Here is a 225,487-nt window from a genome sequence, read left to right on the forward strand (position 1 = left end):
GCCCGGTCCTGCCGGGTGCGGGTGCTCAAGCCGCGCGTACTTGAGCTCGACTTCATCCACGCTGACCCGCTGGCACGCCCGGTCGCGGTGCCGCAGCTCGCCGACCCCGGAGAGGTTGATCTCAAGCGGGTGGTCGTCGGCCGTACGGAGACCGGCAAGCCCTGGCGGCTGAGGCTGCTCGGCTCACAGGTCCTCGTGGTCGGCGTGCCTGGGGCAGGCAAGGGCTCGGTGCTGTGGTCGATCGTCTGGCAGCTCGCCCCGGCCATCAAAGCCGGCATGGTCCGGCTCGTCGGGATCGACCCCAAGGGTGGCATGGAGCTGGGCCAGTGTCCGGACGCGTTCGAGAAGGTCGTCTACGACAACGGTCCTGAAGCTGTTGCCCTGCTTGAAGAAATCGCCGCTGAGGTCAAGGAGCGTGCCACTCGCTACCGGGGCATCCGGCGGCTCTGGGCGCGCAGCACTGGTGAGCCGTTCACGGTCCTGATCGTGGATGAGCTGGCGGACCTGATCGCCTACCAGTCGGACCGGAACCTGCGTGAGCGTGCGACGCGGGCTATCCAGACGATCACCTCTCAGGGACGTGCTCCCGGCTACGCCGTCGTCGGCCTGGTCCAGGACCCGCGCAAGGAGATCGTCGGCTTCCGGCACCTGTTCACCACTCGCGTGGCGCTGCGCCTCGATGAGCCGGTGCAGGTGGACATGGTCCTGGGCGACGGCGTCCGGCAACGCGGTGCGGCTGCTCACGAGATCAGCGAGAACACGCCCGGCGTCGCTTGGGGCAAGGAGGACGGGCAGCGCGAACCGGAGCGGGCTCGGGCTTTCAACGTCACAGACGCGGACCTGGTCGAGCTGGGCGTCTACCTCGCTCCGGCCACCGTTCACGAGTTCCCCGAGCTGTCTGAGGGGCGTGAGGCGGCATGACCGAGTACCTGACCCGCTCGGAGCGGATGAAACAGCCGGCCGCGCTCGACGTCGTCCGGGCCGTCGCTGAGGAACACGGCGTCTGCATCCGGCCGTTGGCCAAGGAGCGGATCGACCTCGACACCGGACGCGTCGACATCGTGCCCGTGCCCTGTGGCTCGACGGTTGCGAGCGTCTGCCCGACCTGCGCGGAGAAGAACCGCCGTCTGCGGATGGCGCAGTGCCGTGAGGGATGGCACCTGACCGAGGAACCGGACTTCACTCCAGACATCCCGAGCGACGAACAGCGGGACCTGACTGAGTACCGGGCAGACCTGGTCAAGGCCTTCCGTCTGGCCCTCGTTGAGGGCGACGAAGTCGGAGCAGAGGAGGTGCGGGAAGAGGTCGCGGCGGTCGACACCGAACTTCGGCAACTCGGAGTCCGCGGTTCACTTCCCTCTCTGGAAGTCCCGCTCAGGGGCGCGCGAAAGCGGTCCACCAGGCGGCGACAGGATGCGCCCAACCTGCCTCGGCGGCCGGTTAGCAAGCACACGGTTGGCAAGGTTTTCGGAGGCAAGTACCAGCCCTCGACGTTCCTCACGTTGACGCTCGACACCTACGGCAAGGTCCGCAGTGACGGCACTCCGGTTGATGCGACGACGTACGACTATCGCCGTGCGGCACGGGACGCGGTGCACTTCGCCGCGCTGCTCGATCGGTTCGTCCAGAACCTCCGGCGCTGTGTGGGCTGGGAGGTCCAGTACTTCTCGACGGTCGAGCCACAGAGACGGTTGGCTCCGCACTGGCACGCGGCGGTTCGGGGATCGATCTCGCGGGCGGAGCTGCGGGCGGTCGCTGAGGCCACTTATCACCAGGTCTGGTGGCCTGAGCACGACGAGATCAAGTACAGCGGCGACAACCTGCCGACATGGGACGTCCGGGCCAAGGGCTTCGTTGACCCGCAGACGCGAAGGGCTTTGCCTACCTGGGAGGAAGCACTCGATGAGGTCGAGCGTCCGGCCCACGTCGCGCGGTTCGGGGTGCAGGTGCATTCCAAGGGCATCCTCGGCGGCACCGAAGAGGCCGGCCGCCACATCGGCTACCTGACCAAGTACCTCACCAAGAGCATCAACGAGTGCTACGAGGCCCAGACAGCACGGCAGGAAGACCACGCCGAACGGCTGTGCGCTGAGCTGGCCGTGACGCCCTGTTCGCCGCAGTGCGCGGTGTGGCTGCTGTACGGCGTCCAGCCTCGCGGGGCTCGGCTCTCCACGGTGCCAGGGAAGTGCAAAGGCAAGGCGCACAAGCGAACCACGCTCGGCGTCGCCGGTCGTCGCGTCCTCGTGTCACGCAAGTGGTCCGGGAAGTCACTCGCCGACCACAAGCACGACCGGAAGACATTCGTTCGGCAACTGCTCGCGGACGTCGGGATCAAGCCCGAGGACCAGCCCCAACGGGTTGTCTGGAACAACGTCGAGCCCGGCGACCCGAACGTGCCGCCACGGGCGCACCTGCTGTTGAGCGCAGTCGCAGAGCGCCGCAGATGGAAGGCCGAATACACGGCCGCGCTGCTCGCATCAGCCGGACCGCCAAAAAGTTCGGCAACTCATCAAGCTGCGTAAACGGGGGGAACCATGAACGGCAAGGCGCGAGAGATAGCTGAACTGATGTCTGTTCCGGAGATGCTGGAAGCGCTCGGCGGGGACGTCTCCAGGGACACGTTCTACAAGTGGCGGCAGACGGGGAAGGGGCCTCGTTGCTTCCCGCTTCCGAACGGGGAACTGCGTTGCAGGCGCTCGGACTTCCTGGACTGGATGGACGAGCTCTACGGGCGGGCCGCATGAGCGAGACGACGCTGAAGGTCACCTTCTGGGAGATCGCCGACTGGACGAAGAAGAAGACGGCCAAGGGCAAGAAACGGCCGAAGCCGTGGGGCGTCCGGTGGGTGACGGAGAAGAAGAGTCACTCGGAGTGGTTCGCGAACAAGGCGCAGGCGATCAACCGGCGCTCCGATCTGATGAGGGCGGCGCGGTTCGGCGAAGAGTTCGATGTGGAGACTGGGCTTCCGCTGTCAGAGTTGAAGCGGAAAAACTCCTTCTCGTTCTTGGAGTTCTCACAGTCCTACATGGACATGAAGTGGCCTGACTCGGCTGCGAAGACGCGGAGTAGCACGGTGGATGCGCTGGCGACTGCGTGTGCTGCGTTCGTGAAGAACGGGCCTGGCAGGCCTGAGCTGACGGAGCTGCGTGGAGTGCTGACGCGTCACTTGTTGCCGCCGACGACTCGTGACGATCAGTTCGACCGTGAACAGCAGGAGGTCGTGGACTGGCTGGTTCGGTACTCCCGGCCGTTGTACGACATGACCGACGCGGTGGCGGTTCGGGAGGTCCTGGACGCGCTGGCCATGAAGCTCGATGGCAAGTCCGCGGCTGCAACCGTGTATTCGCGGAAGCGGGCGGTGCTGTTCAACCTGCTGGCGTTGGCGGTCGAGCGGGAGTTGATCCCGGACAACCCGTTGAACCGGATCAAGCGCAAGGTCACGAAGCTCGTGGAGCAGGTGGACCCGCGCGTGGTGGCCAATCCTCGGCAGATCGAGGAACTGCTTACTGCCGTGTCGTACATCGGGCGGCGGAACGCAGATCGGGGCGCGCACCTCGAAGCGTTCTTTGCCACTTGCTACTACGCGGCGGCGCGGCCGGCTGAAGGGCTCGGGCTCAAGCTGGATGACTGCACTCTTCCCGATGAGGGCTGGGGGCTGCTGATGCTTGGCGAGTCCAGGCCGTCTGCGGGGAAGCGGTGGACGGATTCGGGGGAGGTACACGACCAACGCGGACTAAAGCACCGGGGCGTGAAGGACGTCCGGCCGGTACCGATTCCGCCCGTGCTTGTTTCACGAATTCGAAATCACGTCAACCGATTCGGCATTGCAACAGATGGGCGGTTGTTCTGGTCGCCGAACGACGGCGTCGTGTCTTCCTCGACCTACTACAGAGTGTGGCGGGACGCACGTGAATACGCTTTCAGTCCTGCCCAGGTGACCTCGCCACTTGCTGGGCGACCGTATGACCTTCGGCACGCGGCCGTATCACTACAACTCAACGGCGGTATCCCGGCGACTGAGGTTGCGGAGCGTGCAGGTCACTCTGTAGAGGTGCTGCTGAAGATCTATGCCAAGTGTATTGATGGGCAGCGTGAAACGCTCAATAAGCGAATCGAGGCGCTTTTTGGTGCTTTGTAGCAATACGGTCTATCTGCCTAAAGAGCAAGCCTGGGTGCGTTGCGCTGCCTGTGCCTGGTCCTTGTAGTCCTCTGTTGCGGTGCTCATTGGAGTCTGCTGAAGAATTCCGATCGCTGCTCCTGCGGGTCTTGCATGTTCACGCTGAGCGGCTTCAGTGTGGCGTCTACTCCAGGAGTAGAATTGCGCTTCGTTTCTCGGACTCAAGCTCAAGGAGTTCTGGGCGATCGCGGTACAGGGCTCGGAAGCAATCGGCCGCTATCTCAATGGCCCTCTCTCGGTAGCCCCATATCTTGTTTGCTGGTGGTTCCTTGCCTCCGTGTACCAAAGCGCTTCTTTTTGAATATAGTTCTTTGAGTTCGCTCTGAAAATCGTACCTGCCTGCAGGATTATCGGGGCCGATCAGTTTGGCGACAGATGCGGTCACGCGAAAAGTTGTTTCAGTTTTAGCGCCAAACATATTCTCCCAGCAAATGACGGCGTCAACGAATGAATCAAGCGGGTCAAGTCGTGAGGTGACTGCCGATAGAAGCCTTCTGACGCCGACATCTAGCGTCGGGTAGTGCTTCGACCGGATAAGCTCGTGCCACTCTTGAACAGCAGTGGCTGTTGTCTTTGTGAGCGCGTGTGATGGGAGGCTGTACTGATCGAATCCGTAGTGCACCGCGCCGCCGTGCTGAAAGGGATCTAGTGTGAAGCGCGAAACTTCCCTTGCCACGTGCAGGTCGTTGTTATTTGATTCAAGCAGCAAAGCTAGTCGTAGCATGTCTAGCGAACGCTGAAATGATAGTCGCGCTTCGTCCATTTGAGGTTGCAAACGTTCTCCAGTCTTCTGGAGAAGGATATTTTCAAGAGAAATTTCTGGATGTATGTATAGCTTCATCCTGTAGGAGGTTTCAAACACTGCGGTGATTTGTTCGGCCTTCGGAAGGAGTAGGTCTATTTCTGGTTTCGTTGGACTGCGGAGTGTCCCGCTCGACGTCTTAACTATCACGTCTGGATCGAGTTGAATCCCGGTAAGTCCAGACAGAGTCGGCGCCAATACTGCTTTCCCGTTAGCTAGCTTGCGCGCTTCGTCGAGAGTGCTCTCAAGACCCTGCTCGATTGCTTCCCATGTAAGGCGATCTCGACCAATGAGTGACCTAAAAATAGCGTCGCTTACAAGCGAACTAATCAGCCCAACGAGCTGTATCCCGCCACCGCGACCAGTGGTTGCGCTATGAAGTATGCTGTGGTATTCAATCGTGTCGTCCAAATTGTTAGTTTCTGTAGTGCTTTTGGGCTTGACTGGGAACACCTTCGAGAGCGCATCGTCTGATATCAGTGCGCTCGCTGCTTCATTCAGTAGTGGGTGCTGGTATATCCCAATTGGTGATGCTGCCCAGAACGTTCTAGGGCCTTCCGCTGGAGTGGGCAGGAGATATATCGGCCAGACATCGCTGGTGATCTTAAGTAGGCTTGCCAGCAAGGGGTCATCGCACTTGGATATCTCGGCAACTTCTCCTCCGGCTTGGATTCGGAAATAGTTAACGATCGAGTTTCCTGTTTCGGGCATTATTGAAGAGAATCCAGAGAATCTATTGAACTGAGTCAAACTGGAGTCGTTTACCGTTTGGGCACTATTGACCAGTCCTAGGAGAGTCTGGGCGACTTGCATCTGCCCGTCGTTCAAGTTTCCTATTTCTGTGAAATCTTCTGCGGCCAGTATGTATCGAAGAAATTCTTCTCCGAAAATTGGACTCAGAACATTGATTATAGGGTGTGCGACGGTATTGTTCATCGCGCTAGGATATCTACTTGGCCTCGCTGTGGGCAAGTGAATTGGCGACCTCAAATGGGCGGTCTTGCTGAAGGAGATTCAGTCAAGATCTTTCTGGGGATCTGTCAAGGTATAGTTAACGCGTATAGGAGTATTTCCTGGTGTACTCCAGGGTTCGGTTGCAGTGCTCGCTGACGGGTAAGACGCACAGGGCCTGCCGGTTGGGCTGCGCGAACCGGAGGTAGGGACACGCTCGGTGATCATGCGCGTGCTCCGTGTTCATGGGGTAGCTATACGCAGCCTGGTGTCAGAGGACGCGCGTGTAACGCGGGAGCTGGCATGGAGGCGCAGTCAGCTGAGCTAGCCAGGCTGCAGGGGGCAAGCTCCCGTGCGGGAGTGCCTGTAGCTGTTGAGGCTTCGATCGGTTTCGCGATGGTTTCGCAGACGGCGGCAAACAGGGGCAGATTCCCGCTGACGGCGACTGACCAAAAAGATCAAGGCCTGACAGCGTTTCAGCATGTCAGGCCCTGATTTCACCCGGCGAAAGGTGGTGCCCCAGGCAGGATTCGAACCTGCGACACACGGTTTAGGAAACCGATGCTCTATCCCCTGAGCTACTAGGGCTGGCGACAGCAGTCTAGCGGGGTGGTGCCACCGAGTTGACCAGCGCCCCCGGCTACCGCGCACGAGCGCCCTGCTCACGCACCGTGAGGAACCCTTGAAGCGGGCTGCGGCCGTTGGAGGGAAGTGAGGCAGGCCACCTTCTACCGGGCACAAACGTCAGGTAGGGAGGGCGTGTGAGCAGACCCTGGCCCGACTTCCGTCCTGGCCCGCTTGGTGCCCTCAAGGCTTGGTGGCGCCGGACGGTGCCCAGAAGAGCTGACGACATCACCTTCGTGCCGCCGGCGAGCAGTCATCAGCAGGAGTTCGAGACGCCGTTGGCCAGTGCGGTGTACGGGCTGGACTTCCAGCTGAAGTTCACGGTCGTGTGGCGGCTTGATCTGGCGACGGGTCTTCGGCACAACTCGCCGCGGAGTGCTGCCATTCATCACGTTCTGCAGCGGGCCAAGGAGATCAGCGGTAAGGCGATGTTGATTCATCACGCTGCCCTGCAGGTGCAGTTGGGGGATGAGCTCGCCACTGAGCGGCAGGTGCCTGGGACGCACGTGTGGGCTCGGGCGGAGCAGGTGAAGGTCTCGGTCGGGGATGACGACCTGGAGATGGCCAAGAAGCACATCGAGTTGTTGCGGAACTCGACGTTCAAGTTGGCGGAGCGGGACGTTGAGCGCGCTGAGATTCGGTACCTGCGGGACGAGGTGTTGACGGACGTCGGCACGGCGACGATCTGGTGGTTGCAGCGCAACGGGTATCAGGTCGAGGAGGCGGTCAAGTTGGCCGATCACCTCGCCGAGCTCGTGAGGATCGCGCAGCGGGAGCCGGCCGGGCATTGGGCCGAGTCGTTGGTGAGCAGTGTCGAGCGGGCCATGCCTGAGCTCGAGGACGCGCATCGGCGGGATCTGAGGTTGCATCTGGTCAAGGCGTTGAGCGTGTACGGCGGGGAGCGGGTGGCTGCCGAGTTCGCTGATCAGATCGGGTTGCCTGCGGGCGAGCAGCACCGGAACGGACACGTCTAGGCTGACAGAGGTGTTGACCCAACTTCGCAGTGCTGCTGTTGTTGCCGGGTTGCAGGCGCTTGCCCGGCTCACGCCCTATGCCGAGGCGGAGCTGATCGGGCTCCGCAAGGTCGTCAAGCCTGGAGACGTCTGCATCGACGTCGGAGCCGCACTGGGGCTTTACACGGTCACTTTGTCGAGACTGGTCGGTCCACAAGGGACTGTGCACAGCGTCGAGCCGCTCGTGTTCGCGCACCCCGCCCTCTCGTACGTGCTCAGGCCGCGTGAAGGGGACAACATCAAGAGGCACTCGGTCGCCCTTGGCGCTGAGAAGCAGGGGCGCGAGGTCATGAGCGTTCCCGTGCGGCACGGGAGTCCTGTCACCGGGCGGTCGTTCCTCACGGTGGGGGCGAACGGGCTGGGGTCCAACGAGGAGTTCGACCAGCACCTGGACGTCCTGGTCAAGACGGACACGCTCGACCACTTCGTCGAGGAGCAGGGGATCACCAAGCTCGACTTCGTCAAGGCCGACGTGGAGGGGGCCGAGCTCAAGGTCCTCGAAGGGGCCGTGGAGACCATCGAACGGCTCAAGCCCGCGTTCCTGCTGGAGATCGAGGAACGGCACGTCGAGCGGTTCGGTTACCACGCGAAGGACGTCGCGGACTTCCTCGTTGAGCGCGGCTATCGGATGAGCACGTGGCACGGCGGCGAGTGGGTGCCGACGCACAACATCGGCGGTGAGATCAGGAACTACCTCTTCCGCGCCTAGGCTGACCGAGCGAACCTGAGGGATCGGTTGCACAGCCGCGATCTGTCGTGCGTCTTGCGGGTATGCAGGACAACCTCGAGATCGCCCGGTTGAGTCTCGGACTGCTCGTCGCGGTCACGGTGCCGGTCAGCATCGCCAGGCGGGGGCAGCGCCTCTGGGTGTGCATCGCGGCCAGCCTGGTGTACGCGGCCTATGTGGTCTTTCCCGTGCTGGACGGGACTGCCGCGGTCGCGTCCTGGCTTTGTTCCGGGGTGTCGACCGCGGTCCTCGGCGTGCTGGGCCGCCGGGTCGGGGAGAACCCGGTGGCCGTCCGCCCGCGCAGGACGTCACGCGAGGTCTGGGGTTGGTTCCGCCAGCAGTGGTGGCCGGTGACCGTGCTGGTGGCCTTGGTGGGAACGCTGCTCGTGGCGCTCGTCGGCAGCAGGGGCGCGAGAGCCTTCCAGCTCGTCACCGCGGCGTTGGAAGATCACAGCTGGTCCGTGGTGTTGTCCGGGATGATCGTGGCGGTCTTCGTCGGCGACGACGTGATTCGGCTGGTGTTGCGGCCGTTCGTGCGCCAGCTCAGAGAACACGGGATTGATGTTGCCGCGCTTGCTCCCACGAGCGCGCACATCGGCTGGCTGGAACGGGCGCTGGTGTTCGTGTTGATCGCCGGCGGCCAGGCGGAGGCGGCGGCACTTGCATTTACGATCAAGGCGTTGTTCCGGATCAGCACTGATCGCAGCCGGGATTTCACCGAGTACTACCTGGTCGGCACCTTGACCAGCGTGGTGCTGGCGACGATCGTTGCGATCATCGTGCGGATCGGGGTCGGTCTGTCGCCGCTCTGAGGGTTGTGATGAACAAGTTCTGGGAGCACCCGTACTTCCGCGCGTTGCTCGCCGTCGAGTTGCCGGCCGAGGACTTCGCGGTCACCGGTAGCGCGGTGTTGTACGCCCACGGCTTGATCGACGACCCCAGAGATCTCGACGTGCTCACGCGCGGGCCCGCTTGGGACCGTGTTCTGCTGCTGGGCGAACCCAAGCCGACGCCGTTGGCCGCCGGCGCCGAGGTCACGGTGGGGGACCTCCAGTTCCTGGACAGCTGGTTCCCCGGCTGGGACACCGACGCGTTGATCGACGAGGCGGATGTCCTGCACGGCGTGAGGTTCGTGCGACTCGAGGTCATCAGGGCCACCAAGGTGATGCTGGGACGGCCGCGGGACCTCGAGCACGTGGCGCTCATCGACGCGCACGTCGCGAAGACCCGGAAAAAGTAGAGGACGCCGACCCCTGGGGGTGGATCGGCGTCCTCATCTCGAAGGCCTACGAAACGTAGACCTCAAGTTCGTACAGGGAGTATCCGTACTGACCGGCCCGTTGGGTACCCGTCATCCGGAGGTATCTCGCGTCCTGTGGGGTGAACGCTACGACATCATCGCCGCCATCGCCAGCACTTGTGGAGAAAACGTTCCGCCAGTTGCTGCCGTCATTGGAAATCTCGATGCGGTAGCCCCTGGCGAAGGCCGATTCCCACCGCAACGCGGCGCGGCCGATTCGTTGCACTGAGCCGAGGTCGACCTGGATCCATTGGTTGTCGTTCCAGTCGCTGGCCCAGCGGGTGGTGGGGTTGCCGTCCAGCGCGTTGGACGGTGGGAGCGTGTTCCAGCCCGTTTCGTGGGACGACGCGGTGGCGGTGCGGCCGGCGGCCAGGTTGGCGATGTTCTGGCCCCTGCGGGACGGGAACTGCACGACCTGCTGGTAGGTCGGGCGGTTCTGCCAGTGGATCTTGTCCTGGGTGATGCCGCCCATGGCGCGGTGGATGATCGTGTCCGCGCACCACTGGTCGCCCGCGGCGCAGTCGGCGTCACCCGGGTAGACCGCCGTGGCGGGCTTGGCGACGGCCTGAACCAAGGAACCGACCAGTGCGGTGCGGCAGCCGGAGAGGGTGCCGCCGCCGCAGTACGTCTGCGGGAACGCGCCCTGGACCGGGTCGCCGAGGACCTTGCGCAGGTCCTTGTCCACGTAGCCCCACCAGCCGTACTGGAACGAAGAACCCTTGTGCGGCGCGGCACCGTGCGCGTCGGACGGGGCCTCGTCGACCTGCTGGGCGCCCACCAGGGCGTTGTAGAGGTCGTCACCCAGCGACGGCTTGAACTCCGACTCGACCAGGAGCGGCCACCAGGCATCCAGAATTCGGATGGCTTCTGCGTGGTTGTAGGTCTTGCTGCCCTTCGCGGTCTCCTTGCGCAACGAGCCGGAGCGCTGCCAGTCCTTCAGCTTCTGCACGACCGGGGCCAAGGACGGGTCGACCGGAGCGGACTCCACCACCCGCAGCAGTTCGGGCAGCACCTGCTCGGCGCGCAGGTCGGCCACGGCCGCTTCGGCCATCGCGCGGGTCAGAGAGGCACGCGTGACCTTTTGGCCGGACGCGATCAGAGCACGCACGCGAACGTCGAGCAGGTCACCGCGGTGCACGGCGCTGTGGCCGAACCCGCCGAACGTGAAGTCCTTGGCCTGCTTGTTGTTCCAGGACACGTAGTAGTCCTGGTTGATCGAGTTCGGGTGTCCGGCGAACGGCATGTAGGCGGCCGTGTTCTCGTCGCCGTTCCAGTCCACCCACTCGTACTCGGCGCGGCCCCACGTCGGCAGGTTCGGGTCCACAGTGGACCGGCGCACCGGGTTCAGGCCCGAGTTGAAGTACGCGGAGTCGCGGGAGTCGACGTAGAGCCAGTTGAACGCGTAGCCGATCTTGTTGGCCGCGCGCTGGAAGTCGGCGGCCGAACGGATGGCGCCCGGATCGTTGAGCTCCTGGAACCCGATGATCGAGTCGACCTCGTGCATGTACGTGGAACGCAACGTTGTGTACGCCACGACCTTGCCGCCGACGGTCGCACGGCTCGTCACCAGGCCGTACTTGGTCCGGTACATCACCAACGTGTACGAACCGGCGGGTGTGCCGTCGGCGACCGTGGGCTTCCAGGCGTTCTTGCGCTCCAGGCGTTCCAACGGCAGGCACGAGCCGTGGAACAGGTACGACGTAGAGGCCTTGGTGGCAGGAGAACCGTCCGCGTTGCACAGCTCAACGGCGTAGGTGTCGACGATGTCCTGCGCGGACGAGGTGGCGCTCCACGAGTAGTCCACACCGCGGCCGAGCTGCACGTACATCGAGACGCCCGCGAACGAGACGCCACGCGAACGGATGCCGGGCCCGTTGAGCTCCTGCAACAGCAGCAACTGTGGCGCGAAGTAACCGGTCTGCGGTCCCCACACGGCGATCGGGTTCCCGCTGTCCGTGTAAGCACCGGAGACCGCGAGAGCGTTCGACATGCCGTGCTTCTTGTTCAGCAGGTCGGCAGGCAGCACGCCATCCTCAAAAATCCCACGCGCCTTCGCCACGTCAGCGGCAGCGGGCACGGCGACGGAAGCACCCGTGCCGCCCACCTCGTCGTAGACCATCCGCTCCGGCGTGATGCTGCCGGAGTCGGGAAGCGCCAGGCCCTGGGGCGAGGCGGGCGAGGCCGAGTACGGGAACGACTGTCCGTCGTGGAGGGTCAGGACGGCCTCGGGGTCGTTCTGCGCCCGGAACGCCTTCCACACCTGCTCGCCGACGGCCGCGCCGTACTTGTTCTGCGCGGCCAGCTTCACCAGCGCCGACTGCACCTCGCCGCCACCACCGGCACCGAACAGCCCGCCGACCACCGAGGCGATCGCGACCATGTCGGTCGACTTGAACGGCTGGATGTCGTTCCAGTTCGTGATCGCGTCGGCGTGCCCGGTCAGCACGTACTCGCCGGGGAAGTTGCGGGCACCGACGGACTGCGTGATGTACGCGTTGATGCCGGACGTGTAGTCGTTGACGTCGGCCAACGCCTGACGCCCGCGCTCACCGCCGTTCGCCGCCGCGGACTCGATCTGCTTCTGCAGGTCCGCCTCGGTGTACGCGATCTGGTTGAAGAAGCTCTGCTCCAGCACGCGGTTGCCGGGCGCGCCACCGGCGAAACCGGTCAGCTGGCCGCGGCCGAGGTGGCGGAAGATGTCCATCAGCCACAGGCGGTCCTGGGCGGCCGCGAAGCCGGCGCCGAACATCGTGCCGGACCGCGTGGTCCCGGTGATGTGCGGCATGCCGATCTTCTTGTCGCGGACGATCGTCACGTCCGCCCGCGGCTTCACGGTGCTCTCGACCTGGTCGGACGGCACGCCGAACGACGCGTCGTTGAAGAAGTCGGTCAGCTGGCTGTTCGTCAGGCCGCCGTAGCCGTTGACCAGGGCGTCGTACTTGCCGAGCTGGTCGGCCGAGTGCGCGGGCCTGGTGCCGAACGCCTTGTGGGTGAGGATCTCGGCCAGCGTCGCGTTGCCGTTGTTGCCCGGCGGCACGATGTCGTTGCACTGGCCGAGGCAGTAGTCGTCGGCGGCGAACGCGGCCGCGCGTGGCTCCTCGGCCTGTGCGGCGGACGGGACGATCAAAAGGGAGGCGGTGACGGTGGCGATCGCCAGCAGGGACGTCACCGGATTGGCTCTCCGCATCGCGCGAAGCTCCTCTCCGTGCAGGGCAGGGCTGTTGTGACGCACGTTACTTTCCGGTAAGGCTATTGCGAAAGACCTTCGCGTTTTCCGGAACCGCGCCAAGGGTCCTGTATCGATCCCGAAACCCATTCAGGAAACATATGGGCAGAAACGAGACCAAACGAGACATCTGAATCGGATTACCGAGGCCGTATCCGTGTTTCTGGTACGTCATTCCACCCAGTGGGATTTTCAAGTTTCGTCACTCAGTGTTCCGAAGGCTCCCCCTAAACCCTGGTGGCATGCCTACGCAGCGAAGTCGGAGCGCTATTCCGGTAACTGTGAACGTTGCCGGTGATCTCGAAAATCCGTTACCACATGATGAGATAACTGAGAATTAACGTGGTCTTCGGCATGCGTACGCGAAGATCACGAACATGAGGGAGCACGGAACGCCAATGCGGGAGGCGTCGTGATCAAGGTTCTGCTGGCCGACGACGAGGACCTCGTCCGCTCCGGCCTTCGCATGATCCTGAGCAGCGTCGGGGACATCGAAGTTGTTGCTGAGGCCGATGACGGACACCTGGTAGCCGACCTGGCACGCCAGCATCGTCCGCACGTTGTACTGCTCGACATCCGGATGCGCACCTCGGACGGACTCGTGGCCCTGCGGAGGCTGCGGACCCTGCCGGACCCACCGAGGGTCTGCATCCTGACCACGTTCGACGTCGATGAATACGTTTCGGAAGCACTGCGCCTCGGCGCGGCCGGCTTCCTGCTCAAGGACACCGAACCGGAACAGCTCGTCAAAGCCGTGCGCGATCTCGCGCGCGGGGGAGCCGTTCTCGACCCCGGTGTCGCCGCCAGAGTTCTCGCGGCCGTGGCCGACGGCGAACGAATGGCGGAGCCTGCGCGCAGGCTGTTGCAAAGCCTGTCCGAACGCGAGCGCGAGGTGCTCGTGCTGATCGGCCAGGGCATGTCCAACGCGGAGATCGGCGGCACCCTGCACCTGTCGGAGGCGACGGTGAAGGGCTACGTCTCGTCCGTGCTCGGCAAGATCGGCGCGGTCAACCGCGTGCAGGCCGCACTGGTGGCCTACCGCGGCGGCCTGATCGCCTGAGCCCCTGAGTCCGGGACGTCAGTTCCCGGACACGATCTCGGGCACCTCTTCCACCGAGGGCTCGACCTCGACCCTGTTGCGGCCGTGTCGCTTGGCGCGGTACAGCGCCATGTCGGCGGCCGCGAACAGCTGGTCCAGCTTGGCCGGTCCCGCCGCGACACCGATGCTGACGGTGGGGCGGCGGACCGCGCCGAGCACCATCGTCCAGTCGTGCCCGTCCACGGCCGCGCGGATCCGCTCGGCCACGTTCGGGCCGACGTCCATGTTCGGCCCGGTGTCCCCGAGCAGCACCACGAACTCGTCGCCCGCCCAGCGCGCCACCAGATCGTCCGACCGGCATTCCCGCCGCAGCAACGCCGCGATCTCGCGCAGCGCCGCGTCGCCCGTCGCGTGCCCGGCGTCGTCGTTGACGCTCTTGAACCAGTCGACGTCGACCAGCACGAGCCACGGCACCTTGCCGCGCGCCGCCGTCGACTCCAGCAACGCGGCAGCGGCACGTTCGAGCCCGAGCCGGTTCGCCAGGCCCGTCAACGGGTCGCGCGCCGCGGCCTCCTGAGCCGCCACCGCCAGCCGTTGTGCCTGAACGGCCACCCGGCGCTGCTCCAGCGCCTGGCCCAGACCTTCCTGCAACGTCTCCGTGGCCGTGCGAGAAGCCGCCATCGACCGCCGCAATGCCGCGGCCTCACCCTCCGCGTCACCCAGGGCGTGGCAGATGTCCGCCAGCTCCGTGGAGAACCGCAGCAGCAGTGACGTGTCGTTGATGCGTTCGGCGTTCGTCACCGCACGGGACGCGAGTGTGCGCGCCTCGTCGAAATCGTTCTGTTCGCGACGCACGACGGCGAGAACCCAGTTTCCGACCGAGATGCCCCACAGGTCGTCGGCGTCCAACGACAGCCGCAGGGTCTCCTCGCCCATCTCCTCGGCCTTGTCCAGCTGACCGACGCCGGCCAGGGACCGCCCGCACGCACCGAGCAGCGCGCGGTGGTGCAGTTCGTCCTTCACGATGCTGAGGCCCTCGTCGAGGTACGCCAGGGCTTCCTCGAAGATCGCCGGCGCGGCCGCGGGAGAACCCGAGCAGGCGCGGAAGTTCAGCGAACCGCCGAGGCGCTGCAGGCACTGGGCCAGCACGTCGGTGTTGCCGGCCCGCCTCGCCACCTGAACGGACAGCCGCAGCATGTCCAGCGCCGCGCGCCGGTTGCCGATGCCCTCCATCAGATAACCGAGGGAGCCCATCGTGTGGGCCACGGCCGGGCTGTCGGAACGGTCGATGTCGAGGTCGGTCCACCCCTCGGCGGCCAGTTCCAGGGCCAGCGGTATGCGGCCGAGCCGCCACGCCATGACCGCCCGGTTCACCAGCACCGCTGAGCGCACCCAGCGGTCGGCTCCGGGGGACACCTTCGTGACGACCTCGTCGAAGAGGCTGTTCGCTTCCGGAACGCGGCCAGCGTTGTACAACGCGCGGACCTCAAGGTCCAACCGCGGAATCTGGCCCGCTACCAGCGGATCGCGCTGCTCCACTCGTTCATCGACTCCGTTCCGACTCGCCGAGCGGCCCGCACAGGCTACCGGGTCGGTCGCGCCCCGTACCGATCGTGGTGCAGGACGTCATCGAGGGGTAGTCGGTTGCGCCAACCGTGACGTTCCAGATCAGGCGTATCGGGCAGTGATCGAACCGGACCAACGCACAACCATGCGACCGGACGGACCCTTGTGGGGATGTCCAGCAGACGGCGCAGCACATCTTCCCGGTAGAAGCTCACCCAGCCCACACCGAGTCCCTCTTCCGTCGCGGCGAGCCACAGGTTCTGGATCGCCAGGCACACTGAGTACAAACCCGCGTCCGAGATCGCGTGCCTGCCCAGCACCGCCGGCGAGCCCCGGTCGGGGTCGTAGGTGACCACGATGCCGAGGGTCGACTCCATGACTCCTTCGACCTTGATACGAGCGAACGTCTCCGCCCGTTCATGATCCAGCTGAGCCGCGAAGACACTGCGTTCGGCCTGAACGTGATCCCGGAACGCCCGCCGAATCGATTCATCCCGCACCAGCACGAAGTCCCACGGCTGGGAAAGGCCCACGCTCGGGGCGGCGTGCGCGGCGGTCAGCACCCGTCGCAGCACGTCGGACGGGATTTCCTCGCCGGAGAACTCGGCGCGCGTGTCCCTGCGTCGGTGAACTGCCTCGTACAGGTTCATTCGTGCGATCGTGCCTCACTCGAAAGCACCAACTTCACGCTGGAGAGGTGGCGCTGATCTCACCTGAGGCGATACACCGATCGGATGCGAAGAATGAAAGGTGGTTACGGCTCCGCGCTCGGATTCGGCGGCGGAGTCGGCGTGGCCACGTTCACCGGTGCCTGGCCGTTGCTCGCCCTGATCCTGCTCGCGGCGGTCGTGGTGATCGTCTCGCTGCGGACGACGATCGTCGGAGCCGGCTTGGCGGCACTGCAGTGCTGGGGCCTCTACGCGACCTTCTTGGTGGGTGTTCGTGGCGATCTGACGGTCGACGAACACACGACCTGGGCGCTCGCGTTGCTGGTGCAACTCGCCGCGCTGGCCTTCCTGGCCAGCGCGGCGGTCCGGGTCATCGCCCTTGTGACGGGTACGGCAACAAGGCCATCTCCCGTGCGTTCTTGACGGCCGTGGCGACCTGACGCTGCTGTTGCGGCGTCAGTCCCGTCACCCGGCGGGACCGGATCTTGCCCCGGTCCGAGATGAACTTGCGCAGCAGCGTGACGTCCTTCCAGTCGACGACCGTCACGCCTTCCTTCGCGAGCAGGTTCACCCTGCGCTTGAGCGGCTTCCTCTCGCGCATCACCAGCTCGCCTTCGAGACGCCGGGCAGCTCACCGCGGTGGGCCATCTCCCGCAGCCGGACGCGGGACAGGCCGAACTTCCGGTTGTAGGCGCGCGGCCGTCCGTCCACGACGTCGCGGTTGCGCAGCCTGGTCGGCGACGCGTCCCGCGGCAGCTTCTGCAGGCCCCGCAACGCTTCCGCGCGCGTCTCCGGGTGCCGCAGCATCTCCTTGAGCTCCTGGCGCCGTTCCGCGTACCTGGCCACGACCTCGCGGCGGCGCTGGTCCGCGGCGATCTTCGACTTCTTCGCCACCGTCAGCGCTCCTCTTTGAAGTCGACGTGCCTGCGCGCCACCGGGTCGTACTTGCGCAGCACCAGCCGGTCCGGGTCGTTGCGGCGGTTCTTGCGGGTCACGTACGTGTACCCGGTTCCGGCGGTCGACCTCATCTTGATGATGGGCCGGACGTCTGTGCTCTTGGCCATCAGACCTTCACCCCCTGCGCGCGGAGGCGGGCCACCGCGGCCTCGACGCCGAGCTTGTCGACGGTCTTGATGCCCTTGGCGGACAGCGTGAGCGTCACGAACCTGTTCAGCGACGGCACCCAGTACCGCTTCTGCTGGATGTTCGGGTTCCACCGGCGCCGCGTCTTGCGTTGCGAGTGCGAGACGCGGTTGCCGAAGCCCGGCTCACGGCCGGTCAGCTGGCAGCGCACGAGTACCTCCAGAAAGATGAACGCAGATTGAAACGACTTTCGTTTTCATCTACGGTACCTCACATGGAAACCGTTGTCGTTATGGTGGCGGGGCTGGTCGACCACGACGTCGCCGTGCGGGTGTGGCGCGACCGGCCCGGTTCGGTGCTCGTGCGGCACGTAGCTGCGGAAACGTGCGTACGGCGGTGGGTCGACGGCATCGCGACCGACGTCGAACTGCTGCACGGCTGCGTGTCCTGCACCGTGCGAGAGGACCTGCGCGAGTTGCTCGGGACCTTCGACGGCCACACGGTCGTGCTGCACCTGGACCCGCTGCTCGAACCGGACGCGGTGCGCCGCAACCTCGGTGTCGACGTCGAGTGCGTGATCACCGTCCTCGACGCGGCGACCTGGCTGGACGACGCACTGGGCGACGCCTCGATGGTCAGCGACCGACGCACGGTGGCGCAGGTCGTCGTCGCGCAGGCCGAGGCCGCGGATGTGCTGGTGCTGCAGGGAGACGCGGACGAACGCACGCTCGCCGTGCTCGACCGGCTGGCTCCCGGCGCGCACCGCTGCACGCCCGAGACGGTGGTCGTGCGCAAGAGCACGCGGCCGCGGTTGGTGCCTCTGACGCCCGAATGTGGTGTCTCGACAGCGGTTTTCACGGCCGACCGGCCGTTCCACCCGGCACGCCTGAACGAGGCGCTCGACTCGTTGCTCGACGGAACGGTCGTGCGCTCGCGCGGCCGGCTGTGGGTCGCGGACGAGCCGGACGTCGCACTGCACCTGGAATCCGCGGGCTGCGGGATGCACGTCGGCGAGGGCGGCCCACGCGGGAGCAGGACCACTCAGATCGTGGCGATCACCCTGGGCGAGCCGGAGGACATCACCGCGGCGTTCGAAAGCGCACTGCTCACCGACGACGAACTGTCCTTCGTGGACTCGATCCGAAAGTTGGATGTATGAAGCCAGGAATCCACCCCGACTACCACCCGGTCGTCTTCCAGGACGCGTCCACCGGCAAGACGTTCCTGACCCGGTCGACCGCCACGTCGAGCCGGAGCATCGAGTGGGAGGACGGCAACAGCTACCCGCTGCTCGTCGTCGACATCACCGCCGACTCGCACCCGTTCTGGACGGGCACGCAACGCCTCGTCGACACCGCAGGCCGGGTCGAGAAGTTCAACCGCCGCTACGGAAAGCGAGAGCGCTGATGGCCGTTCCCAAGCGCAAGACGTCACGGTCCAACACGCGCCACCGCCGGTCGCGGTGGAAGGCCACCGCGCCGGACCTGGTGCGCGTGCGGACGTTGGACGGCAAGGAACTCCTCGTTCCCCGTCGTCTCGTCGCCGCCTACAAGCGCGGGCTCATCTAGACGGGCCGCTGGACCGTTCCGTCCGGTGAGTCGCGCCACTGGTCGAAGGGACGGTCCAGCCTCCAGCCGGTGCCGTCGTGGTCGAGCACGCGGTTCTCGCAGGTGTCCGGATTGGACAGTGACTCGAACAGGTCGATGCTCCAGTCGAAGAACCTGCGGCACAGCAACCTGATCGTCAGGCCGTGCGACACGACCAGCACGGTCTTCGGGTGGTTCTCGTCCTTGTGCATCCGCACGGTCAGGCCGTCGAGGAACGCCGCCACCCGGTCGTCCACGTCGGCGCCGGACTCCCCGTTGGGCAACCGGAAGAAGAAGTGCCCGAACGCGTGCCGCTGGTGCTTGAGCACCTCCTGCTGGACCGGGTCCTGCAGGTTGCCCCAGTCCTGCTCGCGCACCCTCGGCTCGGTGACGAGCCGCTCGGCGTCGAGGCCCAGCAGCTCGAACGTCCGCTTCGTCCTCTTGTACGGCGAGACGTAGGCCGCGACCTGGTCGTCGCCGATCAGGTTCTTGATCGTCGGACCGGCGGCGCGTGCCTGGTCCTCGCCGGTCGCGGTGAGCGGGAGAGCGTGGTCGGGGATGCGGCAGTAGGCGAGCTCGTCGACGTTGCCGAGGCTCTGGCCGTGGCGCAGCAGGATGATCCGCACCTCACCATCGTGCCTCAGCTCCGCGGGTGCTCCGGGCGTTACAGTGCTCGGCGAGTCGAGGAGGATGGTGTCACATGATCAAGTACATCGCGCTGTACAAGAAGCCCGCCGACCCCGAGGGCTTCGACGAGAAGTACTTCGAGTCGCACCTGCCGATCGTGAACTCGGTTCCTGGCATCGTGCGCGCGGAGGTCGCCAAGGTGCAGCGGGTGGTCTTCGCGGGTTTCCTCGGTGAGACCGAGCTGCACCTGATCGCGGAGATGTACTTCGAGTCGGAGGAGTCGTTCAAGGCCGCCCTCCAGACGCCGGAGTGGGCCACGTCCGGCGCGAACCTCGCCGAGATCGGCGGGATGGAGCTGGTCGCGATGTTCAGCGCCGAGGTCGTGTCGTGAAGGCCGTCGTCATCGGCGGCGGCACGATGGGCGCCGGCATCGTGCACCTCCTGCTCGCGGGCGGGCACGAGGTCACGCTGTCGGAGGCCGACGCCGAACGCGCCGAGCAGGGCAGGCTCGCCGTCCGGCGCTCCCTGGACAAGGCGCAGGAGAAGGGCAAGCTCGCCGACGCGGAGGCGGTGTTCGCGAACCTGAGCACGGGTGAGCTGCCCGCGGACGCCGAGCTGGTCGTCGAGGCCGTGCCGGAGAACGTGCCGCTCAAGCAGAAGGTCCTGGGGCTCGCGGCCGAGAAGTGCCCGAACGCGGTCCTGGCCTCCAACACGTCCTCGCTGTCGATCTCCGAGATCGCCGCCGGTCTGCCCGGCGAACGCGTGCTGGGCATGCACTTCTTCAACCCCGTCCCGGTGCAGCAGCTCGTCGAACTGGTGCACCACGAGGGCGTCGACCCGGCGAACGTGGCCAAGGCGCGAACCTGGGCCGAACAAATGGGAAAAACCGTCATCGAAGTGCGCGACTCTCCCGGCTTCGCGACGTCTCGACTGGGCGTCGCCGTGGGCGTGGAAGCGATTCGCATGCTGGAGGAGGGCGTCGCCTCCGCGGCGGACATCGACACCGGCATGAAGCTCGGTTACCGCTGGCCGATGGGTCCGCTGGAGCTCACCGACCTGGTCGGGCTCGACGTCCGGCTGGCGATCGCCGAGCACCTCGCGGCCGAGCTGGGGCCGCGGTTCGAGCCGCCGAAGTTGTTACGAGACAAAGTCGCCGGTGGCCAGCTGGGAAAGAAGACGGGACAGGGCTTCTTTTCCTGGTAAATAGTTGTCCGTGCACATCCGTGAGTACACCGAAGACGACCGCGACGCCGTGTTCAGGCTCCGCCGGATCGCGTTCAACGGGACCGAGCCGACCGGACCGTTGCTGAAACCGGGTACGCACGGACTGGTCGCCGAGATCGACGGCCGGGTCGCGGGTGCGCTCGACATCGGCTCGTACGCGCAGTTCTACGGGGGCGCCCCGGTTCCCATGGGCGGGATCGGCGGCGTCGCCGTCGACGGGGCGTATCGCGGCCGGGGCGTGGCGAACGCGTTGCTCGACGCCTCTCTGGTCGCCATGCGCGAGCACGGCCAGCCGATCTCGGCGCTCTACCCGACCGTGCCGGCCCTGTACCGGGGCCGCGGCTGGGAACGCGCCGGGGTCTTCGAGTGGGTCGAGCTGCCGATGGACCGGCTGCTGTCGGTTCCCCGCCCCACCGAGCGGCTGGCGTCGCGCCCTGCTGATGGGAGCGATCTCACGGCGCTGCACGAGTGCTACCTGGAGGTGGCGCGGACGGTCGACGGCATGGCCGACCGGCGCCCGCCGAGGATCGAGCTCGCCAAGGTGCTCGAACTGGACCTGGTGACCGTGCTGCCCGGCCAGGACGGACTGCGCGGGTACCTGACCGCCAAACGCGAGCCCGGCGACGGCATGGGCCGGCTCAAGGTCTTCGACCTCATCGGCGTCGACGTCGAGGCCCAGCTGAACCTGCTCGCCTCGCTGGCGTCCTGGGCCGGCACGCTGGAGACGATCGAACTGCGGATCACCGACCCGGCGACGGTCAACTTCCTGGGTGCCACCCCGTTCCGCCACCCGGTGCTGACCTCGACGTGGATGCAACGCGTCGTCGACCTGCCCGCCGCCGTGGCCGCCCGCGGCTGGCTGCGGCTGGCCGATGTCGTGGTGGACGTGGAGATCATCGACGAGCACGCGCCGTGGCACGCCGGCCTGCACCGCATCGTCGTGGAGAACGGATCGGTGCGCGTCGAACCCGGCGGCACCGGCGCGGTGCGGTTGCACGCGCGGGCACTCGGTCCGTGGTTCTCCGGCGCGCAGAACACGCATGCGTTGCGGCGCGGGGGTTTGCTGGAGGGCGACCCGGCCGGCGCGGCCGTGCTGGACCAGCTCACCGGTTCGTCCGGCACACCCCGGCTCGCGGACTTCTTCTGATGGCGGACGTCTACCACGAGGTCATGCGCGCCATCTGGGACCACAACCTCCACTTCGGTCTCTGGACGTCCGAAGAGGACGACTCGCCCAACCGCATCGCCGCCGAGCGGATGACTGCGCTGCACATCGACCGGCTCGGTGCCCGGCACGGCTGGCGCGTGCTGGACCTGGGGCGCCGCGTCGGCACGTCCGCGTTCCGGCTGGCCGAGGCCTCGCACGCCGACATCGTCTCGGTCTCACCGTGCGCCGAGCACGTCGCGCGGGCCAACACGCGGGCCGAGGCCCTGTTCGTGGACGAGCAGGTCCGGTTCGTGCACGCGGATCCGCACGCGATGCCGTTCCCCGACGACACGTTCGACGCGGCGTGGGCCGTGGAGACGTTGCCGCACCTGGGGGACAGGGTCGGCGTGCTGCGGGAGCTCACCCGCGTCGTCCGGCGGTCAGGCGTCGTGGTGGTGTCCGACTTCGTGCAGCGCAGGCCGGTCGCACCGGGGGTGCTGGACGATCTCCAGCCGATCCTGAGCCAGTACGACATCGACGAGCTGCCCACCTTCGCCGGCTACCCGAAGTTGTTGGCGGCGGCCGGTTTGCAGGTCGTGGAGCTGCTGGATCTGAGCACCGAGACGCGCAAGACCGTGCCGCGGATGCAGGTCGGCGCGCGGAAGCACTACGACGCCCTCGTCGCGGCGCACGGGGAAGAGGCCCGGCAGTACCTCGACCAGATCCTGTCGCCGCTGGCCATCCAGCCGGCACTGGGCTATTTGCTCGCGGTTGCACACGTGTGAATTCGTCCGGGCGGCCTCGTCGAGTAAGAATGAACGCGTGGCGGGGGACCAGGACGAGGTCAGGCATGCCTACGGCGACAACATGGGTTGGCGCCTGAAGGGCTATGAGAAGCGGCGCAGCGGGGCACCGGTCAGCGTGCGCGAGCTCTCCCGCGCCCAGTTCCTGGCGATCAGGCCGTTCTTCGACGCCGAGGACAACCCGTGGCTCGTGGACATGCACGAGGTGGTCCCGGAGATCCGGCCGCGCGTCGAGCAGGTGCTCGGCCCGCTGAGCCCCGACGAGGACTACTACGTCACCGGGCATCCGCTGGACTGGGACAAGGACCCGGTGCAGGTCGCGCGGGACTTCCTCGACGTCCGGTTTCCACTGGCCACGGCCGCTTTCCTGGGCGGCAGCGTGGCGGCGGGGAACTACACCGCCAACTCCGACCTGGACATGGTCGTGATCGTCGACGACCTGCCGGGCGCGTTCCGGGAGACGGTGCGGCACCGCGGCTGGCCGGTCGAGCTGTTCTGCCACACGATCGAGTCGTTCCAGGACTTCGTGGCCCGTGACACCGAGGGCCGGCGGCCTCCGTTGCTGCACATGTGCGCCGAGGGTTTCCTGATGATCGACGCCGACGGCACCGGTCAGCGCATGCGGGCCGAGGCGCGCGTGCTGCTGGACGCCGGCCCGCCACTCGCGACCGTCACCGAGCTGGAAGACCGCCGCTACGGCACCACGGACCTGCTCGAAGACCTCCTAGGCGCACGGGACGAGGACGAACTGCTGTTCGTCGCGGCACGGCTGCTGACCTGCGCGGGCGAGCTGGCGCTGGTCGTGCAGAACCGGTGGCTCGGGCACGGGAAGTGGCTGATGCGCAGGCTCCGCGAGGCCAAGGAGGACGAGCTCGTGGACTCCTACCGGGCGCTGGTGCGAGGCCAGGGCGCCGAGCGGTTCATCGCGGTCGTGGAGGCCGTGCTGGAGTCCGCGGGAGGCCGGCTGGACGCCGGTTACCGCCGGGCAGCGCCGCCTCGATGACCCACTATTCTCTCCGTTCGTGCTGCTCATCGTCCTGGAGCTGATCGGTATCGCGGTCTTCGCCGCCTCCGGTGCGGTGGCTGCGGTCCGCGCACGCCTCGACGTGTTCGGCGTGATCATCCTGGCGCTCACGACGGCGTTGGGCGGCGGCATCATCCGCGACGTGCTGCTCGGCGTGCACCCGCCGACGAGCCTGCGGAACTGGCCGTACCTGCTGGTCGCGGGCGGCACGGGCCTGATCGTCTTCTGGTTCCACCCGCAGGTCGCGAAGCTCCGTCGCAGCGTGTTGCTGCTGGACGCCGTGGGCCTCGGCCTGTTCGTCACGTCCGGCACGTCGACCGCGTTGTCACTCGGTGCGACGCCGTACGCCGCGTGCCTCATCGGTATGACGGCCGGCATCGGCGGTGGCGCGCTCCGCGATCTGCTCCTCCGTGAGATTCCTCTGGTCCTGAGGAGAGAGATCTACGCCGTGGCCGCGCTGTCCGGTGCGGTCGTCGTCGCGGTGGGCGAATGGGCCGGTTTGCCGAAAGGCCTGGTCGCGCTGACTGGTGCGTCAATAATCATCACCATCAGGCTGATTGCGCTCTGGCGGAAGTGGAACGCACCTGTCGCGAGGGGCCTCGAAGGCTAACGCCGAACTCACACCTGCAGTTAGGGCCCTTCTCAGGCGGCTCTCAGATCCCTCGGCAAGACTGCCCCCATGCGCATCCTCGTTGTCGATGACGACCGGGCGGTCAGGGAGTCACTCCGCCGCTCGCTCCAGTTCAACGGCTACCAGGTCGAGACTGCCGGCGACGGCATGCAGGCCCTGGAGTCGGTGACCGCCGCCAGGCCGGACGCGATGGTGCTCGACGTGATGATGCCGCGCCTCGACGGCCTCGAGGTGTGCCGCAGGCTGCGCAGCACCGGCGACGACCTGCCGATCCTCGTGCTGACAGCGCGTGACGCCGTGAGCGACCGGGTGTCCGGGCTGGACGCCGGCGCCGACGACTACCTGCCCAAGCCGTTCGCGCTGGAGGAGTTGCTGGCCCGGTTGCGCGCGCTGCTGCGCCGCGCCGCCCACGACGACGACGCGGCCCAGAAGTCCGCCGCCGCCCTGAAGTTCTCCGACCTGGAACTGGACCCGTCGACCCGCGACGTCCGTCGCGGCGAGCGTCCGATCAGCCTCACCCGCACCGAGTTCGCGCTGCTCGAGCTCCTGCTGGCGCACCCGCGCCAGGTGCTCACCCGCAGCCGCATCCTGGAGGACGTGTGGGGATACGACTTCCCGACCTCGGGCAACGCTCTCGAGGTCTACGTGGGGTATCTGCGCCGCAAGACGGAGCTGGAGGGCGAGCCGAGGCTGATCCACACGGTGCGTGGGGTGGGCTACGTCCTGCGGGAGACCCCTCCGTGATCCTGGAGCCACAGGGACGGCTGCAGAAGGCCTCGCTGCGGGCCCGGGTCACCTGGCTCGCGGCGTTCTGCGTCGCCGGGGCCGTCGCGCTGGTGTCGTTCGGCGCGTACATGATCGTCCGCAAGAGCACCTACGACGCTCTGGACGAGAGTCTGCGCACGCGAGCGGTGGCCGTGGCGGCCGGCGAGAAGATCAACGGCTCGGACTTCGTCGGCAAGTACCCGGCGGCGTTCCTCGCGGCCGGCGACGTGAAGATGGCCGTGCTGCTGGCCGACAGCGGGCAGCTGCTCTTCCCGCAGGACTCCGACCGGCCGCCGACGGTCGCGGAGGCCTGGGACGTGGCGCAGGGCGAGCGGGACGAGTTCATCTGGACCGACCACAAGACCGAGTCGCGGGTCATCGCCGTCAAGTACCAGCCTGGCCAGGCGATCATCATCGCCCAGTCGATGTCGCCCCAGCGCACCACGCTGGCCAAGCTCAGCGTCGTGCTGCTGCTGATCGGCGGTGCCGGCGTGCTGCTCGCGGCCATCGCGGGCACGGCCGTCGCACGCACTGGTCTGCGGCCGGTGCAACGGCTGACAGAGGCCACGGAACGTGTCGCGAACACGGGTGACCTGACGCCGATCCCGGTGGCGGGCGACGACGAACTGGCGCGGTTGACGCACAGCTTCAACGCGATGCTCGGCGCCGTCGCCGAGTCGCAGGAGCGACAACGCCGCCTGGTCGCCGACGCGGGCCACGAACTGCGCACGCCGCTGACGTCCATGCGCACCAACCTGGAGCTGTTGCTCGCATCAGAACGCCCGAATTCGCCCAACTTGTCCGAAGTGGACAAGCAGGAGATCCACTCGGACGTGCGCGCCCAGCTCGACGAGCTGACCACGCTGATCGGTGACCTGGTCGAACTCGCCCGCGAGGACGCCCCGCAGGTCATCCACGAGCCCGTCGACCTGGTCGAAGTGGTGGAACGGTCGATGGACCGCGCCCGCCGCCGCGCCTCGAACGTCACGTTCGACGTGCAGCTGCAACCGTGGACACTTCTGGGTGATTCCAGTGCTCTGGAGCGCGCGGTGCTGAACCTCCTCGACAACGCGGTGAAGTTCAGTCCCTCGGGTTCGGCGGTGCGGCTGAACCTCCGCCAGGTGGGCGACGGCAGCGCCGTGGTCGAGGTGGCGGACGCGGGCCCCGGCATCGCGGACGCCGATCTACCTCACGTTTTCGAGCGGTTCTACCGTTCGTCCGAGGCGCGGACCCTGCCGGGTTCCGGCCTGGGACTCGCCATCGTCAAGCAGGTGGCACAACGGCACGGCGGCACGGCCACGGCGGGCAGAGCCCCCGAGGGTGGAGCCCTGTTCACGTTGCGCCTACCCGGACGTCCGTAAGGTGGGGCGTGTGAGTCATCGCGTGAACGACGATTCTTCGTCGACCTGGGAGACGACCCCTCCCACTGGAGACGGCCCCGCTGAACCCACGTCGCGCTTCTCGACGTCCGGTTCGACCCCTAAGTCGTATGAGGACCGCTCGTCGCGTTCCTCCGCTTACGAGGACGACCCAGCGCCCAGGTTCTCCAAGAAGAAGACGAAGAAGAAGCAGCCGTTCTGGAAAGAGCTGCTGGTCATCTTCAGCGTGGCGCTGCTGCTGACCGTCGTCATCCAGACGTTCGTCGCGCGCGTGTTCGTCATCCCGTCGGCCTCGATGGAGACGACGCTGCACGGCTGCACGGGCTGCGTGAACGACAAGGTGCTGGTCGAGAAGATCACGTACCTGTTCCGCGACCCCCAGCCGGGCGACGTCATCGTCTTCCGCGGCCCGCCGAACTGGACCGGCGGCAAGGAGCCCCCGAACTTCGTGGTCGGCACCCTGCAGGACCTCGGCTCGATGGTGAACCTGTCCGAGCCCAGCGGCACGGACTTCATCAAGCGCGTCATCGCCGTCGGCGGCCAGACCGTCGAGTGCTGCGACGACCAGGGCCGCGTGATGGTCGACGGCAAGCCGCTCGACGAGCCGTACCTGAACTTCGGCGGCGGCCCGCGCCAGCAGGACTCGTTCGAGAAGGTCACCGTCCCCGCCGGCAAGCTGTGGGTGATGGGCGACAACCGCAACAACTCGTCGGACTCGCGCAAGCACGGCGACCCGACGCCGGCCGACGGCGCGATTCCGATCGACAACGTGGTGGGCAAGGCGCGTGTGATCGTGATTCCCGTCGGGCGGTGGGGGTCGATCTCGGACTTCAACCCGCAGACCGGCGGCAAGTAGTTCTTCAGTTCGCTTGGCGCGTTCGGGCCGTTGGCTCGGACGCGCTTTTGCGTGACTGGGCGGTAGGTGATCGTGCCGGCGGCGAACACGCGGAAGGGGCGGCGACCACGTGGTCGCCGCCCCTTCCGCACGTCCGCGAACTCAGCCCTTCGTGGAGCCCAGCGTCAGCCCGCCCACGAACTGCCGCTGCAACACGAAGAACACCACCAACGTGGGCAGCGCGACCAGGAGAGAGCCCGCTGCGATCAGGTTGTTGTCGGTGAAGAACGTGCCCTTGAGGTTCTGCAACGCCGACGTGACCGGCATCTTGTCGCCGTCCTGGATCAGCACCAACGCCCACAGGAAGTCGTTGTAGATCCAGGTGAACTCGAGCGTCGCCAACGCCGCCAGCACCGGCCGGCACAGCGGCAGGGTCAGCTGCCAGTACTGCCGGAACACGGATGCACCGTCGACGCGGGCGGCCTCGGTCAGCTCGTACGGGATGGTCTTCATGTAGTTCGACAGCACGAACGTGCAGAAGCCCATCTGGAACGCGATGTGGATCAGGATGACGCCGAGCGGTGAGTCGATCAGCGACTCGCTCTCCGACATCCACGCCGGCAGTTCGATCAGCCGGTACAGGCGCCACAGCGGCGTCACGATCACCTGCTGCGGCAACAGGTTGCCCGCGGTGAACAGCATCAGCAGCGCGATGTTGAACTTGAAGCTGAACCGCGACACCGCGAACGCCACCATCGAGCTCAGCAGCAACGTGATGAGCAGGGCCGGCACGGTGATCAGGAACGTGTTCCAGTAGAAGTGCGGCAGGTCGCCGATCTCCCACGCCTTCGCGAAGTTCTCGAACGTCAGCGACTTCGCGACGGAGAAGTAGCCGTTGACCGACGTGTCGTCGTAGGTCCGCAGCGACGCGTAGACCGCCCACAGCAGTGGCGCCAGCGTCATCAGGCACGTGAGGATCAGGAACACGTGCAGCGCGATGCGGGCCGGCGTGACCGGGTGCTTCTTCGGTGAGACCGGCGCCGAGGGCCGTTCCAGCGTGGCCGTCACGACCGGTTCTCCTTGCTGAACGTCTGGTACAGGTACGGAATGATGACGCCGAGCGAGATCGTCAGCAGGATCACCGCCACGGCGGATCCGCGGCCGATGCGCGACGCCTCACCGATGATGTTGTCGGTCACCAGCACCGACAACAGCTCCAGGCCGTTGCGCCCCTTGTTGATGACGTACACGATGTCGAACGCGCGCAGCGCCTCGATCACCGTCACCACGGCCACCACGATGTTCACCGGCTTCATCACCGGGAAGGTGACGCGGAAGAACGTCTGCGCGGCCGAGGCGCCGTCCAGTGACGCGGCCTCCTTCAGCGCCGGGTCCACCGACTTCAGGCCCGCCAAGTACAGCAGCATGATGTAACCGGTGTGCCGCCACGCCGCCGCGACCATCACCGCGTACAGGTTGATGTCCGAGTCACCGATCCAGTCGACCGGTTTGTCGAGGCCCAGCACCGAGTTCAGCAGACCGCCGTCCGGCGTGTAGATCAGCTGCCAGATGAACCCGACCAGCGCGAGCGACAGCACCATCGGCATGTACAGCGCGCTCTGGTAGATCCGGCTGAACTTCAGTTCGCGGTCGAGCAGCACGGCGAGCAGCAGGCCGGCCGCCGTCGGCACGATCAGCAGGAAGCCCAGCCAGATCAGGTTGTGCTGCACCGCCGGCCAGAACCGCGGGTACTCGGTGAAGATCTCGACGTAGTTCCCGACACCGATCCACTCGATGTCCTCGAAGCCGCCGATGCCGTTCCACCTGCTGAACGACAACGCGACCGAGCCCAGCGTCGGGATCCACACGAACAGCAGGTGCACGACCGTGGGAATGCCGAGCATGAGCGCCAGCACGAGCTTGTCCGTGCCGGCGAGGGCCGTGGCACGCTTTCCACGCCGACGAGGCGGCGGCCCGCTGGGGGCCACCGCCTTCGGCTTCTCCTGCAACGCGGTCACTTGAAGATGTTCTTCGCCTGATCAGCCATGCCCTTGAGCACGGAGTCGACGTCGTCGGGGTTCTTGATGAACGCGATGAGCCCGTTCGTCGCCGCCTCGCTCGCGAAGCCCGGGTCGGTGTCGCGGTCGAGGAACTGGGTGATGTGCTTGGCGTTCTTGATGGTGTCCGCCACCTTCTTCTGCAGCGGGCTGTACCCGGCCTGGTCCGCCTTCTGGTTGGTCGCGACCGCGGTCGGGTCGGCCTTCAGGTAGGCGAGCTGCGGCTCGGCGGAGGACAGGTACTCCATCAGCTTCAGCGCACCGTCCGAGTTGGACGGCTTCTTCGCGAGCATGTAGCCGTCGATCGGCGCCTCTACCGTGTCGGTGCCGTGCGTCGGGTTGATCTCCGGGAACGGGAAGAAGTCGAGGTCTTCCTTGTCCGCGTCCGGGAACTGCTGGCCCACGAACGCGCCCAGCAGGTACATGCCGGACTTCTTCTGCTGCAACGTCTGCGCGGCTTCCTGCCACTCGCGGCCGAGCGCGTTCTCCTGGTGGAACGGCAGCAGCCGCTTCCAGGTGTCGAACACGTCCTTGACCCGCTTGTCCTGCCAGTCTTCCTTGCCCGCCAGCAGGTCCACGTGGAACTGGTAGCCGTTGGTGCGGAAGTTGAGCTGGTCGAACGTGCCCATGCCCGGCCAGCCCTGCTTCTGGGCGAAGGCGATCGGGATCAGGCCGTCGGCCTTCATCTTCGTGGCGAGCGCGACCAGTTCGTCGAGCGTCTTCGGGACCGCGTAGCCCTTCTCCTGCCACACGCTCTTCCGGTAGAACATGCCCCACGCGTACTGGGTGAACGGCACGAAGTACTGCTTGCCGTCCGTGCCCGTGGAGGCCTGCTTGAGCGCGTCGGAGTAGTTGCCGCCGATCTTGCCCCACAGGTCGGAGAGATCGCCGGTGAGACCCTGGTCGGCGAAGAACCGCATGCGGTAGCCGGCGAACCACGCGAGCACGTCGTCCGGCTTGCCCTGCAGGTAGTTGTTGATCTGCTCCTGGTACTGCTCGTGCTGCTTGGTGTTGATCGTGACGGACAGGCCGCCCGACTGGGCCTCGAAGGCCTTCACCGCGGCGGTGATCGCGTCCTTCGGCACCTGGTCGGACAGGTTGTTGCCGAACGTGACGACCTTCGAGTCGCCGCCCGTGCTCGAACCACCGCCGCACGCCGACAGAAGTCCACCGGTCGCGGCGACGCCCGCACCGGCCAGCATGACTCGCAGCATCGTTCGCCGACCGAAGTGCGGTAACGGAGTGGAACCAGGCGTGTGCAGAACCATCATCGCTCCTACAGGTGACACTCGCACGTGCGAACCGAACAGGACTCCAACAAAGTTGCGCATAATGTGGTCCCAGTCATACAGCATGTCAAGTCCCGTTACGGAGCTGTTAAACCCCTGGACAGCCCCGTTCCGGGCGGTTGCCCGGCGTTTCCCGGTACTTGTCCCGGTCAACCGCCGAACAGACCCCAACGGGCAGTTGTGTTTGCTTGTGTTGACGTTGGGGGCGTTGTCGGCCACGCTTGCGCCGTGACGACGTGGCCAACTGACCTGCAAGGCCTCGGCTGGGGGGCTGACTACAACCCCGAGCAGTGGCCGGAACACGTGTGGGCCGAGGACGTCGAGCTCATGCGGCGCGCCGGTGTCACCATGGTCAGCCTGGGCATCTTCAGCTGGGCGAAGATCGAGGTCAGCAAGGGCGAGTACCGGTTCGACTGGCTCGACCGCGTGATGGACCTGCTGCACGCCGGCGGCATCCGCGTCGACCTCGCGACCGCGACCGCCGCGCCGCCGCCGTGGCTCACCACCGAGTACCCCGAGATGCTGCCCGTCCGCGCGGACGGCGTGCGGCTCTCGCACGGCTCACGGCAGGCGTACTGCCCGTCGTCGCCGATCTACCGCGACCGGGCGACCGCGCTGGCCGCCGAAATGGCTTCGCACTACCGCGACCACCCCGCTCTCGCCGCGTGGCACGTCGGCAACGAGTACGCGTGCCACGTGAAGCGCTGCTACTGCGACACGTGCGCGGCCTCGTTCCGTGAGTGGCTGTCGAGCCGCTACACGCTCGACCAGCTCAACGACGCGTGGTCCACGGCGTTCTGGAGCCAGGGCTACACCGACTTCGCGCAGGTCCTGCCACCGCGCGTCACGCCGACGTTCCAGAACCCGGCGCACGTGCTGGACTACGACAGGTTCTCCGACGACGCGATCCTGGAGCTCTACAAGGCCGAGCGGGACGTGCTGCGCATGATCACGCCGGACGTGCCGATCACGACGAACTTCATGGTCAACTGGACGTTCGGCGACCTCGACTACTGGAAGTGGGCCCGCGAGGTCGACTTCGTGTCGAACGACCACTACACCGAGGCCCAGTCGCCGGATCGGCACATCGAGCTCGCGATGTCCGCGGACCTCGTGCGCGGACTGGCGGGCGGCAAGCCGTGGCTGCTCATGGAGGCCTCGACCTCGGCGGTGAACTGGCAGCGGCGCAACATCGCCAAGACGGCGGGCGAGATGCGGCGGCACTCGTTCCAGAACATCGCCCGCGGTGCCGACGGCACGCTGTTCTTCCAGTGGCGCCAGTCGCGCGGCGGCAGCGAGCGCTACCACTCGGCGATGGTCCCGCACGCCGGCACGGACACGAAGGTGTACCGGGAGGTCTGCGAGGTCGGCGCCGAGTACGGCCGGTTGAGCGAGGTCATCGGCTCCACTGTGGACGCTTCCGTCGCGATCCTGTTCGACTTCCAGTCCGGCTGGGCGCTGCGCCAGGACGCGCACCCGACCAACGACTTCGACTACTACAAGCACGTTCTCGGGTACTACAAGGCGCTCTGGCAGGCCGGTGTCACGGTCGACTTCGTGGCGCCGGGCACGAACCTCTCCGCGTACTCGCTGGTGGTCGTCCCGGCCTTCTACGCGGTGTCCGACGCGCACGCCGCCGTCATCGCGGACTACGTGGCAGGCGGCGGTCATGTCGTGGTCACGTACCTGTCCGGTGTCGCCGACCAGCACACGCGCGTGCGGCTCGGCGGGTACCCCGGAGCGTTCCGGGACGTGCTCGGTGTGTGGTCAGAGGAATTCCACCCGCTGCGGGAGAACGAAACGGTCTCGCTGACCGACGGGTCGACGGCCTCGCTGTGGACGGAGCACCTGCACACGCGCACGGCTGACACCGTTGTCTCCTATGCCGACGGCCCGTTGCCTGGCGTGGCGGCGGTGACACGCAACGCGTTCGGCAACGGTGTCGCCTGGTACGTGGCGTGCGATCTTGACGAGAACGGCCTCGGCCGAACGATGGAAAACGCGCTTTCCCGTGCGGGCGTTGTGGTGTCGCCTGCCGGGATTGAGCTTGTACGCCGGAAAGGCGCCGTATCGTTCCTCTTCGCCGTCAACCACACCGGCACCGACGCGGAGATCAAGGCGTCCGGTGTCGACGTGTTGTCCGGCACGCAGGTCTCCGGGCGCCTCACCGTGCGAGCCGGGGACGTAGTCGTCCTCAGGGAAGAGGTGTGAGGTGCTGGCACGTCAGCGGCAAGCGGTAATCATCGAAGAGGTCCGTCGTACGGGAGCGGTGCGCGTCAGCGACCTCGTCGTCCGGCTCGGCGTCTCGGACATGACCGTGCGCCGTGATCTCGACGTGCTCGCCGCACGCGGACTGGTGGAGAAGGTCTACGGCGGCGCCACGTCCGTCGTCGGGCGCTCGACCGACGAGCCCGGTTTCGAGGCCAAGTCGGTGCGGCAGCTGCCCGAGAAGGAGGCGATCGCGGCGCTGGCCGCGGGCCTCGTGCGTCCCGGCACGGCCATCGGGCTGTCCGCGGGCACGACGACGTGGACGTTAGCTCGGTTCCTCGACGACATCCCCGACCTCACCGTCGTCACGAACTCCATCCGCGTCGCGGACGTGCTGCAGCAGAGCGGGCGCACCGACCGCACGGTCGTGCTGACCGGTGGCGTGCGCACGCCCTCCGACGCGCTGGTGGGCCCGGTGGCCGTGCAGGCGTTGCGATCGCTGCATCTGGACGTGGTCTTCCTGGGCGTGCACGGCATGGCCGAGCGCTCCGGATTCACGACCCCGAACCTCAACGAGAGCGAGACGGACCGCGCGCTCGTCGACGCCGCCGGCCGCGTCGTCGTGGTCGCGGACCACACGAAGTGGGGCACCGTCGGGATTTCCACGATCGCCGACCTCGACGAGGCGCACGTCCTGGTGACGGACGAGGGTTTGCCGGACGACGCACGGGCGATCCTCTCCGAGCAGGTCGGCGAGTTGGTGTTGGCTCATGTACCGGGAAGTGGCGAGGAGTTGGCGTGAGGCGTACCGCGGGCAAACTGGCGGACGGCCGGGAGATCATCTACTTCGACGACAGCGCTGAGGCACCACCGCGGGTCGCGGTGGACACCCGGGATCTTCCGGAGACCCAGCCGATGTCCGAAGTCCGGCTGGACCCGTTGACCCGCGAGTGGGTCGCGATGGCGGCTCACCGCCAGACACGTACCTACAAGCCGCCGGCGGACCTCTGTCCGTTGTGCCCGTCGACGCCGGGCAGGCCCACGGAGATCCCCGAGGCCGAGTACGACGTCGTGGTGTTCGAGAACAGGTTTCCCTCGCTGGCGCAGAACGTGCCCGACGTGCCGTCCACTGTGGATGGTGAAGCGCTTTTCGTTCGCGCGCCGGGGCGTGGGCGGTGCGAGGTCGTGTGCTTCACCTCGGACCACAGCAAGTCGTTCGGCGAGCTCTCCGAGTCGCGCGTGCGCACCGTCGTGGACGCCTGGGCGGACCGCGTCGCCTTCTTGTCAACGTTGCCAGGGGTCGAACAGGTCTTCCCGTTCGAGAACCGCGGCGAAGAGATCGGCGTGACGCTTTCCCATCCGCACGGCCAGATCTACGCGTATCCGTTCATCACGCCTCGCACCGAACGGATGCTCGAGGCGGCGCTGGAGTACTACGCGGCGCACGGACGTCCGCTGTTCGGCGACGTGCTGGAAGCCGAGCTTCGCGCGGGCGCGCGCGTGATCGAGGAGTCCGCGCACTGGGTGGCCTTCGTGCCCGCCGCCGCCCGCTGGCCCGTCGAGGTCGTGCTGGCGCCCCGTCGTCAGGTGCCCGACATCGCCGCACTGTCCTCAGTGGAGCGTGACGACTTCGCGTCGCTCTACCTGAAGGTGCTGCACCGCCTGGACGCGCTGTACGACCGCCCGCTTCCCTACATCGCGGCCTGGCACCAGGCACCGGTCAACGTCGGCCGCGACGAGATGTGGCTGCACCTGCAGGTCTTCTCGGTGCTCAGGACGAAGGACAAGCTCAAGTACCTCGCCGGCTCGGAGTCCGGTGAGGCCGTGTGGATCAACGACGTGACCCCGGAACAGATCGCGGAACGCCTCCGGGGAACACACAACTAGCTCCCAGGCTGGTCTAAGGGTTCTCTCAGGACGAGCCGAGAGACTATGCCCATGACCGAGAGCAACCAGCCAGCGCCGAAGCCGGAAGAGCCCACCTCCGTGCCGCCGAGCGCCGGTCAGACAGACTCCGGCGCGCGGGTGCAGGGCCCGTCGCTGCCGGAACCCGGCCAGCCGGATCCTTTGCAGGGGGGATCCGGCCAGGCTGGGGCAAATCACGTTCCTGCCGGTTTGGGCGATGTGCCCGCCTCATTCTCTTCGGCCCAGCCGCAGGTGTCCGCACCTGACGCGGGTCAGACGCAGCTCGGCGGGCCCGGACCCGGCCAGCAGCTTCCTCCATCAGGGTCCGGCCAACCTCACCCGCTCGGCCTCGGCGCCACGACCGCGCAGTTCGGCGCGGAACAGCCCGCGGGACCCCCCTCCGGCCCCTTCGCGGGGCCGCAGGGGCCGCCGACGGGTCAGTACTACCTCCCGCCCGGCTTCCAGCCACCGCCCGCCGCACCGCGCTCCAAGGGCCGCGGAAAGGTCGTGGCCGGTGTCGCCGCCCTCGTGCTGATCGTCGGCGGCCTCTCCGGCGGTCTCGGCGGCTACCTGGGCTACACCTTCGCGAACGACTCGTCGTCCGTGAGCTCCCTCGACTCGCCCCGCCCTGCCTCGCAGGCCTCGAACGCCCCCGCGGGCTCGGTCGAGGACGTGGCGAACAAGCTGCTGCCGTCCGTGGTGCAGATCCAGGTGACGACGCGCTCCGGCGCCGGCGAGGGCTCGGGCTTCATCATCTCCGGCAACGGCCAGATCGTGACGAACAACCACGTCATCGAGGGCGCTGCCGCCGGCGGCGACATCAAGGTCGTCTTCCACGACGGCAAGACCGCCACCGCCAAGATCCTCGGCCGCGACCCGAGCTCCGACATCGCCGTCATCCAGGCGGACGGCGTCTCGAACCTGCCGGTCGTGCAGCTCGGCAACTCCGGCGACATGAAGACCGGCCAGGCCGTCGTCGCGATCGGCTCGCCGTTCGAACTGTCCGGCACCGTCACCTCCGGCATCGTCAGCTCGGTGAACCGCCCGGTCTCGGCCGGCGGCGACCGCAACTCGCAGGCGACCGTCCTGAACGCCATCCAGACCGACGCCGCGATCAACCCCGGCAACTCCGGCGGCCCGCTGGTGAACATGCAGGGCCAGGTCGTCGGCATCAACTCCGCGATCTACAGCCCCAGCCAGGGGCAGGGCCAGGCCGGTTCCGTGGGCATCGGCTTCGCGATCCCGATGGACCAGGCGCGCCGCACGATCGACGAGATCGTGAAGAGCGGCAAGCCCAAGCAGACCGTGCTCGGCGTGAAGGTCGAGTCGACCGAGCAGGGCGCCAAGATCTCCGAGATCACCGGCGGCGGCGCGGCCGAGAAGGCCGGGCTCAAGGCCGGTGACGTGATCACCAAGTTCGGTGACCGCCGCATCGACGAGTCGGACACGCTGGTCGCCGCCGTGCGGTCCAAGGCTCCCGGCGACAAGGTCACGATCACGCTGTCCGACAACAGGACGGTCGAAGCCACCCTCGACGGCGTCGAGGTGGGATAGGTCGGGGGACGTCCGGCTTCTGGCATCCGCCGCCCGCCAGAAGCCGGACGTGACGACCCCGGAGAGGTCGTGGCCGTGCGCACCTGCCCCGTGCGCGGCTGCGGCCTCTTTGTTTCGCCTTCTTACGGCCTTGTGACGCTTGCGGGCCTGCCGGGCTTTCGTGGCTTAGCGTGGTGACGTGGTGGAACGGGTGCTGGTCGTCGACGACGACACGACGGTGCGCGATGTCGTGCGCCGCTACCTCGAACACGCCGGGTACGAGGTCGAACTCGCCGGTGATGGTGAGCAGGCGCTGCGGCTGATGGCCACGCACGAGCCGGACATCGTGGTCCTGGACCTGATGTTGCCCGGCATCGACGGGCTCGAGGTGTGCCGGCGGATCCGGGATCGCGGCAGCACGCCGGTGGTCATGCTGACGGCGCTGGGCGAGGAAGAAGATCGCATCGCCGGGCTGCAGATCGGCGCGGACGACTACGTCACGAAGCCCTTCAGCCCTCGTGAGCTGGCGTTGCGCGTCTCGTCGGTGTTGCGGCGGGCAGGCAAGGCCTACGAGCCGCGGGTGGTGCGGGACGGGAACCTCGTGCTGGACGTCGCCGCGCACACCGCGACGGTGGACGGGCGGCCGTTGCAGCTGACGACCCGCGAGTTCGACCTGCTGGCGTTCTTCATCGGCAACGCGGGCAAGGCGTTCGGGCGGGCCGAGCTGCTGGAGCGGGTGTGGGGCTGGCAGTTCGGCGACCAGTCGACCGTGACCGTCCACGTGCGACGGTTGCGGGAGAAGATCGAGGAGGACCCGGCGAAGCCCAAGCGGCTGAGCACCGTGTGGGGCGTCGGCTACAGGTATGACCCGTGTTCGACCGACTGAGCCGCGTGTCGCTGACCACCGCGATGACCGTCATGGTCATCGTGCCGGTGGTGGCGACCATCGCCGGGGTGCTCGTGGTCAGCGGGTTCATGTTCACGCCGATGCTCAGCGCCGCTCTCATGGCGTGTGCGGTGGTCGCCGTGGTCACCGTGCCGTTCTCGATCATGCTGGGCCGGGCGATCGCGCGCCGGACCATGTGGGAGCGCGAGGCGGAGGCGGCGCGGCGGCAGCTGGTGGCGTGGATCAGTCACGACCTGCGGACGCCGTTGGCCGGGATCCGGGCGATGACGGAGGCGCTGGAGGACGGCGTCGTCTCCGAGCCGGGTGAGGTCGCCGTCTACGCCAAGCAGATCGCGCTGGAGGCCGACCACCTGACGAAGCTGGTGGACGACCTGTTCCAGCTCTCGCGCATCACCGCCGGCGCGTTGAACCTGACGATGCACGACGTCCGGCTGGCCGACGTGGTCAGCGACGTGGTGGCCGCGTCCCGGCCCGTGGCGGCGCGCAAGGGCGTGGAGTTGCGTGCGGACGCTCGCGAGTGGCCGGTCGTGCGGGGCTCAGATCCGGAACTGATGCGTGTCGTGCGCAACCTTGTGTCCAACGCCATTCGGCACACGCCGGAAGGTGGCGTGGTGTCCGTTCAGGTCGATGTGGACGGACCCGAAGCCGTGGTGCGGGTGGACGACGCGTGCGGCGGCATACCCGATGACGTGCTGCCACAGGTGTTCGACGTGGGATTCCGGGGAAGCGCCGCGCGCAACCCGACCGGCGCCGGACTGGGGCTTTCCATCGCGCGTGGGCTCGTCGACGCGCACCACGGGAGAATTGGCGCCCAGAACCACGGTCCTGGCTGCCGCTTCGAAGTCCGACTCCCGCTACGGTGATCGGTATGGAACGCAGCGCGCAGCGCCTTGGCCGCGCTTTGGTCGTGATCGTGGACGACCGGGTGGCGCACGGTGAGCAGGACGACAACTCCGGACCTCTTGTCACCGAACTGCTCGAAGAAGCGGGCTTCATCGTCGACGGCACCGTCGCGGTCGAGGGTGAGGTGGTCGACATCCGGGCCGCCCTCAACACGGCCGTCATCGGTGGCGTCGACCTCGTGGTCACCGTGGGCGGCACAGGCGTGTCCCCGCGCGACGTCACCCCCGACGCCACGCAGGGCGTGCTCGACCGCCCGATCCACGGCATCGCCGAGGCACTCCGCGCCTCCGGCCTCGCCGCGGGCGCGGTCGACGCGGGCATCTCGCGTGGCCTCGTCGGCGTCTCCGGCAGCACGCTCGTCGTGAACCTCGCGGGCTCGCGCTCCGCGGTCCGCGACGGCATGGCGACGCTGTCGGCACTGGTGCCCTACGTGATCGAGCAGCTGAGCGGTCTTGACGAAGAGTGAGAAGCCGACGCCGGCCGACGACGACGCCGTAGCGCGCCGTCGTCGGTTGGCCGAGGTGTTCGGCGACGTGCTCCCGGAGACGACGTCGGACGAGCGCGGTGGCGGGACCTCCGGGGATGACCGCGAGTCCTGGTACCGCGAGAACAGGCCGCCGCACCACGGCGGCTGACGCCTGGGCCCTGAAGGGCCGGTGAGGCCGGGCAGCGTGCGGCTGAGGTGGCTGACCGCGATGGCGCGGGTCCGCGTTCTTGAGCGGGTGTGGCAGGCCGTAGCCGATGACCGTGGTGACTTCGCGCTGAAGGCTGACGGCTCGGCGAAGCCGGCACGACGTGCCAGGCGTGAGAGTTCCCAGGTGATGTGCACGGCCCGGCTGGCGGGTGACGATCCCGCGTGCTCAAGCGGCGTGCGGTCGAGACACGCGTAGCGGCTGCCGCCCAACGGATGCGGGCAGATCAGCTACCTCAGCCGGTCAGTCTCGCGGAACGCGTGCGAACGGCCAGGACAAAGCGCGGCCGCGGGGAGCGGTGCGCTTCGTCTCGGCGGGGGACGGGTGGGGGATCAGATCGCGGGACCGCGGCGGTCCGGCGCCGGGGTCTGGGGCTGGGTGTTCTGCTGGGCCGCGAGCAGGTCGCGGATCTCGATGAGCAGCTCGACGTTCGTCGGCTCGGACGGGCCGGCCTCCTCGCCCCTCTTGCGGCGCTCCTGGATCTTCTGGATCGGCAGCACCAGGACGAAGTAGACGACAGCGGCCACGATCACGAAGTTGATCGCGGCGTTGATGACGGTGCTGAAGTCGACGTAGGTGTCGGGCTTGCCGTCGCGGAGTTGGATGCCGAGGCCTGCGGTCTCGGCGCTGCCGAGCGAGGCGATGAGCGGCTTGATGAGGCTCGTGGTGAACGCGGTGACGATCGCGGTGAAGGCCGTGCCGATGACCACGGCCACGGCCAGGTCGACGACGTTTCCGCGCATCAAAAAGTCTTTGAAACCCTTCAGCATCAGCGGAGAGTAACGGCTAATGCATGATCCAGTGACATCGCGGCCACACGAGTTGCATTAAGTCTCGGCAACGTCAGGACGACGACTTCGCCGCGCGTCTCCCGCACCGCCGCGTTCTCCGCGAGCACCTCGCCCGAAGCCGACACCACGTCGACCCGGCCACCCGGCCGCACCACGGCGGCGAGGCCCTGGTCAGCCACCCGGACGGCCACCGAGGCTTGATCATCGGCGGCGTCGGCGAGATCGAAGTCGGTCAGCGGGACGCCTGCCCGCGCCGGTGACGACAACGCGCGGCCCACCACGGCGTCGGAAGCCGGGAACGAGCCCGGCAGCGGCGTGGCGAGGGACATGACCCGGACGTCGGCGGCGGTGAGCGGCTCTCCCGCCGGCAGGTCGCGGGAGGCGACCACGGCGGGATGGCCCACGTCCGGCCAGAAGAACGTCGACACGGCCAGCAGCGCCAGCCCGAGGGCCAGGAAGCGGCGCCACGCGGCGGACGGGCGGCGGCGCGCCAGCGAGCGGAGCCGGTCCGAAACGGTCGTGGAAAGGGTCATGCCTCCGACCGTAGGACGGTCGGAGGCAGTCGAAGTGGGGTCAGTCGCAAGTTGTGGACAACTCGCGATCTTCAGGACGCGGCGGCCGCCGGAGCGCTCGTCGAGGACTTCGAGTCCGAAGAGGACTTCGTCTCCGCGGGCTTCGAGGACTTCGTCTCCGTCGAGGAGGAGGACGTCGACGACGTGCTCTTCGACGAGCCCGAACGGCTGTCCGTGCGGTAGAAACCGCTGCCCTTGAAGACGACGCCGACGGCGCCGAAGAGCTTGCGCAGCTTGCCCGAGCACTCGGGGCACTCGGTGAGGGAGGAGTCGCTGAACGACTGCACAGCCTCGAACCGGTGCTCACACGCGGTGCAGGCGTACTGGTACGTAGGCACTGGGTCTGCTCCTAGCTCTGGCACTCGACCTTTGTGAGTGCCAACACGATTTTCGCTCAGGACCTTCCCGGAGCGCAAACACCCCAGGTCAAAGTCACAGCCATCGCAGACCCACCGAGGGGGTCAACACGCCGTTCATCCGCACGTCGTGAGGCTCTCCAGGCACGTCGGAAAGCACCTCCGAGTCGCGCACGACGCCGATCAGCGGGGCCTTGACCAGCGGCAACGAGCGATCGTAGTGCCCCTGCCCCTTCCCGATCCGCACCCCGTCCACCGACACGGCGAGAGCGGGCACGAGCACCAGCGAGGCTCCAGCGATCGCCGAGGCACCGAGCCGGGGACCGGTGGGCTCCAGCAGCTTGAACCCGGCGGGGGCGAGTCCGGACGGACCGGTGTGCACGGCCCAGTCGAGCGGCGAGTCGCCCGTCACGATCGGTAGCAGCACCCGGCAGCGCAGCCCGTCCAGCCACGAGGCGTCGCCGGGCTCCGATCCGACCGGCAGAAAAGCGCACACCGTCTGATCAGGCGCAACGTCCAACGCGGCGACGTGTGCGGCCAACGCGGCAGCTTCAAGAGTGCGAACTTCAGCGGACAGCGAACGCCGTGCAGCCAGCAACCGTGAACGCAGAGTGGCCTTCCGGTCACGAAGATCGGACGTCATGGTGGGTATCCCCCGGTATGTCGTTAGCATCGCTGCCCATGAGCAGCGCCTTCCACACCGCTATCGTGCCCGCGGCCGGTCTGGGCACCCGTTTCCTCCCCACGACCAAAGCCGTGCCGAAGGAACTGCTGCCCCTGGTCGACACCCCCGCCATCGAGTACGTGGCGCGCGAGGCGGCGGAGGCCGGCGCGACGAAGCTGGTCATCGTGACGTCGCCGACCAAGGCGTCGGTCGCGAACTACTTCGACGCGAACCCCGAACTCGAGCAGTCGCTGACCGACAAGGGCAAGACCGACCTCGTCGAGAAGATCCAGCGCGCCCCGAAGCTGATCAAGGCCGAGACGGCGATCCAGGAGCAGGCGCTCGGGCTGGGCCACGCCGTCGGTTGTGCCGAGGGCAACCTGACCGGCGAGGACGAGGCCGTCGCGGTGCTGCTGCCCGACGACATCATCCTGCCCACCGACGCCCTCAAGCGGATGGCGAAGGTCCGCGAGGAGAAGGGCGGCAGCGTCCTGCTGGCGTTCGACATCCCGCGCGAGCAGATCTCCGCGTACGGCGTGTTCGACGTCCGCGACACCGGCGACGACGACGTCAAGCAGGTCGTCGGCATGGTCGAGAAGCCGAAGCCGGAGGACGCGCCGTCGACGTTCGCCGCGGCCGGCCGGTACCTCCTCGACCGGGCGATCTTCGACGCGCTCAAGCGCATCACGCCCGGCGCGGGCGGCGAGCTGCAGCTCACGGATGCCATCGCGCTGCTGATCAACGAGGGTCACCCGGTGCACGTCGTGGTCCACCGCGGCGGGCGACACGATCTCGGCAATCCCGCCGGATTCCTGCGGGCTGCGGTTGACTTCGCACTCAAGACCCCTGAGTACGGACCCGATCTGCGTGAGTGGTTGCGGGAACGCCTCGACAACTCCTGAGCGCGAGGACCAATCACATGAGGTCAGTTGACGAGCAGCTCGCTCGGGTGATCGCGGCCGCGGTGCGGCCCGCACCCGTGCGCGTGGCGATCTCCGAGTCGCAGGGCCTGCTCTGCGCCGAGGAGGTCATCGCGGAGCGCGCGTTGCCCGGCTTCGACCAGGCCGCCGTGGACGGCTACGCGGTGCGCAGCGTCGACGTGTCCGGTGCGAACGCGAGTCCGGTGCAGCTGCCGGTCGTGGGCGAGATCCCGGCCGGCTCCCGGCAGCCGCGGCGGCTGCAGCCCGGCCAGGCGGTGCGGATCGCGACGGGCGCGCCGCTGCCGACGCTGGCCGACGCGGTCGTGCCGCTCGGCTACACCGACGGCCACCAGGCCAAGGTGACGGTCAACCGCAGCGTGCCGTCCGCCGGGTTCGTCCGCCGCACCGGCGAGGACGTGCAGACCGGTGACGTCGCCGTGCGCCGCGGCGCGTCCATCGGTGCTGCTCAGGTGGGTCTTCTGGCCGCTGTCGGACGCAACAAGGTGCTCGTGCACCCCCGTCCGCGCGTGTCCGTCATCTCGCTCGGCGAGGAGCTCGTCGACGTCGACCGCACGCCCGGTCAGGGCCAGGTCTACGACGTGAACTCGTACGCGCTGGCCGCCGCCGCGCGCGACGCGGGCGCCGAGGTCAGCCGGGTCGGCATCATGTCCGCCGACCCGCGCCGGCTGCGCGAGGTGATCGAGGGCCGGCTGCTGCTCTCCGAGATCGTCGTCATCGCCGGTGGCGTGGGCGGCACGATCGGCGACGAGGTCAGGGCCGCGATCACCGACCTCGGCGACATGGACGTGACCCGCGTCGGCATGCACCCCGGCTCCGCGCAGGGCTTCGGCCGGCTCGGCCCGGACGCCGTGCCGACGTTCCTGCTGCCCGCGAACCCGATGAGCGCGCTCGTGGTGTTCGAGGTGCTGGTCAGGCCCCTGATCAGGGCCGCACTGGGCAAGAAGAACCCGTACCGCCGCGCCGTCAGCGCACGCCTGCTGTCGCCGCTGCAGTCGACGAAGGGCCGCCGGGGCTTCCTGCGTGGCCAGCTGCTGCGCGACGCGGACAACGGCGAGTACCTGGTGCAGCCGCTCGGCACGTCCGGGTCGCACCTGCTCGCGTCACTGGCGGAGGCCAACTGCCTGATCATGGTCGACGAGGACGTCACCGAGGTCTCCGTCGGTGAAGAGGTGCTGGTCAGCTTCCTTGCGCAGCGTGGATGAGCGTTTTCGCCGATCTGGGCAGACACCCCGGCTGGCCCGTCCGGCTGGGGCCTCTTCAGGTGCGCGCCGGAACCGTTGAGCTGCGCGGGCCCCGGCTCTTCGACGGCAGCACGTGGTCGAAGCTGCGCATCCGCGACCGCGCCTACCTCGAGCAGTGGGAACCCACGGCGCAGGAGGGCTGGGACGAGCGCAACGCGACGCTGTCCTGGCCGGCGCAGTGGTCGTCGTTGCGCGGCATGGCCAGGCGCGGCTCCACGCTGCCGTTCATGATCCTCGTGGACGGCGAGGTCGCCGGTCAGATCACCATCGGCAACATCGTGCGCGGCTCGCTGCTGTCGGCGTGGATCGGCTATTGGGTAGCCGCTGATCGGGCGGGCGGCGGCGTCGCAACGGCGGCGGTGGCGTTGCTCACGGACCACGCTTTCCGCGACGCTGGTCTGCACCGGCTCGAAGCCACCGTCCGTCCCGAGAACGGCGCCTCGATCCGCGTGCTCACGAAGTCCGGATATCGCGAGGAAGGCCTCTTCAAGCGTTATCTGGACGTTGCCGGACAGTGGCGCGACCACCTCTGCTTCGCCCTCACGTCCGAAGAGGTCTCTGATGGCCTAGTGCGCCGTTTGGTCGCACGCGGAGGGGCCCGTCTTCCCTGACGTTTGCTTCCGTTTGCCCTAATCACTTCACCCAAAAGTGGGTGATACACCACACTTTGGTACGCACCGAGGTCGGCGTGCCTCCGACACAGGTGTGACTGTTGTGACTAACGTGGTTGGCAGCACCACGCGTGGGCCGGGGGAGGTGAACGGGGAATGCCGAGTTCGCTGATCATCATTGCGCTGGTCGTCGCCTGGCTCGTGGTCCTCGTCCCCATGATGGCCCGCAAGCGCCAGGAGAGTGCGCGCAGCGTGGGGGAGGAGTACGACGCCATGCCAGACGCCGAGTACGACGACATCCACGACATCGACGACGACTACTTCGACGAGGAGGAGTACGTCGAACGCCCCTTCCGGCGCGGCCGTGGTGGCTACGACCCGGAAGCCGCCGTCCTGGTGGCGCAGGCCAAGTACGCGTTCCGCCGCAGAGTGATCGCGTTCCTGCTGATCGCCGCCGTGGCGACGGGAATCGTCGCCGGAGTGTTCTACGCGAAGCTCTGGTACGGCCACGCCGCGCTCGACCTGGTGATCGTGGGCTACCTGACCTACCTGCGCCGGCAGGTGCGGATCGAAGAGGAGATCCGCGCACGCCGTCTCGCCCGCCTGCAGCAGGTGCGTCGCCGCCGTGCGACGGGCCCGCAGCAGCAGGAGACCCCTGCCGTCGCCGAGATCCCGCAGCAGGCCGCCGCCGACGAATCCGAGACCACCAAGGTCGAGGTCGTCGACGACAGGCCGGCGCTGCCGCCGTTGCCGCGCTTCGAACACCACGTGCGTCCGGGCACCATCCCGGTCGACTCCGATGACGAGGACCCGGTCTTCGTCGAGTTAGAGGGACTGGAGTCGCTGCGGTACCGAGGTGCTGTCGGGGCATAGGAGGGGGTGGTGAAACACCCCTTCTGGGACTGCTATAGTTCTCTCGTAACACCGCAAGGGGCTGTAGCACAGTTGGTAGCGCGTCTCGTTCGCATCGAGAAGGTCAGGGGTTCGATTCCCCTCAGCTCCACTCGTTCCGAGGGCCGAGAAGTATCTGCAAAAAGCGCAGATCTTCTCGGCCCTCGGTGTTTTCTGGGGGCCGAGCCCCCAGGCCCCACGCCGGGGGCAAGCCCCCGGACCCCCGTAGGTTGACCAATAGGTCGGGGTTCTCGTGTGGTGGCCTCCAAGTCCACAATGCACTGACTGCGTTCGGCCGCGTTGAGAGCGGCGAATCCATGTGGCCCGACCCGTTCACGCTGGCGCTGACGTGGCATGCGGCGCGCGGCGGAGGGCATCGTCCCAGTGTTCCGATCCTCCATTCCTCCAACGAGTTCGGTGGATGACAGGTGCCCGAGACTTCCTGAAACGTGTTCGGACAATGTCGTGACGCCCGATATCTTGTGCCGCGTGAACATCCATGGGGGATTGAAAGCCGCGTTCGTCGCGGCACTGGCACTCACCGCTGTCAGTTGCACGCCGGAGCCGGGCTCGGGGTCGGGGGACCAGCAGCCGGCGTCGCAGGAGAAGCACTTCGACGTCACGGGCTTCGGCAAGCTGAAGCCCGAGATGTCCAAAAAGGACGCACTCGCCACCGGTGAGCTCGCCGCCACCGGCGCGGGCAAGACCGGCACCTGCGAGGACTACCGGTACCAGAACGGGCCTGCGCCGGACGCGAAGAAGCTCGCGGACGACGCGGAGTTCGAGCTGAAGTACGAGGCCGCGCAGAAGGCCGCGGACGCCGCGGAGGCGGCGGTCGGACCCGCACCGGGAGCGAACGCGGGTGCCGCGGACTACGCCGCCCACGCGGAGAAGCTCGCGGCGTCGGCGGAGGCCTCGGCCAAGGCGACCGAGCTCATCGCGGAGTCCACGAAGCGCATCGCCGAACGGGCCGAGGCGCGTGAGGCCAACGGTGGCGTCATGTTCGCCGGCGACAAGATCCGGATGATCGTGCCGCCGCCGGGCGCCACGACGGCCAAGAAGATCGGCAAGGGTGCCACGGTCGAGCAGTTCAAGGCCGCGTACCCGAACGCGGTGGACAAGGAAGCCGGCAAGACCTTCGAGGTGCCGGTGCCCGATCAGCAGGGCGTCGCGCTGAACTTCTACTTCACCGACGGGAAGCTGGAGACGTTCCTGCTCTTCAACGGTGCCGCGAAGTGCAGCTGAGCTGAGCGGAAAGGGCCGTTCACCGTAATGTGGGCGGTCCTTTCGTCTATATAAGGGCCGTAAGCTCGTTCGGCTCCCGAAAGGCTGTTCCCCATGAGCGACGCGCCGCAGGACAAAGTGACGGTCCTGTCCGCTGAGGCCCTTGCCCAGTTGAAGTCGTTCCCGCTGCACGGCGACGAACGGTTGCAGAACAAGCTGCTGTGGAAGTCGCCCAACGGCGACACGATCGTCGGTCTCATCCAGATGGCACCCGGCGCGCGCGACGTCGGCCACAACCACCCGTCGGCGACGCAGCACACGTGGGTCATCGACGGCACGGTGAGCATCGGTGGCGTGGAGGCGACGGCGGGTTCGTACGCGTTCGTGCCGCCGGGCGTCGACCACGAGACGATCGCGGGCGACGAGCCGGTGACGATGTTCTACCTCTACCAGCCGTTCGCTCCCGAGCACGACCAGCACGACCACTGACAGGTCCCTGCCAGGAACCGGACGGGACCTGGAGCCCGGCAAAGGCGGTAAGTCCAGGGGAATTCCCAGTTGCGTGGCCTGGATCTGTCACGCGGTGAAGAACTGGACACGCTCGGTCACGGCGCCCGTCGCCATCATCAGCCCATGCAGGTCTTGCGCAAGGCAGCGGCGTTGGTGGCGATCGGGGCGTTCCTCGGGGGCGGCATCGCGCACGCGGAGTCCCCGTTCTTCGAGGTGCAGAGTCTCGACGGGCGCGGCAACAACCGCGCCCATCCCGAGTGGGGGACCGTCGGCGAGGGGTACGCCCGGTTCGCTCCCACCAGGTACGCGGACGGCGCGGGGCAGCCGGCGGACGGGCCGAACGCGCGGTACGTCAGCAACCGGATCTTCGCCGAGGGCGGGCAGCGGTACCTCACCGAGCGGCACGTCAGCCAGTGGGCGCAGGTGTGGGCCCAGTTCGTCGACCACACCTTCGGGCTGCGCGAGGACACCGCCGTCGACGCCTCGATCCCGTGGGACAACGAGGCGCCGCTGGAGACCGTGCGCAACGACCTGCTGTCCACGCCCATGCGGCGCAGCGGGGAGGTGCCGGGGTCGAGCCCGCGCGAGCAGAAGAACATCGTCAGTTCCTACCTCGACGGCTGGGCGGTCTACGGCGGCAGCCAGGAGCGGCTCGACTGGCTGCGCGACGGCGCGAAGCTGCTGCTGCCCAACAACCTCCTGCCGCGCCGGGACGCACGGGGCAACGCCGAGACCGCACCGCCGATGACCGGTCCGTTCGGTGCGATCACCAGTGGCCCCGGCGTGGTCACCGGGGACATGCGCGGCATGGAGAACGGCACCATCACCGCCGTGCAGACGCTGTTCGCCCGTGAGCACAACAGGATCGTGGACCGGCTTCCCGCGCATCTCTCCGACGAGGAGAAGTTCCAGATCGCGCGCAAGGTCGTGAGCGCCGAACAGCAGTGGATCACCTATCAGGAGTTCCTGCCGGCGATGGGCGTGCGGCTCACTCCCTACCGCGGCTACAACCCGGCCGTGCGGACGAGTCTGGCGAACGAGTTCGCGACCGTCGGCTACCGGTCGCACAGCATGGTGCGCGGCGACCTCTCGGTCGTCACCGAGGCGGGCCGCTACTCGGAGGCGCAGCTGAAGACGTTGCGCGACAAGGGTTTCACCGTGACGATCACCGGCCCCAAGGCTGAGGTGAAGGTGCCGCCGCAGCTGCTGCCGTTCAACCCCGACCTCGTCGACGACGTGCAGCTCGGTCCGTTGCTGCAGAGCTTCGGGCGGCAGGACGAGGGCCTCAACGACGAACTGATCGACGAGAACACGTTGCGCAGCATCATCTTCGTCATCCCCGGCTGCCAGCCGCGCTGCCTCACCGCGGTGATCGACGTCGCCGCGCTGGACGTGCAACGCGGCCGTGACCACGGCATCGCCTCGTACAACGACGTGCGCCGCGCGTACGGCCTCGCGCCCAAGCCGTCGTTCCAGGCGATCTCCGGCGAGGCCACCGAGTCGTTCCCCGCAGACCCCGAGCTCACGCCCGGCGCCGAGATCGACGACCCGGACAGCCTCGACTGGATCGCCCCAGGTCAGCGCCGCACCACGGTCGCCGCGCGGATGAAGGCCATCTACGGAGACCTGAACGGCCTGGACGCGATCGTCGGCATGATGGCCGAGCCGAGGCTGCCCGGCAGCGAGTTCGGCGAGCTCCAGCAGGCCATCTGGAAGAAGCAGTTCGAGGCGTTGCGCGACGGCGACCGCTTCTTCCACGCCAACGACCCGGCCCTGCGCTCGATCAAAGCGCGGTACGGCATCGACTACCGCCGCACCCTCGGTGATCTGATCTCCGCCAACACCGACATCCGCCGCGACGGCCTGGCGTACAACGTGTTTCGCACTCACCCATCTATGGGGTGAAGTTCGGTGAAGAACGCGGCGTCCACAAATAGTTTTCTCTCATGAGATCTGTGGTCGCCGCGTTATTACTCGTGGCCGGCACCTCCAGTGGTGCAGCGGCGTCGACCGAAGCCCCTGCCGCCAGGTGTACGGCCGCCCGACCTGTCGTCTCCAGCACGGAGACAGCTGTAGAAGCACGCGTTCTCACCGGCTGCACGGCCGGTGAGCTCGTCGTCTTCCGGGCCGCCCTGATCGTCCGTGCCCACGGCACGTCCTGCACCGCGATCTCCGAGGAGCTCGAAGCGGACCCGGCCACCGAGCCGCAGTGGATCCGCACCCGTCTGGAACTGGAATGCGCGCCCGGCGAGAAGGGCCAGGTCGGCTCGCAGATCACCGCCGAGATGTACGACCAGCAGAACACCCGCGTCGCCACCTACGGCTTCGGTGACTCCTTCACGGAGCGCGACCCGGCCGCGCGGCACCGGTGGACCGTCGAGTTCGTCGCGGGCCTCGGTGACCTGCCTGTGGCGCCCGATCCGGCCGTGCGGAATTCCAGCGCTTCAGCGGGCAAGGGCAGTTCCCGCACCCACTCCGATCACCGGGTTCACAACGGCTGATGCCGTTTCTTCCACCCGTTTGCCAGGTGTCCATCAGTGCTGCGTTCGATAACGAATCGTGCACTTAGAGCGACATCGGTCAACGGAGCCGTCCATCGCAACGTGTAAGAGCCAAGAGGCCCAACGCGTGCTGGGCGGAGGTACAACGCGGTGATCAAGGAAAGGGTTGCTGTGGCATCAACCGCAGACCAATCACGCACCGTACGCTGACAGGTCGCCTAGGCTGGGGGTGATCTCGGAAGGGGTGGTGTGAGTCGTGGGGCTCGCTGAGTCCTTGCTCACGTGGCTGCACGGCTTCGTGGGTGCGAGTGTCTGCCCCGGTGACTGGGTGTGGACCACCACGGCGCTCGGTGCGGTGCTCGGGTTGTTCCCGACTGTTGGTGCGCTGCTGTCCATCGCCGTGCGCCGGGTCGTGGGCAACTCCTACGGCCCCGTGACCGGTGCCATCTTCACCGTGCTCGGCGTCGCCAGCTGTCTGGTGCTGCCGTGGCTCATCATGCGCGGGACCGTGCAGGGGCTGGCCAAGCGTTCCATCGACGGGTCCGCGTCGCTCGACGAGAACACCTGCTTCGGCACGTTCTCGCAGGGCAGCTACCTGGTCGACGGGGCGCCGTCGATCGTCGGCGTGGCCCAGCGGCCGATGGCGGAGCCCGTGTTCCTGGTCGCCGCCGTCATCACCGTCGTGCTCGCGCTGCTGTGCCTGCTGTTCGTGATGCTTCAGTCGGGCTCGGCGTTTCGTCTCGGGCCGAACTGGCCGCGCCGGGTGTTCTGGCCCATGTTCCTGGTACTGCTGGTGACGACGTCGGCATTCCCCGTGACACTTGTGGGCCATGTGCTCCTCGGGTTTCTGCCAATTGCGGTAATCGGCTCAATCGTCGTGCGGATTTTCGGGTTGACTACCGCCATGCTGAACCGCCCCGGCCGCGACCGGTCCGCTGACCGGAACTCGCAGAACTCGCCGCCACCGCAGCCGGTGGCGCGCACGCCGCAGCCCCAGAACAACCAGCTTCCTGCTGGTCAGCCCGCTCAGAAGAAGGCGCCGACCAAGCCGATGGACGCCTCGGCGCACCGGCCGCCGCCGCACGGTTCGCCCCAGAACCCGCCGCCGTACCAGCCGGCGCAGGTGCCGAAGTACCAGCCGGCCCCGATGAACCGGCCGATGCGCCCGGTCACGCAGCCGCAGCAGCCGCCCCAGAACCAGCCGCCGCGCCAGTACCCGCCGACCCGCGTCGCCGAGGTGTTGCCCCAGCCGGGGCCCCCGCAGCCGTCCACCCCGGCCGTGCTCGCGGACACGCCGGGCCCGCTGCCGTTCGGTCCGGGCGCGGCCAACGCCGAGTCGCCCGCGCCCGTGCAGAAGTCGGGCAAGGTCTGGAACCCCGGCAACGGCCGGTTCCGCCGCGTCCGCCAGCTCGGTTCCGGCGGCTTCGGCACGGTCTGGCTGGCCGTCGACGAACAGCTCGACCGCACGGTCGCGGTGAAGCTCGCGCACGCCCCGGACAACGAGACCGAGGCGCGCATGCTCCGCGAGGCCCGCGCGCTCGCCGCGGTCCGGCACCCGAACTGCGTGCGGGTGTTCGACATCGTGCAGGACCCGGACGGCCTGGCCCTGGTGATGGAGTACATCGAGGGCGCCTCGCTGTCCGAGACGGTGCTGAAGAACGGCCTGATCGACGACAAGCTCGCCGCCCGCCTCTGGCTGAACATGGCCGACGCGCTGGCAGCGGCCCACGACCGCGGCGTTTTACACCGCGACGTGAAGCCGTCGAACGTGATCGTGGACAACCAGGGCACCGCGCACCTGATCGACTTCGGCATCGCCCGCTCCAAGGGCGACAGCACGCTGACCGCCACCGGAATGATGGTCGGCACCCCGGACTTCCTCGCCCCGGAAACGGCCCGCGGCGAGACGGCCTCGCCGGCGTCCGACTCCTGGCAGCTCGCGGCCACGGTCTCCTACGCCCTGACCGGCCACCCGCCGCGCGGCTCCCGCGAGAACCCGATCTCCTCGCTGATGGCCGCCGCCCAGGGCGAACCGATCACCAAGCTGCCGCAGAAGAGCGCGCACGCCCGTCTGCTGCTCGCGGCGATGGACCCGGAACCGGGCCGCCGTCCGTCGCTGGCCCAGGTGCGGGGGCAGCTCTCGCAGTTCCTCGACCAGCAGGGCATGAGCAAGGAAGGCCCGGTCACGAAGATGATCAGCAAGCCGACCCCGCCGCCCACGAGGCACATGCCGATGTAGGCATCCGGGTGAACGTGTGGTTGGGCCGTAACGGTGGTTCACCGTTCACCGACCTAAGCCGTGGTTCACCCGAAAGCCTCGGCATCTCACGGGATGCCCTTCTGAGGGTGGTGAGGCGGTTTCCGCCGATCGCCTCACCACTCACCTTCGGGCAAATGGCCGCAACCGCTTGCGCAGCAGCAAGAACAGCCCGGCCGCCCCGACGACCACCGCGCCGATGATCCACAACGGCAAGGGCTTTCCCGGCGCCTCGTCCGGCACCGTCACAGCGGCCGGAGCGGGTGACGCGGACACCGCGGGCTTGGCCAGCGGCGGCGCGATCTCCTGCCACGGCGACGGGCCATCCACCGTTCCCTGGACCATCTGCGGGTCGACCGGTTTCACCAGCAACGTGCCTGGCACCGTCAGCGTGCCCAGCGGGTGGTCCTGGAACATCCCCTGCACGCCGAACACCTCGTAGGTGCCGTTGGGCAAGGAGAACGTCACGGCGTAGTGCGCGGGTTCTCCGAGCGGCACGCCGACGAACTGCCGCGAGTCCGCCCCGGACTGGAACCGCAGGCCGGTCTTGCCGAGGTCGCCGGAGAACGGGTGCGTGCCGTGTTGCAGCACCCAGTAGCCGACGGTGTGGGTGGTCGAGGCCTGGATCGACGGCACCGGGTCGACGTACGTGACCGCCCAGCCGCCCGCGAGTGCGTTGGGTGCGCCGATCAGCAGAAAAGCGCATGTCAAGGCGAGAATTCTCATGACGCGACTACACCGGGAACCGAAGTGAGGTTCCCGGTGTAGGAAGGGCATCACGGACGAAGCGGTGGCACGGGCGATCGCAGGCGACCAGGCGGCCTACGGCGAGCTGGTCGCCCGGTACACCGCGCTCGCGCACCGGACGGCCTACCTGCTCGGGGCGGGTGCGGACGCCGGTGACGTGGTGCAGGAGGCGTTCGTGAAGGCGTACCGGAAGCTCGGCACGTTCAAGCCGGAAGCCGACTTCAAGCCGTGGCTGCTCAAGATCGTCGCCAACGAGACCAAGAACCTGCACCGCGGCCGGCGGCGGCGCAACCTGATGGAGCTCAGGCTCGCCACCGTCACGGAGACGGTCGACCACGACGACCCCGGCACGCTCGTGGACGACTCCCGCGCCCAGCTCCTGAAGGCCGTGCAGAGCCTGCCCGAGCACGATCGCCAGGTCGTCACGTGCCGGTACCTGCTGGAGCTGAGCGAGGCCGAGACCGCGCAGACCCTCGGCCTGGCCAAGGGAACCGTGAAGTCGCGGCTGTCCAGGGCACTCGCCAAGCTGCGCCCGATGCTGGAGGAGGTGGCCCATGACCGATGAACCGACCGAGGCCGCCCTCCTCGACCTGGGCCGGCGGATCCACGTGCCGCAACCGCCGGACATCACCGCCCAGGTGCTGACCCGGATCAACGCGCCCAAACGCGGAAACCGTTGGCTCACCGCACTGGTGGCGGCGGTGACGGCCTTCGCGATCGCCTTCGCCGTGTCCCCGGCGGTGCGGGCGGGCGTGCAGAACCTCCTGGAGTTCGCCGGCGTCGAGTTCCGCACCGAGGCACCGCGGAGCGTCGCGCCTCCGTTGCCCAGCCAGGAGGTCTCGCTCGACCAAGCGCGTGAACAAATGCCGTTCGAGATCCACCTGCCTGTCGAACTCGGCGAGCCGGACAAGATCACCGTCCACGAAGGACGGTTCGTCACCCTGCACTACGGAACCCTGCGGCTCGACCAGTTCGACGGCACGATCAGCTCCACCATCGGCAAGCTGATCCACCAGGACGGCGTCGAGCAGATCAACGACCGGATCTGGATCCCGTACCCGCACGTGTTCTTCTACATCGACCGCGACGGCCAGTGGCACACCGAGGAGCCACAGGCCGCCGCGCAAACCCTGCTCTGGCAACGAGGTCAGGTCACCAACAGACTCGAAGGCGACCTGACCAGGGAGCGAGCGCTGAAGATCAGCGAGAGCTAGCCAGCGCCTTTTCGATCATCGGCACCAGGCTGCGGGTGTACTGGCTGTTGAGGTGGTCGGAGTCGTAGTACACCGCCACGTTCCCGACCACGGCGTGGCACTGCCTGTCGTCGCAGAAGTACTCGGACAGGTCGACCAAGGACACCCCGGTGTTGCCCGTGCTGCGGGCGACCTCGGTCAACGGGTCGGCCGGATGCGCCACCGCGCGCGGAATCGCGCAGGCCTCCGGGTTCGACGCGTTCAGGGTCACGCAGTCGGGCGAGCGGACCTTGCCGTTGTACGGCGGATCGGCCAGCACGACCACGCGGGCGCCCGCGTCCGTCCACTTGCGCCACCGCGGTTCCAGGCCGGCGCGGTACTGCTCGGTCTGGCTGCGGCCGCTCTTGTCGTCCGCCGGTTCCTCGCGGGAGTAGAACGACGTCAGCACCATCGACGGCTTGTCGTCGGCGATCACGTCGGTCATCCGCTTCGTCCAGTCCGCGCAGCGCTTGATTTCCTGCTCGGGGTGCTTGTCACCGCGGAACGACGAGTTCCGCACGTCCGCGAACGGGCACGCGCCGAGGAAGCTGACTTTGAGCTGCCACTTGCGTTCGCGGGCGATCTCGAAGATCGGCGGCTGCCACTGCTGGGCGTGCGAGTCGCCCACGAGCCAGACCTTCTCGGCCGCGGCGGCACCACCGGAGAAGTCGCAGACGGACGTGGTGTCCTTGTCCTCCGCCTTGTAGTCCTGGACGCGCCGGCACTCCGGCGCGATCGGCCAGTACTCGTTGGCCGGACCCATCGCCGGCACGCGGGCAGGACCGAACGGGGTGGGGCAGCCGTTGATGCCGATCATCGCGTTGGCGCCGTGGCACGGACCGTCGAGGCCCGCGGCCACGTCCCGGTCCGCCTGGGCGACGTGCCGGTGGTAGGTCCACTGAAGTCCGCCGGCCATGATCGTCACGACGGCGATGCCGATCATCATGCTCGAGAACGTCAGGCCGCGGCTGCGGGTGAGCGGGCCCCACGACATGCCGTGGTCCTCGACGACCACCTTCGACACCCACGCGACGACCATCGACAACGCGAGCAGGCCCAGCAGCCACGGCGTGCCGAGCTTGCCCTTGTCCAGCAGGCCGCTCAGCGCGAACGGCGCGAGCAGCAGGAACGGCCAGTGCCACAGGTACAGCGAGTAGCTGATGCCGCCGATGAACTGCACGGGCCGTGACGCGGTCACCGTTGTGTGCCACTGCTTGCCGGGACGCAGGCCGGACATGATCACCAGGCCGGTGCCGGCCGCCGGGATCATCGCGAGGTAGCCGGGAAACGCCGTGTGGTGGTCGTAGAGGAACGCCGTCGCGATGATCATGGCGAGGCCGGCGAACGCCGCGAGTTCCGCCGCCACGCGGGGCAGCACCAGCTTCATGGACGCCAGCGCCACACCGGCGCCGATCGCGAACTCCCAGACCCGCACCGGGGTGATGAAGTACGCCTGGCTGGGCGAGGCGATCGTGTAGTAGACGCTCATCGCGAACGACACCACGAAGAGGATCGCGACGCCGAGCACCACCCAGCGGCGCCTGCCGATCTTGAAGAAGCCGATCAGCAGCAGCGGCCAGAACAGGTAGAACTGCTCCTCGACCGACAGCGACCAGTAGTGCTGGACGAGGCTCGCGGCCTCGTTCTGCGCGGAGTAGTTCACCGACTTGCCCGCGAGCAGCCAGTTCTCCCAGTAGGAGGCGGCGGCGAAGGACTCCCAGGCGTTGGCCGTCCAGCGCGGGTAGGGCAGCAGGAAGTAGGCGGCGATGATGCTGAAACCGAGCACCAGGAACGCCGCGGGCAGCAGCCGCCGGACCCGTCGCGCGTAGAACGTGCCGAGCCGCACCCGGCTCGTGCGGACGATCTCCTTGTCGAGGTGCGACGTGATCAGGAAGCCGGAGATGACGAAGAAGACGTCGACACCGACGTAACCACCGGTCAGTCCATCAGGCCAGAAGTGGTTGACCACCACGGCCAGCACAGCGATCGCGCGCAGTGCCTGGATGTCGGTGCGGAAACCGGTACCCGCCGGCTTGCCGCTGGCGGGTCTCTCGATGTCCGGCTTCTCGCTCAGTTCCGCAGTCGTGCTCATGGCTGAATCCCCCAGGATTGATCAGCACGACGACTCTCAGTGACTTAATCCCTGGTCAGGGGTCACTCGATCGTGCTGAAGACGGGGGATACTAACCCGACGTGAAGAAATTTCACCGCCAGCTGGGCAGCCACAGTTGCTGTTGCCACATTTCCGGCGTGATCGGGTTGCCGTTCAAGATCGGCCACAGCCACACGAAGTTCGCCACCACGATGCCCACGTACAGCGCGACGACGAGCAGACCGGTGCCACGCCGTTCGGAGCCCGCGGTCTTCCTGCCGAGGATCTCGCCCAGCGCCAGCACGATCAGCAGCACCAGGAACGGCGCCATCGGCGTGACGTAGAAGAAGTACATCTGCCGGTCGAGGTTGAGGAACCACGGCAGCAGGCCCGCCGCGTAGCCGACCAGGACGCCGGCGTAGCGCCAGTCCATCCGGCCGATGGTGCGGAAGATCGCCCAGCCGATCACCGGGAACGCGAGCCACCACATCGCGGGCGTGCCGATGAGCATGATCGCGCCGAGGCACGACGCCGCGCCGCAGCCCGTCACGGAGTTGTCGTAGTAGTAGAGCATCGGACGCAGGCCCATCGGCCACGTCCACGGCTTCGACTCCCACGGGTGCCGGTTGGTCTCCGAGGTGACCAGCTCGACGTGGAACTTGTAGACGTTCTTCGCGTTGTACCAAAGCGACTGCAGGACGTCCGGGATGTACGAGATGTCCTTGACCTTGCCGCCGACCACGTGGCGGTCGATGCCGGTCTCGCTGGCCATCCACGGGAACCACGTCGCGATGTAGACCAGCACCGGGATGGCTACCAGGCCGCCCAGCGACGGCAGCACGTCCTTGGCCAGCGCGCCCAGCCACGGTTCCTCGACGCCCGCGGCCCGTCGCGCCAGCGCGCTCCAGACGACGGTCAGCAGGCCGAACGCGGCGATGTACCAGATGCCCGACCACTTGATGCCGCACGCGGCACCGAGCATCACGCCCGCGCCGAAGCGCCACCAGCGGAAGCCGATCCACGGGCCGAAGGCCGAGTTGTTGATGAAGCCCTCGCGCACGGCCACGGCCAGACGTTCGCGCATCTGTTCGCGGTCGACGACCAGACAGCCGAACGCGGCGACCACGAACAACGCCAGGAAGATGTCGAGCATGCCCATCCGCGACTGGACGTGCGAGACGCCGTCCGCGATGAGCAGGATGCCGGCGAGCGCGCCCAGCAGGTCCGAACGGGTCAGGCGGCGGGCGATCCGGACGATCAGCAGGATCGTGATCGCACCCGCGAGCGCCGACGCGAACCGCCAGCCGATGCCGTCGTAGCCGAAGAGCTCCTGGCCGATCGCCATCAGCTGCTTCGCGAGCGGCGGGTGGACGATCAGTTCGTAGCCCGGGTTGTCCTCGTAGCCGCCGTTGCGCAGCACCTGCGCCGTCTGCGGCACGTAGTGCTTCTCGTCGAAGATCGGCGTGCCCTTGTCCGTCGGATAACCGACGTTCCAGAAGCGCACGACGGCACCGATCAGCGTCACGACGATCGTCATGAGCCACCCGCGCATCCGGTCTCCGGACGGAGGCGGGGCGAGCGTCGCCGCACGATCCGTGCGCGGCTCCTCGACGACGACGGGCGCCTCTCCTGGCTGCACGAGGACTGTCACGCCGCCGATCGTAGGGTGAAGCTTGTGAGTCCTGTATCCGGTTCAGGCCGTCTCGTCCTGGCAGCCACCCCTCTCGGGGACATCCGCGACGCTTCCGCGCGCCTGATCGAGGCTCTGGAGACCGCCGACGTGATCGCCGCCGAGGACACCCGGCGCCTGCACAGCCTCGCGGCCGCGTTGCAGGTCAAGCCGTCCGGCAAGGTGATCAGCTTCTACGACCAGAACGAGATCGGGCGCCTTCCGGGGCTGCTCGAATCGCTGCACAACGGCTCGACCGTGCTGCTCGTGACGGACGCCGGAATGCCGTCCGTGTCCGATCCCGGCTACCGGCTCGTCGCCGCGTGCGTCGAGCAGGACCTGAAGGTCACCTGCCTGCCGGGGCCGTCCGCGGTGACGACGGCGCTCGCCCTGTCCGGCCTGCCGAGCGACAGGTTCGCGTTCGACGGCTTCCCGCCGCGCAAGTCCGGGGAGCGCAAGCGCTGGTTCGCACCTTTGGCGACCGAGCAACGCACCGTCGTCTTCTTCGAGGCACCCCACCGGCTGGCGGACACGCTCGCGGACGCCGTCGAGGTGCTCGGACCGGACCGCCGCGCCGCCGTGTGCCGCGAGCTGACCAAGAAGTACGAAGAGGTCGTGCGCGGAACTCTCGCCGAACTCGCCGAGTGGGCCGTGGAAGGCGCACGCGGCGAGATCACCGTGGTGCTCGGTCCCGCTCCCATCGCGGACACGCCCGACCTCGACACGCTCGTCGCCGAGGTCAAGCAGCGCGTCGCCGACGGGGAACGGATGAAGTCGGCCGCCGCCGAGGTCGCGGAGGCGGCCGGGATCAGCAAGAAGACGCTCTACGACGCGGCGATCAAATCAAGCTGACTCCTTGTTGAACGTCCGCACGCCGTAGAACACCCCGACCAGCACGAGCGCCGCGACCGAGACCAGCCCGTAGAACGTCGAGCCGGGGTTGAAGATCGACCGCTCGGCGTCGACGACGTGCGCCAGCGGGTTGACCCGCGACAGCCAGTAGAGCCACTGCGGGCCGTTCGACATCGGCAGCAGCACGCCGCTCAAAAGCATCAACGGCACGATCGACGCCGACAGCACGGACGCGAAGACGTACTCCAGCTTCACCTTCAGCGCGATCGCGTACGACACCGAGCCGATCGCGATGCCCAGCAACGCCACCAGGCCGAGGCCGAGCAGCATCTGCCCGGCCGACGCCCGGAACCCGAACAGCATCGCGGCCAGCATGATCAGCAGGCTCTGCACGACCAGCAGCACCACGTCCTTGCCGACCCTGCCGACGAGCAGCGCGACCCGGCTGACCGGGGTGACCCGCAGGCGCTCCATCACGCCCGTGCGCACCTCGGGCAGCAGTGAGAAGCCGGCGTAGGCCGTGCCGAACAACGCCATCTGCACCAGCAGACCCGGCACGAACCACTGCCAGCCGCCCTCGCCCAGCAGCGGTCCGAACAGGCCGAGGTAGAGCAACGGCTGGGCGATGCCGAACACGACGGCGACCGGGTTGCGCAGGACCGGAAGCATCACGCGGGAGAACACGAGCCAGGTGTCACGCAGCATTGGCTTCCTCCCGCAGGGAACGGCCGGTCATGGTCAGGAACACGTCGTCGAGCGTCGGCCGATGCACCTGCACCGAGTGCAACTCCACGCCGATGTTGTCGAGGTCGCGCAGCAGTCCCGGCAACGCGCGGTCGCCGTTCGGGATGCGGAAGCTGACCTTCTCGCCGTCGATCACGGCGTTCTCGAACTTCGAGGCGACGATCGAGGCCTGCGGCGTGCCGAGCACGACCAGATCGCCGGAGACGCGGTGCTTCAACTCGTCCGGTGAGCCCTCACCGACGATCGAGCCGTGGTCGATCACCAGCAGCCGGTCGCTCAGGTAGTCGGCCTCGTCCAGGTAGTGCGTGGTCAGGAAGACCGTGACGCCGTCGGCCTTGAGCTGCTTGATGTGGTCCCACAGGTTGCGGCGGCTCTGCGGGTCGAGTGCCGTGGACGGCTCGTCCAGGAACAGCAGCCGCGGGTCGTGCAGCATGCCCATCGCGATGTCGAGCCGGCGTTGCTGGCCGCCCGACAACGTGATGACGCCGCGCTTCTCCAGGCCTTGCAGGTCGAACCGGTCGAGCAGGTCGGCGACCTTCGTGCGGGCGTCGTGCTTGGACAGGCCGTAGAAGCGGGCCTGGAACTCCAGTTCGTCGGCGACCCGCTGGTCCTGCCCGGAACCGTTCTTCTGGCCCACGTAACCGATGTTGCGGCGCACTCCGGCCGGGTCGGTCAGCAGGTCGTGCCCGGCGATGGTCGCCTCGCCCGCCGTGGGCTGCAGCAGCGTCGTGAGCATGCGCAACGTCGTGGACTTGCCTGCGCCGTTCGGGCCGAGGAACCCCACCAGTTCGCCCTCGGCGACGTCGATGTCCACCCCTGCGACCGCGTCCACCGGACCGGTCTTCGTGGTGAATCGGCGCGCGAGGCCGCGTGCCTTGATCATGACTGAATCCCCTCTAGTCAACTTTGACTAGAGGCTAGCGAGGACTAATCAAGTTTGACTAGTCCTTAAGTTCGTACGCACCGGCCTCTAGGCGCTCGATCAGCTCCTGAGTCCAGCGCACCTGGCCTTCGAGATGGACGAGCCACAGTCGAAACAGCTCGCTGACGTGCGCGGGCTTGCCCATCTCCGGCATCGAGGAGATGCCGTGCCGGGTGGGAGTGAGTTGCCCTTCCAGGCCCGCCAGCCGGTTCTTCAGCAGCACGACCGCCTGCCTGCGGGGGACGAGGTTGAGCATCGCGACGCCGGCGGAGAGCTCGTCGTTGCCGGCGGCCGGATCGGCCAGCGCGTGGTTGAGCAGGTCCTGAAGCTCGTGCTCACCGGCCGCGGTGATCTTGTAGGTCGTGCGGGCGGGGCCCTCCTCGGACTCCGCGGTGCCGACCGGCTCCAGCAGGCCGTCCTTGGCCAGCGACTTCAGCGCGTGGTAGATCGAGCCCGGCTGCACGTTCGCCCAACTCTCCGCCGACCACGACTTCAGCTCGCGGCGCACCACGTAACCGTGCGCTTCGCCGACGAGCTTGACCACGCCGAGCACCAGCATCCTGGTCGCGGACAAACAGACCTCCCACTCGGTGAAAACCCCCTGGCACCGCCTCCGTAGGCTATTGCCATGAGTGCCTCCGTACTGACCGCGGTGGCCTGGCCTTACGCCAACGGCCCCAGGCACATCGGTCACGTCTCCGGTTTCGGTGTCCCGTCCGACGTCTTCTCCCGCTACATGCGAATGTCCGGACACCGGGTGCTCATGGTCAGCGGCACGGACGAGCACGGCACACCCATCCAGGTGCAGGCCGAGAAGGAAGGGCTCACCGCCCGCGAGCTCGCCGACAAGTACAACCGCGTCATCGCCTCTGACCTGCAGGGCCTCGGCCTGTCCTACGACCTCTTCACCCGCACCACCACCGGCAACCACTACCAGGTGGTGCAGGACCTCTTCTCCGCGCTGTGGAAGAACGGCTACGTCGTCCCCAAGACCGAGATGGGCGCCATCAGCCCGTCGACCGGCCGCACGCTGCCCGACCGCTACATCGAGGGCACCTGCCCGATCTGCGGGTACGAGGGCGCGCGCGGCGACCAGTGCGACAACTGCGGCAACCAGCTCGACCCGTCGGAACTGATCAACCCGCGCTCGAAGATCAACGGCGAGACGCCGAAGTTCGTCGAGACCGAGCACCTGTTCCTCGACCTGTCCGCGTTCATCGACTCGCTGAGCAGCTGGATGGGCACGCGGTCCGACTGGCGCCCGAACGTGCTCAAGTTCTCGCAGAACCTGATCAAGGACCTGCGGCCGCGCGCCATCACCCGCGACCTCGACTGGGGTGTGCCGATCCCGCTCGACGGGTGGAGCGACCAGCCGATGAAGCGGTTCTACGTGTGGTTCGACGCGGTCATCGGGTACCTGAGCGCCTCCGTCGAGTGGGCGCGCCGCTCCGGCAACCCCGACGCCTGGAAGGAGTTCTGGAGCGGCGACGCCCAGAGCTACTACTTCATGGGCAAGGACAACATCGTCTTCCACTCGCTCATCTGGCCGTCGCTGCTGCTCGGGCAGAACGGCGCGGGCGACAAGGGCGGCGAGCCCGGCCGGTTCGGCACGCTGAACCTGCCGACCGAGGTCGTGTCGTCGGAGTACCTGACGATGAGCGGCTCGAAGTTCTCCACGTCGCGCGGCACCGTGATCTACGTCGGCGACTTCCTCAAGGAGTTCGGGCCGGACGCGCTGCGGTACTTCATCTCCGTCGCGGGTCCCGAGAACCAGGACACCGACTTCACCTGGGAGGAGTTCGTCCGCCGGACGAACTTCGAGCTGGCGAACGAGTGGGGCAACCTGGTCAACCGCTCGATCTCGATGGCGCACAAGAACGTCGGCGCGATCCCGAAGGCCACCGCGCTGACGGCCGCCGACCACGAGCTGCTCGCGCAGTCCAAGGCGGCGTTCGACACGGTCGGCGCGCACCTGCGCCGGTCGCGGTTCAAGCAGGCCACCGGTGAGGCCATGCGCGTGATCTCGCTGGCGAACAAGTACCTGTCCGACCAGGAGCCGTGGAAGCTCAAGGACGACCTGGACCGCCGCGACTCGGTGCTGCACACCGCGTTGCAGGTCGTGCAGGACGCGAACACGCTCATGACGCCGTTCCTGCCGCACTCGGCGCAGAAGGTGCACGAGGCGTTGGGTGGCACGGGCGTGTGGGCCGCACAGCCGGAGATGACCGAGGTCGACGACCTGGACATCCCCGACCGTTCGTACCCGGTGCTGACCGGTGACTACGCCGGTGAGCAGGCCAAGTGGGAGTCGACGCCGCTCGAGGTCGGCCGCCCGCTGCAGAAGCCGTCGCCGTTGTTCGCGAGGCTGGAGAAGGAACTGGGCGACGAGGGGCCCGAGTGGGCTCCGATCGTCAAGTGACCGCCCTGTGACGGACAAGCGTGAACGACCGCCGGTGCCGGAAGCTCTTCCGGCACCGGTGATCGACGCCCACACCCATCTCGACGCGTGCGGAGCCGTGGACGCGGCCGACGTGGCGGTCCTGCTCGATCGGGCCGAGGCCGCCGGCGTCTCGCACGTGATCACCGTGGCGGACGACCTGAAGGCCGCGCAGTGGGCCGCCGAGGCGTCCACTTGGGACCCTCGGGTCTACGCGGCGGTCGCCGTGCACCCGACGCGCACCTCTTCGTTCGGGGACGCGGAGAAGGCCGAACTGGAGCGGTTGGCCGTGCTGCCCCGCGTGGTCGCGATCGGCGAGACCGGTTTGGACTACTACTGGGACTACTCGCCGCCGGCCGCCCAGCACGAGGCCTTCCGTTGGCACATCGACCTTTCCAAGCGCGTCGGCAAGCCGTTGATGATCCACGACCGGGACGCGCACGAGGACATCCTCAAGATCCTCGACGCCGAGGGCGCACCGTCCACAGTGGTGTTCCACTGCTTCTCCGGTGACGCGGACTTCGCCCGGCGGTGCGTCGACGCGGGGTACGTGCTGTCGTTCGCGGGACCGGTGTCGTTCAAGAACGCCCGTGCGCTGCGGGAGGCGGCCGCTCTCGTACCCCAGGACCAGCTCCTGGTCGAGACCGATGCTCCGTTCCTGACGCCCCATCCGTTCCGGGGCCGTCCAAACGAACCCTATTGTGTGAATTACACAATTCGGGATCTCGCGACGCTGCGTAACGAAGATCTTTCTGAACTCTGCTCCGCCGTCACCCGTACTGCTCAACGAGTGTTCGGGCTTGACCACTGAAATGCGACTTAGAGCGAACGGAGCAAAGGGTTCCTACCCCCATGGGGTGACTGACGTCACAACATTGGTGGGGGTGTTTGCGCAACGTGCCTCACCCCGTTACTGTCCCGTGACCGTGCCACCTGAGCCGACCCAGTCGGTTCGGAGCACGCCCGCAGTCGGGGCGGGACCGAAGCCAGAAGCGCGAAGAAGCGAGACCACGTAGGAGGAGTTGCCGGGAACCTTCGAGCTCCAACTCGAATGATCTTGTCAACGCCAACTGTGCGGTGGCCTCACAGCTTCCGCAATGGAGGTATCGACCCTTGTCTGGTAGCGACAGAGCTGCTGCTCCGTACGACTTCAACGACGACACCGACTGGTTCACGCCCGTCGGCGGCACGGCGGTTGATGTCGCTGATCCCCACCCGAGCTTCCCCGCCGGTGCGCTGACCATCACGCCCGCGGACGTGCTCGACGTGCTCGGCCCGGACGCCGACGACCTGCTCGCCTCGGCGAACGTGGACGTCGACGAGCTGATCCGTCTCATCAACGCCGAGACGACGATCATGCCGCCCCTCGTCCTCCCGTCGGAGGAAGAGGAGCTGCGCGACCCGCAGGTCCTCGTCAAGGCCGCCTCGACGTGGAAGCGCCGCTTCCTCAAGGGCACGGTCGCCGCGGTCCTGGTGTCGATCTCCGGTGGCGGCGTGACCGCGATGGCGATGGACAAGTCGCTGACCGTCGAGGTCGACGGCGCGCTGCAGACCGTCCACTCGTACGAGGGCACGGTCGGCGAGGTCCTGGCGGAGGAAGGCATCGTCGTCGGTGAGCACGACGCCCTGTCGCCCTCGCTGAACGCCCCGATCTCCGACGGCGGCAAGATCAGCCTCGACCGCGGCCGCCTGGTCAAGATGAGCATCGACGGCCAGGCCCGCGAGGACTGGGTCCGCTCGGTCACCGTCGAGGAGGCCGCCAAGCAGTTCGGCGTGCCGCTCGAAGGCGCCTGGATGTCCGCGCCCGGCTCGCACGACGTGCCGCTCGAGGGCATGAGCGTCGAGGTCAAGACCCGCAAGAACATCAAGCTCTTCGACGGCGCGAACCCGGTCCGCGAGGTCCAGACGACCGCACTGACCGTCGACGAGCTGCTGAAGGCCGAGAACCTCAGCCTCGGCCCCGAGGACGCCGTCGCGTCCGGCATGGACGTGAAGCTCGCGACCGGCGCCGAGGTCTACATCTCGCGCACCGGCGTCACGGTCATCAACGTGAACGAGCCCGTCGCGCCGCCGGTCGAGAAGACCAACGACCCGAACATGAACGCGGGCGAGCAGAAGGTCACCGACCCCGGCGAGGCCGGCGAGCAGGTCGTCACCTACCGCGTCACGGTCAAGAACGGCAAAGAGGTCGGCCGCGAGAAGCTCAGCGGCAAGGTCACCAAGGAGCCGAAGCCGAAGAAGGTCACGGTCGGCACCAAGCCTCTGCCCGACGGCGAGGTCTGGGACCGACTCGCCAAGTGCGAGGCCGGCGGCAACTGGGCCATCAACACCGGCAACGGCTACTACGGCGGCCTGCAGTTCAACGCGGGCACGTGGGCGGCCAACGGCGGCACCGCGTACGCGCAGCTTCCGCACCAGGCGACCCGCGAGCAGCAGATCGCCATCGCGACCAAGCTCCGCGACCGCGCCGGCGGCACGTACGGCGCGTGGCCGGGCTGCCGCGCGAAGCTCGGCCTGCCGTAAACACGCACAACCCTCTCCGTCCCCCTGACAAGGCCGCCCTGGTTCGCCACGGGCGGCCTTCGTCGTTGCGGGGCTGCTCACGCGCGGAGCGGCCCGGCCGAGGCAACGGCGGAGCCGAGCATCCCTGCCGCCAACGGCAATGGCGAAGCCGAGGCGGGTGAACCAAGGCCTGCCGGTCAAGCGGCGATGACCGGCACCGGCCCGGTACTGCCCGCCCGGCCACCCTCGCAAGGTGACCGCCAGCCCGGCAGGTGACCACCCCGCTGGAACGCGACGAGTCAACGCAAGCCGACCCGCGCGGTACCAGCCCGTCCCTCCACGGGCGAGCCTGCGAGAATGCACCGGTGAGCCTGCTGGGACCTGCCGAAGTTCGTCGTCTGGCTGAAGAGCTGGGCATCCGCCCGACCAAGAAGCTCGGCCAGAACTTCGTGCACGACCCGAACACGGTCCGCAAGATCGTCGCCGCCGCCGGGTTGACGGAGGACGACGTGGTCCTGGAGGTCGGCCCCGGCCTCGGCTCCCTGACGCTCGCGCTGCTGCCCGCCGCCAGGCAGGTCGTCGCGGTCGAGATCGACCCGCCGCTGGCGCAGCGACTGCCGCAGACGGTCGGCGAGATGGACCCGGACAACGCGGGCAAGCTCCACGTCGTCCTCAAGGACGCCATGAAAGTCACCCAAGAAGACCTGCCGGTGCAACCCACGGCGATCGTCGCGAACCTCCCGTACAACGTCGCGGTCCCGGTGGTGCTCCACCTCCTGGCCGAGCTCCCGAGCCTCCAGAAGGGCCTGGTCATGGTCCAGGCGGAGGTGGCCGACCGGATGGCGGCGAAGCCCGGCAACAAGATCTACGGCGTCCCCAGTGTGAAGCTCGCCTGGTACGCGGAGTCCAAGAAGGCCGGCTCCATCGGCAAGAACGTCTTCTGGCCCGCGCCCAACGTCGACTCGGGACTGGTGTGGTTCCAGCGCCACGAAAAGCCGCTGTCCACAGTGGATCGGAAGAAGCTCTTCTCGATCGTCGACGCCGCTTTCGCGCAGCGCCGCAAGACGCTGCGGGCGGCGTTGAAGGGCTGGGCCGGCAACCCGGGAAACATTGACGAACTGCTCGCCAAAGCTGGTGTGGATCCCCAGGTTCGAGGCGAGCAGCTGAGCGTGATCGACTTCATCCGGATCGCTGAGGTCTAGGCCGGGGATCCTTCGGCCAACAGTGTGATCTGTCGAACGAATCGGATTCTGGCTTGCGCAACCGAACGTCCGTCCGGTTGACTGCTACTTGCCATCCGGAGCGACTGAGAGACCTGGCTCTACGACGTCGCAGCAACCACCCGCTGGATGCGGGCAGGTGCTAACGCCAGGACCGATGGAGGAGCACCATGGGTACCGTGCGAATGCTGACGCGCCGTCGAGTCATCGACCAGTGCCGTCGCTCGTCTTCTGCATGTCGTCGCCACCTCGTCTAAGGCGCCTTCTAAAAGTCCTTTGACGCGCACTCAGTCACGAGTGGCGCACACACCTGAGCAGAAATTCTGACCGCGCACGTCCGTCTCGAACGGACAGTGTGCCGTCGCGCGCAGCCGTGGAGCAGACATGATCACCGTCGAAAACCTCACCAAGTCCTTCCAGGGCGTCAGTGCCCTCAACGGCGTGACCCTCGACGTCGAAGCCGGAACCGTGCTCGGTGTCGTCGGCCCGAGTGGCGCCGGCAAGTCGACGCTCGCCCGCTGCGTCGCGCTGCTGGAGCGCCCCGATTCGGGTGCGATCCGCGTCGACGGCACCGACATCACCAGCCTCGACGGGTCGGCCCTGCGTGCCGCCCGCCGCCAGATCGGCGTTGTGCCGCAAGGGGATTCGCTTCTCCGTCAGCGCACGGCCGCCGGCAACATCGCACTGCCGCTGGAGTCCGCCGGCGTTCCCGGACCGCAGCGCCGCACCCGTGTGGGCGAACTGCTGGACCTCGTCGGGCTGACCGACAAGGCCGGCTCTTACCCCGACCAGCTGTCCGGCGGGCAGCGTCAGCGCATCGCCGTGGCACGCGCCCTCGCCGCCAACCCGTCCGTGCTGCTCGCCGACGAGCCCACCAGTGCGCTGGACCCGGAGACCACCGGTTCCGTGCTGACCGTGCTCGACCGTGCGCGCGCCGAGCTGGGTGTGACCGTTCTCGTTGTCACGCACGACATGGGCGTGGTCCGCAAGATCTGCGATGACGTCGCTGTGCTGGAGCAGGGCCGCGTCGTCGAGCACGGCAAGGTGCTGGACCTGGTCAACGACGTCGCGAGCCGCACGAGCAGTGCGCTGCTGCCCGCCGTCGACCTGAACCCGATCAACGAGAGCAGCTACGACCGCGTCGCGGACGTCGTGCTCGTCGGGTTCGCCGCGGTCGGCGCCCTGCTTCCCGAGGTCTCCCACCGGTTCGGCGTCGAGCTGAACATCGTCGGTGGCGGCCTCACGCGACTGGGCGAGACCCCGGTCGCGCGGTTCCGGCTCGGCCTGAACGGCGAGCGCTCGGACTCCGCTCTGGAGTGGATCGGCGAGGCCGGCGGCTCGGTGCAGAGGTCCTTGAAGGGCCCCCAGGGAGTAGCTGCGTGAGGTCTGCAACACCCTGGTCCGACGTTTTCTCGTTCCTCCTCGAAGCAACCGGCGAGACGCTGTACATGGTCGGCGTCTCGACCGTCATCGCCACCGTTCTCGGAGTTCCCGTAGGTGTCTGGTTGCAGCTCACCGCCAAGGGTGGGCTGCGGCCGAACGCCGCGGTGCACCGGGTCCTGAGCTTCGTCACCGACCTGGGCCGCGCGATGCCGTTCATCGTGCTGCTCGTCGCGCTGACGTCGGTCACCCGCCTCATCGTCGGCGGCTCCATCGGCAGCACGGCGGTCATCGTGCCGCTGGCCGTGGGAGCGATCCCGTTCGTGGGGCGGCTCGTGCAGAACATCCTGTCCGAGGTGCACGTGACCGTGGTCGAGGCCGCGATCACGACCGGCGCCTCGACGTTGAGGATCGTGCGCAGCGTGCTGATCCGCGAGTCGCTGCCCGCGCTGATCAACGCCATCGGCGTCACCGTGATCGCCCTGATCGGGTACTCGGCGATGGCCGGCGTGATCGGTGGCGGTGGCCTCGGCGACCTGGCGATCCGCGAGGGCTACCAGCGCTTCAACGACCGGATCCTGTGGAGCACCGTGGCGTGGCTCGCCGTGCTCACCACCGTGATCCAGCTCGGTTTCACCCGTGCCGCCCGTGCGTCCGACCGGCGCCGGCACGCCTCCGTCTGACCCGTAGCAATTTCTCAAAAGGAACGTAATGCGTATTCGTGCTGCCCTGATCGCAGTCGCTTTGACCGGTTTGACTGCTCTGTCCGCCTGCTCGTCCGGGGGCGCGTCCGCCTCGGACACGCTGAAGGTCGGCGTCTCGCCGGTCCCGCACGCCCAGATCCTCAAGTACGTGGCCGACAACCTCGCCGCGTCGAAGGGCCTGAAGATCGAGGTCGTCGAGTTCACCGACTACGTGCAGCCGAACACGGCGCTGGTCGACGGGTCGCTCGACGCCAACTACTTCCAGACCGTCCCGTACCTGGAGACGTTCACCAAGGAGAGTGGCGCCAAGGTGGAATGGGTCCAGCCCGTCCACGTCGAGCCGCTCGGCCTGTACTCGAAGAAGGTCAAGAAGCTCGACGAGCTGCCTTCCGGCGCCAAGATCGCCGTGGCGAACGACGCCACCAACGAGGCGCGCGGCCTGAAGCTGCTGGAGGCCAACGGCCTGATCAAGCTCAAGCCCGTGGACCAGCCGACCGTGCGCGACCTCGCGGAGAACCCCAAGAACCTGCAGTTCGTGCCTCTGGAGGCCGCTCAGCTGCCGCGTTCGCTGGAGGACACCGACGCGTCCGTGATCAACGGCAACTACGCCATCGACGCCGGCCTCAAGCCCGCCACCGACTCGCTCGCGCTGGAGAAGGCCGAGGGCAACCCGAACGCGAACGGCCTGGTCACGCGCACCGAGCTCAAGGACGACAAGCGCGTCAGGGACCTGGCGGAGCTCCTCGGATCGCAGCAGGTCAAGGACTACATCAAGCAGACCTTCAACGGTTCGGTCATCCCGGTCTGACGGTGACAGTGACCGGGGGAGGAGTCCGGGACACCAGAACGCCCGTACGCTGACATGGTGCTCGCAGTCGTTCCACCCCCGGTCACAGTTCGCGTCCCGGCCAAGGTCAACCTGCACCTGGCCGTAGGTGACGTGCGCCCGGACGGCTACCACGACCTGGTGACGATCTTCCAGGCGCTTTCCCTGGTCGACGAGGTCACGGTCGCGGTCGCCGACGAGCCAGGAGTCGAGGTGCACGGCGAGGGCGCCGACCAGGTGCCCACCGGAGCCTCGAACCTCGCCTGGCGCGCGGTCCAGCTGCTGGCCACCCACGTCGGCAGGGATCCGGACGACCCCAAGGTCCGCGTCGTCATCCGCAAGGCCATCCCGGTCGCGGGCGGCATGGCGGGCGGCAGCGCGGACGCGGCGGCGGCGCTGGTCGGCCTGTCGTCGTTGTGGCGCCTCGACATCAGCCGCGACGAGCTGGCCGAACTGGCCGGGAAGCTCGGCGCGGACGTTCCCTTCGCCCTGTACGGCTCGACCGCGCTGGGCACCGGCCGCGGCGAGCGGATCGTGCCCGTGCTGGGCCGCCACCAGTTCCACTGGGTGCTGGCGTTCGACCGCCGCGGACTGTCCACTCCGGACGTGTTCGACGAGCTGGACCGCCTGCGCGCCGAGGGAGACCCGCCGCGCGTCGGCGCCGTCGAAGCCGTGCTGGAGGGCCTGTCCTCCGGCGACCCCCGTCAGCTCGCTCTGCTGCTGGGCAACGATCTCCAGGCCGCCGCCGTCTCCCTGCGCCCGAACCTGCGCCGCACCCTGCGCGCGGGCGTCGACGCGGGCGCGCTGGCCGGCATCGTGTCCGGTTCCGGGCCCACGACGGCGTTCCTGTGCGAGGACGGCGACGCGGCGGTGAAGGTGGCTGCCGAGCTCGCCGGTGCCGGAGTGTGCCGGACGGTTCGCGTGGCACACGGGCCGGTCCCCGGAGCGCGTGTGATCGCGACTGAAGAGCCCAAGCCCACGCCCCCCGAGGTGCACGCGTAACCGAGGGCTTTGGTCCTGCTGGGTAGCCTGCATCGGGCAGTTTCTTACTAGTCGTGAGGTTTTGATGGCCAACCTGGTCAACCTGGAGTCCGTGTCGAAGTCGTTCGGCGTCCGGCCGCTGCTCGACGGCGTGTCGCTCGGCGTCAACGAGGGCGACCGCATCGGTGTCGTCGGCCTGAACGGCGGTGGCAAGACGACGCTGCTCGAGGTGCTGGCCGGGGAGGAGCCCGCGAACGAGGGCCGGGTGTCGCGGTCGCGGGATCTGCGGATGGCCGTCGTCACGCAGCGCACCGAACTGCCGCACGGATCGACGGTGCGCAACGCGGTGATCGACCCGCTCGGGTTCGACGCCGAGCACGAGTGGGCTGCCGACGCCCGCGTTCGGTCCATTTTGGACGGACTCGGCATCATGGCGCTGGGCCTGGACTCCGTGGTCTCCACGATGTCCGGTGGCGAGCGGCGCCGGGTCGTGCTCGCGGCCGCGCTGATCCAGGACCTCGAACTCATCGTGCTCGACGAGCCGACGAACCACCTCGACGTCGAGGGTGTGCGGTGGCTCGCGGAGCACCTGCTGGCCCGCAAGTGCGCGCTCGTCGTCGTCACCCACGACCGGTGGTTCCTCGACACGGTCTGCAACCGCACGTGGGAAGTGGTGAACGGCAAGGTCGAGCAGTACGAGGGCGGCTACGCCGACTGGATCTACGCCCGTGCCGAGCGGACCCGTCTCGCGGACGTGCTGGAGGAGAAGCGGCAGAACCTGGCGCGCAAGGAACTCGCCTGGCTGCGCCGCGGCGCGCCCGCGCGCACCTCGAAGCCGCGCTACCGGATCGAGGCCGCCGAGGCCCTGATCGCGGACGTGCCGCCGTTGCGCGACAACGTCGAGCTGCTCGCGTTCGCCAAGAAGCGCCTGGGCCGCACGGTGATCGAGCTCGAGGACGTGACACTGTCCATTCCGGACCGCTACCTGGTGCGCGACCTGACGTGGCGCATCGGTCCCGGTGAGCGGATCGGTCTGGTCGGCGTCAACGGGTCCGGCAAGACGACGTTGCTGAGGCTGCTGGCCGGGGAACGCGAAACCGAGACGGGCAAGCGGATCCAGGGCTCGACGGTCAAGATCGCGCACCTCTCGCAGGAGCTGCTCGACCTCGACGGGTCGATGCGCGTGCTGGAGGCGATCGAGGAGGTCGCGCGGCGCGTCGTGCTCGGCAAGTACGAGATGTCGGCCTCGCAGCTGGGCGAGCGGTTCGGGTTCTCGTCGCAGAAGCAGTGGACGCCGGTGGCGGACCTGTCCGGTGGCGAGCGGCGGCGGCTGCAGCTGTGCCGGCTGCTGATGGCCGAGCCGAACGTGCTGCTGCTCGACGAACCGACGAACGACCTGGACATCGACACGTTGCAGCAGCTGGAAGACCTGCTCGACTCGTGGGCGGGCACGCTCGTCGTGATCTCGCACGACCGGTACCTGGTCGAGCGCGTGTGCGAGAAGGTCGTGGCGCTGTTCGGCGACGGCGGGCTGACCGAGCTGCCCGGCGGCATCGAGGAGTACCTCAAGCGCCGCGACTCGATGCGCGACAGGGAGTCCGCGGCTCCGGCCGCCGGCAAGGCGCCGTCCAACGCCGCAGACCAGCGCGCCGCCCGCAAGGAGCTGGCCCGGCTGGAACGGCGTCTGGAGACGCTGCACAAGAAGGAAGCGGAGCTGCACGCCGCGCTCGCCGACGCCGCGACCGACTCCGGCCGGTTGCTGAAGCTCGACGCCGAACTCCGCGCCGTGCTGGCGGAGGAGTCCGACGTGGAGGCTCAGTGGATGGCGGCGGCCGAAGTGGTCGAAGGCTGAACTACTTGCCCTTGCGGCGCAGTTCGGCGGCGAGCTGGGGCAGCAGCTCGTCGATGAACGACGTGTCGTAGCCCTGGCCGGAGAGCAACGCGTAGCTGAAGCGCGCCTTCATGACCTCTTCGGAGCTCGCGCCGAGCATGCCGTCGAGCGCGACGCCGATCTCCTCCAGCATCCGGTCGACCTGCGCGGTGCGGTAGCCGCGCTGGCCGGCCGCCGCCTGCGGGATCCGCAGCTGCCGGAGGTCCTTCCACGACTTGACCTGCGGCATGCTGCGCACCGGTCCGGAGAGCTGCTGCTCGATCTGGCCGAGGAACCCGTCCACCTCGGTCTCGTCGTAGCCCCGCCGGCCGATCAGCGGGCGGGAGAACCGCACGTCGCGGACGTCCTTGCCGGTCAGGTTGTCCTGGCCGAGCAGCGTCGCCTCGATGCGGTCGAGGAACGCGTCCACCTGGGACTCCTGGTAGCCGCGGCGGCCACGGGGAGGACGGTGGAACGCGATGTTGCGGATGTCCGCCGCGGTGAGCTTCGGCGCGTCGATGGACTTCGGCATCGCGGCCTGCTGAACGGGCTGCAGCGGGGCCGGCGGCTGCGGGCGACGCTGCTGTGGCTGCGGACGCGGTTCGGGCCGCAGGCGTGGATCTGGCTGCGGACTGCGCTGCTGCGGCCGCTGCTGTTGCTGCGGGAGCTGCGTCGTCGGCGGGCCCGCTGTGCGCGGCGGCGGTGCGGTCTCGAACATCAGCACCACGAGGTCGAGGAACGTGTCGACGTCTTCCTCGTCGTAGCCGAACGTGCCTGGTGCCGTCTCGCCGAACACGGCGTCCTGCACCTGCTGACTGGTCAGGTTGTCCCTGCCACGCAGAGTGCCCTCGATGCGGTCCAGGAACGCGTCGATCTGGCCCTCGTGGTAGCCGCGGGTCCCCGGTCTGGGCTTGTGGAAGCGCACGGCGGCGACGTCGTCAGGGGACAGTCGTACCGCGGGTCTCATCGCCTGCGACGTGGCGTGCGCGCCCTGGGCCGGCGCGGAGGCCTGCTGGCGTTGCGGAGTGGACCGCAGCGTGTCCGCGACGAGTTCCATGAAGACGTTGACCTCGTTCACGTCGTAGCCCGGATCACGGGTCGCGGTGCTGAACTTGACGTTCAGCACGTCTTCACGCGTGAGGATGTCCTTGCTCTTCATGGTGCTCTCGACCCGGTCGAGAAACGCGTCCACCTCAGCCGCGTCGTACCCGCGCTGACCACGCGGGGGACGGTGGAACGCGACCAGGGCCACGTCCTGCGCGGAGAGCAGAGGTGCCGGATGCGCGGGTAGACGATGCTGCGCTCCGGGGCCGCCCCGATCCACCAATGACCTCCTCCTGCGTACCTGTACTGGGGAGTATCGCGTTTCGCGTGGCATAACGTTTCGCCCTGATGGACCAAACGGCGCCACTACGATCGCGAACATGAGTCAGTTCGTGGATGTGATGCTGGCGACGGCCTCCAGCGGCGGGGACAGGGGCATGACGACGGGTGAACCCGCCGCGCCAGTCCGCCAGACCTGGGCCGAGGTGCACGAACGCGCCCGGCGGATGGCCGGTGCGCTCGACGTGGCGCCGGGCACCGCGATCGCCGTGCTCGCCGCCGAACCAGCCGTGATCGCCCCAGCCGTGCAAGCCGCATGGCTGTGTGGTGGCAGCGTCACGATGTTGCATCAACCCACACCACGCACCGACCTGGCCGAGTGGGCCGAGGACACGCTGCGGGTGCTCGCCATGATCGATTCGCGTCTGGTCCTGCTCGGCAGCCCCTTCGACGCTCTGGCTGCCGTTCTGGACCAGCACGGAGTGCCCTACAAGCTGCTCTCCGAACTCGACGCGGAACCGATCTCTGCTCCTGTTCCCACCGACGAGGATGCCACGGCACTGCTGCAGTTGACGAGTGGATCGACGGCTGACCCCAAGGCGGTGCGAATCACGCACCGCAATCTGATGGCCAACGCCGAGGGAATGCGCATCGCGGCGGCGCTCGATCCCGCCTCTGACGTCATGGTTTCGTGGCTGCCGCTGTTCCACGACATGGGGATGGTCGGCTTCCTGACCGTGCCGATGCTGTTCGGACTGGAATTGGTGAAGGTCACACCCGTCGACTTCCTGTCACGCCCGACGTTGTGGGCCGACCTCATCACCCGGTACCGCGGCACCATCACCGCCGCGCCGAACTTCGCCTACGCGATCGTGGCGCGCCGCCTGGCGTCCTCCTCCGACTCCTTCGACCTGTCGACGATGCGCCTGGCGCTGAACGGCGCCGAGCCGATCGATCCTTCCGCCGTGGAGGCGTTCGTCGCCGCGGGCGAACGGTTCGGGCTGCGCCCGGAGTCGATCCTGGCGGCCTACGGCATGGCGGAGACCACTCTGGGTGTGGCTTTCGCGCCGTTGTTCACCGGCCTGTCGGTCGACGTCGTGGACGCGGACGCCGTGGAAGCGGACAAGAAGGCGGTGCCCGCTTCGGACGGTCGCGCGTTCCCGTTGCTCGGCCCGCCGTTGCCCGGCCTGGAACTGCGGGTGGTCTCGGACTCCGGTGACGTGCTGGGCGTGCGGGACGTGGGCGAGATCCAGATCCGCGGCGAGGCCGTCACCCCCGGCTACCTGACGGTGAACGGTCCACTCGCCACACAGGACGCCGAAGGCTGGCTGTCCACCGGGGACCTCGGGTACGTGGTCGAAGACGGCCAGGTGGTCGTCTGCGGGCGCCGCAAGGACGTCATCATCATGGGCGGCCGGAACATCTACCCGACCGATGTGGAGCGTGCCGCCTGCTCCGTCGAGGGAGTGCGGGCCGGGAACGCCGTCGCCGTGCGGCTGGACGCGGGGACCAAGCGGGAGCGGTTCGCCGTCGTGCTGGAGTCGAAGCTGGCTGGGGACGAGGCCGCCGAGAAGGATCTGGTCAAGCAGGTCACGGCTCGGGTCGTGGACGCGGTCGGGCTCCGGCCGTTCGCCGTGGTGGTGCAGCCGCCTGGGACGTTGCCGAAGACGCCGTCCGGGAAGCTCCGGCGGTCCGCCGCGGCCGAGTTGGTCTAGTAGAGGGCATCCAGTTCGGCGAGTCGCCTGCGCAGTTCTTTCGCGCTCTTGCGGGGGAGTGCGCGGGCGACGAAGCCGAGGAGTTCGCGGGCCTCGTACGGGTCGGTGCAACACCACGAGATTCCGCAGCCCTTGGACTCGAAGTCCCAGAGCCTGCGGTACGGGTTGTGCACGAACTCGGTCCACGCTCGGAGTGCGATCTCCACGGCGAACAGCCCGAGGTAGTTGCGGCTCAGTTCCAGCCGCAGGACGTCTGACATGATGCGCCGGGAGAACTCGGCCACCAGCATGGGCGTGTGCCTACGCGGCATGGACCTTTCGGTTCGTCATGCCGTCCATTGTGCACGTCAGTGGAAGCTGTTTTGCGCGGCTTCCAGGCCCTTGGTGACCAGGGCCTCGGCCGCGTCCGCGGCCCGGTCGATCTCCAGGGCGAGCTGCTTGCGTTCCACCGTCGAGAAGTCCTTCAGGACGTAGTCGGCGGGGTCCTGGCGGCCGGAGGGGCGATCCACGCCGAAGCGCAGGCGGTGGTAGTCCGGGCCGCCCAGGGACTTCGTGATGGAGCGGAGTCCGTTGTGGCCGTTGTCGCCGCCGCCGAGCTTCATGCGCAGCGCGGCGAACGGGAGGTCCAGCTCGTCGTGGATCACGACGATGGTGGTGGGCTTGAAGAACTTCACGGCGCTCGCGACCGGGCCGCCGGAGAGGTTCATGAAGCTGCGCGGCTTGGCGAGAACGACTCGGTGGCCGGAGAGGCGGCCCTCGACGATCTCGGCACCGGACTTGTGGGCCTTGAACTTGCCGCCGACGCGGGCGGCCAGTTCGTCGAGGACCAGGAAGCCGATGTTGTGACGGTTGCCTTCGTACTTCGGGCCCGGGTTGCCCAGGCCGACGATGAGGGCGAGGTCAGCGTCCACGGAACCGCAACTCCTGCTCGAGATCGTCCAGCAACGTGTCGACGGCCTGCACCTGGTACCCCTTGCCCAGCAGGCCGGACGTGGTGCTGAACCGGGTGTTGCGGACCTCGGTGGAGGTCATGGCGCCCCGGCCGTCCAGGTTGGCCGCGGCACGGAGGACGAAGGCGTCGACTTCGGCGCGATCGTATCCGGTGCTCGCCTTGGGGAGCTTGCGCGCGTGGAGGTCCTCGCCGGTGTTCAGGCCCGTCGGCGGCACGATGCCGTTGCGGATCTGGAACTCCAGCAGGTGCAGGACGCCGTCGACGCTGAGCGGGTCGTAGCCGTTCGGGACCGTGGCGAACCTGACGGTGCGCACGTGGTCCGGGTTCAGGCGGAGACGGCCGGCCAGCGCGTCGGCGACGATCTGCAGGAACTCGTGGACCTGGTCCGGGTTGTAGCCCTGCCGCTTGCGGCGGAAGGTCTTGGACCGGACGTCGGCGGGCCGCAGGTACTGCAACGGCGCGCCGCCCCCCTTGTGAGGAGGTGACGCGCCGTCGTTTCTGCCCGACGTGATGGGGCTCAGCTTTCCTCGGTGGCCTCGGCCGGAGCGGCCTCGTCACCCTCGAGCTGCGCGGCGGACGGCGCCTCGTTCACGGCGACGACGAGAGCGTCGGCGTCGGTGATCAGGACGGCACCTTCCGGCAGGGTCAGGTCGCTGGCGTGGATCTGGGTGCCGGCGGTGATGCCCGCGATCGACAGCTCGATCTGGTCCGGGATGTTCAGGGCGTCAGCCTCGATCTGGATCGTGCTGAGGTCCTGCGTGAGCAGCGTGCCCGAGGCGGGCTCGCCGGAGATGGACAGCGGCACCTCGACGGTGACCTTCTCGCCGCGCTTCACGAGCAGCAGGTCGACGTGCTCGATGTAGTTCTTGATCGGGTGCGTGGTGACGGTCTTGGTGAGCGCCAGCTCGCTCTCGCCACCGAGGGCGAGGGTGAGGACGGCGTTCTGGCCGTGCTCACGGACAACACGGGCGAACTCGAGCGCCGGCAGGGCCAGGTGCTGCGGGTCGGAACCGTGGCCGTAGAGCACCGCGGGGATCTTGCCGGCGCGACGGGTACGGCGGGCGGCGCCCTTGCCGAATTCAGTGCGCTGCTCTGCGGCGAGACGGACCTCGGACACGGTGGGGTACTCCTTACAAGTCTGGCCTTGTACGTCGGGGCGGTGCACAAGTATCAGCGGTTCAGCTTTGGGGGTGGCCTGCGGTGGCGAGCAGCATGCGGATGACTTCAACACGCGCGGCATCGAGCCACCGCGTCGATCACGTTGAGCTGGATAGCTCGCCCTCGCCGAGGCAACCCGACCAGTGTAGGTGAGTGTTGGGGTGGGGGCCTAATCGGGGGTCGGGTTGCGGGGATCTGCGGGTGGCGACGTTGCGGGTGGGTCACCTTGCGGGCGGCCAGGTTGAGTTGGGTGCTTCCCCTGGGGGCTCTGCCCCCAGACCCCCGGCAATCTGATCGGGGGATAGCGCCACACGCGGGTTGATGGCACGCCTGTTGCGTTGGGCGGCTGCCTGTTGGTTAGAGGGTTGCGTTGGCGGTGGGGTCCCGTCACGAGCCGCACCAGGAGCGGGCCACATGTGAGAGGGAGGGTCAAGTCGACGAAAAGCGTGTCGACTTGACCCTCCCTCTCACATGCAGCAAGAGCTGTGGTGCGACTCGTGACGGGACCCCACCGCCCAGCCCGTTCGGTAAGGACGGCTCGCCTTCGGCTTCGCGGAAAGCAGAGGGCCTCCCGCGTCCTTTGGACTGTGGGAGGCCCTCTTCAGAGCAAGAGCAGAAGGTCAGGCGTTGCCGTCGAACAGCGACGTCACTGAGCCGTCTTCGAACACTTCCTGGATCACGCGTGCGAGCAGTGGTGCGATCGAGAGCACGGTCATGTTCGGGAAGCGCTTCTCCGCCGGGATGGGCAGCGTGTCGGTGAACACGACCTCGCGGGCGCCCGAGTCCTGCAGGCGTTGGGTTGCGGGGCCCGAGAGGATGCCGTGCGTGGCTGCGATGACCACGTCGGAGGCGCCCTCGTTGAGGAGTTGCTTCACCGCGCCTGCGATGGTGCCGCCGGTGTCGACCATGTCGTCGATCACGATGCAGAGGCGGCCTTCGACCTTGCCGACCACGCGGTTCGAGACGACCTCGTTCGGGCGGAGCGGGTCGCGGGTCTTGTGGATGAACGCGATCGGGGTGCCGCCCAGGGTGTCCGCCCACTTCTCGGCCAGCTTGGTGCGGCCCGAGTCGGGGGAGACGACGGTGATCTCGTGGCCCGCGTACTTGCCGCGGATGTGGTCTGCCAGGAGGGGCATGGCCCACAGGTGGTCCACCGGGCCGTCGAAGAAGCCCTGGATCTGGGCCGTGTGGAGGTCGACGGAGACGAGGCGGTCGGCGCCCGCGGTCTTGAACAGGTCTGCCACCAGGCGGGCGGAGATCGGTTCGCGGCCGCGGTGCTTCTTGTCCTGACGGCTGTACGGGTAGAACGGCATGATCACGGTGATGCGCTTGGCGCTGGCGCGCTTCAGGGCGTCGACCATGATCAGCTGTTCCATCAGCCACTGGTTGATGGGCGCGGTGTGCGACTGGATGACGAAGGCGTCGCAGCCGCGCACTGACTCCTCGAAGCGGACGAAGATCTCGCCGTTCGCGAAGTCGTAGGCGGACTGGGGGGTCACCGTGACGTTGAGGTGCTTCGAGACCTCTTCCGTCAACTCCGGGTAGGCACGCCCGCCGAAGAGCATCAGGTTCTTCTTCGGTGTGCCGGGCATCTGCGGGTTCACGGTCAGCGACCCTCCTCTGTGTTCTCGTCGGCATTCTGCTTCGCCAGGGCCTCTGCCGCTGCCTGGGCGGCGGCGGTGCCCTCACGACGGCTGAGGACCCAGCCTTCGAGGTTGCGCTGCGGGCCTCCGGACACGGCGAGCGCGCCCGGCGGGACGTTGCGGCGCAGGACGGTGCCCGCGCCGGTGTACGCGCCGTCGCCCACGGTCACCGGCGCTACGAACATGTTGTCCGAACCGGTGCGGCAGTGGGATCCGACGATCGTGCGGTGCTTGTTCACGCCGTCGTAGTTGACGGTGACCGAAGCCGCGCCGATGTTGCTGTGGTCGCCGATCGTGGCGTCGCCGATGTAGGACAGGTGGGGGACCTTCGAACCGGCGCCGATCTGCGAGTTCTTGGTCTCGACGAACGTGCCGATCTTGCCCTTCACGCCCAGCGACGTGCCGGGGCGCAGGTAGGCGAACGGGCCGACGGACGCGTTGTCGCCGATCACCGAGTCGCTGCCGTGGGTCCGGATCACCGAGGCACCGGCACCGACGGTCACGCCGGAGAGCGTGGTGTCCGGGCCGACCACGGCACGCGAGCCGATCACCGTGCCCGCGCGGAGCTGCACGTTCGGCTCGATCAGGGCGTCCTGGCCGACCTGCACGTCCGCGTCCACCCACACCGAGGCGGGGTCGACGACGGTCACGCCGGAGCGCATGAGGCCCTCGACGATGCGGCGGTTCATCTCGGCGCCGACGGCCGAGAGCTGCACGCGGTCGTTGATGCCCTCGACCAGCCACGGGTCGGACGCGATCAGCGCGCCGACGCGGAGGCCGTCGCCGCGGGCGATGCCCAGGACGTCGGTCAGGTAGAGCTCGCCCTGCGCGTTGTCGGTGGACAACCGCGAGAGGCCGTCGCGCAGCACCGCCGCGTCGAACGCGTAGACGCCGGAGTTGATCTCGGTGATCAGCTGCTCGGCCTCGGAGGCGTCCTTCTGCTCCACGATCCGCTGCACGGTGCCGTCGGCGTCGCGCACGATCCGGCCGTACCCGGTGGGGGTCTCCAGCACGGCGGTGAGCACGGTGACCGCGTTGCCCGCCGAGGAGTGCTCGGCCAGCAGCGCGGTGAACGTCTGGGTGTCGAGCAGCGGCACGTCGCCGTAGCTGACGATCACCGTGCCGCCCAGGTCGTCCGGCAGCTCGGCCAGGCCGCACGAGACGGCGTGCCCGGTGCCCTTCTGCTCGGCCTGCACCGCGACGGTGACCTTGCGCCCCAGCGCACCGGCGAGGGTGTCCAGATGCTCGGTGACGGCTTCACGGCCATGACCGACGACAACGGCCAGGTGGTCGGGATCTGTGCCGGCCGCCGCGCGCACCGCGTGTTCGACGAGTGAGCGTCCGGCGATCCGATGCAGCACCTTGGGCGTGGACGACCGCATGCGGGTGCCTTCCCCGGCGGCGAGCACGACCGTGCTGACAGGGCCCTCGAGCATCAATGCTCTCCCTAACAGGCTGGGTGTTTCGAAGTCCGCGGACCAGCCTAAGCCTCCGCGGACGGCTCCCCGGCCACGGCCGCAACCTGGCAGCCACCTTGACGCTTCGCCACGTACATCGCCGAGTCCGCCCTTGACAGGGCCTGGTTGGCGGATTCGCGGGGGCGCAGCGAGATGACGCCGACCGACAGCGTCACGCCCCGGGAGAGGTCGATTGGCAAGCCTGCCACGGCATCCACGGCCCGGCCGAGTGCCGCTTCCGCGGCGTGCAGAGGGGCCCCCGGCAGCAGCACGACGAACTCGTCGCCGCCGTAGCGGGCCACCATGTCGTCACCCCGCAGGGCCTGCCGGAGTGTGCTGGCAATCACCCGAAGAACATCATCACCCTCGGCATGTGAATGCCGGTCGTTCACGCCCTTGAAGCCGTCGAGGTCGACCAGCGCGATCGAGAACGGATCGACCTGACCGGCGATGAGCTCGCCCATCTTGTCGTCGAGCGCGCGGCGGTTCGGCAGTCCGGTCAGCGGGTCCTGCAACGCCTGCTGCGCTATCTGACCGTGCGCGCGCGTCAGCCGTTCGTGCTCACGGCGCGTCTGCAACGTGGCCACGCGGGACTCCCGCATCTGCCACAGCTCCAGCTCCAGGGCCGCGTTGTAGGCCTGCAACGCCGACGTCGTGTGCGGTCCGCACATGTGCGCGTACTCGCGCTCCAGCGACAGCACCAGCGACGGTTCGGACGTGTCGTGCTCCATCTGCGTGCGCGTGTCGTCGAGCACCTTGAGGGCGTCGTCGAGCCGGTTCGCCTCGACCAGGCACCGGGCCAGCGCGATCGCGACGATGATCAGTTCCCGCGCGTACATCGACAGGCCGCGCAACGACCACAGCCGGTCGAGGTGGCCTTCCTTGGGGTTCGTCAGCGCGTGGGCGGCACCGAGGATCGGCACCTGCTCGGCGGCGTCCATGTCGCGCCTGCCGGGGTGCAGCGACTGCCGGAACGGCACCTCGGCGGCCTCGGCGAGCCCGGAGGCGACCTTGAACTGCTCGTGCGCGGCGTCGTGCAGGTTCACCCGTTCGAGCCGCAGGCCCCAGCCGATCCGCAGCCGGGCGCGGTTCACCAGGTGCACGTAGATCTGGTGCGGCTGGCCGCTCTCGCGCAACGCGTTGTTCGCGCCCGCCAGCACGTCGTCCGCCATCTCGTAGACGCCGAGCTGGGTCAGCACGAGTGCGATGTCCTGCAGCGTCGTGGCGAGCAGCTGGTCCCAGATCCGCTTGTCGAAGACCGGGTCGACCTCGGGTTCCTCGTCGAGCATCATTGCGAGCGCCGACGCGATCTCGGTCAGCGCCTTGTCCTCGGCGTTGCCCAGCAGGAACCGGCGTCCGCGCAACGCCCGCGCGTCCGCCTCCAGCACGATCAGGCCGTGGCGGCGGCAGTGGGCGAGCATCTCGTCGAGCTGCGGGTCGGACATGTCGACGAGGCCCGGCGTGACCAGCCTGACCACGGCGGCGGCTCTGAGCAGCTGCGCGACGATGCGGGGCTCACCACGACCCTGCGCCTCGGCGAGGATGTGGTCGATCTCGGAGGCCGCGTCGAGCTGTGCGGCGAGGTGGCTGCTCTGGGCCACGGCGACGAGTTCGGACGCGCGACCAACCAGCCACGCGTCGGACATCTCGTGATGGCGGTGGCCCACGTTGCCCTGCTCGTCGACCGTTTCCTCGGGCAGCTTCGCACCTCCCAAAGACCACACTGACTCGTGCCCAGCTCCGCCACCAGGATTCGAACCTGGACCATCTGAACCAAAATCAGAGGTGCTGCCTTTACACCATGGCGGAATGAGCGAACTCGCGTCCGCTCAGGGCACATGTTGTCACGAGTGGTCCTCTTCTTGTCCAACCACCACTCGCTCGGCTCAGTTCAAGATCACGGCTTGGCGCCGACTGACCTGGTCAGAAAGTCGCCGAGCGCGCCCCGGTACGTGTCCGTCGCCACATTCCACCCCGACGTGTGGTCGGCGCCCGGGATCTCGACGTACTGCAGCGGCCAGCCGAGCCCGCTCGCCGCGGTCGCCAGGTCGCGGGAGGACTGGGCCGGCACCGTCTCGTCCGCGGAGCCGTGGAACAGCAGCGTCGGCGGCTTGAGCGCGGGCGGGTTGCGGACCAGGTCGAACCGGTCGAAGTCGATGTCGGCGCGCCAGCCGGACACCAGTTCGGCCACGGGCGTGAGCCACGTCGGCACGCCCCGGTTCTGGGCCTGGAGGTTCAGCGTCTGCGTCCAGTTCGTGACGGGGGAGTCGAGCACCACGCCGCTGACGGCCGCCGCGAGACCGGACCGGGCCAGCGTCTGGCCGACGATCGCGCCGCCCATCGACCAGCCGTACAGGACGACCTTCTTCGCGCCCTGCCCCTGCGCGTACCGGATGGCGGCCTCGACGTCGTGCCACTCGGTGTCGCCCAGGTGGTAGAGGCCGTCGGGGGACGCGGGAGAGCCCTCGTCGTTGCGGTAGGTGATCATCAGGACGGGCAGGCCGGCGGCGTGCAACTGGGGGACCACGCGCAGGCCCTCCTCGCGCTTCGCGCCCCGTCCGTGGACGTTGATGACCCAGGTGTCGTTGTTCGCGGCGGGCACCAGCCACGCCGGCATGTCGCCGAGTTCGGTGGGCACCGCGACGTCGCTGTAGACCAGTCCCAGCGCGGTCTTCGGGTTGCCCTCGTAGAGGGCGGTCTCGATGCGCACCTTCGTGCCGTCCGGGGGCGCGCTGCCGTCCAGCAACGGCCGTTCGACGCGCCCGTTCTTCTGGCTCGTGATCTCGCCGATCTTGGCCTGGCCGCCTGGCCAGATCAGGCCGAGGGTGCCCGGCTGCACGCTCGACACCGACTCGGCCAGCACGACGGACCTGTCGTCCTCGCCCAGCGCCGTGTCCGGGTACCGCCCCGCCCACCTGTCGGGTACGAGCAGCTCACCGCTGTAGTACCAGCCGACGACGCCCAGAGCCGCTGTGACCAGCACGAGCACGACGAGCAACGAGGTCACGGTGATCCGGATGATCTTGCGTCTGGCCATCTTCCGATGATGCCGGGTCGAGGTCTCGATTCCAGGCGACACAGCGTGCTGATCCTGAGAACTGTCCGAGACTTTTCCAAGCGGGGTATGGCGAAAGCAGGGGGCCCTAACCTACGCTTCCGTAAGTTACGGTCGCGTAGGTACGTCCGCCCTCTCACCCCCAGAGGTTCGCGCATGACGACGACGATCAACCAGTCCACGGACCAGGGCCCCAAGCCGCTGTTCGGAAAGCGACGAAGCAACGCCGAGCAGTTCGGCGTGTACGTGTTCGTCATCGTTCCCCTCATCGCCCTGCTGGCCGCCGTCCCGTTCGCGTGGGGCTGGGGCCTCGGCTGGGTCGACGTGGTCCTCTTCGTCGGCTTCTACTACCTCTCCGGCCTCGGCGTGACGATCGGCTACCACCGGTACTTCACGCACGGCTCGTTCAAGGCCAAGCGCCCGCTGAAGATCGCGCTCGCGATCGCCGGCTCGATGGCGTTGCAGGGCCCGGTGATCGACTGGGTCGCCGACCACCGCCGCCACCACGCCTTCTCCGACCGCGAGGGCGACCCGCACTCGCCGTGGCTGTTCGGCAGCGGCCCCGTGGCGCTGGCCAAGGGCTTCTGGCACGCGCACATGGGCTGGTTGTTCGAACGCGACAAGACCAACCACGCGCGCTTCGCCCCGGACCTGCTGGCCGACGAGGACATCGTGTGGGTCGACAGGTACTTCGTGCTGTGGACGACGATCTCGCTGGCCACGCCGGGGGTGCTGGGCGGCCTGCTCACGTGGTCGGTCTGGGGTGGCGTGACCGCGCTCTTCTGGGGTGGCTTCGTCCGCGTCGCGTTCCTGCACCACCTGACGTGGTCGATCAACTCGATCTGCCACATGGTCGGCGACCGCCCGTTCGCCGCCCGCGACCGCTCCGCCAACGTCTGGGCGCTCGCGATCCTGAGCTTCGGCGAGTCGTGGCACAACCTGCACCACGCCGACCCGACCTCCGCGCGGCACGGCGTGAAGCGCGGCCAGATCGACATCTCGGCCCGCCTGATCTGGGTGTTCGAGAAACTCGGCTGGGCGACGAACGTGCGCTGGCCGAGTGAACAGCGGCTGGCCAGGATCACCGCGAAGAAGTGAGCCTCGTAGGCTGATTCGCATGGTCAGGGTCAGGATGACGGGCAAGGAACGCCGAGAGCAGCTCCTGGACGTCTCCCGCGCCCTGTTCGCCGAGAAGGGCTTCGACGCGACGTCGATCGAGGAGATCGCCCTCCGCGCCAGCGTGTCGAAGCCCGTCGTCTACGAGCACTTCGGCGGCAAGGAAGGCATCTACGCTGTCGTCGTCGACCGCGAGATGCAGCGCCTGATGGACCAGATCATCACGGCCCTCGACGGCGGCTCGCACCCGCGTGAGCTGCTCGAACAGGCCGCCTGCGCGTTGCTCGACTACATCGAGGGCTCGACGGACGGGTTCCGCATCCTGGTGCGCGACTCGCCCGTCGCGTCGTCCTCCGGCACGTTCTCGTCGCTGCTCAACGACATCGCGTCGCAGGTCGAGCACGTCCTCGGGCTGCACTTCGCCAAGCAGGGCTACGACCGCAAGCTCGCCGCGCTGTACGCGCAGGCGCTGGTCGGGATGGTCGCGCTGACCGGCCAGTGGTGGCTGGAGGCGCGCAAGCCCAAGAAGGACGAGGTGGCGGCGCACCTGGTCAACCTCGCGTGGAACGGGCTGTCCGCGATGGAGCACAAGCCCAAGCTGCGCAGCCGTTCCTGAGCTGCTGCTCTTAGTGCATCTGCACGTATGAGTGGCCCCGCGTTAGTGCATGGCGCCTAATAAGGGGCGAAACGTGAAACGGTCCGGGTACGGCTGAGCGATGGTTCCCAGTGGAGCCCGCGTCCGAGCCGTTCGTCGAGGGGTCGAACGGCTCGGGCGAGTTGTTCCCTATGCGGTCCCGGTGAGCCTGAGCAGCTTGTCGTCCGTGCCGTTCGACGACGTGAGGTAGAGCGACCCGTCCGGCGCGGTGCGGGCGGCGCGCAGGCGGCCGTACTTGTCGTTCAGCTCGTCGGGGATGCTCACGTTCTGCACCTTGCCGGCGGCGTCGAGCGTGAAGAGCAGCAGCTTCGAGCCCTTGAGCGCGGTGATCGCGAGCTTGCCGTTCCAGAACGCCGCCTGGCAGATCGCCTCGGTCGGCGACCCCGACGACCACACCGCGGGCACCGCGTCCGGGAACCGTTGCAGGTCGGTCATCGGCACGCTCTCGTCGTACCTGTTCTGCGTGCCGCCCTTGGACGGGTCCCAGCCGAAGTTGGCGCCCTTCTGCAGCAGGTTGACCTCGTCGTCGACGTCCGGCCCGTGCTCGCTGGAGAAGATCTGGTCGCCGCCCGGCCGGAACACCACGCCCTGCACGTTGCGGTGCCCGTAGGTGTAGACGCGGCGCTCGTTGGCGTTCGCCGAGGTGATGAACGGGTTGCCGGCCGCGCCCTCGCCCGTCTCCGGGTCGATCCGCAGCACCTTGCCGCCGAGACTGGTCTTGTCCTGCGGGTTGCGGGCCTGCGCGATGTCGCCGGTCGCGACGAACATCGAGCCGTCCGGCGCCAGCGTCGGCCGGCAGCCGGAGTGGCGTCCGCTGGAGTTCGACGGCATGCCGGTGACCAGGTCCTTGACCTTCGTGGCCTTGGCGTCGTCGAGGCGGAACGTCACCAGCCGCACGTCCTTGGACGTGTTGTAGCAAACCGTGAAGCGCTGGTCGTCGGGGTGGATCACCAGGCCCATCAGCCCGCCCTCGCCGCGCACCTGGATGTCGTCGAGGTCGATGTCGACGGGCGTGACCTGGCCGTTCCTGACGAGCTTCATGGTGCCCGGCCGTTCGGTGACGAGCACGGAGCCGCCGGGCAGGAACCCGACGTCCCAGGCGTGCTGGAGGCCGCCAGCGACCTCCTCGACCTTGAGCCCGGCCGGTGCGAGAGCCTTCGACGGCGCGTTGCCGCCAGGTTCCGGCGACGAGCAAGCCGCGACGACCAGCACCAACCCAGTAGCCACGAGTGCGCGCATGTCCTAACTATGCGATTTGTGCCGTGGAGGTTCCGTAAGGCCGTTCAACGGGCAGCAACGCGCGCGCTCCGTCCAGGTCTCGCGCACGCACCTTGTCGTGGATCTCGCGCGCAAGGGCCGTCACGTCGGTGATGCCCAACGTCCATTCGTTGACGTACATGGCCGAGGCCTCGCGCGTCAGTCCGATCTGGATGGAGCGGTGCTCCAGCGCTTCGTGGTTCAGCCCGCGCTCCGGGTCCCACTGCACGCGCACCGACGGCTTGCCGCTGATCCTGCTGCTGACCGCGTTGGCGACCGCCCAATCGAACCCCGCACGGGTGATCCGCACGGCCAGGACGCGCTCCTGGCCTTCCTTCCGGGCGTACCCGCAGCGGTACATCATCCAGAGGAACGACGGCTTGATCCACGTCATCCGCTCCGCCTTGAACGGCGGCACGAACCGCTGCGCGGCCACGGCCGGGTCGGCGATGGCCGGTGAATAAGCCTGGTAGACCACGATGGACTGATCGTCGTAGTCAGCCCTGATCTCTTTCGTAGACACGGTCCCAGGATCGGGGCGCGGTCAACCGAATAGAGCCGGAGGCGTGCCGGCTGGTCGGCACGGACGACCTCGTCACGCGGCTCGGATCCCCAGGTCGGCTCGTCGAGGTCGACCTCACCGCCGCGCTCCCGGAGCCGCGCTCGAGCCACCCGATAAGGGGTCGCGGAACGAGCTAAGGTGGGTGGTGAGACCCCTCGTCCCAGGCAGGGGTCTGTCCGGCGTTCGGTGTTCGTGCGCCCATTCCGCACTCGACCGGGGTTTCTCACATGCCGCTGCTCGGCCTGCTCGATGGTGTCCTGCCCGACAAAGCCCTCCGCACGTTGATCGACTCCGCCGGTGTCCCCGAGCTGGAGCTGGACGGTCCGCTGGCCGCCCGCCCGCTCGTCACCGCCGCGCTGTCCACGGTCCGGCCGGTGCTGGCCGTGACCGCCACGGGCAGGGAGGCCGAAGAGCTGACGAACGTCCTCAAGGACCTGATCGGCGCGGACAAGGTCGCGTTCTTCCCGAGCTGGGAGACGCTGCCGCACGAGCGCCTGAGCCCGCGCGCGGACACGGTCGGCGCGCGCCTGCAGATCCTCCGCCGCCTCAAGCATCCCGAGGGCAACCCGCTGCGGGTCCTCGTCACGACGGTTCGCAGCCTCATCCAGCCGATGGCGCCGGGCCTGGGCGACCTCAAGCCCGTGCACCTGAAGGTCGGCGAGGAGCAGGACTTCGCCGAGCTGATCACGCGCCTGGCCGAGAACGCCTACACCCGCGTCGACATGGTCGAGAAGCGCGGCGAGTACGCGACGCGCGGCGGCATCCTCGACCTCTTCCCGCCGACCGCCGAGCACCCGTTCCGCGTCGAGTTCTGGGGCGACGAGGTCAGCGAGATCCGGCCGTTCTCGGTGCAGGACCAGCGTTCGCTGCCGGTCGAGGTCACCGACTTCGTCGCGCCGCCGTGCCGTGAGCTGCTGCTGACCGACGACGTGCGGCACCGCGCGGCCGAACTGGCCGAGGAGCACCGGTCCGACGCGCACCTCGCGGAGATGCTGGAGAAGATCTCGGGCGGCATCGCGGTCGAGGGCATGGAGGCGCTCATCCCGGCGCTGTGCCCCGGCGAGCTGCAGCTGCTCACGGACGTGGTCGAGAAGGGCACCCACGTCCTGCTCAACGACCCGGAGAAGATCCGGGCCCGCGCGGCCGACCTGGTCCGCACCGGGCAGGAGTTCCTCGAGGCGTCCTGGATGGCGGCGGCCGCCGGTGGCAAGGCGCCGATCGACCTCGGCCGCAGCGGGTACCAGGGCATCGGCGAGATCTCCGAGCACGCCAAGGCGAACGACCGTCCGTGGTGGACGCTCAGCCAGCTGACCACCGACGCGAGCGACGTCGTGCACCTCGACGTCAAGCCGGTCGAGGCCTACCAGGGCGACGTCGAGCGCGCGTTCGCGGACCTCAAGGCGCACACGGCGACGGGTGGTGCGGCCGTGCTGGTCGTGCCCGGGGCCGGTACCGCGCAGCGCGCCGTCGAACGGTTGAAGGAAGCCGAAGTCTCGGCCGTCTGCGTCGAATCCCTCGACGCGGCACCGAAAGCGGGCACCGTCACGGTCGTGCGCGGCGCGCTCGAGGACGGGTTCGTGCTGCCGGACCTCGCGCTGGTGGTGCTCACCGAGACCGACCTGACCGGCGGCCGCGGCGGTACGTCCACGAAGGACATGCGCCGGATGCCGTCCAAGCGGCGCAACGCGGTCGACCCGCTGGCGCTCAAGTCCGGCGACTTCGTGGTGCACGAGCAGCACGGCATCGGCAAGTACGTGGAGATGGTCCAGCGGACGGTCGCCGGCGCCACCCGCGAGTACCTGGTCCTCGAGTACGCCAGCAGCAAGCGCGGCCAGCCCGGCGACCGGCTGTTCGTGCCGACCGACCAGCTCGACGAGGTCAGCCGGTACGTCGGTGGCGAGCTGCCGACGCTGAACAAGCTCGGCGGCAGCGACTGGAAGAACACGAAGTCCAAGGCGCGCAAGGCGGTCAAGCAGATCGCGGCCGAGCTCGTGCAGCTCTACGCGGCCCGGCAGAGCGCCCCCGGTCACGCCTTCGCCAGTGACACGCCCTGGCAGCGCGAGCTGGAGGACGCGTTCGCGTTCACCGAGACGCAGGACCAGATGGCCGCGATCGACGAGGTCAAGGCCGACATGGAACGGTCCGTGCCGATGGACCGCGTCATCTGCGGCGACGTCGGCTACGGCAAGACGGAGATCGCGGTCCGCGCGGCGTTCAAGGCGGTGCAGGACGGCAAGCAGGTCGTCGTGCTGGTGCCGACGACGCTGCTCGCCCAGCAGCACCTCAACACGTTCGCCGAACGCATGCGCCAGTTCCCGGTGGTCGTCAAGGGACTGAGCCGCTTCACCGACCCGCAGGAGTCCGCGCAGACCATCGCCGGTCTCGCGGACGGCGAGGTCGACATCGTGATCGGCACGCACCGGTTGCTGCAGAAGACCGTGCGGTACAAGGACCTGGGCCTCGTGATCGTCGACGAGGAGCAGCGCTTCGGCGTGGAGCACAAGGAACACATCAAGGCGCTGCGCACGCACGTCGACGTGCTGACGATGTCCGCGACGCCGATCCCGCGCACGCTGGAGATGTCGCTCGCCGGCATCCGCGAGATGTCCACGATCCTGACCCCGCCCGAGGAACGGCACCCGATCCTCACCTACGTCGGCGCGTACGACGACAAGCAGGTCGGCGCGGCCATCCGGCGCGAGCTGATGCGCGACGGCCAGGTCTTCTACGTGCACAACCGGGTCTCGACGATCGAGAAGGCCGCGAAGCGCATCCGCGAGCTGGTGCCCGAGGCCAGGGTCGTGACCGGGCACGGCCAGATGAACGAGGACAAGCTCGAACACCTCATCCAGGGTTTCTGGGAACGCGAGTACGACGTGCTCGTCTGCACGACGATCGTCGAGACCGGCCTGGACATCTCCAACGCCAACACCCTGATCGTCGAGCGCGGCGACCTGCTCGGCCTGGCCCAGCTGCACCAGCTGCGCGGCCGGGTCGGCCGTGGCCGCGAGCGCGGGTACTCGTACTTCCTGTACCCGGCCGAGACCCCGCTGACCGAGCACGCGCACGACCGGCTCGCGACGATCGCGCAGAACACCGAGCTGGGCGCCGGCATGGCCGTCGCGATGAAGGACCTGGAGATCCGCGGCGCCGGCAACATCCTCGGCGCCGAGCAGTCCGGTCACATCGCGGGCGTCGGCTTCGACCTCTACATCCGGCTGGTCGGCGAGGCCGTCGAGGCGTTCCGCAAGCACGCGGGAGCGGACGGCGGTGAGGTCGAGGAGGACCTGGCAGAGGTCCGCGTCGACCTCCCGGTCGACGCGCACATCCCGCACGAGTACGTGCCGGGCGAGCGGCTGCGGCTGGAGGCGTACCGCAAGATCGCGGGCGCGTCCGACGAGGCGGCGCTGACGTCCGTCTGGGACGAGCTCAAGGACCGCTACGGCACGCCGCCGGAACCGGTCGAGCGCCTGCTCGGCGTGGCCCGCCTGCGCCACGCCTGCCGTCGTCACGGGGTCACCGAGGTGATCGCGATGGGCCAGAACCTGCGGTTCGCGAAGCTCGAACTGCTCGACTCGCAGCTGGTCAGGCTGCGGCGGTTGTTCCCGAAGGCCGTCTACAAGCAGGCCATGGGGACGGTCACCGTGCCTAGGCCGACGGAGGGAGCGGCGGGCGGCCGGATGGGTGCACCGCAGCTGCGCGACCAGGAGCTGTTGAACTGGTGCGGTGCGTTCCTCGACTCACTCGTGGGGACTCCCGTGACCCCGGTCACCAAGGCGTGAGAGGGTAGATCCTCGTGAGCACTGTTCTGAAGCGTTTCTCGCTGGTCGGTGTGGCTGTGGCGCTGTTCGCCACCGGATGCGCGACCGGGCCCGCGAAGGCCACCTCGGCCGCCATCGTCGGGGACCAGGCGATCGGTCTGCAGACCGTCCAGGACCGGACCGTGAAGGTGCTCAAGAAGGAGCCCGCGGCCCAGCAGATGCAGGACCAGGGCAAGCTCGACCAGGTCTCGAAGCTGGTGCTGGCCGACGAGATCAACCACAAGATCGCCGAGCGGGCCGGTCAGCTGGAGAACATCACGGTCGACGAGACCAAGGTGTTCGACGCGATCAAGGAGAAGGGCGGCCCCGAGGCCGCCGCCAAGCAGAGCGAGCAGGACGAGACCACGATCTACCGCCGTCAGCGCGACGTGCTGGTGATGGGTGAGCTCGCTCGCCGCAACCTCTCCACGCTCGAGGTCGTCATCGACTTCTTCCAGGTCCAGGACCCGAAGGAGGCCAAGGAGAAGGCCGCAGAGGTCACCGCCGACTCCTCGAAGATGTCGAAGTTCGTGCAGGAGGCGCCGCGCACCACCAGCGGCCAGCAGGCCTCGGCGACGAACCAGAAGGTCCGCGTCACCGAGAACCCGTCGCTGGTGCACACGATGCTGTGGGGCGTGAAGCCCGGCACCGTCGTCGCCTTCCCCGCCGACGAGCAGCAGTCCAGCTGGATGGTCGCGCTGGTCAAGGAGCGCAACAAGGTCTCGCCGACGCCCGGTGAGGACGACCTGATCGAGCGCATCGACCCGCAGCTGCTCGCCGCCTTCGGACTGCGGATCGCGCAGTTCCTCACCGCGGACCTGAACATCGAGGTCAACCCCCGCTACGGCGTGTGGGACCCGACCAACGCGCAGATCGTCGGCAACCCCGGCGAACGCGCCGGCTTCGTCGGTGTGAGCTCGACCAAGAACAAGTCTTGATCACCGTCGTCGTCCTGAGCGAGCGGCTCGACGCGGTACTGCCCGCCGCCGCCCTGCCCGCGTTGCGCACGGCCAAGGCCGTCTACGCGGGCGAGGGCGTGCCGCTGGAGTTCTGGTCCTCGCTCGGGGTCGACGGTCCCGCGCCCGCCGTCGTGGAGGACGGCGCGGTGGTGATCACGACCAACGCCTCCCGGTACCCGGACGCGACCGTGATCACGACGCCGGAACCGTTGGGTGCCGCGCTGCTCGACGCGGCCGCGGTGATGCACCGGTTGCGGTCGCCGGGCGGATGTCCGTGGGACGCCGAACAGGACCACGACTCGTTGCGCCAGTACCTCGTCGAGGAGACCTTCGAACTGCTGGAGGCGATCGAGGACGGCGACCGCGCGTCGATGCGCGAGGAGCTCGGTGACGTGCTCCTGCAGGTGCTGTTCCACGCCCGCGTCGCCGCCGAGGACCCCGAGGACCCGTTCGACATCGACGCCGTCGCGTCCGAACTGGTCGCGAAGCTCGTCGGACGGCATCCGCACGTCTTCGAGGGCAACGACCCGGCCGTGCACGACGCGACCTCGCAGCAGCACCGCTGGGAGGAGCTCAAGCAGGCCGAGAAGCAGCGCGAGTCCAGTGTGGACGGTGTCGCGCTGGGTCAGCCGGCCGTCGCGCTGGCCGCGAAGCTGGTGCAGCGCACCAAACGCGCCGGCTTCCCCGTCGACCTGCTGCCCGAGGGCGACGACACGGGCACGACCTTGTTCGCCGTGACCGCTTTGTCCAAGCTTGCCGGTGAGGACCCGGAGACGGAACTTCGTCAGGTCTGCCGCCGTTTCGCCGCGAACGTTCGCGAGGCGGAGGCCAAGGCGCGGGCCGAAGGTCTAGTTTCTCTTGCGGCTGAGGACTGGCGGCGTTTTTTGCCCTCCTGAAACGGTGAGCGTGGGCTAACGTCGATCTCGTGACTTACCTTCGGTATCCGCATCTGCGCGGTGACTTGGTGACGTTCGTGGCCGAGGACGACGTGTGGCTCGCGCCCGTCGACGGAGGAAGGGCCTGGCGCGCGTCCGCTGACCAGGTACCGGCGCGCACGCCGCGGTTTTCGCCTGACGGCACGCAGTTGGCCTGGGCCAGCTGGATCGACGGCGCCCCGGAAGTGCGCGTGGCTCCTGTGGACGGTGGACCCGCACGCCGGTTGACGCACTGGGGCGTGGCCCGTACGGCCGTGTCCGGGTGGACGCCGGACGGGCGAGTGCTCGCCGTGTCGGCCACGGGTCAGATGTCGCGGCACCGCAAGCAGGCGCACGCCGTTCCGCTGGACGGCGGACCTGCCGAGGTGCTGCCGTACGGGTGGGTCAACGACGTGTCGTTCGGCCCGGACGGCCAGGTCGTCACGTCGTCCAGCTACATGCAGGAACCGGCGTGGTGGAAGCGGTACCGCGGTGGCACCGCGGGCAAGCTCTGGGTGGACACCGAAGGGTCCGGCGACTTCGTCCGGGTGCTGTCCGGTCTGCAGTCGTCGCTGGCGAACCCGATGTGGGTCGACGGGCGGATCGCGTTCCTCTCCGACCACGACGGCGTCGGCAGCGTGTTCTCGGTGCTGCCGGACGGCACCGACCTGCAGCGCCACACCTCCGGGGAGTTCTACGCCCGCAACGCTTCCACCGACGGCTCGCGGGTGATCTTCCACCAGGCGGGCGAGCTGTGGCTGCTCGACGGGTTGTCCGAACTGCGCAAGCTCGACATCAAGCTCGGCGGCCCGCGCACCGGCCTGCAACCCCGGCACGTCAAGGCTTCCGGCAACATCGAGTCCTTCAGCGTCGACCACACCGGCCGCGCCTCGGCCGTCGAGGTCCGCGGCTCCGTGCACTGGGTGACGCATCGCGACGGACCGGTGCGCGTGCTGGCCGACCGTTCCGACGTCCGCGCGCGGCTGCCGAAGGTGCTCGGCGAGACCGATCACGTGGTGTGGGTGACCGACGTCGAGGGCGAGGAGGCCCTGGAGGTCGCGCCGGTCGGCGGGGTCGAGCCGGGCAACACCGCGCGCCGCATCGCTTCCGGCGCGCTCGGGCGGGTCATGTCCCTGGCCGCCGCGCCGGACGGTTCGCGCGTCGCCGTTGCCACGCACGACGGCCGTTTGTTGTTGGTGGACATCGCTTCCGGTGAGGTGCGCGAGGTCGTCAGCGGTGCGAACGCGCACATCACGCATCTCGCTTTCTCGCCGGACTCCGCGTGGCTCGCGTGGTCGCATCCCGGGCCGACTCCGTTGCGGCACATCAAGATGGTGAACGCGGCGGATCTGTCCGTTGTGGACGTGACGCCGCTGCGGTTCGCCGACTTCGCGCCGACCTTCACCGAGGACGGCAAGTACCTGGCGTTCCTGTCGATCAGGACGTTCGACCCGGTCTACGACGCGCACGTGTTCGACCTGTCGTTCCCGACCGGCTGCCGCCCGCACCTCGTGCCGCTGGCCGCCACGACGCCGTCGCCGTTCGCCCCGATGCACGGCGGCCGCCCGGTCGGCGACGAGGACAAGGACTCCGAGGACGACGACGAGAAGGCCTCGGTCACGAAGGTCGACCTCGAAGGCCTCGCCGACCGAGTGGTGCCGGTGCCCGTCGCCGCTGCCGACTACCTGTCGTTGAAGGCGGCTCGCGGCGGTCTGCTGTGGCTGCGCCGGCCGTTGCTCGGTGTGCTGGGGGACAACTTGGCGTCGCCGGACGCGCGCCCGCCGCGCACCGTGCTGGAGCGCTACGACTTCACCAAGCAGAAGACCGAGTGCCTGGCGGACAGCGTGGACGCGTTCGCGGTGTCCGGCGACGGCAAGCGGATGGTCGTCGAGGACCGCGGTGACCTGCGGGTCGTGCCGTCCGACAGCAAGGCCGACGAGGACTCGGCCGACTACGTGGAGATCGACCTCGCCCGCGTGCGCGTCGTCGTCGATCCCGCGCTGGAGTGGGCGCAGATGTACGCCGAGAACGGGCGGCTCATGCGCGACCACTTCTGGCGCACCGACATGGGCGGCGTCGACTGGCAGGGCGAGCTGGACCGCTACCGGCCGCTGGTGGCCGAGGTGGGCAGCCACGACGACCTGGTCGACCTGCTGTGGGAGGTGCAGGGCGAACTCGGCACCTCGCACGCCTACGTCTGGGGTTCGTCGCCGCACGTCCCCGCCTCGCGCCGTCAGGGCCTGCTGGGCGCGGATCTGCGGCGTTCTGGTTCTGACTGGGTCGTCGAGCGCGTGATCCCCGGCGAGACGTCCGACCCGCACGCTCGCTCGCCTTTGTGCGCGCCTGGAGTGGCCGTGCGCGCTGGGGATGCTCTCGTGGCCGTGGACGGGCGTCCGGTCGGGTTGGCAGGGCCTGGGGCGTTGCTGGTCGGTACGGCTGGGAAGCCCGTGGAGCTGACCGTGCGTCCCGGTGGTGGTGGAGAGCTACGTCGAGTCGTGGTGGTGCCTCTGGCTGATGAGGAGCCTCTGCGGTATCACGACTGGGTCGCCAACCGCCGCGCGTTCACGCACGCGCAGTCCGGTGGCCGTGTGGGCTACCTGCACGTGCCGGACATGATGGGCGCCGGCTGGGCTCAGCTGCACCGTGATCTGCGGGTAGAGCTGGCTCGTGAGGCGCTTGTTCTGGACGTTCGTGAGAACGGCGGCGGGCACACCTCGCAGTTGGTGATCGAGAAGCTCGGCCGCAAGGTCATCGGCTGGTCTGTCGCCCGCGGCTACACGGCGTCCGAGTCCTATCCGCAGGACGCGCCTCGTGGTCCTGTGGTGGCGGTGGCCGACGAGTACGCCGGATCGGACGGCGACATCGTCAACGTGGCCATCAAGGAACTCGGCATCGGGCCCGTGGTTGGCGTCAGGACTTGGGGCGGTGTCATCGGTATCGACATGCTGTACACGCTGGTCGACGGCACGATGGTCACCCAGCCGAGGTACGCGTCCTACTTCAAGGGCCACGGGTGGGCAGTGGAGAACTACGGTGTCGACCCGGACATCGAGGTGGTCATGACGCCGTCCGACCGCGTTTCTGGCCGCGACCCGCAGCTGGAAAAGGCCGTTTCGTTGGCTCTGGAAACCCTTTCATCTTCCCCTGCTGCTCACGCTCCGGAGTTGCCGCCGCTGGGCTGAACACCCCATCGTGTGACTAAAGAACTGTGACGGACTGTTCCATGTGGACGATCAACCAGATGGAACAGTTCTCACCGTTCGGGGGTGTGCTGGAGATGAGTCACCGTGAAGAGCCGCGCAGTGGCCGTGGGTGCTTCGGGGCCGTGGTCGTCGTGCCGTTCCTGGCACTGGGCGGCATGTTCGCGTTGATCGCCTTGACGGGGTCGCCGGAGGACGCGCCGTTGGCTGCGCCTCCACCTGCTCGGCCTTCTGCTTCTCAGTGGTGGACTGAGCCCTTCGAGACCGGGGATTCGCTGGCCACCGTTACGGAGACCGTGGTGGTGGAGGGGGCGGCTCGGGAGGTTCGGGCGGCTCGGCTCGCCACTCAGACTCGGGTTGTCGGGGCTACGGTTACTGAGACTGTTCGGGTTTCTGGTGCTAAGCCTGCTGCTACCGGGCGGAATGAGCCTGACTCGCCTGACTTGCCTGAGTCGCCTGAGGAAGAAGAGCCGGCTCCGCCGTCGTCTTCTGGGTCGGCTTCGCCGCCTGTGGTCACCACCTCGGTTCCGTCCACTGTGTCCAGTGTTCAGCCTCCGCCTGTGGTGGAGACTCCTGTGGTCGTGCCGCCTGGTTCCACGGCTCCGCCTGCCGAGGTTCCGCCGTCCACGCCTCGGGCTGAGGATCCTGTTCCGCCGGTTGTCACCACGCCTGTCACTTCGCCTGTTGAGCCTCCTTGTGATCGGTCTGAGCCTCCTGCTTCGGAGGAAACGGTTTCCCCTGCTGAGGAACTGGCCACGTCCTCCGCGCCCTTGGCAGGGGTTTGAGGGTGGGGCTGAGGCCGTTTTTCCGCCCGGCCTCAGCCTCTCCTGTTTCGTGTTCGTAGGTGGGTTGCGTTGCGGGCGTTTGCTTGCGTTGATTCCTGGGGCTCCGCCCCAGACCCCGCCAATCTGATCAAAAGCCGGGGTCTACGCCATGCGTGGGTAGATGGCACGCCTGTTGCGTTGGGCGGAGGCGCGTTGCGTAGGTGGTTGCGTTGGTGGGGTGGCTTCGTCACGAGTCGAGCCAAGAGCGGGCTACATCGCTGAAGGGGTGTCAACTCGACGAAAAGCGTGTCGAGTTGACACCCCTTCAGCGATGCAGCAAGAGCTGTGGCACGACTCGTGACGAAGCCACCCCACCCGGACCGCACGGTAAGGACGGCTCGCCTTCGGCATCGCGTATGAGTGGGTGGGTGCTTGCCGTGACCGGCGGGAGTGTCAGACCTGCTCGCTAGGTTGGGTCGCGGGGGATCCAACTTCGAAGGGGACCCCTGCGCGAGCCTGCCCGGTGGGCTACTGCGGGACGCTTGCCCGTGCGTAGGCGTCAGCCCCGCTGAACACGTTCTGGCCGTACTCCACGGAGTTGTTGTACGCCAGCACGGCTGCCCACCAGCCCTGGCCCGTGCCCAGGTCGCGGGCGCCGCCTCCGCACAGGTAGCGGGCTGCGGTCAGGGCCGCGTCGTCGATGTTCTGCGGGTCGGCCGGTAGGCCGTCGCCTGCTGCTCGTTTTGCCCAGCGGTTCCAGGTGCCCGGGATGAACTGCATGGGGCCCACGGCTCGGTCCCACGTGGTGTCGCCGTCCAGGCGGCCGCCGTCGGTGTCCTTGATCGCCTTCACGCCTGGGCCGCCGTCCAAGGGGATGCCGATGATCGGGCGGGACGGTAGGCCGTTCTCCTGCAGGCGGGCGCCGTTGATGTTGCCGTGGTGCGACTCGATTCGGCCGATGCCCGCGAGGGTCGCCCAGCTGATTCGGCAGGCCGGGAACTCCTGTTGCATCGTCAGGTCTGCTTGCGCGTAGGCGTGTACGGCTCGGACCGGGATGTCGGTTTTCGACGCTACTCGGGTTGCCCATTCGGCCAGTGGGTTGGCTGTCTGGGTGGTTCCTGGGGAGGCTGCGTTGCCTGGGGCCGCTGCGCCTGGTTCCACCTGCTGGATGGGGACCAGGAACGGGGGTGGGCCCAGCGGGGCCGCGCCTTTGCGGTTCAGCGCGCCCAGGCCCCAGGCGCCCGCGGCTACTACGACCATCAGCAGCAGCACCAGGACGATGCGGCCGAAGATGTTGCCGGAGCGGTTGCGGCGGGCGGGTTCCTGGACGGGCGGCGGCGGGACCATTGCACCCAGGTTACGTGCTTCCTGGAGCAGGTGACGGGGTGAAGCGTGATGCAACCGGCACTGATGGCGTCTGGACAATCAGGTGAGGCTTACCTTAAATAAGGCCGACCTAATTTGTGGAGGCGTCGGGATGCTGTTTGCCAATGGGCTGATCGGGCTGCGTGAGGGCCTTGAGGCCGCGCTCGTGGTGAGCATCTTGATCGCATTCCTCGTGAAGACGGACAGAAGGCACGCGCTCAAGTGGGTTTGGGTCGGTGTTGCGACTGCGGTGGCACTGTCCGTAGCGGCCGGGGCGGTCATCACGTTCAGTGCTGCCGGCATGACGTTCGAGCAGCAGGAAGCGTTCGGCGGGACGATGTCGATCATTGCGGTCGCGTTCGTCACGGGAATGATCTTCTGGATGCGGCGCGCGGCCAAGACGATTGCGGCCGAGTTGCGCGGCAAAATGGACGAAGCGCTCAAAATCGGACCCTTCGCCATCGTTCTTGTGTCCCTTTTGTCCGTTGGGCGGGAAGGGCTCGAGACGGCGGTCTTCTTCTATTCCAGCGTGCAGGCCGCTGGCGGGGGGACGACGGAGCCGCTCCTCGGGTTCCTGGCCGGGATCTTGGTGGCAGTCGTGATCGCCGCGCTGCTGTACCAGGGGGCGATCCGGTTCGACCTCGGCAAGTTCTTCACCGTCACGGGCGTGCTGCTCGTGTTCGTGGCGGCGGGCGTGCTCAGTTACGGGATCCACGACCTGCAGGAAGCCGCGATCCTGCCCGGGCTGAACACGCTGGCGTTCGACATCAGCGACACCCTGCCGGAGGACTCCTGGTACGGGGCGCTGCTCAAGGGCTTCTTCAACTACTCGCAACGGACGTCCGTGCTGCAGGCCATCGCGTGGGTCGGCTACGTGGCGGTGGTGCTGTCCCTGTTCCTCATCCGGCCGCGCCGTCGCGCCGCCGTGGCCAACTGATCATCTACTGGAGCAAACCGTGCGCAAGACAGCAGTCATCCTGGGCTCACTCGCGATGCTGGCGGCGTGCAGCAGCAACGGCGGCACGACCGGCGCGAGTGGCAGCATCGCGGTCGAGGCGAGTGACGACGCGTGCAAGGTCGCCAAGACCGAGGCGGGCACCGGCAACGTCACGTTCGAGGTGGCCAACAAGGGCACCAAGGTGACCGAGTTCTACCTCTACGCGGAGGGCGACCGGATCCTCGGCGAGGTCGAGAACATCGGGCCGGGGCTCACCCGCAAGCTGATCGTCGAGGTCACGGAGTCCGGCAAGTTCCAGACCGCGTGCAAGCCCGGCATGAAGGGCGACGGCATCCGCGGCGACTTCACTGTTACCGGTGACGCCAAGAAGTCGACCGACGGCAACGCGTTGCTGGCCGAGGCGACCAAGAGCTACGCGCGGTACGTCAGCTCGCAGGCCGACCAGCTGCTGGTGAAGACCGAGGAGTTCGTCAACGCCGTCAAGGCCAAGAAGGTCGACGACGCCAAGGCGCTCTTCCCCGTGTCGCGCCTGTACTGGGAGCGCATCGAGCCCGTCGCGGAGAGCTTCGGCGACCTCGACCCCAAGATCGACGGCCGCGAGGACGTCATCGAGGAGGGCATGGCGTTCACCGGCTACCACCGCCTCGAGAAGGACCTGTGGGAGTCCGGGCTGCAGGCCGACTCGGACAAGATCGCGGACCAGCTGCTGGTCGACGTCAAGGAGATCGTGTCCAAGGCGAAGACCGTCGAACTGACGCCAGTGCAGCTCGCCAACGGTGCCAAGGAACTGCTCGACGAGGTCGCCACCGGCAAGATCACCGGTGAGGAGGACCGCTACTCGCACACCGACCTGTGGGACTTCCGCGCGAACGTCGACGGGTCGCAGGCCGCGATCGCCGCGCTGCGTCCCGTGGTGGAGCAGAAGGACAAGGCGCTCGTGTCCACTTTGGACGAGAAGTTCAAGGCGCTCGACGAGGCGCTCGAGAAGCAGCGCAAGGGTGACGGCTTCAAGCTCTACACCGAGCTGACGCAGGACGAGATCAAGGCGCTGGCCGAGGCCGTCGACGCCCTCGGCGAGCCGGTCAGCAAGGTCGCGGAAGTGGTGTCGGCCAAGTGACCGGGGTTCCCCGCCGCAGGTTGCTCGGGTTCGCGGGCGCCGGGGTGGCGCTCGCGGGCGCGGGCGCCGCCGCCGGTGTGCTGGCGACCAAGGTGTCGCCGGAGGTGGAGAACCTCTCCGCGGCCAAGGTGCCGTTCCGCGGCGAGATCCAGGCCGGCATCACCACGCCCGCGCAGGACCACATGCACTTCGTCGCGCTGGACGTGAAGACGAAGAGCCGCGACGAGCTGGTCAGCCTGCTCAAGGAGTGGACGCTCGCCGCGGAACGGATGACGGCCGGTCAGGAGGCCGCGGAGAACGGTGCGGTCGGCGGCAACGCGGAGGCGCCGCCGAAGGACACCGGTGAGGCGCTGGACCTGCCCGCGTCCGCGTTGACGATCACCATCGGCTTCGGGCCGTCGCTGTTCGACGACAGGTTCGGGCTCAAGGACAAGCGGCCGGAGCGGCTGATCGACCTGCCGCGGTTCCCGCAGGACGACCTGGATCCCGCGCGCAGCAACGGGGACATCTGCATCCAGGCCTGTGCGAACGACCCGCAGGTCGCCGTGCACGCCATCCGCAACCTGGTGCGCATCGGGTTCGGGCGGGTCGCGGTCCGCTGGTCGCAGCTCGGGTTCGGCCGCACGTCCTCGACGACGCGGGACCAGGCGACGCCGCGCAACATGTTCGGGTTCAAGGACGGCACCCGCAACATCAAGGCCGAGGACACCGAGCATCTCAAGAACCACGTGTGGGTGTCGAAGGAGGACGGGCCGGACTGGCTCGTCGGCGGCACGTACCTGGTGTCGCGCCGGATCCGCATGCACATCGAGATCTGGGACCGCACCTCGCTGGTCGAGCAGGAGCAGATCGTCGGCCGGACCAAGGGCGAGGGCGCGCCGCTGGGCCAGGCCAAGGAGTTCGACGAACCCGACCTGCACGTCAAGGGCGCCGGCGGCATCCCGTTGATCGGCGAGATCGCGCACATCCGGCTCGCGTCGCCGGAGTCGTTGAACGGGGCCAGGATCCTGCGCCGCGGCTACAACTTCACCGACGGCTCCGACGGGCTCGGGCACCTCGACGCCGGGCTGTTCTTCGTGGCGTTCAACCGGGACTCGCGCACGCAGTTCGTGCCGATGCAGCAGGCGCTGTCCACAAAGGACGACATGATGGAGTACGTGGAGCACACCGGTTCCGGGCACTTCGCGGTGCCGCCGGGCGTGCAGGAGGGCGGGTTCTGGGGCGAGGGCCTGTTCCGGTGATCAGTTCCCCAGGGCCAGCCGGGCTTTGACCTCGCCGAGCGCTTCCTGGTACTCGGGTGACGGGTGCATCGCGACCGCCATCCGCAACTGGGCCAGCGCCTCGGTGAGGCGGCCCTGCCGTTGCAGGGTCTTGCCGAGGGCGAACCGCGCGTAGTGGTCGCTCGGATCGAGGTCGAGCACCTTGCGGAACGCCTCTTCAGCCCTGTTGAGCTGCGCGGACCCGAGATAGGCCCGGCCGGCCAGCAGCTGCACCGACGGCGCCTCCCCGGCTTCGGCCAGCACCTGTTTCAGCTCGCGCAACGCGTCGAGCGGCCTGCGTTGTGCCATCAACGCCTCGGCCTTCCGAAACGCTTCGAAGGTGCCGTCCGTCATTCGATCAACGTTACCTATCGCCTGCCGGTTCTTCGACTGCCGTCCGGGCGACAGAACCTGAATGAGTGGCGGTGCCGAGCCAGCACGCTCCGAAACCGAGCACCAGTCCGGCCACGACTCCGGCCGTCGGCACCTGCCCGAGCAACGGCCACGCGATCAACGCCGTGACGGACGGGACCACAGAGGACAGCGTGGTCATCGCCGCCGCGCCGCCCCTGCGCACCCCGACCAGGAACAGCGACGCGCCGCCCATCGAATTGACCAGCACCAGGAACACGAGGGTCAGCCAGAGCTGCCGCCAGTCCGTGACCGGGGAGCTCTCGGTCAGCGCCAGCAACCCGACGACCGGTACGGACACCGCGTGCTGCACGGCGTTGCCGCTGCGGAAGTCCGTGTCCCGGCAGAACCTCTGCTGGTACACGCCACCCGCGACGAACCCGAGCATGCCGAGCAGGGTGAACACCGCGCCGGTCCCGAACGACCCCAGCCGGTCCCACAACGCCGCCAGCACCGCCGCGACCCCGAGCACCAGCCCGGCGACCTGGCTCAGTCCTATTCGGACACGGAACACCCAGGCGGCCACCACGGCCGTGAGCACCGGCGTGCACGAGATGACCAACGCGGTCACCGAGGCCGGCACGCCCATCCGCAGTCCGAGGTACACACCGGAGAACTGGCACGCCTGCACCAGCAACCCGGCCACGCAGGTGTGCACGAGCTGCCGTCCGCGCGGCCAGCTCGCGCTCGTCACCAGTGCCACGACCGCCATCAGCGCGGCGGCGATGGCGAACCGGATCGTGGTCATCAGGAACGGCGGCGCCACGGCCACCGCGAGGGCGCCGACCGGGTAGCCGGACGCCCAGACCAGCACCGTGGCGGCCGCGAAGCCGGGTTTGATCCGCACGGACTCCAGCACTACCAGCCACGCTGCTACGGAGCGAGGGTTTCGTTCCACGCCTTGGACATCCGCAGGACCGCCTCGGTGATGATCTCCGGAGAGGTCGCGAGGTTCATCCGCACGAAGCCCGCGCCGCCGGTGCCGAACGAGTGCCCCGGGTTCAGCGCCACCTTGCCGCGCTTGAGGAACGTCCTGGCGGGGTTGTCACCGAGCGCGCGACAGTCCAGCCAGGCGAGATAGGTGCCCTGCGCCGGCGTGTACCGGACGGCCGGGAGGTGCTCGGCGAGCAGTTCGGCGAGCAGGCGCCGGTTGTCGTCGAGCCCGGCCAGCAGCGCGTCCAGCCAGTCGCCACCCTCCCGCAGCGCCGCGGTGTGGGCGATGACCCCGAGGTGGCTGGGCCCGTCGGCCACCTCCTCCGGCAGTCGCGCCAGGTCGTCGGCCGACTCGGGCCCCGCCACGGCCAGCGCGGCCTTGAGCCCCGGCAGGTTCCAGGCCTTCGTCGCCGACATCAACGACAGCCCGTCGCCCGCGACGCTCAGGTACGGCACGAACCGCGCGCCCGCGGACATGATCGGCGCGTGGATCTCGTCGGCCACCACGCGGATGCCGTGCTCGCGCGCCAGTTCGGCGACCTCGCTCAGTTCGGCGGCGGTGTGGACCGTGCCGGTCGGGTTCTGCGGGTTGCACAGCAGGTACACCGCTCCCCGCCCGGCCTCCTCGAACGCCCTGCGCAGCGCGCCGAAGTCGATCCGCCAGTCCGCGTCCAGCGGCGCCTCGACGACCGACCGGCCCAGAGACCCGATGAACATGTAGAAGGGCGGGTAGACGGGGGAGTTGACGACGACGGGCGCGTCCCGGTGGGAGACCAGCCGGAACATCTCGACGACGCCCATCATCACGTCGGGCACGATCCTCGTCCGCTCGATCTCCGGCGCCCAGCCCCAGCGCTGCTTCGCGAACTCCGCGAGCGCCTCCGCGTAGCCGGTGCCGACGGGATAGCCGGTGTCGCCGCGCTGGACCGCCTCGGTGATCGCCCGCGCCACCGGTTCGGCGAGCATGACATCCATCTCGGCCACCCACAGCGGCAGCACGTCCTCGTCGTAGTAACGCCACTTCATGCTGGTGCGGGTGCGCAGTTGGTCGAGGGTCAGCTGACGCAACGGGTTGGTCATGCAGCAAAAGCTAGGGGAACTCGCGGGCAAGGTGTTTGCGTTCTTTGCTCATGGACGCCGTGGACCGCAAAATTCTTGCTGAACTGCAGCGCGACGGGCGGATCACCGTCACCGACCTCGCCCAGCGCGTGCAGCTGAGCATCTCGCGCTGCCAGCGCCGCCTGCGCGAGCTGGAACGCGACGGCGTCATCCACGGCTACCGGGCCGTCGTGGACGCGGCCGCCCTCGGGTTCGGCTTCGAGGCCCTGGTCTTCGCCAAACTGCGCCTGGACACCATGGACGACTTCGACCGCGCACTCGTCGGCGTGCCGAACGTTGTGGAGGCGCAACGCCTCTTCGGCAGCCCCGACTACCTGCTGCGCGTCGTCACCGCGGACCTCGCGTCGTACCAGCGGTTGTACGAGGAGACGCTGGCGAAGCTGCCGGGGGTGCGCGGGCTGACGTCGACGATCGTGATGAAGCAGGTGATCGAACCGCGCCCGTTGCCCGCCAACCCGTGAGCTACCAGCCGAGCGCCTTCCCGTACGCGTCGCGGACCACTCGCAGACACCAGTCCGGTGAAGGGAGTTCGCTGGTCTGGTGGGCCAGCTGCGATTGCCAGTCCAGTCCCGAAGGCAGTGAGGCGAACTCGTACTTCTGCACCGAGGCACCCGTCGCGTCGCGGACCAGGTCGGCTGCTTCCCGGGTCAGCGCACCCAGTGCGGCGAGGCGGGCGAGGTCGTAGAGGTCTCTGGCAGCGTGCCGGTCCGCCCAGGCAAGGGTCTTCATCGCCGCGAACGCTTGCAGCGTGGGAACTTTGAGCACGACGTCCGATGTGATGTCGCTGTACCTGGTCTCGATTCGGACGGCCTCGCTCGGCCAGCGTGCCCAGTCCTCGTGATCGATCAGCTGGACCCGGACGCGGAGATCGCTCGTCGTGACGAGAACACCCGGCTCGACCGCGGACCTCGTGGATCGCAGCCGCGGATCCCAGCCGGTCCTGGGGAACTCGCGGCGCAGCCATCGCGGCAACTGTTCGTCGAGCGCGGTCGCGACCGCGGCACGATCGGGTGTCCACAGGTCGATGTCCTCCGACAGGCGCCCGCCCGCAGCTGGATCCGAGAGGTGTGTTCGCGCCAGTGCGGTTCCGCCGACGAAGAGCACGTCGGGTGCGATCCGCGGCAGGCCTGCCAGCACGTGGCTGATCAGGTGATCTCGCCGGACCTGCTCTTCCGCGACGCCGAACAGGTCGGCCACCGCGACGAGCTCCTCGTGCTCAAGCACCTGCGGCCTCCTTCATCCGTGCCAGCGCTCCCGGCCGGTGCTGAGCACGCGCGAGCTCCTCGGCGACGGTCCAGTCGATCTTGCGGATCAGCGCCCGCAGGATCGACCTGGCATCGGCTTCCTCGATGCCGCCGAGTTGTGGCCGGGCGGCGATGTCCAGGGCGGTTTGCTCCGGAGTGGTCATCCATCCCGCCGTGAGCTCGGTTTCCACCCGCTCCAGGTCGAGCCGGCTCACGTCACGCTTCACGAAGACCACGTCACCCACGCTGGTGTGCAGAACGGGCCGCTGTTTCGGCACGGCGACGACTGCCGTGCCGATGGCTCGGGGCAGGGCGCCGTGCCGGCGGGCCGCGGTGATGCTCATGAGTGCGACGGCGTCCTTGCCGTAGTCGGCCTGGGCCACGCCGAGCGCGACGGCCGCGAGGTCCGGGCGCCATCGTGGATCGCCCAGCCGTTCCATCGGGGCCAGCGCGTAGTAGCCGGTGCTGATGTGGCTGAGGACCGCCTGTTCGAGCAGCCGCTCGAACTCGCTGCGGGGGTGGGCGTACACGTCTCCCGCGTCTCTCGGGCGCAGGACCTTGTTCTCTCTTCTGGCCAGCTTGGTCGGGATGGTGACGCGGTCATTCATACGACCTCCGTAGGCTTGGAGCCTACGTTCATAGTACTCGTTTCCTCCGGGCATGCTGGGAATGCCCGCGGGCGTTGTCACGTTGCATGAGCCTGCGCTTCTCACTGATGGGTCCGGTACGAGCCTGGCGAGATGATGAGGAGATCGACCTGGGGCCGCGCCAGCAGCGCGCGGTGCTGGCGGCGTTGCTGCTGAACAACGGCATGCGACTGAGCAACGACCAGCTGATCGGCATGGTCTGGGACGACCCGACGCCGAGCGCGGTCATGGCGTTGCGGACGTACACGTACAAGATCCGCAAGGCCATCCCCGAGCTGGACCTGAAGTCCAAGGACGGTGGCTACACGCTGCGGGCCGAGCTCTTCGACGACTGCCGTGACGAGCCGCTCGAAGGCCTGAGCAGCACCTACTTCGAGGCCCAGCGGGCCAGGATCGCCAACGAACGGCTGCACTGCCGCGAAGCCCTGCTCGAACGCGAGATGAACGTCCTCGAACTGCAGAAGCACGTCGCCGCTTTCCCGCTCAGGGAACGGACGCGCGCCCTGCTGATGCAGGCCCTCTACCGCGATGGCAGGCAGGCCGACGCGTTGGAGCAGTTCCATCAGGCACGCGCCCTGCTCAACGACGAACTCGGCCTCGAACCCGGTCCTGAACTGCGCGAGGTGCACGCGCAGATCCTCCGCGGCGAGCTGAACCTGTCGCGCCGGCCAGAGCAGTTGCCGCCCGGCCTGCCCGACTTCACCGGTCGCGCGGAGGAGGTCGCGCAGGCACTCCGGGCCCTTCCGCGGACCGTCGGCATCACCGGCATGCACGGCAGTGGCAAGACGGCGCTGGCCACCCACGTCGCGCACCTCGCCAAGCACGGCTACCCCGACGGGCAGATCTTCGTGCGGGGCAAGGACGTCGCGAACGAGCTGCTGCGCGCGGTCGGCGTCGAGAACCCCCACGGCGACAAAGCCGCGCTGTGGCGGGAAAAGGCGCGCGGCAAGCGGTTCCTGATCGTCGTCGACGACGTCCACGACCCCGCCCAGATCGCGGACCTGCACACCCCCGGCTCGGCCATGATCCTCACGAGCGTGCGCCGGTGGAACGAGCTGCCCAGCGTGACGTGGGTGAAGCTCGCCGGGCTGACCGAGGCCGAGGCGAACCAGTTCTTCCGCAGGGTCCTCGACCCCGCCAGGGCCGATGCCGAGGCGGGCGTCACGGACGAGGTGCTGGCGCGCGTCTCGTACCTGCCGAACCCCATCCGCGTGCTCGGTGGCAAGCTCACCGGCCGCTCCAACTGGACCGTCGCGATGCTGCTGGCCCAGATGAAGCGCGAGACGCGACTCGGCGACGCCATCCCGTCCGACTGCATGTCCGTGGTGGCGCCGATGATGAAGGCTGATCAGCAGCTCACCGAGCAGGAACGTCATGTGCTGCAGTGCTTCGCGCGCCGCGACGCGGACGTGATCGACGTGTGCGAGGCGGCGGAGATGTCCGGCGCCGACCCCGGTGCGATGGAGTACGTGCTGGAGTCGCTCGCCGACGTGCACCTGATCGAACCGCTGGTGCTCGGCCGGTATCGGCTGCCGCAGTTCGTGCGGATGTACTTCGGGTGGCGCGCACCCGTGCTGACCAGCTGATTCATTCGGAATTTATGGCCTGACGATGTGGCGTCGGCAAGTTCGTAGACATGTCAACGAAGGAACTCGCAGGCAAGAAGGCACTCGTCACCGGCGCCACCTCCGGAATCGGCCGCTCCATCGCGGTCAAGCTCGCGGAGGCGGGCGCCACCGTCTACGTCTCCGGCCGCCGCGCCGAGCTCGGCAAGGAGACCGTCGCGCTGATCGAGCAGGCCGGCGGCACCGGACACTTCATCGTCTCGGACGTCGCCAGCGTCGACGACGTCCGCAAGCTCGCCGAGGAGGTCGGCGAGGTCGACGTGCTCGTCAACAACGCGGGCATCTTCCCGTTCTCGCCGACGCCGGAGCAGTCCGTCGACGTCTACCAGAACGTGTTCGACGTCAACGTCCGCGGCACCTACTTCCTCACCGCCGCCCTCGCCCCGGCGATGGTCGCCAAGGGCAAGGGCTCGATCGTCAACGTCTCGTCGATCGCGGCCGTGGTCGGCACCCCGGTCGGGTCCGTCTACAACGCCTCCAAGGCCGCGATGGACGCGCTGACCCGCTCGTGGGCCATCGAGTTCGGCCCCGCCGGCGTCCGCGTGAACTCCGTGGCGCCCGGCCCGGTCGCCACCGACAAGGCCCTGGCGGAAGCCGGTGAGGTGTTCGACTCGATCGCGAAGGACCTTCCGCTCCAGCGCGTCGGCCAGCCGGAGGAGATCGCGGAGGCCGTGCTGTTCCTGGCCTCCGACAAGGCCAGCTTCATCACCGGCTCGGTGATCACGGCCGACGGCGGCTACGTGGCGAGCTGAGCCAGCACGGTGCGCAGGGACGAGGGCGACTCGACGTGCACGTTGTGGCCCGCGCCGGGGAACACCACCGGCTCGGGCACCAGCTCCCGCAGGTGCTCCTGAGGGCTCATCGGGTCGTTCTCACCCGCCGCCAGCACGACGTGGGCCTGCGCCGCCATGATCAGCCCGGCCATGTCCGGCCGGCCCACGCCGAAGGCCCTCATGTCCAGCGAAGGCGCCCATCCACCGTCCACTTCGGACACGCCGTGCGTCAGCCTCACCCCGGCCATCCTGGACGCCCGTTCGACGGCTTCTTCCTCGGTGGCGAAGACCTTCCCGGGTTTGGCTGCCAGCGCGGAGGCTTTGGTGAGCTCCTCGTCGGTCCACTGGACCTTGATCCCGACGCCGACGCACGTGGTGACCTCGACCCCGAACCAGCCGCTCGCGAGCGTCAGCCCGACGACGCCGCCCAGCGAGTGCCCGACGATCGTGACGGGCTCGCGCGGGATCTCGTCCGCGACGGCCGCGGCGAACGAACCGAACGAGTACCGGTCGATGGAGCTCGAGCGTCCGTGACCGGGCAGATCGGGCACGAGCCAGCTGCCTGACCAGTCCTTCACGACGTCCTGCCACACCTCGCCGGTAGCGCCCAGCCCGTGCAGCAGCACCAGCATCGGCCCGCTTCCACCACGTTCGACATGAAGCACGTCAGAATCCGTTCTATGCCCAGGACCGATGCCGACCTCATCGTCGACCCGGACACGTATACCTCGGGAGTCCCGCACGACGCACTAACCCGGCTGCGCGAAAAGAACGTGGTGCGCATCGACGACTTCTGGGCAGTCTTCCGCCACGAGGACGTCCGCACGGTGTTGAGGACGCCCACGGTCTTCTCCTCGCACCGCGGCGCCACCCAGATCCGCGACCCGTTGCCCGCCGACCTGGCGTACGTCCAACGCATGATGCTCAACCAGGACCCTCCCGGGCATTCGCGGTTGCGCCGCCTGCTGACCAGGGCTTTCACGCCCCGCGCCGTCTCCAGGCTGGAAGACCGGATCCGCGCGAACGCCCGCGAGATCGTGGCCGGCCTGTCCGGCGACTTCGCTCACGCCGTCGCCGACCTGCCGCTGCTGACCCTGGCCGACGTCTTCGGCGTTCCGCGCGAGGACAGAGCGCTGCTCTACGACTGGAGCAACCGCGTGATCGGCTTCCAGGACCCCGACTACGCGCTGTCGTCCAGTTCCACGGCCGGCATGACCGACATGGCACTGGAAGCGTTGTCGTTGCGCCCCGAAGACGGCCGCGACCCACGCGCCCGCGACGGCATGCCAGACCTCTACGCCTACGCGCACGCGTTGGGTGCCTACAAGCGCGCACATCCTGGCGAAGACGTCCTGAGCAACCTCATGCTGGAGGACATCTCGCTGGAGGAGTTCGAGAACCTCTTCTGGCTCTTCTCCGTGGCGGGCAACGAAACCCTGCGCAACGGCATCCCGGGCGGCATGATCGCGCTCCTCTCGCACCCTCGCGAGTACGCCCGCCTGCGCGCCGACCGTTCACTGCTCCCCGTTGCGGTCGAAGAGATGCTGCGCTGGTGGACACCGGTCATGCACTTCCGCCGCACGGCCGTCCAGGACACTTCGCTGTCCGGGCAGGAGATCCGGGCCGGGGACAAGGTCGTGGTCTGGTTCTCCTCCGCCAACCGGGACGAGCGTGTGTTCACGTCGCCGGACCGGTTCGACGTGGGGCGGCGGGAGGCCGACCACCTGAGCTTCGGGTACGGGCCGCACTTCTGCCTGGGCGCGCAGCTGGCGCGGACGCAGATGCGGGCCGTGTTCGACGCGGTGCTGGACCTGCCGGGGATGCTGGAGCTGGACGGGGAGATCAGCCGGTTGCGGTCGAACTTCCAGAACGGCGTGAAGCACCTGCCGCTTAGGGTCGCCACGTGAACACCTGGGTTCTGCCGGACAACGCGCGCCTGCGCGAACTGCTCGCGTTCTTCGAGTTCGACGTCTCCCGCGCCAAAGCCGGGGAGGACGCCTCGATCGACTCGGGGCTTCCGCTCGAACCGGTGGCCGGTGACTTCACCGGTGGGCAGTTCTACCTGTGCGGCGAAGCGAGCTCGGAACGACCGGTCCTCTACGCCAGTTCGGAAGGGCAGGCAGGCCTCGTCGCGAACAACCTGCGCGAAGCCGTCGAGTTGGTCGTCGGATTGCCGCACTGGCGGGACTGCCTGACCTTCGCCGACTTCGAGCGGAAGTCCGCGCCGACCTCCCGGCAGAGTGAGGCCGCGCGGCTTCTCGCGCTGGAGCTTCCCGCGCAGGAGGTGCTGCTGGCACGCCTGCACGCTGCCGTTCTGCGGTCCGCGCCCGACTACGTCTTCCGTGACGAGACGGGCGAGTACGAAGGGCTGTAGAACGGCGTCAAGCACCTGCCGCTGACGTCTCTGCCGTAGCCACCAGGACCGCGCGGCCGAGGACGTGTCCGCCCATGACGAAACCGAGCAGCGCGGGCGTGGCGTCGGCGGGCACCTCGACGGTCTCGACGTCGAGGGCGTGCACCACCACGAAGTAGCGGTGCGATCCGTGCCCGGCGGGCGGCGCGGCGCCGATGTAGCGCGCCAGGCGAGCGTCGTTCGGCAGCTGGAAGGCCCCGGCGGGCAGCCCGGCGCCGGTGTCGTCACCCGCGCCTTCCGGCAGTTCGGTGCAGGTGGCGGGGATGCCGGCGACCGCCCAGTGCCAGAACCCCGACCCGGTGGGGGCGTCGGGGTCGTAGACGGTCACGGCGTAGCTTTTGGTACCCGCTGGAGCGCCGCTCCAGGACAGCTGCGGGGAGACGTCCTTCCCGGCGAGCTGCTCGGGTGCCCATGCGGCGCCATCGGCGACCAACGTGCTGGTCACGGTGAAGGAGGCCACCTCGGGGAGGCGGGCGAAGGGGTTGTTCATGACTTACCTTCCATTCTGATCGATGATGCAGACAATAATCGATTATCTGACGGTTCGTCTATGCTTCGACGTGTGACGAGTGCCGCGCCCGCCAAGGGCAAGCCGATGCTCTCCGAGCAGGTACACGCGCGCCTGCGGGACGCGATCCTGCATGGGGTGCACGCTCCCGGCGATGCCCTGAAGCCGCAGGACCTGGCCAAGGAACAGGGTGTGAGCCTGGCTGTGGTGCGTGAGGCGTTGGTGCGCCTGGTGGGTGAGGGTTTCGCCGACCGGCTGCCGAACCGCGGCTTCGCCGTCCCCGCCTTCACGGACCGTCGCTGGCAGGAGATCACCGAAGCCCGCCTGGCTGTAGAGCCGGTGGTGCTGCGTCTGTCTGTCGAGCGGGGGGACCTCGACTGGGAGACCCGCGTCCGCGCCGCGCACCACCGCCTGGTTCGCACGCCGCCGTTCGATCCGGCGCAGGGTGAGCACTACAGCGACGAGTGGGCGGAAGCGCACCGGATCTTCCACCGCACGTTGCTCGAGGGGTGCGCCAACGCGACCCTGCTGGAGACGTTCGACCGCATGTGGACGGCGAGCGAGCTGGCCCGCCGCTTCTCGGCCCGCCGCAACGCGGGCCGCGACCACGTCGCCGAGCACCGCGCACTGGAGGAGGCCGCGCTGGCGAGGGACGCCGACGCGGCGGTCGCGGCGCTGGTCGCACACCTCTCGCGAACCGCGACAGTGCTGACCGACCACGCTTGAGCGCGATTCGTTGAAACCTCGCCGAAAACCACCGGATACGTGGCCTAGGAACCCGCGCTGCCCTTCTGGCACGATTCAGTAGACCGGCTCCGATGGCCCACTGTGATCTGACGGTGGCGAGCCCCAGCCGGTCACCTGGCCCAAGTAGGCTCGTCGCGAGACGAGACGCAGGAGAAACAGGGAGCGCAAGTGGCGGTCATCGAGCAGGTCGGAGCACGCGAGATCCTGGATTCTCGCGGCAACCCCACCGTCGAGGTCGAGGTGGCGCTGGACGACGGCACGCTGGAGCGTGCGGCTGTTCCGTCCGGTGCTTCGACCGGTGAGCACGAGGCGGTGGAGCTGCGGGACGGCGACGCCAAGCGGTACGGCGGCAAGGGCGTCGAGCGCGCGGTCACCGCGGTGCTCGACGAGATCGGGCCCGAGCTGGTCGGCATCGAGGCCGTCGAGCAGCGCATCGTGGACCAGAAGCTCGTGGACCTGGACGGCACGCCGGACAAGGGTCGTCTCGGCGCCAACGCGATCCTCGGCGTGAGCCTCGCGGTCGCGAAGGCGGCGGCGACGAGCAGTGGCCTGGAGCTGTTCCGCTACATCGGCGGACCGAACGCCCACGTGCTGCCGGTGCCGATGCTGAACATCCTCAACGGTGGCTCGCACGCCGACACCGACGTGGACATCCAGGAGTTCATGATCGCGCCGATCGGCGCGGAGACGTTCCGCGAGGGCCTGCGCTGGGGCACCGAGGTCTACCACTCGCTGAAGTCCGTGCTGAAGAGCAAGGGCCTCGCGACCGGTCTGGGTGACGAGGGCGGCTTCGCGCCGAACCTCGGCAGCAACCGCGACGCGCTCGACCTCATCCTCGAGGCCATCGAGAAGGCCGGCTACCGCGCTGGTCGCGACATCGCGCTCGCGCTCGACGTGGCCGCCACCGAGTTCTTCTCGGACGGCGCCTACTCCTTCGAGAACAACAAGCGGTCGGCCGAGCAGATGATCGGCTACTACTCCGAGCTCGTGCGCGACTACCCGATGGTCTCCATCGAGGACCCGCTGTCCGAGGACGACTGGGACGGCTGGGTCCAGATGACCGCCGAGCTGGGCGAGAAGGTCCAGATCGTCGGCGACGACCTGTTCGTCACGAACCCGGAGCGCCTGGAGGAGGGCATCTCCCGCCGCGCCGCCAACGCGCTGCTGGTGAAGGTCAACCAGATCGGCACGCTCTCCGAGACGCTCGACGCGGTCTCGCTGGCCACGTCCTACGGCTACAAGTCGATGATGTCGCACCGCTCGGGCGAGACCGAGGACACGACCATCGCCGACCTCGCCGTCGCGACCGGTGCCGGCCAGATCAAGACCGGTGCTCCGGCACGTGGCGAGCGCACCGCGAAGTACAACCAGCTCCTGCGCATCGAGGAGAGCCTCGGCGACGCGGCGCGCTACGCGGGCGAGCTCGCGTTCCCGCGCTACACCCCGGAGAGCTGAGAGGCTTAAGGCATGGCCGAGCGCGCGCGTCGTCCCCGTCGCCCCCGCGAAGAGCGGGAGGCGAGGCCCGCACGCGCGCGCAAGCCACCCCGTCCGAAGGCGCCGTCGAGGCGCAGTGAGGGCACCGGTGGCGCGTTCGGCATGACCGGCACGCGACGGGCCGCGATGTTCGCGATGGTGCTGTGCGCACTGGCGCTGAGCATCGCGGTCCCGTTGCGGACCTACCTCTCGCAACGCGACGAGCTGCGCGACGTGGGCGCCGAACAGCAGAAGCTCAGGGAGACGGTCGCCGCACTGGAACAGCGCAAAGCGCAACTGCAAGACCCGGCGTACGTGGAGATCGAGGCGCGCAAGCGGCTGCACTGGGTGCGGCCCGGCGAGACGCCCTACATCGTGCAACTGCCGGGTGACGAGAGTCGCAACACTGAAACGGAGAGGCCGTCGGGCAAGCAGGCGGCACAAGGGTCTTGGTACGAGGAATTGTGGGAATCGGTGACGCACAAGTAAGTGCTGCTGACCTGGAAACGGTCGCTCAGCAGCTCGGCCGCACGCCGCGCGGGACACGTGCGATCGCCTCGCGGTGCCCCAGCGGGCACCCGAACGTCGTTCAGACGAACCCGCGGCTGCCCGACGGGACGCCGTTCCCGACGCTGTACTACCTGACCTGCCCGAAGCTGAACTCGCTGGTCAGCACGCTGGAAGGCGGCGGGCTGATGAAGGAGCAGCAGGAGCGTCTGGCGGTGGACGCCGATCTGGCCGCCGCCTACCAGCGCGCGCACGAGGCGTACCTCGCCGAGCGCGACGCCATCGAGTCGCTGGGCACCCAGGTCACCGCGGGCGGCATGCCGGTCCGGGTCAAGTGCCTGCACGTGCACGTCGCGCACGCCCTCGCGAAGGGCCCCGGCGTCAACCCCATGGGGGACGAGGCGCTGGCGCTTCTGGGCGAGCAGGGACTCTGGCCCGCGGGTGAATGCGCTACGAGTTAACGGTCAACGGAACCGAACGCACGCTTCACTCCGTCTTGGGTACACCTAGGCTTCGTAGTGGGGCAGGGTGGAACAGGTCACCGACGGGGGCGTTCGCCGTAACTGCAGGACGGCGAGCCGCGATGACACACGAGAGGTGAGAATTCGTGGCAATGGCCAAACTGCGCGGACCGTCGGCGTTGACGCCTAGGCAAAAGGGCTTCGCCGTCGCTGCGCTGGCTGCGATGCTCGCCCCGGCGATGATCGTCGGCACCAAGCTCGTCGACTGGGTCAACCTCGCGAAGCACAACGACATCAACGTCTCGCTCGGCCCCGCCGACGTCTTCGGCGCGCTGCACCGCGACCCGGCGGAGCTCGGCGCGTCCGGCCGCCTGCCGCTGTCCGAGGAGCTGAGCGCCGCGCTGCTCGCCGACCTCGAGGACGGCGACCTCGACCTCGACGAGGGCAGCCTGATCGACGACGTCGCGGGCGTGCACGACATCCCCGGCGTCATGGTCGAGGCCTACCTCCGCGCCGAGGACAAGATGGCCGAGCTCGTGCCCGGCTGCAACCTCGACTGGGCACTGCTCGCGGGCATCGGCAAGGTCGAGTCGAACCACGCCAACAGCGGCCGCGTGAACGCCGTCGGCGACGCCACCCCCAAGATCCTCGGCCCGGTCCTCAACGGCGCCCCCGGCATGGCCGCCATCAGCGACACCGACGCCGGCCGTTACGACGGCGACAGCACCTGGGACCGCGCGGTCGGCCCGATGCAGTTCATCCCCGCGACGTGGGCGAGCTTCGGCGGCGACCTGAACGACGACGGCAACGTCAACCCGAACAACATCTACGACGCCGCCCTGGGCGCCGGCCGCTACCTCTGCGCCAACGGCGGCGACATGACGAAGCAGGCCGACCGAGCGGCCGCCGTCTTCCGCTACAACCACTCCACGACGTACGTCGAGACCGTCCTCAAGTGGGCCAAGCAGTACAGCGAGAACGTCGACATCCTGCCGAACCTCCCGAGCACCGGGGACAACGCGCAGAACCCGACGCCGGGCAACCCGGATCCGGGCACGCCGACGACTCCGCCGACCACGACGCCGCCGACGACCACGACCACGACGACCACCACGACGACGCCGCCGAACTGCCCGACCACGACGACGAGCACCACCAGCTCGACGACGACTTCGACGACCACGTCGACCACGCCGCCGCCGTCCACGTGCACGACGACGACCACTACGACGCCGACGACCACCACCACGACGACCACGACGACCACCACTACGACGACGACGACCACGACGCCGCCGCAGCAGAACTCGTCCACCGTTGCCACGACGTCGTCCACGACCCCCGCCGGCAGCACCAGCGCCAACAGCTCGTCGGCGCCCGTCTCGCAGAGCCTGGTCACGAGTACGCCCAGCTAGCCCGGCGTGTCGGGTTGGAACGATTCCAACCCGTACTTCGTTCGGGGCGATTCGGGCAGAAACGTTGGGACGAAGGGGATCTCGTCTCCTAGCTTCGTCTGCATGCCGAAGCGCAACTCGAGCGTGGTGGGCCGGGAGTTCGGTCAAGGCGTCCGCGACGCCATCGAACAGAGCGGCATGACCCAACGCGGACTCGCCGAACTGGTGGACTGGCAGGAAGCCAAGATCTCCGACGCGGTGAACGGCAAGGGCGGCATCAGCGAGGTCGACCTGATCCGGCTGCTCTCCTACTGCCGCACTCCTTACGCCGAGGTCGAGCGGATGGTCGCGCTTTACCGTGAGACACGGGAGAAGGGCTGGCTCCAGTTCCCCGAGGACGGCGTGCCGGAGCAGTTGCACAGCCTCATCAACCAGGAACGTCTCGCCAGCACGATCACGGTGTGGTCGATGAACCTCGTGCCCGGCCTTCTCCAGATCGCCGCCTACATCCGAGCCGTTGCGGAGAAGGTGCCGCGGAAATCCCCTGCGGACATCGATGGATTCATCAGGGCGAAGCTTGAGCGGCAGGGGATTATCAGGCCTGGCCGGAAGTTCGTCTTCTACGTGCACGAGCAGGCTCTTCAGCTGCCTGTCGGCGGTCCTGCCGTGATGCAGGCACAGCTGAACCACATCAACGTCATGTTGGTGCGGCAGTACATCACCTTCCGGATCGTTCCGATCGCGATCGGGGCACACGCTGGACTGTCCAGCTCGTTCGTGCACCTGGACTTCGACAAGTTCGAGCCGGTGGTCTACCTGGAGAACTACAACACCGGCTTGTTCCTGGAAGACAAGGGATCGCTGGACACGTTCGCCGACGTGGTGAAAGACCTGGATCGAGACGCCTTGGACGAGGGAGAATCGAGGTGGCTGATCAACAGCATGTTGTCCTGAGGAGGCCTTCCGGATGTTGACCTGGCGCAAGAGCAGCTACAGCGGACAAGGGAGTGACTGCGTGGAGGTCGGGCACGGTGTCGGCATCCGCGACAGCAAGGCTCCCGCCGCCCACCTCCCGGTCTCGGACCAGGCGTGGACGGCGTTCCTCGGCCTCGTGAAGGCACCTACTTCCGCGCGATGACCGAGGGTGACGTGCCTGGCCGGAGCTCACGCGGACTTCCGGATCCATCCGCAGGCACGGCGAAGAGCACAGGTCGTCCGTCGACCGGCCGGGAGTAACCGACGGTGGTGTCGTCGAGCCACGCCGGCTGGTCGTCGACGTGTTCGGTCTCGGTCAGTGCGACGTCGGTGCCCGTGCTCAGGTCGAGGACGTGCAGACGCCATCGGTCCCCGGTGCGGAACTTGTAGGCGATGCGGCGGCCGTCGGGGGACAGGGACGGGCACTCGACGTTCTCGCGGATCGACTCCATCCGCTGTTCCTGAAGGTCTCCGCGCATGAGCCAGGTCCTCCCGCCCGAGGCCATGGTGGCGTAGAAGGTCCGGTCGTCCGCGGCGATGGTGATGCCCCAGAAGTTCCGGTCCTCCAGTTCGAACCGCTTGCCGTCCACAATGGACGTGAAGTCCTCCAGGGAACCGTGGTGGGCGCCGGTTTGCAGGTCGTAGGCGCCTGCCGTGGTGGAGAAGCCGCCGTCGGCGAGGTAGGAGTCGCCCGAGCGGAACACCGTCCAGGCCACCCACCTGCCCGAGGAGGAGACCCTGGTGCGGCTGGGCGTTCCCCACACCTGGATGACCTGCTGCTCGCGCAACTCCGCGTCGAACACGGCCACCTCGAACCCGCCGGGAATCGCGGCGGGCCGCAGGCAGGACAGCTTGCCGCCCGCCGCGTGGGCCCGCTGACAGGACGGGCCGACGCCCACCTGCTGGTCTCCATCGGCCTGGCGGACCACGTCGTTCTCGACGTAGACGAGCGAGCCCGCGCGGGCCAGGTCGAGGCTCGCGCCCGCTTCGGGGTGGGCCGCTTCCCAGCCGAGGTAGCCGCCGCCCGTCGCGACCGTCACCACGATCAGGGCGGCGCCGACCAGCTTCGAACGGGCCGTCATCGGACCGCTCCGAGCTTCAGACCAGCGACGATTCCCACACCGAGCAGCACGGCCAGGAGTCCGAACGACACCTGCGGGCTGCCGAACTGCAGGGCCGCACCCACCGCGATCGCCCCGCCCGCGCGGGCCAGCGCCTGCACGGTCTGGACGGCGGCCAGACCGGTCGAGCGCAGTTCCGCCGGGATCAACGGGCCCACGTGGGCCATCAGCACGCCGTCCGTCGCCGCGTAGAAGAGTCCGTGCAACAACAACGCCGCCACCGCGATCGCCCAGCCGCCGGTGCTCAGGCCGACCAGCAGGTAGACCACGGCCAGCAGCACGTGTCCGGCGAGGAACATCCGCCATCGCCCGAACCGGTCGGCGAGCCTGCCGAACGGGGTCGCGGCGAGCAGGAACGTCGCCGCCGTGCCCAGCGGCAGCAACGGCAGCACTCCGGCGGGCAGGCCGCCCTGTCGTTGCAGGGCAACGTAAAGCACCATGTCGCCGGCGGTGACCAGGCCGAGCAGTCCCGCCGCGAGGCACACCCGGCGCGGGCCCGCCGACGACACCGCCGCCAGGGCCCGGCGGACCGAGACCCGTTCCCTGGCCGGTGGTGCGGTCGCGGGGGCGTTCACGAAGAACACCAGCACGAGCAGCCCGATCAGCCCGAGGCAGAAGCTGCTCACGAACACCGGCCCGTACCCGGTGAAGGCGGCGAGCAACGCGACGGCCACCAGTGGTCCGAGCATCGCGCCCGCGGTGTCCATCGTGCGGTGCACGCCGAATGCGCGTCCAAGCTGGTCGGCAGGGGTGGCCAGCGTGATCATCGCGTCCCGCGGACCGGTGCGGATGCCCTTGCCGGCACGGTCGACCGCGAGCGCCGCCGCGATCCCGGCGAACGAACCGCCCGCAGCCGGCAGGCCGAGCTTGGCCACGGCGGAGAGCCCGTACCCGACCGCCGCGACCGTCTTCTGCCGGCCGAGGCGGTCGGCCCAGTAGCCGCCGAGCAGGCGCGACAACGCCGTCGATCCGGCGTAGAAGCCTTCCACCGCACCGAGATGGAGGAATCCGACGCCCACGCCGTACACGAGGTACAGCGGCAGGACCGCCGTCACCATCTCGGCGGAGACGTCCGTGATCAGACTGACGACGCCCAGCCCGAACACCGTCGCGGGCACCGCGCCGCGACGGGATTCAGCGGCCGGGGGCCTGCTCGTGGCCACGTACATCGCGAGGTCAGCCGCTCACGACGACATCGTCGACCTGCGCCTCGAACAGCGTCGGCGCACCGCCGTCCCTGGCCTCGACCAGCAGCCGCACCGAACGACCGGCGAAAGCGCTCAGGTCGGCGTTCGCCGTCTTCCAAGCGCCAAGCACATCGGTCGCCGTGCCCTGCTTCTCGAACACCGTCGTCACCGTTGTGCCATCCACCACCTGCACACGGAGGTAGTCGTCCGCGGCGGAGTTCTGGTCGTGCGCCACGTTGTAGGAGAAGGACAACTTCGGCGCTCCAGCCGGCACGGTGAATGCGGGCGAGCGGATCGCCGTAGAACCGTTGTCCAGGTCGTTCGCGCCGTACCCCGTGCTCGCGAGCCTGCCGGTGCTCAACGCCGACGCCCCGCTGACCGTGGTCCCGAGCTGCTTCACGCCCGCCGCGTTCGCGGTCTGCTCGGGATCACCGCGCTCCCACTTGCCCGTGGTCGCCGTGTCGGTGCCGGCCGGGTTGACCGTCCAGCCCTTGTCGGTCTCGAAGTTGTCGGTGAACCCTCCGGCGGGCGGATCTCCCACGGTGACCGCGAGATCCGCCGAACCGCTCACACTCCCTGACGTACCAGTGACTTTGACCGTCCCGTTGCCGGAAGCGGTGCTCGACGCGGACAACGTGAGCGTCGAGGTGGCCGACCCGTTCGCGGCCGGCGTCACCGTCGCGGGGCTGAACGAGCCGGTCACGCCCGACGGCAGCCCAGCGGCCGTCAACGTCGTCGTGCCGCTGAAACCGTTGCGGCTGCTGACAGTCACGGTGCTCGTGGCCGTACCGCCCTTGGCCACCGACACCGCAGCGGGGTTCACGGCAACGCCGATTCCGGGCTGCTGGTTGGCCTTCTTGCAGTTGCCCGACGCCGTGTCGGTGAACGTCCGCCCGGCGACGGGAACGAAGTCGGCCTTGTACCCGGTGGGGCTCAGCGCGAGCTTCAGCACGCCGTGGGTGTTCGAGTTCTGCTTCTCCGACGGCCCGGACGACCCGCTTCCCATGCTGCGCAAGCTGATACCGCCGGTACCGACGACGAACGACCGCACGCCGTTGACGTCATCCCTCGCACCGTTGGGCCGCGCAGGACCGAACCGCTCGTAGTTGTGGTCATGACCAGTGATCACCAGGTCGGCCTTGAAGTCGTACAGGGCCTGGAAGAGCGGTGCCACCGACGTGTTGTCGCCGTGGTCGCCGTTCGTGAACCGCGGCTTGTGCCAGGTGGCGATCGTGCAGGGCTTGGTGTTCGCCGCAAGATCGGCCCGCAGCCACTTCTCCTGCTCGGAACCAGCGCTCGTCGACACCTCGGAGTTCAACGCGACGACGTGCCAGGCCCCGACGTCGTGACTGTGCCAGCCCTTGCCCCGCACACCGGCCATGCCGTCGTTGACACCAACGCCGTTGAAGTAGTCGAAGTACCCCTTGGCACCGGACGTCCCGTACTCGTGGTTACCGGGAATCACGATGGTCTTGCTCTTGAACTTGCCGTACTGCGGGTCGTAGTTGTTCTTGAACTCCGACGCCGACCCGGTGCTGTAGGCGAGATCGCCCGCCAGCAGCAGCGCCGTCGGGTTCATCGCGGTCACCAGCGCGGCGGTCTGGTTGCAGGCCGACCCGCACATGTCGCCGACGGCGGCGATGGTCACCGTCTCGTCGGCAGCGGCGCTGAACCGCACGGCTGTAGGAGGCGGAGCGGAACCGGCGGTGGTGGCGGTGATCGAGATCGCGAGCGCGGTGACACCCAGCGCCGCCGCTGCCTTCCCGATCCGAGTGGAACGTGGTCGCGTCCAGTTCATCGCAGCACCTCGTCTACGTATGTGAACAGCATCCGCATATGTGTTCGCCGTGACGTTAAGGAGGTGTGAGGTGATGGGACAGCGGGAGTACGGGTGCGGTGGTGGACGAACTGGCATTGGTGCAGGTGGAGCAGTGAGGGGCGGGGTCCAACGGTGCCTGTTCGAACAGCCGGTGCTCGCGATGCGAACCTGGAAGGGTGAGTGCCGTGACCCCGAGGTTCTCCGAAGAGTGCGAGCGCACGCTCAGGCGCGTCGGCTGGTACCCCGGTCGCGCCGTCGACGTCGAGCCGTGGCGGGTTCCGCTGGAGGAGTCGGGGTTCGTCTTCCCCGAAGCGGTCGTGCGATTCCTCACGGAGTTCAACGGCTTGTCCTTCCCGGACAACGGGCGAGGCATCTCGCGCGCGCGGGAGGCGTTCGAGTTCGATCCCCTTCTCCTCGTGGGCGAGGAGGAGAGGTTCAGCGCGGTGGGCGCCAAGCACGGGCTGGTCCTCGCGCCGCTCGGCGAACTCGACCACGGCCGGTTCTACCTCGGCATGGACGAACACGGAGCGGTCTACGACGTGACCGACACGGTGGCGTTCTACGGCGTCGGCGACGCCGGGCTGGAGAGCCTGGTCCTGGGGGTCATGCCCGCGATGCCGGAAGAGCGCTTCTTCTGATCCGGTAAATCGGGTGGCACGGAGCTTGTTCCTTGGCAAAGGTGCCGGGTGTGCGTCTCGACTACCCGCTGAAGACCGCCCGCCTCCACCTCCGCCCCTTCGAGGAGACCGACCTCGACGACTTCTACGCCTACCGCTCCCGCCCGGACGTCTTCCGCTACCTCTACGACGAGCCGGCCAGCCGCGAGGAGTGCGCGGACCTGCTGGCCAAGCTGGTGAGCGACAACGAGTTCACCGCGGAGGGCCAACGGCTCGCGCTGGCCGTGCACCTGCCGGAGGCGGACAGGGTCATCGGCAGCGCCGTCCTCAAGTGGCGCAGCGAGAAGGACCGGCAGGGCGAGATCGGCTACAGCCTCAACCCCGACTTCCAGGGCCACGGCTACGCCTCCGAGGCCGCCGCGACCATGCTCGAACTCGGGTTCAAGCAGCTCGGCCTGCATCGGATCGTCGCCGAGTGCGACCCGCGCAACGAGCCGTCGTGGCGCCTCATGGAACGCCTGGGCATGCGCCGCGAGGCACACTTCCGGCAGAACGAGATCTTCAAGGGCGAGTGGGGTGACCTCTTCGTCTACGCGCTCCTGGAAGAGGAGTACGACCGTGCTCAGGCCTGACTTCCCGATCAGGACCGACCGGCTCGTCCTCAGGCCCTTCCGCGCGAGCGATCTCGACGACGTCCTCGCCTACCGGAGCCTTCCCGAGGTCACCCGCTACCTGCACGACGAGCCGTACACGCGCGCGCAGGCCGCGGAGAACCTGGCCAAGTGGATCGGCCAGGGCGAGATCATCGAGGAGGGCCAGTGGCTGGCCACCGCGGTCACGCTCGACGGCCGCGTCATCGGCGAGGTCGACATCACCTGGCGCAGCGAGGAGCACCGGCAGGGCGAGGTCGGCTACATCTTCAACCCCGCGTTCCAGGGCAAGGGGTACGCGCGGGAGGCGGCCGAGGTGATGCTCGAGATCGGGTTCGAGGGGCTCGGGCTGCATCGGATCATCGCCGAATGCGAGGTGCGCAACGAGCCGTCGTGGCGGCTGATGGAACGCCTGGGCATGCGCAGGGAGGCGCACTTCCGGCACCACGAGTTCTTCAAGGGCGAGTGGGCCGACTGCTTCGTGTACGCGATGCTTGCCGAAGAACATCGGAACCACCGAGGAGTGCCCATGTCGCGGGTCGCGGCCATCGACTGCGGAACCAACTCGATCCGTCTCCTGATCGCGGACGTGACCAAGCGCGAGGACGGCACGGCGTGGCTGCGGGACGTCCATCGCGAGATGAAGATCGTCCGGCTCGGGCAGGGCGTGGACGCGACCGGGCGGTTGCACCCCGACGCCATCGAACGCACCCGCCAGGCCCTGCTCGACTACGCGCGCACGATGCAGCGCAAGGGCGTGGAAGTCGCACGGATGGTCGCGACGAGTGCCACGCGGGACGCGAGCAACCGCGACGAGTTCTTCGGCATGACCCAGGAGATCCTCGGCGCGCCCGCGGAGGTGATCACCGGGGACGAGGAGGCAAGGCTGTCCTACCTCGGCGCGGTGGCTGACCTTGACCCGGACGAGGGACCCTTCCTCGTCACCGATCTGGGTGGTGGCAGCACCGAGTTCGTCCTGGGCACGGGCGCCGAGGTGGAGGCCGCGAGGTCGATGGACATCGGCTGCGTGCGGCTGACGGAGCGGTTCATCCGCTCCGATCCGCCGAAGAAGGACGAAATCGAACAAGCGGAAGCGTTTGCGCGCGCGGCGATCAAAGAGGCTTTCGAAGTCGTCCCCGTCGAGAAGGCGAAGACGTGGATCGGGGTCGCCGGCACGGTTACGACATTGTCAGCCCTGGTCCAGGGGCTGGAGGTGTACAACAGCGACGATATTCACCTCTCCCGCATCACACTTGACAATGTTCGTGAAATCACCGACCGTATCCTCTCCATGACGCATGATGAGCGTGCCTCGCTGGGACCCATGCACCCCGGTCGAGTGGATGTGATCTGCGGTGGAGCGGTGGTACTGCGTGCGATTGCCGAGGAGCTGGAGAATCGCGCGGGAATTCGCACGCTCGTGTGCAGCGAGCACGACATCCTCGACGGCATCGCGTTTTCGCTGGTCTAGCGCCGAATTAAGGTGCGCTTGAGGTGATCGTGACAATTTTGTGACCGATTTCGGTGCGCGTACTGCTCGACGCCCCGGTTAACGTCCTCTCACGTTTTGGGAGGTGGACGAGACCTCCCGGGGAGGCGCGCGCACGCAATATCTGCGGAGCGGCGCCGGGGAAAGGCGGGAGAGACTGATGTCGCGATCACGGGTTGCGTGGGTGGCTTTGCCGGCCGCGCTCGCCATGACGCTTACTGCGTGCGGCGGCGGCGGGGGTGGAACGACCTCGTCGGGTAACGAGAACCCGGACGGCACGGTGTCCATCTACGGCACCGAGCCGGAGAACCAGCTGTTGCCGGCCGCTACGACCGAGGCGGGCGGCAGCAAGATCGTCGACGCGCTCTACTCGCGTCTGGTCGGCTACAAGGCTGAAGACGGCTCGACCTACAACCTGATGGCGGACTCGATCACTACGACCGACGCCAAGGTCTACGACATCAAGATCAAGTCGGGCTGGACGTTCCACGACGGCACCCCGGTGAAGGCGAAGAACTTCGTCGACGCCTGGAACTACGGCGCCTACGCGAAGAACGCCCAGCAGGCCGGCACGTTCTTCGCGCCCATCGCGGGCTACAGCGACGTGCACCCCGACGACGAGAAGGCCGAGCCGACCAAGGACAAGATGTCCGGTCTCGAGGTCGTCTCCGACACCGAGTTCAAGGTCACGCTGAGCGCGCCCAACTCGGTCTTCAAGACGATGATCGGCTACACGCCGTTCTCGCCGCTGCCGGACTCGTTCTTCGCGGACCCGAAGGCCTTCGAGGCCAAGCCGATCGGCAACGGCCCGATGAAGTTCGTCTCCCGCACGCCGAACGCGCTCATCAAGCTCGACCGCTTCGACGACTACAAGGGCGAGGACAAGGTCCACTTCAAGACCTTGGACGTGAAGATCTACTCCAGCCAGGAGACCGCCTACCAGGACCTGGTCGCCGGCAAGCTGGACTTCATGGAGGCCCTGCCGCCGTCGGCCAAGGTCGGCGAGAAGTACAAGGCCGACCTGGGTGACCAGGTGCTGAACGCGAACCTGCTCGGCCAGAGCGCGATCGCGTTCCCGCTGTACGTGCCTGCGTTCCAGAACGTCAAGCTCCGTCAGGCCGTCTCGATGGCCCTCAACCGGGAGCAGATCACCAAGACCGTGCTCGCGGGCTCCTACGTGCCGGCGGACGGCTTCGTGCCGCCGGGCATCGAGGGCTACGAGAAGGGTGTCTGCGGCGAGTACTGCACGTACAACCCGGAGAAGGCCAAGCAGCTGCTCCAGGAGTCCGGCTTCACGGGCAAGCTGACCATCCAGTCCAACCAGGACGGTGGCCGCAAGGAGCCGCTCGAGGCCGCGTGCAACAGCATCAAGCAGGCGCTGGGCATCGACTGCGAGTTCGTCGGCGCCACCAACTTCGGTGCGTACCGGCAGATCGTCAACGGCAAGCAGCTGACCGGCATGGGCCGTTCGGACTGGTCGGCCGACTACCCGTCGATCGAGAACTTCCTCAACCCGCTGTACCGCACGGGTGGCTCGTCCAACGACTCGAACTACTCGAGCCCCGAGGTCGACAAGATCCTCAAGGAAGCCGACGCCACCGCGGACTCGGCAGCGGCGATCAAGAAGTACCAGGAAGCGCACAAGCTGATCGCCAAGGACCTGCCGTCCATCCCGACCTGGAACGAGAAGGGCATTGGCGCGCGTTCGAAGAACCTGCTCGCGGCCAAGCTGACCTTCACCCGTGACGCCGAGCTCGCGGCGTTCCGCGTCAAGGGCTGACAGCCGAACACATCTGAGCAGTAACCCTCCGGCCTCGCGTCCGCCAAGCGTCACGGGCACGGGGCCGGAGGGGTGTTCAGGCTCAGACGCCTCCCACCACGCAAGGAGCCGACCTCATGGGTCGCTATGTGCTGCGCCGTCTGCTGCAGCTGATACCGGTCTTCCTGGGGACCACTTTCCTGATCTACGCCCTGGTCTGGGCGATTCCGCAGGACCCCTTCGCGGGCAAGTGCGGCCAGCGGGCGTGCGACCCGACCTACATCGCGCAGATGAGCGAGAAGCTCAACCTCAACGACCCGCTGGTCATCCAGTACTTCAAGTACCTCGGCAATCTCCTCACCGGCGACTTCGGCACCACGTTCAACGGTGTCTCCGTCGGCGAGCAGATCGCGACCTCGTGGCCCATCACGCTCAAGATGGGCATCATCGCGCTGATCATCGAGGCCGTCATCGGCATCGTCGCCGGTGTCCTCACCGGCTTGCGCAAGCAGGGCTTCCTGGACAACCTGGTCCTGGTCTCGACCCTGTTCCTGATCTCGCTGCCGGTCTTCGTCACCGGTTTCGTGCTGCGGCTCTACCTCGGTCCGCAGGGCTTCGACATCATGGACACCTCGGTCAGCTCCGATCCGACGTTCGGCGAGCTGATCCTGCCCGGCTTCGTGCTCGGCAGCCTCTCCATGGCCTACGTCGCCAGGCTGACCCGCTCGAGCATCGTCGAGAACCGGCGCGCCGACTACGTCCGAACGGCGATCGCGAAGGGCCAGCCGCAGTCCCGGGTGGTCGGCATCCACCTGCTGCGCAACTCGCTGATCCCGGTGATCACGTTCCTCGGCACCGACCTCGGCAGCCTCATGGGCGGCGCGATCGTCACCGAGGGCGTCTTCAACATCAACGGCATCGGCGGCCTGATCTTCCGCGGCATCTCGCAGAAGGAAGGCGTCATGGTCACGGGCATCGTGACCCTGCTGGTGCTCGTCTACCTGCTGATGAGCCTGCTCGTCGACCTCCTGTACGCCGTTCTCGACCCGAGGATTCGCTATGAGTGACCCAGGATCCGTGTCCGGCGGAACCGGACTCGAAGCGTCCGCGGCGGCAGGTGTCGACCAGCTCAGCCACGTCGACGACTCCTCGCAGAAGCAGAAGAAGCCGCGCTCGCTCTGGAGCGACGCGTGGGGCGAGCTCCGCACGAAGCCCACGTTCGTCATCTCGCTGGTGATCATCGCGGTCATCGTGCTGATGGCGATCTGGCCGACGCTGTTCACGTCGGTCGACCCGCGCCACGCGGATCTCGACAAGTCGCTGCAGCCGCCTTCCGGCGACGCGTGGTTCGGCTACGACCTGCAGGGCTACGACGTCTACGCCCGTGCGATGCACGGTGCTCGCGCGTCGCTGCTCGTCGGGATCTTCGCGACGGTGCTGACGGTGCTGATCGGTTCGACCGTCGGCATCATCGCGGGTTACGCGAAGACGTGGCTCGACTCGGTGCTCTCGCGGTTCAGCGACATCTTCGCCGGCATCCCGTTCGTGCTCGGTGCGATCGTCATCCTGACGACGCTCAACGCGCCGACGGAGAACCCCGGCGTCTTCCGGATCATCACGCAGGTGGTGCTCTCGATCGCCGTGCTGTCGTGGCCGGTGGCCATGCGCATCATGCGTTCCGCGACGCTCGTGGCGAAGCAGCAGGACTACGTCAAGGCCGCCCGCGGTCTCGGCGCGTCGCCGCTGCGGATCGTGTTCCGGCACCTGCTGCCGAACACCGTGGCGCCCGTGCTGGTGTACGCGACCATCGCCCTGGGTGCCTTCATCGGCGCCGAGGCGACGCTGGCGTTCCTCGGCATCGGCCTGCGTCCGCCGGTCGTGTCGTGGGGCGTGATGATCTCCGAGTCGCGCGACTACTTCCAGTCGGCTCCGCACATGCTGCTGTTCCCCGCCGGCTTCGTGACCATCACGGTGCTCGCGTTCGTCATGCTGGGCGACGCCGTGCGCGACGCCCTCGACCCCAAGTCCCGTTAGGGGAATCCTGTGACTCAGCCATTGCTGGAGGTCGAGGATCTCCACGTGGAATTCCGCACCCGCGACGGTGTCGCGAAGGTGCTCAACGGCGTTTCGTACCACGTCTCCGCGGGCGAAACCCTTGCTGTGCTGGGTGAATCCGGTTCCGGCAAGTCCGTGACCGCCCAGACGATCATGGGCATCCTGGACACGCCGCCGGGGTTCATCACCAACGGTTCGATCAAGTTCCGCGGTGAGGACCTGCTGACCCAGTCGGCGGAGGAGCGGCGTCAGGTGCGTGGCGAGGGCATCGCCATGATCTTCCAGGACGCTCTTTCGGCGCTGAACCCCGTGTTCACCATCGGGTTCCAGATCGAGGAGCAGCTCAAGGTCCGCCGCGGGATGTCCAAGGCGGACGCCCGCAAGCGCGCCGTCGAGCTGCTCGACCAGGTGAAGATCCCGAACGCCAAGGGTCGCGTCTCGGACTACCCGCACCAGTTCTCCGGCGGTATGCGGCAGCGCGCGATGATCGCGATGTCGCTGGCGCTCGACCCGGAGCTGCTGATCGCGGACGAGCCCACGACCGCGCTGGACGTCACCGTGCAGGCCCAGATCATGGACCTGCTGGCGGAGATCCAGCGGGAGCGCGAGATGGGCATGATCCTGATCACCCACGACCTCGGCGTCGTCGCCGACGTCGCGGACCGGATCTCGGTCATGTACGCGGGCCGCATCGTCGAGCACGCCGACGTGTACGAACTGTTCCGCGCGCCGGGACACCCGTACACCGAGTCGCTGCTCGAGTCCCTGCCGCGCGTCGACCTGCGCGGCCAGGAGCTCAAGACCATCAAGGGTCTGCCGCCGTCGCTGACCAACATCCCACCCGGCTGCCCGTTCAACCCGCGCTGCCCGCGCGTGTTCGACAGGTGCTCCACCGAGGTGCCGGTCGTGCACAACCTCGGCATGGGCCGCACCAGCCGGTGCCACATCGCGGAGGAGGTTGTCGCTCGTGGCTGAGCCAATCCTCGAGGTCGAGAACCTCGTCAAGCACTTCCCGGTCCGCGTCGGCGTGCTGTTCAAGCGCACCGTGGGCCACGTCAAGGCCGTCGACGGCGTCTCGTTCACGCTCAACAAGGGCGAAACCCTTGGTGTCGTGGGCGAATCCGGTTGTGGCAAGTCCACGCTGGCCCAGGTGCTGATGCGCCTGGAGCCGCCGACGTCGGGCTCTGCCCGCTTCGAGGGTCGCGACATGTTCGCGATGAAGGGCTCGGAGCTGCGCAAGCTGCGTCGCGACATCCAGATCGTGCTGCAGGACCCGTACACGTCGCTGAACCCGCGCATGACGGTCGGCGACATCGTCGGTGAGCCGTACGAGATCCACACCGAGGTCGCGCCCAAGGGCGACCGGCAGCGCAAGGTCCAGGAGCTGCTGGAGACCGTGGGGCTCAACCCGGAGCACATCAACCGGTACCCGCACCAGTTCTCCGGCGGTCAGCGCCAGCGCATCGGCATCGCCCGCGCGCTCGCGTTGAAGCCCAAGGTGATCGTGTGCGACGAGCCGGTGTCGGCTCTGGACGTCTCGATCCAGGCGCAGGTCATGAACCTGCTGGGCGACCTGCAGTCGGAGATGGGCCTGTCGTACGTGTTCATCGCGCACGACCTGTCGGTGGTCCGCCACCTGTCGGACCGCGTCGGCGTGATGTACCTCGGCAAGATGGTCGAGATCGGCACCGAGGAAGAGATCTACGAGCGGCCGATGCACCCGTACACGCAGGCGCTGCTGTCCGCCGTGCCGGTGCCGGACCCGACCCAGCGCGGCCGGCGCGACGTCATCCGCCTGACGGGTGACGTGCCGTCGCCGATCGACCCGCCCTCGGGTTGCCGGTTCCGCACGCGGTGCTGGAAGGCGCAGGACATCTGCGCCACCGAGGTTCCCGAGCTCGTGGTGCGCAACGACGGTCACCCCGCCGCTTGCCACTTCGCGGAGGAGCGCGCGGTCGTCTGATCGTGTTCGTGCTGGAAGGGCCGTGCCTGCGGGCGCGGCCCTTTCTCGTTCCCGGACGTCGGTGCGCGCGGCGGTGCTAGCTTGGTTCCGGCGTTGACGATCTACCCGCGGAGCCGGCATGACCGAGCCTGACAACGTTCCTGAGCCTCCTGCCGACTACGACGAGCTCGTCGAGGCGAACGTGCCCGCCGAGGAATACGACTACGACGGGCCCTCGTATCCCTGGAAGCCACCGCACGAGTTCCACGACGCGGAAGACCGGCTGCCGCCTCCCGTCTCCGGGAGCATCGACTAGTGGTTCCGCAGACGATCGGGGCGCTGGCCTCGTTCCTCGCCCTGGTCGCGCCCGGCATCGTGTTCGAGCTCCTGCGGGAACAACGGCGGGCAGGCCCCAAGGAGACCGTCTTCCGCGAGGCGTCGCGGGTCGCGTTGAGCAGTCTCGCCTTCACCGTGGCCTCGACCGCGATCCTGCTCGGCGTCCACGCTCTCGCCGCGAAGTGGTTCGGCTGGAAGCTCTTCGCCGACCTGAACGCGTTGGTGGCCAAGCCCGACTACGTGAAGCAGAACGTGGCGCTGATCGGCTACAGCGCGGTCGCCGAGCTGGTGCTCGCCTGTGTGCTGGCGCTGGCGTTCGACGCCGTGCTGGCCCGGCGGCGACGGCAGCCGCGGTCGCTCGGCAAGCAGTCGGCGTGGGTCAAGGTGTTCCGGGAGGACCGTCCGCCGAACGCGCTGTGCTGGGTGCACGTGATGCTGGAGGACGGGAGCTCGTTCTTCGGGTTCCTGCGGTCCTACGACGCCGCCGGCGATCCGGACACCCGCGAGATCGTCCTCGAGGGCACGAAGCTGACCTACGTCGGCGAACCCGTGACCGGTGGCGACGAGAAGAAGACGACGGTCATCGGCCGTGACTGGGAGCGCGTGGTCATTCCCGGTGCGCGCATCAGGTTCATGCGCGTGCAGTACCTCGACGCCGAGACGGGCGTGCGCGTCGACTCGGCCCGGCGGCCCGTCAGCGAAGACGCAGCGCCTCGAACGCCCGCGGTGGCCGCGCCAGAGACTCCTTGATGGCCTCGGCGCACTCCCGCGGACTGCTGAGGCCGGTGTCGACCTCGAAGTCGTAAAGCCCGTGCTGATGGACGCTCTGCAGCTGTTTCGCCGCCACACCGGGCACCCGGTCACCTCGCGCCCGTTCGCGCCGCTCCAGCTCTTCTGGAGGGCAGTGCACGCCCACGAACACGACGTCCAGGCCGTCCAGGACGGTGAGGCAGTCCTGAAGGCGCCACGGCTCGCTCAGCACGTGGTCGACCACGACGTCGTTGCCGGCGTGCGCCATGCCCGCGACGGCGCGGTGGAAGCCGGCCCTCGTGCGGCGCAGGACCTCGGTCAGCCCGGGTCCGTCGAGCTCCAGCGTTCGTTCGACCGACCGCATGGCACCGAAGGCGTCGACCGCCATGAGGAAGTACGGGGTGTCCAGCACCTTCAGCAGTTCCGCCGCGATGCTCGACTTGCCGGAGCTGGACGTCCCGTTGAGGAAGATGATCACCGGCTCAGGTCCGTGAGCGTCACCCCTGGAGCGACCTCGCGCGTGCCGGTCTCGACGAACCCGCGCTTGCGGTACAGGGCGAGCGCGGGCTCGTTCTTCGTGCCGGTGCTGACCGTCTGCGGTCCCGGCGGCAACGCGTCGAGCAACTTCGACGCGATGCCGCGGCGATGCGCCCGCGGGTGCACGACCAGCCGGCAGATGTCCACAGTGGACCCGTCGAGCCGGTAGGACACCGCGCCGGCGAGACCTTCCTCGTCGTGCAGCCCGAGGAAGGTCTCGTCGCAGGCGCGGAGTTCGTCTTCTGACTCGTGCAGCGGCGGGATGCCGTCGAAGCCGATGAGCTCGGCCTCGACGGCGTACGCCAGCCGTTGCACCGTCCACAGTTCGTGCAGGACGGTGTCGTCGGACAGGTCGAGGATCACGTGTTGGACGAGTTCCGCACGAACGCCGCGAGGTCCTCGGACTGCTGGATCCGGCTGGGCTCGTGGACGTACATCATGTGGCCGGCCGGGTAGTAGGCCGACTCGATGTTCGCCGTGAGCTCCTTCGGGATCTGCAGGTGCGCGATCAGGTGCTCGGCCGCGAAGTACGGCGTGGCGCCGTCGAACCAGCCGAACGCGACGTGCACCTTGAGGTGCGGGTTCGCCCGCATCGCCGCCGAGAGCTTGCCCGCCGTCGTGACGTGGCGGCCCTCGAACTCCTTGTACGACCAGTTCTCGATGACCCGCGCGAGAACCTCGTACGGCAGGTCGCTCGAGTAGCCGAGCTCGGCGTGCAGGTAGTGGTTGAGCACCGCGGAGTACGGGCCGAGGATCGCGTCGATCGACGGGTCCGCGGAGATGCCCTCGCGGCCGTAGTCGGTGTCCCAGCCGGTGAAGCGGGCGTCGATGCGGCCGACGGTCTTGCGGTCGCGGCGCAGCAGTTCGGTGAAGAACCGGATGTGCTCGACGCGCAGGTCGACCGCGTCCACGTACTCCTCGGACAGACCGGTCAGCCGCGCGAGCTTCTCGATCGCCGCGGCGCGCTCCACGTCGGTCAGCCGGTTGCCGCGCGCGAGGGCGTAGGGGTAGTCGCGGACCGCGAACTCCTCGGCCTCGGCGAGCACCTCCTTGAGCGGACGGTCGCCGTGCAGGCCGTGGTAGTGCGCGATGGCCGCGTACGTCGGCAGGAAGAGCGTGTAGCCGAGGTCGTGGCCCTCGTTGAACTCCAGCGTCGCGAAGTCGAGCACGCTCGAGATCAGCATGAGCCCGTTGAGGTACATGCCGTGCTTCTTCTGCAGGTGCTCGGCCAGCCCGGCCGCGCGGAGCGTGCCGTACGACTCGCCGCAGAGGAACTTGGGCGACATCCAGCGGCCGTTGCGCGCCGTCCAGAGCCGGATGATCTCGGCGATGGACTCGATGTCGGGCTGGTAGCCGTGGTAGCTGCCGGGCTTCTCACCCTGCGCGGCCCGGGAGAACCCGGTCGACACCGGGTCGATGAACACGAGGTCGCTCTCGGCGAGCAGGCTCTCCTCGTTGTCCGCGATCCCGTACGGCGGCGCGGTGAGGTTGCCGACGTCGCCACTGAGGACCCGGCGCGGCCCGAGGAGCCCCATGTGCAGCCACACGCTGGCGGAACCCGGTCCACCGTTGAACGCGAACGTCACCGGCCGCTTCAGCGGGTCGGCGCCGTCGAGTGTGTACGTGGTGACGAAGACCTCGGCCTTGGGCTTGTGACCCTCGAACACGCCGTCCTTCATCACCTCTTCCTTGAGCACGATCCGCCCGGTGGTGGCGGTGTAGTTCAGCTCGCGGCCCTTGACGGTGATGCTGTGCTGGGTGGTGACCAGATCATCAGCGGGAGACTCGGGCTTCTCTTCGGTCTTCTCCTCGGACATGGGAGCAACACTACGGAACTCGACGATCGAATAACGGCCTGCCGAGCGTGCCCACGCCTGGTCGAGTGGCGCGAGACCGTGGCGCGGGAGAAGCGCGCGGCGTTCATGGATTGGGACTACTGGGGCCGGCCGGTGCCGAGCTTCGGGCCTCTGGACGCCTCGCTGCTCATCGTGGGCCTGGCCCCCGCCGCGCACGGGGCGAACCGGACGGGCCGGATGTTCACCGGTGACCGGTCCGGCGACTTCCTGTACCGGGCCTTGTACGAGGTCGGCCTGGCCTCGCAGCCCACGTCGGTGTCCTTGGACGACGGCCTGGAGCTCTACGGCGTGCGGATCGCATCCCCGGTGCGATGTGCGCCGCCCGCGAACAAGCCGACGCCCGCCGAACGTGACCGGTGCTCGCCGTTCCTGCGCGAGGAGCTCGGGCTGATGACGTCACTGCGGTCCGTGGTGGTGCTCGGGGCGTTCGGGTGGCAGGCGTTCCTGCCGTTGCTGGGGTCCGCTCGGCCCAAGTTCGGGCACGGGGTGGAGGTGGAGCTGGGTGGGCTGCGGGTGTTCGGCTGCTACCACGTTTCGCAGCAGAACACGTTTACCGGGAAGTTGACGCAGGAGATGCTTCAGGACGTGCTGAAGCGGGCGATGAGCTGATGGGCGGCTATCCGTACAGGTGAGAGTTGACCGTCGGGTCGTTGGCCAGCACGAAGTCCACGACCTCCCAGAACTCCGGCAGCCGCGGATGGGCCAGGCCGTCCTCCCGGGACAGCACCGTGCCGTGCACCGGTCCCGTCGAACCGTCCATGCACGCCTGCACCAGCGTCGCCGCGGGCGCGGGACTGTCCACGACGGGTCCGACGCGGCAGCCGAACGTCACGTGGTCGTCGATCACATCCGCGCCCCACGTGCCCAGGATGACGTCGATCCACGTCTCGTGCGGCTGATCCTGGTGGTGATAGGAGTTGGCGAAGTACACCGCGTGAGCCTTGCCGTCACGGTGGACGAAGTTCCACACGCGTTCGATGGGTGCGTTGCAACAGCCGCACTCGTACTGGCGCGCTTGTCTCTCGCCGAGGTCCATGGTCAACTCCATTCGCGAACCCTAGCCGTCGGCGGTGCCTCAGAATGTGCGCCGTGGAGTTCTGGAGCGACAGCCCTTACGGCGTGCAGCCGCCTCTCACCGACGAGGCCGTCCGCGACGCCGAGAAGCTCCTCGGCGTACGACTCCCGGAAGCGCTGCTGGAGCTGCTGCGCGTGCAGAACGGCGGCGTGGTCGTGGACGAACGGTCGGCGTTCCCGAGCGAGCCGAACTCGTGGGCGCAGGACCACGCTCCGTTCGACAGCCTGATGGGCATCGGGGCCGCGGAGCGCACGACGTCGTTGCTCGACACGCCCTACCTGGTCGAGGAGTGGGGGCTGCCGTCGCCCGTCGTGCTGCTGACCGGGGACGGCCACTGGTGGATCGCCCTGGACTACCGCACGTGCGGTCCGGCCGGTGAGCCGTCGGTCGTCTGGCTCGACGCCGACGGCGAGTCGGAGCTGGCGCTGGCGCCCGACTTCCGGTCGTTCCTCGGCGGTCTGGTGCCCGCGGAGTCGTTCGACTAGCAAGTTGGCCAAAGGATCATCCCAACTCCGCTGGTGCGTGTAAGGCTGTCCGGCATGAAGTGGTGGCGGGCCGGGGTGGCGGTGGCGGCGTTGCTGATCGTCGTCGTCGCGGCCAGTGGCACGTCGCCCGTCACCTTCGTCAACCGTCTGGACGACCGCCCGCCGCCGCAGGACCGCGCGCCGCAGATGGACATTCCGATGCCCAGCGAGTTGCCGGACGCGCTCGCCGTGCCGGTGACGGTGTACCTGGTGTTGCTCGCCGGGCTGGTCCTGTTCGGACTGGTCGGGATCATCCTCGCGTTCGAGCTGCCCCGGTGGCGGCGTCCGCGAGGGGTGCGGGGCGTGGACGTCGAGAGCGGCGAGGTCGGGGAGTCGGCGGTCGTGCGGCGCGTCGAGAAGGCGTTGCAGGAGTTCACCGAGCACCCGAACCGGCCGCCGCGCGACGCCGTGATCGCCGCCTGGCTCGCGCTCGAAGCCGCGGAACCCCGGCAGCCGCACCAGACGCCCACCGAGTTCACCGAGGAGCTCGGCGTCGATGCCGTGGTGCTCAAGGATCTCTACCAACGCGCGCGGTTCGGGCATGAGGACGTGACGGCCGCGCAAGCTCAACAGGCGCAACAGGAGTTGGGCCGCATCGTCCGGGAGCTCGCATGAAGACCGCGCTGGCGCTGGTGGTCGGGGTGATCATCGGCGTGGTGATCTGGTGGCTCGGCGCCTCACCGGCGTGGGCCGCGGCGCTGGCGGTGCCGCCGACCGCGTTCGGCGTGCTGGTCACCAGGTTGCCGCGGGCCACCGACATCGTCTGGAGTTCGGCGCCGCCGCCGCCCGGCTCGATCAGTTCCGCGCACGCCAGCACGCTCGCGAGCAGGCTGGAGGAGGCGGCGGCAGAGCCGAGGCGCTACCAGGAACGGTTCCGCGCCCGGTTCGCACGACTGGGGATCGAGGCGTCCGAGATGCCCGATCCGAAGCAACTCGCGGAAAGGCTCAGGAGGGTCGAGTGACCATCGCACACGAGGCCGAGGCGGTCCTCGACGAGATCGGCAAGGTCGTCGTCGGACGCACCCGCACGCTGCGGCTAGCGCTCGCGGCCGTGCTGGCCGGCGGGCACGTGCTGCTGGAGGACGTGCCGGGCCTCGGCAAGACGCTGATCGCGCGGTCGCTCGCGCAGGCGCTCAGCCTCGACTTCCGCCGCCTGCAGTGCACGCCGGACCTGCTGCCCGCGGACGTCACCGGGTCGTTCCTCTACGACCCCGGAAGCCGCGAGTTCGAGTTCCACCAGGGGCCCGTGTTCGCCGGTCTGCTGCTGGCCGACGAGATCAACCGCACGCCGCCCAAGACGCAGTCCGCGCTGCTGGAAGCCATGCAGGAGCGGCAGGTCACGGTCGAGGGGCGCACGTTCCCGCTGCCCAGACCGTTCCACGTGCTCGCGACCTCGAACCCCGTCGAGTACGAGGGCACCTACCCGTTGCCCGAGGCGCAGCTCGACCGGTTCCTGGTGCGGCTCGACATCGGCTATCCGCCGCCCGAGGAGGAGGTCGAGGTCCTGCGGCGGCGGATCGCGCGGCAGCAGGAAGACGCCGTGGTGCCGCCGGTGCTGGCTGAAGGCCGACTTGCCGAGCTGCAGGCCGAGCTGGAGAAGACCACAGTGGACGACGATCTCCTGCGGTACTGCGTCGATCTGGCCGTGTCCACCCGCAGGCACCAGTCCGTCGAGGTCGGCGCGTCGCCACGAGGTGCGCAGGCGCTGGTACTCGTCGCCCGCGCACTGGCCACTTTGGACGATCGCGCGTACGTGACGCCCGAGGACGTCAAGGAGTGCGCGGTCGCCGTGCTGGCGCATCGGCTGGTGATGAAGCCCGAGACGTGGACGTCCGGCGTGAACGGCGTGCAGGTCGTCACCGAACTGCTCGGCAAGGTTCCGGGCCCGCCCAGCTCATGAGCAGAGCGGACAAGATCAGGGAGGCGTTCGCCCAGTCGCACGGCGCGCACTGGCATCCGACGGACGCCTACTCGCGCGCCGTCTGGCTGGGCGTGGGGCTCGTCGTCGGCGGGATGTTCCTGCACCAGGTCGAACTGGTGCTGTTCGGCGTGCCGCTGGTCCTGTCCGTCCTGCTCACGGCCAAACCCAAAGGCACGCCCGCGGTCAGCGTCCGTCCGGTGCCGCGCGGGGCGGGCGCCGGTGTCGTGCACACCGTCGCGCACCTCGACGGCGCGGACGCCGAGATCGCCGTGGTCAAGCTGCCCGGCGTCGTCAAGGCGGTCCCGGCGCACTCACCCGACCTGCCGGTGGAGATCAGGCGCGACGCCTGGGGACCCGGTGTCGACCTGCGGCTCGACCACCTGTTCGCCGGGGCGGACGGCCTGCACGTCTACGGGCCGATCGTCGGCACCGAGCACGTCCGCACCATCCTGCCCCCGGTCGAGCACCACCCCGCCGGCCCGCTGCCGCCCCGGCCCGCCGGTCTGGTCGGCATCCACCGCTCGCCGCGCGCCGGCGACTCGACCGAGCTGCGCGACATCAGGGCGTTCCAGCCGGGGGACAGGCTCAAGCGCATCGACTGGCGCGTCACGACCCGCACCGGCACCGTGCACGTCCGCGAACGGCACGCCGAGGCCGACGCGGAGATCGTGCTGGCCCTCGACACCCGTGCCGACGTCGGTTCGGACGTGGCGGACTGGGCCTCGCCGCACTACGGGGCCACGACGCGTCCCGGCGGGAGTCTCGACCGCGCGGTGCGGCGGGCGGCGTCGATGGCCGCCGGTTACCTGCGGCAGGGCGACCGGGTGGGGTTGATGGACCTGTCGCGCCCGCAGCTCAACGTGCGTTCCGGCGTCGGGCGGCGGCACCTGATGCGTATCCGCACACAGCTCGTCGTGTGTGTGCAGGCCGCCGGGTGGTCGTCACGCGTGGCGTTGCGCAAGCTTCCGCACGGATGTGTGGTCGTGCTGTTGTCGCCGTTCCTCGACGACGACATCGCGGAGCTGGCCGTGCAGACGCGCAAGCACGGCCACGTCGTGCTGGCGATCAACACGTTGCCGTTGGAGCTGAAGCCCGACCGGGAGACCGCGTGGGGTGAGGTCGCGGCCGAGATGATCTCCGCCGAGCACCGGCTGCGGCTGCGGCGCATGGCCGAGCACGGGGTGGCGGTGACGCGCGAGTGCTGATGCGTCTGGCGATCGTGCTCGCCGCGTTGCCGGTGGCGCTGATCCTGCACCTGGAGTCGTCGTCGATCGCGCCGTTGCTGATCGTCACGGTGCTGACCGTGCTCACCGCGCTCATGCCGGGAAGCGCGTGCGCGGCCCTGCTGATCGGCTACGCGGCGCTGGCGATGGCGTTCGCCGACGGGCACCCGTTGCGGCTCGGCGTGTTGATCATGATTCCGGCGCTGCACCTCATTCACGTGACGTCCGCGCTCGCGGCGGTCGTTCCGGTGAAAACGAAAATCGAGCCCGCTGCGCTGAAAGCACCAGCGCGCCGGTTCGCCATTGTCCAAGTGATCACATTTGTCGTCACGGCCTTCGCGGCGTTCGCCCCATCGGGTGCCGGGATCGGGCTCGTGGAGGTGCTCGGACTGGGGGCTCTGACGGTCCTCATCGGGGTCGTCGCGCTGAGGATCTGAATCGTCCCTCTCAGGGAGAACGCCTCAACTTTGACTCAAGTCGCAGGTCAGCCCCGATCGTGTCCGGCGTCACCGCGCGACGGTAGTCACAACAGCCCCTTCAGACGCGCGAAAAAGGGGGTCCTGGTGCGACCATATGTGTATGGCTGCTGTGAAGTCGCAACCCACACGAATCGTCATTGTCGGCGGTGGGTACGTCGGGATGTACACGGCTCTCGGACTGCAGAAGAAACTGCGCTCCGGTGAGGCGTCCGTGACGGTAATCGACCCGCAGCCGCACATGACCTACCAGCCCTTCCTGCCTGAGGCGGCGGCCGGCTCGATCGAGCCGCGCCACGTCGTCGCTCCACTGCGCAAGGTGCTCAAGCGCTGCCACGTCGTCACCGGCCGCGTCACCAAGATCGAGCACGCGCGCAAGATCGTGACCGCCGAGCTGTCGGACGGCCACGTCGAGGAGATCGAGTACGACGTGCTCGTCTCCGCGCTGGGTGCGATCTCACGCACGCTTCCGATCCCCGGCCTGGCCGAGGTCGGCATCGGCATGAAGACGATCGGCGAGGCGATCTACGTCCGCAACCACGTGCTGTCGCGCCTGGACCAGGCAGCGAGCACGAACAACGCGGAACTGCGCAAGAAGCTGCTCAGCTTCGTCGTCATCGGTGGTGGCTTCGCGGGCATCGAGACGCTCGCCGAGCTTGAGGACATGACGCGGTATGCGCTTCGGTACTACGAGGGCTTGAAGCCCGAAGAGATGAACTGGGTCCTCGTCGAGGCGATGGGCCGCATCATGCCGGAGGTGTCCGCCAAGCTCGGCGCCTGGACGGTGGAGGCGCTGGAGAAGCGCGGCATCAAGATCTACCTCGACACCCGCGTGAAGTCGCTCGAGGGTGGCCACGTCATCCTCGACGACGGCACCGAGTTCGACTCCGACACGATCATCTGGACCGCCGGCATGAAGGCGAACCCGGTGCTGCGCAACACGGACCTCCCGCTCGACGAGCGCGGCCGCGTCCGGTGCACCGCCGCCATGCAGGTCCAGGGCCTCGACGGCGTGTGGGCCGCCGGTGACTGCTCCGCGGTGCCGGACCTCTCGCGCACCGAGGAGGACCCGACGGCGACGTGCGTGCCGAACGCGCAGCACGCCATCCGTCAGTCGAAGCTGCTGTCGAAGAACATCGTCGCGTCGCTGCGCGGCCAGAAGCCGAAGGACTACTTCCACAAGTACCTCGGCTCGGTCGCGGGCCTCGGCCTCTACAAGGGCGTCGCGGACGTGTTCGGCCTGCGCTTCAAGGGCGTGCCGGCGTGGTTCATGCACCGCAGCTACCACGTCGCGTTCATGCCGACCGTGAACCGCAAGCTCCGCGTGCTGATGGACTGGACGCAGGCGCTGTTCTACGGCCGCGAGGTCGTGGCGCTGGGTCAGATCAACGACCCGAAGTCCGACTTCGATCGCGCAGTGCAAAGCTGACCTTCACTCTCTGTGAGTGACGTCGTGCCCCGGACGACCCCTCGTTCGGGGCACTTCGCTGGACTGCAGGCGGAACTTAAGCGCCCAATCGGAGTAAAGCTTCGAGGGTCGCCTTGACATTGCGTTACGTGTTTCGGAGACTACGGCTGGTGCATCACCTGAATGCGTGATTCGCCATGTGGGGAGAGAGGTGATCCCGATGTCTCTCGAGGAGCTGGCCGCACAGCTTCGTCGTGGCGAGATCGAGGACCCCGCGCTGGCGCAGTACGCCGCAGAGTACGCGCAGGCGGGGCAGGTTTTCCGCAGCAAGAAGGACGATTGAGCAGGTCGGCTGACGGGCGGGTGCCAGGTGCCCCGTCCGAGGCTGCCAGACCACTTCTGCTCCAGGGTCAGGAATATCTCTTCCGCTCCCCGCCCAAGTGTCTGGACTTCCAGGAACAGGTCCACCGCCTCGGCATGGTCGACGAGGGCGACGGCAACCCGCAACCCTGCGTGCTCGTCCTGGCCCGCGCCGCCGACATGGAGATGAACGAACTCTCCATCGCACTGGCAGAGCGCGGCATCCGGATGGCCCGAATCGACGCCGACCGCTGCGTCGACCTCCCGCTCTCGGTCTACACCGACCAGCCACTGGTCGAACTCGACCGCTGGCTGCTGCGCCCCCTGCTGGTCTGGCGCCGCCACTTCGAACTCTCCGCCATCCCGATCGAACCGGGAACCCTGGCCGGCGCCTACGCCGTCGACCAATGGGCCTCAGTGGCCAACTGGCTGTCCTCGCGCTCCGACTGGGCTCACGTGAACCCGTCACGCTTCTCGACGCACCTGGACCGTCTCACGCAGCTTTCCGACGCCTCTGCTTTCGGGTTGCGTGTGCCCCGCACGGCCGTCACGACCCGTCCAGGACGCACCCGCCCAGGCGGCGGAGCCTGCATCGTCAAAACGGCGGGCCGACACCTCCTGGAACCACGCCCAGGCGTGCAACACGGCCTGTTCCCGCGCCCGCTCGAGACCTCCAGGGCCTCGGACGCCCCCGAACCCGCACCGGTGATCGTCCAGGAGTACGTCCCCTCGGACACCGAACTGCGCGTGTTCGTCGTGGGCGACCGCTGCATCGCCTACCAGGTCGACAAACTCGACCCGGCCCAACTCTGGGTGGACCCGGACGCGGTCCGCGTCACGCCGACCTCGGTCCCGGCGTCCCTCTCGGACAGGCTCTTCGCCCTGGCCCGCCACTGGCGAGTCCAGGTGGCGGCGTTCGACCTGCTCGTGACCGGCAGCGGCGACCACGTGTTCCTGGAGATCAACGTCAACTGCGACTGGCGCTGGTTCGAACACAGGGCGGGCGACAACAGCGTCTCGGCGGCCGTGCACGACTGGGTGGCGCTGCGCTTCAAGGAGCTGCTCGGAGCGGGGAGGGCACGCTGATGTTCGGGACCGTTCGACGCTTAGCCGGATGCTCGCTCTAGTCCAATTCGCTGGGCCGCTCGGGCGAGAAAAGACCATCGGCTCACACAAGCCGACGATCAAGGCCTAGGCTCACCGCGCCCCCGTAGCCCAATCGGTAGAGGCAGGTCCCTTAAAAGGATCACAGTACGGGTTCGAATCCCGTCGGGGGCACCATCTGAATCCACCCCAGAATCTGGTGCTTGATCAGGCATTTCACTCGTTCTCGGCGGTGGTTTCGCCGACGTCTGAACGAGATCCGCTCGCCTCCGAACGGTGTCCGGGGAAGAGCGGAGAGTAATCGCTAGTTGATCTTGGTACGCGTTCAGGAGGACGCCGAGCCGAGTGAGCGGCGAGCCTGAGGTGTGGTCTTGGTCACGAAAAAGGCCCGCCCCCGGCACGTGCTGAGGGCGGGCCCAAGTCCGGCAGGTCAGTTCTTCTTCACCTGGTTCAGGCGCGTGATCACGGCCCCGCCGTCCTGCATCCCGAACGAGTTGCAGGCGGTGTCCCACGGGAACCGGCTGCACGCGTTGGTCTGCACGACGACGTCCTGCTCGTTGTTCCACCCGCTGCCGATGATCTTGGCGTTCTTCCACGCGTTGGTCACCGGGTTGTAGCTGTACCAGAGCAGGTTTCCGTTGTTCTGGTTCACGGCGTAGAACGTCTCGCCGCCGGCCGAGCTGAAGTTCTTCAGGTTCTGCCACCCCGTCGTGACGGGGGAGGCCGGGGTCACCCACGTGGCGGTCGGGCCGGACCAGAAGTTGATGTAGTAGCGGTACATCGCGCCGGCCGCGTTGCGCGCGTAGACCACGCCACGGCTCGTTGCGACGATCGCGTTGTACTGGGTCAGGCCCGTGGCCAGCAGTGCGCCCTGCACCGCCCACTGCTGGGTGGTGAAGTTGAAGTAGTGCGCCTTGAGGTTGCCCGCGGCGTCGAGGGTGTAGATGACGCCGTCCTCGTCGACCGAGATGCGGTAGCGGGTGTTCGCCGCGGTGTAGGACCAGCCTTGGGCGAGCACGAGGTACTCGTTGCCGTTGAAGCTGTCCCACGTGGTTCCGTTGTAGTGCAACAGTCTCAGCTCACCGCCGGTGGTGATGCTGAACGTCCATCCGCTCGGGCCGGCGAGCACGCGGCCCTGCCAGCCGGCGCCGATCTGGTAGCTCTCGCCCCAGACGAAGGTGCCGGTGGCCGGCGTCGAGTGTTCGAACAGGTACAGGTCGCCTGCGGTGTCGCACGGATAGACCGGAGCGAGGCCGTAGCGGGCCGACAACGTGGTGCTGGGTCCTGGCATGTCTCACTCCACCCCTCAGAGGTTCAGCATGGCGGTGCAGGCGTCGAGAACCAGACGCTCGGTGGTCCCCGGTCCGGCGGCGCCGCTCGGGGAGAACTTCAGCGGTGCGGGCCAGGCGTAGAACGTCGTCCACGAGCCGGGGCCCGACAGCTGGTCCTCGTCGGTCCAGCCGGCCTCGTAGCCGAAGTGCTTCGCCTCGCCTGCCTGCAGGACGCCGTTGGCCGCGACGTAACCCTCGGTCTCGTTGGCGTAGGCCATGATCCACAGCCAGCCCGGGGTCTGGCTCTGCAGCGTCACCTCGTACTGCGAGAGGACCTCGTGCGACATCGCGAGGATGTTCAGACCGCCCAGGTTCCAGCGCTGGATGGGCATCGGGAACACCTTGGGCAGGCCGTCGCCGTGGATCTGCTCGATCATCACCTCGGCGTGGCGGTAGGCGAAGTCGTCCGGCGGGAACGTGTCGAGCCGGTCGTTGTAGGAGTTGCGGGCGCGGATCACCGCGGCCGGGTCGCCGAAGTCGACGGACAGCGGGATCTGGATCTCGTTGTAGAACGTGCTGACCGGGCCGTTGACCGCGTTCCAGCCGCCCGAGTTCACCATCGACACGACCGCGTTGCCCAGCGTGGTGCCGAGGCTCGTGGCCATGCTGGGGGAGTGCGGGTCGTTGGGTTCCTGGTCGCCCGCGGCGCCCTGGAAGAACAACGCCTGGACGCCCAGCGCGTTGCTGATCACGTCGGTGGCGGCACCGGGCCAGTCGCTGCAGAAGATCCTGTCGTTGCCGCGCGACACGGCGTGGCAGGCGTATCCGAAAAGGACGGTGTGCAGGCCGTTGTCGCTGGTGCGACGGGCGATCAGCGCGCTGATCGTGGTGAGGACGTTGGGCTCCTCAGCACGGTTGTAGCCGATCGTCGCGTTGCCTTCCTTGTACCACAAGGTGACCGGCGTGCGAGCCATCGCGACGGTCTGCTGCACGAGGGCGATCATCTGGTTGATGAACACCGTGGTCGTGCCCTCGATCGCGCTGATGTCCGCGGCCGTGAGGTCCATCATCACGTACGGGCTGGGGCGCGTCGTGCCGATCATCGGGCCGGAGTGCGTGTGGCTGCAGATGATCAGGAAGCGGCCGTTGTCGTTGCCCACCAACGACAGCACGGCGGTGCGGATCGCCTGGTGGACGTAGCGCGGGATGCTCACGACGTCGACGCGGAGCATCACCTTGGGGCCGGCGCCGTCGTCGATCACGACGCACTGCGCGCGCAGCCTGCGGTCGGTCACGCCCTGGTTGCCGCGGGGAGCGCCGCAGTAGCCGCCCATCCAGAGGCTGGGGTAGGTCGGCCACGAAGGGGTGTAGTCCAAGGTCTTCACGGACATGGAGAAAGGCATCTCGGGTTCCCTCCGGCGCTCAGGCGGTCTCGACGAACGCGACGCAGGTCGGCGTGTTCGAGTTGGGGGTCGTCAATGAGCTGTCCGGCTTGCCGGTGGAGGTGTCCGCGGACGTGGTCTTGCGACCCTTCTTGTCCAGAACGAACGCGCGGCCACCGTCCTTGCTCATCGCCAGAGGACCGTTCGCCTTGCCGTTGCCCTCCTTGGTCCTGACCTTGTTGGAGTTGATGTTCACCGTCACCAGCTGGGAGTCGGTGGCGCGGCCCGTGTAGAGGCTCACCACCGCGAACGTCCCGTTCGGGTGCACGGCCAGCCCGCAGGGCACGCCTTCGAGCTCGGTCGAACCGGCCTTCCCGCCACGCAGGTCGAACGTGATCAGCTCACGCGACGACGCCACGTACAGGTTCTTGCCCTTGGGGTCGATGGCGAGCTGCAGCGGCGACTTCTCGGTCTTGAACGAGCCCGACACGGCGTTCTTCGCGGTGTCGATGATCGTGATGCCCTTGGCGCGTTCGTCCCCCACGAACAGCTGCTTGCCGTCCGGCGTCAGCGCCAGCGTGTGCGGCAGCAGACCTGCCTTGATCAGCGCGCGCACCTCGCCGGTCGCGACGTCCACCACGGCCACGTGCCCGCGGGAACCACCGCCACCGCTGGACCCGGTCGCGACGTACACGAACTTGCCGTCGGGCGACACGACGACGTCGTTGGCGAACCCGCCCACGGCGACCTCGTTCGTGACTCGGGCACCGTCGACGTCCACCACGCTCAGTCCCGGCCCGAAGACCGTCCCCACGTAAGCGCTCAGGCCGTCGGGCGAACCCGCGATCCCGTTCGGCTGGCCGTTGAGGGCCACGGTCGTCTGCTCACCCGTCAGGCTCGGGTCGGCGAGCTGAAGCAGCCCGTTGCCGAGGTGGTCGACGCTGCCGATCAGCAGTTTCTTGCGGCCTGCCTTGGGTGCCGCATGGGCGGCTCCCGCGAACAGGCTGTTGCCGACGACGCCCACCGCGACACCACCGAGTGCGGCGGCGAACAGCGTGCGGCGGGAAATCGGTCGGAACTCAGGCGTTTCAGATGTCATGTCGTCCGTCCCCCTCTGGTCCAGTGCGACTGGTTGAGGTTTCGACGAAAGGGACGCGCCTGTTATCACTCGGGGTAGTCAAAATTTGACATGTGACCGAGTTGAGACATTCCATAGCCTATTGATACGCACTGTGTTCGACGGATTACCTACTGCTGTTGACCTGGGGATATCGTCACCCATTAGTGGAACTGCAGTAGTGGGACTTTGTGCCCTGTCGATCCTGTACGAACTGGGGTACGCGCCCGCGTAGCTACGTAGGGTCACGTCAGGTTGCTGTGCTGTGACGGGAATCACCAGGTTGGATGGGCCGTCACTCCGCCGTCCACCACGAGGTCGTGGCCGGTGATCCACGTCGCGAGGTCGCTGGCCAGGAACACGCACGCGTTGCCGATGTCCTCCGGCGTGCCGAGGCGGGTGAGTGGCGCGGCGGCCCGCCAGCGCGCGACGCCCTCCGGCCAGCTCTGTTCGACGTCCGGCCGTGCGATCAGGCCGGGTGAGACCGTGTTGACGCGGATCCCGCGCGCTCCGTACTCCAGCGCGGCCGCTCGGGCGTGCATGATCAGCCCGGCCTTCGAGACGGCGTAGTGGGCGTGGCCCGGTGCCGGATGCGTGCCCTCGATCGACGCGATGTGCGTGACCGAGCCGCCCGCGGGGAGGTGCGCGACGGCGGCCTGGGTGACGGCGAACGGGGCCGTCAGGTTGGCGTCCACGACGGACTGCCATTGCGCGGAAGTCATGTCGGGCAACGGTTCCACGGGTTGGATGCCCGCGTTGTTGACCACCGCGTCCAGCCTGCCGTGCCGCGCGAAGGCGTCGTCGACCACGCGCCGGGCCGACGTGCGCAGGTCGCCGTCCTCGAGGCCCCGGTGGCGGACGACGCGGGCGCCCGCGTCGGCGAACCGGAGAGCGATGCCGTTGCCGATGGCGCCGGCGGTGCCGGTGACGAGCACGACCTTGCCGCTGAGATCGATCACGAGACGATGCCTTCCATTCGTTCGGCCAGCCAGCCGACGATCTCACCCCGGCCGGCGACGAACCCGTTGGCGCCGATCTCGCGGAACTCCCCGCCCGCCTCGCGGACCAGCACCGCGCCCGCCGCGACGTCCCACGGGTGGATGCCGATGTTCGCCGCCGCGTCCGCCCTGCCCGTCGCGACCCACGCGAGTGACAGGGCCGTCGAGTAGACGCGGCGCACGTCCGCGATGCCCAGAAGGTCGTTCAGGAGCTCCATCTCGCCCTGGTACGGGCTGCCGGGCAACGGGATGTCGGTCAGCACCAGCGGCCGCGGGCTCGTGCCGGGCGGGATCGTGAGGCCCGTGGAGGTGACGCGGAACGGAACGCCGACGGCCGCCGTGAACAGTTCGTCGCGGAACGGGTCGAGCACGCAGCCCGCGACCAGCACGCCGTCCACCGCCGCGGCTACGGAGATGCACGAGAGAGGGATGCCACGCACGAAGTTCCGCGTGCCGTCGATCGGGTCGACGTACCAGGTGAGCGGGGCGGACGAGCTGCCCAGCTCCTCGCCGACCACGGCCGAGCCGGGAGCACCGGCGACCAGGGCCGCCCGCAGGAACGCCTCCACCTCCAGATCGGCCGTGCTGACCTGGTCGAACGTGCCCTTGGCAGACACGTCGACGCGCACGTCGCGCAGCAACTTGGCGGCGTCCACGCAGGACTGCGCGGCCAACGAGAGGAGTTCCCCGGGAGTCACGGGGCCCATTGTGATCGGTCACAAACACGACCGGATGACTCTGGGCAACGTCCCACCCGCGCAAGTGACCTGAGCCACCACGATGAGCAGACCTGACAACGGCGTTGGAGGATCGGGATGCGAATCGTGGCCGGGTTGGCTGTCGTGGCGATGTTGGTCGCCGGAACAAGTACCGCCCAGGCGGACACCCTCGACTACGTGGCCCTGGGCGACTCGGCGGCGGCCGGTCCGCTGATCCCGAACCAGGACCCGGCGCTGTGGTGCCTGCGCAGCGACCGGGACTACCCGCAGGTCGCTGCCAAGATCCTCGGCGCGAGGCTCACCGACGTCACGTGCTCCGGTGCGAAGACCGACGACTTCGCCGGCCGCCAGTTCGGGTTCGTCGCGCCGCAGTACGACGCGCTGAAGTCCACCACCGACCTAGTGTCGCTGACGATCGGCGCCAACGACATCGGCTTGTTCCAGACCGCGCTGAGCTGCATCAACCTCCTGCCGGAACCAGTCGGCGTCTCCTGTCACGACCGCTACAACGCCGGCGGCACCGACCAGCTCGCCCAGGCCGTCGAGGCGTGGGCGCCGGAGTTCGGTGCCGCGCTGGACGAGATCAAGCGCCGCTCGCCGAACGCGAAGCTGCTGGTCACCGGCTACGGCACCTACATCAGGCCCGGTGGCTGCTACCCGCGCCAGCCGGTCTGGGGCCGCGACGGCGACTACCTGCAGAGCGTGATGAACAAGATCAGCGCGACCGCGAAGGCCGAGGCCGCCAAGCGCGGCGCGACGTTCGTGGACTTCGCGGCGGTGACGGTTGGACACGACATCTGCGCGGCGGCCGCGGACCGCTACCTGGAAGGCCTGATCCCGACGACGATCGCGGCGCCGCTGCACCCGAACGCGGCCGGCATGAAGGCCTTCGGCACCGCGGTGGCGAAGGCAACCGATCTTGTCGGACCCGCTGCGTGAGTTGTGACGCAGGGGTTCCCAGCCAGGGGGTACCCCTGCGTCAGCGCGCCCTCCGCGCCGCCAGAGCCGCCGCGAGCAGCGTGACGTGCTCGATCCGCGTCGGATCCAGCCCGGTCAGCTCCGCGACTCGACGCAACCTGTAGTCCACCGTGTTCGGATGTACGTGCAGCTCCGAGGCAGCCGGCCGCCGCGACCCGCGCCGCAGGTAGACCTCCAGCGTCTGCACGAGTTCCTCGGTCAGCGGCCCGACGATCGACGCGAGTGGTCCGAGGGCCGCGCTCGGCCGGGACAGCTGGTACTCCAGCAACACGTCGGCGAGCCGGTAGAGGCCCGGGCCCGACCGCACCGCGACGGCCAGCACCTCGCGCGCCAGGACCGCGGCGGCCGCGACCTCGGAGGGTGAGGCCGCGACCGCCGCCACCGTCACCGGTGTCCCCGCCGAACGGGTCACGTCCGCGAAGATCCGTTCCAGCGGCGGGTCCTCACCCGGCAGCAACGCGAGACCGCCGTCGGGCGTGAGCGACGACAGCACCGGCTCGCGGCTGTGCCGTTCCAGCTCGGTCCGCAGGCGGCGCAGCTTCCGCCGCCCGGCGACCGCCGCGTCCACGCCCTCCAGCAGCTCGTCCGGATGCGGCGGTATGTGCAGCGCCAGCACGACGTACGGCCCTGACGCCTCCGCGGTTCCGGAGAGCAGACCGGTCAGCAACGTGGCACGCGCCGAGCGTTCGTCGTCGAACATCGTCTGCCGCTCGTCGAGGTACCCGGCGCTCACCACCGGCGTCACGAGCTGCAAGTACCGCAGCGCCAACGCGTTCAGCGCGAGCACGTCCGAGATCTCCTCGGGCCGCGCCTCGGGCACCAGCGTCTCCCACACGACCTGGATGCCCACGTGGTACGCCGTGAGCACCACGTCGATCGGCACGCCCTCCTCGGCCCGCCGCGCCGCCGACTCGCGCAGGAACCGCAGTTCGTCTGCCGATGGCAACGAGCCCGAAGCCAGCACGGCCGCGAACGCGCGCAGGGCGTGCTCGGTGACGCGGTAGATGTCGCCGTCGAGCTCCTCCGCGGGCAGCTGGGCGTACGCGGGCACGCGCTCCACCAGCGACGCGATCACCTGCCGCACGAACGACGGCATCTCCGCGTCGAGTCGCGCTGCCAGCGGCCGGCCACCGATCACGTAGGACATCCGGTGATTGTGGCCGATCTACAGCTCGATCACCGTGCCGTCCAACGGAACCTCGACGCCGGCCTCCCGGACCTTCGAGAACTCCGGGGACGACGGGTCGAGCACCGGGTTGGTGTTGTTGAGGTGCGTGTAGAGACGGCGCACGGACGGGAATCGTCGCAGCTCAGGCAGGCTCGCGGAGATCGGCAGGTGCCCCATCGCGGCCTGGCCGGACGAGCTGCCGGTCGCCGACCCCATCTCCGAGGCCGCGTAGAAAGTGCCGTCCAGCAGCACGCAGTCCGCCTCGGCCACCACCTCGTCGAAACCGGAGGGCCACGACGCCAGACAGGGCGCGTACACCAGCACGCCACCGGAGACGAGATCCTCGAACCGGTACGCGACCACCCAATGTCCATCCACAGTGGACGAACGGGCGTACTTCGGCCGCTTGCCGCTGATCGGAATCGCCGACACGCGCAGCCCGCCGAGCGAGAACGACTGGTCTGCCTCGACCTGACGCCACGCCACCGGCGCATAGCCGTCGATCACCGTGCGCAGGTCGAACTGGTCCTGCAACGCGTGCAGGACCGGGCCAGGAGCCCACACCGTCAGGCCGACGCCCCCGCGCAGCGTCAGCAGCCCGAGGGTGTGGTCGAGCTCCGCGTCGGTGAACAGGGCGCCGCGCAACGGGGTGTCACGCGCGCCGGGTCCGGGGTTCAGGAACGAACACGCGGCGATCTGCGTCCGGATGTCCGGGGAGGCGTTGACCAGCCACCAGTCGGTGCCGTTGCCGCTGATCGCCAGGCAGTCCTGGGACCGTGAGGGCAACGAGCCGGAACGAGCGCGCACGCACAGGGCGCACGCGCAGTTCCACTGCGGGAAACCGCCGCCCGCCGTCGTGCCGAGCAGAACCGCCTTCACCGCATCTTCCTCATCGCCATCGCGGGCACCTCGGCCGGTGCCATCTCGGTCTCCAGGATCAGGTCCACAGTGGACCGCGCGGGCGACAGGGAGCACACGGGATCGGTCGCGGCGGCGTCACCGGTCAGCTGGAACGCCTGACAGCGGCACCCGCCGAAGTCGATCTCCTTGCGCGGGCACGAGCGACACGGGTCAGCCATCCACTCGAACCCGCGGAAGGCGTTGAACGACGGCGAGTCGTGCCAGATCTCGTGCAACGAGGAGTCGCGCACGTTCTCGATCGTCAGCGACGAGATCACCGTGGCGGCGGGACAGGGGAGCACGTCGCCATTCGGTGCCACCGTCAGCTGCCGCGCGCCCCACCCGTACATGCAGGGCTTCGGGTGGGCCTCGTGGTAGTCCGCGATGACGTAGACGATCTCCATCCGTCCCCGCAGACGTTCCTGCGCCGCGGCCACGATCGGGTCGGCGATGGCGAGCTGGGCGCGCGTGGGCAGCAGCACCGCGCGGTTGCGCAGCGCCCAGCCGTAGTACTGGGTGTTGGCGAGCTCCAGTCGCTCGGCACCCATCTGCTCCGCCATCGCGATGATGCCGGCGATGTTGTCGAGGTTCTGCCGGTGCAGCACGGTGTTGACCGTCAGCGGCAGGCCCTCGTCGAGAACGTGGGCCGCGGCCTCGATCTTCCGGTCGAACGCCTTGATGCCCGCGATCCGGTCGTTGCCCTCCTTCGTCGCGTCCTGCAGCGAGAGCTGCACGTGATCGACGCCGAGGGAAGCCAGTTCCCGCAACCGATCGCGCGAGAGGCCGACTCCCGACGTGACCAGGTTGACGTAGCAGCCGAGGCTGTTCGCGTGCGCCACCAGCTCGGGCAGGTCCGGCCGCAGCAGCGGTTCGCCGCCGGACAGATGGATCTGCAGGCAGCCCAGCGACCGGGCCTGGTCGAACACCCGCCGCCAGTCCTCGGTCGACAGCTCGGCGTCGCGCCGCACCAGCTCCAGCGGGTTCGAGCAGTAGCCGCACTGCAACGGGCACCGGTGTGTCAGCTCGGCGAGCAGGCCGAAAGGCGCCTCAGCCATCGACGTCCACCACCCTTCGTTCGACCATCCTGGCGACCAGCGAAGCGATGTCCTCCGGTTCGACACCCTCGTACTCGTCCGCCAGCACGACGGCGATGTCTCCCACGGATCGGACGCCGTCACAAAGCGCCACAACGGAAGCCGCGGTCTCGTTCAGCACCAGCACGCCCTCGGGGAACAGCACGACGTGCGCCTCCCGGATCTGGTCGTAGGTGCACTTCACGCCGCGCCGGATCCGCGGCACGGCGTCCAGCGCGACGGCGGTCGTCACGGCTTGCCCTTGCCCGAGTAGTAGTCGACGGCGTCCAGCACGGCCCGCAGCACGTCGCACTTGAACGACAGCGCGTCGACGGCGGCCAGTTGTTGTTCGCGGGTCCGCGAATGAGTGACCACGATGTCCACAGTGGCCTGTCCTTCACCCGCGACCGCCTGGATGCGGTTGGTGAAGTAGGCGAAACCCTCCTCGGCGATCCACGGGTACTGCTCCCGCAACGCCGCCAGGCGCTTGCGCATCAACGCGCCCGAGAACATCTCGGTGAGCCCGGAGGCGATGGCCTCGACCCACGGCTTGGTGCGCGCGAAGTTCACGTAGGCGTCGACGGCGAAACGCGTGCCGGGCAGCACGTGCCGTTCGTCGAGCACCTCTTCCCGCGTCAGCCCCACGGCTTCCGCGAGACGGATCCAGTTCTCCGCGCCGCCCTCGCCCGGCTGCGTGCCGTCGTGCCAGACGATCCGCTCACGCCACTGGCGGCGGATCTCCGGCGACGGGCAGTTCGAGAGGATCGCGGCGTCCTTCTGCGCGATGCAGCGCTGGTAGTACCAGCGGTTCGCGGCCCACGCCTGCAGCTCGTGCTTGCTCAGCTGGCCGGCGTGCATGCGCAGGTGGAACGGGTGGCTGTCCCAGTACCGGGGTGCGAGGGCGCGCAGCTCGGCGACGAACTCCGCGGGAGAGACGGCAGTCATGGACGCAAACTCCTAGGTCTACCAGGAACGACGCGCGGGAGCCGGGGTCCCCGGCGTCAGCCAGGAACCCCGGCGCGAAGCCTGACGTCAGCTGCGAGCCGCGTAGGCGGTGACCTCCATCGGGGTCTCGAAGTCGCGGAAGTCGGGCTTGACCCACTCGCGCTTGACCTCGGGGAGCTTGGTCTCGGTGGTGGTGACGGCAACGTTCATGGCGCAACTCCTCGGGTGTCCTGCTCATCTGCCCGACTGGGCAGGCAAGCGCTTTCCGTTGGGGCGCGGCGGCGACTCACACGGTATGTCTTCCGGCCGGTCAAGGTCTAGACCGTCCACGAAGTTACCTGAAGTCATCGGAGGGAAATCGTCTTGTTTCGCCCACCCGGCGGCCGGGAATCCCGGAACCTCCGACCACTGTTGCGGGTCACTTCGATCTGTGATTGCGTAAACACGCCCTGCAACTCCGCCGCCGCAGACAATCCGAGCGGACCAGAAGGAGAGCACATGCGTGCTCGTCGTATCGCAGCGGCGGCAGCCTGCACTGCCCTTGCCGCATCCCTGAGCGCATTGCCCGCGTCGGCACAGGACGATCCCTCGGTCCTCGCCGAACGGACGCTCGCCACGAAGCTGGACATCCCGTGGGACATCGAGTTCCTGCCGGACGGCAGCGGCATCTTCACCGAGCGGGACACCAGGAAGATCAAGAAGATCAAGGGCACGACCGTGACCGAACTGGACACGGTGGAACAGGCCCAGACGACCGGCGGTGAGGGCGGACTGCTCGGCCTCGCCGTGTCGAAGAGCTTCGCGACCGACAACTCGGTCTTCATCTACTACTCGACGGCCAGCGACAACCGCGTCGCCAAGCTGCAGCTCGGCGGTACGCCGCAGCCGATCGTGACCGGGATCCCCAAGAACCGCTACCACAACGGCGGCGGCCTCGAATGGGGTCCGGACGGCTTCCTGTGGGCCACCACGGGCGACGGCCAGAACACCGCCAACGCGCAGAACTGGAACTCGTTGGGCGGCAAGGTCCTGCGCTTCGACGCCGCGGGCCAGCCCGCTGCCGGCAACCCTCGCGCCGGCAGCGTGGTCTACTCGATCGGCCACCGCAACGTCCAGGGCATCACCTGGATCGGGAACACCGCGTACGCCACGGAGTTCGGCAACAACACGACCGACGAGATCAACCGGATCGAGTCCGGCAAGAACTACGGCTGGCCGACGTGTGAAGGCAACTGCAACACCGCGGGCATGACGAACCCCGTCAAGACGTGGTCCACCAGCCAGGCCGGTCCGACCGGCATCGCCTACTACAAGAACGCCCTGTACGTCGGCGCGGTCACCGGCAAGCGCGTGTGGAAGATCCCGGTGAACGGCACCACGCTCGGCACCCCGCAGGCGGTGTTCACGGGCTACGGCCGCGTGCGCGCGGTGACCACGGCGCCGGACGGCACGCTGTGGCTCGGAACGTCCAATCAGGACGCCAACGGCTCACCGGGCGCGAACGACGACCGGATCATCTCCACCGACGGCTAGCAGCTCAGTTGCGCGCAGCGGGCATCCGGCGGAGCTGGTCCAGCACCGCCGGATCCTGCAGCTGCATCCACTGGATCACCTCGGTGTAGGTGGCGCACACCGTCTCCGGCTTGTCGCACACGAACTCCATGAACTGCTCCATCGCCGTCGAGAACGCGTTGCCGTTCCACTCGTTGAAGTGGTTGCCGACGACGATCGGCGCGCGGTTGCCGTTCAACGCGGCCTGGTGCACCGACTTGTACGTGTCGAGGACGATCTGGGCGAAGTCGGCCGCGCGCTCCGGCTGTTCCTTGGCCTGGTTGAGCGAGTACCAGAGGTTGAAGTCCATCATCACGACCTGCTTGCCCAGCCCGGGAACGCGCACCTCGGGCATCGGGAACTCGTACAGTCCGTTCTGGACGGTCGGCCACTGCACGCCGAGCGCGACCTTGCTGGTGTCGTAGACGAGCCCGTGCGAGGCCATCGCGGGGAAAGCCTGGTCCCAGTTGCCTTCCAGGCACGGCGTCCGTCCACCCCGGACGGCGTCGGCGGGCAGGTTGAGGCCGGCGGCGCGTGACTTGTCCACGATCTGCTTGAACTGGTCGAGCTCCGCGTTCCAGGCGGCCGTGTCCCACTTGTCGACAGACGGCTGGGAGCCGTTCGAGCAGAAGTGGCCGTTGTAGTGCGTGCCGATCTCGTGGCCGTCGGCGATCACCTGGTTCAGGTAGCCGATCCGGGAGGTGATGTCCTGCCTGGTGCCGCCGAACGAGATGTCGGACAGGCCGCGCTTGAGTCCGGCGGGCGGCTGGTACTGGTTGCCGTCCTGGTCCGCCAGCATGTAGACGCCGGACAGCAGGCCGGTGACGTGCGCGTTCTTGGCCTTCGCGATCGGCAGGATCTTGTCCCAGTGCTGCTTGGACACCGCGCCGTCGAAGGAGAAGAGCACGAACTGCGGGGGCTTCTCACCCGGTGCGAGCTTGTGCATCCACGACAGCTTCTGCATCTGTTCCTGGGTGGCCGCGGGCACGGTCGGCGTCGGCCCCGCGTCCTTGGGAGCGGGCAGTCTGGGCGCCATCGGCAACGGGCCGGAGTCCGCCTGAGGTGTCTGCTCCTTGTGCGACCCCAGGGTCATCACCATCGCCAGAACCAGCCCCAGAGCCAGGCCCGTGGTCAACCATCCCCACCGCTTCACACCTTAGGAGACGACTGATTACCCGAACGGGTTGCGCGAGGTGCGCGATTGGTCACTCAACGGGTTCGGCGATGACTACTCGGTTCGCCTCGTACCCCTGCTGACCGCCCACCCAGGTGCCACCGCAGGTGACCAGGACCAGCCGGTGCGGGCCACGCGGGCCGAAGAACTCGACGGCGCGTGCGGGCAACTCTTCCTTGCGGACGGTCTCGATCTGCTTGATGCGGAACTTGAACTCCTTGCCCGCGCTGTCGGCGATCACGACCTCACGGCCGTTCTGCGCCTGCCACAGCTCCGCGAACGGGCCCTTCGCGCCCTTCCAGTCGACGTGCCCGGCCAGCACCGTCGCGCCCTCGGCACCCGCGAGCTCGGTGCCCCACCAGGTCGCCTCGCCGATGCCGTCGGGCACCGGCAGCACGCCGTCCTTGACCTCCTTGCGCACCAGCGTGGCCGAACCGCCCGAGGGCAGCCGCACGGAACCCGGACCGGCCTTGGGCGGCGCGGGCTGCTGCTGCGCGGTGGGTTCGACGGGCCTGGCGTTGGCCGTGTTCGCCCCGCCGAGCAACCCGGTGAGGTCAGGACCGCGGCCGGTGCTCAGGCTGTCCGCCACCGGTCCCGGTCCGACGACCGGGATCTCGTCCGCGACCGCGTGTCCTTTGAGGACATCGGTCTCGGACGTGCTGACCAGCACGCTGGCGGCGGCGATGCCCGCCACCAGCGTGCCGGTCAGAAAAGCCCTGGAACTCACTGCCTGCGCCACACCAGGAAGCCTGCCAGCGCCGCGCCGAGCAGCACCAGGCCACCCACCGTCAGCATCAGGCCCGGACGCAGCTGCGTGTCGAACGACGCGGTCGCGACCGGCGTCTGACCGTCCGCGCCGGCGGGAATCGTGCTGGGCACGACCGGCTTGTTCGGCTTGTTCACCAGTTCGAGCGCGAGCGTCTGACCCGCCGCGACCGTGCCGCACGAGGCAGGCGGCGCCTTCGGGTCGAAGAACTCCTCGTATCCCTTGGGAGCGGCCACCTCGACGAGGCAGATCTCCTGCGGGGTGCGCAGGTCCGGCACCTCGACCGTGCCGTCGGGGCCGGTCTGCAGCACCAGCGGCTTGCCGTCCGTGCCGACCAGGTCCGTGTCGTCCTGCTTCTTCGCCGCGGCCGTCTGGTCCTTGGCCGTGACGCGCAACGCGACACCGGCGATGGCCTTCTTGGTCTCGGAGTCGATCTTCGTGATCTTCACGACGCCGGGCGCGGTCTTGGCCTGGCCGTTCGCGGCGGCGTTCAGCTTCTTCTCGCCACCGGTCGTGACCATGCGCTGCATGTTCTCGGTCTGGATCGGGAAGTGCACGACGGGCTTGTCGGCGGGGGAGTCCGCGACGGCCGCGATGGACGGCTTCGGGCCGGTCGGGATGACCTTGACGGTGGCCGGCTGGCCGTCGGCACCCGTGGTGGCCGTGCCGCTGGTCTTGCCGTCGGCAAGCTTGGCGTCGGTCAGGGTGAAGTCGATCGGGGCGTTCGTGACGCCCTTCTCGTTGGCCTTGATCAGCGACAGCGTCCAGGTGGACTCCGTGTCGATGATCAGCGGTTCCTTCGGCGCGGTCGCGGTGAGCGTCCACGGGCCGCGGTTGGCCTCGGCGTCGGTCTTGATGCGCGCGACGGTGTCCATGACGGACTTCGGAAGTCGCTCGGCGTAGAAGGGCGCGTTGTAGGCGAGGTACTTCGGGTCGGTCGTGTCGAACCGCACGTCACCGTCGGGCGCCGAAGTCCAGCTGTGCAACAGGTGCGCGAGCGCGGCGGCCTCGTCCGGCGACTTGGTCGTGGAGTAGCGCAGCAGCAGGTAGGAGATGTTCGCCGCGACGTCCGGGGCGAGGTCCTTGCCCGCCTTGGTGCGCAGCGCGTCGCCTTCCTTGTAACCGACGTTGCTGTCCGGCGCGGGCAGTGCGTACTGCACGCACCACACCTGCTTGTCCTGCCAGATGTATGACCCGTGCCACTCGCTACCCGGTGTGGCGTTGGGCTGGAGCCCTGACGCGTTGTGGCCGATGCCCTTGACGCCGACCGCTGACGCCGTCGCGGGAACGGTCAGGAGCGCGAGCCCCGAAACCATCGCCACGGCGGCCAGACGTTTCCAGCCCATGATGAATCGTGATCCCCTCTGACCTGTGTAGATCCCGCGTGCGAGCCTGTCGGTCCCCCAGACCGGGGACAAGCCGCCACGAGGAGGAAGTCTCTCGCTACTCAGCGTGTGAACGTGATTGGAATGTGACGGGCCTTACGTCCTTCGGGTCAGACACGCCGCGACACGCCGTAAGCGCATAACGCTCTGGAGTTGGCGCAGTATTTGCGCACGTGTGATCGTCGTCGGGGGTAAAGTCGCCTTTACCGATGGGGAACATGGCACCGAGCGTGCTCGTTGAACCCAGTGACGGCGTAAAGCAACGCCACAGGAGGACCAGGTGCGCTCGAGCAGCAACCCGGCTTTCCGTAACCTGCCGACCGGCGGCGGGTACGGAGGCTACGCAGGCTTCGGTCAGCCGGACCAGGCCGGCTACCAACAGGCCCCGCCGCCGCTGACCAGCGAGCGGCCGATGACGATCGACGACGTCGTCACCAAGACGGGCATCACGCTCGCCGTGGTGGCCGTCACGGCGGTCGTCACCTACCTCATGCAGGCGTGGGTCCTGCTCTTCCCGGCCGCGATCATCGGCCTGGTGCTGGGCCTGATCATCTCGTTCAAGCGCGTGCCGAGCCCGCCGCTCGTCATCGCGTACGCGGCCGTCGAGGGCGTCTTCCTCGGCGCGTTCAGCGGGATCATCGGCGGCATGATCGACCGGTGGACCCAGAACCCCGGCCAGGGCGTCGTGGTCATCGGTCAGGCCATCATCGGCACGATCGGCGTCTTCGCCGGCATGCTCGTGGTCTACAAGACGGGCGCGATCCGCGTCACGCCGAAGTTCACCAAGTGGATCACCGGCGCCATCATCGGCGTCGCGGTCCTCATGCTGTTCAACCTGATCATGAGCTTCTTCACCGCCGGCGGTCTCGGCCTGCGCAACGGTGGCACGCTCGCGATCATCTTCAGCCTCGTCTGCATCGGCCTCGCGGCGTTCAGCTTCCTGATCGACTTCGACGCCGCGGACCAGGCGATCCGGGCCGGCGTGCCGGCCAAGTACGCGTGGCAGATCGCGTTCGGTCTCACCGTCACCCTCGTGTGGCTGTACACCGAGATCCTGCGCCTGCTGTCGTACTTCAACTCGGACTGACGCTTCGGGTGGTCTGGAGGGGCGTTCCGCTGCGGCGGGGCGCCCCTTCGGCGTTTGTAGGCTGAGGCGGGTGGACCACGCTTATCGCTTGACGATGGAATCGCCTGCCGTGGACGTCTACCTGCGTCTGCGCAAAGAATCAGGCTTGAGTGCGCGCACTGTGGAAGAGGCCGAAAAAGGCATCGGCGGCGCATGGGCCAGCGCAATTGTCATTCACGTGGAATCGGGCGAGACCGTCGGCATGGGACGAGTGCTCAGCGACGGCGGCTGGTACTTCCACATCATCGACATGGCCGTGCTGCCCGCGCATCAACGCAAAGGCATCGGGGACGCGATCCTCGGCGCGCTGCTGGAGCGAATCACCGCGCACTCGCCGAACGCGTACGTCAACCTGCTGGCCGACCCGCCTGGCCGTCGTCTCTACGCACGACACGGGTTCGTGGAGAGCGCACCGGCGAGTGTTGGCATGAAACGGGTCTAGACCCGCCAGCGGACGTCGGGCAGTTCGGTGCCCACCTTGATCAGGCAGGTGGTGCAGAGCGCGCCCGCCTGCGCGCGCGACACCCGTTCGTCAGGCACCGAATGTTCGCAGACGGCCTCGTAAAAGCTGCGCGAACCATCGGCCTGGGCTCTGGGGAATGCATGACATTGCAGGTCATATTCGCTTTGCCACCACACGTAGGGCATGTCCGACCCCTCCTTGCTCATCGGTAGGGACGGACTTCCCCTCGCCTGATGACGTCATTGCGCGATGTTTCATCTCATCGGCAGAAAGGGGGCAGGCAAGTAGCTCCGTTCGGGTGAAGCGGAGCTACTTGCAAGCGTCAAATTGCAGATCTTGAGCAAAAGCTCAGCTCAGGCGCTCAATGACCATCGCCATGCCCTGGCCGCCGCCCACGCACATGGTCTCGAGACCGAACTGCTTGTCGTGGAACTGCAGCGAATTGATCAAGGTCGTGGTGATGCGCGCACCGGTCATGCCGAACGGGTGGCCGACCGCGATGGCGCCGCCGTTCACGTTCAGCCGGTCCAGGTCGATTCCGAGGTCCTGGTAGGACGGGATCACCTGGGCGGCGAACGCCTCGTTGATCTCCACCAGGTCGATGTCGGAGACCGACAGGCCGGCCAGCGCCAGCGCGCGCTTCGAGGCCTCGACCGGGCCGAGGCCCATGATCTCCGGCGACAGGCCGGAGACGCCGGTCGACACGATCCGGGCGAGCGGCGTGATGCCGAGTTCGCGGGCCTTCGTGTCGGACATGACCACGAGGGCCGCGGCGCCGTCGTTGAGCGGGCAGCAGTTGCCGGCGTTGATGCGGCCGTCGGGGCGGAAGACCGGCTTCAGCTGGGACACGGCCTCGTAGGTGACGCCGGCACGCGGGCCGTCGTCGGACGAGACCACGGTGCCGTCGGGCAGCGTGACCGGCGTGATCTCGCGGGCCCAGAAGCCGTCCGCGATGGCCTTCTCGGCGAGGTTCTGCGAGCGGACGCCGAACTCGTCCATCTCCTGGCGCGAGATCCCCTTGAGCAGAGCCAGGTTCTCGGCGGTCTGGCCCATCGGGACGTAGACGTCCGGCACGACGTCCAGCGAACGCGGGTCGACCCACTCCGAAGCGCCCGTCTGGGCAACGGAGGCCGTGCGCGCCTCGGCCTCGCCGAACAGCGGGTTGTGGGTGTCCGGCCACGAGTCGGAGCTGCCCTTGGCGAACCGCGACACGGTCTCGACGCCGGCGCTGATGAACACGTCGCCCTCGCCCGCCTTGATCGCGTGCAGCGCCATGCGCGTCGTCTGCAGGGACGAGGCGCAGTACCGGGTCACGGTCGTGCCGGGCAGGTTGTCGTAGCCCAGCAGCACGGACACGACGCGCGCCATGTTGAAGCCCTGCTCGCCGCCGGGCAGGCCGCAGCCGAGCATCAGGTCGTCGATCTGCGCGGGGTCGAGCTGCGGCACCTTGTCCAGTGCCGCGCGAATCATCCGCGCCACCAGGTCGTCGGGCCGCACGTCCTTCAGCGAGCCCTTGCCCGCACGGCCGATGGGGGAGCGGGCGGCGGAGACGATCACGGCCTCAGGCATCACGAAACTCCTCGTTGAGAGTCAAGGTTGCCTTCGAGCCTAGTTAACGCCCGCTCACCCCGGCCAGCGCACGTGACGAGAATTCCGGAACTCATGCGTGCCGTCTTTGCAGCCATCCGGGAACGCGGGATGGCCGGACCGCCAAAGCGGCCGCCGACCGCAACGGCAGAGCAGGTGCGCCCCAGCCCGGCCACAGCCCCGCCACCTGGCACAACGGCGCCAGCAACACGCCCGCCGCCGCCTCGTACCCGACGGAACTGGGGTGAAAGCGGTCCGAGCTGAACATGTCGACGTGCCGCGCCATGAACTCCGGCGCCAGCAGGTTCGCCAGCGACACCGGCACGCCACCCACCCGGCGCACGGCAGCGGTCTGCGCCGCCGCGAGACGCAGGCTGTACTGGTGCCCGACCATCCGCAACGGCTGGGGAATCGGCCGCACGATCCCCAGGTCGGGGCACGTGCCGACGACGACGCCGCAGCCGATCGCGCGCAGCTTGCGCACCTGCTCGGCCAGCAGCCGTCCAGACTCGGCGGGGCTCATCCGCGACGTCACGTCGTTCGCGCCGATGATGATCAACGCGACCTGGGGGGCGTCCTGCACGGCCGCGTCGACCTGCGGCACCAGGTCACGGGTGGTCGAGCCGCTGATGGCGTAGGTGGACAGGCGCACCGGCCGTTCGGCCTCCTCCGCCAGCGCCTGGGCCAGCAGCACGCCCGGCATCTGCGAGGGATGGGTCACACCGACACCCACCGCCATCGAGTCGCCGAGCACCGCCAGCCGCAGCGGATCGCGGCCGTCGTCGAGGTACACGCCGTCCGGCGCGGGCCACAGGTGCTCCAGCACGCCGATGGCCGTCCGAGCACGTCTGCCCTGCTCCGTGAGCAATCCGACCAGTGCGCCCGACAGGCCTCCGAGCGTCGCGGCGGTCATCGCCACAGCACGCAGCGTCCTGAGTCCGATCATCCGCAACACCCCCTTTCCAGTGGAATCGTCGGTTCCGCTGTTCGAATTAACCTCCGCAGCCACTCGAGCTAGGCTTCGTCCCGCTATCTCGGAGAGTGGGAGCAGGGAGTAGATACCGGTGGAGTACGTCGAGCACGTCGTCGATCTGGTCGGCAACACGCCGCTGGTCAAGCTCAACTCCCTGACCACGGGGATCAAGGCCACGGTGCTGGCCAAGGTCGAGTACCTGAACCCCGGCGGCAGCGTGAAGGACCGCATCGCGCTGCGGATGGTCGAGGCCGCGGAGAAATCGGGTGAACTTCAGCCCGGCGGCACGATCGTCGAGCCGACCTCGGGCAACACCGGCGTCGGGCTCGCCCTGGTCGCCCAGCGCAAGGGCTACAAGTGCGTGTTCGTCTGCCCGGACAAGGTCAGCGAGGACAAGCGCAACGTCCTCAAGGCCTACGGCGCCGAGGTCGTGGTGTGCCCGACCGCCGTCGCGCCCGAGCACCCGGACTCGTACTACAACGTCTCCGACCGGCTGGTCCGCGAGATCCCTGGCGCGTGGAAGCCCGACCAGTACTCCAACCCGGAGAACCCGGCGAGCCACTACCACCAGACCGGCCCCGAGATCTGGCGCCAGACCGCCGGCAAGATCACGCACTTCGTCGCGGGCGTCGGCACCGGCGGCACGATCTCCGGCACCGGCCGCTACCTCAAGGAGATCTCCGACGGCGCCGTGCAGGTCATCGGCGCTGACCCGGAAGGCTCCGTCTACTCCGGCGGCACCGGCCGCCCGTACCTGGTCGAGGGCGTCGGCGAGGACTTCTGGCCCGAGGCGTACGACAAGACCATCTGCGACCAGATCGTCGAGGTCTCGGACGCGGACTCGTTCGACACCACCCGCCGCCTCGCCCGCGAGGAAGGCCTGCTCGTCGGCGGTTCCTGCGGCATGGCGGCCGCCGCCGCGCTGCGCATCGCTCGTGACCTGCCAGAAGACGCCGTCGTCGTCGTGATCCTCCCGGACGGCGGCCGCGGCTACCTGTCCAAGGTCTTCAACGACCGCTGGATGGCGTCCTACGGCTTCCTGCCGCCCGACTCGACCGGCGCGACCGTCGGCGACGTGCTGCGCCGCAAGGGCGGCATGCTCCCCGACCTCGTGCACGCGCACCCCAACGAGACCGTGGGTGACGCCGTCGCGATCCTGCGCGAGTTCGGTGTCTCGCAGATGCCCGTCGTCAACGCCGAACCGCCCATCATGGCGGCCGAGGTCGCGGGCGCCGTCAACGAGCGCGACCTGCTCGACGCCCTGTTCACCGGCAAGGCCCAGCTGTCGGACCGCCTCGACAAGCACATGTCGCCGCCGCTGCCCACGCTCGGCGCCGGTGAGCCGGTCGGCATCGCCATGAACGCGCTCTCGCACGCCGACGCCGCCCTCGTCCTGGAGGACGGCAAGCCCGCCGGAGTGGTAACTCGGCAGGACATTCTGGGGTTCTTGGCTGGTCGCTGAGCGTAGAGGCCGGTGCGTCCGATAGCGTGACGCCCCAGATCATCATCAGTCTTACTCGTACCCACGGCCCAGCCAAGGGGGTTGGAAACCGGATGAACGCTCCGCAGCCGCCAGGAAACCAGTTCGGCGGTCAGCCGCAGCAGGAGCCCAACGCGGACGCCACGCAGATCGTCCCAGGGGGTGGGCAGCCGACTTCGGCGTACCCGAACCCGGACGCGACGCAGGTCGTCTCGCCTGGTCAGGCTCCCGCCGCACCGCAGCAGAACGCGGACGCCACCCAGGTCGTCAGCCCCGGGCAGGTGCCTCCCGCTTCGGGTGGCTTCCCGGCGCAGGGACCCGGCTCTGGCGGATTCCCCGCCCAGCAGCCGCCCCAGTACGGCGCTCCGCAGCAGCCCTACGGTCAGCCGCAGCAGCCTTACGGCGCGCCGCAGTCCAACCCGTACGGCCAGCCGCAGCAGCAACAGCCCTACGGTCAGCCGCAGCAGCCCTACGGCGCTCCGCAGTCGAGCCCGTACGGCCAGCCGCAGCAGCAGCCGTACGGCCAGCCCGGCGGCTACGGCCAGCCCGGCTACGGCGCCCCGATGCCTCCGACCGGCTACGCCGAGTGGGGTTCGCGCGCCGTCGCGGGCCTCATCGACTACGGCGCTCCCGGCCTGGTCGCCGCTGTGATCATCGGTGTCTTCAGCGGGATCGGCGCGAGCACGGGTGACGCGTCCTCCGCCGGCCTCTTCGTGCTGATCGCCTACGTGGTCGGCTACGGCGGTCTCTTCGGCTTCTACATCTGGAACACGGTCCTCAAGGGCGGTTCCACGGGCCAGTCGATCGGCAAGAAGGTCGCGAAGATCAAGGTCATCAAGGAGGACACGCAGCAGCCGCCCGGCGGCGGTGTGGCCTTCCTGCGCCTTCTGCTGAACAACGCGTTCGGTCTGCTCTGCGGCATCGGCTCGCTGATCAACTACCTCGCGCCGTTGTGGAACCAGCCGAAGAAGGAGACCTACTCCGACAAGATCTGCGGCACGGTCGTCATCAACTGGCCGGACACCGCGTCCTACGGCGGCGGCGGATACCCGCAGCAGCCCGGCACCGGTGGCTACCCGCAGCAGCCGAGCACGGGCGGCTACCCGCAGCAGCAGCCTCCGCAGCAGGGTGGCTACGGCCAGCCCCCGCAGCAGGGCTACGGCGGCCAGCAGCAGGGCTGGTAAGTCCCTCCGCAGCACTTCGACCAGCCCCCGGCCATCACGGCCGGGGGCTGGTCTGTTTTCACTGCTTGGACACTTGCGGTCGGCGGCCAGATGGGTGAGTACCCTTCGGACATGAGCACCCCATACGGCTTCGCCACCAGGGCGATCCACGCCGGTCAGGACCCGGACCCGACCACGGGTGCGGTGAACGTGCCCATCTACGCGACCTCGACGTACGCCCAGGACGGCGTCGGAGGCCTGCGTGAGGGCTTCGAGTACTCGCGCACCGGCAACCCGACCCGCCGCGCACTGGAGACGTGCCTCGCGTCGCTCGAACGCGGCCGCTACGGCCGTGCGTTCTCCTCCGGCATGGGTGCGACCGACGCCGCGCTGCGCACGTTCCTCAAGCCCGGCGACCACATCGTCATCCCGAACGACGCGTACGGCGGCACGTTCCGGCTGATCGACAAGGTCTTCTCCCAGTGGGGCGTCACCCACTCGCCGGCACCCGTGTCCGACGTGGACGCGATCCGCGCCGCCATCCGTCCCGAGACGAAGCTCGTGTGGATCGAGACGCCCACGAACCCGTTGCTGAACATCGGCGACATCGCGGCCATCGCCTCGGTCGCGCACGAGTCCGGCGCGAAGCTGGTCGTGGACAACACCTTCGCTTCGCCTGCCCTGCAGACTCCTCTGGAGCTGGGTGCGGACGTGGTGCTGCACTCGACCACCAAGTACGTCGGCGGCCACTCCGACGTCGTGGGTGGTGCGCTGATCACCTCTGACGAGGAGGTCGACGCGGCGTTCGGCTTCCTGCAGAACGGGGCCGGTGCTGTGCCCGGGCCGTTCGACGCCTACCTGACGTTGCGCGGCATCAAGACGCTGCAGCTGCGGATGGAGAAGCACTCCGACAACGCCGAGCTGGTCGCCGAGGCCCTGACGCGGCACCCGAAGGTGAAGAAGGTCATCTACCCCGGCCTGGAGTCGCACCCCGGCCACGCCGTCGCGGCCAAGCAGATGAGCCGGTTCGGCGGGATGGTGTCGTTCATCGTCGACGGTGGCGAGGAGGCGGCTCTCGAGGTCTGCGCGCGGACCAAGCTGTTCCTGCTGGCCGAGTCGCTGGGCGGGGTCGAGTCCCTGATCGAGCACCCCGGGAAGATGACGCACGCGTCCACTTCCGGGTCGCTGCTGGAGGTGCCGGCCGACCTGGTCCGCGTGTCGGTGGGCATCGAGTCCGGCGACGACCTGGTGGCTGACCTGCTCGAAGCCCTGGGCTGAGTTCTCCCGGCAACGCAGAAGGCCCCTCCTGGCTGGGAGGGGCCTTTCGCGTCTTCTAAGGCTTCTTCGAGCCGCCGAACCTGTCCACGTTCTCGGCCTCGGCTGTCGGAGCCGACGGTAGGTCGGCGCCGTTCACACAGCCGCCGACGAACTGGATCGCGTCGCCGGTGCGGACGAAGCGGCCGGCCTCGTCACAGCCTGCGTGCGCCACGGTCAGGAACGCCGCGCCGGTCAGTGCCACAGCCGTGGTCACGGCTCCGACCAGCGGAATCACCGCGGCCACGCGTCGCGCGAATGCCATGCCACCTCCACCCGATGTGAGTCCCCCGTAAGGCAGCCTACCGGGGGATCGGCGTCAGAGGTTGCCGCGTCGCTCCTGTTCGCGCTCGATCGCCTCGAAAAGGGCCTTGAAGTTGCCCTTGCCGAAGCCCAGCGAGCCGTGCCGCTCGATCATTTCGTAGAAGACGGTCGGGCGGTCGCCGATCGGCTTCGTGAAGATCTGCAGCAGGTAGCCGTCCTCGTCGCGGTCGACCAGGATGCGGTGTTCCTTCAGGGTCTCGATCGGAACCCGGACCTCGCCGATGCGCGCGCGGAGCTCGGGGTCGTCGTAGTAGGAGTCGGGCGTTTCGAGGAACTCGACGCCCGCGTCGCGCATGGCCGTGACGGTCTTGATGATGTCGTTGGTCGCCAGCGCGATGTGCTGGACGCCCGCGCCCTCGTAGAACTCCAGGTACTCGTCGATCTGCGACTTCTTCTTCGCGATCGCCGGCTCGTTGAGCGGGAACTTGACCCGGTGGTTGCCGTTCGAGACGACCTTGGACATCAGTGCCGAGTAGTCCGTGGCGATGTCGTCGCCGATGAACTCCGCCATGTTCACGAAGCCCATGACGCGGTTGTACCACTCGACCCAGTAGTCCATCTTGCCGAGCTCGACGTTGCCGACGCAGTGGTCGACGGCCTGGAACAGGCGCTTCGGCGCGCCTTCCGGACGCTTCACGGACGAGCTGCGCGCCACGTAACCGGGCAGGTAGATGCCCTCGTACTTCGAGCGGTCGACGAGCGTGTGGCGGGTCTCGCCGTACGTCGCGATCGCGGCGAGGCGCACGGTGCCGTGTTCGTCGGACACGTCGTGCGGCTCTTCCAGGACGGTCGCGCCCTGCTCGCGGGCGTGCTTGATGCACTGGTCGACGTCGCCGACCTCCAGCGCCAGGTCGATGACGCCGTCGCCGTGACGGCGGTGGTGGTCGAGGAGTTCGGAGCCGGGCGTGACGCCGCCGTGGATCACGAAGCGGGCCGAGCCCGACTTCAGCACGAACGACTTGTGGGTGCGCTGGCCGGTCTCGGGGCCCGCGTAGGCCACGAGCTCCATGCCGAACGCCACCTGGTAGAGCCACGCGGTCTGCGTGGCGTTGCCCGCGACGAACACCACGGCGTCCATGGCGCGCACGGGGAAGGGGTCCTTGGTCGCGTCGTAGTCGACCAACCCCACGAGCTGCCGGAGCTGGTCGTAGCTCACGTCGTCAAGCTGCTGCGTCATGTCCATCAGCATGATTCGACCTAGCAGGGTGAGCAACAGTCAGCGAATTCACAGGACAGTTTGTATAGTGATCTATGCCCTTGGATCAGCAGAGTGAGCACTCTGACCAGCCCGTGGACGAACTGGACGCGAAGCTGCTCCTGCTCTTGACGGACGAGCCCCGTCTGGGCGTCCTCGAATGCTCACGCAGGCTCGGGGTCGCCCGCGGCACCGTGCAGGCCCGGCTGGACAGACTGGTCGAGCGGGGCGTGCTCACCGGGTTCCCGCCGGCGCTCGACCTCGGCGCGATGGGCTACGGGCTGACGGCGTTCGCGACGGTCGAGATCGCGCAGGGACGCCGGGCCGAGGTGTGCGAAGGACTGGCCGCGATCAGCGAGGTGTGCGAGGTGCACGCGACAACGGGCCAAGGCGATCTGTTCGTGCGAATGGTCGCGAGGTCGAACGCGGACCTGCAACGCGTGGTCGATCACATTGTTGACGTGCCTCACGTTCGTCGTTTGTCGACCTCCATTGCTTTGTCAACGCCCGTGCCCCCACGTGTGCGGCCGCTATTGGAACGCGTGAAGGGGCGGCCACCGAGGTGACCGCCCCTTCGCACGTTTATGTGGCGTGACTACGACTGGTAAGGAACCGCGGAGATCAGCGTGACCTTCTGCTGCTTGCCGTTCGGCAGCTCGTAGGACACGGTCTCGCCGTCCTTCGCACCGTTCAGCGCCTTGCCGAGCGGCGACAGGGGAGAGTAGACCTCCATCTCCCCGTGCGCGCCTTCTTCGCGGGTCGCGAGCAGGAAGGTCTCCGCCTCGTCGTCGCCTTCGTAGCGGATCGTCAGCACTGTGCCCGGTGCTGCAACACCCTTGGTGGTGGGAGCCTCGCCGACCTTGGCGGCCTGGAGCAGCTCGTGCAGCTGGCGGATGCGCGCCTCCTGCTTGCCCTGCTCCTCGCGAGCCGCGTGGTAGCCGCCGTTCTCACGCAGGTCGCCCTCTTCGCGACGGGCGTTGATCTCGGCAGCCATGACCGGGCGGTACGCGATAAGTTCGTCCAGCTCAGCCTTGAGCCGGTCGTAGGCCTCCTGGGTCAGCCAGGTCACCTGGGTGTCGCTCACGGTCACCAACTCCTCGTCTTGCTCTGGTGCACACGTGTCACCAGATAGTTCCCGGGCCGCTGGCCCGGAACGGAAAAACACGGCCCGCGCCGGGGCCGTGCTTGAGCGGCAATAGTAACACGCAGACAACGTTCAGCGACGGCGATTTGTTCCCCATCTCGCCGTTTAAACCGCAGATCACCCGCTTGGCCGCTAGCTCGTGGACAAGTAGGAGGGAACCTGGTAGGAGCACCCGAACACCTCGCCGGTGACCGGCGGCTTCGAGGTGCGGAGAACTGTTGTCTCTACGACGACGTCATTTCCCGGCGGCACCAGAACTTCGCGTCTACCCGCTTCGTCCCCGTCCTTGGACCGGGCCCGAATGATGCAGACGGCAGCGCGCTCCGGTTGATCGCGGGAAACCTCGAAACTGACCTTCACCTGGTCGTCGCTGAGGAGGATGAACGCGGTCTGCTTGGCTTCGATCGGTTTAGTGCCGAGATTTCGGTAACCGACGAAGGCGATCAGGGCACCCACCGCAACAGCTACAGCGAGTAACGCCCACCGCGTCCACTTGGCCAGCGGCTTGCGGCTCTGTTTGCTGTAGCGCCCCTCGGGGAGCACGCGCTGTGCCACTTGTCCGCGTCCTCCTCGGCCTCTGGGGAACAATGGTGCCCGGCGTTCAGTTGATGAGTGTCGCAGGACCGTTCACACAGGAGGACCACGGGGGTCATGGCCGAAAAGCTGCGCCTTATGGCAGTGCACGCACATCCCGACGACGAGTCGAGCAAGGGCGCGGCCTCGATGGCTCGCTACATCGCGGAAGGGCACGACGTGATGGTCGTGACCTGTACCGACGGTGGTGCGGGCAGCATCCTCAACCCGGCGATGGACAGGCCGGACGTGCTCGAGAACATCATCGAGGTCCGCCGCGAGGAGATGGCCCGCGCGGCCAAGATCCTCGGCATCCAGCACCGCTGGCTGGGCTTCAAGGACTCGGGCCTGCCCGAGGGCGACCCGCTGCCGCCGCTGCCCGAGGGGTGCTTCGCCCTCGTGCCGCTGGAGGAGTCGGTGCCGTCCCTGGTCGAGGCCATCCGCGACTTCCGCCCGCACGTCGTGGTGACCTACGACGAGAACGGCGGCTACCCGCACCCGGACCACATCCGCACGCACGAGATCTCGATGGCGGCCCTGGACGCCGCCGCCGACGCCTCGTACCAGCCGGAACTGGGCGAGGCGTGGGAACCGCGGAAGGTCTACTACGGCCACGGCTTCTCGCGCGCCAAGATCGTCGCGTTCCACGAGGCGATGGAAGCGCGCGGCATCGAGTCGCCGTACACCGAGTGGCTCGCGAACTGGAGCACCGACCGCCCGGACGTGATGGACCGCGTGACCACGCAGGTCGAGTGCGCGGACTACTTCGACGTCCGCGACGAGGCCCTGAAGGCCCACGCCACCCAGATCGACCCGACCAGCCGCTGGTTCGCCATCCCGATGGACCTGCAGCGCGAGATCTGGCCGACCGAGGAGTACGAGCTCGTGCGGTCACAGGTGGACTCGACGCTGCCGGAGAACGACCTGTTCGCCGGAGTTAAGGTCTAGGGGTGCTTTCCCCAGACTTCTCCCTCGGCAGCACGGTGGCGCTCGTCGCCGTGCAGCCGTCGAACACGAACGACGGCAATGACAAGGGCGGCCAGGGCGAGGACTTCGGCAAGTCCTCCCCGGTCGGCCTCGTCCTGCTGATCGTCTTCTTCATCGCGATCTTCTTCCTCGTGAAGTCGATGAACAAGCACATCAAGGGCTTGCCGGCGTCGTTCGACGAGCCGGCCGAGGGGGCTGCGGCCTCTTCGGAGGCCTCGGCCGAGCCCGCGGAGCCCACTTCTTCGAAGGCGTCGAAGGCCGCGAAGAAGAAGGACTGACCTCGCGCGCCACGGCACAACGACTCGCTGGAATTGTCATGATCGCGAGTTGTCCACAGGTTGTGGCTTTCTGACCTGCGGAGATGCCGGAGCGCGGTAGCTTGTGGATACGCGGGAACGCGAATCGCGTTTCCTTCGTTCCGCAAGAGGAGGAAGCGCGGGGGGCGAGGGTCAGGACAGGTCAGGTGAGCCCGGCCGCCCCAGGACTGCTGTGTCAGATCTGCTGGGTCACGGCCGACGAGTGGTGGACCACGGTCGGTTCAGCCGGGGGCCGGGGCTGTGGCGGACGGGCGGGGCAACAAAGCCAGTCGGCCAGGGCGGACCGGATCGGTCGCCACTTGACTAGCCCTCCCGGTCAGCGCACCACCCAGCCCAGCGAGCCGGGCCAGTCAGCCGCGCCGGGCGCGTCAGCCGCCTGAGCACACCCAGCCGCGCCAGCACACCAGCCGCGCCAGCTAGGCACCCCAGCCCAGCCTCGCCAGCCCACGCAGCACGCAGCCGAGCCCACTCAGCCGACCGAGCCGCCCCAGCCCAGCCACCCCAGCCCAGCAGCCCAGCCCACGGGGCCGGCCGGGCCGGGCCAGCCGGACCAGCCGGACCAGCCGGACCAGCCGCGCCAGCACACCAGCCCAGCCCAGCCCAGCCAGCCCAGCCCACGCGGCCGGCCGGGCCAGGCCAGCCGGGCCGGGCCAGCTGTGCCGGACCAGCCGAGCCGTGCCGGACCAGCCGAGCCGTGCCGGACCAGCCGAGCCGCGCCGGACCAGCCGAGCCGCGCCGGACCAGCCGAGCCGCGCCGGGCGCGTCAGCCGACCGAGCCGCGCCAGCACATCAGCCGGGCCAGCCCACGCAGCCGCGCCGGGCCAGCCCAGCCAGACCAGGCGGGGCCGCCCCGAACTCAGGCCAGCCGAGTCGACACCACGAAGTCGTGCACCTCGTCGAACGCCGGCGGCTCCAACGGCAGGTCGCTGGTCTCCCGCGCCTGCCGCAGCTCCTCCTGCCAGTGCGCGAGGTCTGCCTCCAGCCGCTCGGGAGCGGGCCGCCCCGGCACCCCGGCCAGCGCCCGGTGCTCGCCGAGGATCTTGGCCTCGATGAGGCCCGGCAGGTAGTCCGGGCCGTCGAGCTTCTCGAGCAGCGTCGGCAGGTGCGCGTTCACCTCGCCGGTGCGCAGCAGGTGCACGCCGGTCAGCAGCGCGCGGAAGGTGTAGAGCAGCGGCTTGATCTCGGCGGTCTTCTCGAACAGCCGCCATTGCGTCGCGGCGAACCCGCGGTAGTGGTGCCCGTGCCGTGAGGTCAGGCATCCCGCGGCCAGGTCGGCGAGCTTGCGGTGTGCGTCCGTGGTGTGCACGACCAGCGGTGAGAGCAGTTGCTCCAGCACGTAGCCGTTGGGGCGGGTGAGCAGCTTGCAGAACTTCTGCACGTCGTGCGTGACCAGGTCGATCTCGACGCCGTCGCGCACCCACATCCGTTCCTTGGTCTCCGGGCCGCGCCGCAGGCCGAGGATCTCCGGGAGCGGCAGCACGTGCACGCCGCGCAGGTCCACGTCCGAGTCCCGCGACGGGAAGCCGTACAGGTGTGCGCCGGACACGGTCGCGAACAGCAGGCCGTGCGACTGCTCGGCGACCACGTCACGAAGGTCAGGTACCTCGTAGCTCACAACATCCTCCTGCGCACCGACACCAACCAGTCCTCGACCCGCGCCCGATCCGGGTCCTCGGGCAGCGGGCCCTCGGCCTCAGCGATCTCGTCGCCGAGGCGGTGCGCCCACGCCACCGCGTCGTCCCAGGCCATCGAGCCGTCGCGGATCTGGAGCAACGAACGGTCCGCGGCGATGTCGTAGACGCCGGTGCGCAACAGATGAAGGCCCACCAGGCGCAGCCGCACGACGTGCATGAGCTGCTTCGGCTTGAGGTTGCGGCCCGCGCGCGACAGCTGCATCTCCGTCGCGCGCGTGAACGCTCGCACGGCGTAGCGGGAGAGGAACGCGGGCAACAGGTCCCGCAGTTCCTCTCCCATCGGCGTGCTGATCTCCACCAGCGGGCTCACCAGCGTTTCGAGCACCGTCGGGTTCGACTTCAGGCCCAGCTTGCAGAAGTGCTCGACCTCCCAGCTGAGCTGCTCCGGAGCAGGGCCCTCGACTGACGTCGGCGGCTTCTCCAGGAGCCAGAACGACTCAGTGGGCGCGACGAACACGCCCCGTCTGTCCACATCGGACTCGGGTGTCGCCAGCCCGTAGGCGTGCGACCCGATCACGGCTTCGAGGATCACAGTCGTGGGTCCACCGGTTCTGATTCCAACGCCAACACTCCGAACACGCACTCGTGCACGCGCCACAAAGGCTCGCCGCGCACGAGACGTTCCAACGCCTCGATGCCCAGGGCGTACTCACGCAGGGCGAGTCCGCGCTTGCGACCGAGAGCACGCTTGCGCAGCCGCGACAGGTTCGAAGGCGTCGTGTAGTCCGGGCCGTAGATGATCCGCAGGTACTCGCGCCCGCGCACCTTCACGGCCGGCTGCACGCGTCCGCCGAGGTTCGCCAGCGGTTTCACGACCATGCCCTCTCCGCCGTCCGCGGTCAGCTCCTCCCACCACCGCACACCGGCGGCCACCTGCGCGGGGTCGCCGACGTCGACCACCAGGTGCCGGGTCTGCTGGAACAACGGACCTTCCAACCGGGCCAACACCGACAGGTGCCACAGGTGCGAACGGTCGTGGAACGTCTGCCCCTCCGCCGCGAGCAGCTGGAACGGCGCGATGCGCACGCCCTCCAGCCCCTCAACAGGCCAGCAGTACCGCTCGTAGGCAGCGCTGTAGGCCGCGGCGTTCGACGCACGCTGCGACGTGCGCGCCAACAGGTCCGCCACGTCCACGCCACGAGCGGCAGCCGCGGACAAAGCGTCCACCGCCACCGGCAACGCACCGCCAGCAGCCGCCCCGACCGCCGCGTACTGCTCGCGGATCAGTCCGGACGCCTTGGCGTTCCACGGCATCAGCTCGGCGTCGAGGAGCAGCCAGTCCGTGGCGAACTCCTCGAACAGCCCGGCGCACGCCGAACGCACGCCGTCGAGCAGTTCAATGCCCAGCGCGCCGTCGAAGAACGCACGGCCGGTGCGCGTGTAGATCGCACCGCCTTCCTTGCGCACCAACAACACCGCACGCGAGCCCATGTGCTTCTCCTCGCAGATCACCTGCGTGACACCGGCCGCGAGGTAGTCGGCGAACGCGTCCGACGGGTGCTCCAGCACGTCGTCGCGCTGCGAGGTCGCGACAGGCGCCATCGTCGGCGGCAGGTACAGCAGGTCGTGCGGGTCGATCGCGAACCGGCTCATGACTTCCAGCGCCGAAGCCGACTGCTCCGCGCGGACCGTCACGGCGCCGAGCAGCGCCGTGTCGATCCGGCGCAGACCGGTGACGTCGGTGAGCGCCAGCACGTCCGGCGCGCGCTCGACGGCCTTCGGCGGGAACGGCGCGTCGCTCTCGTACCAGACCTGATGCGCCTTCACGGAAACGGTTTCGCGCTCCGGGTAGCGCAACGCGGTCAGCTTCCCGCCGAACACCACACCCGTTTCGAGGCACATGGTGTTGTTGATCCACTCGGCCTCGGGCACCAGGACATGGCCGTACAGCACCATCGCCGCACCGCGGTAGTCGTTCGCCCACGGCAGGCGCACCGGCATCCCGTGCGCGTCGGTCTCGCCGGTCGTGTCGCCGTACAAGGCGAAACTGCGCACCTTCCCGGACGCCCGGCCGTGGTAGCGCTCGGGCAGGCCGGCGTGCGCGACGACGAGGTTTCCGCCGTCCAGCACGTAATGCGCGACCAGCCCGTCGCAGAACCGGGTCGCGGCCAGGCGGAACTCCTCCGACTCGTGCGCGAGCTGCTCCAGCGACTTCTCCAGCCCGTGCCGGACCGTCACCTTGTGCCCGCGCATCGCCCGCACGAGCTTCTCCTCGTGGTTTCCGCGCACGCTCAAGGCGTGCCCGGCCGCGACCATGCCCATGACCAGGCGCAGCACGCCAGGGGTGTCCGGCCCGCGGTCCACCAGGTCGCCGACGAACACGGCCTTGCGGTCATCAGGCGGGACCGCGTCGACAGCGCGGCCTTCGTCGTCGCGAACCAGCGAGTACCCGAGCTCGACGAGCAGTTCCTCCAACTCGGCGCGGCAACCGTGCACGTCACCGAACACGTCGAACGGGCCGGTCTCGTGCTTGAGGTCGTTGAGCAGGCGCTCGTACACGATCGTCGAGTTGTCCACATCGGACTCGGAGCGCAGCACGTGGACGCGCTTGAAGCCCTCCTTGCCGAGGAACTTCAACGAGCGCCGCAACGCCGACCGGTGCCGCTTCACGACGTGCGCGCCGAAGTCGCGGTCGGGACGCTGTGCGTTGCGCGCCAGGCACACCTCGGTCGGGGTGTCGAGGACGATCGCGACCGGCAGCACGTTCGCCTTCTTCGCGACCTCGATCAGCTTGGCGCGGTCCGGCGCCTGCACGTTGGTCGCGTCGATGACCGTGACGCGCCCTGCTTCCAGTCGCTTGGAGGCGACGTAGTGCAGCACGTCGAACGCGGCCGCGGACGCCGACTGGTCGTTCTCGTCGTCGGACACGAGCCCGCGGAAGTAGTCGCTCGACAGCACCTGCGTGGGCAGGAAGTGCTTGCGCGCGAACGTGGACTTGCCGGAACCGGAGGCGCCGACCAGCACGACCAGACACAGGTCAGGGATCTTCAGTTCCATCAGTTCTCGTCTCCCAGGCTGAACACGGCCATCTGGGTCGGCGCGCCGCGTTCGGCGTCCTCCGGCCCGATCGGCACGTACCGCACGCGGTAGCCACGGCGTTCCGCGACGCCGTCCGCCCACGCCGCGAACTCTGCTCGCGTCCACTCGAAACGGTGGTCCGAGTGGCGCATCTGCCCTTCCGGCAACGTCTCGAACAGCACGTTGTACTCGACGTTCGGCGTCGTCACCAGCACGGTCGCCGGCCGCGCCACGGTGAACACCGAGTGCTCCAGCGCGGGCAGGCGCGACGGGTCGACGTGCTCGACGACCTCCATCAGCACCGCCGCGTCGTAGCCGGCCAGTTCGGTGTCGGCGTACGTCAAAGCCGACTGCCGCAACGTGATCCGCTCGCGCTGACGGTCGCCCATGCGGTCCAGGTGCAGCTTGCGCGCGGCCTCCTGCAACGCCTTCGCGGACACGTCGACACCCTGGATCTCGGTGAACTCGGGCTCGTTGACGAGCGCGCGCAGCAACGCCCCGCCGCCGCAACCGAGGTCGAGCACGCGCTTGGCCCGCGCGTCCTTCAACGCCTTGATCACGGCTTCCTTGCGTTGCACGGCAAGGGAGATCTTCGGTTCGGCCAGCGCGTTGTCCAGCTCCTCCGGCTCGACCTCGTCGACGTCCGCGAGCCGTTCCAGGGCCGAGGTGATCAACGGTCGCTTGCGCGCCAGGTAGCGGGTGGTGATCAGCTCCTTGTCCGGGTGCGCGGCCAGCCAGCCGTCACCGGCCTTGAGCAGCTTGTCGACCTCGTCGGCCGCGACCCAGTAGTGCTTGCCGCCGTCGAGCACGGGCAGCAGCACGTAGAGGTGCTTCAGCGCGTCACTGAGCCTCACCGTGCCGGTCAGCGTCACGTCGCCGAAGCGCGAGTCGCCGTGCTCGGAGACCGTTACGTCCCAGCCGAGTGGCGTGAACAGTCGCTCCGCGAGCCGGTGAGGCAGCGCGGGAACGCGGATGACCAGCGGAATCGGCGTCGCGGCGAGCTCGGGGTAGCTCTCGCTGCGGCCGTTCATGGCCGTGCGGAACACGCTGCCGAGCGCGACCGTGAGCAACGACCCGGCCGCGTACGGCCTGTCGTTGACGTATTGCGTGAGAGTGCTGCCGGGACCTCGGACGAGCGCGACGGGGTCGACCTCCAGCAGGAGGGCGACCGTGCATTCCTCGTTCGTCGCCTTCGGGTAGAAGACGTGCGCGATGCCCGAGCTCGTCGTGAAGGACTGAGCCCGGTCGGGATGCTTGTGCAGCAGGTGGCCGAGATCGGTCGCCGGCTGGTGCGTCGTGGTCAAGGTGAGCAACACGAGGTCGAGTCTGATCGACAGTCGGCCTTCGCGCTGCTGATTTAGTGTGGTTCGCATGACTAACCGGCTTGCGCACGCGACCAGCCCTTACCTGCTGCAGCACGCGGACAACCCGGTCGACTGGTGGCCGTGGTCCGCGGAGGCGTTCGAGGAGGCACGACGGCGCAACGTGCCGGTGCTGCTGTCCATCGGTTACGCGGCCTGCCACTGGTGTCACGTGATGGCGCACGAGTCCTTCGAGGACGCGGAGGTCGCTGCCTTCCTGAACGCGAACTTCGTGTCGGTGAAGGTGGATCGCGAGGAACGCCCGGACGTCGACGCCGTGTACATGGAGGTCACGCAGGCCATGACCGGCCAGGGCGGATGGCCGATGACGGTGTTCCTCACGCCCGACGCGCGGCCGTTCCACGCGGGCACCTACTACCCGCCGTCGCCGCGGCCGGGCATGCCGTCCTTCACGCAGCTCATCGAGGCCGTGACGGCGACGTGGGCCGAGCGGCCGGGCGAGATCCTGGAGTCGGCTTCCGCTGTGGTGGAAGAGATCTCGCGCCACGCCGCGCCGCTGCCTCCGTCCGCTGTGGACTCGGACGCGCTGGCGGGCGCGGTGGTGTCGTTGCTGGGCGAGTTCGACCGGCGCCACGGCGGATTCGGTGGCGCGCCGAAGTTCCCGCCGTCGATGGCGCTGGAGTTCCTGCTGCGGCACCACGAACGCACCGGCTCGGTCGAGGCCGTCTCGATGGCGACCGCGACGGCCGACGCGATGGCCAACGGCGGCCTGTACGACCAGCTCGGTGGCGGGTTCGCGCGGTACAGCGTCGATACGTCCTGGGTGGTGCCGCACTTCGAGAAGATGTTGTACGACAACGCTTTGCTGCTTCGCTTCTACACGCATCTGACGCGGGTGACGCGGTCTGATCGCTACGAGCGGGTCGCGCGGGACACGGCGTCGTTCCTGCTGAGGGATCTGCGCACGGCGGAGGGTGGGTTCGCGGCCTCGCTGGACGCGGACACCGAGGGCGTCGAGGGCCTGACCTACGTGTGGTCGTTCGAGGAACTGGGCGACGCGGCGGCCGCGTTCGGCGTGACCTCCGAACCGAACTTCGAGGACGGCAGGTCGACGCTGCGGTTCGTGTCGGAGCCGGGGGAGGAGGTGCGGGCCGCGCTGCTGGCGGTGCGCGCCGGAAGGCCGCAGCCCGGCCGGGACGACAAGGTGATCGCCTCCTGGAACGGCATGGCGATCGCCGCGCTGGCCGAGGCGGGCGCGTTCTTCGGTGAGCCGTCGTGGATCGCGGCGGCCTCGGAGGCCGCGGAGTTGCTGGCCTCGGTGCACGTGGTCGAGGGCAGGCTGCTGCGGACCTCGCGGGACGGCGTGGCGGGACCGTCGTTCGGCGTGCTGGAGGACTACGGCTGCCTCGCCGACGGCCTGCTGGCGTTGCACCAGGTCACCGGCTCGATCCGGTGGCTCGACCTGGCGTGCGGCCTGCTGGACACCGCTCTCGCGCGGTTCGCCGCCCCGGACTCGCCCGGCGCCTACTACGACACCGCCGACGACGCCGAGACCCTGGTCCGGCGCCCAGCCGACTCGACCGACAACGCGTCGCCCTCCGGTGCGTCCTCGCTGGCCTCGGCCCTGGCGACGGCGTCCCTGCTGTCGGGCGCCGATCGTTCTTCGCTGTACTTCACCGCCGCGTCGGAGGCCGTCACGCGGGCAGGTCTGCTGGCCGCGCGGGCGCCCCGGTTCGCCGGCCACTGGCTGACCGTCGCCGAGGCGCTGGAAGCCGGTCCGTTGCAGGTGGCCGTGGTGGGTGCCGACGACTCGCGCCGTGCGTCGCTGTGGGCGGCGGCGGTTGCTCATGTCCCCGGAGGCGGCGTCGTCGTGGCCGGTGAGCCCTCGTCCGTGCCGTTGCTGGAAGACCGGCCGTTGGTCGACGAAGGCCCTGCGGCCTACGTGTGTCGTGGCTACGTGTGCGACAGGCCTGTCGTGTCGGTAGATGCCCTGGTCACTTCACTGACGGCGAACACCACCAGCTGATTGCAGGCGTAACGTCGGTTACAACGTAATCATGTAATCAGGGGTGGTTGTAATGGGACGTGGATGGCGAGGACGAGGCGGGTGGCAGCAGGCGGACCTGCCCTCGGCAGACGACGCGGCGGCGTGGTTCGCGGGAAGGCTCCCGGACGCCTGGTTCGCCGGCGCGCCCGAGGTGATCATCGACCGCGAGGAGATCACGGTCGTCGGCACGCTGCCCGCGCTGGAGGGCGAGTTCGACGACGCCTCGCGTGCCGCGGCCGAGTCGGGCCGCATCTCGCGCTGGCGCGAGGACACCCGCGAGGAACGCATCGAGATCGCCCGCCAGGCCGAGCACCGCTACGGCCGCAAGGTCGCCTGGGGTGCCGTGCAGGGCAGCACGCGCGAACTCTTCACGCACCTGGCCGTGCCGGTCATGACGCGCCTGCGCCAGCCGGAACGCCAGGTGCTCGACACGCTGGTAGCCGCCGGTGTGGCCCGCTCACGGGCAGACGCTCTGGCATGGGCCGTGCGCCTGGTCGGCGAGCACGCGGACACGTGGCTCGACGAACTCCGTGACGCCATGTCGAAGGTCGACGATCTCCGTTCGCAGGGGCCTGATCTGGCCTAGCCTGCTGCTCGTGGATCTGACGTCGGTCGCGGAAGCGGTCGTCCGGGACGAGCCGGGCGCGTTCGAAAAGTTCATCGATGAGGCCCAGGGCCGCTCGCCCGACGAGATGTCGGCGGCGGCCCTGGTCCTGTCCTCGTCGCCGGACGTCCAGGTCAACGAGTTGCTCGGCAACCTGCTGTTCTACATCGGCGCGTGCGATGCGTTGGAGCCGTTGGTCCTGCGCGTGGTGGAAGCCTTCGAACGAGGCGACGGCGAGACCTGGGAGCGCGCGCTTCTGCTGCCTTTGCAGGACGAGGACGTCCGCGCCGGCTTGCCACATCGCTCGCGCCTTATGGCCGCGGTGCCAACCGATTCCTGGCTCTACGGCCTGCTGATGGTCGTGGACCTCGAACCGCTGCTGGTGCTGCATCGCCCCAGTGGCACCGGTTTCGAGGTGACGATCGGCGGCCTCGGCGACAACTTCCAGCTCCACACGCTGCTCGCGTACCGCCTGGTCCCCGAGCACGTGCCCGGCGAACCGCCGCTGGACGCGTGGGTGGAGGCGGCGTCGGTGGGCGAGGACCTCCAGCCAGAGGGCGGAATCCGCGGCCAGTTCGAGCTGTCCGACGGCTTCGGCGACACGATCTGGAACGAGGGCCGCCCGTCCGACATCCCGCTGTTCGAGGGCCGCCGGGTCGTCGTCCTCGGCCCGCCGCCGTACCAGCGGTCGTGGAACACGGGTCGGCTCTACCCGATGATGACGCCTCTCGTCGACATCGCCCGCGTGCTGCCCGCTGACGAGGCCGCGTCGTGGCTCGCGAAGGTCAGCTCGTGAGTTTTTCCGGCTCTGCGAGGAAGGTTCTCGACACCTCGCTGCCGCTGGGGCACCGCGTCAGCGCTCTGCGTCTGTGCCTGTGGGGCTACCGCCCCCTTGGTTTTCACGCGTCGTTCAGCTTTCTGCAGTCCGTGGCCGGCGACTTCACCCGCGACCCGGCCCTGCTGCCCGCGGCGCTGGAACTGCTGACCGCGAGTCATGCCGCTTGGCAGGCTGACCTGCGCGCCTACGGCGTTTTCCGGCAGCAGGCCAAGCGCCTGGGCTACCGCGTGCCGCACCCGTCCGCGCCCAACCCGAACAAGCCTTCGCACTGGTACGGAGCACCGCGCGAGGCCGCCCTTCACGCCGTGTGGTTCTGGTACTCGAAGGGCACGTCCGCGGACGTCGATGTGCAAGGCCTTGCCGTTGCCCTGCTGGAGCGAGGGCGGTTCACGGCGGCGCAGCGGGAGATCTTCGACCGGGTCTGTGCCGAGCCTGGCGACTCCCGGGCGATCGTGCGGCAGATGGCCGTCGTGGTGGCGGGTGACGGCTGACCGTTCGACCGCGACTTCCGACTGCTCGCGCGACTCTTCGAGCTGACGCACGCACTCATGGATTCGCGTGCTCACAGCGCCTGCGTTCGTTCGACCTGTGAATCGTCCAGCCCGCTGGGGCTCAACCTGTCCGGTCCGGTCGGTGGAGCGTGGGTCGTCGCCTCGGTCGCCCGGTTCGCGCCGACCGCGTCGTTCCGTGTCGGCAAACCCCGACATCCTTACGGTGCAACGACTTCCGCAGGAGTGTCAGACCCGTTCGCTAGTGTTGAATTTGGGGGTACCCGGCCCGCGTCGTGTGTGTGGTGGGCTTCCGTTGGTTCGTGTGTGCCAGTTGGCTCGTGCGTTCCCCTGCGGAGCCCGATGACGCACCCGAGTGCGACGGTGGTGACGCCGGCGACGGACACGAGCGTGAGTTCCTGTGCGCCGAGCAGCACGGACGTTGCCAGGCCCGAGACCGGCATCAGGCCGATGAGCACGCCCGCGCGGTCAGAGCCCAGGCGGTTCACGGCGAAGTACCAGAGTCCGAAGGCCAGCGCGGTCACCACCACGGCCAGCAGCGCGAGAGAGAAGCCCTGCTTGGCGTTCGGCATCTGCCAGCCGCCGACGAACGTGCCGAGCACCGCGCCGATCACCGTCGCCAGGATGCACGTCCAGGTGGCCACGCCGAGCACGCCGAGGCGTCGTACGACTCCCACGGCGAACAAGGTGAAGCAGACCTCGCCGGCCATCGTGATCAAAGCGAGCGCAAGGCCCGGGCCGTGCCACGAGCCGCCGCCGGACAACAGCACGATGCCTGCCGCCACCACCACGGCGCCCACTACGGCCGATGCGGTTCGTTGGCGGGAGAGCAGCGCCAGTGCGATGGGGGCGCCGCCCATCACGGCGGCGACGAAGCCCGGTTCCGCGTACTGCTGGGCGGCGATGAGCACGGCGTTGAAGCCGAGCATGCCCGTGATGACCACGCCGAGCAGTGGCGGGACGTCACGCCACGACGGCATCGGCAGACGGCGTGCCACCAGCAGCAACACGGCCGCGCCGAGGGCGTAGCGCATGGCCTGACCGGTCAGGACCGGGTAGCCCTCCAGCATTCCCGTGATCGGAACGGACGCTCCGACGATCGTTGCCGCTGTCGCTCCCGCGGCCACCCCGAGTTTCATGTCCACCAGCCTTGCGCTCGACTGGTCCAGGTTTAAGCTCCACTTCGATGGCTACGAACTGGACCACTTTTCGCGAGCTGCTGTTGCCGGGGCATCAGCGGCGCCGCGGGGTGGAGGTCGAACTGCGCCGGGCGATCCGGGACGGGCGGCTCCTGCCGGGTACGCGGTTGCCGTCGAGCCGGGACCTGGCCGCGCAGCTGGACGTGGCGCGCGGGACGGTGACGTCGGCGTACACGCAGCTCGTCGCGGAGGGGTATCTCACCAGCCGGCGCGGGTCGGGGACCACGGTCGCGAGCCTCGGACCGGCCGGTGTGTGCGGTGTGCCCGAGCCGCCGCCGCGGTGGCGGTACAACCTGCGGCCCGGCCTGCCGGCGTTGGGCGCGTTTCCCCGCGCCGAGTGGGTGGCGGCCCACCGGTCGGCGCTCGCCGAGCTCCCCGACGAGGACCTCGCCTATCCGGACCCTGCCGGTTTCGTGGGGCTGCGCAAGGAGATCGTCGACTACCTCTCGCGGGTGCGGGCGGTCGTCGCGAAGGACGCGGTGATCACCAACGGCGCGGCGGACGGGTTGCAGCTCACCGCCCGGATCCTGAACGGCAGCATCGCGATCGAGGAACCCAGCCACTTCGGCGGCGAGAACATGCTGCGGTCGCACGGGCTGAACACCGTGCCGATTCCGGTGGACGACAAGGGAATCCGGGTCGATCTTCTGTCCAAAACGGACTGCAAGGCGGTGCTGGTCACCGCGGCACACCAGTTCCCGCTCGGTGTGGTGCTGCATCCGGAACGGCGGCGGGCGCTCGTCGACTGGGCGCGCGAGCGGGACGCGTTGATCATCGAGGACGACTACGACGCCGAGCACCGGTACGACCGGCCGGCCTTGAGCGCGTTGCAGGCTCTCGCGCCCGAGCACGTGGTGTACCAGGGCACGACGAGCAAGGTGCTGGCGCCGGCGTTGCGCCTCGGTTGGCTCGTGGTGCCGGAACGGCTGCGCGAAGGCATCGTGCAACGCAAGCAGTACAACGACATGGGCACCGGCACGATCCCGCAGGCCGCGTTCGCGCACCTGTTGCGGACGGGCGGCTATGACCGGCATCTGCGTCGTACGCGCGCGCTCTACCGGAAGAGGCGGGACGCGCTGCTGGAGGCCGTTGCGGAGCATCTGCCCGCATGGCAGCCCATCGGCGTCGCGGCTGGTCTGCACGTCGTGCTGCGCATGCCTGACGGGACGGACGACCTCGCGTTGAAGAGCAGGCTTGCGGAGCGTGGCGTGCACGTCTGGGCGTTGGCGCAGTACACGCGCACGCCCATGTGGCCCGGTTTGGTGCTCGGTTACGCGGCGCTCACCCCTGACCGTCTGCGCGAGGCGGTCAGGGAGATCGCCGATGTCGCGGTGGCCTAGAGGATGTGCTCGCGGGCGGTGCTCATGATGTGCTCGCGGTCACTCATGATGTGTTCGCGGTCGGTGCCGTCGCCGGTGGCGCTGAGCGTCGTCACCGCCGCGGCGGCGAACAGCAGTGCGGCCGCGACGATCTTGAAAGCGTTCATGGTTCGGTAAACCCCCAGGTAGAACGGTTGGCGGGGCAGCCTAGCCCGCGCCTCCAGAAATTGTCAGTGCCGGGGTGCACCATTGAACACGTGCTTCTCTCCGAAGTGGTCGACACGTCAGCCGCCGTCGCGGCGACCCGGTCGCGCCTGGCCAAGGTCAAGGCGCTGTCCGCGTTGCTGCGCGCGGCGACGGCGGACGTAGTGGTCGCGGTGGTGTCGTTCCTCATCGGCACCCCGCGGCAGGGTCGTATCGGTGCGGGCTGGCGCACCGTCGTCGATCTGGCCGTGCCTGCGGCCGATCGTGCCGGACTGACGATCGCCGAGGTCGACGCCGCGCTCGCCGAGGTGGCCGCGACGTCCGGCAAGGGCTCGGCGCAGCGCCGGGTCGACCTGCTGACGGCGTTGTTCGGGCGGTCGACAGAGGCCGAGCAGGACTTCTTACGTCGGTTGCTCACCGGCGAGCTCCGGCAGGGCGCGCTGGAGGGTGTGATGCTCGACGCGATCGCCTCCGCCGCGGACGTGCCGGGCGAGACGGTGCGGCGCGCGTTCATGCTGTCCGGCCGCTTACCGGAGACGGCCGTGGCCGCCCTGGACGGCGGCGCGCCGGTCCTGGAGGCGTTCCGGCTGGAGGTCGGGCGCCCCCTGCGACCGATGCTGGCCTCGCCCGCGGAGTCGCTGGACGAGGCGCTGACCGAGCTCGGCAGCGTCGTGGTGGAGCACAAACTCGACGGCGCGCGCATCCAGGTGCACCGCTCCGGCGACGAGGTCCACGTCTACACGCGCACGTTGCGCGAGATCACCAAGACTGTGCCTGAGCTGGTCGAACTCGTGCGAGGCCTGCCGTGCACGTCGGTGGTGCTCGACGGCGAGACGCTGGCGCTGACCGACGAGGGGAGACCGCGCCCGTTCCAGGAGACGATGAGCAGGTTCGGCGCGCAGGACGAACGCGAGCTGCTGCTGCACCCGTACTTCTTCGACTGCCTGCACCTCGACGGCAAGGACCTGCTCGACGAGCCGCTGCGCGACCGCCTCGCCGCACTGCGGCAGGTGGCGGGCGAGCACGTCATCCCCGGCGTGCTGGACCCGTCGCCGGAGGAGGCGGCAGCCGTCGTCACGGCGGCGCTGTCGGCGGGCCACGAGGGCGTGATGGTGAAGTCGCTGGCCTCGCCCTACGCGGCAGGCCGGCGCGGCAAGGCCTGGCAGAAGGTGAAGCCGGTGCACACGCTCGACCTGGTCGTGCTCGGCGTCGAGTGGGGCAGCGGCCGCCGCCGCGGCTGGCTCTCGAACCTGCACCTGGGCGCCCGCGACCCGGACGGTGGCCCGCCCGTGATGGTCGGAAAGACCTTCAAGGGCCTCACCGACGAGCTGCTGAAGTGGCAGACCAAGGCCCTGCAGGAGATCGCCGCCGAGCAGAACGACTGGGTGGTCATGGTCCGCCCGGAGCTGGTGATCGAGATCGAACTGGACGGCGTGCAGGTCTCGCCGCGCTACCCCGGTGGCGTCGCGCTGCGGTTCGCCCGAGTCGTGCGCTACCGCCCGGACAAGGACCCGTCTGAAGCAACGACCATCGAGGAGGTGAGGGCACTTCTGCCTGCCGCACAACCGAATCCCGAGAACTGACCGTCGCTGGTTTGGTGGCATGGGGGAGAACCAGGAGCTCAGCCGCGTCTACGCCGAGCCGGACGACTTCGCGCAGTGGACGGAGTTGGACCGCGGCGCGACCGTGAGCTGGTACGACGGCCGGGTCCTCGCCGTGCAGGACTTCGGCATGACGATCCGTGTGGTCCTGCCGATCAGCCTCGACACCGGGGAAACGGTGCGGATCGAGGTCTGGGCCGTCCTCGACTTCGGCGACGGCGCCGAGCTCGCCTCCGAGCTGGAGAACGGCTGGCGCGGTGTGCCCGCCCGAGGCCTCCTGCTCAACGTGGTCGAGCCCTGGCCGGAGGTCTACGGCGCCCCGGTGACGTTCGCCGGGGAACCAGGCGAGTGGCTGCCCCGCGTCACCGGATCCGAGCACCCGGTCCTGCACCGCGTGATCACCGAGAAGTGGCCGGTCAGCGTGCTCGCGCTCGGGCGGTTCTGGTTCGAAAATCGGGTGCGGGCACCAGGGCCCGGCGATAGCGTCGAACCAGTGACCGACGTTTCCGCGCTGCTCAGCGCCTTCGACACCCAGGCTCGACCCTCCGAATGGGAGGCGTATGCCGACGCCGTGCGGGACTCGGAGGTGTTCCGGGTCGCTTGGGAACACCGCCGCGGTTTCGTCGCGGGGCCGCCCAACCTCAGCCTCGAGGGCGCCGAACTGGACGCGGTGATCGCACGTCAGCGCGACTTCTTCGCCGCGCGCGGGCAGTCCGTCGAGTGGAAGACCTGGGGCCACGACAAGCCCGCTGACCTGCCGCAACGGCTGGAGGCGGCCGGGTTCGTCTCCGATGGCCGCGAGACCGTGCTCATCGGGCGCGCCGAGGAGATGGCGGGTCCGGTCCACCTCGAGGGCGGCATCGTCCTGCGCGAGACCAGGGACCAGGCCGACTTCCAGCGGCTGGCCGCCACGGCCACCGAGGTGTTCGAGCGGGACAGCAGCTGGCTCGTCGACTACCTGCTGGACAAGCAGGACGACCCCAACACGGTCGTCGTGGTCGCGGAAGCCGGCGGTCAGGTCGTGTCGTCCGCGCGGCTGGAGATCGTGCCGGGCACCGAGTTCGGCGGGCTTTGGGGCGGCGGCACGCTCGCGCCATGGCGAGGTAAGGGCATCTACCGCGCTCTCGTGGCGCACCGTGCGCGCGTCGCGATCGAACGGGGCGTGAAGTACCTGCAGGTCGACGCGACGGAGGACAGCAGGCCGATCCTGGAACGCCTCGGGTTCGTCGTGGTGACCACGGCCACCGGCTACATCTGGCAGCCGTGACGCGTCCGCCCGCGTGAGACCGGCTGCCCAAGTGAGACGTGGCGCGTATCGTGGAAGCACGTGCGGTTCATCGAAGGGCATCGACCCTCTTACGACCTGACCTACGACGACGTCTTCCTCGTTCCCGGCCGCAGTGCCGTGGAGTCCCGGTTCGGCGTCGACCTCTCCACTTCGGACGGCACCGGGGCCACGATCCCCATCGTCGTCGCGAACATGACGGCCGTAGCTGGGCGGCGGATGGCGGAGACCATCGCGCGGCGGGGCGGGCTCGTCGTCATCCCGCAGGACGTGCCCACCGAGGCCGTCGCGGAGATCATCGCGTGGGTCAAGGAGCGGCATCCCGTCTGGGACACCCCGTTGACGCTCACGACGCGTGACGCCGTGGCGGACGCCTGGAACCTGTTGCACAAGCGGGCGCACGGGGCTGTTGTCATCGTGGACGACGGTGGGCGGCCTCTCGGCGTTGTCGACGAGGCCGCGCTCACGGGCGTGGACCGGTTCGCGCGCCTTGGCGATGTCATGAACACCGATGTGCTGAAGCTGTCGCTCGACTCACGGCCTCAGGACGTGTTCGACGAGCTTCACCACAGCGCGCACAAGATCGCGCTGGGCGTGGACGACTCGCTGCGGCTGAGGGGAGTGCTGACCGAGCTGACGGCGCTGCGGGCCGAGGTCTACCAGCCGGCCAAGGACGACGACGGGAAGCTGCGCGTCGCGGCCGCGGTCGGGGTCAACGGGGACGTGCGGGCCAAGGCCGAAGCGTTGATCAAGGCCGGCGTGGACGTGCTGGTCGTGGACACCGCGCACGGGCATCAGGAGAAGATGATCGCGGCGCTCAAGGCCGTGAAGGAAGCGAACCCGAGCGTGCCGGTCGCGGCGGGCAACGTCGTCACCGCGGAGGGCGTGCGGGACCTGGTCGAGGCCGGCGCGGACATCATCAAGGTCGGTGTCGGGCCCGGCGCCATGTGCACCACGCGGATGATGACCGGCGTGGGCCGGCCGCAGTTCAGCGCCGTCGCGGAGTGCTCGGCGGAGGCGCGCAGGCTCGGCAAGCACGTGTGGGCCGATGGCGGCGTGCGGCACCCACGCGACGTGGCGCTGGCGTTGGCTGCCGGGGCCAGCAGCGTGATGGTCGGCAGCTGGTTCGCGGGCACCTACGAGTCGCCTGGGGATCTGCAGCGGGATGAGCGCGGGAACCTCTACAAAGAATCCTTCGGAATGGCGTCGAAGCGCGCTGTGACAGCGCGGACGCGCAGCGACAACGCGTTCGACCGGGCCAAGAAGGGGTTGTTCGAAGAGGGCATCTCCACGTCGAAAATGCGGTTGGACCCGGTGCGCCCGAGCGTGGAGGACCTGCTCGATGCGATAACGTCCGGCGTTCGCTCGGCCTGCACGTATGCCGGTGCGAACTCGCTGGAGGAATTCCACGACAAGGCTGTGCTCGGCATCCAGTCCGCCGCTGGATTCGCGGAAGGAAGGCCGTTGCCAGGGGGATGGTGAAAAAGTGGACGAAGCGGTCTCGGTAAGAGATCTCCGCAAAGTCTATAAAACGGGACAAAAACCCGCGGTGGACGGATTGAGTTTCGAGGTCCGCCGGGGTGAGGTCTTCGGATTGCTCGGGCCCAACGGCGCGGGCAAGACGACCACGGTCGGTGTCCTCACCACGCGCGTCCGCCCCACCTCGGGGCAGGCGTTCGTGGAGGGCGTCGACGTCGTGGCCGACTCCAAGCGCGCACGGCAGTTGCTGGCCGTCGTGCCGCAGCGCAACAACCTCGACCGGTCGCTCAACGCGCGGCAGAACCTGTTGTTCCACGCGGCTTATCACGGCATCGGCCCGAAGGAACGGCAGGCGCTCGCCGACGACATCCTCGAGCGGATGGGCCTCAAGGACCATCAGAACGCGCTCGTCGACACGTTGTCCGGCGGTCAGGCGCAACGGCTGATGATCGCCCGTGCGCTGATGCACCGTCCCAAGGTCCTGTTCCTCGACGAACCGAGCACCGGACTCGACCCGCAGGCCAGGCTCTTCGTCCACGAACGCGTCGCCGCACTGCACGCGGACGGCGTCACCGTCGTGCTCACCACGCACGACATGGACGAGGCCACAAAGCTGTGCGACCGCGTCGGCATCGTCGACCACGGCAAGCTGCTCACCCTGGACACACCGGAAGAGCTCACGAAGAGCCTGCCCGGCAGCAACACCGTGAGCGTCACGGTGAGCCCGAACGGCAGCGAGCCCGCCAAGATCACCCAGGGACTGTCCGAAGTGGAGGGTGTGCAGCGGGTCGAGGACCTGAACAACGTGTTCCGCGTCTACACCGACAGCGACACCTCGATCACGCTGCCCGCCGTGCTGAACGTCCTGCGGGACCTCGACGTCACGGTCAGCGACGTCGCGATCGGCAAGCCCAGCCTGGAAGACGTCTTCATCCACCTGACCGGCAGGGAGCTTCGGTGAGCCAACTCAGGACGTTCCAGGCGATCCTGTGGCGCGACGTCTTCGTCACGGGCCGCGAGCTGCCGAGCTTCCTCGCGCAGGTGATCATCCAGCCGTTCTTCATCCTCTTCATCTTCGCGAAGGTGCTGGGGGACATCGGGTACGTGCAGAACGACTTCGCGCAGGTGCTGCTGCCCGGCATCATCGCGATGAACGGGTTCTTGGGTGCGTTGCAGAACACGACGCTCCCGCTGGTGCTCGACTTCTCGTGGACGCGCGAGATCGAGGACCGGCTGCTCGCGCCGATCTCGATTCCTCTCGTCGCGGTGGAGAAGATCGTGTTCGGCGCGATCCGCGGGTTCTTCGCGGCCGTGCTGATGGTGCCCGTCGGCTTCGTGATGCTCGACGTGTCGTGGGCGTGGTCGGGAATCCCCGGCGCGTTGCTGGTGATCATCCTCGGCTGTCTCGCCGGTGGCAGTGTCGGCCTCGTCATCGGCACGTCGGTGCCCGCGCGCCGGGTCAACGTGATGTTCGCGGTGATCCTCACCCCGATCCTGTTCACGGGCTCCGCTCAGTTCCCGTGGCGGTCGCTGAGCGACGACCTGCTGTGGTTCAAGGTGATCTGCGCGCTCAACCCGCTGACGTACGTGAGCGAGGGCATGCGCGCGGAACTGGTGCCGGACGTGCCGCACATCCCGTTGCCGATCGTCCTGGGCGTGCTCGTCCTCGCGATCGCGGGCTTCGGCGGGCTCGGCCTGCGCGGTTTCATGAAACGGGCCCTGGACTGAGCCCCCCACGCGAAGAACGGCCCCGCGCAACGGATGCGCGGGGCCGTTCTCGTTCACGGAACTACGAGGCGTAGTCCTCCAGCATCTCGGTGACGAGGGCCGCGATCGGCGAACGCTCCGAACGCGTCAGCGTGACGTGAGCGAAGAGCGGGTGGCCCTTCAGCTTCTCGATCACCGCCGCCACGCCGTCGTGCCGGCCGACCCGCAGGTTGTCGCGCTGCGCCACGTCGTGCGTCAGCACCACCCGCGAGTTGCTGCCCAGACGCGACAGCACGGTCAGCAACACGTTGCGCTCCAACGACTGCGCCTCGTCCACGATCACGAAGGAGTCGTGCAGCGAGCGGCCGCGGATGTGGGTGAGGGGCAGGACCTCGAGCATTCCGCGGTCCATCACCTCTTCCACGACCGCCTGGCTCACCAGCGCGCCGAGGGTGTCGAACACCGCCTGCGCCCACGGCCCCATCTTCTCGTTCTCGCTACCCGGCAGGTAGCCGAGCTCCTGGCCACCGACCGCGTACAACGGCCGGAACACCACGACCTTGCGGTGCTGCCTTCGCTCCATCACGGCCTCGAGACCGGCGCACAGCGCCAGTGCCGACTTGCCGGTGCCCGCACGCCCGCCCAGCGAGACGATGCCGACTTCGGAGTCCAGCAGCAGATCCAGTGCGATCCGCTGTTCGGCGGACCTCCCGTGCAGTCCGAACGCCTCCCGATCTCCGCGCACCAGCTTGATCTGCTTGTCCGCGGTCACCCGGCCCAGCGCACTCGAGGTGCCCGCCAGCAACCGGATTCCGGTGTGGCAGGGCAGTTCCGCGATCTGCTCCAGGTCCTCGTACTGGGTGGGGTCGACGACGTTCTCCTTGAACAGGGTGTCCACGAGGGACTGCGGGACGTCCATGTCGGACATTCCCGTCCAGCCTGACAGGGTGACGTCGTGCGCCCGGTACTCCTCCGCCTGCAGGCCGACCGATCCGGCCTTGACCCGCAGCGGCATGTCCTTCGTCACCAGGGTGACGTTGCGCCCCTCAGCAGCGAGGTTGAGGGAGCACGCGAGGATTCGGGCGTCGTTGGAGTCCGTTCGGAAACCTGATGGCAACACCTCCGGGTCGGAGTGGTTGAGCTCGACGTGCAAGGTGCCTCCCAGATCCCCGATGGGGATCGGCGAATCGAGGCGACCATGCCGCAAGCGCAGGTCGTCGAGCAGTCGCAGGGCTTCCCTCGCGAACCAGCCCAGTTCGGGGTGGTGGCGCTTGCCCTCCAGCTCGCTGATCACCACGAGCGGGAGCACGACCTCGTGCTCCGCGAAACGGGTGGCGGCGAGAGGATCGGACAGCAGTACCGACGTGTCCAGCACATATGTCGTGATGGCTGGGGCGGCGGACTTGCGCCGGGAGGAAGAACTGCGCGATGAGCCTGAGGAACGGCTCGCGGGACGTCGTGCGTTCACGGCAACTCCCTCACGAACGCGGCACCCGCGTCCGCTCCTCGCTGGGCCAGGCACCACCCTGATTGATCGTCTTGCCCTCCGCCGGTGTGGCGTCAGGCAGGTCGACCACGAGGGCCGGGTGCCGGCCCCCTCGCGACGTTGTCTGCCACGATCAGAGCCTCCCTGCGCGGTCCGCAGTGGTCGCGTCCCGCCGCTTTCGAAGTTACCTGCGGAAGTGCCCCATCTGCACGAAGCCACACAGGTGAATCCCGATTTGTCATCTGCCCGAAAACAACCCGAAACGTGACCGCAGCCGTGTTTTTGCTGGTCAGATGCTGTTCTCGTGGGTGTTGTGCGCCAGCCACGAGACACCGTCCCTGACCTGGGATTCGAGTGATTTCGGCACGAGCGGCTCGTCGAGAAGCCTCAGATAGCGGTCGTCGAGCGATTCACCGGGCGCGCGGACGTCGAGCCAGGCCCGCACGAGACGTACCCCTTCGACGTATGTCGTGGTGTACGCGCGCCACAGCGGATCGGCCAGAAAACGGACCATTTGCCGTGCGCGACGATCGGGGACTAGCAGCCACCTGCGCAGATGCGCAACCACGTCATCCTGATCCGCACCCCGATCGTGTAGCAGCAGAGCGGCGTCCTGCCGCACCGTGAGCAGGCCCGATGCCGCCGACTCGACCTTTTCGGACAGTTCGCCGTCCATTCGCAACCCGAGGTCGCCGAGGATCCGCTCCGTCCACACGCCCCAGCCAGGCCCGACCGCGGCGTGCAGGCCGAGGTCCGCCATGCCCTCGGCCATCAGGCACTGCGGCGTGTTGATCAGGAAGATCGACTGCTCCGCGTGGCCGCGCTTGGCGACCAGGCCCGCCTCCTTGCGGCAGTGCTCGGTGTGGTGGCCCGGATAGGACTCGTGCGCGACCAGGTGCGGCAGGTTCGACATGCGGTGGCCCATGTCGGCGTTGATCGCGACCCTGCTGCGGTAGCCGCCGAGGTAGTAGTTGAAGCCGCTCCACGGCTTGTTCGTGACGATCTGGTACTCCACGATCTCCTGCTCGGGCAGCGCGTACTTCTGGCGCACCCGGTCCCGCAGAGCGCTCGACAGGGCCTGTACGACGCCCTGGAGCCTGCGTGCGGGCACCTCGTCGGTGTCGCGGAAGTCGGCGAGGCGGTCCGCGAGCGAGCCCGGTCCCTCGAGCACGGCGCCGAGGTTGCGGTGGGCCTGCGCGTACGCGTCCTCGTCGCCGGGGCGGATGCGGACCTGGAAGTACCGCTGGACCTCGTCGACGAACGAGATGTGCTCCCCGTCGAGCTTGCGCGCGGTGCACTCCAGTGCCGCCAGATGCGCGTCGAGGAACTGTTTGCGCTGCTCAGTGAGGTCGCTGCCGGGAATCTCCCTGCGCAGCAGGCGCGCGTGGTCTCCCAGCGCCCTGGGGTGCAGGCGCGGCTCGTTGTCGACGGCGCGGCTCAGAGCCGGGTCGCCGGTGTACGAGTCGACGAACCCGGACACCAGGCGCCCGAGCCGCAGCCCCAGCACCAGGTAGCCGCGCACCAGCTCGTTGGCGTCCATGAGCCGGAGAGCTTAGAGCGTCTACCACAGCGCCTTACTCGCGACCGAATCGTGAATCGACGACCACCTGATCGGGGAATGTTGTTGATCTTGGCGTCACACAATGGGGTCACGCGGGCCGCCATTCGAGATCAATGCCTATAGCGTTTCCGCCCGGAGACCCCACCGCTCCGGAGATCCCCGAAGACTCCGGAAATGACGGGGATAACCCGACATGAAGGAGAATCACATGAAGAAGGCCTGTGCCGTGGTTGCCGCTGCAGCCGCGCTGTCGCTCGCGTTCGCCCCGGCCGCCATGGCCGGCGAGGGCCACGGTGGACACCACTGGAAGAACGGCCCCCTGCTGGTTCTGCTGAACGGCAACAACCTCAACGGCACGGTCGGTGCCTGCGGCAACAACGTCGGTGTCCTGGGCGGCGCCGTGCCGATCAACTCGCCGTCGATCACCGAGACCTGCGCCGCCGGCGGCATCGTCGACGAGGGCTGATCTCCCTTTTAGCTGTACGTCTGGGGGCGTCATTTCTGGCGCCCCCAGACGCGTTTTTCCCCGTTTAAACCTTCATGAGGAGAAATATCGTGCTGAAGAAGGCTGGCGCCGCTCTCGGTGTGGCTGCCGCGTTCCTTGCTGTTGGTTCGCCGGCGATGGCCGTTCAGGGCCACCACTGGGAGAACGCGCCGCTGCTCATCGCGGGTAACGCCAACAACCTGAACGGTGTTCTGGGTGCGTGTGGCAACAACGTCGCGGTGCTCGGTGGAGCGGTTCCGGTGAACTCGCCCTCCATCACGGAGACCTGCGCGGCCGGCGGCATCGAGGACGGCGCCGAGTGGGGCTGGGACGACTGATCTCGTCCCCAACGCTCGAAGGGGCGCTCACCTCGCGGTGGGCGCCCCTTCGTCGTGTCGTGTCAGCCGCCGTACCTGCGGTGGCGCTTGGCGTACTCGCGCATGGCCCGCAGGAAGTCGGTGCGCCGGAAACCGGGCCAGTAGGCCTCGCAGAACCAGAACTCCGAGTGCGCCGACTGCCAGAGCATGAAGCCGGAGAGCCGCTGCTCACCGGACGTGCGGATGATCAGGTCGGGGTCGGGCTGCCCGGACGTGTAGAGGTGCTCCGCGATGTGGTCGACGTCGAGGACCTCTGCCAGTTCCTCGATGGTGCCGCCGCGCTCGGCGTGCGCGGTGAGGAGCTTCCGGACGGCGTCCGCGATCTCCTGCCGCCCGCCGTACGCGACGGCGACGTTGACCTGGATGCCCGTGCGGTTCTTGGTCCTGTTCGAGGCGTTCGTGAGCCGCTCGGCGTGCTCCCGGGGCAGCATGTCGAGCGCGCCGACGTGCCGGACCCGCCACGGCTTGCCGTCCTCGGCCAGCTCGTCGGTGATGTCCGCGATGATGTCGAGCAACGGCCCGAGCTCGTCGGTGTCGCGGTTGAGGTTGTCGGTGCTCAGCATCCAGAGGGTGACGACCTCCACTTTGGCGTCACCACACCAGTCGAGCAGCTCGAGGATCTTGCGAGCGCCGGCCCTGTGCCCGTGCGCGACATCGGTGAACCCGGCTTCCCTGGCCCACCTGCGGTTGCCGTCGAGAACCACGCCGACGTGCTTGGGCACCTGCGTGTTCGCGCTGAGCTCGCGGCGGAGAATCCACTCGTAGAAGTGGATAGCGACGTCTTTCACACGGGTGCGGAGTGCCACGTCCGAACAGCGTACGCCGTGCAACGTTCATCACTGAGTCGCGGTAGGAAACCTACGGTCGCGTAACCTAGGACCCTGTGACCACTGCGACCGTTCCTCCTCAGCCCGGACTGCGGCCGCGCCTGCGTGGATGGCTGCACCTCTGGTCGTTCATCGCCTCGGTGGCGACAGGCGCGACGCTCATCGCTCTAGCGGCGTCCACAGTGTCCGCGCGCGCTGCCCTGGCCACGTCCGTCTACGGCCTGACAGTCCTCGGCCTCTTCGGCGTCTCGGCGCTGTACCACCGCGTGACGTGGCAGTCCGAGCGCGTGCGCACGTGGATGAAGCGGCTCGACCACTCGATGATCTTCGTGTTCATCGCGGGCACCTACACACCGTTCGCGCTGCTGGCGATGGATCCGGGGACCGGTTCGACCGTGCTCTGGGTCGTGTGGATCGGCGCGCTGCTGGGCGTGACCTTGAAGCTGGCCTGGCCGCACGCGCCGCGGTGGCTCGGGGTGCCGATCTACATCGCCCTGGGCTGGGTGGCCGTGTTCGTGCTGCCTGAGTTGCTGCACCACGCCGGGGTCGCTGCTTTGGTGCTGCTGCTGGTGGGCGGGGCGCTTTACACCGTCGGTGCGGTGTTCTACGCGACCCGGTGGCCGAATCCCTGGCCGCAGGTGTTCGGGTATCACGAGTTCTTCCACGCCGCGACTGTCGTTGCGGCGATCTGTCACTACATCGCCATCTGGCTCGCGATGTACTCCTGATTTTCGCTCAAGCCAGCCGAGTCCGGTGCCGAGTTCCGGCACCGGACTCAGGTTTTTCAGCGGCCGCCGCGCGCCATGTGCAGCACGTCCAGCGCCGCGTCCAGCTGTTCCTCGGTGAGCTTGCCCGGCACGTGGCCGCGCTCCAGCACCACCTCGCGGATGGTCTTGCGCTCCTTCAACGACTGCTTGGCGATCGACGCCGCCTCCTCGTAGCCGATGTAGCGGTTCAGCGGCGTGACGATGGACGGGGACGATTCGGCGTACTCGCGCATCTGCTCGGCCTGGGCCTCGGTGCCGGTGAGGACCTTGTCGGCCAGCAGGCGGGCGACGGCGGCGAGCAGGCGGGACGACTCCAGGACGTTGCGGGCGATGACCGGCAGCATCACGTTGAGCTGGAAGTTGCCCTGCGAGCCGGCGAACGCGACGGTGGCGTCGTTGCCGATGACCTGGGCCACGACCATCATCGTGGCTTCGGAGATCACCGGGTTGACCTTGCCCGGCATGATCGAGCTGCCCGGCTGGAGGTCGGGGAGTGCGAGTTCGCCGAGGCCGGTGCGGGGGCCGGAGCCGAGCCAGCGGAGGTCGTTGGCGATCTTGAACAGGGCTACGGCGGTGGCGCGGAGCTGGCCCGAGATCTCGACCACGCCGTCCTGGGTGGCCTGGGCCTCGAAGTGGTCGCGGGCCTCCACCAGTGGCAGTTCGGTGGCCTTGGCCAGTTCGGTGGCGACCAGAGCGCCGAACTCCGCGGGGGCGTTCAGGCCGCTGCCCACCGCGGTGCCGCCGATCGGCAGTTCCGCCAGGCGCGGGATCGAGGCCCGCAGGCGTTCCACGGAGTAGCGGACCTGGGCCGCCCAGGCGCCCGCCTCCTGGCCCAGCGTGATCGGGACCGCGTCCATGAGGTGCGTGCGGCCGGACTTGACCAGGTCGGACCACTCGGACGCGCGTGACTCCAGGACGCCCAGCAGGTGTTCCAGGGACGGGATCACGTCGGTCACCACGGCCTCGGTGGCGGCCACGCGCAGGGTCGTCGGGAACGTGTCGTTGGACGACTGCGAGGCGTTGACGTGGTCGTTCGGGTGGACGTCGCTGCCGAGCGCACGGGTGGCCAGGGTGGCGATGACCTCGTTGGCGTTCATGTTCGAGGACGTGCCGGACCCTGTCTGGAAGACGTCGACCGGGAAGTGGGCGTCCCACTGGCCGGCGGCCACCTCGTCGGCCGCCGTGGCGATGGCCGAGGCCAGGTCCGCGTCGAGCACACCGAGCTCGGCGTTCACTCGGGCCGCCGCCGCCTTGAGCAGGCCCAGCGCCCTGATCTGGGCTCGCTCCAGGCCTCGACCGGAAATCGGGAAGTTCTCGACCGCGCGTTGTGTTTGGGCGCGCCACAATGCGTCGACCGGCACGCGGACCTCACCCATCGTGTCGTGCTCGACGCGGTACTCCTGTTCAGACATACCTCCGAGTCTCTATCGTCGATCACAGCACTGCCACCCACCACTGGCAGAAGGGCACCACTCATGGAGCGTGACGTCGACCTCCTCATCGTGGGAGCTGGTCCCACGGGGTTGTTCGCCGCTTACTACGCGGGCTTCCGGGAAATGAACGTCGCAGTGGTCGACGCGCTGCCGGAGCCCGGCGGCCAGGTCACCGCGATGTATCCGGAGAAGATGATTTTCGACGTGGCCGGGTTCCCCGCTGTCCGGGGACGGGACCTCGTCAACGGACTGGTGGAGCAGGCGGGGCAGTTCAAGCCGAACTACCTGCTCGGCCGTCAGGCGCGCACCTGCGAGTCCACTGAGGACGGTCTGCGGGTCGGACTCGCGGACGGTTCCTCCATCACCACGAAGGCCGTGCTGATCACGGCGGGCATGGGCGAGTTCAACCCGCGTCCGCTGCCAGCGGGCGACGGCTGGCTGGGGCGCGGCATGGTCCACTTCGTGCCGGTGCTGGCCGAGCACGCCGGGCAGCACGTGGTGATCGTGGGCGGTGGCGACTCGGCGTTCGACTGGGCGCTGGCGCTGCACCCGATCGCCGCGAGCGTCAAGATCGTGCACCGCAGGGCCAACTTCCGCGCCCACGCCGCCACCGTGCGGCAGGTGCGGGAGCTCGGGGTCGAGATCATCACCGACGCCGAGGTGCTGGCACTGCGCGGCGAACCACTGTCCGAAGTGGACATCAAGGTCAAGGGCGGCGACGCGCGGACGTTGCCCGCGCAGACCGTGGTCGCGGCGCTCGGCTTCACCGCCGACCTCGGGCCGATCGAGTCGTGGGGCCTCGAGCTCGACCACCGCGCCGTGCTCGTCGACTCCACGATGAAGACCAAGCTGGACAGGGTCTACGCGGCGGGCGACGTCGCGCAGTACCCCGGCAAGGTCAAGCTCATCGCGACGGGCTTCGGGGAGGCGGCGACCGCGGTCAACAACATCGCGGTGGTGCTCAACCCGTCGGCGCACCTGTTCCCCGGCCACTCGAGCGACGGCAGCTGACCGGCGCGGAGGCCTGACCGGCTGCGGTCAGGCCTCCGGCAGCGGTGCCGGGTCGTGCTTCGCGAGGTGCTGGAAGATGATCGACGTGCGGAAGCCGACGATCTCCTTGCGCTGACTCAGCCTGTCGACCAGGAACGCGTGCAGGTGCTCGTTGTCCTGTGCGCCCACGTGGATCACGAAGTCGTCGCTGCCCGCCATCACGAACACCGCGGTCACCTCGGGCAGCCCGACGGTGAACGCCTTGAAGGCGTCGATCACGGCCCGGCTCAACGGGCGGACCTGCACCGACACCAGCGCCTGCACGCCCCGGTTCAGCGCGGACGGGGCGATGTCGGCGTGGTAGCCGCGGATCACGCCCCGTTCGCGCAGCAGCCGGGTGCGTTCCAGGCACGTCGACGGTGCCACGCCCACCTTGCGGGCGATGTCGCGGTTCGACTGCCGGGCATCGCGCTGCAGTTCCCGCACGATCGCCGAATCAAGTTCATCCATCTCGTTCTCCACGTCACCGTGCCGAATATCGTTCGGCGAAGCACATCGAGCACTGGTGTTCACCCTAACTTCGAGGCCAGAGGCTGACCGAAGTTCGGGGAGGAACGCAGATGTGGGAGCACGAACAGCTCGTCGTCCGCACGGGGAGGCGGTCGGGGATGACCACCATGGTCGCCCTGCACTCGACCGAGGCCGGGCCGGCGGTCGGCGGGTGCCGGATGAAGCCGTACGCGCGGATCACCGACGCCATCACGGACGTGCTGCGGTTGTCCAAGGCCATGACGCTGAAGTGCGCGGCGGCCGGGATTCCGCACGGTGGAGCCAAGAGCGTGATCGTGGTCGACCAGGAGGTCACCCCGGAACTGCGGCGCGCGGTGCTGCTCGACCACGCCGACCTGATCAACGAGTTCGGCGGCGCCTACCAGGCCGGTCCGGACGTCGGGACGGGACCGGACGACATGCTGGTCCTCCGGGAACTGACTCCGCACGCCTACTGCCTGCCGGAGGAGCACGGCGGCACGGGCTCGTCCAGCGGGCCCACGGCGCGAGGAGTGCTGGCGGCGCTGAAAGCGGCCTCGCGGCACGTCTTCGGGACACCGGACCTCACCGGCAAGAAGGTGGTGATCAGCGGGTTCGGCTCAGTGGGCGAGTTGATCGCCCGAAACCTGAAGAACGCCGACGTCGTGGTGTCCGATGTGGACGAGAGCAGGCGGACGGGCGAGTTCGGCTGGGTGCACCCCGACGAGGCGTACAAGGTCAAGGCCGACGTGCTGATCCCCGCTGCGGTGGGTGGCGTGCTCAGCCCGGAAACCGTGCGACACCTCGACGTCAGGCTGATCGTCGGGCCTGCCAACAATCAGCTCACCGAAGACGACGTGGCCGGACTGCTGGACGAGCGCGGCATCGTCTGGGTGCCTGATCACGTCGCCAGCGCCGGCGGCGTGATCTACACGCTGGCCAGGGAGGACGACGGGGCGGACCACGAGACCGCGCTGAAGAGGGTCGACCGCATCGAGACGACGGTCGAAAGGCTGCTCGAAGGCCTGGCCGGTGCCGGCCAGGCCTTCAAACCGGTCGGTTAGGGCAGGACCTGCACCTGTTCGCCGACCATGAGGTTGTCGTAGAACACGAGCGACGCGTCCCAGGACATCCGGATGCAGCCGTGCGACTGGACAGCGGTGTCACCCTGGTGGAACGCGATGCCGGTCGTGGTGAAGTACACCGCGTTCGGCATCGGGCCGTTGTACGGGACGCTCCAGTCGTTCTTCACCTTGCGCAGCACGGAGAACGTGCCGACCGGGGTCTCGTACCCCGGCTTGCCGTGGCTGATCGGCACCGGGCCGTAGCTCGTGTTGCCGTTGAAGACGAGCCATGCCTGGTTGGAATGCTTCTCCAGGCACGCTCCGTTGTAGACGGTGCATCCCGCCTGAGCCTGTGCGGGAACAGCGAAGCCGAGGATCAGGAGCACCGTCGCGATCAGAACTCGCATCTCTCATCACCCCTCGGTAGTGGAGTAACCACGATGGGGTGATCTCAATCATCTTTCTATGGAAGTACCTGGACGCGTTCGCCGGGGAAGAGGTTGTTGTAGAACACCTCGGAGTCGCCCCAGGTGAGGCGGACGCACCCGTGGGACTGGGAGTTCAGGTCGCCCTGGTGGAACGCGATGCCGTCGGTGGTGAAGTAGACGGCGTTGGGCATCGGGCCGTTGTAGGGGACGCTCCAGTCGTTCTTCACCTTGCGCAGCACGGGGAAGTTGCCGACGGGCGTGCCGAAGCCCGGCTTGCCGTGGCTGATCCGGACCGGGCCGTAGCTCGTCGCGCCGTTCGTGACGAGCCAGGCCAGGTTCGTGTGCTTCTGGACGCACGCTCCGTTGTAGACGGTGCAGCCGGAAGCCTGCGCGGGTACCGCGAAACTAAGCAGGAACAGGGCCGTGACGGCCAGAACTCTCATGGTTGGTGATCATGAGACCACCTGGACGGTGTCGCCAATCGAAAGGTTGGTGAAGTAGTACTGGGCCGACGGCGGGTCCAGGTGGATGCAGCCGTGGGACGGCACGGTCAGCGAGCCCTCGTGGAACGCGATGCCGCTCTCGGTGAAGTACGTCGACCACGGCATCGGCGCGTTGTAAGGCCGGCTCCACTCGTCCTTCACCTTGCGCAGCACCGGGAAGTTGCCCAGTGGCGTCTCGAAGCCCTTGCGGCCGTGCGTGATCGGCGTCGGGCCGTAGACGATCTTGTCGCCCCGGACGACCCACGTCTGGTTCGTGGAGAGCTGGATGCACGCGCCGTCGCTGATGGTGCACGGCGTCGGCTTCACGACGGGCGGCGGTGGCGGCGGCGGGGGAGGAGCCTCCGACGACGTCGGCGCGGGCGTGGAAGGCGGCGCTTCCGAAGACGGCGCTCCTGAAGACGGCGCTGTAGACGACGAAGATGGTGGCGCCGCTGGAGTCTCGGCGTGCACGGCCCCCTGCGCGCACCCCGCCACCGACATCAACGCGACCGCCACGAGCAGCATCCTCATCGCGCACCCCCTGGTTGGTCCATCCCTTGCCGAAGTAGACGACGGGAGGAGGGCTCAGGTTGCAACGGCGAGGGCCCGCCTCCCATAACGAATTGGGAGACGGGCCCTCGGAATGCGTTTACCGGGTTACCGGACCAGCGGGTTACAGGCCGCCGACGTTCGTGTTGACCCAGGAGCGGTAGTACGCGACGTCCACGTAGATGGACGGAGCCTGGGCGCAGTTCGCGCCGCCACCGGAGCGGCTGGTCGCGCCGATGAGCTCCCAGCGGCCGCCGACCGACTTCACCTGCGGGCCACCCGAGTCGCCGTAGCAGGCGCCCTTGTTGCCGTCGGTGTTGTTGGTGCAGATCTCCGAAGCGGCGCTGATGCCGGAGCAACGGCTGTCCGCGACGATCGAGGTGTTGAGCTCCTGCAGGGTGACCGGAGCACCACAGGCACCGCGGACGGGGCACGTCTGGCCCCAGCCGATGATGCGGGTCGCGGTGCCGACGGCGCCCGACGAGGTCGGGATGGTGATCGGGGCCTGGCTCACCGAGGTGTTGAGCTGCACCAGCGCCAGGTCGGCCGACGGGTGCGTGATGATCCGCGAGGCGCCGGTCGTGGTGCCGCCGCTGGTGCGGTTCGTGGTGCCGATCCGGGTGCGGATCGACGACGCCGACGAGCCCTGGACGCAGTGCTTCGCCGTCACGACCCAGTTGGCCTTGACCAGCGACGCGCCACAGAAGTGGCTACCCGAGGTGCTCTGCAGGGAGACCATGAACGGGTAGACCTGTGAGGCGTTGCCGCCACCGACGATCATCGGCGAGACGTCGCCGTCAGCGGTGGGAGCGGGAGCCGCGGTAGCCGCAGCGGCCGAGGCGAGCAGAGCGCCCGCGGCCACGACGAATGCGGAGAACAACGAACGTGCCCTCATCGTTGAGTTCCTTTCCTGAACCCGGCGCAGGGTTGCCGGGGTCAGGACGGAAACTAAGGACGAAAGCGACTTGGTCACTAGGGTCACTCGGAGGGTGACCCTCCGTTAACGGTTCACAGATTCACAGTACGACTACGGCAGCGGCTGCTGCGCGGCCTCGGGCAGGTCGAAGTCCACCGAGGCGTATTCGCGCAGCTTGTGCAGGCTGTGGAAGCCGTCGATCATGCGCACGGTGCCGGACTTGGAACGCATGACGATCGACTGCGTCGTGCAGCCACCCGCCCGGTAGTGCACACCGCGCAGGAGGTCGCCGTCGGTCACGCCCGTGGCGCAGAAGAACACGTTGTCGCCCGAGACGAGATCGTTCGTGGTGAGCACGCGGGACAGGTCGTGGCCCGCGCCGATCGCCTTCTCGCGCTCCTCGTCGTCCTTGGGCCACAACCGGCCCTGAATGGCTCCACCGACGCACTTGAGGGCCGCCGCGGCGATGATGCCCTCGGGGGTGCCGCCGATGCCCACGAGCATGTCCACGCCCGACGTGGGGCGCGCGGCGGCGATCGCGCCGGCCACGTCGCCGTCGGAGATGAAGTGGATGCGCGCGCCGGCCTGACGGACCTCCTGCACGATCTGCTCGTGCCGGGGCCGGTCGAGGATGCACACGTTCACGTCGGACACGTCGCTGTGCTTGGCCTTCGCGACGCGGCGGATGTTCTCCGCGAGCGGCGCGGTGATGTCGATGACGTCGGCCGCCTCCGGGCCCACGGCGAGCTTCTCCATGTAGAACACGGCGGACGGGTCGAACATCGCCCCGCGCTCGGCCACCGCCAGTACGGCCAGCGCGTTCGGCATGCCCTTGGCCATCAGCGTGGTGCCGTCGATCGGGTCGACCGCGACGTCGCAGTCGGGGCCCTCGCCGTTGCCCACTTCCTCGCCGTTGAACAGCATGGGCGCCTCGTCCTTCTCGCCCTCGCCGATCACCACGACGCCTCGCATCGAGACGGTGTGGATGAGCTTGCGCATCGCGTCGACGGCCGCGCCGTCACCGCCGTTCTTGTCGCCGCGCCCCACCCACCGGCCCGCGGCCATCGCCGCCGCCTCGGTGACGCGCACGAGCTCCAATGCCAGGTTCCGGTCGGGGGCTTCGCGACGTCGTTCCGCGGGGGTGTTCACCATTGCGCGCCTCCATGCGACTACTCAGCGTGCCGGATTTTGTGATCGGCAACTGAATCCTTGCACGGGATCACGCCTGCGAAACGTCCTCCTCGACCACAGCGAGAGCTGCATCGATTCGCTCGCGCGCACCGGCGAGATGCTGCTCACACGTCTTGGCGAGCGCCTCACCGCGTTCCCACAACGCGAGCGAGTCCTCAAGGGACAGCCCGCCGGCCTCCAGCTTGCGGACCACCTCGACCAGTTCGTCGCGGGCGGCCTCGTAACCCGGTGAAGTTTCCTTCTGGGTGGCTTCCGAACTCACGCGGATTGACTCCTCAGACGGCTCAGCACGGTCGCGACGGCCAGGTCGTAGCCGACCAGCGCCTCCGCGAACTCCTCGCCGTCACCCTCTCGCACCGCCTCGTCGATGAGCGCCTCGGCCTCCGCGACGCGCCGGTACTGCACCGTGCCAGCGGTGGCCTCGCTCAGGTCGTGCAACGTGAGGATCAGCGTGCGGCGGCTCGGGGTGTCGCAGTCGCCCACCATCGCCGTCCAGCACTCGGCCGCGGCGCGGTTCGCCGCCTCCGCCTTGGTCCTCAGTCCCGTCGCGCACTCGCCGGCCGCCTCCATGGTCAGGGGCAGGAACACGGCATCACGCATCATCGGTACCTCCCCCTTCCGAGTCGACTTCCGAGCTGGAGACAACCGCTCGCACTGCCCCGTCAACGACGCGTACCCGCAGCTGTGTTCCGCTTGGCGCGTCCGTCACAGAACGCAGCACGCCGTCGGGCCCGTCAGGTGTGACGAGTTGCACAACGGCATATCCGCGCGCCAGCGTGGCGGCTGGTCCGAGGGTCGTCAAGCGGGCTTTGGTCCCCGAGAGGTGGACGTCTTCCCGATCGAGTCGTTGCGTCACGGCCCTGCGTCCCTGGTCGCGAAAACGCTTCACTTCCTCGGAGCGGCGCTCCAGTGGCCCGTAAGGGTCCGAAAGTACTGGTCGAGAGCGCAGAGCGTCGAGCAGTTTGCGTTCTCGATCAACCCAGCCGTGCAGTGCGCGCCGGCCGCGATCGCGCATCTGCCGGACGCGTTCACTCTCTTCGGCGACATCGGGAACCACCCGTTTGCCTGCGTCGGTCGGCGTCGAACAACGCATGTCAGCGACGTGGTCGAGCAGCGGGGTGTCCGGTTCGTGGCCGATCGCCGACAGCACCGGAGTGCGGCACGAGGAGACCGCGCGGCACAACGCCTCGTCGGAGAACGGCAGCAGGTCCTCCACGCTGCCGCCGCCGCGGGCGATGATGATCACGTCGCACTCGGGGTCCCGCTCCAAAGTGGACAGTGCGGTCATCACCTGGGTGACGGCGGTCGGGCCCTGCACGGCGACGTTGATGACGCGGAAGTGCGCTCCAGGCCAACGGTTCCGCGCGTTCGTGAGCACGTCCCGTTCCGCTGCCGACGCGCGACCGGTGATCAGGCCGATCTTGTTGGGCAGGAACGGCGGCTTGCGCTTGCGGCGCGGGTCGAACAGGCCCTCGGCGTGCAGCAGCTTGCGCAGTCTTTCCATGCGCGCCAGCAACTCGCCGATGCCGACCGCGCGGATGTCGTCCGCCCGCAACGACAGCGTGCCCCGGTTCGGGTAGAAGCTGATCTTCCCGTGCGCGATCACCCTGCTGCCCTCGGTGAGCTGCAGCTCGCGGATCATCGAGGCGTTGCAGGTGATCGACATCGACATGTCGACGCTCGGGTCGCGCAGCGTCAGGAACGCCGTCGAGCTGCGCGCGTTGAGCTGGGTGACCTGGCCCTCGACCCAGACGTCGCCGAGCCGGTTGATCCAGTCGAGCAGCTTGCGGGCGACCGTCCGCACCGGCCAGGGGTTCTCCGGCGTGGATTTTGCTTCGGTCACGACTGCGCTTTCACCGTCGCGATCCGGCGGTTGAGCATCCCCACGAACTCAGGCCGCGACTCGTGCGCCTTCTCGTAGCGCAACAGCTCTTCGAGCTGTTCGACGTCGAGGTTGCGCAGGCGGGCGCGCAGCTGGGCGATCGACAGCTCGTCGTACGTCGGGAGGAACTCGGGAACCTCGGCGATCGCCCGTTCCTCTTCCTCCCACGGGTCGTCGGCGGGAGTTTCCTGAGAAGTCGTGACGGGCGTCTCGTCCTCGTCGAACGTCGCCCACTCCGGTTCTTCCTCGGCCGGGCGCAGTCCAGAGAGGACGTCGTCGCCCTTGATGGCGAGTTCGGTCACATGCTGCTGCACGCGCATGGACAACTGCATTGCCTCGCTGACCACCGTCAACGGGAGTCCGGCGAGCTGCTGCGGCAGCCTGCGCGCCTGTTCGAGGGCGGTCACCGCGAGCCCGGCAGCGAGTCGGACCGGCAACGGCAGTGGCTTCATGGGTCCTAGCCTGCCGCAACTGTGCGGCGAATGCCTAGGAACGGGCCTGGGTACCCTGGAGCCATGCCCAAGCGAGTCCTGTTGGCGAAGCCGCGTGGTTACTGCGCGGGCGTTGATCGTGCCGTCGAGACGGTCGAGCTCGCCCTCGAGAAGTACGGCGCTCCCGTCTACGTGCGCAAGGAGATCGTCCACAACAAGTACGTCGTGGAGACGCTGTCCGACCGCGGCGCCATCTTCGTCAACGAGACGGACGAGGTTCCTGAGGGCGCACTCGTGGTGTTCTCAGCGCACGGCGTGTCGCCCGCCGTCCACGAGGAGGCGGCGAACCGGTCGTTGCGCACCATCGACGCCACCTGCCCGCTCGTGACGAAGGTCCACAAAGAAGCGGTGCGGTTCGCCAAGGAGGACTACGACATCCTCCTGATCGGCCACGAGGGTCACGAGGAGGTCGAGGGCACCGCCGGTGAGGCGCCGGACCACGTCCAGCTCGTCGACACCGCGGAGGACGCGGCCAAGGTCGAGGTCCGCGACCCGAACAAGGTGATCTGGCTGTCGCAGACCACGCTCTCGGTCGACGAGACCATGGTGCGCGTCCGGCAGCTCAAGGACCGCTTCCCCGATCTGCAGGACCCGCCCTCCGACGACATCTGCTACGCCACCTCGAACCGCCAGACCGCGGTGAAGACGATGGCGCCGTCGTGCGACCTGGTGCTCGTCGTGGGCTCGAAGAACTCGTCCAACTCGGTCAGGCTGGTCGAGGTCGCGCTGCAGCACGGCGCCAAGGCCTCCTACCTGATCGACTACGCCAAGGAGGTCGACCTGGCGTGGCTCGAGGGCGTGGAGACCGTCGGCGTCACGTCCGGCGCGTCGGTGCCGGACCTGCTGGTGATGGAGCTGCTGAAGTTCCTCGAGTCGCACGGCTACGGCGAGGTCGAGGAGATCACCACGGCGAACGAGCGCATCACGTTCTCGTTGCCGCGTGAGCTCCGCAAGGACCTCGTGCGTTAGTTCTCGACCACGCGCAGGGCGTGGGCCATGTCCAGGCCCCACACCTGGATCGCGTCCGCGCCCGCAGAGACCAGTTGCGAGCCGTCGGGGCGCCACGCCACGTGCGTGACGCCACGGCTGTGCCCGCGCAGGGTCGCCCACGCGGTTCGGTCGCGCACGTCCCACACGATCACCGAACGGTCGGTGCTCCCGCTCGCCAGCCGGCTGCCGTCCGGGCTGAACTCCAGCGCCTTGACGGCGTCGGCGTGTCCGCGCAGCTCGCCGATCTTCTGCCAGCTGGTGGTGTCCCACAACGCGATCAGGCCGTCGTCGCCCCCTGTCGCGAGGATCCTGCGGTCCGGCGACAGCGCGAGCGCCCGCACCGGCGCGGAGTGGGTGTGGGGCAGCGCCAGGTTCTGGTTCTGCATGCCGAAGTCGCGGACCAGCACCTCGCCGTCCTCACGGGCGAAGACGAGCTGCCCGTCGTTCCTGCCGAACGAGATGGCGGTGCGCGGGCCGCTGGAGTCACCACCGATGAAGTTCGGCCGGCTGTCCTTCTCCAACGGCCACAACGCGTCTGGTTCCGCGGAATTCACGACGGCTATCTGCTGCTCGCCGAACGCTATGCCCGTGATCGAGCTGCCGGCGTGCACCGCCGGCGCGCTGACCTTCTCCCCGGTCCTGGCGTCGAGCACCTGGAGGTCGCCGTTCAGGACGACCAGGTCGTGGTTCGGGCTGAAGCGGCCAGAACGGACCTGCGGCACACCGGTCTCGATGCGTTTGAGCGTGCGCAGCGTGCTGTCCCTGCGTTCGATCACGCCGGCCTCGTCGAGGGTGACGATCGAGCCGTCGTCGTCGACGGTGAGCCCGCGGACGGTGTAGCCGGCGGTCCGCGGGACGGCGCCCGGCGGCCAGAACCGCAGGGCCCGCGGCGTGAGCACGGCCAGTCCGCCGTCCGGTGAGAACTGCACGCTCCTGGCCGGTTCGTTGATCACGATCGTCGTGATGGCGTTGCCGTGCGCGACGTCCCAGACGTGGGCGCGGCCGTCCTCACCGCCGGAGATCAGCGTGCTGCCGTCGGCGCTGAGCGTCAGGCTGTTGACGATGCCGGTGTGCGCGGGAGGCGTGGCGACCACGGCGCCGGTCGCGAGGTCCCGCACCTGCACCTGCCCCTCGGTGGTGGCGAGCGCGGCCAGCTTGCCGCCGGGCAGCAACCGCACCCTGGTGATCTCGCCGGACTGCACCTGCAGGCCGCCGGTTCGTTGTTTCGTCTCCAGGTCCCACAGGGAGAGGGAGCCGGCGGTCACCAGCGCCAGCACCCGGTCGTCCGCGATGTCGAACGGGCCGTTGATCGGCCCGACCGGCAGCGAGAACCGCACCTCGCGGGTGGCGAGGTCCCAGACGTCACCACCGACGACGAGCGAGCGGCCGTCCGCGCTGAAGGCGACACCACCGCGCGTGCCCTGGCGCTGGAGCACGACCTGGTCGTCCTCCGGGCCCGTCCACAGCACGATCCGGCCGTCGTGCAGGCACACCGCGATCGTGCGCCCGTCCGGCGCGACGGCCCAGGAGTAGACGACGCCGGTCGTGCTCGGGCGCCAGCGGGCCTTCAGCGACAGGGTGGCCGTGTCGTGCACGACCAGACCTTCGTGGTTCATCAGGCCGACGAAGTCCTTGCCGAACGCGAAGCTCCACCCGTCGAGGTAGTCGAGCTTGCGGCCGCGTGCCGACGCCGCCGCGCTCAGGACGCGGCTGCGGGCCTCTGGCGTGGGATAGGCCCGGTAGGCCTCGCCGGCCTTGCGGGCGGACTGCTGCGGGTCGCTGACGGCGAGAGCCTCCGACGCGGACGCGAGCCGCTGGGACTGCGAGATCAGGCCGAGCCGTTCGACCTCACGGCGTTGCTGGACGGCCACGACGGCGCTCGCGGCGGTGGCCACCAGCATCACCGCCAGTCCGGCGGCGGTCCAGCGCAGGCGGCGGGTGCGGCGGCGTTCCCGTGCCTTCGAGGCGCCGATGAACTCGCGCTCGGTGCCGGTCAGCTCCGGCCTGGCGCGGGCGACCCACTCGGTCGTCTCGGCGAGCCTGGTGCTGCGGTAGAGCGAGTCGTCGTCCTGACCCAGTTCCTGCCACGTCCTGGCGGCGTCGGTGAGCCTGCGGTGCGTCCTGAGGCCCTCGTGGTCCTCGTCCAGCCACGCCCGGAGCCTCGGCCAGGCCTCGAACAGCGCCTCGTGGGTCACCTCGACGGTGTGCTCGTCCACGGTGATGAGACGGGTGCCGGCGAGCACGTCGAGCACTTCCTCGCCCACGACCTCATGCCGTGGCACGGGCCGTTTGGTGCCGTCGGCGCTGAGCCGGAGCAGCAGTTGCTTGGCCAGGTGCTGCTCGGACTCGTCCAACGTGCCGAACGCGGCCTCGGCGCTCTGCGCGAGCGCGCCCTGGATGCCGCCGGCGGACTGGTAGCCGCCGAGAGTGAGGGTGTTGCCGCGCTTGCGGTGCCACGTTTCGAGCAGCGCGTGCGACACGAGGGGGAGCACGCCGCTGCGTCCCGCCGCCTCGGCCACGAGGGTGGTCAGCAGGGCTGTCTCGACCGTGCAGCCGACGGTCGCGGCGGGCTGGGTGATCGCGCGGCGCAGCTCTTCCGGCGTCATGGTGCCGAGGAGCACCTGGGCGTCCGTGAGCGCCTCCGCCAGCCTCGGGTACTGGGCGCAGTGCGGGTAGAAGTCGGACCGGACGGCGATGACCCTTCGGCAGTCCGCGGCCAGCAGCGCGTCCAGGAACGCCTGGCGCTGCACCTCGTCCTCGCAGAGCGTGAAGAGCTCCTCGAACTGGTCGACGACCAGCAGGTCCGGGTGGAGCGCGAGCGCGTCGGCGATGGCCGCGTCCGGATCCGAGCCGGGCGTGCACACCACCGCGTGCGGGAACTTCGCCGCGATACCCGCCCTGAGCAGCGACGACTTCCCCTCGCCCGACGCGCCGAACACGGCGAGGAACGGCTGGCGTTCGAGCCGGTCGAGCAACCGGTGCGTGAGCGCCTCACGGCCGAAGAAGCGGTCGGCGTCTTCTCGTGTGAACGGGTTCAGGCCGACGTACGGCGACGGTCCGTCGTTCGTCCGGCTCTGCGCCATCGCGACGGCGAGGTCGTGCCAGCGCCGTTCCCACGCGGGCTCGTCGCCGTGGCACGCGCGGACGTACGCGAGGGCGACGTCGAGGCCCGGCAGCTTCCGGCCGCCCGCCGCGTCGGACAGCGTGCTCGCCGAGAAGTGCGCGCGCCGGGACAGCTCCCGATAGCTCGGTTTCCCCGCGTCCGCACGCAACTGGCGCAGGTCCGCGGCGAACAGCAGCAGCGGGCTGTCGCCCTCGTCCAGTGGACGTTCTCCCCTAGGCATCGAACTCATGCTCGCAGAGTGCGTGCTGGTCAGGGGGTTGTTGTCCGTGATCCGTTGTACGACGTTCTAAGGGGCGATCGCGAACAACGGATCAGCGGTCTTCGCGGGGCGGACGGGGCCTGCGCTGGCCTGCCGGGCGTTCGCCGCGGGCGGCGCCTTCCGGGCGCGGGCGGCGAGCCGGGGTGCCCTCGGGACGTGGACGACGGGCCGGGGTGCCCTCCGCGCGTTCCGGACGGGGACGGCGCGGACGCTCGTCCTCCTCCGGCTCCTCGCGGGGCCTGCGAACGGGCTTGGAGCGTTCCTTGATCTCCGCCTTGGCCTCGCGGATCTCGTCCTTCGACGGGCGGTTCGGGTCCTTCTGCAGCGTGATCCGCAGGATGCCCAGCGCGACCGTGACGGCGGTGGTGATGCCCATGACCGGGAAGCTGTCGATCAGCGGCTTGCCCAGGCCGAGCGCCATGGAGGACAGGCCGCCCTTCTGGACGCCGCCGGTGAACAGCACCAGCGTCGGCACCGTGACGGCGAGGATCAGCGGCGGTTGCACCATCGGCCCGAACAGGCTGCGGCGCTGCACCAGCAGGATCGCGGCCAGCGCGCCGAGGAAGAACACCGCGTTGAACGTCCAGCCGACGGTCTTGCTGGAGCTGATGTCGATGAACGCGCCGATCAACGCCGGGACCAGGGCAGCGAGGATCGCTGCCCACCACGGGATGCCCTTGAACTCGCCGAAGATCGCTCGGTAGTTCCACGGGACCGCGTCGTAGTCTTCGACATCGTCATCATCGAAAGCTGCTGAACGCTCGCGCAACGCACTCACGACGCACACGGTAGCCGTTCGGCCATTCGGTGTTCGTCAGTCCGCGGCTTTCTCACCCAGAAGCAACCTGAGGGCACACTGCGTGCGTTTTATGCGGACTGTTCGTCCGCCCTTCGGACCAGCGGGAGGGGCGTAGGAGTGGCGGAGGCGTCCGTCAGTGGCTCCACGCTCGCCCGGAAGCCCTCCAGGGCGTCGAGCTCCCTGCGCCTCGCCGAGAGGAAGCGCTGCAGGTGCGTGGTGGAGAGGTTGACGGCGTCGATGGCGCTGTCGGCCGCGCGGTTGGCCCGGCCCGCCTGCAGCCTGACCTGCTCGACGTCGTCGGCCAGCGCGCGTTCGGTGACCGCGAACATGGCGCTCGACGCGATCACGGCGAACCCGGTCGGGCCGCACAGGAAGACGCGGCGGTCGAGCAGCCAGCGCAGCAGTTCGGGATCGGTGTCCAGCGCCGCGACGACCGCGCCGTCGTTGGGGACGAACATGATCGTGCCGTAGATGGCGTCGGCCCAGCGCTGGTAGCCCTTGCCGGCCAGTTCGGCGGCACGCGAACGGATGTTGCGGACGTGCACCCGCAGCGCGTCCTGGCGTTCCTGCGGATCGTCCGTCTCGACGGCCTCGGCCCACGTCGCCATGGACATCTTCGAGTCGACCGGGACCGCGCGGCCGCCGCCGACGTTCAGCACCATGTCGGGCCGGACCGCGCCGCCGCCCGCCACGTCCGTTTGAAGCGTGTAGTGGAGGTTTTCCCTCAGGCCGAGTGCGCGCGCTGTCTCGACGAGCACCTGTTCGCCCAGCTCGCCGCGTCCGCTGACGCTGGAGAACGCCACTTCGTAGCGTTGCAGGGCGACCTGTTGCGCGTCGTAGCGCGCGCGTTCGGTGCCGATGGCCTGGAGCGCTTCGTCGGTTCGCCGGACGCTGTCCTGGTAGAGGCGCCAGACGAACAGCAGCGCCCCGGCACAGACGAGTGCCAGGACGATCGAGGCGGTGATGATCACTGCGGTCACGGCACGATGATGCTCCCCCAAAGATGTTGAACTCGATCGGGTGACACGCCGGGAACCCTCCCGGAGATTTGTCAGACCCCGTCTCTACGGTTGGGGCCATGCGGATCCTGCACACCTCCGACTGGCACGTGGGGCGCACTTTCCACGGCCGCGACCTGCTCGTGGAGCAGGAGTCGGTGCTGAGCGGCCTCGCTGACCTGGTGTCTTCCGAGAAGGTCGACGTCGTGGTCATCTCGGGCGACCTGTACGACCGGGCGGTGCCGTCGGCCGACGCGGTGGCGTTGTGCGCGCGGGTGCTGATGCGGATCCGCGCGGCAGGGGCGCGGATCGTGATCACCCCCGGCAACCACGACTCGGCGGCGCGGATCGGGGTGTTCGGCGAGTTCGCGGCGGCGGGCGGGCTCTACCTGCGCACGCAGATCTCGTTGCTGGACAAGCCCGTCGAGCTGGAGGACGAGCACGGGCCCGTCGCGGTGTACGGGATCCCGTTCCTGGAACCGGAGCCCGCGCGGCACGTGCTCGGGGTGGCGGACAAGGGGCACGCGCCCGTTCTCGGCGAGGCGATGCGGCGGATTCGCGCCGACCTGGCATCACGCGAGGCGCGGTCGGTGGTGCTGGCGCACGCTTTCGTGACGGGCGGGGCACCGTCGGAGTCCGAGCGCACCATCGCGGTGGGCGGTGTGCAGGACGTGTCGATGCAGGTGTTCGCGGGCGTCGACTACGTGGCTCTCGGGCACCTGCACGGGCCGCAGACGCTCGCGGAGAACCTGCGGTACTCGGGATCGCCGTTGGCGTACTCGTTCTCCGAGGCGCGGCACCGCAAGTCGGTGTGGCTGGTCGAACTGGACGCGGGCGGGCTCGTCGGGGTGGAACGGCGGGATCTGCCGGTACCGCGGCAGCTGGCCGTCGTGAGCGGCACTTTGGCCGAGGTGCTGGAGGATCCGGCGCACCAGCCGCTGGAAGACCACTTCCTGTCGGTCGTGCTCACGGACCAGGTGCGGCCGATGGACGCGTTGCGGCAGTTGCAGAAGCGGTTCGAGCACGCGGTGCACGTGGAGTGGCGGCCGGAGCAGGGCCAGCAGCACAACATGACGTACGCGGACCGGGTGCGCGGCCGTTCCGACGAGGAAGTGGCCTGCTGCTTCGTGTCGGACGCACGCGGCTCCGAGCCCTCCACGGCGGAGATGGCGTTGTTGCGCGAGGCGTTCGCGTCGGTGGCGAGGGAGCAGGAGCAATGAGACTGCACCGCCTGGAGCTCACGGCGTTCGGGCCCTACCCGAAGCCCGAGGTCGTCGACTTCGACGGGCTGGGCGCGGACGGGCTGTTCCTGCTGCACGGCGACACGGGAGCCGGCAAGACGACGTTGCTCGACGCGGTGGCGTTCGCGCTGTTCGGCCGGGTGCCGGGCGCGCGCGGCGACGTGAAGAAGCTGCGCTGCGAGTACGCCGATCCCGAGGTGCCGACGGAGGTGACGCTGGAGCTCACCGTGCAGTCGCGGCGGTTCCGGATCGTGCGCTCACCGGAGTTCGACAGGCCGAAGAAGCGCGGCGGCGGCTTCACCACCCAGCCCGCGAAGTGCTCGCTGACCTGGCTCGAAGGCTGGGACGGCGAGGGCATCACCCGCATCGACGACGTGGCGCGCGCGGTCGAGGACATGCTGGGCATGTCGTACGAGCAGTTCTTCCAGGTCGTGCTGCTGCCGCAGGGAGAGTTCGCGCGGTTCCTGAGGTCGGACACGGCCGAGCGCGAGGTGTTGCTGGAGAAGCTCTTCGGCACCGAGCGGTTCCTCGACGTCGAGAAGTGGTTCCGCGACAGGCGGGTCGCGGCCGGCCGGGTGCTGGAGGACCGCCGGCAGGGTGCCAGCGAGCTGATGCACCGGGTGGCCGAAGCCGCCGGCGGGGAGCCGTCGTTCGAGCCGGGCTGGCTGGAATCCGTGCTGGAGCGCCTGTCCGCCGCGGTCTCCACGGCCGGCGCGCTGGCGGAGGAGACCGCGGGTCTGGCCGACGGGGCGGACGCGTTGCTGGCCCAGGCCCGCGTGCAGGCCGACCAGATCCGCCGCGTGCGCGAGGCCCGCGAGCTGCTGGCGCGCGTGGAGGCCGCCGACTCGGCGGCGTGGTTCGCCGAACGGGACGCGGCCCGCCGTGCCGTTCCGGTCGTGCCGGCGTTCGGTGAGATCGCGAAGCTCCAGCAGTCCTACGAGTTCGCCGTCCGCGACGAGGCCCGCGCACTCGAATCGTTGGAGCGCCTGGGTTACACGGGCTCGGAGTTGCGCGAGGACGCCGAGCGCTACCGCGAGGAGGCGGGCGGCCTGGGCGAACTGGCCGCCGAGGCTGAACGGCAGCAGGCCGACGTGCGCCGGTTGTCGGTGCTGAAGAACTCCTCGTACCAGGTCGAACGCCGGTTGCTGGCGCTGAACGCCGAGCTGGAGGTGCTGCCCGAACGCGTGGCCCAGTGCCGCCTCCAGCTGGACGCGGCGGCGGAAGCGTCGGCCCGCCTGGAGTCGCTGAAGTCCCGCGCCGACGCCGCCCTGGCGTTGCCGGACGCCGGGAAAGCGTTGGAGCGCACCAAGAAAGAGCTGCACGAGGCCATCGACGTCCACCAGAAGGCCAAGGACGTCCTCCAGCAGGTCCGCCACCAGCGCCTGGAGAACATGGCCATCGAACTGGCCGCGGCGCTCAAGCGCGGCAAGCCCTGCGCCGTCTGCGGTTCGCCGTCGCACCCCGCCCCCGCCCAGCCGATGCTCGGCGGCGTCGACGCGACCGACGAGGAGGACGCGGCCGCCGAAGAGCAGCTCGCGCTGGACCGCCGCAACGAGGCCGAGCGCGCCGCCCACGCCGCCGAACTGCGCATCCAGGCCTGCTGGGAGGCCCTGGGGTCGGACGAGCCCGCTGTCGCGATCGCCGAGTACCGCAAGGCCTTCGACCTGGCCCACACCCGTTCGCAACGGCAGAACGAGTTCGTCGGCCTGGAAGCCAAGACCCGCGAACTCGGCGCCGAGAAGGCCCAGGTGGAGCAGGACCTGGTGGGCCTGCACACCGAACACAAGTCGCTGGTGGGCGTGGTCGAGGAACGCGGCGCCCGGCTGGACAAGGCGCGGGGCGAGCACGACGACGTCCTGACCCGCCGCGACCACCTGCTCCGGTTGTCGAAGGCGTTGGTGGAACTGGCCGACCGCCGCGCGGCCCGTGACGCCGCCCTCGCCCGCGTGGAGGAACAACAGGCTCTGGTGGCGGCCATGGCCTCCGACGCGGGCTTCCCCGACGTCGACGCGGTCCTGGCCGCGGCCCGTCCGGCGATCAAACTCCAGGCCCTGGACGACCGGATCGCGGCCTGGGAACGCGCCCGCGCCTCGGCCTCGGCGACGGTCGAGGAACTGGCCGAGATCGACCCCGCGCACGAGGTGGACCTGGGCCAGGTGACGGCCGCGGCGTCGTCGGCCCGTGCCGCCGCGTCCTCCGCCGCCACCGGCCTGGCCCGTGCGCAGGCCGCGTTGGACCGGGTCGGCGAGCTGGCCGCGCGGTTGCGGGCCGAGTGGAAGTCGCTGGAGCCGCTGGAAACCACCTACGCCGAGCTGGACGCGCTGACCGACGTGATCAACGGCCGCGGGCAGAACTCCAAGAAGATGACCTTGCGGTCGTACGTGCTGGCCGCGCGTCTGGAGGAGGTCGCGGTCGCGGCCTCCGCGCGGCTGCACCGGATGAGCCAGGGCCGGTACAGCTTCGTGCACTCCGACTCGGCCGGCGCCCGCGGCACCCGAGGCGGGCTGAACCTCGACGTGCTGGACGACTACTCGGGCCGTGCCCGGCCGGCCAAGACGTTGTCCGGCGGGGAGTCGTTCCTGGCCTCGCTGTCGCTCGCGCTCGGCCTGGCCGACGTGGTCGCCAACGAGACCGGCGGGGCGTTGCTCGACACCCTCTTCGTCGACGAGGGGTTCGGGACGTTGGACTCGGACACGCTGGACATCGTCATGAACACGCTGGACGAGTTGCGGGCCGGTGGCAGGGTCGTGGGGCTGGTGTCGCACGTGGAGGAGCTGCGGCAGCGGATTCCCACGCGGCTGCGGGTGCGCAAGGCCAGGACCGGGTCGACGCTGGAGATGTCGCTGGCGTGATCAGCGTCTAACCTCGGCCCGTGCTGTCCCACGTGGAAATCACCGCGCGCGTCTCCGTCACCAAGGCCGCCCATTTCGGGTGGTCGAACAAGGTGGAGTACTCGCACGACTGCTTCGTGTGCCGCAGAGAGGGACGGACCGTCACCCTGCAGCACGGCGCGACCCACGGCGTGTGCCACTCCTCCCGGAGCCCGCTCGACTGGCAGGACGAGGCGGCCGAGTCGGGCAGTCACCCGGCGCCGATCCGCATCACCGGCTTCGACGCCGCCGGCGACGGGGCCACCCGCACGCTGCGGTGCAGGCTGTCGTTCTGGTGGTCGCCGTTCACCGATCTCCAGCGTCCGCAGGCGCGGGGCGGCGAACTGGGAGCCGGTCCGTGGGTCCGGCTGCACTACCGCGTCGGGTGCCACACCTGCCGTGACGCCGGCGAGGCCGACTGGTTCAACGGGGAGAACTCCCTGCAGACCAACGTGGTCCTGCCCGTCACCAGGCCGTGCACGCGGTGCGGCACGGACCTGGTGACCATGAGCGAGACGCCGGAGATCAACCTCGTCGGTTAGGTCTCGCGGGTCAGTTCTCGTGGGCCAGCAGCCAGCGCTTGACGTCCAGGCCCCAGCGGAAGCCGCCCAGGTCGCCGCCGATCCGGATCACCCGGTGGCAGGGGACGAACAGAGCCGCGGAGTTGCGGGCGCAGGCCGAGGCCGCCGCCCGGATCGCGGCCGGGCGTCCGGAGAGCTCGGCGTACTCGGAGTAGGTGACCGGCTCGCCTGCCTTGACCGTGCGCAGGACCTCCCACGCGTGCTGCAGGAACGGGCCGGACCTTTGGCGGACCTCGATGGTGTCGATCGAGGTCAGGTCGCCCTCGTGGTAGGCGATGACGGCCTTGGTGACGTCGCCCAGATCGGGTCGCGAGGTGATCTCGGACGGCATCAGCGTGGCGTGGATCTGGGGCGTCAGCAGGGCGAGGTCGTCGGTCCAGCCGCTGGCCAGCACTGCCCCGTCCGGCGCGACGATCGCGGTGAACGGCCCCGCCGGGGTGTCCACAGTGGACGTGTGCGCGACGCTCATGATGTTGCTGCCTTCCTCGTCAGGTGTGCTCCGGCGTAGGAGCGCCACGGCCGCCAGTTCGGGCCGTGGGAAGTCAGGTGTCGCAAGGCTTTCGGGAGCACCAGCACGTCCGGTGCGCCCAGCACTCGCATGGCCACCTCGTCGGCCACGGAGGCGCCGACCAGGGGGGTCAGTTCTTCGGTCAGGTCTTCGATCGAGCGGCCCACGTCGACGACGAGTCTGCCGTTCGCCAGGGCCTCGGTGACGGGGTGGTCTCCGGCCGCGTAGAGGTGGGTCAGGGCGCCGTCCGGGATCTGCAGCGGGACGCCGGTGAACGGGGCCACCAGGCGCAGCAGGGTCTCGGCGCCGTCGACGCTGCCCGCCACCCGGATGCCGGGCACCTCCCGGACCAGCGGGCCGACCATCGGGTCGGCACCCAGGAACGAGTCGACGGCCGTCGGGTCGGCGTCGAGGTCCAGGAGCCGGCGGACGCGGGCCACGGCCGCGCCCAGGTCCCGCACGTCGGCGAGACGCAGCGAGCACAGGACGTGGTCGGCGGGGAACGTCAGGCGGACCGTCGCCTCGCCGTGCGGCAGTGACAACGTCCGCGCGTACGAGTCGGCGGTCACCTCCTCGACGCCGGGCAACGCGTGGGCCCGGAAGTGGGCCAGCAGGCCCGTGGCGTCGAACGGCGGCCGGTACGGCAGCCGCAGGACGATGCGGCCCGGAGTGCCCACCGGGGCCTTGCCCCGGCCGCGCATGTCGGACGGGGTCGAGGCGAACACCATGCGGATCGTGTCGTTGAACTGGCGCACCGACGCGAAGCCCGCGGCGAACGCGATGTCGGCGAACGGGAGTTCGGTCGTCTCGATCAGCAACCGGGCCGCGTGGGCGCGGTGGGCACGGGCCAGGGCCAGCGGACCGGCGCCGAGTTCAGCGGTCAGCACGCGGGTGAGGTGGCGTTCCGAGTAGCCGAGCCGGGAGGCCAGGCCGGTCACGCCGTCGCGTTCCACGATGCCGTCGCTGATCAGGCGCATCGCCCGGCCCGCCAGGTCCGCGCGGAGGTTCCACTCGGGGGAGCCCGGCACGGCGTCCGGCAGGCAGCGGCGGCAGGCGCGGAAACCCGCGGACTGCGCGGCGGCGGCCGTCAGGAAGAACTGGCTGTTGCGGCGCTTCGGGGTCACCGCGGGGCACGACGGCCGGCAGTAGATGCCGGTCGTGCGGACCGCGTGGATGAAGCACCCGTCGAAGCGGGCGTCACGTGCGGAGCACACCCGGTACGCGTGTTCTTCGTCAATGACCATGCCATCGATCCTGCCAGCGGGAACGGCCGATGGCTCGCGGGAATCGGACACGACCGTCGGCTGCCGTAGACTCGCTCACCGTGAGTTTGACCCTCGGTATCGTCGGCCTGCCCAACGTTGGCAAGTCCACCCTGTTCAACGCGCTCACGCGCAACGACGTGCTCGCCGCGAACTACCCGTTCGCGACCATCGAGCCGAACGTGGGCGTGGTGCCGCTGCCGGACGCCCGTCTCACCAAGCTCGCCGAGATCTTCGGCTCCGAGCGCGAGGTGCCCGCCGTGGTGTCGTTCGTCGACATCGCGGGCATCGTCAAGGGCGCGTCGGAGGGCGAGGGCCTCGGCAACAAGTTCCTCGCGAACATCCGCGAAGCGAACGCGATCTGCCAGGTCATCCGCGTCTTCGACGACCCGGACGTCGTGCACGTCGACGGCCGCGTCGACCCGTCGAGCGACATCGAGACGATCAACACCGAGCTGATCCTCGCCGACCTGCAGACCCTCGAGAAGGCCATCCCGAGGATCGAGAAGGAGGCGCGGATGCAGAAGGACCGCCGCGCCGTCCTCGAGAACGCGAAGAAGGCCAAGGACATCCTCGACGCGGGCCGCACGCTGTTCGCAGCGCAGTCCGAAGTGGACGGTGAACTGCTGCGTGAGCTCTCCCTGCTCACCACCAAGCCGTTCCTCTACGTCTTCAACGCCGACGAGGGCGTGCTGACCGACGAGGCCCGCGTGAAGGAACTGCGCGAGCTCGTCGCCCCGGCCGACGCCGTGTTCCTCGACGCCAAGGTCGAGTCGGAGCTGATCGAACTCGACGACGAGTCGGCGCTCGAACTGCTGGAGTCGATCGGCCAGACCGAGCCGGGCCTGCACGCCCTGGCCCGCGCCGGCTTCCACACCCTCGGCCTGCAGACGTACCTCACGGCCGGCCCGAAGGAATCGCGCGCCTGGACGATCCCGAAGGGCGCCACCGCCCCGCAGGCGGCCGGCGTGATCCACACGGACTTCGAGCGCGGCTTCATCAAGGCCGAGGTCGTGTCGTTCGACGACCTGGTGACCTCTGGTTCGAAGGCCGACGCGAAGGCGGCGGGCAAGGTCCGCATGGAGGGCAAGGACTACGTCATGTCCGACGGCGACGTGGTGGAGTTCCGCTTCAACGTCTGACCAGTGCACGGCGACGGCCTCTTCCCACGCGGGAAGGGGCCGTCGCCATGTAGGGCGCGCGTCCCGGTGACACACCTAGACTCCCGAGGTGTGAGAGCTGAGTACCGGTTGCTGGGACCGCTGGAGGTAGTGCTCGACGGCGAACCCGTGGCGGTTCCCGCCGGCCGCGGCCGGGTGCTGCTCGCCACGCTGTTGTTGCGCGCCAATCGGTTCACCTCCGTGGACGAGCTGGTCGAACGGTTGTGGGAGGGTGCTCCTCCGGATCTGGACCGGGCGCACAAGACGTTGCAGACGGTCGTCATGCGGCTGCGGCAGGCGCTCGGCGAGGCGAACTGCGTGCGGCACGAGCCCGGCGGGTACCTGGCCGAGATCGAACCGGAGCAGCTCGACCTGCTGAGGTTCCGCGCGCTGGTCTCGCGGCAGCAGTTCGGGCCCGCGCTGGCGTTGTGGCGGGGGCCGGTGCTGGGCAACGTCGTGTCGGAGTCGCTGCACCGCGACGAGGTGCCGTCGCTGGTGGAGGAGCAGCTCGCCGCGCTGGAGCAGCGGATCGAGGCCGACCTCACGGCCGGGCGGTCCGCGGACCTGGTGCCGGAGCTGCAGGACCTCACCCGCAGGCATCCGTTGCGCGACCGCTTCTGGGGTCATCTCATGTTGGCCCTGTACCGGTCGGGGCAGCAGGCCGGCGCACTCGCGGCGTATCGGCAGGTCAGCGAGATGCTCGCGGACGAGCTGGGGATCGACCCGGCGCCCGCGCTGAGCGAGTTGCACGAGCAGATCCTGCGCGGAGAGGTCGCGCCGCCGAAGGAGAAGCGCGTCACGCCGAGGCAGTTGCCACCGGATCTCGCCACCTTCGCCGGGCGCGAGGGCGACGTGGCACGGCTGGCGGCCAGCGGGGCGAAGGTGCTGGCCATCGCGGGCACAGGTGGCGTCGGCAAGACCTCCCTGGCCGTGCACTGGGCCCATCGGATCAGCGAGCGGTTCACGGACGGCCAGATCTTCGTGCACCTGCGCGGTCAGGATCCGGTGCGGGCCATGCCGCCGCAGGAAGCCCTGACCCTCGTGCTCAAAGCGCTGGGCGCCGACTCCGCGCCGGCCGGTCTGGACGAACAGGTGGCGCTCTACCGGTCGCTCGTGGCGGACCGGAAGTTGTTGCTGGTGCTGGACAACGCCGCGAACGCCGAGCAGGTGCGCCCGCTGCTGCCCGCGTCCGCCGGCGCGCTGACGATCGTGACGAGCCGAGGCGACCTGCGTGGACTCGCCCTGCACGACGCCGATTTGCTGCGGCTCCCGGTGCTGAGCGACGACGACGGAACGCGCGTGCTGGAGCGGGTGCTCGGCGCGGACCGGGTGCGGGCCGAGGCAGAGGCCGCCGCCGCGTTGGTGCGGTTGTGCGGCGGGTTGCCGCTCGCGCTGCGCATCGCGGCCGCCGACCTGTCCTCCCCGGACGCGATGACCATCGCGGACAAGGTCGCGCAGCTCGACGACGACCGCCTCGGCGAGCTCGCGGTGCCCGGCGATCCCGCCGCCGCGGTCAGCGTCGTCCTGGACGAGAGCTACTCCTCGCTGCCGGAGGAGACGCGGATGGTGTTGCGCCGGCTGGGATTGCTGCCCGGCGCGGACTTCACCGCCAACGACGCCGCCGTGATCGCCGGCCTGCCCAACGCCCGCCGCCACCTCAACCACCTGGTCGGCGTGCACCTCGTCGAACAGCGCGGCACCCGCTTCGCCCTGCACGACCTGCTGCGGGTGTACGCGAGGGAACGGTGCACGAGCGAGGAGGCCGACGAGGCCATCGGGTGGCTGTACGACTTCTACCGCCGCATGACCTACGACGCCGCTGAACTGCTGTTCCCGGACCAGCGGAAGTACCCGCTCGCGGCAGTCACGACCCCGCTGCCCGACGTGGTGCTGAAGAGCACGGACGAGGCGTTCGCGTGGCTGAACGCCGAGCACTCGAACCTCCTCCAGACGGTGCTCGTCGCAAGCGAGCGGGGCGATCACCGGCTGGTGGCCGAGCTCGGAGCCGTGCTCAACGGCTTCTACTACGAAGTTCGTGAAGACGCGAACTGGTCGGTGCTGTGTGAGATCCGGGATCGCTCCAGCCGTGCGTCCGGCGATGACCTGCTGGTCGCCGGCTCGGACCTGGGCTGCTCCATCTACCGCTTCTGCCAGGGGGACTTCGCGGGGGCGATGCAGCTCGCGCGGGAAGCGCTCGGCATCGGCGTCAAGGAGGGTGACCTGGCGATCCAGGCGAGCGCGCACGGCAACGCCGGCGCGATGGCCCGGATCGCGGGCGACCTGGACGACTCAGCAGAACACCTGCGGCAGGCGCTTGCGATCCATGAGCGGACGGGTTCGACCGAGGGGCAGGCGTTGGTCCTGCAGACCCTCGCCAGCCTCTGGTGTGCGCTGTCCGACTACCCGGCCACCGAACAGGCGCTGCTCAGGGTGCTGGAGCTGGCCGACTCACCTGCCGTTCGCCTGATCACTCACGACAGTCTGGTCACAACCTGTCTGGATCTGGGCAGGTTCGCCGATGCCAGAGCGCACTACGAGTTGTACCTCGCGCTACTGGCCGAGCTGGGAAACCCCCTGCGCGTCTCCATCGGCGCCACCTCCGTCGTCAAGATCGACCTGGCACTCGGGAGGGTCGACGAGGCTTTCGACCTCTTGCTCGACATCCTCGAAGAAGCGCGGCACAGGGTCGGCATGGAGGAGGAGTTCCACGTCTGGCATGCGCTGGAAGACGTGATGGACCACTGCGGTGCGCACGGGGACGCGCTGGCCGCCGCCATGGTCCGCCTGAGGCTCACGGGTGAGGACTCCGCGGTTCCTGCATATCGGCTCACCGCGCATTGCTCGGCTGCGCGGGCGTACCGGAAACTCGGCGAGCTCGAGCGGGCAGCGAGCCATCTGAACGAGGCCCGCGCACTCCGGGCCGGTGTCGCTTACGCGCTCGAGGGAGAAGGAGTGCTGCTCAGCGAGCGCTCGTTGCTCCACCTTGCGATGGGCGAGCTTTCGGAAGCGTTGTCGTGCGCGGAAGAGGCAGTCGCCACACATCAGCGGCACCGCCAGCGGTATCTGGAAGGACAGTCGCACGAAGTGCTCGCGACCGTGCGCCGTGCGTTGGGGGACGAGGAAGGCGCGCAGGCCGCGGAAGCGTTGGCCGCCAATGCCTACCGGGACTGCGGCGTACCGGTAGGTTCGCCCGCGTGACTGCCGAGTACCGCGTTCTGGGGCCGTTGGAAGTGCTGCTCGACGGCGAGCCGGTGGCTGTTCCCGCCGGCCGCGGCCGGGTGCTGCTCGCCACGCTGTTGTTGCGCGCCAACGAGTTCGTGTCGGTGGACGAGCTGGTCGAACGGGTCTGGGACGGCGAGCCGCCCGCCGCCGGCCGCGCGCACAAGACGTTGCAGACCGTCGTGCTGCGGCTGCGGCAGTCGCTGGGCGCCGCCAACTGCGTCCGCACGTCGTCGAACGGCTACCTGGCCGAGGCCGCTCCCGGACAGCTCGATCTCGCCCGATTCCGCGAGCTCGCCGCGCGGGGCGAGCACCGTGCCGCGCTGGAGCTGTGGCGCGGTCCGGTGCTGGGCAACGTCACGTCCGAGTCGCTGCACCGCGACGACGTGCCGCGACTGGTCGAGGAGCAGGTCGTCGCGCTCGAACGCCGCATCGACGAGGACCTGGCCCGGCCGGCCGACCTGCTGGTGCCGGAGCTGTGGTCGCTGGTGCGGCAACACCCGTTGCGCGAGACGTTCTGGGCTCAGCTGATGCTCGCGCTGCACCGCGCGGGCCAGCAAGCCGAGGCGCTCTCGGCCTACCAGGAGATCCGCAAGCGGCTCGCCGACGAGCTGGGCGTCGACCCCGGCCAACGGCTGCGCGAGGCGCACGCGCAGGTCCTCAGCGGCGAGGTGCCCGTCTCGCCGATCGTGCCCCGGCAACTGCCGCCCGCCTATCCGCACTTCGCGGGCCGTGAGCACGAGCTGGAGCAGCTGACCGAGATGGTCAGGACGCGCCCAGACGAACCCGTGCTGATCTCCGCGATCAACGGCATCGGTGGTGTCGGCAAGACGGCGCTCGCGGTGCAGTGGGCACATCAGGTCGCCGAGCGCTTCCCGGACGGGCAACTCCACGTCAACCTGCGCGGCTTCGACGTCCGAGCCGAGCCTCTCGACCCGATCGCGGTGGCCCGCGACTTCCTCGCAGGACTCGGCGTGCCCGCGAAGGAGCTGCCGACGTCGGACGAGGCGGTGATCGCCGAGTACAGGTCGTTGCTGGCGCGGCGCCGGGTGCTGGTGGTGCTGGACAACGCCAAGGACGTCGACCAGGTGCGGCCGTTGCTGCCCGGCGGGGCCGGGAACCTGGTGCTGATCACCAGCCGCAACCGCCTGAGCGGACTCGTCGCGCGCGAGGGCGCCAAGCCCGTCGCGCTGGACGTCATGGACGAGCGGGCCGCCACCGACCTGCTGACCGAACGGATCGGCACAGCACGGATCGCGGCCGAGCCGGACGCCGTCGCGCGGCTGGTCGAACGGTGTGCGGGCCTGCCGCTGGCGCTGGGCATCGTGGCCGCCCGCGCGGCCTACGGCGACCCGCTCACCGCACTCGCGGAAGAGCTGGAGGAGGAACGGCTCGACGCGCTCGACATCGACGACCCCACCACCGGCGTCCGCCACGTCTTCTCCTGGTCGCTGAGGTCCGTCAGCGAGGCCGCTGCCCGGTTGTTCGTGATGCTCGGCGGCCATCCAGGCCCGGAGTTCACGGTCGAGGCCGCCGCGAGCCTCGCCGCGGTGCCACGAGCGGAATCAGTGAGTGCGCTGAACGAACTGGTGGCGGGCAGTCTCGTCACCCGCACGCACACCGGCCGGTTCTTGCTGCACGACCTGTTGCGGGACTACGCCGCCGAGCGTTTCAGCGAGTTGTCGCGGGAATCGCAGGCCGATGCGCAGCAGCGGATGTTCGACCACTACCTGCACACCTCGCTGGACGCGAACCTGCGGATCGAGGTCAAGATCAGCTGGACGCCACTGGCACCGCCGTCGCCGGCGGCCGTGATCGTCCCGATGCCGGACACCCAGGCGGCGAGGAAGTGGTTCCGGGTCGAGTACCCGGTGTTGCTGGGCGTCCTGAGAGAGATGGTGGCCGCAGGCGCGGACGACCTCGTGTGGCGGTTGGGCTACACGCTGCATCTGCCCCTGTTGCGCTCAGGAATGCTGGTTGACGCCGAGGAAACGGAGTTGCTCGCGCTGGACGCCGCACGACGACGGAACGACATGCTCGGGCAGCCGCGTCTCCACCGCTCGCTCGGAGGGGTCTACATCTCGAAAAAGATGTTCTTCGAGGCAGAGCTCCACCTGCAGTCGGCTCTGCGATTCGAGGAGGAGGGGGCCAACGTCAACGGGCAGGCTGACGTCTCCCGCGGGCTGGCACACGTGTACGAGAAACTGGGGCAGGCCGATCGCGGCCTGGAGATCCTGAGTCGCGTGCACCCGAGGATCGCCGAGCTGAGCGATTATCAGCGAGCCTGCTACCTCGAAGCGTATGGCAGGGCTCATCACCTGGCCGGTGACCAGGAGCGCGCGATCGAGCTCTGCCTGGAAGCGAAAGCGTTGTTCTTCGAGTCGAAACGCCAGGTCATGCCACACGCGAACAACTTCGAGACGCTGGGGGACGTTCATCTGGAACTGGGCCGGTACGCGGAGGCGGTGGAGAACTACCACGCATCCGTCGAGGTGCTGCGGGCGATGGAGCACCGCCAGGCTCTGGGGGACGGGATCGTTCGTCTGGCAAGGGCGCACATCGCGGCAGGGGAACCCGCCGCGGCCCGGGAGCAGCTCACCGAGGCGTTGGCGCTGTACGAGGAGTTCGGCCGGGCCGAAGCCGCTGAGGTGCGGGAGCTGATTGCATCGGTGACGAATGTATGAAGCGAGGTTTGTACCGACCCCCGTGGGGTAATCCAGAAAAGGATTCCCCACCTGGAGGTGTCATGATCGTCCTCGGTCTCATTCTGCTTGTCGTCGGGTGGCTGATGGGTATCAGCATCCTGACGACCCTGGGAGTCGTGCTCCTGGTGATCGGCGCGATCCTCGCCGTGTTGGGCGCGGTCGGCAAGCCGATCGGCGGACGGGCGCACTACTTCTAAACGCGCACCAAGTCACCGTTCCTCCCCTCGGAAACGGTGAAGGGGGAGCCTCCTTTGTGGAGGCTCCCCCTTCTGCTTGTCTCACAAGCTCTTACACGTTGTTCTTAGCGCGTGCGGCAGCGGCGAACACTCCGAACGCGACCCCCAGCATGGCCAGAGCGGCGACAGCGGCAACTACAAGATCAACAGACATGACCAGAAAACTCCCTCTTGCGATCTCTCCCGTCCTAATGACGCCGGGGTACCCCGTTTCGTTGCCTCGGGTAACGTTTTCGGGGTGAAACTCCGTGCTGTGGAAGCGCGTGTGCTCTCCGTAGCACCGTGGCTGCTCGCGTTGTCGGTCGCCGGGCACCTCTTCATGGTCGCGTTCCAGGCGAAGATGACCATGATCGACCTGCTGGTGTACCGCAACGGGTCGCCGCACCTGTTCTCCGGTGACCTCTACGAGTGGCGGCTCGACCAGTACGCGGACGTGTTCCCGCTGCCGTTCACCTATCCGCCGTTCGCGGCCGCGATCTTCACGCCGATGAGCTGGGTGCCGTGGGAGGCGTCGCGCTGGATCTGGCAGCTGCTCTGCCTGGGCTGCCTCTACTACATCGTGCGCACCAGCTTGAAGCTGCTGAAGCTGCAGGACCCGCGCCGCGCCATGATGTGGACCGCGCTGACGCTGTGGATCGAGCCGGTCCGCACCACGCTCAACTACGGCCAGATCAACCTCGTGCTGGTCGCGATCCTGATCGGCACGCTCGCCAGCGCGCGCAACTGGGTCGGCGGCGCCGGTGTCGGTTTCGCCGCGGGCATCAAGCTCACGCCCGCCATTTCCGGGCTGTACTTCCTGATTCAGCGCCGGTGGATGGCCGCTGTGTGGTCGTTCGTCGCTTTTGTCGTGGTGTACGGCATCGGGTGGGCCATCTCACCGTCCCAGTCGGACAAGTTCTGGTTCCAGCTGCTCGGTGACGCGAGTCGCGTCGGGCCGGTCGGCAGCGCGATCAACCAGTCGATGCGCGGCGCCCTGAGCCGCACGGTCGGGTACGACGTGAAGACCGGGCCGATCTACATCGTTGCCGTGCTCGTCGCGGCCGCGCTCACGTGGTTCGCGGTCAGCAAGACCAAGGACGTGCTGGCGTTGATCGTCAGCGTCCAGATGCTCGGCCTGCTGGTCTCGCCGATCTCGTGGAGCCACCACTGGGTGTGGATGGTGCCCGCCCTCCTGTGGCTGATCTACGAGGGCGGACACCTCCTGTGCAAGATCACCGCCGGCCTGTGGGTGCTGCTGACCGGCGGCTACCTGATCTCGTTCCTGCTGCTCGCCCAGCCGAACATCTGGGACTTCCCGCGGCCGTGGGTCTTCGTGGCGCTCGGCTGGGGCTATCCGGCCACGGGCCTGCTCACGCTCGTCGCGATCGGCCTAGCAACCCGGCGTCAGAGGGACGAGCTGCTGTCCCGCGATGAGGAAGCTCCCTACAGCGAACCCACCGGTGTCACCGGCTGAGGCGGGCTTCCAGGAGTTGCGGGCCGCGACCCAGCCCAGCGTTCCGTCGGCGTCCAGCGCGGTCAGGAGGGCCTGCCAGCCCTTCTGCACGTGCGGCAGGTAGGTCTCCCGGTCGAGCACACCCGCGTTGATGCCGGCGGCGATCGCGTAGGTGATCATCGCGGTGGCGGCGGAGTCCTTGCCGGTGCTGCCCCAGAAGCCGTCGTGGCGCTGCAGGAACCTGAGCGTCTGCACGCTCTTGCGCAGCGTCTTGGCGTACTCGGCGCGGTACGGGTGGTCGGCCGGTAGCGCGAGCATCGCCTTGGCCAGGCCCTGCACGGCCCAGCCGTTGGTCTGCACGTTCAGGCTCCACAGACCCGTGAACTCGTTGAACGTCCGGGCCTTGAGGCTGCGGTACGACTTGAACGAGTAGTCGAGCATGGCCTGGTCCTGGTCGGCCACGGCGATGCGCGTGAACGACGGCAGCGCCATGTTCAGCGCGTCCGGCGAGCGCCAGTAGCCGGTCTTCCCGTCCTGCACCTGGGCGCGCAGGTTGTCGCGCAACGGCTGCAGCACCTCGGGCTCCGGGTGGAAGAACGCCACGTCGAGGTACGGCTCACCGGTCGACTGGGCGTCCGGGGCGAAGGGGTTCGCCGGGTCCAGCGGCAGCAGGTACTTGTTCGCCTGCACCCACGGCCACGTCTTGTGGTTGCTGATCCCGGTGGTTCGCACCTGGGCGAGGTTGCCGACGTGGAAGCTCGCGTTGGACCAGGTGTTCGCCGCGAGGTCGGATCCCTTGATGACCCAGGTGGCACTGGCCTTGATCATCGTGTCCGTCACGGCACACGGCACGGCCTGAGCCGCGGTCGGAATCGCGGTAAGTGTCCCGGTCAGAACCAAGATGAAAAGTGATGTGCGCAACCGCATGAGGGTGTTCCCTCTCATATCCGCGGGCGGCGGCAGCGCACATCTTGACCGAATCAGCTCATCGCGTCCAGGACCCCGTCGATTTCCTCGGCGAGGGACACGTCGAGCGCGGTGATTCCTCCCTTGTAGTGGGTGCTCAGGTGGAATGTCAGCGTCTTGTAGCGGATGTCGATGTCCGGGTGGTGGTTGTCGTTCTCGGCGATCTCCGCGATCCGGTTCACGACCATGATCGCGTGGGAGAAGCTCGCCAGCTCCACGGTCCGGACCAGCGCCGCGTCCTGGGCACTCCAGTCGGGCAGCTTGGGCAGCACGTCGTTCAGCTGATCGTCGCTCAACAGCTCGGCCATGCCCTGATCGTCCCACCACGTCACGTAGGCTGCGCGTTGCCACGGGAGTCCGGTGAAGCGCCGGGCTGAGAGGAGGGCTCGCAAGCCCTCGACCGTCCACCTGATCCGGGTCATACCGGCGTAGGGAGAGATTTGACGTGAGAAGGATTTTTGCTGTTGTCGCTGCGCTGGCGTTGACCGGTTGTTCGGCCGGTACTTCGACCGCGCCGCAGACGCACGAGGTCACATTGGTGACGCACGACTCGTTCGTCGTGAAACCCGAGGTGCTGGAGGAGTTCCAGAAGTCCTCGGGAATCACCGTGAAGCAGATCGCGAGCGGTGACGCGGGCGAGCTGACGAACAAGCTGGTGCTCACCAAGGCGAACCCGATCGGCGACG

224 protein-coding genes, 4 tRNA genes, 1 pseudogene and 2 riboswitches (2 of these 231 running past the window's edge) are annotated in these 225,487 nt (G+C 68.4%); of the genes and pseudogenes, 131 read left to right on the forward strand and 98 right to left on the reverse strand.

The annotated features are described in order from the left end of the window. The 4 genes in view from ACIQF0_RS28110 to ACIQF0_RS28125 are tightly spaced (at most 45 nt apart) and all read left to right on the forward strand, a layout consistent with a single transcriptional unit that may run on beyond the window. On the forward strand, positions 1-921 hold the 3' portion of the coding sequence (locus tag ACIQF0_RS28110) for an FtsK/SpoIIIE domain-containing protein (RefSeq protein ID WP_401034050.1). The gene continues 570 nt to the left of window position 1, outside the view; only the last 921 of its 1,491 coding nucleotides appear in the window; the start codon falls outside the window, past its left edge; its stop codon occupies positions 919-921. Then, positions 918-2,522, forward strand: coding sequence for a replication initiator (locus ACIQF0_RS28115; RefSeq protein WP_401034052.1), 1,605 nt, complete (start codon positions 918-920; stop codon positions 2,520-2,522). The genes ACIQF0_RS28110 and ACIQF0_RS28115 overlap by 4 nt, the downstream gene beginning before the upstream one ends. A 45-nt stretch (positions 2,523-2,567) precedes the next feature. Next, entirely contained in the window at positions 2,568-2,744 is a 177-nt protein-coding gene (locus ACIQF0_RS28120; RefSeq protein ID WP_401034054.1) for a helix-turn-helix transcriptional regulator, read from the forward strand. Next, entirely contained in the window at positions 2,741-4,138 is a 1,398-nt protein-coding gene (locus ACIQF0_RS28125; RefSeq protein ID WP_401034056.1) for a tyrosine-type recombinase/integrase, read from the forward strand. Before ACIQF0_RS28120 ends, ACIQF0_RS28125 begins: the two co-directional genes overlap by 4 nt. Positions 4,139-4,301: 163 nt before the next feature. On the opposite strand, the gene ACIQF0_RS28130 is transcribed toward ACIQF0_RS28125, so the two are convergent. Together ACIQF0_RS28130 and ACIQF0_RS28135 are read right to left on the reverse strand one after the other, a co-directional pair. After that, positions 4,302-5,915 carry a hypothetical protein gene (locus tag ACIQF0_RS28130; protein ID WP_401034059.1) on the reverse strand — a complete coding sequence of 538 codons (1,614 nt, stop codon included), beginning with the start codon at positions 5,913-5,915 and terminating at the stop codon, positions 4,302-4,304. A gap of 527 nt (positions 5,916-6,442) precedes the next feature. Next, positions 6,443-6,518, reverse strand: a tRNA-Arg gene (locus ACIQF0_RS28135). A 173-nt stretch (positions 6,519-6,691) separates the two neighbouring features. Here ACIQF0_RS28135 and ACIQF0_RS28140 point away from each other — a divergent pair. The 4 genes from ACIQF0_RS28140 (at position 6,692) to ACIQF0_RS28155 (ending at position 9,534) form a co-directional block, all read left to right on the forward strand. Further along, positions 6,692-7,528: a hypothetical protein gene (locus ACIQF0_RS28140; protein WP_401034062.1), complete on the forward strand. Its 837-nt coding sequence runs from the start codon at positions 6,692-6,694 to the stop codon at positions 7,526-7,528. Positions 7,529-7,538: 10 nt separating this feature from the next. Beyond that, the gene (locus ACIQF0_RS28145) at positions 7,539-8,276 is read left to right on the forward strand and encodes an FkbM family methyltransferase (protein WP_401034066.1); all 738 of its coding nucleotides are present in this window, start codon (positions 7,539-7,541) and stop codon (positions 8,274-8,276) included. A gap of 62 nt (positions 8,277-8,338) precedes the next feature. Then, a complete protein-coding gene (locus ACIQF0_RS28150) occupies positions 8,339-9,106 on the forward strand; it encodes a hypothetical protein (protein WP_401034069.1) in 768 nt (255 codons plus the stop codon). Positions 9,107-9,114: 8 nt separating this feature from the next. Further along, positions 9,115-9,534: a hypothetical protein gene (locus ACIQF0_RS28155; protein ID WP_401034072.1), complete on the forward strand. Its 420-nt coding sequence runs from the start codon at positions 9,115-9,117 to the stop codon at positions 9,532-9,534. A 46-nt stretch (positions 9,535-9,580) separates the two neighbouring features. Here ACIQF0_RS28155 and ACIQF0_RS28160 read toward each other — a convergent pair whose 3' ends face one another. Beyond that, entirely contained in the window at positions 9,581-12,781 is a 3,201-nt protein-coding gene (locus tag ACIQF0_RS28160; RefSeq protein ID WP_401034075.1) for a penicillin acylase family protein, read from the reverse strand. A gap of 451 nt (positions 12,782-13,232) precedes the next feature. Here ACIQF0_RS28160 and ACIQF0_RS28165 point away from each other — a divergent pair, with 451 nt between their 5' ends. Then, complete coding sequence (locus ACIQF0_RS28165; RefSeq protein WP_030481367.1) at positions 13,233-13,880, forward strand: response regulator transcription factor; 648 nt, start codon at positions 13,233-13,235, stop codon at positions 13,878-13,880. Positions 13,881-13,898: 18 nt separating this feature from the next. On the opposite strand, the gene ACIQF0_RS28170 is transcribed toward ACIQF0_RS28165, so the two are convergent. Continuing rightward, entirely contained in the window at positions 13,899-15,356 is a 1,458-nt protein-coding gene (locus ACIQF0_RS28170; protein ID WP_360046922.1) for a diguanylate cyclase, read from the reverse strand. A gap of 86 nt (positions 15,357-15,442) precedes the next feature. Continuing rightward, a complete protein-coding gene (bluB, locus tag ACIQF0_RS28175) occupies positions 15,443-16,075 on the reverse strand; it encodes a 5,6-dimethylbenzimidazole synthase (RefSeq protein ID WP_360046923.1) in 633 nt (210 codons plus the stop codon). Between the two features lie 84 nt (positions 16,076-16,159). Here bluB and ACIQF0_RS28180 point away from each other — a divergent pair, with 84 nt between their 5' ends. Beyond that, positions 16,160-16,516, forward strand: coding sequence for a hypothetical protein (locus ACIQF0_RS28180; RefSeq protein ID WP_360046924.1), 357 nt, complete (start codon positions 16,160-16,162; stop codon positions 16,514-16,516). On the opposite strand, the gene rpsR is transcribed toward ACIQF0_RS28180, so the two are convergent. From rpsR to rpmB, 4 genes are read right to left on the reverse strand one after another with little or no spacing between them, the layout of a single operon-like run. Then, positions 16,464-16,694 (reverse strand): 30S ribosomal protein S18, encoded by a 231-nt coding sequence (gene rpsR, locus ACIQF0_RS28185; protein WP_401034082.1) that lies wholly within the window; start codon positions 16,692-16,694, stop codon positions 16,464-16,466. The genes ACIQF0_RS28180 and rpsR overlap by 53 nt on opposite strands. Beyond that, positions 16,694-16,987, reverse strand: coding sequence for a 30S ribosomal protein S14 (gene rpsN / locus ACIQF0_RS28190; RefSeq protein WP_360046926.1), 294 nt, complete (start codon positions 16,985-16,987; stop codon positions 16,694-16,696). The genes rpsR and rpsN overlap by 1 nt, the downstream gene beginning before the upstream one ends. Positions 16,988-16,989: 2 nt before the next feature. Next, positions 16,990-17,157 carry a 50S ribosomal protein L33 gene (gene rpmG, locus ACIQF0_RS28195; RefSeq protein ID WP_355562243.1) on the reverse strand — a complete coding sequence of 56 codons (168 nt, stop codon included), beginning with the start codon at positions 17,155-17,157 and terminating at the stop codon, positions 16,990-16,992. After that, complete coding sequence (rpmB, locus tag ACIQF0_RS28200; RefSeq protein ID WP_401034087.1) at positions 17,157-17,387, reverse strand: 50S ribosomal protein L28; 231 nt, start codon at positions 17,385-17,387, stop codon at positions 17,157-17,159. Before rpmB ends, rpmG begins: the two co-directional genes overlap by 1 nt. Before the next feature lie 63 nt (positions 17,388-17,450). On the opposite strand from rpmB, the gene ACIQF0_RS28205 reads away from it, so the two are divergent. Genes ACIQF0_RS28205 through rpmF form a run of 3 tightly spaced genes read left to right on the forward strand, consistent with a single transcriptional unit; the run spans position 17,451 to position 18,744 of the window. Beyond that, a complete protein-coding gene (locus ACIQF0_RS28205) occupies positions 17,451-18,335 on the forward strand; it encodes a GTP-binding protein (protein ID WP_401034089.1) in 885 nt (294 codons plus the stop codon). Next, the gene (locus tag ACIQF0_RS28210; RefSeq protein WP_360046929.1) at positions 18,332-18,583 is read left to right on the forward strand and encodes a type B 50S ribosomal protein L31; all 252 of its coding nucleotides are present in this window, start codon (positions 18,332-18,334) and stop codon (positions 18,581-18,583) included. The genes ACIQF0_RS28205 and ACIQF0_RS28210 overlap by 4 nt, the downstream gene beginning before the upstream one ends. Then, positions 18,583-18,744 carry a 50S ribosomal protein L32 gene (gene rpmF / locus ACIQF0_RS28215; RefSeq protein WP_401034093.1) on the forward strand — a complete coding sequence of 54 codons (162 nt, stop codon included), beginning with the start codon at positions 18,583-18,585 and terminating at the stop codon, positions 18,742-18,744. The genes ACIQF0_RS28210 and rpmF overlap by 1 nt, the downstream gene beginning before the upstream one ends. On the opposite strand, the gene ACIQF0_RS28220 is transcribed toward rpmF, so the two are convergent. Continuing rightward, a complete protein-coding gene (locus ACIQF0_RS28220; protein ID WP_401034096.1) occupies positions 18,741-19,388 on the reverse strand; it encodes a histidine phosphatase family protein in 648 nt (215 codons plus the stop codon). The two genes, rpmF and ACIQF0_RS28220, sit on opposite strands and share 4 nt — an antisense overlap. Before the next feature lie 74 nt (positions 19,389-19,462). On the opposite strand from ACIQF0_RS28220, the gene ACIQF0_RS28225 reads away from it, so the two are divergent. From ACIQF0_RS28225 to lepB, 9 genes are all read left to right on the forward strand, one after another. Next, positions 19,463-19,780, forward strand: a complete 318-nt coding sequence (locus ACIQF0_RS28225; protein WP_093605358.1) for an EthD family reductase — start codon at positions 19,463-19,465, stop codon at positions 19,778-19,780. Continuing rightward, positions 19,777-20,592 (forward strand): 3-hydroxyacyl-CoA dehydrogenase family protein, encoded by an 816-nt coding sequence (locus tag ACIQF0_RS28230; RefSeq protein WP_401034099.1) that lies wholly within the window; start codon positions 19,777-19,779, stop codon positions 20,590-20,592. Before ACIQF0_RS28225 ends, ACIQF0_RS28230 begins: the two co-directional genes overlap by 4 nt. Before the next feature lie 10 nt (positions 20,593-20,602). Continuing rightward, positions 20,603-21,760: an enhanced intracellular survival protein Eis gene (gene eis / locus ACIQF0_RS28235; protein WP_401034102.1), complete on the forward strand. Its 1,158-nt coding sequence runs from the start codon at positions 20,603-20,605 to the stop codon at positions 21,758-21,760. Continuing rightward, positions 21,760-22,545, forward strand: a complete 786-nt coding sequence (locus ACIQF0_RS28240) for an SAM-dependent methyltransferase (protein ID WP_401034105.1) — start codon at positions 21,760-21,762, stop codon at positions 22,543-22,545. Before eis ends, ACIQF0_RS28240 begins: the two co-directional genes overlap by 1 nt. Before the next feature lie 37 nt (positions 22,546-22,582). After that, positions 22,583-23,566 carry a nucleotidyltransferase domain-containing protein gene (locus tag ACIQF0_RS28245; RefSeq protein WP_401034108.1) on the forward strand — a complete coding sequence of 328 codons (984 nt, stop codon included), beginning with the start codon at positions 22,583-22,585 and terminating at the stop codon, positions 23,564-23,566. A 19-nt stretch (positions 23,567-23,585) separates the two neighbouring features. Beyond that, positions 23,586-24,197, forward strand: coding sequence for a trimeric intracellular cation channel family protein (locus tag ACIQF0_RS28250; protein WP_360046936.1), 612 nt, complete (start codon positions 23,586-23,588; stop codon positions 24,195-24,197). 69 nt (positions 24,198-24,266) lie between these two features. Further along, positions 24,267-24,962 (forward strand): response regulator transcription factor, encoded by a 696-nt coding sequence (locus tag ACIQF0_RS28255; RefSeq protein ID WP_090007381.1) that lies wholly within the window; start codon positions 24,267-24,269, stop codon positions 24,960-24,962. Next, complete coding sequence (locus ACIQF0_RS28260) at positions 24,959-26,344, forward strand: sensor histidine kinase (RefSeq protein ID WP_396425654.1); 1,386 nt, start codon at positions 24,959-24,961, stop codon at positions 26,342-26,344. The genes ACIQF0_RS28255 and ACIQF0_RS28260 overlap by 4 nt, the downstream gene beginning before the upstream one ends. 10 nt (positions 26,345-26,354) lie before the next feature. Continuing rightward, positions 26,355-27,218 carry a signal peptidase I gene (gene lepB, locus ACIQF0_RS28265; protein ID WP_360046937.1) on the forward strand — a complete coding sequence of 288 codons (864 nt, stop codon included), beginning with the start codon at positions 26,355-26,357 and terminating at the stop codon, positions 27,216-27,218. A gap of 141 nt (positions 27,219-27,359) precedes the next feature. Here lepB and ACIQF0_RS28270 read toward each other — a convergent pair whose 3' ends face one another. Genes ACIQF0_RS28270 through ACIQF0_RS28280 form a run of 3 tightly spaced genes read right to left on the reverse strand, consistent with a single transcriptional unit; the run spans position 27,360 to position 30,456 of the window. Then, entirely contained in the window at positions 27,360-28,265 is a 906-nt protein-coding gene (locus ACIQF0_RS28270) for a carbohydrate ABC transporter permease (RefSeq protein WP_401034113.1), read from the reverse strand. Beyond that, positions 28,262-29,215, reverse strand: a complete 954-nt coding sequence (locus ACIQF0_RS28275) for a carbohydrate ABC transporter permease (RefSeq protein ID WP_401034116.1) — start codon at positions 29,213-29,215, stop codon at positions 28,262-28,264. The genes ACIQF0_RS28270 and ACIQF0_RS28275 overlap by 4 nt, the downstream gene beginning before the upstream one ends. Next, the gene (locus tag ACIQF0_RS28280; protein WP_360046940.1) at positions 29,212-30,456 is read right to left on the reverse strand and encodes an ABC transporter substrate-binding protein; all 1,245 of its coding nucleotides are present in this window, start codon (positions 30,454-30,456) and stop codon (positions 29,212-29,214) included. Before ACIQF0_RS28280 ends, ACIQF0_RS28275 begins: the two co-directional genes overlap by 4 nt. Before the next feature lie 315 nt (positions 30,457-30,771). Here ACIQF0_RS28280 and ACIQF0_RS28285 point away from each other — a divergent pair, with 315 nt between their 5' ends. The 8 genes from ACIQF0_RS28285 to ACIQF0_RS28320 all read left to right on the forward strand — a co-directional run bounded on the left by ACIQF0_RS28285 (position 30,772) and on the right by ACIQF0_RS28320 (position 38,634). Then, positions 30,772-32,754, forward strand: a complete 1,983-nt coding sequence (locus tag ACIQF0_RS28285; protein WP_401034119.1) for a beta-galactosidase — start codon at positions 30,772-30,774, stop codon at positions 32,752-32,754. A 1-nt stretch (position 32,755) separates the two neighbouring features. Next, a complete protein-coding gene (locus ACIQF0_RS28290) occupies positions 32,756-33,553 on the forward strand; it encodes a DeoR/GlpR family DNA-binding transcription regulator (RefSeq protein ID WP_093605353.1) in 798 nt (265 codons plus the stop codon). Then, positions 33,550-34,638 carry a galactose-1-phosphate uridylyltransferase gene (galT, locus tag ACIQF0_RS28295; protein ID WP_401034122.1) on the forward strand — a complete coding sequence of 363 codons (1,089 nt, stop codon included), beginning with the start codon at positions 33,550-33,552 and terminating at the stop codon, positions 34,636-34,638. Before ACIQF0_RS28290 ends, galT begins: the two co-directional genes overlap by 4 nt. A 51-nt stretch (positions 34,639-34,689) precedes the next feature. Then, positions 34,690-36,210 (forward strand): trypsin-like peptidase domain-containing protein, encoded by a 1,521-nt coding sequence (locus ACIQF0_RS28300; protein ID WP_401034125.1) that lies wholly within the window; start codon positions 34,690-34,692, stop codon positions 36,208-36,210. A 178-nt stretch (positions 36,211-36,388) separates the two neighbouring features. After that, the gene (locus ACIQF0_RS28305; protein ID WP_360046944.1) at positions 36,389-37,075 is read left to right on the forward strand and encodes a response regulator transcription factor; all 687 of its coding nucleotides are present in this window, start codon (positions 36,389-36,391) and stop codon (positions 37,073-37,075) included. 23 nt (positions 37,076-37,098) lie between these two features. After that, positions 37,099-37,959 carry a HAMP domain-containing sensor histidine kinase gene (locus ACIQF0_RS28310; RefSeq protein WP_360046984.1) on the forward strand — a complete coding sequence of 287 codons (861 nt, stop codon included), beginning with the start codon at positions 37,099-37,101 and terminating at the stop codon, positions 37,957-37,959. Between the two features lie 5 nt (positions 37,960-37,964). Further along, positions 37,965-38,465: a molybdenum cofactor biosynthesis protein B gene (locus ACIQF0_RS28315; RefSeq protein WP_045311897.1), complete on the forward strand. Its 501-nt coding sequence runs from the start codon at positions 37,965-37,967 to the stop codon at positions 38,463-38,465. After that, the gene (locus ACIQF0_RS28320) at positions 38,452-38,634 is read left to right on the forward strand and encodes a hypothetical protein (protein WP_360046945.1); all 183 of its coding nucleotides are present in this window, start codon (positions 38,452-38,454) and stop codon (positions 38,632-38,634) included. Before ACIQF0_RS28315 ends, ACIQF0_RS28320 begins: the two co-directional genes overlap by 14 nt. A 389-nt stretch (positions 38,635-39,023) precedes the next feature. Here ACIQF0_RS28320 and mscL read toward each other — a convergent pair whose 3' ends face one another. The 4 genes from mscL to ACIQF0_RS28340 all read right to left on the reverse strand — a co-directional run bounded on the left by mscL (position 39,024) and on the right by ACIQF0_RS28340 (position 41,083). Further along, positions 39,024-39,461 carry a large-conductance mechanosensitive channel protein MscL gene (gene mscL / locus ACIQF0_RS28325; RefSeq protein ID WP_401034131.1) on the reverse strand — a complete coding sequence of 146 codons (438 nt, stop codon included), beginning with the start codon at positions 39,459-39,461 and terminating at the stop codon, positions 39,024-39,026. Then, positions 39,461-40,015, reverse strand: a complete 555-nt coding sequence (locus ACIQF0_RS28330; protein ID WP_401034134.1) for an SAF domain-containing protein — start codon at positions 40,013-40,015, stop codon at positions 39,461-39,463. The genes mscL and ACIQF0_RS28330 overlap by 1 nt, the downstream gene beginning before the upstream one ends. Before the next feature lie 71 nt (positions 40,016-40,086). Further along, a complete protein-coding gene (locus ACIQF0_RS28335) occupies positions 40,087-40,392 on the reverse strand; it encodes an FmdB family zinc ribbon protein (RefSeq protein ID WP_360046948.1) in 306 nt (101 codons plus the stop codon). 94 nt (positions 40,393-40,486) lie between these two features. After that, complete coding sequence (locus ACIQF0_RS28340) at positions 40,487-41,083, reverse strand: 5-formyltetrahydrofolate cyclo-ligase (RefSeq protein ID WP_401034137.1); 597 nt, start codon at positions 41,081-41,083, stop codon at positions 40,487-40,489. An 8-nt stretch (positions 41,084-41,091) separates the two neighbouring features. Here ACIQF0_RS28340 and ACIQF0_RS28345 point away from each other — a divergent pair, with 8 nt between their 5' ends. The 10 genes from ACIQF0_RS28345 (at position 41,092) to ACIQF0_RS28390 (ending at position 51,232) form a co-directional block, all read left to right on the forward strand. Next, a complete protein-coding gene (locus ACIQF0_RS28345; protein ID WP_360046950.1) occupies positions 41,092-41,976 on the forward strand; it encodes a UTP--glucose-1-phosphate uridylyltransferase in 885 nt (294 codons plus the stop codon). A 17-nt stretch (positions 41,977-41,993) separates the two neighbouring features. After that, complete coding sequence (gene glp / locus ACIQF0_RS28350) at positions 41,994-43,217, forward strand: gephyrin-like molybdotransferase Glp (RefSeq protein ID WP_093606472.1); 1,224 nt, start codon at positions 41,994-41,996, stop codon at positions 43,215-43,217. After that, positions 43,214-43,867, forward strand: a complete 654-nt coding sequence (locus ACIQF0_RS28355; RefSeq protein ID WP_401034142.1) for a GNAT family N-acetyltransferase — start codon at positions 43,214-43,216, stop codon at positions 43,865-43,867. The genes glp and ACIQF0_RS28355 overlap by 4 nt, the downstream gene beginning before the upstream one ends. A gap of 156 nt (positions 43,868-44,023) precedes the next feature. Continuing rightward, positions 44,024-44,740, forward strand: coding sequence for a gephyrin-like molybdotransferase receptor GlpR (glpR, locus tag ACIQF0_RS28360; protein WP_360046952.1), 717 nt, complete (start codon positions 44,024-44,026; stop codon positions 44,738-44,740). A gap of 57 nt (positions 44,741-44,797) precedes the next feature. Next, positions 44,798-44,870, forward strand: a tRNA-Ala gene (locus tag ACIQF0_RS28365). A 377-nt stretch (positions 44,871-45,247) separates the two neighbouring features. Then, positions 45,248-46,003: a hypothetical protein gene (locus ACIQF0_RS28370; RefSeq protein ID WP_401034146.1), complete on the forward strand. Its 756-nt coding sequence runs from the start codon at positions 45,248-45,250 to the stop codon at positions 46,001-46,003. A 93-nt stretch (positions 46,004-46,096) separates the two neighbouring features. Further along, the gene (locus ACIQF0_RS28375; protein ID WP_401034149.1) at positions 46,097-46,471 is read left to right on the forward strand and encodes a cupin domain-containing protein; all 375 of its coding nucleotides are present in this window, start codon (positions 46,097-46,099) and stop codon (positions 46,469-46,471) included. A gap of 144 nt (positions 46,472-46,615) precedes the next feature. Next, positions 46,616-48,397, forward strand: a complete 1,782-nt coding sequence (locus ACIQF0_RS28380) for a peroxidase family protein (protein WP_401034151.1) — start codon at positions 46,616-46,618, stop codon at positions 48,395-48,397. A 41-nt stretch (positions 48,398-48,438) separates the two neighbouring features. Beyond that, the gene (locus tag ACIQF0_RS28385) at positions 48,439-48,993 is read left to right on the forward strand and encodes a hypothetical protein (RefSeq protein ID WP_401034154.1); all 555 of its coding nucleotides are present in this window, start codon (positions 48,439-48,441) and stop codon (positions 48,991-48,993) included. 256 nt (positions 48,994-49,249) lie between these two features. Continuing rightward, the gene (locus tag ACIQF0_RS28390; RefSeq protein ID WP_401034157.1) at positions 49,250-51,232 is read left to right on the forward strand and encodes a protein kinase; all 1,983 of its coding nucleotides are present in this window, start codon (positions 49,250-49,252) and stop codon (positions 51,230-51,232) included. 141 nt (positions 51,233-51,373) lie between these two features. Here ACIQF0_RS28390 and ACIQF0_RS28395 read toward each other — a convergent pair whose 3' ends face one another. Further along, positions 51,374-51,976 (reverse strand): hypothetical protein, encoded by a 603-nt coding sequence (locus ACIQF0_RS28395; RefSeq protein WP_401034160.1) that lies wholly within the window; start codon positions 51,974-51,976, stop codon positions 51,374-51,376. Between the two features lie 64 nt (positions 51,977-52,040). Here ACIQF0_RS28395 and ACIQF0_RS28400 point away from each other — a divergent pair, with 64 nt between their 5' ends. Next, positions 52,041-52,562: an RNA polymerase sigma factor gene (locus ACIQF0_RS28400; RefSeq protein WP_401034163.1), complete on the forward strand. Its 522-nt coding sequence runs from the start codon at positions 52,041-52,043 to the stop codon at positions 52,560-52,562. Further along, positions 52,552-53,211 (forward strand): hypothetical protein, encoded by a 660-nt coding sequence (locus tag ACIQF0_RS28405; protein WP_401034166.1) that lies wholly within the window; start codon positions 52,552-52,554, stop codon positions 53,209-53,211. Before ACIQF0_RS28400 ends, ACIQF0_RS28405 begins: the two co-directional genes overlap by 11 nt. Here ACIQF0_RS28405 and ACIQF0_RS28410 read toward each other — a convergent pair. After that, a complete protein-coding gene (locus ACIQF0_RS28410) occupies positions 53,198-55,321 on the reverse strand; it encodes an acyltransferase family protein (RefSeq protein WP_401034169.1) in 2,124 nt (707 codons plus the stop codon). The two genes, ACIQF0_RS28405 and ACIQF0_RS28410, sit on opposite strands and share 14 nt — an antisense overlap. A 112-nt stretch (positions 55,322-55,433) precedes the next feature. Continuing rightward, a complete protein-coding gene (locus ACIQF0_RS28415; protein WP_401034172.1) occupies positions 55,434-56,972 on the reverse strand; it encodes a dolichyl-phosphate-mannose--protein mannosyltransferase in 1,539 nt (512 codons plus the stop codon). A gap of 24 nt (positions 56,973-56,996) precedes the next feature. On the opposite strand from ACIQF0_RS28415, the gene rsmI reads away from it, so the two are divergent. Continuing rightward, positions 56,997-57,842: a 16S rRNA (cytidine(1402)-2'-O)-methyltransferase gene (gene rsmI, locus ACIQF0_RS28420; RefSeq protein WP_360046963.1), complete on the forward strand. Its 846-nt coding sequence runs from the start codon at positions 56,997-56,999 to the stop codon at positions 57,840-57,842. On the opposite strand, the gene ACIQF0_RS28425 is transcribed toward rsmI, so the two are convergent. The 3 genes from ACIQF0_RS28425 to ACIQF0_RS28435 are packed head-to-tail and all read right to left on the reverse strand — an operon-like array spanning position 57,834 to position 60,082. Further along, complete coding sequence (locus tag ACIQF0_RS28425; RefSeq protein WP_401034176.1) at positions 57,834-58,547, reverse strand: ABC transporter permease; 714 nt, start codon at positions 58,545-58,547, stop codon at positions 57,834-57,836. The two genes, rsmI and ACIQF0_RS28425, sit on opposite strands and share 9 nt — an antisense overlap. Then, positions 58,537-59,469 carry an ATP-binding cassette domain-containing protein gene (locus tag ACIQF0_RS28430; protein WP_360046965.1) on the reverse strand — a complete coding sequence of 311 codons (933 nt, stop codon included), beginning with the start codon at positions 59,467-59,469 and terminating at the stop codon, positions 58,537-58,539. The genes ACIQF0_RS28425 and ACIQF0_RS28430 overlap by 11 nt, the downstream gene beginning before the upstream one ends. A gap of 58 nt (positions 59,470-59,527) precedes the next feature. Beyond that, positions 59,528-60,082, reverse strand: coding sequence for a PadR family transcriptional regulator (locus ACIQF0_RS28435; protein WP_401034179.1), 555 nt, complete (start codon positions 60,080-60,082; stop codon positions 59,528-59,530). Between the two features lie 54 nt (positions 60,083-60,136). Here ACIQF0_RS28435 and metG point away from each other — a divergent pair, with 54 nt between their 5' ends. From metG to ACIQF0_RS28480, 9 genes are all read left to right on the forward strand, one after another. Next, a complete protein-coding gene (gene metG, locus ACIQF0_RS28440) occupies positions 60,137-61,927 on the forward strand; it encodes a methionine--tRNA ligase (protein ID WP_401034182.1) in 1,791 nt (596 codons plus the stop codon). 7 nt (positions 61,928-61,934) lie between these two features. Next, on the forward strand, positions 61,935-62,756 hold the full coding sequence (locus tag ACIQF0_RS28445; protein WP_401034185.1) for a TatD family hydrolase: 822 nt from the start codon (positions 61,935-61,937) through the stop codon (positions 62,754-62,756). Between the two features lie 302 nt (positions 62,757-63,058). Continuing rightward, positions 63,059-64,468, forward strand: coding sequence for a transglycosylase family protein (locus ACIQF0_RS28450; protein WP_360046969.1), 1,410 nt, complete (start codon positions 63,059-63,061; stop codon positions 64,466-64,468). Between the two features lie 350 nt (positions 64,469-64,818). Then, positions 64,819-65,649, forward strand: a complete 831-nt coding sequence (rsmA, locus tag ACIQF0_RS28455) for a 16S rRNA (adenine(1518)-N(6)/adenine(1519)-N(6))-dimethyltransferase RsmA (RefSeq protein WP_401034894.1) — start codon at positions 64,819-64,821, stop codon at positions 65,647-65,649. An 88-nt stretch (positions 65,650-65,737) separates the two neighbouring features. Continuing rightward, a riboswitch (SAM riboswitch) is annotated at positions 65,738-65,831 on the forward strand. Between the two features lie 220 nt (positions 65,832-66,051). Next, entirely contained in the window at positions 66,052-67,050 is a 999-nt protein-coding gene (locus ACIQF0_RS28460; RefSeq protein WP_360046970.1) for a methionine ABC transporter ATP-binding protein, read from the forward strand. Further along, positions 67,047-67,730, forward strand: coding sequence for a methionine ABC transporter permease (locus tag ACIQF0_RS28465; protein WP_360046971.1), 684 nt, complete (start codon positions 67,047-67,049; stop codon positions 67,728-67,730). Before ACIQF0_RS28460 ends, ACIQF0_RS28465 begins: the two co-directional genes overlap by 4 nt. A 28-nt stretch (positions 67,731-67,758) precedes the next feature. Next, entirely contained in the window at positions 67,759-68,559 is an 801-nt protein-coding gene (locus ACIQF0_RS28470; RefSeq protein ID WP_401034190.1) for a MetQ/NlpA family ABC transporter substrate-binding protein, read from the forward strand. A gap of 54 nt (positions 68,560-68,613) precedes the next feature. Next, a complete protein-coding gene (locus ACIQF0_RS28475; RefSeq protein ID WP_401034193.1) occupies positions 68,614-69,579 on the forward strand; it encodes a 4-(cytidine 5'-diphospho)-2-C-methyl-D-erythritol kinase in 966 nt (321 codons plus the stop codon). A 64-nt stretch (positions 69,580-69,643) separates the two neighbouring features. Then, positions 69,644-71,410 carry an ABC-F family ATP-binding cassette domain-containing protein gene (locus ACIQF0_RS28480; RefSeq protein WP_360046974.1) on the forward strand — a complete coding sequence of 589 codons (1,767 nt, stop codon included), beginning with the start codon at positions 69,644-69,646 and terminating at the stop codon, positions 71,408-71,410. A 1-nt stretch (position 71,411) separates the two neighbouring features. Here the strand turns inward: ACIQF0_RS28480 and ACIQF0_RS28485 are convergent, their stop codons facing one another. After that, a complete protein-coding gene (locus ACIQF0_RS28485; RefSeq protein ID WP_401034196.1) occupies positions 71,412-72,752 on the reverse strand; it encodes a DivIVA domain-containing protein in 1,341 nt (446 codons plus the stop codon). 100 nt (positions 72,753-72,852) lie between these two features. On the opposite strand from ACIQF0_RS28485, the gene ACIQF0_RS28490 reads away from it, so the two are divergent. Further along, a complete protein-coding gene (locus tag ACIQF0_RS28490; protein WP_360046976.1) occupies positions 72,853-74,466 on the forward strand; it encodes a fatty acyl-AMP ligase in 1,614 nt (537 codons plus the stop codon). On the opposite strand, the gene ACIQF0_RS28495 is transcribed toward ACIQF0_RS28490, so the two are convergent. From ACIQF0_RS28495 to ACIQF0_RS28535, 9 genes are all read right to left on the reverse strand, one after another. Next, positions 74,463-74,777, reverse strand: a complete 315-nt coding sequence (locus ACIQF0_RS28495; protein WP_401034200.1) for a hypothetical protein — start codon at positions 74,775-74,777, stop codon at positions 74,463-74,465. The genes ACIQF0_RS28490 and ACIQF0_RS28495 overlap by 4 nt on opposite strands. 36 nt (positions 74,778-74,813) lie before the next feature. Then, complete coding sequence (gene pth, locus ACIQF0_RS28500; RefSeq protein ID WP_401034203.1) at positions 74,814-75,377, reverse strand: aminoacyl-tRNA hydrolase; 564 nt, start codon at positions 75,375-75,377, stop codon at positions 74,814-74,816. Then, positions 75,367-75,873, reverse strand: coding sequence for a DivIVA domain-containing protein (locus ACIQF0_RS28505; RefSeq protein WP_360046979.1), 507 nt, complete (start codon positions 75,871-75,873; stop codon positions 75,367-75,369). Before ACIQF0_RS28505 ends, pth begins: the two co-directional genes overlap by 11 nt. 62 nt (positions 75,874-75,935) lie before the next feature. Next, entirely contained in the window at positions 75,936-76,535 is a 600-nt protein-coding gene (locus ACIQF0_RS28510) for a 50S ribosomal protein L25/general stress protein Ctc (protein ID WP_360046980.1), read from the reverse strand. 661 nt (positions 76,536-77,196) lie between these two features. Then, the gene (locus ACIQF0_RS28515; RefSeq protein WP_030482093.1) at positions 77,197-78,168 is read right to left on the reverse strand and encodes a ribose-phosphate diphosphokinase; all 972 of its coding nucleotides are present in this window, start codon (positions 78,166-78,168) and stop codon (positions 77,197-77,199) included. A 14-nt stretch (positions 78,169-78,182) separates the two neighbouring features. Beyond that, positions 78,183-79,655 carry a bifunctional UDP-N-acetylglucosamine diphosphorylase/glucosamine-1-phosphate N-acetyltransferase GlmU gene (gene glmU, locus ACIQF0_RS28520; protein ID WP_401034208.1) on the reverse strand — a complete coding sequence of 491 codons (1,473 nt, stop codon included), beginning with the start codon at positions 79,653-79,655 and terminating at the stop codon, positions 78,183-78,185. 47 nt (positions 79,656-79,702) lie between these two features. Further along, complete coding sequence (locus ACIQF0_RS28525) at positions 79,703-81,400, reverse strand: GGDEF domain-containing protein (RefSeq protein ID WP_401034211.1); 1,698 nt, start codon at positions 81,398-81,400, stop codon at positions 79,703-79,705. Positions 81,401-81,414: 14 nt separating this feature from the next. Then, positions 81,415-81,485, reverse strand: a tRNA-Gln gene (locus tag ACIQF0_RS28530). A gap of 88 nt (positions 81,486-81,573) precedes the next feature. After that, positions 81,574-82,713 (reverse strand): alpha/beta hydrolase family protein, encoded by a 1,140-nt coding sequence (locus ACIQF0_RS28535; protein WP_401034214.1) that lies wholly within the window; start codon positions 82,711-82,713, stop codon positions 81,574-81,576. Positions 82,714-82,887: 174 nt separating this feature from the next. Between ACIQF0_RS28535 and ACIQF0_RS28540 the strand changes: the two genes are divergently transcribed. Continuing rightward, positions 82,888-83,829 carry an acyl-CoA desaturase gene (locus ACIQF0_RS28540; protein ID WP_401034217.1) on the forward strand — a complete coding sequence of 314 codons (942 nt, stop codon included), beginning with the start codon at positions 82,888-82,890 and terminating at the stop codon, positions 83,827-83,829. 34 nt (positions 83,830-83,863) lie between these two features. Beyond that, positions 83,864-84,463, forward strand: coding sequence for a TetR/AcrR family transcriptional regulator (locus ACIQF0_RS28545; RefSeq protein ID WP_360045479.1), 600 nt, complete (start codon positions 83,864-83,866; stop codon positions 84,461-84,463). Positions 84,464-84,631: 168 nt separating this feature from the next. Here ACIQF0_RS28545 and ACIQF0_RS28550 read toward each other — a convergent pair whose 3' ends face one another. Both ACIQF0_RS28550 and ACIQF0_RS28555 read right to left on the reverse strand, forming a co-directional pair. Further along, complete coding sequence (locus ACIQF0_RS28550) at positions 84,632-85,741, reverse strand: PQQ-dependent sugar dehydrogenase (protein ID WP_401034220.1); 1,110 nt, start codon at positions 85,739-85,741, stop codon at positions 84,632-84,634. Positions 85,742-85,748: 7 nt separating this feature from the next. Then, positions 85,749-86,282, reverse strand: a complete 534-nt coding sequence (locus ACIQF0_RS28555) for a DUF4291 domain-containing protein (RefSeq protein WP_401034223.1) — start codon at positions 86,280-86,282, stop codon at positions 85,749-85,751. 266 nt (positions 86,283-86,548) lie between these two features. On the opposite strand from ACIQF0_RS28555, the gene mfd reads away from it, so the two are divergent. From mfd to ACIQF0_RS28575, 4 genes are read left to right on the forward strand one after another with little or no spacing between them, the layout of a single operon-like run. Next, positions 86,549-90,103, forward strand: coding sequence for a transcription-repair coupling factor (gene mfd / locus ACIQF0_RS28560; protein WP_401034226.1), 3,555 nt, complete (start codon positions 86,549-86,551; stop codon positions 90,101-90,103). Between the two features lie 14 nt (positions 90,104-90,117). Beyond that, positions 90,118-91,059 carry a hypothetical protein gene (locus tag ACIQF0_RS28565; RefSeq protein ID WP_360045448.1) on the forward strand — a complete coding sequence of 314 codons (942 nt, stop codon included), beginning with the start codon at positions 90,118-90,120 and terminating at the stop codon, positions 91,057-91,059. Next, a complete protein-coding gene (locus ACIQF0_RS28570) occupies positions 91,056-91,976 on the forward strand; it encodes a MazG family protein (protein WP_401034229.1) in 921 nt (306 codons plus the stop codon). Before ACIQF0_RS28565 ends, ACIQF0_RS28570 begins: the two co-directional genes overlap by 4 nt. A 29-nt stretch (positions 91,977-92,005) precedes the next feature. Next, the gene (locus ACIQF0_RS28575; RefSeq protein WP_401034232.1) at positions 92,006-95,176 is read left to right on the forward strand and encodes a S41 family peptidase; all 3,171 of its coding nucleotides are present in this window, start codon (positions 92,006-92,008) and stop codon (positions 95,174-95,176) included. A 1,310-nt stretch (positions 95,177-96,486) separates the two neighbouring features. Here the strand turns inward: ACIQF0_RS28575 and ACIQF0_RS28580 are convergent. After that, on the reverse strand, positions 96,487-97,305 hold the full coding sequence (locus tag ACIQF0_RS28580) for a lytic murein transglycosylase (RefSeq protein ID WP_401034235.1): 819 nt from the start codon (positions 97,303-97,305) through the stop codon (positions 96,487-96,489). Between the two features lie 130 nt (positions 97,306-97,435). On the opposite strand from ACIQF0_RS28580, the gene efeU reads away from it, so the two are divergent. The 3 genes from efeU to efeB are packed head-to-tail and all read left to right on the forward strand — an operon-like array spanning position 97,436 to position 100,639. After that, the gene (efeU, locus tag ACIQF0_RS28585; protein WP_401034238.1) at positions 97,436-98,260 is read left to right on the forward strand and encodes an iron uptake transporter permease EfeU; all 825 of its coding nucleotides are present in this window, start codon (positions 97,436-97,438) and stop codon (positions 98,258-98,260) included. A gap of 55 nt (positions 98,261-98,315) precedes the next feature. After that, positions 98,316-99,398 (forward strand): iron uptake system protein EfeO, encoded by a 1,083-nt coding sequence (efeO, locus tag ACIQF0_RS28590; RefSeq protein WP_401034899.1) that lies wholly within the window; start codon positions 98,316-98,318, stop codon positions 99,396-99,398. Further along, on the forward strand, positions 99,395-100,639 hold the full coding sequence (efeB, locus tag ACIQF0_RS28595; RefSeq protein WP_401034241.1) for an iron uptake transporter deferrochelatase/peroxidase subunit: 1,245 nt from the start codon (positions 99,395-99,397) through the stop codon (positions 100,637-100,639). Before efeO ends, efeB begins: the two co-directional genes overlap by 4 nt. Here the strand turns inward: efeB and ACIQF0_RS28600 are convergent, their stop codons facing one another. Genes ACIQF0_RS28600 through ACIQF0_RS28610 form a run of 3 tightly spaced genes read right to left on the reverse strand, consistent with a single transcriptional unit; the run spans position 100,640 to position 103,081 of the window. Next, complete coding sequence (locus ACIQF0_RS28600) at positions 100,640-101,011, reverse strand: tetratricopeptide repeat protein (RefSeq protein ID WP_093602720.1); 372 nt, start codon at positions 101,009-101,011, stop codon at positions 100,640-100,642. Positions 101,012-101,021: 10 nt separating this feature from the next. Then, positions 101,022-101,927 (reverse strand): DMT family transporter, encoded by a 906-nt coding sequence (locus tag ACIQF0_RS28605; protein WP_401034245.1) that lies wholly within the window; start codon positions 101,925-101,927, stop codon positions 101,022-101,024. A 14-nt stretch (positions 101,928-101,941) separates the two neighbouring features. Then, a complete protein-coding gene (locus tag ACIQF0_RS28610; RefSeq protein WP_401034248.1) occupies positions 101,942-103,081 on the reverse strand; it encodes a MalY/PatB family protein in 1,140 nt (379 codons plus the stop codon). A gap of 50 nt (positions 103,082-103,131) precedes the next feature. On the opposite strand from ACIQF0_RS28610, the gene ACIQF0_RS28615 reads away from it, so the two are divergent. Beyond that, positions 103,132-103,581 (forward strand): Lrp/AsnC family transcriptional regulator, encoded by a 450-nt coding sequence (locus tag ACIQF0_RS28615; protein ID WP_401034251.1) that lies wholly within the window; start codon positions 103,132-103,134, stop codon positions 103,579-103,581. 1 nt (position 103,582) lies between these two features. Here the strand turns inward: ACIQF0_RS28615 and ACIQF0_RS28620 are convergent, their stop codons facing one another. Continuing rightward, entirely contained in the window at positions 103,583-104,344 is a 762-nt protein-coding gene (locus ACIQF0_RS28620) for a nucleotidyl transferase AbiEii/AbiGii toxin family protein (protein WP_401034254.1), read from the reverse strand. Further along, positions 104,337-104,972 carry a type IV toxin-antitoxin system AbiEi family antitoxin gene (locus ACIQF0_RS28625; protein WP_401034257.1) on the reverse strand — a complete coding sequence of 212 codons (636 nt, stop codon included), beginning with the start codon at positions 104,970-104,972 and terminating at the stop codon, positions 104,337-104,339. The genes ACIQF0_RS28620 and ACIQF0_RS28625 overlap by 8 nt, the downstream gene beginning before the upstream one ends. A 107-nt stretch (positions 104,973-105,079) precedes the next feature. Here ACIQF0_RS28625 and ACIQF0_RS28630 point away from each other — a divergent pair, with 107 nt between their 5' ends. Next, a complete protein-coding gene (locus ACIQF0_RS28630; RefSeq protein ID WP_401034260.1) occupies positions 105,080-106,597 on the forward strand; it encodes a BTAD domain-containing putative transcriptional regulator in 1,518 nt (505 codons plus the stop codon). Positions 106,598-106,647: 50 nt separating this feature from the next. Then, positions 106,648-107,388: an SDR family oxidoreductase gene (locus ACIQF0_RS28635; protein WP_360038155.1), complete on the forward strand. Its 741-nt coding sequence runs from the start codon at positions 106,648-106,650 to the stop codon at positions 107,386-107,388. On the opposite strand, the gene ACIQF0_RS28640 is transcribed toward ACIQF0_RS28635, so the two are convergent. Further along, positions 107,373-108,074 (reverse strand): alpha/beta fold hydrolase, encoded by a 702-nt coding sequence (locus ACIQF0_RS28640; protein WP_401034264.1) that lies wholly within the window; start codon positions 108,072-108,074, stop codon positions 107,373-107,375. The two genes, ACIQF0_RS28635 and ACIQF0_RS28640, sit on opposite strands and share 16 nt — an antisense overlap. A 15-nt stretch (positions 108,075-108,089) precedes the next feature. Here ACIQF0_RS28640 and ACIQF0_RS28645 point away from each other — a divergent pair, with 15 nt between their 5' ends. Continuing rightward, positions 108,090-109,316 carry a cytochrome P450 gene (locus tag ACIQF0_RS28645; protein ID WP_401034267.1) on the forward strand — a complete coding sequence of 409 codons (1,227 nt, stop codon included), beginning with the start codon at positions 108,090-108,092 and terminating at the stop codon, positions 109,314-109,316. Further along, positions 109,313-109,783, forward strand: a complete 471-nt coding sequence (locus tag ACIQF0_RS28650; RefSeq protein WP_401034270.1) for a hypothetical protein — start codon at positions 109,313-109,315, stop codon at positions 109,781-109,783. The genes ACIQF0_RS28645 and ACIQF0_RS28650 overlap by 4 nt, the downstream gene beginning before the upstream one ends. Before the next feature lie 7 nt (positions 109,784-109,790). Here ACIQF0_RS28650 and ACIQF0_RS28655 read toward each other — a convergent pair whose 3' ends face one another. Continuing rightward, positions 109,791-110,312, reverse strand: coding sequence for a YbhB/YbcL family Raf kinase inhibitor-like protein (locus tag ACIQF0_RS28655; protein WP_401034273.1), 522 nt, complete (start codon positions 110,310-110,312; stop codon positions 109,791-109,793). Between the two features lie 105 nt (positions 110,313-110,417). On the opposite strand from ACIQF0_RS28655, the gene ACIQF0_RS28660 reads away from it, so the two are divergent. The 7 genes from ACIQF0_RS28660 (at position 110,418) to ACIQF0_RS28690 (ending at position 116,050) form a co-directional block, all read left to right on the forward strand. Next, positions 110,418-111,056: a GntR family transcriptional regulator gene (locus ACIQF0_RS28660; RefSeq protein ID WP_401034902.1), complete on the forward strand. Its 639-nt coding sequence runs from the start codon at positions 110,418-110,420 to the stop codon at positions 111,054-111,056. 189 nt (positions 111,057-111,245) lie between these two features. After that, on the forward strand, positions 111,246-112,532 hold the full coding sequence (gene eno / locus ACIQF0_RS28665) for a phosphopyruvate hydratase (RefSeq protein ID WP_360038140.1): 1,287 nt from the start codon (positions 111,246-111,248) through the stop codon (positions 112,530-112,532). Between the two features lie 12 nt (positions 112,533-112,544). Then, positions 112,545-113,039 (forward strand): septum formation initiator family protein, encoded by a 495-nt coding sequence (locus ACIQF0_RS28670; RefSeq protein ID WP_245822315.1) that lies wholly within the window; start codon positions 112,545-112,547, stop codon positions 113,037-113,039. Beyond that, complete coding sequence (locus tag ACIQF0_RS28675) at positions 113,015-113,518, forward strand: DUF501 domain-containing protein (protein WP_360038137.1); 504 nt, start codon at positions 113,015-113,017, stop codon at positions 113,516-113,518. The genes ACIQF0_RS28670 and ACIQF0_RS28675 overlap by 25 nt, the downstream gene beginning before the upstream one ends. A 152-nt stretch (positions 113,519-113,670) precedes the next feature. Continuing rightward, the gene (locus ACIQF0_RS28680) at positions 113,671-114,933 is read left to right on the forward strand and encodes a lytic transglycosylase domain-containing protein (protein WP_401034905.1); all 1,263 of its coding nucleotides are present in this window, start codon (positions 113,671-113,673) and stop codon (positions 114,931-114,933) included. Positions 114,934-115,035: 102 nt separating this feature from the next. Beyond that, positions 115,036-115,866 (forward strand): helix-turn-helix domain-containing protein, encoded by an 831-nt coding sequence (locus ACIQF0_RS28685; RefSeq protein ID WP_401034278.1) that lies wholly within the window; start codon positions 115,036-115,038, stop codon positions 115,864-115,866. Positions 115,867-115,879: 13 nt separating this feature from the next. Then, entirely contained in the window at positions 115,880-116,050 is a 171-nt protein-coding gene (locus ACIQF0_RS28690) for a DUF397 domain-containing protein (RefSeq protein WP_401034281.1), read from the forward strand. Here ACIQF0_RS28690 and ACIQF0_RS28695 read toward each other — a convergent pair. Genes ACIQF0_RS28695 through ACIQF0_RS28705 form a run of 3 tightly spaced genes read right to left on the reverse strand, consistent with a single transcriptional unit; the run spans position 116,034 to position 119,993 of the window. Further along, the gene (locus tag ACIQF0_RS28695) at positions 116,034-116,969 is read right to left on the reverse strand and encodes a TolB family protein (RefSeq protein WP_401034284.1); all 936 of its coding nucleotides are present in this window, start codon (positions 116,967-116,969) and stop codon (positions 116,034-116,036) included. The two genes, ACIQF0_RS28690 and ACIQF0_RS28695, sit on opposite strands and share 17 nt — an antisense overlap. Then, entirely contained in the window at positions 116,966-118,177 is a 1,212-nt protein-coding gene (locus ACIQF0_RS28700) for an MFS transporter (protein WP_401034287.1), read from the reverse strand. Before ACIQF0_RS28700 ends, ACIQF0_RS28695 begins: the two co-directional genes overlap by 4 nt. Positions 118,178-118,184: 7 nt before the next feature. Beyond that, positions 118,185-119,993 carry a metallophosphoesterase gene (locus ACIQF0_RS28705; protein WP_401034290.1) on the reverse strand — a complete coding sequence of 603 codons (1,809 nt, stop codon included), beginning with the start codon at positions 119,991-119,993 and terminating at the stop codon, positions 118,185-118,187. A gap of 206 nt (positions 119,994-120,199) precedes the next feature. Between ACIQF0_RS28705 and ACIQF0_RS28710 the strand changes: the two genes are divergently transcribed. The 11 genes and pseudogenes from ACIQF0_RS28710 to ACIQF0_RS28760 all read left to right on the forward strand — a co-directional run bounded on the left by ACIQF0_RS28710 (position 120,200) and on the right by ACIQF0_RS28760 (position 129,612). Further along, complete coding sequence (locus ACIQF0_RS28710) at positions 120,200-120,652, forward strand: SUKH-3 domain-containing protein (RefSeq protein WP_401034293.1); 453 nt, start codon at positions 120,200-120,202, stop codon at positions 120,650-120,652. A 50-nt stretch (positions 120,653-120,702) separates the two neighbouring features. Then, on the forward strand, positions 120,703-121,263 hold the full coding sequence (locus ACIQF0_RS28715) for a GNAT family N-acetyltransferase (RefSeq protein WP_401034296.1): 561 nt from the start codon (positions 120,703-120,705) through the stop codon (positions 121,261-121,263). Further along, positions 121,250-121,693: pseudogene (locus ACIQF0_RS28720) on the forward strand (GNAT family N-acetyltransferase); the annotation flags it as partial. The gene ACIQF0_RS28715 and the pseudogene ACIQF0_RS28720, both read left to right, overlap by 14 nt. Before the next feature lie 117 nt (positions 121,694-121,810). After that, a complete protein-coding gene (locus ACIQF0_RS28725; protein ID WP_401034908.1) occupies positions 121,811-122,752 on the forward strand; it encodes an exopolyphosphatase in 942 nt (313 codons plus the stop codon). Positions 122,753-122,930: 178 nt separating this feature from the next. Then, complete coding sequence (locus tag ACIQF0_RS28730; RefSeq protein WP_401034299.1) at positions 122,931-124,550, forward strand: ABC transporter substrate-binding protein; 1,620 nt, start codon at positions 122,931-122,933, stop codon at positions 124,548-124,550. A 116-nt stretch (positions 124,551-124,666) separates the two neighbouring features. Further along, positions 124,667-125,596: an ABC transporter permease gene (locus ACIQF0_RS28735; protein ID WP_401034302.1), complete on the forward strand. Its 930-nt coding sequence runs from the start codon at positions 124,667-124,669 to the stop codon at positions 125,594-125,596. Then, positions 125,589-126,563, forward strand: coding sequence for an ABC transporter permease (locus tag ACIQF0_RS28740; RefSeq protein WP_401034305.1), 975 nt, complete (start codon positions 125,589-125,591; stop codon positions 126,561-126,563). The genes ACIQF0_RS28735 and ACIQF0_RS28740 overlap by 8 nt, the downstream gene beginning before the upstream one ends. A gap of 9 nt (positions 126,564-126,572) precedes the next feature. Then, positions 126,573-127,559 carry an ABC transporter ATP-binding protein gene (locus ACIQF0_RS28745; protein ID WP_401034308.1) on the forward strand — a complete coding sequence of 329 codons (987 nt, stop codon included), beginning with the start codon at positions 126,573-126,575 and terminating at the stop codon, positions 127,557-127,559. Further along, complete coding sequence (locus ACIQF0_RS28750; RefSeq protein ID WP_360038093.1) at positions 127,552-128,547, forward strand: dipeptide ABC transporter ATP-binding protein; 996 nt, start codon at positions 127,552-127,554, stop codon at positions 128,545-128,547. The genes ACIQF0_RS28745 and ACIQF0_RS28750 overlap by 8 nt, the downstream gene beginning before the upstream one ends. A 118-nt stretch (positions 128,548-128,665) precedes the next feature. Next, the gene (locus ACIQF0_RS28755; protein ID WP_401034312.1) at positions 128,666-128,842 is read left to right on the forward strand and encodes a hypothetical protein; all 177 of its coding nucleotides are present in this window, start codon (positions 128,666-128,668) and stop codon (positions 128,840-128,842) included. Beyond that, entirely contained in the window at positions 128,842-129,612 is a 771-nt protein-coding gene (locus ACIQF0_RS28760; protein ID WP_401034315.1) for a DUF6338 family protein, read from the forward strand. The genes ACIQF0_RS28755 and ACIQF0_RS28760 overlap by 1 nt, the downstream gene beginning before the upstream one ends. On the opposite strand, the gene ACIQF0_RS28765 is transcribed toward ACIQF0_RS28760, so the two are convergent. Genes ACIQF0_RS28765 through ACIQF0_RS28775 form a run of 3 tightly spaced genes read right to left on the reverse strand, consistent with a single transcriptional unit; the run spans position 129,557 to position 131,966 of the window. Continuing rightward, positions 129,557-130,090, reverse strand: a complete 534-nt coding sequence (locus ACIQF0_RS28765) for a chloramphenicol phosphotransferase CPT family protein (protein WP_401034318.1) — start codon at positions 130,088-130,090, stop codon at positions 129,557-129,559. The two genes, ACIQF0_RS28760 and ACIQF0_RS28765, sit on opposite strands and share 56 nt — an antisense overlap. After that, positions 130,087-130,512, reverse strand: a complete 426-nt coding sequence (locus tag ACIQF0_RS28770; protein WP_401034321.1) for a GNAT family N-acetyltransferase — start codon at positions 130,510-130,512, stop codon at positions 130,087-130,089. Before ACIQF0_RS28770 ends, ACIQF0_RS28765 begins: the two co-directional genes overlap by 4 nt. Next, the gene (locus ACIQF0_RS28775) at positions 130,509-131,966 is read right to left on the reverse strand and encodes a S10 family peptidase (RefSeq protein WP_401034324.1); all 1,458 of its coding nucleotides are present in this window, start codon (positions 131,964-131,966) and stop codon (positions 130,509-130,511) included. The genes ACIQF0_RS28770 and ACIQF0_RS28775 overlap by 4 nt, the downstream gene beginning before the upstream one ends. 30 nt (positions 131,967-131,996) lie before the next feature. Between ACIQF0_RS28775 and ACIQF0_RS28780 the strand changes: the two genes are divergently transcribed. Further along, positions 131,997-132,614, forward strand: coding sequence for a uracil-DNA glycosylase (locus ACIQF0_RS28780; protein WP_396425151.1), 618 nt, complete (start codon positions 131,997-131,999; stop codon positions 132,612-132,614). Positions 132,615-132,621: 7 nt separating this feature from the next. On the opposite strand, the gene ACIQF0_RS28785 is transcribed toward ACIQF0_RS28780, so the two are convergent. Then, positions 132,622-133,053 (reverse strand): hypothetical protein, encoded by a 432-nt coding sequence (locus ACIQF0_RS28785; RefSeq protein ID WP_401034327.1) that lies wholly within the window; start codon positions 133,051-133,053, stop codon positions 132,622-132,624. 41 nt (positions 133,054-133,094) lie between these two features. Between ACIQF0_RS28785 and ACIQF0_RS28790 the strand changes: the two genes are divergently transcribed. The 10 genes from ACIQF0_RS28790 (at position 133,095) to ACIQF0_RS28835 (ending at position 140,273) form a co-directional block, all read left to right on the forward strand. Continuing rightward, positions 133,095-133,565, forward strand: coding sequence for an SMI1/KNR4 family protein (locus tag ACIQF0_RS28790; RefSeq protein WP_401034330.1), 471 nt, complete (start codon positions 133,095-133,097; stop codon positions 133,563-133,565). Positions 133,566-133,619: 54 nt separating this feature from the next. Continuing rightward, entirely contained in the window at positions 133,620-134,219 is a 600-nt protein-coding gene (locus ACIQF0_RS28795) for a DUF4129 domain-containing protein (protein WP_401034332.1), read from the forward strand. Beyond that, the gene (locus tag ACIQF0_RS28800; RefSeq protein WP_401034335.1) at positions 134,216-134,566 is read left to right on the forward strand and encodes a hypothetical protein; all 351 of its coding nucleotides are present in this window, start codon (positions 134,216-134,218) and stop codon (positions 134,564-134,566) included. The genes ACIQF0_RS28795 and ACIQF0_RS28800 overlap by 4 nt, the downstream gene beginning before the upstream one ends. Further along, the gene (locus ACIQF0_RS28805; protein ID WP_401034338.1) at positions 134,563-135,504 is read left to right on the forward strand and encodes an AAA family ATPase; all 942 of its coding nucleotides are present in this window, start codon (positions 134,563-134,565) and stop codon (positions 135,502-135,504) included. Before ACIQF0_RS28800 ends, ACIQF0_RS28805 begins: the two co-directional genes overlap by 4 nt. Continuing rightward, complete coding sequence (locus ACIQF0_RS28810; protein WP_401034341.1) at positions 135,501-136,730, forward strand: DUF58 domain-containing protein; 1,230 nt, start codon at positions 135,501-135,503, stop codon at positions 136,728-136,730. The genes ACIQF0_RS28805 and ACIQF0_RS28810 overlap by 4 nt, the downstream gene beginning before the upstream one ends. Beyond that, positions 136,724-137,185, forward strand: coding sequence for a hypothetical protein (locus ACIQF0_RS28815; RefSeq protein ID WP_401034343.1), 462 nt, complete (start codon positions 136,724-136,726; stop codon positions 137,183-137,185). Before ACIQF0_RS28810 ends, ACIQF0_RS28815 begins: the two co-directional genes overlap by 7 nt. Positions 137,186-137,327: 142 nt before the next feature. After that, positions 137,328-138,653, forward strand: a complete 1,326-nt coding sequence (locus tag ACIQF0_RS28820) for an NAD(P)/FAD-dependent oxidoreductase (protein WP_401034346.1) — start codon at positions 137,328-137,330, stop codon at positions 138,651-138,653. Positions 138,654-138,852: 199 nt separating this feature from the next. Next, a complete protein-coding gene (locus tag ACIQF0_RS28825) occupies positions 138,853-138,975 on the forward strand; it encodes a hypothetical protein (RefSeq protein WP_256238980.1) in 123 nt (40 codons plus the stop codon). Next, positions 138,972-140,078: a hypothetical protein gene (locus ACIQF0_RS28830; RefSeq protein ID WP_360038052.1), complete on the forward strand. Its 1,107-nt coding sequence runs from the start codon at positions 138,972-138,974 to the stop codon at positions 140,076-140,078. The genes ACIQF0_RS28825 and ACIQF0_RS28830 overlap by 4 nt, the downstream gene beginning before the upstream one ends. 118 nt (positions 140,079-140,196) lie before the next feature. Continuing rightward, positions 140,197-140,273: transfer RNA gene (locus ACIQF0_RS28835), tRNA-Leu, on the forward strand. A 253-nt stretch (positions 140,274-140,526) separates the two neighbouring features. Here ACIQF0_RS28835 and ACIQF0_RS28840 read toward each other — a convergent pair. The 5 genes from ACIQF0_RS28840 to ACIQF0_RS28860 form a co-directional block, all read right to left on the reverse strand. Then, positions 140,527-141,387 carry a tachylectin-related carbohydrate-binding protein gene (locus ACIQF0_RS28840; RefSeq protein ID WP_401034350.1) on the reverse strand — a complete coding sequence of 287 codons (861 nt, stop codon included), beginning with the start codon at positions 141,385-141,387 and terminating at the stop codon, positions 140,527-140,529. A 15-nt stretch (positions 141,388-141,402) separates the two neighbouring features. Continuing rightward, on the reverse strand, positions 141,403-142,770 hold the full coding sequence (locus ACIQF0_RS28845) for a hypothetical protein (RefSeq protein WP_401034352.1): 1,368 nt from the start codon (positions 142,768-142,770) through the stop codon (positions 141,403-141,405). A 19-nt stretch (positions 142,771-142,789) separates the two neighbouring features. Then, the gene (locus ACIQF0_RS28850; protein ID WP_401034354.1) at positions 142,790-143,848 is read right to left on the reverse strand and encodes a hypothetical protein; all 1,059 of its coding nucleotides are present in this window, start codon (positions 143,846-143,848) and stop codon (positions 142,790-142,792) included. Between the two features lie 293 nt (positions 143,849-144,141). Beyond that, positions 144,142-144,825: an SDR family NAD(P)-dependent oxidoreductase gene (locus ACIQF0_RS28855; protein WP_401034356.1), complete on the reverse strand. Its 684-nt coding sequence runs from the start codon at positions 144,823-144,825 to the stop codon at positions 144,142-144,144. After that, positions 144,822-145,562: an inositol monophosphatase family protein gene (locus ACIQF0_RS28860; RefSeq protein ID WP_401034358.1), complete on the reverse strand. Its 741-nt coding sequence runs from the start codon at positions 145,560-145,562 to the stop codon at positions 144,822-144,824. Before ACIQF0_RS28860 ends, ACIQF0_RS28855 begins: the two co-directional genes overlap by 4 nt. Before the next feature lie 117 nt (positions 145,563-145,679). Here ACIQF0_RS28860 and ACIQF0_RS28865 point away from each other — a divergent pair, with 117 nt between their 5' ends. Further along, a complete protein-coding gene (locus tag ACIQF0_RS28865; protein WP_401034361.1) occupies positions 145,680-146,522 on the forward strand; it encodes an SGNH/GDSL hydrolase family protein in 843 nt (280 codons plus the stop codon). A 40-nt stretch (positions 146,523-146,562) separates the two neighbouring features. Here ACIQF0_RS28865 and ACIQF0_RS28870 read toward each other — a convergent pair whose 3' ends face one another. From ACIQF0_RS28870 to pqqA, 6 genes are all read right to left on the reverse strand, one after another. Then, the gene (locus tag ACIQF0_RS28870) at positions 146,563-147,708 is read right to left on the reverse strand and encodes a PucR family transcriptional regulator (RefSeq protein WP_401034363.1); all 1,146 of its coding nucleotides are present in this window, start codon (positions 147,706-147,708) and stop codon (positions 146,563-146,565) included. 18 nt (positions 147,709-147,726) lie between these two features. Continuing rightward, positions 147,727-148,608, reverse strand: coding sequence for a pyrroloquinoline quinone biosynthesis protein PqqB (gene pqqB / locus ACIQF0_RS28875; RefSeq protein WP_401034366.1), 882 nt, complete (start codon positions 148,606-148,608; stop codon positions 147,727-147,729). Beyond that, on the reverse strand, positions 148,605-149,684 hold the full coding sequence (gene pqqE, locus ACIQF0_RS28880; protein ID WP_401034368.1) for a pyrroloquinoline quinone biosynthesis protein PqqE: 1,080 nt from the start codon (positions 149,682-149,684) through the stop codon (positions 148,605-148,607). The genes pqqB and pqqE overlap by 4 nt, the downstream gene beginning before the upstream one ends. After that, positions 149,677-149,955 carry a pyrroloquinoline quinone biosynthesis peptide chaperone PqqD gene (gene pqqD / locus ACIQF0_RS28885; protein ID WP_360038022.1) on the reverse strand — a complete coding sequence of 93 codons (279 nt, stop codon included), beginning with the start codon at positions 149,953-149,955 and terminating at the stop codon, positions 149,677-149,679. Before pqqD ends, pqqE begins: the two co-directional genes overlap by 8 nt. Continuing rightward, a complete protein-coding gene (gene pqqC / locus ACIQF0_RS28890) occupies positions 149,952-150,647 on the reverse strand; it encodes a pyrroloquinoline-quinone synthase PqqC (RefSeq protein WP_401034371.1) in 696 nt (231 codons plus the stop codon). The genes pqqD and pqqC overlap by 4 nt, the downstream gene beginning before the upstream one ends. An 87-nt stretch (positions 150,648-150,734) precedes the next feature. Then, positions 150,735-150,857 carry a pyrroloquinoline quinone precursor peptide PqqA gene (gene pqqA, locus ACIQF0_RS28895; RefSeq protein WP_166045134.1) on the reverse strand — a complete coding sequence of 41 codons (123 nt, stop codon included), beginning with the start codon at positions 150,855-150,857 and terminating at the stop codon, positions 150,735-150,737. A 288-nt stretch (positions 150,858-151,145) separates the two neighbouring features. Here pqqA and ACIQF0_RS28900 point away from each other — a divergent pair, with 288 nt between their 5' ends. Then, positions 151,146-152,180 carry a PQQ-dependent sugar dehydrogenase gene (locus ACIQF0_RS28900; protein WP_401034375.1) on the forward strand — a complete coding sequence of 345 codons (1,035 nt, stop codon included), beginning with the start codon at positions 151,146-151,148 and terminating at the stop codon, positions 152,178-152,180. A 4-nt stretch (positions 152,181-152,184) separates the two neighbouring features. Here the strand turns inward: ACIQF0_RS28900 and ACIQF0_RS28905 are convergent, their stop codons facing one another. From ACIQF0_RS28905 to ACIQF0_RS28915, 3 genes are all read right to left on the reverse strand, one after another. Further along, entirely contained in the window at positions 152,185-153,333 is a 1,149-nt protein-coding gene (locus ACIQF0_RS28905; protein WP_401034377.1) for a polysaccharide deacetylase, read from the reverse strand. Positions 153,334-153,403: 70 nt separating this feature from the next. Beyond that, entirely contained in the window at positions 153,404-154,111 is a 708-nt protein-coding gene (locus ACIQF0_RS28910; RefSeq protein WP_401034379.1) for a class F sortase, read from the reverse strand. After that, on the reverse strand, positions 154,096-155,484 hold the full coding sequence (locus tag ACIQF0_RS28915) for a SpaA isopeptide-forming pilin-related protein (RefSeq protein WP_360038008.1): 1,389 nt from the start codon (positions 155,482-155,484) through the stop codon (positions 154,096-154,098). Before ACIQF0_RS28915 ends, ACIQF0_RS28910 begins: the two co-directional genes overlap by 16 nt. Positions 155,485-155,803: 319 nt before the next feature. Here ACIQF0_RS28915 and ACIQF0_RS28920 point away from each other — a divergent pair, with 319 nt between their 5' ends. After that, the gene (locus ACIQF0_RS28920; protein ID WP_360038005.1) at positions 155,804-156,610 is read left to right on the forward strand and encodes a Bax inhibitor-1/YccA family protein; all 807 of its coding nucleotides are present in this window, start codon (positions 155,804-155,806) and stop codon (positions 156,608-156,610) included. Between the two features lie 109 nt (positions 156,611-156,719). Then, positions 156,720-157,091: a GNAT family N-acetyltransferase gene (locus ACIQF0_RS28925; protein ID WP_401034384.1), complete on the forward strand. Its 372-nt coding sequence runs from the start codon at positions 156,720-156,722 to the stop codon at positions 157,089-157,091. Here the strand turns inward: ACIQF0_RS28925 and ACIQF0_RS28930 are convergent. From ACIQF0_RS28930 to ACIQF0_RS28940, 3 genes are all read right to left on the reverse strand, one after another. Next, positions 157,088-157,297, reverse strand: coding sequence for a hypothetical protein (locus tag ACIQF0_RS28930; RefSeq protein WP_360037996.1), 210 nt, complete (start codon positions 157,295-157,297; stop codon positions 157,088-157,090). The two genes, ACIQF0_RS28925 and ACIQF0_RS28930, sit on opposite strands and share 4 nt — an antisense overlap. Positions 157,298-157,460: 163 nt before the next feature. Next, positions 157,461-158,681, reverse strand: a complete 1,221-nt coding sequence (locus ACIQF0_RS28935; protein ID WP_401034387.1) for an acetyl-CoA C-acetyltransferase — start codon at positions 158,679-158,681, stop codon at positions 157,461-157,463. A 91-nt stretch (positions 158,682-158,772) separates the two neighbouring features. After that, positions 158,773-159,645, reverse strand: a complete 873-nt coding sequence (locus ACIQF0_RS28940) for an SGNH/GDSL hydrolase family protein (RefSeq protein ID WP_401034389.1) — start codon at positions 159,643-159,645, stop codon at positions 158,773-158,775. 118 nt (positions 159,646-159,763) lie between these two features. Between ACIQF0_RS28940 and ACIQF0_RS28945 the strand changes: the two genes are divergently transcribed. The 3 genes from ACIQF0_RS28945 to ACIQF0_RS28955 all read left to right on the forward strand — a co-directional run bounded on the left by ACIQF0_RS28945 (position 159,764) and on the right by ACIQF0_RS28955 (position 163,593). Beyond that, complete coding sequence (locus ACIQF0_RS28945; protein WP_360037988.1) at positions 159,764-161,134, forward strand: cystathionine beta-synthase; 1,371 nt, start codon at positions 159,764-159,766, stop codon at positions 161,132-161,134. Positions 161,135-161,226: 92 nt separating this feature from the next. Then, positions 161,227-162,336 carry an RDD family protein gene (locus ACIQF0_RS28950; RefSeq protein ID WP_360037985.1) on the forward strand — a complete coding sequence of 370 codons (1,110 nt, stop codon included), beginning with the start codon at positions 161,227-161,229 and terminating at the stop codon, positions 162,334-162,336. Positions 162,337-162,447: 111 nt separating this feature from the next. Continuing rightward, entirely contained in the window at positions 162,448-163,593 is a 1,146-nt protein-coding gene (locus ACIQF0_RS28955) for a cystathionine gamma-synthase (RefSeq protein WP_360037982.1), read from the forward strand. Between the two features lie 55 nt (positions 163,594-163,648). Here ACIQF0_RS28955 and ACIQF0_RS28960 read toward each other — a convergent pair whose 3' ends face one another. Together ACIQF0_RS28960 and hppD are read right to left on the reverse strand one after the other, a co-directional pair. Next, a complete protein-coding gene (locus ACIQF0_RS28960; RefSeq protein WP_093602603.1) occupies positions 163,649-163,894 on the reverse strand; it encodes a hypothetical protein in 246 nt (81 codons plus the stop codon). Between the two features lie 54 nt (positions 163,895-163,948). Continuing rightward, positions 163,949-165,130, reverse strand: coding sequence for a 4-hydroxyphenylpyruvate dioxygenase (hppD, locus tag ACIQF0_RS28965; protein ID WP_360037979.1), 1,182 nt, complete (start codon positions 165,128-165,130; stop codon positions 163,949-163,951). Between the two features lie 74 nt (positions 165,131-165,204). Between hppD and ACIQF0_RS28970 the strand changes: the two genes are divergently transcribed. Next, positions 165,205-165,714, forward strand: coding sequence for an Lrp/AsnC family transcriptional regulator (locus ACIQF0_RS28970; RefSeq protein WP_319980305.1), 510 nt, complete (start codon positions 165,205-165,207; stop codon positions 165,712-165,714). A gap of 29 nt (positions 165,715-165,743) precedes the next feature. On the opposite strand, the gene greA is transcribed toward ACIQF0_RS28970, so the two are convergent. Both greA and ACIQF0_RS28980 read right to left on the reverse strand, forming a co-directional pair. Beyond that, positions 165,744-166,241, reverse strand: coding sequence for a transcription elongation factor GreA (gene greA / locus ACIQF0_RS28975; protein ID WP_319971601.1), 498 nt, complete (start codon positions 166,239-166,241; stop codon positions 165,744-165,746). A 183-nt stretch (positions 166,242-166,424) separates the two neighbouring features. Next, on the reverse strand, positions 166,425-166,847 hold the full coding sequence (locus ACIQF0_RS28980) for a DUF4307 domain-containing protein (protein WP_401034397.1): 423 nt from the start codon (positions 166,845-166,847) through the stop codon (positions 166,425-166,427). Between the two features lie 96 nt (positions 166,848-166,943). Between ACIQF0_RS28980 and mca the strand changes: the two genes are divergently transcribed. Both mca and ACIQF0_RS28990 read left to right on the forward strand, forming a co-directional pair. Then, on the forward strand, positions 166,944-167,813 hold the full coding sequence (gene mca / locus ACIQF0_RS28985) for a mycothiol conjugate amidase Mca (protein WP_401034399.1): 870 nt from the start codon (positions 166,944-166,946) through the stop codon (positions 167,811-167,813). Between the two features lie 2 nt (positions 167,814-167,815). Beyond that, complete coding sequence (locus tag ACIQF0_RS28990; RefSeq protein ID WP_401034402.1) at positions 167,816-168,130, forward strand: hypothetical protein; 315 nt, start codon at positions 167,816-167,818, stop codon at positions 168,128-168,130. A gap of 895 nt (positions 168,131-169,025) precedes the next feature. On the opposite strand, the gene ACIQF0_RS28995 is transcribed toward ACIQF0_RS28990, so the two are convergent. The 4 genes from ACIQF0_RS28995 to ACIQF0_RS29010 are packed head-to-tail and all read right to left on the reverse strand — an operon-like array spanning position 169,026 to position 174,197. Next, positions 169,026-169,784, reverse strand: coding sequence for a DNA polymerase beta superfamily protein (locus ACIQF0_RS28995; protein WP_401034405.1), 759 nt, complete (start codon positions 169,782-169,784; stop codon positions 169,026-169,028). Continuing rightward, positions 169,781-170,380 (reverse strand): DNA polymerase beta superfamily protein, encoded by a 600-nt coding sequence (locus ACIQF0_RS29000; RefSeq protein ID WP_360037967.1) that lies wholly within the window; start codon positions 170,378-170,380, stop codon positions 169,781-169,783. The genes ACIQF0_RS28995 and ACIQF0_RS29000 overlap by 4 nt, the downstream gene beginning before the upstream one ends. A gap of 11 nt (positions 170,381-170,391) precedes the next feature. Further along, positions 170,392-172,860, reverse strand: a complete 2,469-nt coding sequence (locus ACIQF0_RS29005) for a polynucleotide kinase-phosphatase (RefSeq protein WP_401034409.1) — start codon at positions 172,858-172,860, stop codon at positions 170,392-170,394. Next, the gene (locus ACIQF0_RS29010; protein WP_401034412.1) at positions 172,860-174,197 is read right to left on the reverse strand and encodes a 3' terminal RNA ribose 2'-O-methyltransferase Hen1; all 1,338 of its coding nucleotides are present in this window, start codon (positions 174,195-174,197) and stop codon (positions 172,860-172,862) included. The genes ACIQF0_RS29005 and ACIQF0_RS29010 overlap by 1 nt, the downstream gene beginning before the upstream one ends. Before the next feature lie 55 nt (positions 174,198-174,252). Between ACIQF0_RS29010 and ACIQF0_RS29015 the strand changes: the two genes are divergently transcribed. Genes ACIQF0_RS29015 through ACIQF0_RS29030 form a run of 4 tightly spaced genes read left to right on the forward strand, consistent with a single transcriptional unit; the run spans position 174,253 to position 178,183 of the window. Then, positions 174,253-176,229 carry a thioredoxin domain-containing protein gene (locus ACIQF0_RS29015; RefSeq protein WP_401034415.1) on the forward strand — a complete coding sequence of 659 codons (1,977 nt, stop codon included), beginning with the start codon at positions 174,253-174,255 and terminating at the stop codon, positions 176,227-176,229. Positions 176,230-176,281: 52 nt separating this feature from the next. Then, positions 176,282-176,836 carry a hypothetical protein gene (locus ACIQF0_RS29020; RefSeq protein ID WP_360037955.1) on the forward strand — a complete coding sequence of 185 codons (555 nt, stop codon included), beginning with the start codon at positions 176,282-176,284 and terminating at the stop codon, positions 176,834-176,836. Positions 176,837-176,846: 10 nt separating this feature from the next. Then, positions 176,847-177,650, forward strand: a complete 804-nt coding sequence (locus ACIQF0_RS29025) for a hypothetical protein (protein ID WP_401034418.1) — start codon at positions 176,847-176,849, stop codon at positions 177,648-177,650. Next, positions 177,647-178,183: a hypothetical protein gene (locus ACIQF0_RS29030; RefSeq protein WP_401034421.1), complete on the forward strand. Its 537-nt coding sequence runs from the start codon at positions 177,647-177,649 to the stop codon at positions 178,181-178,183. Before ACIQF0_RS29025 ends, ACIQF0_RS29030 begins: the two co-directional genes overlap by 4 nt. A gap of 218 nt (positions 178,184-178,401) precedes the next feature. On the opposite strand, the gene ACIQF0_RS29035 is transcribed toward ACIQF0_RS29030, so the two are convergent. After that, entirely contained in the window at positions 178,402-179,340 is a 939-nt protein-coding gene (locus ACIQF0_RS29035; RefSeq protein WP_401034424.1) for a DMT family transporter, read from the reverse strand. A 47-nt stretch (positions 179,341-179,387) separates the two neighbouring features. Between ACIQF0_RS29035 and ACIQF0_RS29040 the strand changes: the two genes are divergently transcribed. Continuing rightward, positions 179,388-180,740 carry a PLP-dependent aminotransferase family protein gene (locus ACIQF0_RS29040; protein WP_401034427.1) on the forward strand — a complete coding sequence of 451 codons (1,353 nt, stop codon included), beginning with the start codon at positions 179,388-179,390 and terminating at the stop codon, positions 180,738-180,740. On the opposite strand, the gene ACIQF0_RS29045 is transcribed toward ACIQF0_RS29040, so the two are convergent. Continuing rightward, complete coding sequence (locus ACIQF0_RS29045) at positions 180,737-180,886, reverse strand: hypothetical protein (RefSeq protein WP_401034430.1); 150 nt, start codon at positions 180,884-180,886, stop codon at positions 180,737-180,739. The two genes, ACIQF0_RS29040 and ACIQF0_RS29045, sit on opposite strands and share 4 nt — an antisense overlap. A 90-nt stretch (positions 180,887-180,976) precedes the next feature. Here ACIQF0_RS29045 and ACIQF0_RS29050 point away from each other — a divergent pair, with 90 nt between their 5' ends. From ACIQF0_RS29050 to ACIQF0_RS29070, 5 genes are read left to right on the forward strand one after another with little or no spacing between them, the layout of a single operon-like run. Further along, positions 180,977-182,506 carry an ATP-dependent DNA ligase gene (locus ACIQF0_RS29050; protein WP_401034433.1) on the forward strand — a complete coding sequence of 510 codons (1,530 nt, stop codon included), beginning with the start codon at positions 180,977-180,979 and terminating at the stop codon, positions 182,504-182,506. Between the two features lie 19 nt (positions 182,507-182,525). Continuing rightward, positions 182,526-183,791, forward strand: a complete 1,266-nt coding sequence (locus tag ACIQF0_RS29055) for a GNAT family N-acetyltransferase (RefSeq protein ID WP_401034436.1) — start codon at positions 182,526-182,528, stop codon at positions 183,789-183,791. Between the two features lie 60 nt (positions 183,792-183,851). Then, complete coding sequence (locus ACIQF0_RS29060; protein ID WP_330271018.1) at positions 183,852-185,291, forward strand: GuaB1 family IMP dehydrogenase-related protein; 1,440 nt, start codon at positions 183,852-183,854, stop codon at positions 185,289-185,291. Positions 185,292-185,295: 4 nt separating this feature from the next. Then, positions 185,296-186,249: an ATP-binding cassette domain-containing protein gene (locus ACIQF0_RS29065; protein ID WP_401034439.1), complete on the forward strand. Its 954-nt coding sequence runs from the start codon at positions 185,296-185,298 to the stop codon at positions 186,247-186,249. Then, the gene (locus ACIQF0_RS29070) at positions 186,246-187,016 is read left to right on the forward strand and encodes an ABC transporter permease (RefSeq protein ID WP_360037926.1); all 771 of its coding nucleotides are present in this window, start codon (positions 186,246-186,248) and stop codon (positions 187,014-187,016) included. Before ACIQF0_RS29065 ends, ACIQF0_RS29070 begins: the two co-directional genes overlap by 4 nt. A gap of 61 nt (positions 187,017-187,077) precedes the next feature. Here the strand turns inward: ACIQF0_RS29070 and ACIQF0_RS29075 are convergent, their stop codons facing one another. Then, complete coding sequence (locus ACIQF0_RS29075; RefSeq protein ID WP_396425150.1) at positions 187,078-188,370, reverse strand: PhoH family protein; 1,293 nt, start codon at positions 188,368-188,370, stop codon at positions 187,078-187,080. Between the two features lie 400 nt (positions 188,371-188,770). Further along, positions 188,771-190,021, reverse strand: coding sequence for a DUF885 domain-containing protein (locus ACIQF0_RS29080; protein ID WP_401034443.1), 1,251 nt, complete (start codon positions 190,019-190,021; stop codon positions 188,771-188,773). Positions 190,022-190,250: 229 nt separating this feature from the next. On the opposite strand from ACIQF0_RS29080, the gene ACIQF0_RS29085 reads away from it, so the two are divergent. After that, positions 190,251-190,508 carry a hypothetical protein gene (locus ACIQF0_RS29085; RefSeq protein WP_360037917.1) on the forward strand — a complete coding sequence of 86 codons (258 nt, stop codon included), beginning with the start codon at positions 190,251-190,253 and terminating at the stop codon, positions 190,506-190,508. An 89-nt stretch (positions 190,509-190,597) separates the two neighbouring features. Continuing rightward, a complete protein-coding gene (locus tag ACIQF0_RS29090) occupies positions 190,598-190,864 on the forward strand; it encodes a hypothetical protein (RefSeq protein WP_360037914.1) in 267 nt (88 codons plus the stop codon). A 62-nt stretch (positions 190,865-190,926) separates the two neighbouring features. Here the strand turns inward: ACIQF0_RS29090 and ACIQF0_RS29095 are convergent, their stop codons facing one another. After that, positions 190,927-191,709 carry an isoprenyl transferase gene (locus tag ACIQF0_RS29095; protein ID WP_401034447.1) on the reverse strand — a complete coding sequence of 261 codons (783 nt, stop codon included), beginning with the start codon at positions 191,707-191,709 and terminating at the stop codon, positions 190,927-190,929. Between the two features lie 77 nt (positions 191,710-191,786). Here ACIQF0_RS29095 and ACIQF0_RS29100 point away from each other — a divergent pair, with 77 nt between their 5' ends. After that, positions 191,787-192,458, forward strand: a complete 672-nt coding sequence (locus ACIQF0_RS29100; RefSeq protein WP_401034450.1) for a hemolysin III family protein — start codon at positions 191,787-191,789, stop codon at positions 192,456-192,458. A gap of 56 nt (positions 192,459-192,514) precedes the next feature. Here ACIQF0_RS29100 and ACIQF0_RS29105 read toward each other — a convergent pair whose 3' ends face one another. After that, positions 192,515-193,909, reverse strand: coding sequence for a class II fumarate hydratase (locus ACIQF0_RS29105; RefSeq protein ID WP_401034453.1), 1,395 nt, complete (start codon positions 193,907-193,909; stop codon positions 192,515-192,517). A 63-nt stretch (positions 193,910-193,972) separates the two neighbouring features. On the opposite strand from ACIQF0_RS29105, the gene ACIQF0_RS29110 reads away from it, so the two are divergent. Further along, positions 193,973-194,941 (forward strand): NAD(P)/FAD-dependent oxidoreductase, encoded by a 969-nt coding sequence (locus ACIQF0_RS29110; protein ID WP_360037890.1) that lies wholly within the window; start codon positions 193,973-193,975, stop codon positions 194,939-194,941. A gap of 27 nt (positions 194,942-194,968) precedes the next feature. Here the strand turns inward: ACIQF0_RS29110 and ACIQF0_RS29115 are convergent, their stop codons facing one another. Beyond that, positions 194,969-195,430, reverse strand: coding sequence for an Lrp/AsnC family transcriptional regulator (locus ACIQF0_RS29115; RefSeq protein ID WP_093602793.1), 462 nt, complete (start codon positions 195,428-195,430; stop codon positions 194,969-194,971). Between the two features lie 110 nt (positions 195,431-195,540). On the opposite strand from ACIQF0_RS29115, the gene ACIQF0_RS29120 reads away from it, so the two are divergent. Further along, positions 195,541-196,512: a Glu/Leu/Phe/Val dehydrogenase dimerization domain-containing protein gene (locus ACIQF0_RS29120; RefSeq protein WP_401034457.1), complete on the forward strand. Its 972-nt coding sequence runs from the start codon at positions 195,541-195,543 to the stop codon at positions 196,510-196,512. Here ACIQF0_RS29120 and ACIQF0_RS29125 read toward each other — a convergent pair. The 9 genes from ACIQF0_RS29125 to ACIQF0_RS29165 form a co-directional block, all read right to left on the reverse strand. Next, entirely contained in the window at positions 196,509-196,919 is a 411-nt protein-coding gene (locus ACIQF0_RS29125; RefSeq protein WP_401034460.1) for a L,D-transpeptidase, read from the reverse strand. The two genes, ACIQF0_RS29120 and ACIQF0_RS29125, sit on opposite strands and share 4 nt — an antisense overlap. 56 nt (positions 196,920-196,975) lie before the next feature. Then, positions 196,976-197,383: a L,D-transpeptidase gene (locus tag ACIQF0_RS29130; RefSeq protein ID WP_360037881.1), complete on the reverse strand. Its 408-nt coding sequence runs from the start codon at positions 197,381-197,383 to the stop codon at positions 196,976-196,978. 9 nt (positions 197,384-197,392) lie between these two features. After that, on the reverse strand, positions 197,393-197,953 hold the full coding sequence (locus ACIQF0_RS29135; RefSeq protein WP_401034463.1) for a L,D-transpeptidase: 561 nt from the start codon (positions 197,951-197,953) through the stop codon (positions 197,393-197,395). A 142-nt stretch (positions 197,954-198,095) separates the two neighbouring features. Then, a complete protein-coding gene (locus tag ACIQF0_RS29140; protein ID WP_360037875.1) occupies positions 198,096-198,866 on the reverse strand; it encodes a serine protease in 771 nt (256 codons plus the stop codon). Positions 198,867-198,998: 132 nt separating this feature from the next. Beyond that, positions 198,999-200,039, reverse strand: a complete 1,041-nt coding sequence (gene glpX, locus ACIQF0_RS29145; RefSeq protein WP_319980272.1) for a class II fructose-bisphosphatase — start codon at positions 200,037-200,039, stop codon at positions 198,999-199,001. A 67-nt stretch (positions 200,040-200,106) separates the two neighbouring features. Beyond that, positions 200,107-200,340 (reverse strand): exodeoxyribonuclease VII small subunit, encoded by a 234-nt coding sequence (locus tag ACIQF0_RS29150; protein ID WP_360037872.1) that lies wholly within the window; start codon positions 200,338-200,340, stop codon positions 200,107-200,109. Then, positions 200,337-200,681 carry a sugar ABC transporter substrate-binding protein gene (locus tag ACIQF0_RS29155; protein ID WP_360037869.1) on the reverse strand — a complete coding sequence of 115 codons (345 nt, stop codon included), beginning with the start codon at positions 200,679-200,681 and terminating at the stop codon, positions 200,337-200,339. The genes ACIQF0_RS29150 and ACIQF0_RS29155 overlap by 4 nt, the downstream gene beginning before the upstream one ends. Then, the gene (xseA, locus tag ACIQF0_RS29160) at positions 200,671-201,921 is read right to left on the reverse strand and encodes an exodeoxyribonuclease VII large subunit (RefSeq protein ID WP_401034469.1); all 1,251 of its coding nucleotides are present in this window, start codon (positions 201,919-201,921) and stop codon (positions 200,671-200,673) included. Before xseA ends, ACIQF0_RS29155 begins: the two co-directional genes overlap by 11 nt. Beyond that, positions 201,918-202,412: a lipid droplet-associated protein gene (locus ACIQF0_RS29165; RefSeq protein ID WP_401034470.1), complete on the reverse strand. Its 495-nt coding sequence runs from the start codon at positions 202,410-202,412 to the stop codon at positions 201,918-201,920. The genes xseA and ACIQF0_RS29165 overlap by 4 nt, the downstream gene beginning before the upstream one ends. A gap of 63 nt (positions 202,413-202,475) precedes the next feature. Between ACIQF0_RS29165 and ACIQF0_RS29170 the strand changes: the two genes are divergently transcribed. Continuing rightward, positions 202,476-203,420 (forward strand): 4-hydroxy-3-methylbut-2-enyl diphosphate reductase, encoded by a 945-nt coding sequence (locus tag ACIQF0_RS29170; RefSeq protein WP_360037861.1) that lies wholly within the window; start codon positions 202,476-202,478, stop codon positions 203,418-203,420. Here ACIQF0_RS29170 and ACIQF0_RS29175 read toward each other — a convergent pair. The 3 genes from ACIQF0_RS29175 to ACIQF0_RS29185 all read right to left on the reverse strand — a co-directional run bounded on the left by ACIQF0_RS29175 (position 203,417) and on the right by ACIQF0_RS29185 (position 208,603). Continuing rightward, positions 203,417-206,794 carry a hypothetical protein gene (locus ACIQF0_RS29175; protein ID WP_401034473.1) on the reverse strand — a complete coding sequence of 1,126 codons (3,378 nt, stop codon included), beginning with the start codon at positions 206,792-206,794 and terminating at the stop codon, positions 203,417-203,419. The two genes, ACIQF0_RS29170 and ACIQF0_RS29175, sit on opposite strands and share 4 nt — an antisense overlap. Positions 206,795-206,876: 82 nt before the next feature. Beyond that, entirely contained in the window at positions 206,877-207,602 is a 726-nt protein-coding gene (locus ACIQF0_RS29180) for a DUF6542 domain-containing protein (RefSeq protein WP_401034476.1), read from the reverse strand. Between the two features lie 89 nt (positions 207,603-207,691). Continuing rightward, positions 207,692-208,603, reverse strand: coding sequence for a DNA recombination protein RmuC (locus ACIQF0_RS29185; protein ID WP_360037852.1), 912 nt, complete (start codon positions 208,601-208,603; stop codon positions 207,692-207,694). Positions 208,604-208,701: 98 nt separating this feature from the next. Here ACIQF0_RS29185 and ACIQF0_RS29190 point away from each other — a divergent pair, with 98 nt between their 5' ends. From ACIQF0_RS29190 to ACIQF0_RS29200, 3 genes are read left to right on the forward strand one after another with little or no spacing between them, the layout of a single operon-like run. After that, positions 208,702-209,841 carry an exonuclease SbcCD subunit D gene (locus ACIQF0_RS29190; protein ID WP_401034478.1) on the forward strand — a complete coding sequence of 380 codons (1,140 nt, stop codon included), beginning with the start codon at positions 208,702-208,704 and terminating at the stop codon, positions 209,839-209,841. After that, a complete protein-coding gene (locus ACIQF0_RS29195) occupies positions 209,838-212,714 on the forward strand; it encodes an AAA family ATPase (protein WP_401034481.1) in 2,877 nt (958 codons plus the stop codon). The genes ACIQF0_RS29190 and ACIQF0_RS29195 overlap by 4 nt, the downstream gene beginning before the upstream one ends. A gap of 20 nt (positions 212,715-212,734) precedes the next feature. Next, positions 212,735-213,274, forward strand: coding sequence for a hypothetical protein (locus ACIQF0_RS29200; protein WP_401034483.1), 540 nt, complete (start codon positions 212,735-212,737; stop codon positions 213,272-213,274). A 10-nt stretch (positions 213,275-213,284) separates the two neighbouring features. On the opposite strand, the gene ACIQF0_RS29205 is transcribed toward ACIQF0_RS29200, so the two are convergent. Together ACIQF0_RS29205 and ACIQF0_RS29210 are read right to left on the reverse strand one after the other, a co-directional pair. Further along, positions 213,285-213,782 carry a methylated-DNA--[protein]-cysteine S-methyltransferase gene (locus ACIQF0_RS29205; RefSeq protein ID WP_401034486.1) on the reverse strand — a complete coding sequence of 166 codons (498 nt, stop codon included), beginning with the start codon at positions 213,780-213,782 and terminating at the stop codon, positions 213,285-213,287. Further along, positions 213,779-215,065: a bifunctional transcriptional activator/DNA repair enzyme AdaA gene (locus ACIQF0_RS29210; protein WP_401034489.1), complete on the reverse strand. Its 1,287-nt coding sequence runs from the start codon at positions 215,063-215,065 to the stop codon at positions 213,779-213,781. Before ACIQF0_RS29210 ends, ACIQF0_RS29205 begins: the two co-directional genes overlap by 4 nt. An 80-nt stretch (positions 215,066-215,145) precedes the next feature. Between ACIQF0_RS29210 and ychF the strand changes: the two genes are divergently transcribed. The 5 genes from ychF to ACIQF0_RS29235 all read left to right on the forward strand — a co-directional run bounded on the left by ychF (position 215,146) and on the right by ACIQF0_RS29235 (position 223,856). Beyond that, positions 215,146-216,225 carry a redox-regulated ATPase YchF gene (ychF, locus tag ACIQF0_RS29215; protein WP_360037837.1) on the forward strand — a complete coding sequence of 360 codons (1,080 nt, stop codon included), beginning with the start codon at positions 215,146-215,148 and terminating at the stop codon, positions 216,223-216,225. 90 nt (positions 216,226-216,315) lie between these two features. Beyond that, positions 216,316-219,441 (forward strand): BTAD domain-containing putative transcriptional regulator, encoded by a 3,126-nt coding sequence (locus ACIQF0_RS29220; protein WP_401034492.1) that lies wholly within the window; start codon positions 216,316-216,318, stop codon positions 219,439-219,441. Further along, entirely contained in the window at positions 219,438-222,146 is a 2,709-nt protein-coding gene (locus tag ACIQF0_RS29225) for a BTAD domain-containing putative transcriptional regulator (protein ID WP_401034495.1), read from the forward strand. Before ACIQF0_RS29220 ends, ACIQF0_RS29225 begins: the two co-directional genes overlap by 4 nt. A gap of 62 nt (positions 222,147-222,208) precedes the next feature. Then, positions 222,209-222,364, forward strand: coding sequence for a DUF6131 family protein (locus ACIQF0_RS29230; RefSeq protein ID WP_089909616.1), 156 nt, complete (start codon positions 222,209-222,211; stop codon positions 222,362-222,364). Positions 222,365-222,641: 277 nt separating this feature from the next. Beyond that, positions 222,642-223,856 carry a mannosyltransferase gene (locus ACIQF0_RS29235; RefSeq protein ID WP_401034499.1) on the forward strand — a complete coding sequence of 405 codons (1,215 nt, stop codon included), beginning with the start codon at positions 222,642-222,644 and terminating at the stop codon, positions 223,854-223,856. Here the strand turns inward: ACIQF0_RS29235 and ACIQF0_RS29240 are convergent. Both ACIQF0_RS29240 and ACIQF0_RS29245 read right to left on the reverse strand, forming a co-directional pair. After that, on the reverse strand, positions 223,773-224,675 hold the full coding sequence (locus tag ACIQF0_RS29240) for a glycoside hydrolase family 88 protein (RefSeq protein ID WP_401034502.1): 903 nt from the start codon (positions 224,673-224,675) through the stop codon (positions 223,773-223,775). The genes ACIQF0_RS29235 and ACIQF0_RS29240 overlap by 84 nt on opposite strands. A gap of 140 nt (positions 224,676-224,815) precedes the next feature. Next, a complete protein-coding gene (locus ACIQF0_RS29245) occupies positions 224,816-225,109 on the reverse strand; it encodes a 4a-hydroxytetrahydrobiopterin dehydratase (RefSeq protein WP_401034505.1) in 294 nt (97 codons plus the stop codon). Positions 225,110-225,140: 31 nt separating this feature from the next. Further along, positions 225,141-225,253, forward strand: a riboswitch (TPP riboswitch). Here ACIQF0_RS29245 and ACIQF0_RS29250 point away from each other — a divergent pair. Then, positions 225,247-225,487, forward strand: the 5' end (the start) of a protein-coding gene (locus ACIQF0_RS29250) for a thiamine ABC transporter substrate-binding protein (RefSeq protein WP_360037822.1). The gene runs 758 nt beyond the window's last position; only the first 241 of its 999 coding nucleotides appear in the window; the start codon lies at positions 225,247-225,249; its stop codon lies beyond the right edge, outside the window. (Overlaps the previous riboswitch by 7 nt.)

The organism is Lentzea sp. NPDC092896 (assembly GCF_044754905.1).
Taxonomy (GTDB): Bacteria; Actinomycetota; Actinomycetes; order Mycobacteriales; family Pseudonocardiaceae; genus Lentzea.

Coding starts and splice junctions, on each gene's coding strand:
- ACIQF0_RS28825 (WP_256238980.1), top strand. CDS start 138,853: ATGTCTCTCGAGGAGCTGGCCGCACAGCTTCGTCGTGGCGAGATCGAG.
- ACIQF0_RS28670 (WP_245822315.1), top strand. CDS start 112,545: ATGGCCGAGCGCGCGCGTCGTCCCCGTCGCCCCCGCGAAGAGCGGGAG.
- ACIQF0_RS28255 (WP_090007381.1), top strand. CDS start 24,267: ATGCGCATCCTCGTTGTCGATGACGACCGGGCGGTCAGGGAGTCACTC.
- ACIQF0_RS28515 (WP_030482093.1), bottom strand. CDS start 78,168: ATGCCCGGCACACCGAAGAAGAACCTGATGCTCTTCGGCGGGCGTGCC.
- ACIQF0_RS28300 (WP_401034125.1), top strand. CDS start 34,690: ATGACCGAGAGCAACCAGCCAGCGCCGAAGCCGGAAGAGCCCACCTCC.
- ACIQF0_RS29155 (WP_360037869.1), bottom strand. CDS start 200,681: ATGATGCGTGATGCCGTGTTCCTGCCCCTGACCATGGAGGCGGCCGGC.
- ACIQF0_RS28240 (WP_401034105.1), top strand. CDS start 21,760: ATGGCGGACGTCTACCACGAGGTCATGCGCGCCATCTGGGACCACAAC.
- ACIQF0_RS28490 (WP_360046976.1), top strand. CDS start 72,853: ATGAGTCAGTTCGTGGATGTGATGCTGGCGACGGCCTCCAGCGGCGGG.
- ACIQF0_RS28625 (WP_401034257.1), bottom strand. CDS start 104,972: ATGAATGACCGCGTCACCATCCCGACCAAGCTGGCCAGAAGAGAGAAC.
- ACIQF0_RS28460 (WP_360046970.1), top strand. CDS start 66,052: ATGATCACCGTCGAAAACCTCACCAAGTCCTTCCAGGGCGTCAGTGCC.
- ACIQF0_RS28155 (WP_401034072.1), top strand. CDS start 9,115: ATGAACAAGTTCTGGGAGCACCCGTACTTCCGCGCGTTGCTCGCCGTC.
- bluB (WP_360046923.1), bottom strand. CDS start 16,075: ATGAACCTGTACGAGGCAGTTCACCGACGCAGGGACACGCGCGCCGAG.
- ACIQF0_RS28970 (WP_319980305.1), top strand. CDS start 165,205: ATGCCCTTGGATCAGCAGAGTGAGCACTCTGACCAGCCCGTGGACGAA.
- ACIQF0_RS28645 (WP_401034267.1), top strand. CDS start 108,090: ATGCCCAGGACCGATGCCGACCTCATCGTCGACCCGGACACGTATACC.
- ACIQF0_RS28355 (WP_401034142.1), top strand. CDS start 43,214: ATGAGCGTTTTCGCCGATCTGGGCAGACACCCCGGCTGGCCCGTCCGG.
- ACIQF0_RS28150 (WP_401034069.1), top strand. CDS start 8,339: ATGCAGGACAACCTCGAGATCGCCCGGTTGAGTCTCGGACTGCTCGTC.
- ACIQF0_RS28225 (WP_093605358.1), top strand. CDS start 19,463: ATGATCAAGTACATCGCGCTGTACAAGAAGCCCGCCGACCCCGAGGGC.
- ACIQF0_RS29165 (WP_401034470.1), bottom strand. CDS start 202,412: ATGAAGCCACTGCCGTTGCCGGTCCGACTCGCTGCCGGGCTCGCGGTG.
- ACIQF0_RS28115 (WP_401034052.1), top strand. CDS start 918: ATGACCGAGTACCTGACCCGCTCGGAGCGGATGAAACAGCCGGCCGCG.
- ACIQF0_RS28615 (WP_401034251.1), top strand. CDS start 103,132: ATGGACGCCGTGGACCGCAAAATTCTTGCTGAACTGCAGCGCGACGGG.
- ACIQF0_RS28800 (WP_401034335.1), top strand. CDS start 134,216: ATGAAGACCGCGCTGGCGCTGGTGGTCGGGGTGATCATCGGCGTGGTG.
- glmU (WP_401034208.1), bottom strand. CDS start 79,655: ATGCTCGAGGGCCCTGTCAGCACGGTCGTGCTCGCCGCCGGGGAAGGC.
- ACIQF0_RS28865 (WP_401034361.1), top strand. CDS start 145,680: ATGCGAATCGTGGCCGGGTTGGCTGTCGTGGCGATGTTGGTCGCCGGA.
- ACIQF0_RS28380 (WP_401034151.1), top strand. CDS start 46,616: ATGCAGGTCTTGCGCAAGGCAGCGGCGTTGGTGGCGATCGGGGCGTTC.
- ACIQF0_RS29190 (WP_401034478.1), top strand. CDS start 208,702: ATGCGGATCCTGCACACCTCCGACTGGCACGTGGGGCGCACTTTCCAC.
- ACIQF0_RS28740 (WP_401034305.1), top strand. CDS start 125,589: ATGAGTGACCCAGGATCCGTGTCCGGCGGAACCGGACTCGAAGCGTCC.
- ACIQF0_RS28580 (WP_401034235.1), bottom strand. CDS start 97,305: ATGGTCCCGCCGCCGCCCGTCCAGGAACCCGCCCGCCGCAACCGCTCC.
- ACIQF0_RS29195 (WP_401034481.1), top strand. CDS start 209,838: ATGAGACTGCACCGCCTGGAGCTCACGGCGTTCGGGCCCTACCCGAAG.
- ACIQF0_RS28495 (WP_401034200.1), bottom strand. CDS start 74,777: ATGCCGCGTAGGCACACGCCCATGCTGGTGGCCGAGTTCTCCCGGCGC.
- pqqA (WP_166045134.1), bottom strand. CDS start 150,857: ATGAACGTTGCCGTCACCACCACCGAGACCAAGCTCCCCGAGGTCAAG.
- ACIQF0_RS28375 (WP_401034149.1), top strand. CDS start 46,097: ATGAGCGACGCGCCGCAGGACAAAGTGACGGTCCTGTCCGCTGAGGCC.
- glpR (WP_360046952.1), top strand. CDS start 44,024: ATGCCGAGTTCGCTGATCATCATTGCGCTGGTCGTCGCCTGGCTCGTG.
- ACIQF0_RS28315 (WP_045311897.1), top strand. CDS start 37,965: ATGGAACGCAGCGCGCAGCGCCTTGGCCGCGCTTTGGTCGTGATCGTG.
- ACIQF0_RS28480 (WP_360046974.1), top strand. CDS start 69,644: ATGGCCAACCTGGTCAACCTGGAGTCCGTGTCGAAGTCGTTCGGCGTC.
- ACIQF0_RS29120 (WP_401034457.1), top strand. CDS start 195,541: ATGTGGGAGCACGAACAGCTCGTCGTCCGCACGGGGAGGCGGTCGGGG.
- ACIQF0_RS28330 (WP_401034134.1), bottom strand. CDS start 40,015: ATGACCCTTTCCACGACCGTTTCGGACCGGCTCCGCTCGCTGGCGCGC.
- ACIQF0_RS28930 (WP_360037996.1), bottom strand. CDS start 157,297: ATGCCCTACGTGTGGTGGCAAAGCGAATATGACCTGCAATGTCATGCA.
- ACIQF0_RS28160 (WP_401034075.1), bottom strand. CDS start 12,781: ATGCGGAGAGCCAATCCGGTGACGTCCCTGCTGGCGATCGCCACCGTC.
- ACIQF0_RS28280 (WP_360046940.1), bottom strand. CDS start 30,456: ATGCTGGCCGGTGCGGGCGTCGCCGCGACCGGTGGACTTCTGTCGGCG.
- ACIQF0_RS29055 (WP_401034436.1), top strand. CDS start 182,526: ATGGGGGAGAACCAGGAGCTCAGCCGCGTCTACGCCGAGCCGGACGAC.
- ACIQF0_RS29130 (WP_360037881.1), bottom strand. CDS start 197,383: ATGAGAGTTCTGGCCGTCACGGCCCTGTTCCTGCTTAGTTTCGCGGTA.
- ACIQF0_RS29210 (WP_401034489.1), bottom strand. CDS start 215,065: ATGGTCATTGACGAAGAACACGCGTACCGGGTGTGCTCCGCACGTGAC.
- mca (WP_401034399.1), top strand. CDS start 166,944: ATGGCCGAAAAGCTGCGCCTTATGGCAGTGCACGCACATCCCGACGAC.
- ACIQF0_RS29020 (WP_360037955.1), top strand. CDS start 176,282: ATGGGACGTGGATGGCGAGGACGAGGCGGGTGGCAGCAGGCGGACCTG.
- ACIQF0_RS29015 (WP_401034415.1), top strand. CDS start 174,253: ATGACTAACCGGCTTGCGCACGCGACCAGCCCTTACCTGCTGCAGCAC.
- ACIQF0_RS28900 (WP_401034375.1), top strand. CDS start 151,146: ATGCGTGCTCGTCGTATCGCAGCGGCGGCAGCCTGCACTGCCCTTGCC.
- ACIQF0_RS28205 (WP_401034089.1), top strand. CDS start 17,451: ATGGAAACCGTTGTCGTTATGGTGGCGGGGCTGGTCGACCACGACGTC.
- ACIQF0_RS28870 (WP_401034363.1), bottom strand. CDS start 147,708: ATGTCCTACGTGATCGGTGGCCGGCCGCTGGCAGCGCGACTCGACGCG.
- mfd (WP_401034226.1), top strand. CDS start 86,549: ATGCCGCTGCTCGGCCTGCTCGATGGTGTCCTGCCCGACAAAGCCCTC.
- ACIQF0_RS28385 (WP_401034154.1), top strand. CDS start 48,439: ATGAGATCTGTGGTCGCCGCGTTATTACTCGTGGCCGGCACCTCCAGT.
- ACIQF0_RS28395 (WP_401034160.1), bottom strand. CDS start 51,976: ATGAGAATTCTCGCCTTGACATGCGCTTTTCTGCTGATCGGCGCACCC.
- ACIQF0_RS28730 (WP_401034299.1), top strand. CDS start 122,931: ATGTCGCGATCACGGGTTGCGTGGGTGGCTTTGCCGGCCGCGCTCGCC.
- ACIQF0_RS28405 (WP_401034166.1), top strand. CDS start 52,552: ATGACCGATGAACCGACCGAGGCCGCCCTCCTCGACCTGGGCCGGCGG.
- ACIQF0_RS28795 (WP_401034332.1), top strand. CDS start 133,620: ATGAAGTGGTGGCGGGCCGGGGTGGCGGTGGCGGCGTTGCTGATCGTC.
- ACIQF0_RS28785 (WP_401034327.1), bottom strand. CDS start 133,053: ATGGAGTTGACCATGGACCTCGGCGAGAGACAAGCGCGCCAGTACGAG.
- metG (WP_401034182.1), top strand. CDS start 60,137: ATGAGTGCCTCCGTACTGACCGCGGTGGCCTGGCCTTACGCCAACGGC.
- ACIQF0_RS29080 (WP_401034443.1), bottom strand. CDS start 190,021: ATGGACGCCAACGAGCTGGTGCGCGGCTACCTGGTGCTGGGGCTGCGG.
- glp (WP_093606472.1), top strand. CDS start 41,994: ATGAGGTCAGTTGACGAGCAGCTCGCTCGGGTGATCGCGGCCGCGGTG.
- ACIQF0_RS29230 (WP_089909616.1), top strand. CDS start 222,209: ATGATCGTCCTCGGTCTCATTCTGCTTGTCGTCGGGTGGCTGATGGGT.
- ACIQF0_RS28475 (WP_401034193.1), top strand. CDS start 68,614: ATGGTGCTCGCAGTCGTTCCACCCCCGGTCACAGTTCGCGTCCCGGCC.
- efeU (WP_401034238.1), top strand. CDS start 97,436: ATGCTGTTTGCCAATGGGCTGATCGGGCTGCGTGAGGGCCTTGAGGCC.
- ACIQF0_RS28935 (WP_401034387.1), bottom strand. CDS start 158,681: ATGCCTGAGGCCGTGATCGTCTCCGCCGCCCGCTCCCCCATCGGCCGT.
- ACIQF0_RS29040 (WP_401034427.1), top strand. CDS start 179,388: ATGGCTACGAACTGGACCACTTTTCGCGAGCTGCTGTTGCCGGGGCAT.
- ACIQF0_RS29175 (WP_401034473.1), bottom strand. CDS start 206,794: ATGAGTTCGATGCCTAGGGGAGAACGTCCACTGGACGAGGGCGACAGC.
- hppD (WP_360037979.1), bottom strand. CDS start 165,130: ATGACGCAGCAGCTTGACGACGTGAGCTACGACCAGCTCCGGCAGCTC.
- ACIQF0_RS29125 (WP_401034460.1), bottom strand. CDS start 196,919: ATGCGAGTTCTGATCGCGACGGTGCTCCTGATCCTCGGCTTCGCTGTT.
- ACIQF0_RS29035 (WP_401034424.1), bottom strand. CDS start 179,340: ATGAAACTCGGGGTGGCCGCGGGAGCGACAGCGGCAACGATCGTCGGA.
- ACIQF0_RS28545 (WP_360045479.1), top strand. CDS start 83,864: ATGACGGGCAAGGAACGCCGAGAGCAGCTCCTGGACGTCTCCCGCGCC.
- ACIQF0_RS29110 (WP_360037890.1), top strand. CDS start 193,973: ATGGAGCGTGACGTCGACCTCCTCATCGTGGGAGCTGGTCCCACGGGG.
- ACIQF0_RS28120 (WP_401034054.1), top strand. CDS start 2,568: ATGTCTGTTCCGGAGATGCTGGAAGCGCTCGGCGGGGACGTCTCCAGG.
- pqqC (WP_401034371.1), bottom strand. CDS start 150,647: ATGACTGCCGTCTCTCCCGCGGAGTTCGTCGCCGAGCTGCGCGCCCTC.
- pqqE (WP_401034368.1), bottom strand. CDS start 149,684: ATGGCTGAGGCGCCTTTCGGCCTGCTCGCCGAGCTGACACACCGGTGC.
- ACIQF0_RS28340 (WP_401034137.1), bottom strand. CDS start 41,083: ATGCTAACGACATACCGGGGGATACCCACCATGACGTCCGATCTTCGT.
- ACIQF0_RS28130 (WP_401034059.1), bottom strand. CDS start 5,915: ATGAACAATACCGTCGCACACCCTATAATCAATGTTCTGAGTCCAATT.
- ACIQF0_RS28430 (WP_360046965.1), bottom strand. CDS start 59,469: ATGATCAAGGCACGCGGCCTCGCGCGCCGATTCACCACGAAGACCGGT.
- ACIQF0_RS28940 (WP_401034389.1), bottom strand. CDS start 159,645: ATGATCGGACTCAGGACGCTGCGTGCTGTGGCGATGACCGCCGCGACG.
- ACIQF0_RS28915 (WP_360038008.1), bottom strand. CDS start 155,484: ATGGGCTGGAAACGTCTGGCCGCCGTGGCGATGGTTTCGGGGCTCGCG.
- ACIQF0_RS29135 (WP_401034463.1), bottom strand. CDS start 197,953: ATGAGGATGCTGCTCGTGGCGGTCGCGTTGATGTCGGTGGCGGGGTGC.
- ACIQF0_RS28695 (WP_401034284.1), bottom strand. CDS start 116,969: ATGACGGCCCGTTCGAAGCTGGTCGGCGCCGCCCTGATCGTGGTGACG.
- ACIQF0_RS28125 (WP_401034056.1), top strand. CDS start 2,741: ATGAGCGAGACGACGCTGAAGGTCACCTTCTGGGAGATCGCCGACTGG.
- ACIQF0_RS28655 (WP_401034273.1), bottom strand. CDS start 110,312: ATGAACAACCCCTTCGCCCGCCTCCCCGAGGTGGCCTCCTTCACCGTG.
- rpmG (WP_355562243.1), bottom strand. CDS start 17,157: ATGGCCAAGAGCACAGACGTCCGGCCCATCATCAAGATGAGGTCGACC.
- ACIQF0_RS28470 (WP_401034190.1), top strand. CDS start 67,759: ATGCGTATTCGTGCTGCCCTGATCGCAGTCGCTTTGACCGGTTTGACT.
- ACIQF0_RS29105 (WP_401034453.1), bottom strand. CDS start 193,909: ATGTCTGAACAGGAGTACCGCGTCGAGCACGACACGATGGGTGAGGTC.
- ACIQF0_RS28600 (WP_093602720.1), bottom strand. CDS start 101,011: ATGACGGACGGCACCTTCGAAGCGTTTCGGAAGGCCGAGGCGTTGATG.
- glpX (WP_319980272.1), bottom strand. CDS start 200,039: ATGGTGAACACCCCCGCGGAACGACGTCGCGAAGCCCCCGACCGGAAC.
- ACIQF0_RS28310 (WP_360046984.1), top strand. CDS start 37,099: ATGACCGTCATGGTCATCGTGCCGGTGGTGGCGACCATCGCCGGGGTG.
- ACIQF0_RS28345 (WP_360046950.1), top strand. CDS start 41,092: ATGAGCAGCGCCTTCCACACCGCTATCGTGCCCGCGGCCGGTCTGGGC.
- mscL (WP_401034131.1), bottom strand. CDS start 39,461: ATGCTGAAGGGTTTCAAAGACTTTTTGATGCGCGGAAACGTCGTCGAC.
- ACIQF0_RS28725 (WP_401034908.1), top strand. CDS start 121,811: ATGTCGCGGGTCGCGGCCATCGACTGCGGAACCAACTCGATCCGTCTC.
- rpsR (WP_401034082.1), bottom strand. CDS start 16,694: ATGCGCGAGAGGAAGCCGCTCAAGCGCAGGGTGAACCTGCTCGCGAAG.
- ACIQF0_RS29205 (WP_401034486.1), bottom strand. CDS start 213,782: ATGAGCGTCGCGCACACGTCCACTGTGGACACCCCGGCGGGGCCGTTC.
- ACIQF0_RS28535 (WP_401034214.1), bottom strand. CDS start 82,713: ATGGCCAGACGCAAGATCATCCGGATCACCGTGACCTCGTTGCTCGTC.
- ACIQF0_RS29005 (WP_401034409.1), bottom strand. CDS start 172,860: ATGGAACTGAAGATCCCTGACCTGTGTCTGGTCGTGCTGGTCGGCGCC.
- ACIQF0_RS28845 (WP_401034352.1), bottom strand. CDS start 142,770: ATGCCTTTCTCCATGTCCGTGAAGACCTTGGACTACACCCCTTCGTGG.
- ACIQF0_RS28705 (WP_401034290.1), bottom strand. CDS start 119,993: ATGAACTGGACGCGACCACGTTCCACTCGGATCGGGAAGGCAGCGGCG.
- ACIQF0_RS28690 (WP_401034281.1), top strand. CDS start 115,880: ATGTTGACCTGGCGCAAGAGCAGCTACAGCGGACAAGGGAGTGACTGC.
- efeO (WP_401034899.1), top strand. CDS start 98,316: ATGCTGGCGGCGTGCAGCAGCAACGGCGGCACGACCGGCGCGAGTGGC.
- rpmF (WP_401034093.1), top strand. CDS start 18,583: ATGGCCGTTCCCAAGCGCAAGACGTCACGGTCCAACACGCGCCACCGC.
- ACIQF0_RS28850 (WP_401034354.1), bottom strand. CDS start 143,848: ATGACATCTGAAACGCCTGAGTTCCGACCGATTTCCCGCCGCACGCTG.
- ACIQF0_RS28540 (WP_401034217.1), top strand. CDS start 82,888: ATGACGACGACGATCAACCAGTCCACGGACCAGGGCCCCAAGCCGCTG.
- ACIQF0_RS29085 (WP_360037917.1), top strand. CDS start 190,251: ATGAAGAAGGCCTGTGCCGTGGTTGCCGCTGCAGCCGCGCTGTCGCTC.
- ACIQF0_RS28955 (WP_360037982.1), top strand. CDS start 162,448: ATGAGCACCCCATACGGCTTCGCCACCAGGGCGATCCACGCCGGTCAG.
- ACIQF0_RS28630 (WP_401034260.1), top strand. CDS start 105,080: ATGGGTCCGGTACGAGCCTGGCGAGATGATGAGGAGATCGACCTGGGG.
- ACIQF0_RS29115 (WP_093602793.1), bottom strand. CDS start 195,430: ATGGATGAACTTGATTCGGCGATCGTGCGGGAACTGCAGCGCGATGCC.
- ACIQF0_RS28960 (WP_093602603.1), bottom strand. CDS start 163,894: ATGGCATTCGCGCGACGCGTGGCCGCGGTGATTCCGCTGGTCGGAGCC.
- ACIQF0_RS28840 (WP_401034350.1), bottom strand. CDS start 141,387: ATGCCAGGACCCAGCACCACGTTGTCGGCCCGCTACGGCCTCGCTCCG.
- ACIQF0_RS28685 (WP_401034278.1), top strand. CDS start 115,036: ATGCCGAAGCGCAACTCGAGCGTGGTGGGCCGGGAGTTCGGTCAAGGC.
- ACIQF0_RS28820 (WP_401034346.1), top strand. CDS start 137,328: ATGGCTGCTGTGAAGTCGCAACCCACACGAATCGTCATTGTCGGCGGT.
- ACIQF0_RS28210 (WP_360046929.1), top strand. CDS start 18,332: ATGAAGCCAGGAATCCACCCCGACTACCACCCGGTCGTCTTCCAGGAC.
- ACIQF0_RS28680 (WP_401034905.1), top strand. CDS start 113,671: ATGGCCAAACTGCGCGGACCGTCGGCGTTGACGCCTAGGCAAAAGGGC.
- ACIQF0_RS28755 (WP_401034312.1), top strand. CDS start 128,666: ATGACCGAGCCTGACAACGTTCCTGAGCCTCCTGCCGACTACGACGAG.
- ACIQF0_RS28410 (WP_401034169.1), bottom strand. CDS start 55,321: ATGAGCACGACTGCGGAACTGAGCGAGAAGCCGGACATCGAGAGACCC.
- ACIQF0_RS29140 (WP_360037875.1), bottom strand. CDS start 198,866: ATGAGGGCACGTTCGTTGTTCTCCGCATTCGTCGTGGCCGCGGGCGCT.
- ACIQF0_RS29170 (WP_360037861.1), top strand. CDS start 202,476: ATGCCCAAGCGAGTCCTGTTGGCGAAGCCGCGTGGTTACTGCGCGGGC.
- ACIQF0_RS28180 (WP_360046924.1), top strand. CDS start 16,160: ATGCGAAGAATGAAAGGTGGTTACGGCTCCGCGCTCGGATTCGGCGGC.
- ACIQF0_RS28735 (WP_401034302.1), top strand. CDS start 124,667: ATGGGTCGCTATGTGCTGCGCCGTCTGCTGCAGCTGATACCGGTCTTC.
- ACIQF0_RS28950 (WP_360037985.1), top strand. CDS start 161,227: ATGAACGCTCCGCAGCCGCCAGGAAACCAGTTCGGCGGTCAGCCGCAG.
- ACIQF0_RS28775 (WP_401034324.1), bottom strand. CDS start 131,966: ATGTCCGAGGAGAAGACCGAAGAGAAGCCCGAGTCTCCCGCTGATGAT.
- ACIQF0_RS28810 (WP_401034341.1), top strand. CDS start 135,501: ATGAGCAGAGCGGACAAGATCAGGGAGGCGTTCGCCCAGTCGCACGGC.
- ACIQF0_RS28660 (WP_401034902.1), top strand. CDS start 110,418: ATGCTCTCCGAGCAGGTACACGCGCGCCTGCGGGACGCGATCCTGCAT.
- ACIQF0_RS28610 (WP_401034248.1), bottom strand. CDS start 103,081: ATGACCAACCCGTTGCGTCAGCTGACCCTCGACCAACTGCGCACCCGC.
- ACIQF0_RS29045 (WP_401034430.1), bottom strand. CDS start 180,886: ATGAACGCTTTCAAGATCGTCGCGGCCGCACTGCTGTTCGCCGCCGCG.
- ACIQF0_RS28635 (WP_360038155.1), top strand. CDS start 106,648: ATGTCAACGAAGGAACTCGCAGGCAAGAAGGCACTCGTCACCGGCGCC.
- ACIQF0_RS29245 (WP_401034505.1), bottom strand. CDS start 225,109: ATGGCCGAGCTGTTGAGCGACGATCAGCTGAACGACGTGCTGCCCAAG.
- ACIQF0_RS28425 (WP_401034176.1), bottom strand. CDS start 58,547: ATGCTGCGTGACACCTGGCTCGTGTTCTCCCGCGTGATGCTTCCGGTC.
- ACIQF0_RS28550 (WP_401034220.1), bottom strand. CDS start 85,741: ATGCGCGCACTCGTGGCTACTGGGTTGGTGCTGGTCGTCGCGGCTTGC.
- ACIQF0_RS28700 (WP_401034287.1), bottom strand. CDS start 118,177: ATGTACGTGGCCACGAGCAGGCCCCCGGCCGCTGAATCCCGTCGCGGC.